General features: G+C 49.3%; 213 protein-coding genes, 2 tRNA genes, 1 other RNA gene, 1 pseudogene and 1 riboswitch (2 of these 218 running past the window's edge). Of the genes and pseudogenes, 90 read left to right on the top strand and 127 right to left on the bottom strand.

Going from position 1 to position 230686, the window contains the following annotated elements; all coding sequences use genetic code 11:
- The 9 genes from accC to coq7 form a co-directional block, all read left to right on the top strand.
- A protein-coding gene (gene accC / locus GVJ32_RS06585) for an acetyl-CoA carboxylase biotin carboxylase subunit (RefSeq protein WP_159239236.1) crosses the window boundary here: on the top strand, nt 1–864 show its 3' portion. The gene continues 477 nt to the left of window position 1, outside the view; the window shows 864 of its 1341 coding nt (coding positions 478–1341); its start codon lies beyond the left edge, outside the window; it ends in the stop codon at nt 862–864.
- Between the two features lie 84 nt (nt 865–948).
- The gene (gene prmA / locus GVJ32_RS06580) at nt 949–1836 is read left to right on the top strand and encodes a 50S ribosomal protein L11 methyltransferase (protein WP_159239235.1); all 888 of its coding nucleotides are present in this window, start codon (nt 949–951) and stop codon (nt 1834–1836) included.
- 17 nt (nt 1837–1853) lie between these two features.
- Nucleotides 1854–2678, top strand: coding sequence for a zinc-ribbon and DUF3426 domain-containing protein (locus tag GVJ32_RS06575; protein WP_159239234.1), 825 nt, complete (start codon nt 1854–1856; stop codon nt 2676–2678).
- 122 nt (nt 2679–2800) lie between these two features.
- A complete protein-coding gene (gene dusB / locus GVJ32_RS06570) occupies nt 2801–3790 on the top strand; it encodes a tRNA dihydrouridine synthase DusB (RefSeq protein WP_159239233.1) in 990 nt (329 codons plus the stop codon).
- Nucleotides 3787–4098, top strand: a complete 312-nt coding sequence (gene fis / locus GVJ32_RS06565) for a DNA-binding transcriptional regulator Fis (RefSeq protein WP_159239232.1) — start codon at nt 3787–3789, stop codon at nt 4096–4098. Before dusB ends, fis begins: the two co-directional genes overlap by 4 nt.
- Nucleotides 4099–4157: 59 nt before the next feature.
- Nucleotides 4158–5738 carry a bifunctional phosphoribosylaminoimidazolecarboxamide formyltransferase/IMP cyclohydrolase gene (purH, locus tag GVJ32_RS06560; protein ID WP_159239231.1) on the top strand — a complete coding sequence of 527 codons (1581 nt, stop codon included), beginning with the start codon at nt 4158–4160 and terminating at the stop codon, nt 5736–5738.
- A gap of 160 nt (nt 5739–5898) precedes the next feature.
- Nucleotides 5899–7176, top strand: a complete 1278-nt coding sequence (gene purD / locus GVJ32_RS06555) for a phosphoribosylamine--glycine ligase (RefSeq protein ID WP_159239230.1) — start codon at nt 5899–5901, stop codon at nt 7174–7176.
- Nucleotides 7127–9925, top strand: a complete 2799-nt coding sequence (locus GVJ32_RS06550) for a response regulator (protein ID WP_159239229.1) — start codon at nt 7127–7129, stop codon at nt 9923–9925. The genes purD and GVJ32_RS06550 overlap by 50 nt, the downstream gene beginning before the upstream one ends.
- A 40-nt stretch (nt 9926–9965) precedes the next feature.
- Entirely contained in the window at nt 9966–10607 is a 642-nt protein-coding gene (gene coq7 / locus GVJ32_RS06545; RefSeq protein WP_159239228.1) for a 2-polyprenyl-3-methyl-6-methoxy-1,4-benzoquinone monooxygenase, read from the top strand.
- Nucleotides 10608–10747: 140 nt separating this feature from the next.
- Here coq7 and GVJ32_RS06540 read toward each other — a convergent pair whose 3' ends face one another.
- Together GVJ32_RS06540 and GVJ32_RS06535 are read right to left on the bottom strand one after the other, a co-directional pair.
- Nucleotides 10748–11170 carry a VOC family protein gene (locus GVJ32_RS06540; protein ID WP_235035066.1) on the bottom strand — a complete coding sequence of 141 codons (423 nt, stop codon included), beginning with the start codon at nt 11168–11170 and terminating at the stop codon, nt 10748–10750.
- Nucleotides 11163–11585, bottom strand: coding sequence for an OsmC family protein (locus tag GVJ32_RS06535; protein ID WP_159239227.1), 423 nt, complete (start codon nt 11583–11585; stop codon nt 11163–11165). Before GVJ32_RS06535 ends, GVJ32_RS06540 begins: the two co-directional genes overlap by 8 nt.
- A 223-nt stretch (nt 11586–11808) precedes the next feature.
- On the opposite strand from GVJ32_RS06535, the gene crp reads away from it, so the two are divergent.
- On the top strand, nt 11809–12447 hold the full coding sequence (gene crp / locus GVJ32_RS06530) for a cAMP-activated global transcriptional regulator CRP (protein WP_235035065.1): 639 nt from the start codon (nt 11809–11811) through the stop codon (nt 12445–12447).
- Nucleotides 12448–12529: 82 nt separating this feature from the next.
- Here crp and trpC read toward each other — a convergent pair whose 3' ends face one another.
- The 6 genes from trpC to plsB all read right to left on the bottom strand — a co-directional run bounded on the left by trpC (nt 12530) and on the right by plsB (nt 19996).
- Nucleotides 12530–13336, bottom strand: a complete 807-nt coding sequence (trpC, locus tag GVJ32_RS06525; RefSeq protein ID WP_435808067.1) for an indole-3-glycerol phosphate synthase TrpC — start codon at nt 13334–13336, stop codon at nt 12530–12532.
- The gene (gene trpD, locus GVJ32_RS06520; RefSeq protein ID WP_159239352.1) at nt 13333–14388 is read right to left on the bottom strand and encodes an anthranilate phosphoribosyltransferase; all 1056 of its coding nucleotides are present in this window, start codon (nt 14386–14388) and stop codon (nt 13333–13335) included. The genes trpC and trpD overlap by 4 nt, the downstream gene beginning before the upstream one ends.
- A gap of 5 nt (nt 14389–14393) precedes the next feature.
- Nucleotides 14394–14978, bottom strand: coding sequence for an aminodeoxychorismate/anthranilate synthase component II (locus GVJ32_RS06515; RefSeq protein ID WP_159239225.1), 585 nt, complete (start codon nt 14976–14978; stop codon nt 14394–14396).
- Nucleotides 14978–16483: an anthranilate synthase component I gene (trpE, locus tag GVJ32_RS06510; protein WP_159239224.1), complete on the bottom strand. Its 1506-nt coding sequence runs from the start codon at nt 16481–16483 to the stop codon at nt 14978–14980. Before trpE ends, GVJ32_RS06515 begins: the two co-directional genes overlap by 1 nt.
- Before the next feature lie 387 nt (nt 16484–16870).
- Nucleotides 16871–17461 carry a GNAT family N-acetyltransferase gene (locus tag GVJ32_RS06505; protein ID WP_159239223.1) on the bottom strand — a complete coding sequence of 197 codons (591 nt, stop codon included), beginning with the start codon at nt 17459–17461 and terminating at the stop codon, nt 16871–16873.
- A 63-nt stretch (nt 17462–17524) separates the two neighbouring features.
- Nucleotides 17525–19996 carry a glycerol-3-phosphate 1-O-acyltransferase PlsB gene (gene plsB / locus GVJ32_RS06500; protein WP_159239222.1) on the bottom strand — a complete coding sequence of 824 codons (2472 nt, stop codon included), beginning with the start codon at nt 19994–19996 and terminating at the stop codon, nt 17525–17527.
- 294 nt (nt 19997–20290) lie between these two features.
- On the opposite strand from plsB, the gene GVJ32_RS06495 reads away from it, so the two are divergent.
- From GVJ32_RS06495 to GVJ32_RS06485, 3 genes are all read left to right on the top strand, one after another.
- Nucleotides 20291–21790, top strand: a complete 1500-nt coding sequence (locus GVJ32_RS06495; RefSeq protein ID WP_159239221.1) for a protein adenylyltransferase SelO — start codon at nt 20291–20293, stop codon at nt 21788–21790.
- 36 nt (nt 21791–21826) lie between these two features.
- On the top strand, nt 21827–22108 hold the full coding sequence (locus GVJ32_RS06490) for a hypothetical protein (protein ID WP_159239220.1): 282 nt from the start codon (nt 21827–21829) through the stop codon (nt 22106–22108).
- A 61-nt stretch (nt 22109–22169) separates the two neighbouring features.
- Entirely contained in the window at nt 22170–22598 is a 429-nt protein-coding gene (locus tag GVJ32_RS06485) for a DUF3010 family protein (protein ID WP_159239219.1), read from the top strand.
- Nucleotides 22599–22633: 35 nt separating this feature from the next.
- Here the strand turns inward: GVJ32_RS06485 and GVJ32_RS06480 are convergent, their stop codons facing one another.
- The 3 genes and pseudogenes from GVJ32_RS06480 to GVJ32_RS06470 form a co-directional block, all read right to left on the bottom strand.
- Nucleotides 22634–23308, bottom strand: coding sequence for a DUF6998 domain-containing protein (locus tag GVJ32_RS06480; RefSeq protein ID WP_159239218.1), 675 nt, complete (start codon nt 23306–23308; stop codon nt 22634–22636).
- Nucleotides 23309–23492: 184 nt separating this feature from the next.
- Nucleotides 23493–23603: pseudogene (locus tag GVJ32_RS18445) on the bottom strand (DUF2986 domain-containing protein); the annotation flags it as partial.
- 122 nt (nt 23604–23725) lie between these two features.
- The gene (locus tag GVJ32_RS06470) at nt 23726–24649 is read right to left on the bottom strand and encodes a glutathione S-transferase family protein (RefSeq protein WP_159239217.1); all 924 of its coding nucleotides are present in this window, start codon (nt 24647–24649) and stop codon (nt 23726–23728) included.
- A 290-nt stretch (nt 24650–24939) separates the two neighbouring features.
- Here GVJ32_RS06470 and GVJ32_RS06465 point away from each other — a divergent pair, with 290 nt between their 5' ends.
- The 3 genes from GVJ32_RS06465 to GVJ32_RS06455 are packed head-to-tail and all read left to right on the top strand — an operon-like array spanning nt 24940 to nt 26413.
- Nucleotides 24940–25416: an NADAR family protein gene (locus GVJ32_RS06465; RefSeq protein WP_159239216.1), complete on the top strand. Its 477-nt coding sequence runs from the start codon at nt 24940–24942 to the stop codon at nt 25414–25416.
- 53 nt (nt 25417–25469) lie between these two features.
- Nucleotides 25470–25901 carry a PACE efflux transporter gene (locus GVJ32_RS06460; protein ID WP_159239215.1) on the top strand — a complete coding sequence of 144 codons (432 nt, stop codon included), beginning with the start codon at nt 25470–25472 and terminating at the stop codon, nt 25899–25901.
- A complete protein-coding gene (locus tag GVJ32_RS06455; RefSeq protein ID WP_159239214.1) occupies nt 25898–26413 on the top strand; it encodes a M48 metallopeptidase family protein in 516 nt (171 codons plus the stop codon). The genes GVJ32_RS06460 and GVJ32_RS06455 overlap by 4 nt, the downstream gene beginning before the upstream one ends.
- Before the next feature lie 16 nt (nt 26414–26429).
- On the opposite strand, the gene GVJ32_RS06450 is transcribed toward GVJ32_RS06455, so the two are convergent.
- The 14 genes from GVJ32_RS06450 to GVJ32_RS06385 all read right to left on the bottom strand — a co-directional run bounded on the left by GVJ32_RS06450 (nt 26430) and on the right by GVJ32_RS06385 (nt 41998).
- Nucleotides 26430–27632 (bottom strand): acetyl-CoA C-acyltransferase, encoded by a 1203-nt coding sequence (locus GVJ32_RS06450; protein WP_159239213.1) that lies wholly within the window; start codon nt 27630–27632, stop codon nt 26430–26432.
- 99 nt (nt 27633–27731) lie between these two features.
- On the bottom strand, nt 27732–28520 hold the full coding sequence (locus GVJ32_RS06445) for an SDR family oxidoreductase (RefSeq protein WP_200841351.1): 789 nt from the start codon (nt 28518–28520) through the stop codon (nt 27732–27734).
- A 226-nt stretch (nt 28521–28746) separates the two neighbouring features.
- A complete protein-coding gene (locus GVJ32_RS06440) occupies nt 28747–29937 on the bottom strand; it encodes an acyl-CoA dehydrogenase family protein (RefSeq protein ID WP_159239212.1) in 1191 nt (396 codons plus the stop codon).
- Nucleotides 29938–30119: 182 nt separating this feature from the next.
- Nucleotides 30120–31274, bottom strand: coding sequence for an acyl-CoA dehydrogenase family protein (locus GVJ32_RS06435; RefSeq protein WP_159239211.1), 1155 nt, complete (start codon nt 31272–31274; stop codon nt 30120–30122).
- Between the two features lie 77 nt (nt 31275–31351).
- Entirely contained in the window at nt 31352–31894 is a 543-nt protein-coding gene (locus GVJ32_RS06430) for a YfaZ family outer membrane protein (protein ID WP_159239210.1), read from the bottom strand.
- Nucleotides 31895–31932: 38 nt separating this feature from the next.
- Complete coding sequence (locus tag GVJ32_RS06425; protein ID WP_159239209.1) at nt 31933–32817, bottom strand: SDR family oxidoreductase; 885 nt, start codon at nt 32815–32817, stop codon at nt 31933–31935.
- 103 nt (nt 32818–32920) lie between these two features.
- On the bottom strand, nt 32921–34069 hold the full coding sequence (locus tag GVJ32_RS06420) for an acetyl-CoA C-acetyltransferase (RefSeq protein WP_159239208.1): 1149 nt from the start codon (nt 34067–34069) through the stop codon (nt 32921–32923).
- Between the two features lie 183 nt (nt 34070–34252).
- Nucleotides 34253–35308 (bottom strand): acyl-CoA dehydrogenase family protein, encoded by a 1056-nt coding sequence (locus GVJ32_RS06415; RefSeq protein ID WP_159239207.1) that lies wholly within the window; start codon nt 35306–35308, stop codon nt 34253–34255.
- Nucleotides 35309–35625: 317 nt separating this feature from the next.
- A complete protein-coding gene (locus tag GVJ32_RS06410; protein WP_159239206.1) occupies nt 35626–36798 on the bottom strand; it encodes an acyl-CoA dehydrogenase in 1173 nt (390 codons plus the stop codon).
- Between the two features lie 98 nt (nt 36799–36896).
- Complete coding sequence (locus GVJ32_RS06405) at nt 36897–37649, bottom strand: enoyl-CoA hydratase family protein (RefSeq protein WP_159239205.1); 753 nt, start codon at nt 37647–37649, stop codon at nt 36897–36899.
- A gap of 2 nt (nt 37650–37651) precedes the next feature.
- On the bottom strand, nt 37652–38725 hold the full coding sequence (locus GVJ32_RS06400) for an NAD(P)H-dependent flavin oxidoreductase (protein WP_159239204.1): 1074 nt from the start codon (nt 38723–38725) through the stop codon (nt 37652–37654).
- 90 nt (nt 38726–38815) lie between these two features.
- Nucleotides 38816–39622 (bottom strand): CoA-transferase subunit beta, encoded by an 807-nt coding sequence (locus GVJ32_RS06395; RefSeq protein WP_235035063.1) that lies wholly within the window; start codon nt 39620–39622, stop codon nt 38816–38818.
- A gap of 190 nt (nt 39623–39812) precedes the next feature.
- Nucleotides 39813–40688, bottom strand: a complete 876-nt coding sequence (locus GVJ32_RS06390; RefSeq protein ID WP_159239203.1) for a CoA transferase subunit A — start codon at nt 40686–40688, stop codon at nt 39813–39815.
- Between the two features lie 794 nt (nt 40689–41482).
- Nucleotides 41483–41998, bottom strand: a complete 516-nt coding sequence (locus GVJ32_RS06385) for an RDD family protein (RefSeq protein WP_159239202.1) — start codon at nt 41996–41998, stop codon at nt 41483–41485.
- 173 nt (nt 41999–42171) lie between these two features.
- Between GVJ32_RS06385 and GVJ32_RS06380 the strand changes: the two genes are divergently transcribed.
- Nucleotides 42172–43359, top strand: coding sequence for a hypothetical protein (locus GVJ32_RS06380; RefSeq protein ID WP_159239201.1), 1188 nt, complete (start codon nt 42172–42174; stop codon nt 43357–43359).
- Nucleotides 43360–43611: 252 nt separating this feature from the next.
- Here the strand turns inward: GVJ32_RS06380 and GVJ32_RS18395 are convergent, their stop codons facing one another.
- From GVJ32_RS18395 to GVJ32_RS06325, 12 genes are all read right to left on the bottom strand, one after another.
- Nucleotides 43612–43827: a GDCCVxC domain-containing (seleno)protein gene (locus GVJ32_RS18395; RefSeq protein WP_084638734.1), complete on the bottom strand. Its 216-nt coding sequence runs from the start codon at nt 43825–43827 to the stop codon at nt 43612–43614.
- Complete coding sequence (locus tag GVJ32_RS06370) at nt 43809–44192, bottom strand: MerC family mercury resistance protein (RefSeq protein WP_103685823.1); 384 nt, start codon at nt 44190–44192, stop codon at nt 43809–43811. The genes GVJ32_RS18395 and GVJ32_RS06370 overlap by 19 nt, the downstream gene beginning before the upstream one ends.
- 59 nt (nt 44193–44251) lie before the next feature.
- Nucleotides 44252–44647 carry a MerR family transcriptional regulator gene (locus GVJ32_RS06365; protein WP_035525842.1) on the bottom strand — a complete coding sequence of 132 codons (396 nt, stop codon included), beginning with the start codon at nt 44645–44647 and terminating at the stop codon, nt 44252–44254.
- Between the two features lie 139 nt (nt 44648–44786).
- Nucleotides 44787–45107 carry a hypothetical protein gene (locus GVJ32_RS18315; RefSeq protein ID WP_235035061.1) on the bottom strand — a complete coding sequence of 107 codons (321 nt, stop codon included), beginning with the start codon at nt 45105–45107 and terminating at the stop codon, nt 44787–44789.
- A gap of 78 nt (nt 45108–45185) precedes the next feature.
- On the bottom strand, nt 45186–45644 hold the full coding sequence (locus tag GVJ32_RS06360; RefSeq protein ID WP_159239200.1) for a hypothetical protein: 459 nt from the start codon (nt 45642–45644) through the stop codon (nt 45186–45188).
- A gap of 63 nt (nt 45645–45707) precedes the next feature.
- A complete protein-coding gene (locus tag GVJ32_RS06355; protein ID WP_159239199.1) occupies nt 45708–46025 on the bottom strand; it encodes a hypothetical protein in 318 nt (105 codons plus the stop codon).
- Nucleotides 46026–46405: 380 nt separating this feature from the next.
- Nucleotides 46406–47884 carry a hypothetical protein gene (locus GVJ32_RS06350; RefSeq protein WP_159239198.1) on the bottom strand — a complete coding sequence of 493 codons (1479 nt, stop codon included), beginning with the start codon at nt 47882–47884 and terminating at the stop codon, nt 46406–46408.
- Between the two features lie 38 nt (nt 47885–47922).
- The gene (locus tag GVJ32_RS06345; RefSeq protein ID WP_159239197.1) at nt 47923–49497 is read right to left on the bottom strand and encodes an LVIVD repeat-containing protein; all 1575 of its coding nucleotides are present in this window, start codon (nt 49495–49497) and stop codon (nt 47923–47925) included.
- Nucleotides 49498–49543: 46 nt separating this feature from the next.
- Nucleotides 49544–50014: an Lrp/AsnC family transcriptional regulator gene (locus tag GVJ32_RS06340; protein ID WP_159239196.1), complete on the bottom strand. Its 471-nt coding sequence runs from the start codon at nt 50012–50014 to the stop codon at nt 49544–49546.
- 11 nt (nt 50015–50025) lie between these two features.
- Entirely contained in the window at nt 50026–50529 is a 504-nt protein-coding gene (locus GVJ32_RS06335; RefSeq protein ID WP_159239195.1) for an Lrp/AsnC family transcriptional regulator, read from the bottom strand.
- Nucleotides 50530–50564: 35 nt separating this feature from the next.
- Complete coding sequence (locus tag GVJ32_RS06330; RefSeq protein ID WP_159239194.1) at nt 50565–52175, bottom strand: FadD3 family acyl-CoA ligase; 1611 nt, start codon at nt 52173–52175, stop codon at nt 50565–50567.
- Nucleotides 52176–52298: 123 nt separating this feature from the next.
- Nucleotides 52299–53150, bottom strand: coding sequence for a bifunctional transcriptional activator/DNA repair enzyme AdaA (locus tag GVJ32_RS06325; protein ID WP_159239193.1), 852 nt, complete (start codon nt 53148–53150; stop codon nt 52299–52301).
- Between the two features lie 214 nt (nt 53151–53364).
- Here GVJ32_RS06325 and GVJ32_RS06320 point away from each other — a divergent pair, with 214 nt between their 5' ends.
- Nucleotides 53365–55767 (top strand): AsmA family protein, encoded by a 2403-nt coding sequence (locus tag GVJ32_RS06320; protein WP_159239192.1) that lies wholly within the window; start codon nt 53365–53367, stop codon nt 55765–55767.
- Between the two features lie 1007 nt (nt 55768–56774).
- Here the strand turns inward: GVJ32_RS06320 and ald are convergent.
- Both ald and GVJ32_RS06305 read right to left on the bottom strand, forming a co-directional pair.
- Nucleotides 56775–57890 (bottom strand): alanine dehydrogenase, encoded by a 1116-nt coding sequence (gene ald / locus GVJ32_RS06310; RefSeq protein WP_159239190.1) that lies wholly within the window; start codon nt 57888–57890, stop codon nt 56775–56777.
- A 37-nt stretch (nt 57891–57927) separates the two neighbouring features.
- Nucleotides 57928–58764 carry an MBL fold metallo-hydrolase gene (locus GVJ32_RS06305; RefSeq protein WP_200841350.1) on the bottom strand — a complete coding sequence of 279 codons (837 nt, stop codon included), beginning with the start codon at nt 58762–58764 and terminating at the stop codon, nt 57928–57930.
- A gap of 198 nt (nt 58765–58962) precedes the next feature.
- On the opposite strand from GVJ32_RS06305, the gene GVJ32_RS06300 reads away from it, so the two are divergent.
- From GVJ32_RS06300 to GVJ32_RS06285, 4 genes are all read left to right on the top strand, one after another.
- Nucleotides 58963–60306 (top strand): sterol desaturase family protein, encoded by a 1344-nt coding sequence (locus GVJ32_RS06300; RefSeq protein WP_159239189.1) that lies wholly within the window; start codon nt 58963–58965, stop codon nt 60304–60306.
- A gap of 493 nt (nt 60307–60799) precedes the next feature.
- Nucleotides 60800–61981: a 2-hydroxyacyl-CoA dehydratase subunit D gene (locus GVJ32_RS06295; protein WP_159239188.1), complete on the top strand. Its 1182-nt coding sequence runs from the start codon at nt 60800–60802 to the stop codon at nt 61979–61981.
- Entirely contained in the window at nt 61981–63336 is a 1356-nt protein-coding gene (locus tag GVJ32_RS06290) for a 2-hydroxyacyl-CoA dehydratase subunit D (protein ID WP_159239187.1), read from the top strand. The genes GVJ32_RS06295 and GVJ32_RS06290 overlap by 1 nt, the downstream gene beginning before the upstream one ends.
- Nucleotides 63337–63371: 35 nt before the next feature.
- Complete coding sequence (locus GVJ32_RS06285; protein ID WP_159239186.1) at nt 63372–64271, top strand: acyl-CoA dehydratase activase; 900 nt, start codon at nt 63372–63374, stop codon at nt 64269–64271.
- Between the two features lie 24 nt (nt 64272–64295).
- Here the strand turns inward: GVJ32_RS06285 and GVJ32_RS06280 are convergent, their stop codons facing one another.
- The 4 genes from GVJ32_RS06280 to GVJ32_RS06265 form a co-directional block, all read right to left on the bottom strand.
- Entirely contained in the window at nt 64296–65000 is a 705-nt protein-coding gene (locus GVJ32_RS06280; RefSeq protein WP_159239185.1) for a TetR/AcrR family transcriptional regulator, read from the bottom strand.
- 436 nt (nt 65001–65436) lie between these two features.
- The gene (locus GVJ32_RS06275) at nt 65437–67014 is read right to left on the bottom strand and encodes a class I adenylate-forming enzyme family protein (protein WP_435808069.1); all 1578 of its coding nucleotides are present in this window, start codon (nt 67012–67014) and stop codon (nt 65437–65439) included.
- 112 nt (nt 67015–67126) lie between these two features.
- Nucleotides 67127–69331: a TonB-dependent receptor gene (locus GVJ32_RS06270; RefSeq protein WP_159239183.1), complete on the bottom strand. Its 2205-nt coding sequence runs from the start codon at nt 69329–69331 to the stop codon at nt 67127–67129.
- Between the two features lie 71 nt (nt 69332–69402).
- Nucleotides 69403–70194 (bottom strand): SDR family NAD(P)-dependent oxidoreductase, encoded by a 792-nt coding sequence (locus GVJ32_RS06265; protein ID WP_159239182.1) that lies wholly within the window; start codon nt 70192–70194, stop codon nt 69403–69405.
- A 480-nt stretch (nt 70195–70674) separates the two neighbouring features.
- Here GVJ32_RS06265 and cobG point away from each other — a divergent pair, with 480 nt between their 5' ends.
- Nucleotides 70675–72051, top strand: a complete 1377-nt coding sequence (cobG, locus tag GVJ32_RS06260) for a precorrin-3B synthase (protein WP_159239181.1) — start codon at nt 70675–70677, stop codon at nt 72049–72051.
- Here cobG and cobM read toward each other — a convergent pair.
- Both cobM and cbiE read right to left on the bottom strand, forming a co-directional pair.
- Nucleotides 72048–72800 carry a precorrin-4 C(11)-methyltransferase gene (gene cobM / locus GVJ32_RS06255; RefSeq protein ID WP_159239180.1) on the bottom strand — a complete coding sequence of 251 codons (753 nt, stop codon included), beginning with the start codon at nt 72798–72800 and terminating at the stop codon, nt 72048–72050. The two genes, cobG and cobM, sit on opposite strands and share 4 nt — an antisense overlap.
- Nucleotides 72800–74077 carry a precorrin-6y C5,15-methyltransferase (decarboxylating) subunit CbiE gene (gene cbiE, locus GVJ32_RS06250; protein ID WP_159239179.1) on the bottom strand — a complete coding sequence of 426 codons (1278 nt, stop codon included), beginning with the start codon at nt 74075–74077 and terminating at the stop codon, nt 72800–72802. The genes cobM and cbiE overlap by 1 nt, the downstream gene beginning before the upstream one ends.
- A 36-nt stretch (nt 74078–74113) precedes the next feature.
- Here cbiE and GVJ32_RS06245 point away from each other — a divergent pair, with 36 nt between their 5' ends.
- Nucleotides 74114–74884, top strand: a complete 771-nt coding sequence (locus GVJ32_RS06245) for a cobalt-precorrin-6A reductase (protein ID WP_159239178.1) — start codon at nt 74114–74116, stop codon at nt 74882–74884.
- Here GVJ32_RS06245 and cobJ read toward each other — a convergent pair.
- The 6 genes from cobJ to fabV all read right to left on the bottom strand — a co-directional run bounded on the left by cobJ (nt 74855) and on the right by fabV (nt 81457).
- Nucleotides 74855–75637 carry a precorrin-3B C(17)-methyltransferase gene (gene cobJ, locus GVJ32_RS06240; protein WP_159239177.1) on the bottom strand — a complete coding sequence of 261 codons (783 nt, stop codon included), beginning with the start codon at nt 75635–75637 and terminating at the stop codon, nt 74855–74857. The genes GVJ32_RS06245 and cobJ overlap by 30 nt on opposite strands.
- On the bottom strand, nt 75634–76374 hold the full coding sequence (locus GVJ32_RS06235) for a precorrin-2 C(20)-methyltransferase (protein WP_159239176.1): 741 nt from the start codon (nt 76372–76374) through the stop codon (nt 75634–75636). Before GVJ32_RS06235 ends, cobJ begins: the two co-directional genes overlap by 4 nt.
- A gap of 2 nt (nt 76375–76376) precedes the next feature.
- Nucleotides 76377–77012: a precorrin-8X methylmutase gene (locus tag GVJ32_RS06230; protein WP_159239175.1), complete on the bottom strand. Its 636-nt coding sequence runs from the start codon at nt 77010–77012 to the stop codon at nt 76377–76379.
- A gap of 137 nt (nt 77013–77149) precedes the next feature.
- Entirely contained in the window at nt 77150–78259 is a 1110-nt protein-coding gene (locus GVJ32_RS06225) for a cobalt-precorrin-5B (C(1))-methyltransferase (protein WP_159239174.1), read from the bottom strand.
- A gap of 233 nt (nt 78260–78492) precedes the next feature.
- Nucleotides 78493–78719: riboswitch (cobalamin riboswitch) on the bottom strand.
- Nucleotides 78720–78787: 68 nt separating this feature from the next.
- Complete coding sequence (locus GVJ32_RS06220) at nt 78788–80134, bottom strand: MATE family efflux transporter (RefSeq protein ID WP_159239173.1); 1347 nt, start codon at nt 80132–80134, stop codon at nt 78788–78790.
- A 132-nt stretch (nt 80135–80266) separates the two neighbouring features.
- A complete protein-coding gene (gene fabV, locus GVJ32_RS06215; RefSeq protein WP_159239172.1) occupies nt 80267–81457 on the bottom strand; it encodes an enoyl-ACP reductase FabV in 1191 nt (396 codons plus the stop codon).
- 332 nt (nt 81458–81789) lie between these two features.
- Between fabV and GVJ32_RS06210 the strand changes: the two genes are divergently transcribed.
- On the top strand, nt 81790–83274 hold the full coding sequence (locus GVJ32_RS06210; protein ID WP_159239171.1) for an FAD-dependent oxidoreductase: 1485 nt from the start codon (nt 81790–81792) through the stop codon (nt 83272–83274).
- 368 nt (nt 83275–83642) lie between these two features.
- The gene (locus tag GVJ32_RS06205; protein ID WP_159239170.1) at nt 83643–85343 is read left to right on the top strand and encodes a CHASE domain-containing protein; all 1701 of its coding nucleotides are present in this window, start codon (nt 83643–83645) and stop codon (nt 85341–85343) included.
- A gap of 83 nt (nt 85344–85426) precedes the next feature.
- Here the strand turns inward: GVJ32_RS06205 and GVJ32_RS06200 are convergent, their stop codons facing one another.
- Together GVJ32_RS06200 and GVJ32_RS06195 are read right to left on the bottom strand one after the other, a co-directional pair.
- Nucleotides 85427–87856 carry an esterase-like activity of phytase family protein gene (locus tag GVJ32_RS06200; RefSeq protein ID WP_159239169.1) on the bottom strand — a complete coding sequence of 810 codons (2430 nt, stop codon included), beginning with the start codon at nt 87854–87856 and terminating at the stop codon, nt 85427–85429.
- A gap of 174 nt (nt 87857–88030) precedes the next feature.
- The gene (locus tag GVJ32_RS06195; RefSeq protein ID WP_159239168.1) at nt 88031–89743 is read right to left on the bottom strand and encodes an FAD-binding protein; all 1713 of its coding nucleotides are present in this window, start codon (nt 89741–89743) and stop codon (nt 88031–88033) included.
- Nucleotides 89744–89975: 232 nt separating this feature from the next.
- Between GVJ32_RS06195 and GVJ32_RS06190 the strand changes: the two genes are divergently transcribed.
- Nucleotides 89976–90407: a CBS domain-containing protein gene (locus tag GVJ32_RS06190; protein WP_200841349.1), complete on the top strand. Its 432-nt coding sequence runs from the start codon at nt 89976–89978 to the stop codon at nt 90405–90407.
- Between the two features lie 185 nt (nt 90408–90592).
- The gene (locus tag GVJ32_RS06185) at nt 90593–91297 is read left to right on the top strand and encodes a DNA-3-methyladenine glycosylase I (RefSeq protein ID WP_159239167.1); all 705 of its coding nucleotides are present in this window, start codon (nt 90593–90595) and stop codon (nt 91295–91297) included.
- A gap of 121 nt (nt 91298–91418) precedes the next feature.
- On the opposite strand, the gene GVJ32_RS06180 is transcribed toward GVJ32_RS06185, so the two are convergent.
- From GVJ32_RS06180 to GVJ32_RS06155, 6 genes are all read right to left on the bottom strand, one after another.
- Nucleotides 91419–93266, bottom strand: a complete 1848-nt coding sequence (locus GVJ32_RS06180; RefSeq protein ID WP_159239166.1) for a DmsC/YnfH family molybdoenzyme membrane anchor subunit — start codon at nt 93264–93266, stop codon at nt 91419–91421.
- A gap of 107 nt (nt 93267–93373) precedes the next feature.
- The gene (locus tag GVJ32_RS06175; RefSeq protein ID WP_159239165.1) at nt 93374–95557 is read right to left on the bottom strand and encodes a molybdopterin oxidoreductase family protein; all 2184 of its coding nucleotides are present in this window, start codon (nt 95555–95557) and stop codon (nt 93374–93376) included.
- Between the two features lie 283 nt (nt 95558–95840).
- A complete protein-coding gene (locus GVJ32_RS06170) occupies nt 95841–96947 on the bottom strand; it encodes an OmpA family protein (protein WP_159239164.1) in 1107 nt (368 codons plus the stop codon).
- 259 nt (nt 96948–97206) lie between these two features.
- Nucleotides 97207–97902 carry a DnaA regulatory inactivator Hda gene (hda, locus tag GVJ32_RS06165; protein WP_159239163.1) on the bottom strand — a complete coding sequence of 232 codons (696 nt, stop codon included), beginning with the start codon at nt 97900–97902 and terminating at the stop codon, nt 97207–97209.
- Nucleotides 97902–98990: an AI-2E family transporter gene (locus tag GVJ32_RS06160; protein WP_159239162.1), complete on the bottom strand. Its 1089-nt coding sequence runs from the start codon at nt 98988–98990 to the stop codon at nt 97902–97904. Before GVJ32_RS06160 ends, hda begins: the two co-directional genes overlap by 1 nt.
- Nucleotides 98987–100060: a DUF2066 domain-containing protein gene (locus GVJ32_RS06155; RefSeq protein WP_235035078.1), complete on the bottom strand. Its 1074-nt coding sequence runs from the start codon at nt 100058–100060 to the stop codon at nt 98987–98989. Before GVJ32_RS06155 ends, GVJ32_RS06160 begins: the two co-directional genes overlap by 4 nt.
- Nucleotides 100061–100215: 155 nt before the next feature.
- On the opposite strand from GVJ32_RS06155, the gene purM reads away from it, so the two are divergent.
- Genes purM through GVJ32_RS06140 form a run of 3 tightly spaced genes read left to right on the top strand, consistent with a single transcriptional unit; the run spans nt 100216 to nt 102746 of the window.
- Nucleotides 100216–101265, top strand: a complete 1050-nt coding sequence (gene purM / locus GVJ32_RS06150) for a phosphoribosylformylglycinamidine cyclo-ligase (RefSeq protein ID WP_159239160.1) — start codon at nt 100216–100218, stop codon at nt 101263–101265.
- Nucleotides 101266–101269: 4 nt separating this feature from the next.
- Nucleotides 101270–101920: a phosphoribosylglycinamide formyltransferase gene (purN, locus tag GVJ32_RS06145; RefSeq protein ID WP_159239159.1), complete on the top strand. Its 651-nt coding sequence runs from the start codon at nt 101270–101272 to the stop codon at nt 101918–101920.
- Nucleotides 101874–102746 (top strand): DUF3108 domain-containing protein, encoded by an 873-nt coding sequence (locus GVJ32_RS06140; RefSeq protein WP_159239158.1) that lies wholly within the window; start codon nt 101874–101876, stop codon nt 102744–102746. The genes purN and GVJ32_RS06140 overlap by 47 nt, the downstream gene beginning before the upstream one ends.
- Nucleotides 102747–102755: 9 nt before the next feature.
- On the opposite strand, the gene dcd is transcribed toward GVJ32_RS06140, so the two are convergent.
- Nucleotides 102756–103322, bottom strand: a complete 567-nt coding sequence (dcd, locus tag GVJ32_RS06135) for a dCTP deaminase (RefSeq protein ID WP_159239157.1) — start codon at nt 103320–103322, stop codon at nt 102756–102758.
- Nucleotides 103323–103375: 53 nt separating this feature from the next.
- A complete protein-coding gene (gene apbC / locus GVJ32_RS06130) occupies nt 103376–104473 on the bottom strand; it encodes an iron-sulfur cluster carrier protein ApbC (RefSeq protein WP_159239156.1) in 1098 nt (365 codons plus the stop codon).
- Nucleotides 104474–104655: 182 nt separating this feature from the next.
- Here apbC and metG point away from each other — a divergent pair, with 182 nt between their 5' ends.
- The 7 genes from metG to GVJ32_RS06095 all read left to right on the top strand — a co-directional run bounded on the left by metG (nt 104656) and on the right by GVJ32_RS06095 (nt 112875).
- Nucleotides 104656–106686, top strand: a complete 2031-nt coding sequence (gene metG, locus GVJ32_RS06125; protein ID WP_159239155.1) for a methionine--tRNA ligase — start codon at nt 104656–104658, stop codon at nt 106684–106686.
- 171 nt (nt 106687–106857) lie between these two features.
- Nucleotides 106858–107436, top strand: a complete 579-nt coding sequence (gene rsxA / locus GVJ32_RS06120; RefSeq protein ID WP_159239154.1) for an electron transport complex subunit RsxA — start codon at nt 106858–106860, stop codon at nt 107434–107436.
- Between the two features lie 9 nt (nt 107437–107445).
- Nucleotides 107446–108054, top strand: a complete 609-nt coding sequence (gene rsxB, locus GVJ32_RS06115) for an electron transport complex subunit RsxB (RefSeq protein WP_159239153.1) — start codon at nt 107446–107448, stop codon at nt 108052–108054.
- Nucleotides 108051–110417, top strand: a complete 2367-nt coding sequence (rsxC, locus tag GVJ32_RS06110; protein WP_159239152.1) for an electron transport complex subunit RsxC — start codon at nt 108051–108053, stop codon at nt 110415–110417. Before rsxB ends, rsxC begins: the two co-directional genes overlap by 4 nt.
- Nucleotides 110418–110444: 27 nt before the next feature.
- Complete coding sequence (gene rsxD / locus GVJ32_RS06105; RefSeq protein WP_159239151.1) at nt 110445–111494, top strand: electron transport complex subunit RsxD; 1050 nt, start codon at nt 110445–110447, stop codon at nt 111492–111494.
- Between the two features lie 2 nt (nt 111495–111496).
- On the top strand, nt 111497–112165 hold the full coding sequence (gene rsxG / locus GVJ32_RS06100) for an electron transport complex subunit RsxG (protein WP_200841364.1): 669 nt from the start codon (nt 111497–111499) through the stop codon (nt 112163–112165).
- Entirely contained in the window at nt 112162–112875 is a 714-nt protein-coding gene (locus GVJ32_RS06095; RefSeq protein WP_159239149.1) for an electron transport complex subunit E, read from the top strand. Before rsxG ends, GVJ32_RS06095 begins: the two co-directional genes overlap by 4 nt.
- A 110-nt stretch (nt 112876–112985) precedes the next feature.
- Here GVJ32_RS06095 and GVJ32_RS06090 read toward each other — a convergent pair whose 3' ends face one another.
- Nucleotides 112986–113285: a type II toxin-antitoxin system RelE/ParE family toxin gene (locus tag GVJ32_RS06090; RefSeq protein ID WP_159239148.1), complete on the bottom strand. Its 300-nt coding sequence runs from the start codon at nt 113283–113285 to the stop codon at nt 112986–112988.
- A complete protein-coding gene (locus GVJ32_RS06085) occupies nt 113275–113529 on the bottom strand; it encodes a type II toxin-antitoxin system ParD family antitoxin (RefSeq protein WP_159239147.1) in 255 nt (84 codons plus the stop codon). Before GVJ32_RS06085 ends, GVJ32_RS06090 begins: the two co-directional genes overlap by 11 nt.
- Before the next feature lie 334 nt (nt 113530–113863).
- Between GVJ32_RS06085 and GVJ32_RS06080 the strand changes: the two genes are divergently transcribed.
- Together GVJ32_RS06080 and GVJ32_RS06075 are read left to right on the top strand one after the other, a co-directional pair.
- Nucleotides 113864–115168, top strand: a complete 1305-nt coding sequence (locus tag GVJ32_RS06080) for a nucleotide sugar dehydrogenase (RefSeq protein ID WP_159239146.1) — start codon at nt 113864–113866, stop codon at nt 115166–115168.
- Between the two features lie 51 nt (nt 115169–115219).
- The gene (locus tag GVJ32_RS06075) at nt 115220–116302 is read left to right on the top strand and encodes a UDP-N-acetyl glucosamine 2-epimerase (protein ID WP_159239145.1); all 1083 of its coding nucleotides are present in this window, start codon (nt 115220–115222) and stop codon (nt 116300–116302) included.
- Between the two features lie 106 nt (nt 116303–116408).
- Here GVJ32_RS06075 and GVJ32_RS06070 read toward each other — a convergent pair whose 3' ends face one another.
- The 12 genes from GVJ32_RS06070 to GVJ32_RS06015 all read right to left on the bottom strand — a co-directional run bounded on the left by GVJ32_RS06070 (nt 116409) and on the right by GVJ32_RS06015 (nt 128704).
- The gene (locus GVJ32_RS06070; RefSeq protein ID WP_159239144.1) at nt 116409–116798 is read right to left on the bottom strand and encodes an adenylyltransferase/cytidyltransferase family protein; all 390 of its coding nucleotides are present in this window, start codon (nt 116796–116798) and stop codon (nt 116409–116411) included.
- A gap of 82 nt (nt 116799–116880) precedes the next feature.
- Nucleotides 116881–117429 (bottom strand): hypothetical protein, encoded by a 549-nt coding sequence (locus GVJ32_RS06065; RefSeq protein WP_159239143.1) that lies wholly within the window; start codon nt 117427–117429, stop codon nt 116881–116883.
- Nucleotides 117420–117899, bottom strand: coding sequence for a glycosyltransferase family 2 protein (locus GVJ32_RS06060; RefSeq protein WP_159239142.1), 480 nt, complete (start codon nt 117897–117899; stop codon nt 117420–117422). The genes GVJ32_RS06065 and GVJ32_RS06060 overlap by 10 nt, the downstream gene beginning before the upstream one ends.
- A gap of 46 nt (nt 117900–117945) precedes the next feature.
- Nucleotides 117946–119169, bottom strand: a complete 1224-nt coding sequence (locus GVJ32_RS06055) for a CDP-glycerol glycerophosphotransferase family protein (protein WP_159239141.1) — start codon at nt 119167–119169, stop codon at nt 117946–117948.
- A gap of 25 nt (nt 119170–119194) precedes the next feature.
- Entirely contained in the window at nt 119195–120475 is a 1281-nt protein-coding gene (locus GVJ32_RS06050; protein ID WP_159239140.1) for an ATP-grasp domain-containing protein, read from the bottom strand.
- A complete protein-coding gene (locus tag GVJ32_RS06045; protein WP_159239139.1) occupies nt 120462–121553 on the bottom strand; it encodes a DegT/DnrJ/EryC1/StrS family aminotransferase in 1092 nt (363 codons plus the stop codon). Before GVJ32_RS06045 ends, GVJ32_RS06050 begins: the two co-directional genes overlap by 14 nt.
- Nucleotides 121554–121589: 36 nt before the next feature.
- The gene (locus tag GVJ32_RS06040) at nt 121590–122750 is read right to left on the bottom strand and encodes a CDP-glycerol glycerophosphotransferase family protein (protein WP_159239138.1); all 1161 of its coding nucleotides are present in this window, start codon (nt 122748–122750) and stop codon (nt 121590–121592) included.
- Entirely contained in the window at nt 122747–124360 is a 1614-nt protein-coding gene (locus GVJ32_RS06035) for an ATP-binding cassette domain-containing protein (RefSeq protein ID WP_159239137.1), read from the bottom strand. The genes GVJ32_RS06040 and GVJ32_RS06035 overlap by 4 nt, the downstream gene beginning before the upstream one ends.
- Nucleotides 124361–124529: 169 nt before the next feature.
- The gene (locus GVJ32_RS06030; RefSeq protein ID WP_159239136.1) at nt 124530–125378 is read right to left on the bottom strand and encodes a glycosyltransferase family 2 protein; all 849 of its coding nucleotides are present in this window, start codon (nt 125376–125378) and stop codon (nt 124530–124532) included.
- Nucleotides 125379–125414: 36 nt separating this feature from the next.
- Nucleotides 125415–126215 carry a TfpX/TfpZ family type IV pilin accessory protein gene (gene tfpZ / locus GVJ32_RS06025; protein ID WP_159239135.1) on the bottom strand — a complete coding sequence of 267 codons (801 nt, stop codon included), beginning with the start codon at nt 126213–126215 and terminating at the stop codon, nt 125415–125417.
- A gap of 22 nt (nt 126216–126237) precedes the next feature.
- Nucleotides 126238–128127, bottom strand: a complete 1890-nt coding sequence (locus tag GVJ32_RS06020) for a tetratricopeptide repeat protein (RefSeq protein ID WP_159239134.1) — start codon at nt 128125–128127, stop codon at nt 126238–126240.
- Between the two features lie 82 nt (nt 128128–128209).
- Complete coding sequence (locus tag GVJ32_RS06015) at nt 128210–128704, bottom strand: pilin (protein ID WP_159239133.1); 495 nt, start codon at nt 128702–128704, stop codon at nt 128210–128212.
- A 359-nt stretch (nt 128705–129063) separates the two neighbouring features.
- On the opposite strand from GVJ32_RS06015, the gene pilB reads away from it, so the two are divergent.
- From pilB to GVJ32_RS05990, 5 genes are all read left to right on the top strand, one after another.
- Entirely contained in the window at nt 129064–130782 is a 1719-nt protein-coding gene (gene pilB, locus GVJ32_RS06010) for a type IV-A pilus assembly ATPase PilB (protein ID WP_159239132.1), read from the top strand.
- A 2-nt stretch (nt 130783–130784) separates the two neighbouring features.
- Nucleotides 130785–131999 (top strand): type II secretion system F family protein, encoded by a 1215-nt coding sequence (locus tag GVJ32_RS06005; RefSeq protein WP_159239131.1) that lies wholly within the window; start codon nt 130785–130787, stop codon nt 131997–131999.
- Nucleotides 132000–132062: 63 nt separating this feature from the next.
- Nucleotides 132063–132950 (top strand): prepilin peptidase, encoded by an 888-nt coding sequence (locus GVJ32_RS06000; RefSeq protein WP_159239130.1) that lies wholly within the window; start codon nt 132063–132065, stop codon nt 132948–132950.
- 42 nt (nt 132951–132992) lie between these two features.
- Nucleotides 132993–133607: a dephospho-CoA kinase gene (gene coaE / locus GVJ32_RS05995; RefSeq protein ID WP_159239129.1), complete on the top strand. Its 615-nt coding sequence runs from the start codon at nt 132993–132995 to the stop codon at nt 133605–133607.
- Nucleotides 133608–133814: a DNA gyrase inhibitor YacG gene (locus GVJ32_RS05990; protein WP_159239128.1), complete on the top strand. Its 207-nt coding sequence runs from the start codon at nt 133608–133610 to the stop codon at nt 133812–133814.
- 15 nt (nt 133815–133829) lie between these two features.
- Here GVJ32_RS05990 and mutT read toward each other — a convergent pair whose 3' ends face one another.
- The 21 genes from mutT to rsmI all read right to left on the bottom strand — a co-directional run bounded on the left by mutT (nt 133830) and on the right by rsmI (nt 157690).
- Nucleotides 133830–134264: an 8-oxo-dGTP diphosphatase MutT gene (gene mutT / locus GVJ32_RS05985; protein ID WP_235035059.1), complete on the bottom strand. Its 435-nt coding sequence runs from the start codon at nt 134262–134264 to the stop codon at nt 133830–133832.
- Nucleotides 134227–135447, bottom strand: a complete 1221-nt coding sequence (argJ, locus tag GVJ32_RS05980) for a bifunctional glutamate N-acetyltransferase/amino-acid acetyltransferase ArgJ (RefSeq protein WP_159239126.1) — start codon at nt 135445–135447, stop codon at nt 134227–134229. The genes mutT and argJ overlap by 38 nt, the downstream gene beginning before the upstream one ends.
- Before the next feature lie 13 nt (nt 135448–135460).
- Nucleotides 135461–138193, bottom strand: a complete 2733-nt coding sequence (gene secA / locus GVJ32_RS05975) for a preprotein translocase subunit SecA (protein WP_159239125.1) — start codon at nt 138191–138193, stop codon at nt 135461–135463.
- A gap of 333 nt (nt 138194–138526) precedes the next feature.
- Entirely contained in the window at nt 138527–139438 is a 912-nt protein-coding gene (gene lpxC, locus GVJ32_RS05970; protein ID WP_159239347.1) for a UDP-3-O-acyl-N-acetylglucosamine deacetylase, read from the bottom strand.
- A 106-nt stretch (nt 139439–139544) separates the two neighbouring features.
- Nucleotides 139545–140702 (bottom strand): cell division protein FtsZ, encoded by a 1158-nt coding sequence (gene ftsZ, locus GVJ32_RS05965; RefSeq protein WP_159239124.1) that lies wholly within the window; start codon nt 140700–140702, stop codon nt 139545–139547.
- A 59-nt stretch (nt 140703–140761) separates the two neighbouring features.
- Nucleotides 140762–141991 (bottom strand): cell division protein FtsA, encoded by a 1230-nt coding sequence (ftsA, locus tag GVJ32_RS05960; protein ID WP_159239123.1) that lies wholly within the window; start codon nt 141989–141991, stop codon nt 140762–140764.
- 66 nt (nt 141992–142057) lie between these two features.
- Nucleotides 142058–142840, bottom strand: a complete 783-nt coding sequence (locus GVJ32_RS05955) for a cell division protein FtsQ/DivIB (RefSeq protein ID WP_159239122.1) — start codon at nt 142838–142840, stop codon at nt 142058–142060.
- Nucleotides 142840–143787 carry a D-alanine--D-alanine ligase gene (locus GVJ32_RS05950; protein WP_159239121.1) on the bottom strand — a complete coding sequence of 316 codons (948 nt, stop codon included), beginning with the start codon at nt 143785–143787 and terminating at the stop codon, nt 142840–142842. Before GVJ32_RS05950 ends, GVJ32_RS05955 begins: the two co-directional genes overlap by 1 nt.
- A 9-nt stretch (nt 143788–143796) precedes the next feature.
- Nucleotides 143797–145215 (bottom strand): UDP-N-acetylmuramate--L-alanine ligase, encoded by a 1419-nt coding sequence (gene murC, locus GVJ32_RS05945; RefSeq protein ID WP_159239120.1) that lies wholly within the window; start codon nt 145213–145215, stop codon nt 143797–143799.
- Nucleotides 145205–146290: an undecaprenyldiphospho-muramoylpentapeptide beta-N-acetylglucosaminyltransferase gene (gene murG / locus GVJ32_RS05940; protein ID WP_159239119.1), complete on the bottom strand. Its 1086-nt coding sequence runs from the start codon at nt 146288–146290 to the stop codon at nt 145205–145207. The genes murC and murG overlap by 11 nt, the downstream gene beginning before the upstream one ends.
- Nucleotides 146280–147422, bottom strand: a complete 1143-nt coding sequence (gene ftsW / locus GVJ32_RS05935; RefSeq protein WP_159239118.1) for a putative lipid II flippase FtsW — start codon at nt 147420–147422, stop codon at nt 146280–146282. The genes murG and ftsW overlap by 11 nt, the downstream gene beginning before the upstream one ends.
- On the bottom strand, nt 147419–148771 hold the full coding sequence (gene murD, locus GVJ32_RS05930; RefSeq protein ID WP_159239117.1) for a UDP-N-acetylmuramoyl-L-alanine--D-glutamate ligase: 1353 nt from the start codon (nt 148769–148771) through the stop codon (nt 147419–147421). Before murD ends, ftsW begins: the two co-directional genes overlap by 4 nt.
- Before the next feature lie 25 nt (nt 148772–148796).
- On the bottom strand, nt 148797–149879 hold the full coding sequence (gene mraY / locus GVJ32_RS05925) for a phospho-N-acetylmuramoyl-pentapeptide-transferase (RefSeq protein WP_159239116.1): 1083 nt from the start codon (nt 149877–149879) through the stop codon (nt 148797–148799).
- A complete protein-coding gene (locus GVJ32_RS05920; protein ID WP_159239115.1) occupies nt 149879–151231 on the bottom strand; it encodes a UDP-N-acetylmuramoyl-tripeptide--D-alanyl-D-alanine ligase in 1353 nt (450 codons plus the stop codon). Before GVJ32_RS05920 ends, mraY begins: the two co-directional genes overlap by 1 nt.
- 8 nt (nt 151232–151239) lie before the next feature.
- Complete coding sequence (locus tag GVJ32_RS05915) at nt 151240–152718, bottom strand: UDP-N-acetylmuramoyl-L-alanyl-D-glutamate--2,6-diaminopimelate ligase (RefSeq protein WP_159239114.1); 1479 nt, start codon at nt 152716–152718, stop codon at nt 151240–151242.
- Nucleotides 152718–154442, bottom strand: a complete 1725-nt coding sequence (locus GVJ32_RS05910; protein ID WP_159239113.1) for a peptidoglycan D,D-transpeptidase FtsI family protein — start codon at nt 154440–154442, stop codon at nt 152718–152720. The genes GVJ32_RS05915 and GVJ32_RS05910 overlap by 1 nt, the downstream gene beginning before the upstream one ends.
- Nucleotides 154426–154773 carry a cell division protein FtsL gene (gene ftsL, locus GVJ32_RS05905; RefSeq protein WP_159239112.1) on the bottom strand — a complete coding sequence of 116 codons (348 nt, stop codon included), beginning with the start codon at nt 154771–154773 and terminating at the stop codon, nt 154426–154428. The genes GVJ32_RS05910 and ftsL overlap by 17 nt, the downstream gene beginning before the upstream one ends.
- A 9-nt stretch (nt 154774–154782) precedes the next feature.
- On the bottom strand, nt 154783–155724 hold the full coding sequence (rsmH, locus tag GVJ32_RS05900) for a 16S rRNA (cytosine(1402)-N(4))-methyltransferase RsmH (RefSeq protein ID WP_159239111.1): 942 nt from the start codon (nt 155722–155724) through the stop codon (nt 154783–154785).
- Between the two features lie 14 nt (nt 155725–155738).
- Nucleotides 155739–156179, bottom strand: a complete 441-nt coding sequence (gene mraZ, locus GVJ32_RS05895) for a division/cell wall cluster transcriptional repressor MraZ (RefSeq protein ID WP_159239346.1) — start codon at nt 156177–156179, stop codon at nt 155739–155741.
- 269 nt (nt 156180–156448) lie between these two features.
- Nucleotides 156449–156799: RNase P RNA component class A (gene rnpB / locus GVJ32_RS05890), an RNA gene on the bottom strand.
- A 48-nt stretch (nt 156800–156847) separates the two neighbouring features.
- Nucleotides 156848–157690 (bottom strand): 16S rRNA (cytidine(1402)-2'-O)-methyltransferase, encoded by an 843-nt coding sequence (gene rsmI / locus GVJ32_RS05885; protein WP_159239110.1) that lies wholly within the window; start codon nt 157688–157690, stop codon nt 156848–156850.
- A gap of 53 nt (nt 157691–157743) precedes the next feature.
- Between rsmI and GVJ32_RS05880 the strand changes: the two genes are divergently transcribed.
- From GVJ32_RS05880 to GVJ32_RS05865, 4 genes are read left to right on the top strand one after another with little or no spacing between them, the layout of a single operon-like run.
- Nucleotides 157744–159660: a penicillin-binding protein activator gene (locus GVJ32_RS05880; protein WP_159239109.1), complete on the top strand. Its 1917-nt coding sequence runs from the start codon at nt 157744–157746 to the stop codon at nt 159658–159660.
- A complete protein-coding gene (locus GVJ32_RS05875) occupies nt 159650–160024 on the top strand; it encodes a YraN family protein (RefSeq protein ID WP_159239108.1) in 375 nt (124 codons plus the stop codon). The genes GVJ32_RS05880 and GVJ32_RS05875 overlap by 11 nt, the downstream gene beginning before the upstream one ends.
- Nucleotides 160021–160629 carry a D-sedoheptulose-7-phosphate isomerase gene (locus GVJ32_RS05870; RefSeq protein ID WP_235035058.1) on the top strand — a complete coding sequence of 203 codons (609 nt, stop codon included), beginning with the start codon at nt 160021–160023 and terminating at the stop codon, nt 160627–160629. Before GVJ32_RS05875 ends, GVJ32_RS05870 begins: the two co-directional genes overlap by 4 nt.
- The gene (locus tag GVJ32_RS05865; RefSeq protein ID WP_159239107.1) at nt 160626–161198 is read left to right on the top strand and encodes a BON domain-containing protein; all 573 of its coding nucleotides are present in this window, start codon (nt 160626–160628) and stop codon (nt 161196–161198) included. The genes GVJ32_RS05870 and GVJ32_RS05865 overlap by 4 nt, the downstream gene beginning before the upstream one ends.
- A gap of 41 nt (nt 161199–161239) precedes the next feature.
- Here GVJ32_RS05865 and GVJ32_RS05860 read toward each other — a convergent pair whose 3' ends face one another.
- From GVJ32_RS05860 to zapE, 7 genes are all read right to left on the bottom strand, one after another.
- The gene (locus GVJ32_RS05860) at nt 161240–161647 is read right to left on the bottom strand and encodes a ClpXP protease specificity-enhancing factor (RefSeq protein ID WP_235035056.1); all 408 of its coding nucleotides are present in this window, start codon (nt 161645–161647) and stop codon (nt 161240–161242) included.
- Nucleotides 161648–161665: 18 nt separating this feature from the next.
- Complete coding sequence (locus GVJ32_RS05855; RefSeq protein ID WP_159239106.1) at nt 161666–162313, bottom strand: glutathione S-transferase N-terminal domain-containing protein; 648 nt, start codon at nt 162311–162313, stop codon at nt 161666–161668.
- Between the two features lie 110 nt (nt 162314–162423).
- Nucleotides 162424–164481 carry a ubiquinol-cytochrome c reductase gene (locus tag GVJ32_RS05850; protein WP_159239105.1) on the bottom strand — a complete coding sequence of 686 codons (2058 nt, stop codon included), beginning with the start codon at nt 164479–164481 and terminating at the stop codon, nt 162424–162426.
- Nucleotides 164481–165077: a ubiquinol-cytochrome c reductase iron-sulfur subunit gene (gene petA, locus GVJ32_RS05845; RefSeq protein ID WP_159239104.1), complete on the bottom strand. Its 597-nt coding sequence runs from the start codon at nt 165075–165077 to the stop codon at nt 164481–164483. The genes GVJ32_RS05850 and petA overlap by 1 nt, the downstream gene beginning before the upstream one ends.
- Nucleotides 165078–165316: 239 nt before the next feature.
- On the bottom strand, nt 165317–165709 hold the full coding sequence (gene rpsI, locus GVJ32_RS05840) for a 30S ribosomal protein S9 (RefSeq protein WP_159239103.1): 393 nt from the start codon (nt 165707–165709) through the stop codon (nt 165317–165319).
- A 12-nt stretch (nt 165710–165721) separates the two neighbouring features.
- Entirely contained in the window at nt 165722–166150 is a 429-nt protein-coding gene (gene rplM, locus GVJ32_RS05835; RefSeq protein WP_159239102.1) for a 50S ribosomal protein L13, read from the bottom strand.
- Between the two features lie 107 nt (nt 166151–166257).
- Nucleotides 166258–167364 (bottom strand): cell division protein ZapE, encoded by a 1107-nt coding sequence (gene zapE, locus GVJ32_RS05830; RefSeq protein ID WP_159239101.1) that lies wholly within the window; start codon nt 167362–167364, stop codon nt 166258–166260.
- A gap of 147 nt (nt 167365–167511) precedes the next feature.
- Between zapE and GVJ32_RS05825 the strand changes: the two genes are divergently transcribed.
- Nucleotides 167512–167988 carry a YhcB family protein gene (locus GVJ32_RS05825; protein WP_159239100.1) on the top strand — a complete coding sequence of 159 codons (477 nt, stop codon included), beginning with the start codon at nt 167512–167514 and terminating at the stop codon, nt 167986–167988.
- A gap of 27 nt (nt 167989–168015) precedes the next feature.
- Here GVJ32_RS05825 and GVJ32_RS05820 read toward each other — a convergent pair whose 3' ends face one another.
- On the bottom strand, nt 168016–168777 hold the full coding sequence (locus tag GVJ32_RS05820) for a Nif3-like dinuclear metal center hexameric protein (protein WP_159239099.1): 762 nt from the start codon (nt 168775–168777) through the stop codon (nt 168016–168018).
- A 108-nt stretch (nt 168778–168885) separates the two neighbouring features.
- Between GVJ32_RS05820 and GVJ32_RS05815 the strand changes: the two genes are divergently transcribed.
- A complete protein-coding gene (locus GVJ32_RS05815; protein ID WP_159239098.1) occupies nt 168886–169929 on the top strand; it encodes a trypsin-like peptidase domain-containing protein in 1044 nt (347 codons plus the stop codon).
- Between the two features lie 14 nt (nt 169930–169943).
- On the opposite strand, the gene hisC is transcribed toward GVJ32_RS05815, so the two are convergent.
- The 6 genes from hisC to GVJ32_RS05785 form a co-directional block, all read right to left on the bottom strand.
- Nucleotides 169944–171008, bottom strand: coding sequence for a histidinol-phosphate transaminase (hisC, locus tag GVJ32_RS05810; protein WP_159239097.1), 1065 nt, complete (start codon nt 171006–171008; stop codon nt 169944–169946).
- Entirely contained in the window at nt 171001–172320 is a 1320-nt protein-coding gene (hisD, locus tag GVJ32_RS05805) for a histidinol dehydrogenase (RefSeq protein WP_159239096.1), read from the bottom strand. Before hisD ends, hisC begins: the two co-directional genes overlap by 8 nt.
- Nucleotides 172313–172978, bottom strand: coding sequence for an ATP phosphoribosyltransferase (gene hisG, locus GVJ32_RS05800; RefSeq protein ID WP_159239095.1), 666 nt, complete (start codon nt 172976–172978; stop codon nt 172313–172315). Before hisG ends, hisD begins: the two co-directional genes overlap by 8 nt.
- A 27-nt stretch (nt 172979–173005) precedes the next feature.
- A complete protein-coding gene (gene murA / locus GVJ32_RS05795; protein ID WP_159239094.1) occupies nt 173006–174271 on the bottom strand; it encodes a UDP-N-acetylglucosamine 1-carboxyvinyltransferase in 1266 nt (421 codons plus the stop codon).
- 27 nt (nt 174272–174298) lie between these two features.
- Nucleotides 174299–174532, bottom strand: coding sequence for a BolA family protein (locus GVJ32_RS05790; protein ID WP_159239093.1), 234 nt, complete (start codon nt 174530–174532; stop codon nt 174299–174301).
- A gap of 114 nt (nt 174533–174646) precedes the next feature.
- A complete protein-coding gene (locus GVJ32_RS05785) occupies nt 174647–175318 on the bottom strand; it encodes an MlaC/ttg2D family ABC transporter substrate-binding protein (RefSeq protein WP_159239092.1) in 672 nt (223 codons plus the stop codon).
- Nucleotides 175319–175510: 192 nt separating this feature from the next.
- On the opposite strand from GVJ32_RS05785, the gene GVJ32_RS05780 reads away from it, so the two are divergent.
- The 12 genes from GVJ32_RS05780 to yjgA all read left to right on the top strand — a co-directional run bounded on the left by GVJ32_RS05780 (nt 175511) and on the right by yjgA (nt 184769).
- Nucleotides 175511–176485, top strand: coding sequence for a KpsF/GutQ family sugar-phosphate isomerase (locus GVJ32_RS05780; RefSeq protein WP_159239091.1), 975 nt, complete (start codon nt 175511–175513; stop codon nt 176483–176485).
- Nucleotides 176486–176499: 14 nt separating this feature from the next.
- Nucleotides 176500–177021 carry a 3-deoxy-manno-octulosonate-8-phosphatase KdsC gene (gene kdsC / locus GVJ32_RS05775; protein ID WP_159239090.1) on the top strand — a complete coding sequence of 174 codons (522 nt, stop codon included), beginning with the start codon at nt 176500–176502 and terminating at the stop codon, nt 177019–177021.
- 2 nt (nt 177022–177023) lie between these two features.
- Nucleotides 177024–177593: an LPS export ABC transporter periplasmic protein LptC gene (lptC, locus tag GVJ32_RS05770; protein WP_159239089.1), complete on the top strand. Its 570-nt coding sequence runs from the start codon at nt 177024–177026 to the stop codon at nt 177591–177593.
- Complete coding sequence (gene lptA, locus GVJ32_RS05765; RefSeq protein WP_159239088.1) at nt 177580–178179, top strand: lipopolysaccharide transport periplasmic protein LptA; 600 nt, start codon at nt 177580–177582, stop codon at nt 178177–178179. Before lptC ends, lptA begins: the two co-directional genes overlap by 14 nt.
- A 2-nt stretch (nt 178180–178181) precedes the next feature.
- On the top strand, nt 178182–178907 hold the full coding sequence (lptB, locus tag GVJ32_RS05760; protein WP_159239087.1) for an LPS export ABC transporter ATP-binding protein: 726 nt from the start codon (nt 178182–178184) through the stop codon (nt 178905–178907).
- A gap of 144 nt (nt 178908–179051) precedes the next feature.
- On the top strand, nt 179052–180542 hold the full coding sequence (locus GVJ32_RS05755) for an RNA polymerase factor sigma-54 (protein ID WP_159239086.1): 1491 nt from the start codon (nt 179052–179054) through the stop codon (nt 180540–180542).
- 262 nt (nt 180543–180804) lie between these two features.
- Nucleotides 180805–181092 (top strand): ribosome hibernation-promoting factor, HPF/YfiA family, encoded by a 288-nt coding sequence (hpf, locus tag GVJ32_RS05750; protein WP_103683591.1) that lies wholly within the window; start codon nt 180805–180807, stop codon nt 181090–181092.
- Nucleotides 181093–181130: 38 nt separating this feature from the next.
- Nucleotides 181131–181580 carry a PTS sugar transporter subunit IIA gene (locus tag GVJ32_RS05745; RefSeq protein ID WP_159239085.1) on the top strand — a complete coding sequence of 150 codons (450 nt, stop codon included), beginning with the start codon at nt 181131–181133 and terminating at the stop codon, nt 181578–181580.
- Nucleotide 181581: 1 nt separating this feature from the next.
- On the top strand, nt 181582–182436 hold the full coding sequence (gene rapZ / locus GVJ32_RS05740) for an RNase adapter RapZ (RefSeq protein WP_159239084.1): 855 nt from the start codon (nt 181582–181584) through the stop codon (nt 182434–182436).
- A 10-nt stretch (nt 182437–182446) separates the two neighbouring features.
- Nucleotides 182447–182716 carry an HPr family phosphocarrier protein gene (locus tag GVJ32_RS05735; protein WP_123182752.1) on the top strand — a complete coding sequence of 90 codons (270 nt, stop codon included), beginning with the start codon at nt 182447–182449 and terminating at the stop codon, nt 182714–182716.
- Nucleotides 182717–182836: 120 nt separating this feature from the next.
- Nucleotides 182837–184195 (top strand): magnesium transporter, encoded by a 1359-nt coding sequence (gene mgtE / locus GVJ32_RS05730; RefSeq protein ID WP_159239083.1) that lies wholly within the window; start codon nt 182837–182839, stop codon nt 184193–184195.
- 64 nt (nt 184196–184259) lie between these two features.
- Nucleotides 184260–184769 (top strand): ribosome biogenesis factor YjgA, encoded by a 510-nt coding sequence (gene yjgA, locus GVJ32_RS05725; RefSeq protein ID WP_159239082.1) that lies wholly within the window; start codon nt 184260–184262, stop codon nt 184767–184769.
- A 10-nt stretch (nt 184770–184779) separates the two neighbouring features.
- On the opposite strand, the gene GVJ32_RS05720 is transcribed toward yjgA, so the two are convergent.
- The 7 genes from GVJ32_RS05720 to GVJ32_RS05690 all read right to left on the bottom strand — a co-directional run bounded on the left by GVJ32_RS05720 (nt 184780) and on the right by GVJ32_RS05690 (nt 193955).
- The gene (locus GVJ32_RS05720; RefSeq protein WP_159239081.1) at nt 184780–185601 is read right to left on the bottom strand and encodes a carbon-nitrogen hydrolase family protein; all 822 of its coding nucleotides are present in this window, start codon (nt 185599–185601) and stop codon (nt 184780–184782) included.
- Nucleotides 185602–185631: 30 nt separating this feature from the next.
- Entirely contained in the window at nt 185632–189480 is a 3849-nt protein-coding gene (locus GVJ32_RS05715) for a YhdP family protein (RefSeq protein WP_159239080.1), read from the bottom strand.
- Nucleotides 189481–189512: 32 nt separating this feature from the next.
- On the bottom strand, nt 189513–190976 hold the full coding sequence (gene rng / locus GVJ32_RS05710; RefSeq protein WP_159239079.1) for a ribonuclease G: 1464 nt from the start codon (nt 190974–190976) through the stop codon (nt 189513–189515).
- The gene (locus tag GVJ32_RS05705; protein WP_200841348.1) at nt 190969–191559 is read right to left on the bottom strand and encodes a Maf family protein; all 591 of its coding nucleotides are present in this window, start codon (nt 191557–191559) and stop codon (nt 190969–190971) included. Before GVJ32_RS05705 ends, rng begins: the two co-directional genes overlap by 8 nt.
- A 2-nt stretch (nt 191560–191561) precedes the next feature.
- Nucleotides 191562–192047 (bottom strand): rod shape-determining protein MreD, encoded by a 486-nt coding sequence (mreD, locus tag GVJ32_RS05700; protein WP_159239078.1) that lies wholly within the window; start codon nt 192045–192047, stop codon nt 191562–191564.
- A 3-nt stretch (nt 192048–192050) separates the two neighbouring features.
- On the bottom strand, nt 192051–192842 hold the full coding sequence (gene mreC, locus GVJ32_RS05695) for a rod shape-determining protein MreC (protein WP_286187602.1): 792 nt from the start codon (nt 192840–192842) through the stop codon (nt 192051–192053).
- A 75-nt stretch (nt 192843–192917) separates the two neighbouring features.
- A complete protein-coding gene (locus tag GVJ32_RS05690; RefSeq protein ID WP_103683580.1) occupies nt 192918–193955 on the bottom strand; it encodes a rod shape-determining protein in 1038 nt (345 codons plus the stop codon).
- Nucleotides 193956–194214: 259 nt separating this feature from the next.
- Between GVJ32_RS05690 and gatC the strand changes: the two genes are divergently transcribed.
- From gatC to GVJ32_RS05670, 4 genes are all read left to right on the top strand, one after another.
- Complete coding sequence (gene gatC, locus GVJ32_RS05685; protein ID WP_159239077.1) at nt 194215–194502, top strand: Asp-tRNA(Asn)/Glu-tRNA(Gln) amidotransferase subunit GatC; 288 nt, start codon at nt 194215–194217, stop codon at nt 194500–194502.
- A gap of 80 nt (nt 194503–194582) precedes the next feature.
- Nucleotides 194583–196037 carry an Asp-tRNA(Asn)/Glu-tRNA(Gln) amidotransferase subunit GatA gene (gatA, locus tag GVJ32_RS05680; RefSeq protein WP_159239076.1) on the top strand — a complete coding sequence of 485 codons (1455 nt, stop codon included), beginning with the start codon at nt 194583–194585 and terminating at the stop codon, nt 196035–196037.
- An 11-nt stretch (nt 196038–196048) separates the two neighbouring features.
- Entirely contained in the window at nt 196049–197497 is a 1449-nt protein-coding gene (gene gatB / locus GVJ32_RS05675) for an Asp-tRNA(Asn)/Glu-tRNA(Gln) amidotransferase subunit GatB (protein WP_159239075.1), read from the top strand.
- A 33-nt stretch (nt 197498–197530) separates the two neighbouring features.
- Nucleotides 197531–197821 (top strand): PA4642 family protein, encoded by a 291-nt coding sequence (locus GVJ32_RS05670; protein ID WP_159239074.1) that lies wholly within the window; start codon nt 197531–197533, stop codon nt 197819–197821.
- Nucleotides 197822–197839: 18 nt separating this feature from the next.
- Here GVJ32_RS05670 and smrA read toward each other — a convergent pair whose 3' ends face one another.
- Complete coding sequence (smrA, locus tag GVJ32_RS05665; RefSeq protein ID WP_159239073.1) at nt 197840–198421, bottom strand: DNA endonuclease SmrA; 582 nt, start codon at nt 198419–198421, stop codon at nt 197840–197842.
- Nucleotides 198422–198453: 32 nt separating this feature from the next.
- Here smrA and GVJ32_RS18440 point away from each other — a divergent pair, with 32 nt between their 5' ends.
- Entirely contained in the window at nt 198454–198666 is a 213-nt protein-coding gene (locus GVJ32_RS18440) for a cysteine-rich CWC family protein (protein ID WP_159239072.1), read from the top strand.
- On the opposite strand, the gene GVJ32_RS05655 is transcribed toward GVJ32_RS18440, so the two are convergent.
- Nucleotides 198667–199032, bottom strand: a complete 366-nt coding sequence (locus GVJ32_RS05655) for a hypothetical protein (protein WP_159239071.1) — start codon at nt 199030–199032, stop codon at nt 198667–198669.
- 224 nt (nt 199033–199256) lie between these two features.
- Between GVJ32_RS05655 and cysZ the strand changes: the two genes are divergently transcribed.
- Nucleotides 199257–199988, top strand: coding sequence for a sulfate transporter CysZ (gene cysZ / locus GVJ32_RS05650; protein ID WP_159239070.1), 732 nt, complete (start codon nt 199257–199259; stop codon nt 199986–199988).
- Here the strand turns inward: cysZ and rhlB are convergent.
- From rhlB to hemA, 6 genes are all read right to left on the bottom strand, one after another.
- A complete protein-coding gene (rhlB, locus tag GVJ32_RS05645; protein WP_159239069.1) occupies nt 199985–201370 on the bottom strand; it encodes an ATP-dependent RNA helicase RhlB in 1386 nt (461 codons plus the stop codon). The genes cysZ and rhlB overlap by 4 nt on opposite strands.
- Nucleotides 201371–201413: 43 nt before the next feature.
- Nucleotides 201414–202217, bottom strand: a complete 804-nt coding sequence (locus GVJ32_RS05640; protein WP_159239068.1) for an HvfX family Cu-binding RiPP maturation protein — start codon at nt 202215–202217, stop codon at nt 201414–201416.
- A 98-nt stretch (nt 202218–202315) separates the two neighbouring features.
- Nucleotides 202316–203065 (bottom strand): molybdopterin-synthase adenylyltransferase MoeB, encoded by a 750-nt coding sequence (gene moeB / locus GVJ32_RS05635; protein WP_200841359.1) that lies wholly within the window; start codon nt 203063–203065, stop codon nt 202316–202318.
- A complete protein-coding gene (prmC, locus tag GVJ32_RS05630; protein WP_159239066.1) occupies nt 203065–203925 on the bottom strand; it encodes a peptide chain release factor N(5)-glutamine methyltransferase in 861 nt (286 codons plus the stop codon). The genes moeB and prmC overlap by 1 nt, the downstream gene beginning before the upstream one ends.
- A complete protein-coding gene (gene prfA, locus GVJ32_RS05625; RefSeq protein WP_159239065.1) occupies nt 203925–205007 on the bottom strand; it encodes a peptide chain release factor 1 in 1083 nt (360 codons plus the stop codon). The genes prmC and prfA overlap by 1 nt, the downstream gene beginning before the upstream one ends.
- Nucleotides 205008–205037: 30 nt before the next feature.
- Nucleotides 205038–206309 carry a glutamyl-tRNA reductase gene (gene hemA / locus GVJ32_RS05620; protein ID WP_159239064.1) on the bottom strand — a complete coding sequence of 424 codons (1272 nt, stop codon included), beginning with the start codon at nt 206307–206309 and terminating at the stop codon, nt 205038–205040.
- A gap of 135 nt (nt 206310–206444) precedes the next feature.
- On the opposite strand from hemA, the gene GVJ32_RS05615 reads away from it, so the two are divergent.
- The 10 genes from GVJ32_RS05615 to GVJ32_RS05570 all read left to right on the top strand — a co-directional run bounded on the left by GVJ32_RS05615 (nt 206445) and on the right by GVJ32_RS05570 (nt 215528).
- Nucleotides 206445–208253 carry a tetratricopeptide repeat protein gene (locus GVJ32_RS05615; RefSeq protein ID WP_159239063.1) on the top strand — a complete coding sequence of 603 codons (1809 nt, stop codon included), beginning with the start codon at nt 206445–206447 and terminating at the stop codon, nt 208251–208253.
- Nucleotides 208246–208836, top strand: coding sequence for a lipoprotein insertase outer membrane protein LolB (lolB, locus tag GVJ32_RS05610; RefSeq protein ID WP_159239062.1), 591 nt, complete (start codon nt 208246–208248; stop codon nt 208834–208836). Before GVJ32_RS05615 ends, lolB begins: the two co-directional genes overlap by 8 nt.
- A complete protein-coding gene (ispE, locus tag GVJ32_RS05605; protein ID WP_159239061.1) occupies nt 208836–209681 on the top strand; it encodes a 4-(cytidine 5'-diphospho)-2-C-methyl-D-erythritol kinase in 846 nt (281 codons plus the stop codon). Before lolB ends, ispE begins: the two co-directional genes overlap by 1 nt.
- 22 nt (nt 209682–209703) lie before the next feature.
- Nucleotides 209704–209778, top strand: a tRNA-Gln gene (locus GVJ32_RS05600).
- A 154-nt stretch (nt 209779–209932) separates the two neighbouring features.
- A complete protein-coding gene (locus GVJ32_RS05595; protein ID WP_159239341.1) occupies nt 209933–210865 on the top strand; it encodes a ribose-phosphate pyrophosphokinase in 933 nt (310 codons plus the stop codon).
- A gap of 86 nt (nt 210866–210951) precedes the next feature.
- Nucleotides 210952–211578, top strand: a complete 627-nt coding sequence (locus tag GVJ32_RS05590) for a 50S ribosomal protein L25/general stress protein Ctc (RefSeq protein WP_200841346.1) — start codon at nt 210952–210954, stop codon at nt 211576–211578.
- Between the two features lie 39 nt (nt 211579–211617).
- A complete protein-coding gene (pth, locus tag GVJ32_RS05585; protein ID WP_159239060.1) occupies nt 211618–212205 on the top strand; it encodes an aminoacyl-tRNA hydrolase in 588 nt (195 codons plus the stop codon).
- 6 nt (nt 212206–212211) lie between these two features.
- Nucleotides 212212–213303, top strand: a complete 1092-nt coding sequence (ychF, locus tag GVJ32_RS05580; RefSeq protein WP_159239059.1) for a redox-regulated ATPase YchF — start codon at nt 212212–212214, stop codon at nt 213301–213303.
- A 74-nt stretch (nt 213304–213377) separates the two neighbouring features.
- Nucleotides 213378–213454: transfer RNA gene (locus GVJ32_RS05575), tRNA-Met, on the top strand.
- Between the two features lie 445 nt (nt 213455–213899).
- Entirely contained in the window at nt 213900–215528 is a 1629-nt protein-coding gene (locus GVJ32_RS05570; protein WP_159239058.1) for a PKD domain-containing protein, read from the top strand.
- Between the two features lie 66 nt (nt 215529–215594).
- Here GVJ32_RS05570 and GVJ32_RS05565 read toward each other — a convergent pair whose 3' ends face one another.
- A complete protein-coding gene (locus GVJ32_RS05565; protein ID WP_235035075.1) occupies nt 215595–215897 on the bottom strand; it encodes a recombinase family protein in 303 nt (100 codons plus the stop codon).
- Nucleotides 215898–216465: 568 nt separating this feature from the next.
- Between GVJ32_RS05565 and GVJ32_RS05560 the strand changes: the two genes are divergently transcribed.
- The 5 genes from GVJ32_RS05560 to GVJ32_RS05540 all read left to right on the top strand — a co-directional run bounded on the left by GVJ32_RS05560 (nt 216466) and on the right by GVJ32_RS05540 (nt 223077).
- A complete protein-coding gene (locus GVJ32_RS05560; protein WP_159239057.1) occupies nt 216466–218175 on the top strand; it encodes an Ig-like domain-containing protein in 1710 nt (569 codons plus the stop codon).
- 155 nt (nt 218176–218330) lie between these two features.
- Nucleotides 218331–219053, top strand: coding sequence for a carboxy-S-adenosyl-L-methionine synthase CmoA (gene cmoA, locus GVJ32_RS05555; protein ID WP_159239056.1), 723 nt, complete (start codon nt 218331–218333; stop codon nt 219051–219053).
- Nucleotides 219050–220021 carry a tRNA 5-methoxyuridine(34)/uridine 5-oxyacetic acid(34) synthase CmoB gene (gene cmoB / locus GVJ32_RS05550; protein WP_159239055.1) on the top strand — a complete coding sequence of 324 codons (972 nt, stop codon included), beginning with the start codon at nt 219050–219052 and terminating at the stop codon, nt 220019–220021. Before cmoA ends, cmoB begins: the two co-directional genes overlap by 4 nt.
- A gap of 100 nt (nt 220022–220121) precedes the next feature.
- Nucleotides 220122–221645: a DUF1631 family protein gene (locus tag GVJ32_RS05545; protein WP_159239054.1), complete on the top strand. Its 1524-nt coding sequence runs from the start codon at nt 220122–220124 to the stop codon at nt 221643–221645.
- A 154-nt stretch (nt 221646–221799) separates the two neighbouring features.
- Complete coding sequence (locus GVJ32_RS05540; protein ID WP_159239053.1) at nt 221800–223077, top strand: aminotransferase class I/II-fold pyridoxal phosphate-dependent enzyme; 1278 nt, start codon at nt 221800–221802, stop codon at nt 223075–223077.
- An 84-nt stretch (nt 223078–223161) separates the two neighbouring features.
- Here the strand turns inward: GVJ32_RS05540 and GVJ32_RS05535 are convergent, their stop codons facing one another.
- Complete coding sequence (locus tag GVJ32_RS05535; RefSeq protein WP_200841344.1) at nt 223162–223506, bottom strand: DUF1820 family protein; 345 nt, start codon at nt 223504–223506, stop codon at nt 223162–223164.
- A 174-nt stretch (nt 223507–223680) separates the two neighbouring features.
- Here GVJ32_RS05535 and miaB point away from each other — a divergent pair, with 174 nt between their 5' ends.
- The 6 genes from miaB to lnt all read left to right on the top strand — a co-directional run.
- A complete protein-coding gene (miaB, locus tag GVJ32_RS05530; protein ID WP_286187559.1) occupies nt 223681–225075 on the top strand; it encodes a tRNA (N6-isopentenyl adenosine(37)-C2)-methylthiotransferase MiaB in 1395 nt (464 codons plus the stop codon).
- A gap of 68 nt (nt 225076–225143) precedes the next feature.
- Complete coding sequence (locus tag GVJ32_RS05525; RefSeq protein ID WP_159239052.1) at nt 225144–226130, top strand: PhoH family protein; 987 nt, start codon at nt 225144–225146, stop codon at nt 226128–226130.
- The gene (gene ybeY, locus GVJ32_RS05520) at nt 226127–226597 is read left to right on the top strand and encodes an rRNA maturation RNase YbeY (protein ID WP_159239051.1); all 471 of its coding nucleotides are present in this window, start codon (nt 226127–226129) and stop codon (nt 226595–226597) included. The genes GVJ32_RS05525 and ybeY overlap by 4 nt, the downstream gene beginning before the upstream one ends.
- 17 nt (nt 226598–226614) lie before the next feature.
- Complete coding sequence (locus tag GVJ32_RS05515; RefSeq protein WP_103682826.1) at nt 226615–227466, top strand: HlyC/CorC family transporter; 852 nt, start codon at nt 226615–226617, stop codon at nt 227464–227466.
- 119 nt (nt 227467–227585) lie between these two features.
- Entirely contained in the window at nt 227586–229196 is a 1611-nt protein-coding gene (locus GVJ32_RS05510; RefSeq protein WP_159239050.1) for an FMN-binding glutamate synthase family protein, read from the top strand.
- Nucleotides 229197–229278: 82 nt separating this feature from the next.
- Nucleotides 229279–230686: the 5' portion of an apolipoprotein N-acyltransferase gene (gene lnt / locus GVJ32_RS05505; RefSeq protein WP_235035054.1), read on the top strand. It continues 77 nt past the right edge of the window; 1408 of the gene's 1485 nt are visible here — the first part of the coding sequence; it begins with the start codon at nt 229279–229281; its stop codon lies off the right edge, out of view.

Genomic DNA, 230686 nt, shown 5'->3' with positions numbered 1-230686 from the left:
GCTGCCGCCGGTGGCGGTGGCCGTGGTATGCGCGTGGTGCACAGCGAAGCTGCGCTGCTAAATGCGGTGTACGTTACCCAATCAGAAGCCTCGGCTGCCTTTGGCGACGGCACGGTTTACATCGAGAAATTCCTCGAAAACCCACGCCATGTCGAAATTCAAGTTTTAGCCGATGGCCAAGGTAGTGCAATTCACCTCGGTGACAGGGACTGCTCATTGCAACGCCGTCACCAGAAGGTGCTTGAAGAAGCACCAGCGCCTGGCATTCCAGACGATATTCGCAATCAGGTCGCAAAATCCTGCGTAGATGCCTGTATTGCTATTAACTACCGTGGTGCGGGCACCTTCGAGTTCCTATACGAAAACGGCCAGTTCTTCTTTATCGAGATGAACACCCGAATTCAGGTTGAGCATCCCGTCAGTGAAATGGTAACCGGTGTTGACTTGATCAAACAGCAGCTACTGATTGCCGGCGGTGAGAAATTATCTATCACGCAGGACGATATCAAAATCAAGGGCCATGCCTTTGAATGCCGCATCAACGCTGAAGACCCCAAAACCTTTATGCCCTGCCCAGGCTTGATAAAACATTATCACGCGCCAGGCGGACTCGGCGTACGCGTGGACTCACATTTATACAGTGGTTACACCGTGCCCCCCCATTACGATTCGATGATCGCTAAAATCATCACTTGGGGTGACAGTCGGGAGATCGCTCTGAGCCGTATGCGCAATGCACTCGACGAATTAGTGGTAGACGGCATTCGCACCAACACCGAATTACATCGAGATTTAGTGCGAGATGCGGCCTTCCGCGAAGGTGGCGTTAGCATCCACTACTTAGAGAAAAAACTTAAGCTCTAAGCAGCCTAAGTCTGTAACATATCAGGGGCCTGTTTTCGGATAGGCCCCTTTTTTATTTCTGACAACTACACAAAAGAGCACGCCATGACCTGGTTACAACTGCGACTCGACGCCGACCCAGCCACCGCATCTACCTTAGAAGACGCACTATTAGAGATTGGTGCCGCCGCAGTCACTATGGAAGACAATGCCGACCAACCGGTGTACGAACCTGGCGTAGGTGAAACCCCAGTATGGCAACACACCCGCGTCACAGGGCTGTTCACCGCCGACACCGACATGACCACCACCCTCGCTGAACTGCAGGGGCATTACGGCCAAGAATTACCGCCACTTCGCATAGAAATATTAGAAGACCGCGACTGGATACGAGAATGGATGGACAGCTACCATCCCATTCAGTGTGGCGATCGACTGTGGATTTGCCCCAGCTGGCGCGAACCCGTCGACCCAAAGGCCGTCAATTTACTACTCGACCCCGGCCTCGCCTTCGGCACCGGCACCCACCCAACCACATGGCTGTGCATGCAGTGGCTAGACCAACAAGATCTCAGCGGACTTACTGTGATTGATTACGGCTGCGGTTCGGGAATTCTAGGCATTGCAGCGCTACTACTTGGCGCCAAAAAAGTGATTGCGGTTGATAATGACCCACAAGCGCTACTCGCCACCAGAGACAATGCCCATCGCAATAATATTGACGACACCCGTATTGAATGCCTACTACCAGAACAGCTTCCCAGCGACTTACGCGGCGACGTTATGGTTGCCAACATCCTCGCTGGGCCACTAATCTCACTGGCACCAAATCTTGCTGCCACCCTAAGTGCCAACGGCCCAATCTGCCTATCGGGTATATTACACAGCCAAGCCAAAGAACTGATGAACTGCTATAGCCAATGGTTCGATGAGCTAAACCTGACCACAAAAGAAGAATGGGTTAGGATATCCGGCAGTAGAAACAATAGTTAAAGCGACGACATCCGCCAATGCATACAGAACACCTCCCAGCAAAAAGCATTCAATGCCCACAATGTGAAACTCGGTTTAGAGTAAAAGCGGAACAGCTATTACTCGCCGACGGCTTAGTGAGGTGCAGCGTATGCATGAGCATCTTCAATGGCATAGACGAGCACACCAAGGCCTCGATTCTACTGACAGAGATTGACGATAACACCACCAACACCAAGCATGAACCACCAGTACAAACCGAAATCGAGAACAGCCATAACGGCGACGAAGACTCACTTCAGGGCAAACCACCCGAGCCAGATTTATTGGCCGGCCTAAGCACCGTCAATCACGACTTTGAACACCACCTTCCCCGCCGCCGGCCCATACAATGGTTTTGGCTCTTCGCCAACACTCTTGCCTTGTTGGTTCTTATCGCCCAACTTGCGCTGTGGCAAAAAGCAGCATTATTTGCCAGCCCCATTGGCGACGAACTACGTAAACTTTGCCCCCTGCACCCCTTACTCTGTGAAGATGCACCAAACCAGCAGCAGGCCACTAACGACATCGTGAGCACCAAGTTAGTTGTTCGCAAACACCCATCCAATAGCGACGCCCTACAAATTGACACCATTTTATTAAACCGTGGTGCTGACAGCGCCCCCTTCCCCAAACTCGAACTCCGCTTCAGCGATATAAAAGACAACACTATCGCCAAGCGCATATTCACCCCCTCAGAATACCTCTCCGGCGAATTAAGCCAACACACCATGCTAGCCAGCCAGCAACCCGTTCACATCGCGTTAGAAATCATCCACCCAGGTCTTAACGCGGTGAACTACCAGTTAAAAGTGACGCAGTAAAGCGTATTTTTTGCACTCAAAATTGGTTATTTTCTGAGCGCAAGACTTCCGGTGAAGTCTTTGAACGAGTATCATAGCTGCCCTGTTTTCCCACGGTTATTTTCCCTTTACAGGGCATGGCGATGATCCAGATTGGTCCTCACAAGCTTCCTGCCCGTGCCGTATTAGCGCCAATGGCAGGCATTACTGATCTGCCGTTTCGCCGCTTATGCCGCGAGTTCGGCGCCGGATTAACTGTGTCGGAAATGGTGATTAGCGACGCCACGCTATGGGATACCCGCAAAAGCTCTTTGCGCCTAGCCCATGACGACAACACACCCCGCGCAGTACAAATTGCGGGGGCGGAGCCGCTAATGATGGCAGACGCGGCAAGACGCTGCGCAGACATGGGTGCCGACATTATCGACATCAACATGGGCTGCCCAGCGAAAAAGGTCTGTAAAAAGGCCGCTGGTTCTGCCCTTTTAAAAGAGCCTGAACTAGTAAAAGAGATTGTGAGTGCCGTGGTCGCGGCGGTAGACATACCCGTTACCTTAAAAATTCGTACGGGCTGGTCGCGCGACCAACGCAACGGAATCTACATTGCCAAACTTGCCCAAGATTGCGGCATTCGCTCACTGGCAGTGCACGGTAGAACCCGTGAGTGTCGTTATTTAGGCCATGCCGAATATGACACTATTGCAGCGATAAAACAGGCCATCGATATTCCGGTATTTGCCAATGGCGATATTTGCTCGGCGCAACAAGCCAAGCAAATATTGGATTACACCGGTGCCGATGGCGTAATGATAGGCCGAGGTGCGCAGGGCAAGCCCTGGCTATTCCGCGAGATCAACGCGTATTTGGCCACAGGTGTGCTAGCCGCCCCAGCGACGCCAGCAGAAATAAAGCAGGTATTGCTGAGCCATCTCAGCGCCCTTTACCGTTTTTACGGTGAACAACAAGGACTGCGTATCGCACGTAAACACTGTGCATGGTATTTGCAGGAGTTCGACCCCTCCACTGGTTTTCGCGGCCTATTCAACCGCCTTGAGTCAGCCAGTGCACAACAAGATGCTGTACATCGCTACTTTGAACAGCACGAACAAAACCTACAGGAAGCAGCAGCATGAATTTGACCAGCATAGAAACCGCCCCAGTCGCCGAAGCCACCTCTGCCTCGACGACTGCCGCCAACGACGACATTAGCAAAGCCAAAACCCTGCGCGACAGTGTCGCGATTGCCCTTAATAATTATCTTGCCACCCTCGACGGCCAAGACGTCTGCGACGTCTACAATATGGTGTTGTCGGAAGTGGAAGCGCCATTGCTAGAAGAAGTGATGCGCTACACCCGTAACAACCAAACCCGCGCATCACAAATGCTGGGCTTAAATCGCGGCACACTGCGTAAAAAACTTAAGCAATACGATTTACTCTAATTACTGCTCTAAACCGCTTCTCGTTCGACGTTTTTTAAACTCAAGGTGACCCACTCGGCATGACTACAGACAACCAGGCCCGCCCCGTTAAACGCGCCCTTATCAGCGTTTCAGATAAATCCGGCATCGTCGATTTCGCCCGCGAACTCACGAAAATGGGTATCGAACTGCTCTCAACCGGCGGCACCTATGGTCTGCTGAATCAAAATGATATAGCCGTCACCGAAGTATCAGATTACACCGGCTTCCCCGAAATGATGGACGGCCGCGTTAAAACCCTACACCCCAAAGTACACGGCGGTATTTTAGGTCGTCGCGGTGTTGATGACGCCATAATGAGTGAGCACGGTATCGACGCCATCGACATGGTTGTCGTCAACCTTTACCCCTTCGAAGCCACCGTGTCTAAACCCGGTTGCACCCTAGAAGACGCCGTTGAGAATATCGACATTGGCGGCCCCACCATGGTTCGCGCTGCGGCTAAAAACCATCGCGACGTAGCCATTGTGGTTAACGCCAGCGACTATAAAATCATTCTTGACGAACTGCGCGCCAACAGCGGTTGCACAACTCACGCCACCCGCTTTGATCTGGCCATAAAGGCCTATGAGCACACCGCGGCTTACGACGGCATGATCGCCAACTATTTTGGTCGCTTGGTTCCCGGCGGCACCGAGAAATTCCCGCGTACCTTTAATAGCCAATTTATTAAAGCTCAAGATATGCGCTACGGTGAAAACCCTCACCAAGACTCAGCGTTTTATGTTGAACGCCACCCCAGCGAAGCCTCAGTGGCAACCTCAACCCAGCTGCAAGGTAAGGCGCTGTCGTACAACAATATTGCCGACACTGACGCCGCACTAGAATGCGTTAAGTCCTTTGTTAAGCCCGCTTGCGTCATCGTTAAACATGCCAACCCTTGCGGTGTCGCAGTGTCCTTAAACGGCATTAGCGAAGCCTATGACTTAGCCTTTGCCACCGACCCCGAATCTGCCTTTGGCGGCATTATCGCCTTTAACCGCGAGCTCGACGCAGCCACCGCAAAAGCGATTTGTGACCGTCAATTTGTTGAGGTCATCATTGCCCCTAGCGTGAGCGAAGAAGCGGCCGCCATCGTGGCAGAAAAGAAAAATCTTCGCCTGCTTACCTGTGGACAATGGGGCGCCAACAACCCAGCGTTCGACTACAAACGCGTTAATGGTGGCCTGCTCGTACAAGACCGCGACTTAGGCATGATCGGCGCTGACGATCTAAAAATTGTGACCAAGCGCCAGCCAGAAGAAAGCGAAATTCACGACATGATCTTTGCGTGGAAGGTTGCCAAATTCGTCAAATCAAACGCCATCGTCTACGCCAAAAATCGTCAAACCATTGGTGTCGGCGCCGGCCAAATGAGCCGCGTGAACTCGGCCCGTATCGCCGCTATTAAAGCTGAACACGCCGGCCTAACAGTGAAGGGCGCAGTAATGGCATCTGATGCCTTCTTCCCCTTCCGCGACGGATTGGACAACGCCGCCGCCAACGGCATTAGCTGCGTTATCCAGCCCGGCGGCTCGATCCGCGACGACGAAGTGATTGCCGCAGCCGACGAGCACGGTATCGCGATGGCCTTTACCGGCATGCGTCACTTTAGACATTAAAAGACTTGCGCTGGGCGTCGGACGTCCGACGTAAAAAGATTATATAGCAGGCGGCAAAGCTGTCCTGCTTTTACACCAGACTTCCGACGTCTGACGCCCGACCAAAATAAACAAACTCAGCGTGCGGGCTGTAAACCCGTACCAACGGAACAACAACGTAATGAATATTCTTATTATTGGCAACGGCGGCCGCGAACACGCCCTTGCATGGAAAGCCGCCCAATCCACCCAAGTTGACACCGTCTTTGTTGCCCCCGGCAATGCCGGCACTGCACTCGATTCCGGCATTGAAAACGTCGCCATCGCCATCAACGATTTCGCCGCCTTAGCGAATTTTGCGCAGACCAATAACGTCGGCCTCACCATCGTTGGCCCAGAAGCGCCTTTGGTAGAAGGTGTTGTTAACTACTTTAACGAACGCAATTTGCCCTGCTTTGGCCCCACCAGCGGAGCAGCGCAACTCGAAGGCTCCAAAGCCTTTACCAAAGATTTTCTGGCTCGCCACAACATTCCCACCGGCAGCTACCAAAACTTCACCGAACTTGAACCTGCCCTCGCCTACCTGCGCGAGCAAGGCGCGCCCATCGTCGTTAAAGCCGACGGCCTCGCTGCAGGCAAGGGTGTGATTGTTGCTGAAACCCTTGAGCAAGCCGAAGACGCCGTGCGCGACATGCTGTCTGGCAATGCCTTTGGCGACGCTGGCTGCCGTGTTGTTATCGAAGAGTTTTTAGAAGGCGAAGAAGCCAGCTTTATCGTAATGGTCGACGGCGAGAATATTCTGCCCATGGCCACCAGCCAAGATCACAAACGCGTTGGCGACGGCGATACCGGCCCCAACACCGGCGGCATGGGTGCATACTCCCCCGCCCCCGTGGTCACCCCAGCAATCCATCAGCGGATTATGGACGAGGTCATTATTCCCACCGTGCAAGGCATGGCCAGTGAAGGCAACCGCTACACAGGCTTCCTCTATGCTGGCCTTATGATTAATGCCGACGGCGAACCTAAAGTTATTGAATACAACTGCCGCTTTGGCGATCCAGAAACTCAACCCATTATGTTGCGTTTGCAATCAGATTTGGTCGCACTATGCCTCTCGGCATTAGACGGCAAACTTGACGGCATTGACGCCAAATGGGATCCGCGCCCAGCGGTAGGTGTAGTACTGGCCGCTGGCGGCTATCCTAGCTCTTACAACAAGGGCGATGTCATCACCGGCATTCCAGACGGCGACGCCGATGGCAAGGTTTTTCACGCCGGCACTCAATTGGACAATGGCAATTTAGTCACCAATGGCGGTCGCGTACTATGCGCCACCGCCATGGGCGACACCGTGAGCGCCGCTCAACAGCTTGCCTATTCAATTGCGAAGCAGATAAAGTGGAAAGATGCCTTCTACCGCACTGACATTGCTTACCGCGCCATTGCCCGAGAATAAACGCTTGGTCAACTATCTGCTGTGTACGGTATTGCTATTGCTAACGGCAGCCGTACACGCAGCCCCGGCCTTAACGCTGAATTCGCAGCAAAGCAGTATCTCGCTCGAAAATTTCAGTGACATAATCGAAGATACCGACAAACTCTATCGCATTGACGATATTTTAGCGCCAGCGCTGGAACGCCAATTTCGCCCTGCAGAAAGCGGCGATTTCAATTTATCTCACACAATTGGCCGATATTGGTTTCGCTTTAAGCTAAGCAATACCAGCAGTGAAATCACCCAGCAGTTGCTGCAAATCATGCCGATAGACCTAAATACAGCGCAGCTATTTACCCAGTCAGGGCGACAAATTGCGCCAATGGTCACCACTGAGCTAATACGCAACGAAACGCTATTTTCAATCCCCGTTCACGCTAATACCACCAGCACGTATTATCTCGCTCTAGAATACCCCTTCGATCGCCAATTGGAATTGACGCTACACAATTACACCAGCTTTCTCGGAGAAGTAAGTCAACGCGAATTTAGTAACTCTATCTTTTGGGGAGTGCTCGGTCTTCTGTGTATTTACAGCCTGATCAGCGCCTCACTGCACTCCGACTCACTTTTTCTTGCCACCGCCGGTTTCGCGTTCCTCATTATTTGTAGCCAAAGCATTGCATGGGGTTACATTGGTTCACCACAGGGCTTATTGCCCCCCTGGGACGGCTACAGCCTGATATGTATTATTTTAGCGATATCCATTATCGATTTAATTTACGCCCTGCGTTTTCCAATTTTCCCAATCAGCAACCCCGGTCACGGACCTAAAGTTATTCACCTAACGGCTATCGCCAATATCATCGCCGTTGTAATTAGTGTGATCGCAGGCGCAGAAATTGCGGCAATCACCATCAATCTAATCATTCCTTTTAACTCGCTCATTCTGCTATTCATCGGACTCAATGGCTTTTTACAAACCTATAGCAGATTACTTTTCTACTATATGGTCGCCCGCACAGCACTCGCGCTAATTGTCATATTAACCGTGGTCGGCTATTCCCTAAGCCTGATCACCACAAGCATCGCCAATATCATCTTGCTGCTGCTCGCTACGACCATCTGCACCACCCATACCGCCCTATTAATTGCGCGGCAAACTATTCGCCAGCGCAAACAAAACCAAGACGAACAACGCATAGCTATTTTAGGGGCGGTAAATCGCGCTAAAACAGATATCTTGGCGCGCATTACCCACGACATTAGAACACCCATGAGCGCCATGCTCGGTGTTAGCGAGTTACTCCAAGACACCCGACTCACCGCCAGCCAAGAAGATCATATTCGTACCCTACAGCGTTCTGGCCACGAACTTTTGCAATTACTACAAGAAGCCAGCCAAGCTACCCGCTTCAATGAAAACGACATTGAACTGCGCAACGAGCTAATAAATCTGCCAGAAATTATCGACGAGTCTGTTTCCAGCTTCCGCAATATTGCAGCCGAACAAGCACTAGAACTTATTTGCGATATCGACAGTGAGGTCAGTGAAAAACTCATCGGCGACCCATCCCGTATTCGCCAATTGCTAACCCACGTTATGAACAACGCCTTTGAGCATTTCGAATCGGGTTATATTCTGTTGAACGTCTCCCCGTCAGACATCAATCAAGGCTTGCTCAATTTCGAAGTCAGCCATCGCGGTAAACCCTTCAGTAACCTTGAAAAACAAGCCATTAATGGCTCTGTGTCTGAAGAAGGCGGCATCATCAACACTCGGCTCGCCATCGCATCACAATTAATCACCTTGATGAATGGCAATGCAGCGGTTCGAAGCTCAGGCAAAGGCTTACACTCTCTGCGTTTTACACTACAACTAGGCGTGCCGAATAATAGTGACAATAACACTCTACGAATTCGCACCGGCCTACTCAACAATAAGCGGCTTCTGGTGGTCGACAGTAACCAAACCTTCTGCAAAGTTGTCAGCAAACAATGCAGTAACTGGGGTATGCCCGTTTTTATCGCCAGCAGCGACAACGCCGCCATCGCCACTGTTCGCAATCAATCGCTCATCAATGCGCCCGTCGATATTATCCTTATAGATCATGCCCTGCCTGGCGGCGGCCTGAAATTAGCTAAGCGAATATACGACGAAACCAAAGATCAACAACAACCCCCCATCGGCTTACTGCTGGCCCACGCCAATATCACCTTCGATCGCGATGAATTGCGCGACGCCGGCGTTCGCCGCATTTTAAGCAAACCACTGACTGGCGTCGCGCTGCGCAGCGCACTTTTATCTGAATGTCACTTTGATGCCAATGCCGTGACTCACACCCCTGACCAATACCGCACCGATGCGCTAACATTATCGTCACTTCAATGCTTGATCGCAGAGGACAATCCAACCAATGCCCAGGTGCTAACGCGCATGCTAAAGAGCCTGGGGATCACCGTCCATCACGTCGAAAATGGCCAGCAAGCCGTCAACACCTTTATGCGTAAACGCTTTGACGTAGTGATTATGGATATCGAAATGCCGATTATGGACGGTGCTGAAGCAACCCGCCAAATCCGTCAATTTGAAAAAGAAGAAGAGCGCGAGCGCACGCCAATTATTGGCTTAACCGCCAATGCCTTAGATGAGCAACGCGACAGCTATCTCCGCGCCGGCATGGACTTACATTTGGTAAAACCAATTCGCCTATGGGAATTAGCCGAGGCCATCAAACGCTGGACGGGCTATCAGCAAAACAAGTCATGAGTAGCCAAATACCTTACAATAGCGCATGGAGGATCAAGCCATGACTCGTGAATACACCCTGCTCGACCGCGCCTTAATGGGAGCAGATCGCAGCCTAAAAACCCTTGTTAAAGGCAGCAGCACAGCACAGCGTCACAGCCCTGCCCAATACATTAGCAGCTCGCTCAATGCTGATGAGCAACGCCGTCACGCCGCAGGTCTAATGCGTATTAACCACACGGGGGAAGTCTGTGCCCAGGCGCTTTATCAAGGCCAAGCGCTCACCGCAAAAAACGCCCAGGTTAAAGCCGCAATGGAACACTCTGCGAACGAGGAGATTGATCATCTAGCCTGGTGTGAGCAGCGCCTAAAAGAACTAGACAGTCATACCAGCCATCTAAACCCGCTTTTTTACGCCGCCTCATTTGCCATTGGTGCAGCGGCTGGCGCAATCAGTGACCGGATCAGCCTTGGCTTTGTCGCCGCGACCGAAGATCAGGTATGCGAACACCTACGCGAACATTTGCAAACACTCCCCGCCGATGACGAAAAGTCACGAGCTATTTTGCAACAAATGTTAGAAGACGAAGCGGAGCACGCCAGCAAAGCGATAGAGGCAGGCGGTCAGGTTTTTCCAAGTCCGGTAAAAAAAGCCATGAGTCTCATGTCTAAAGTCATGACCGGCAGCACCTATTACGTTTAGCGAACTGATCGCCGGACGTCAGGTGTCGGATGTCTGACGTAAAAGCATTCGCTTTGCGACTAAGCCCCACACCGACTTCACGCTAGAAGGAAAACGGAATACGCCAAAATGAGCGAAGCGAATGCTTTTCGCTTCCAACGTCAGACGCCCGACATCCAAACACTAATCGGCGGATGAAAAATAAGCTGCACCAGATTGCCATCAGGATCCAGACAATAAAAACTGCGGGCACCGTCACGATGGGTACGTGGCTCGGTTTTAATACTGACCTGATTCGCCAATAGAAAAGCATGCCATGCATCCACATCATCAGGCGTATTCAAAATAAACCCAATGTGATCTAAACGCTGCCCCGCTACCGGCCGTTGCGGCCCTTGGTAGCGGTGCAGGGCAAGATTGTCGTTCCCAGAGCACAAATAAATATTGTCAGGGTCTGGCTGCCACTCCACCGTCATCCCCATTAACTCGGTATAAAAATGCAGTGTTTCGTCAAACTTCTCCACAAACAGGGCAATATGACGCATACCACTGTGCGAATTAGGACGAGTTAGCTTCTCAGACACCGTCAATGATCTCGTGGCTGTGACTGACTTCAACGCCAGCGGCTTCCATCATAATGGAGGCTGAGCAGTACTTCTCAGCAGACAGCTCGACTGCCCGTTTTACATGCGCTTCCTTCAAACCCTTACCACTAACAATAAAATGCAGGTGAATTTTTGTAAAAACTGCAGGCACCGCATCTGCACGCTCAGCATCTAGCTCACAGCGACAATCCGTCACGTCTTGACGCGATTTTTTCAACATACTCATCACATCAAACGACGCACAGCCACCCATACCCACCAGCAGCATTTCCATAGGGCGAACGCCCATATTACGGCCGCCGTGGTCTTCTGGCCCATCCATTACTACCGAGTGCCCACTTCCCGACTCACCGAGAAACATCACGCCATCTACCCATTTAACCGTCGCTTTCATTTCACCCTCATAGCGAAGCAAAAAATTGCACTAAGCTTACCACAGCGTCCAGATTCAAGCTCGCCAAGGCCAACAAAGCACGTCATACTTAGGCCATGGTCGTTCTGAATAATTAGACAAAGCCTAACGTATTTAGAGCTACCGTAACTCTGGGCAAATACTATAACTTCAAGATGCCCTCATTCGTTAAATGGATTTTCTGCTTTACCGAGAGACTCAAGCCGTGCTGAATTCCTTAAAACCAGAAATAGCCGATTTAGACAATTTTCTCGCTCACTGCCATCGGCGGCGCTACCCCACTAAAAGTACACTTATCTACGCCGGCGATGCCAGCGACGCGCTGTATTACATCATTGAAGGCTCAGTCACCGTCATTATCGAAGACGACGAAGGCCGAGAAATGATTGTTGCCTACCTCAATAAGGGCGACTTCTTCGGGGAAATGGGGGTTTTTGACGAAGATATTCCGCCAACCCGCAGCGCCTTGGTCAAAAGTCGTACCGAATGCGAGATTGCTGAAATCAGCTACACCAAATTTCGCGAACTCAACAAACAATACCCAGACATCCTGCTAGCCTTGGGCAAGCAAATGGCCAAGCGGCTGCGACTAACGACCCGCAAAGTGGGTGATCTGGCGTTTTTAGATGTGACCGGCCGTGTCGCACGCACGCTCTTAGACCTGTGCAAACAACCAGACGCAATGACTCACCCAGATGGTATGCAGATCAAAATCACCCGCCAGGAAATCGGCCGGATTGTAGGTTGTTCGCGGGAAATGGTTGGCCGTGTATTAAAGACCTTAGAAGAACAAGGCTTGGTGCAGGTGAAAGGTAAAACCATGGTGGTGTACGGCACGCGCTAAGTGTAATGCGAGTCGGAAGTCGGAAGTCGGAAGTCGGAAGTCGGATTTAGCATCAGACGTCAGACCTCCGACATCAAGCTATTTACCCAAACAACTCCGCCAGTTTCTCCCCCGGTTCCACCGCCCGCATAAACGCCTCACCTACCAAAAACGTATTCACACCGTGCTCGCGCATTGCCGCCACATCCGCTGCAGTGTGAATACCGCTTTCAGTTACCACGATATGCTCATCGCTGATTGCGGCCAGTAAATCGAAGGTGTTTTGCAGAGATGTTTCAAAATTATGCAGATTGCGGTTATTGATCCCCACCAAGCGATTACCCAGCGGTAAAGTTCGCGCCAATTCCTCGGCGTTATGCACTTCGATTAATACATCCATACCCAAGCTCTGCGCCAATTGGTTCAGGCTTGCCATGGTCTCGTCGTCTAGGGCAGCAGCAATCAATAGAATACAGTCAGCGCCGATTGCCCGCGCTTCATAGACTTGGTAGGGGTCGATAATAAAATCTTTACGGATTACCGGCAGCGAGCAGGCGCCGCGGGCTTGTTGCAAATACAGCTCAGCGCCCTGAAAAAAGTCTGCGTCGGTTAATACTGACAAACAGGCCGCGCCGCCCGCTTCATAACTTGCAGCAATGTCCGCAGGAATAAAGTTCTCGCGAATCACGCCTTTAGACGGCGATGCTTTTTTCACCTCAGCGATGACTGCAGATTTACCAGCTGCAAGTTTGGCTTCTATGGCCTTAACAAAGCCGCGTGGCGCTGAGGCGCTTGCGATCTGCGCTTGCAGTTGAGCGATGGACACAAGCGCGCTGCGCTCAGCTACTTCTTCTCGTTTGCGATCAAGAATCTTTTTTAGAACCGTTGGTGTGCCGCTATCGCTCATCATGCTTCTGTCTCTTTCGGCGGATTTAAGCCCTGACTAAAAGCCGCCAGCTCACCCATTTTTTCCAGCGCTTGGCCGCCGTGAATGGTGTCTTCTGCCAAGGCCACGCCATGCTTCAATGTGCTAACCACACCGGCCACATACAGCGCCGCGCCGGCATTAAGCGCGATCATATCTGCCGCTTTCTTACCCGCCTCGGTTTCACGCTTGCCTAGCGCATCACGAATCAAGGCCAATGAGGCTTTACTGTCTGCCACATCCAAGCCGACCAAACTTTGACTCTCCAAACCCACATCTTCTGGGGTCAGTAGGTACTCACGAATCTCGCCATCTTTCAGTTCGGCCACTTCGGTTGCCGATGCTAAGCTAATTTCATCTAAACCGTCTTTCGCGTGTACCACCATCACGTGCTCGGCGCCAAGACGTTTCATCACCTCGGCCAAGGGCCGGCAAAGCTCTGAGCTGAACACCCCCAAAACCAAACGGGTTACGCCGGCGGGATTTGTCAGCGGGCCTAAAATATTAAAAATGGTGCGCTGGCCAATATCGCGTCGCACACCAATCGCATGGCGCATGGCACTGTGGTGATTAACCGCAAACATAAAGCCAACACCCACTTCACGAATGCAGCGCTCAACCTGCTGGGGATTCAAATCTAGCTGAATACCCGCGCTTTCTAATACATCTGCGCTGCCGCTTTTAGACGACACCGAACGATTGCCGTGCTTGGCAACCTTGGCGCCCGCCGCTGCAATGACGAAGGTACTGGCCGATGAGACATTAAACAGATTAGCGCCGTCACCGCCGGTGCCAACAATATCAACTACATGATCTAAACCAGATATATCAACTGGCGTGGCAAGCTCGCGCATTACGCGAGCCGCCCCTTCAATCTCATCAAGGCTTTCGCTTTTCATACGCAGGGCAATTAAAAACGCGGCGATTTGAGCGTCTGTGCATTGCCCTGTCATGATGTCGCGCATCACCGAGGCCATATCCTCAGTGCTTAAACTTAAATTGCGCACCACCAAGCCCAGCGCATCTTTAATATTCATATCACTCATGCGCTGCGCTCCAAAAAGTTTTTAAACAGTTCGTGGCCCTGCTCAGACAAAATTGATTCAGGATGAAATTGAACACCCTCGATATCTAAGGTTTTATGCCGTACACCCATAATTTCATCGACGGAACCGTCAGAGTTTTGCGTCCACGACGTCACTTCCAAGCAATCTGGTAGGCTGTCTTTTTCGATCACCAAGGAATGGTAACGGGTCGCCACCACCGGATTGTTCAAGCCAGTGAACACACCGCTATTATGGTGATACATTGGCGAGGTTTTACCGTGCATCACTTCGCGCGCGCGCACAATCTTTCCGCCAAAGGCCTGGCCAATACTTTGATGCCCCAAACACACGCCGAGAATTGGTATCTTGCCAGCAAAGGCTTTAATTGCCTCTAGCGAAATACCCGCTTCATTTGGTGTGCAAGGGCCGGGAGAAATCACCAGGTGTGTCGGCGCCAAGACGCGAATTTCTTCAATCGTGACCTCGTCGTTGCGCAGCACTTTCACGTCGGCACCTAGCTCGGCAAAATACTGCACGACGTTGTAGGTGAAGGAGTCGTAATTATCGATCATTAATAACATTATGACGCCTCCCCGTTGTTATCAGATTTACTCGCCGCGCTTTGCACCATAGACGCCGCCTTAAACACCGCCCGCGCTTTGTTCATGGTTTCTTTCCACTCCAGCCGTGGCTGCGAATCCGCCACAATACCTGCGCCAGCTTGTATATGAAGCTGATTATCTTTAATGACCGCGGTGCGAATGGCAATGGCGGTATCCATATTGCCATTCCAACTCAAATAGCCAACCGCGCCGCCATACACGCCGCGCTTCACAGACTCTAGCTCGTCGATAATTTCCATAGCGCGAACCTTTGGCGCACCGCTCAAGGTGCCCGCCGGCAAAGTCGCCCGTAATACATCCATCGCAGTTATGTCATCACGCACTTGGGCACGAACATTGGACACGATATGCATCACGTGGGAGTAACGCTCCACCACCATTTTGTCGCTCAATTCTACGGTGCCGGTTTTAGCAACACGGCCGGCGTCATTGCGGCCCAAGTCGATCAGCATCAAATGCTCGGCGATTTCTTTGGGATCAGCCAGTAACTCTTTCTCTAACTCTAGATCTTCTGCCTCGGTGTGACCGCGGCGGCGAGTACCCGCTATCGGGCGTACCGTGACTTCGCCATGCTCCAAGCGCGCCAAAATTTCAGGCGAGGAACCCACAATATGGAAGTCTTCCAAATTGAGGTAGTACATATACGGCGAGGGGTTAAGGTGGCGAAGTGCACGATAAAAATTTAAGGGTGAAGCCGTGAAGGGAATACTCAAACGCTGCGACAACACCACCTGCATCGCGTCGCCAGCCAGCACGTATTCACGTACTTTTTCCACCGCATCTTTAAAATTATCTTCACCAAAGCTAGACACAAAATCGGTTTCAGCAACACCGTCCGCATCCAAATTCAAGGCCGGCAGCATGGGCGATAAACCGCGCAACATCTGCTCATAAGAATCTAGCCTTTCCTGCGCCTTGCTGTACGCTCGGTCATCGGCCGGATCGGCATGGGTAATAATCTTAACGATGCCTGACAGATTATCGAAAACCAGTAACTCCTCAGACACCATCAATAGAATATCAGGTGTACCCAACACGTCTGGCGGCGTGCTGGGCATCAATTTAGGCTCAATATACCGCACGCAGTCGTAGGCAAAATAGCCTACCAAACCACCATAAAATGCCGGCAACTCGTCAATTTCAGGCACCTGATAACGGGCCTGAAAATCTTCAACAAAGGCCAAAGGATCTTCGCAGTCATGACTTTCAATGATATTGCCGTCGCGAGAGATGGTGACGAGCCGGCCCTCGGCCCGCAGTATGGTGCGCGCGCCAAGACCAATAATGGAGTAACGGCCCCATTTCTCACCACCGTGAACAGACTCAAACAGAAAACTATAGGGCTCGGCGGCGAGTTTTAAATAGGCACTAAGAGGGGTATCGAGGTCGGCCAGCACATCGCGGTAAACCGGAATACGGTTATAGCTTTGCTGCGCCAGTTCATTGTATCGCTGGGCTTGCATGATAAATCCTTAAAAATGGGGTTCGGCTTGGTAATCTGCTAATTGCAGAGACCTTTGCACGAGCCGGAATTTTGCTCTCTGGCAAGGAAAAATCGCACGGAATGAGGGAGTTTATAGCTATAAATGACCGACTGAGTACGATTTTGACGCCGGCAGAGGGCAAAATAACTACCGTGCAAAAATCTCTTGCAGTAATTCGCTTATTGCAAGAGCTACCATCGCCATCGACGGCAATCACACAGCTGTGTCATGCGGGCGTTATGCACCATTTCTTCGGACTCGTCACACGTAATTAGGATGTCAAAACATTGTAACCGAGCCTGCACCGCGGGGGAACCTCAAAAATACCCACAGATTCACACCCGTGTGGCGAGCCCTAGACCTACTTTACGCAAGGCACTCCAATTTAGCCGTCAAATGCTGCTTCACGCCAAGCCACTCATTTTGAATAATGCTAAATAGCACCGAATCTCTAACACGGCCATTCGGCATAAGTACGTGGTTGCGTAACACCCCTTCCTGCTTTGCCCCCAAACGCAAAATCGCATTACGCGACTGCTGATTCAAATAATCGGTAAGAAATTCTACTCGATTGAGCTTTAGCGTCTCAAAGGCATATTCCAACATGAGCAATTTCGCTTCGGTATTTATTTCGGTGCGCTGCGCCGATGCAGCCAAAAAGGTAAAACCAATTTCCACGCGTTTATTCACTAAACTCGCTCGCATAAACCGAGTAGACCCCACCACCTCAGCAGTGGCTTTATTTACGGTGGCAAACACCAAGCCATCACCCTCTTCGAAGACGGTATTGGCATTGGCAATAAATTCATCCATCGCCTCAATACGTGGCACTTTGGTGACGAATAAATTCCATAACTCGCCGTCAGCCACCGCTTCGCACAAGCCTTTCTTGTGCTCAATAGACAGTGGCTCAAGTCGAACGTACTGACCTTCTAAAACAACGTTCTCAAACTTCATTTACGCGCTCCCTATCCTCTCAATACCAGCCAACATCCTATCGGCAGCCCCGCATCCACCAAGCTAATCGTCATTCATTACCGGCTTGCGAATTAACTGTTGCATACTCTGTTGAACATCTGGTCCCAGCAAGGCAACCCAACGTTGCGAAAATGCCTCTAAGCGCTTGTCGACCCGCAAAAATTCGCCAGCTTCTTGCTCATCTGCCAATAACAAACCTTGCTGAATCAAAGTATCGATATAACCACGGAAGAGGTTTTTATCGAAATATTCCGGTGCTTCACGACCACTTAAAATAGCCAAACGCTGAGCCATTTCGATGGTATTCTGCTCCACATCATCCCGCAACGCTGCCACCTCAGAAATATCCTGCACCAGCAACAAACTAGTAATGGTGTAACGCTCAAAGGTCTCTCGTAAAATCCGACCCAAGCCAGTCAATACCGCATAGCCCTCGGTGCCAACATTGGCGCGGCTGAGGCTCCCGCTCTCGCCGTGACGCGATAGTAAATTAAGTGCGACCAAATTATTAATTTGCTCTTTCACTGCCTCTGCGCAATCTTCAACCTTAGTGTGCAAAAACAATTCATTCTTTACAAAGGGATATAACAACACACAGCCTTCAATTAAATCCGCCTCGCTCACCATTTGGCTGTGACGGAAAAACCGCGCAATCAAGCTCGGTAAAGCCAAAACATGCATCACCGAATTGCGGTAATACGTTAGCATTACCGCCTCTTTGCCGGTGGCCGTAATAATTGGCCCCCAAGGGTGGTCAATTCGAGAAAGTCCTGCGGTACGCGCCGCCTGCTCAAAAATTTCCTTCGCGCCGCCTTCTGGCAGAGTAATATCAGGGCTGTAAGGTAGACGTCGTAAAATGGCAATAAAATGATCTATTTGCAGCAGCAACTCGTCTTCTGCCATCGCTCGCTGTGGGCTAGAAAGCAAAATCATGGCGACCAAACCGATGGGATTCACCACGGCCGCCGCATTGATCCGCTCCATATTTTCCTGCGCAATATAATCAATCACCGCCGGAACAAAGGAGTGGTCGCCAGCTTGGGTGCGCTTACGCCAATCCGGTTCAATGTGACTAAAACATTCATCCAAACTAATAGGCTGACCAAAAGCCACATGGGGGCTACCGTAAGATGACTTAAAAATCTTCCGCGCTTTTAATAAACCACCCGCCGACTCGCTCTGCTTAGCCGCACCACGCAGCTCTTTTACATAAGAGGCACTCTCTACCAATTTATCGTAGCAAACATATATCGGCACCAAAGCCACTTTGCGCCCCGGCTGCTGTACAAAACTTTCCACCGTCATTTTCAACATGCCTTTCTTCGGTGGCAGCAAACGACCGGTGCGACTTCGGCCACCTTCTGGAAAGAATTCAACGGGATAACCACGCCCCAGTAGCACGTCTAAATATGACTTAAATACAGCTGAATATAATTTCTGTCCGCCAAAACTGCGGCGTATATAAAACGCGCCACCACGACGCAACAAACCACCCACAGGCCAAAAATTTAAATTCACTCCTGCGGCGATATGTGGCGGTACCAAACCCTGAACATATAGCGTGTAAGAGATCAGCAAATAATCAAAATGGCTGCGGTGGGACGGCATATAAATTAATTGCCGGCTATTTGCGGTTTCCCGCAGGCGATCAATATGATGAATTTTTAAGCCCGAAAATATTTTCCGAAACGCCCAGCTCAGAATCAACTCGAGCGCCCGAATCATACGGCCATCAAAATTAGCAGCAACTTCTTCAGCCATTTTACGGGCCTGTTTGTTCACCACCTCTGGCTTGGTAATGGCCGCGACCTGCTCTTCGGCAATGGCGTCACGCACCGCCTGACGGCGTAAAACCACATCAATAATCTGCTGGCGCGATAATAAGCTAGGGCCAAGACTCGCGGTTTTACGGCGGGAATAATAGAACGACAACATCCTAGCCATCACCGCCGCAGCCGCTACCGGATCTTGCTTGCGGGCAACAAAAGTGCTGAAACGCACCGGCTGGGCAATATGAATAAGCACATTGCGGCGCTGCACAAGAATAACCATGAGCTTGCGAAACGCACCAGCGCGTTCACCGTCGCCTAATAACAATTTAAAGAAAGAGGTTTCGCTGCCAGGGTCACGCCCCCAAAACACCGACACCGGCACAATTTGCAGGGGGTAACTGCCATCGGCGGCCTGTGCGATCAAAGCTGCCATTGTTTTTGCGCCACGAGAGCCACCGCGCTGACCGCTCAATACCGGTAAATACAGGCAGGCCGCACGTTCGCTATCGGGCAATTTCCCGGGATTTGCGCGTAACAAGGGCAAATTATGAGCTTTAAAAACCCGCTCTAATAAAAACCGATCCGTCCAACTATGCTGACGCAGCACATAGCACACGGGCTTAGCATCTAATTCCCCGTGTAAAGAGTCATCAAACTGCACCAGCTTTGGCTTAATACCGGCAAGAAATGGCGCGGATAAGATCCGGCATAACACAAAAAAAACACGTGCAAACCAAGGCATAGTGTTAAAACCCTTATAAAACGACGCTGTGTGTCCACGCCCCAGCCGACATGAATCGATTCATTATTTATTACAGCCACAACGCGCAATTTTACTTGGTCTATCGCGCTGCGTCGCGGTTTTCACCCAAGCGTGTAGTAAAACACCCAAAACATTGCAATTTACACCGCTAGATTATCCGCCTAAGCGCCACTCGCCACAGCCGATTCATGTACAATCGCCCAAATAGAAGGTGAGGTTTCGATGTATAACAAGCTTACCTGAATTGTCTTACCGTTTTATGCAGGCCATGCCATGACTTCCGCCAACAGCCCCACTTTTGACAATAGCTACGTAAAACAAGCGGATCGATTTTACAGCCCACAAGCCCCCACCAGTGTTCCGACACCTGCACTAATTCGGGTCAATCATCGCTTAGCAAGCAGCCTAGGTATAGACCCGCAGTGGCTTGCATCGCCTGAGGGTATTGCCACTATGGCGGGCAATCATATTCCCGATGGGGCAGAACCGATCGCCACCGTCTATGCCGGCCATCAATTTGGCGGTTGGAATCCACAACTGGGTGACGGTCGCGCGGTCTTACTCGGAGAACTCATCGCCGACAATGGCAAACGCTATGACTGGCAATTAAAAGGCTCTGGGCGCACACCTTACTCACGCGGCGGTGACGGCAAATCACCACTGGGGCCGGTGCTACGCGAATATATTCTTTGCGAGGCAATGGTGGCACTAGGAGTTCCCACCACCCGCGCCCTTGGCGCAGTATGTACAGGAGAGATGGTATTTCGCGATCAAGCCTTGCCCGGCGCCGTACTTAGTCGCGTCGCCCAAAGCCATATTCGCGTTGGCACCATGCAATTTTTTGCCGCACGGCGCGACACCGAAGCCCTACGCGAATTAAGCAATTATGTAATACAGCGCCACTTTCCAAATGCAGCGCAAGCCAGTAATCCGATATTAGCCATGCTGAATGAGATCATTCAACGGCAAGCCACACTCATTGCTCAATGGCAGTCTATCGGCTTTATTCACGGCGTAATGAATACCGACAATGTGCTGCTCTGTGGAGAAACCATCGACTACGGCCCCTGCGCATTTATGGAAAATTACGACCCCGCCACGGTATTCAGCTCCATCGACCACAATGGTCGTTACGCCTATGGCAACCAGCCGGGCATCGCCCACTGGAATTTGGCCCAACTTGCCCAAGCCTTATTAGCGATTTTAGATAACAGCGCAGACGCGAATGAAGACAGCGCTGTCGCCCTAGCCCAGCAAGCGCTAGATGCCTTTCCGGATTTATTCCTAACGGCTTACCAAAGTATTATTAAGAGCAAGCTGGGTCTAAATAATTTTACAGAATCCGATGACGCGCTCTATCAAGACTTGCTGAAATTAATGCAGCAAGAAAAAGCCGACTTCACACTGTGTTTTAGACGCCTTGCCGAATTCAGCAACGAAGCCGCCTGCATTAATAGTAGTATTCGCGAACTTTTCGATTTTAACGACAGCTTTACGCCATGGTTACAACAATGGCGCCGGCGTTTAGCTGAAGACACCATCACCCCAGAACAACGTCAAGTCATTATGTTTAAGGCGAATCCTATTTTTATTCCGCGCAACCACCTAGTGCAAGAAGCTATTGCTGCGGCCGAACAACACGGCGATTTCAGCTACTTTAATCAACTAGTAGACGTGCTCGAAACACCCCATATATTCGACCCTAACAAACTTCCGTACGCCAGACCGGCAAAACCGAACGAACAGGTTTTACAAACCTTTTGCGGTACATAAAAATGTTTATACCTCCCCTTAGTGTGAGACAACAAAATGAATTTAGACAAGTCTAAAAAGCGCATTAATAAAAGAGTCAAAATGGGGGATCAAGGCTACCCAAAAATCGCCATTGAATACCACGGCGAAAATACCAATCTAGCCACCGAAGTGACGATCACATTGACATTTGAAGAAGGCGCGGAGCCTATGACAGAACGGTTTAGCAATACCGCCGACGTGCGAGAGAACGACGTTATTCAATCAGCCCTAATAAAGATTATTGAACGTACCGGCGCCAAAACGGTTTCGCAAAACACCGAAGTCACTATCATTTAAAAACGCGTTTTTAAAAATTTTTCACCGATTTCACATCAGCCTGCACTAACAAGGAAACACCATGAGAATTTGCGGCGTAGAACTCACCGGCAACGATGCCGTAGTTTGCCTACTTAATTTAGAGAATCAGCAATTTAATATCCCTGATTGCAGAGCGCGAAAAATCAGCTTACCCAAAGAACATGACAGAGAAGACCTAAAGCAATTTCAAGCCGCTTTTTCTCAACTTATGCGAGACTACAAAGTCGATAAAGTCGCCATCAAAGGCCGCTTGCCCAAGGGAAAATTTGCCGGTGGTGCCATCAGTTTTAAATTAGAAGCCACTATTCAGCTGATTGCTGACATCGACGTGGTGGTACTGACTTCATCACAAACCAAAGCCGCATTAGCAGACAACCCAGTTCAGATTCCCTTCGCAGATACCGAACTAAAAGGCTTTCAAGAAGCGGCATTTATCACTGCCTATGTGGCTCATCAAGCCACTGCATAAATAAAGCAACAAAAGCTACGCGGCAAGCACGGCCATTAGTATGCATTTTCAATCGCACTAATGATGACACTCCCAAGTTGTCGAGTGTTGTACGGATTGCCGCTACCATTGAGTATATTTATGTTTAGCTCTGCCGCTATTTTTCTCAATTCGGGCTTAGAGCTAGGCTGTAACTCACCGTTCAAATAAACTTCAATAGTACCGCTCTCTAACTCCCGAATTTCTCGAACGCCATAGACAGCAACCCTGACCGCTTTGAGCTCCGACGTAGACTTCGGGGGGCGCACTAACGCTGCAAGAGAAATCGTGCACTTACCCTGCGTGTTTTTAACTCCCATGCGCTCACGCGCGTCTGAAACCGAGGCATCAAGTAACGTCTCTATCTGCATTTCTTCTGTATTCACCCGTAAGATGATTACGCGATCAACTTCATCCAGTGTGCTTGGATTAAAAGAAATATGACCTCCCCCACCCATCACTGCCGTTGTTTTTACCGAGACTCGTTCGCCGTCAGCACTCACAACGTCATATCCACGTTGATTCACACTGGTGGCCATCTGACCGTTAGTAATAAGTGCCGAATACAGCTCGCCAATACGACCAATTAGATGGCGGAGCTCTGTTGGTGGCACACCCCACTGCAACTCTCGTTCAAACCAAGCCATAGCGTCACCTAATGATTGAATGATCTGCATTTGAGTTAAAGCCACGATTGTATTTCCTACATGAAGCACTAAACATTAAATTATTACGCATACATGCTTTGCCAAGATAAGCCATTTCGCCAAACCGTATTTGGCTATTAATAAAGCATAGACTTAAACACAAACAAAGCAGCACTAACGGACAGCCCTATTCAGATCCCCTACGGTGAGGTAGAACTAAAATAATCCGCTACGATGCATCAACTACATCCCTCGTTTCCACCTCTGCACCCTGACTAGCCTCAAGCTCTAATTTCGCCCGCTCAGCTTTGCTAATATATTTAGGCTTAGTATTGCGTTCGCCTTTTTAATCCTCGCCTTTGATGCCGCATTGCCCTTTTTACGACGGTTCATACATATCTACTCGATGTTTAATACAGATAGAACACCACAAAAACGGGCCGGAGTTTAGGCCCGCGTCAATCATTTAGCGACGATAGAATAGCCAGCGCGTGGAAAGTGAACATGCAGCTTCCCAAAATCAGCAGTTTCCCGAGCAACAATGATACGACTCTCGGTTACGGCCACCAGCGTTCCTTTTACCGGCACAACACCGTAGTCTAGCGGCGCAACTTCCACTACTGCGCCTATGGCTACCGGCGCATCACCTACACTGACAGGCAGAAGGCGTGGCTCCGACTCTCGCGCTTGTTTAAACGCGTCTGTCTGAGAAATTTCGCTGCGCGTGCCGTGACCAATATTTTCTACTCGGCTATACCATTGCTGTATTTTTTGGCTGGCCTCTAGCGGTTTCCGGTTACAGCTGACGTGCAGCCACAATGGATGAAACACCGCCAAATCCGCCACTGAAGGACTATCTCCTCCCACCCATGCACACTCGCTCAGTCTTACCTCTAGCGCATAAAACAGCGAATCCATCACCACCTTCGCCTTCTCGCCTTTAGGCGGCCGACTCGCTCCGCCTTTTAACAAGGAGACTCTGTCTTTAATAAAGCGATATGTCCCTACCGGACCAAAACCTTGCATCATTGTGCTTATTAAACGCAATGGCGGCACCGTAGCGATGGCCGCAAAAAATGCTTGGCCTTCTGCTTGCTGCATTAAGGCTAGTGCACTGCCATCGACCGCTGTAGGGTCAAGCGCCGCGCTACCGCTTAGTCTTGCCACCTCCTGCGCAATTAATGCCGTATCACAAAAAATATCCGCTCCAATTTGAGCCACAGGGATTCTGCGATAGCCTCCAGTTAATGGGTCAAGATTCGGCCGCGGCGGCCATGCGGGCGAAAGTAATGAAGACCACGACGTATTGGTCAAGCCAAACATGAGGCGAATCTTTTCCGCATAGGGTGATTTGTCGTAGTGGTGAAGAATAATAGATTCAGTCATTTTTATATCTCTGTGACGATACTAGCAAGCGAATGGGCGCTACACTTACTCGTAAAATTTTAGACCTGAAATTAAACACTAAGCTTAAGCCTACCTGTTCTTTACAAAAAATGGTAAATAATACTGCCTTAGTGACTATCCTTAAGCGCAAGCTCTACCAGCAATAAATCAGATCATTACAACGAAATAGAACAACTATATGACTTGAACACAAGAGCAATTGATCACCTATTCCTGACAGGAAGCCTATATAATATTTACCCTGTTTCCTAAGTATTTGGAAAAGCCCTATGTTTTTTGACAAAAAAGAAGAAGCCAAACTCCTCACGCTCACGCGGGATGATGCCAACCATCCATTGGCGTCTTATTCTAAACTTGCGTTTGAGCTGGACGGCTTCGAGTGGCCGTCGGTCGAACATTATTATCAGGCGATGAAATTTGACGACGCCGAATACCGCGAACAAATCCGCAATGCACCCCACCCAGCTGAAGCAGCAAAGCTAGGCAAGAGTAAAAAACACAGCCGGCGCAAGGATTGGAAGAAAAACAGCGTGACCTATATGACCCGCGCCACCTACATAAAATGTCGCAGCCACACAGATGTGGCTCAACTGCTATTAGACTCGGGCGAGATTGAAATTAAGAACCTCAGCCAGTATGACTACTTCTGGGGCAGCGGCCGCGACATGCGGGGCGACAACACCTTTGGCAAGATGCTGATGGGCGTTAGAAAAAAACTGAGAGAAGAACAAAATCAGCTCCCATAGACACCAAGAAACGCCTTTTCACACCATCACTCATTTTCAATTGAAGTAACTTCATGAGCCCTACCAACCGCCGCGTCTGCCAAGCCCTTCTGTATGAGATAGGTGCGGTTGCCATGGTCACCCCAATACTCACTTTCGCCTTTGACGCCGACGTGTCTTCTACCCTGCCGCTGTCGGTAGTGATGGCGACCATCGCGCTAACCTGGAATTACCTGTTTAACGCGCTGTTTGAGCGCTGGGAAAAGAAACAAGTTGTTAAAGGCCGCTCATGGCAGCGACGCTTGGCTCATGGCGCAGGTTTTGAGGGTGGGTTGGTTATTGTTTTAGTACCGCTCACGGCATATTGGCTGAACATCACCATATGGCAGGCCTTGATTGCAGAGATCGGGCTGCTAATTACCTTCTTTTTCTACGCCATTATTTTTACTTGGTCATTCGACAAGGTCTTTGGCCTACCGGCCTCTGCACAGGCGACGGATGAATGAAACCAACACACAATAGTCCCGCGTTAAAATATTTGCAGGGCTACCCCGAGCATTTACAAAATCAAATCCGCACGCTTATCGACGAACAGCGCTTGGCCGAATATTTATCAAAGCGCTACAGCGGTCAGCACAGTATTCAAAGCGATAAAGCACTGTACGCTTATGTAAATACAATCAAGCAAGAAAACCTTCGCAGCGCGCCGCAAATTGATAAAGTACTTTTTGATAATCGCCTAGACCTCACCCACCGTGCACTGGGTTTACACACGGCAGTTTCGCGGGTTCAAGGCGGCAAGCTGAAGGCAAAAAAGGAAATCCGTATTGCGTCGTTATTCAAAGACGCGNCACCGGAATTTTTAGAGATGATTGTGGTTCACGAGCTGGCACATTTGAAAGAGCACGATCACAACAAAGCGTTCTACAAACTTTGTACCTATATGCTGCCCGACTATCACCAGCGCGAATTTGATTTACGGGTGTATCTAACGGCAAAGGATGTAGGGCAGATTTAACTCCGCCCTATATAACTTATGCTATTTCAAATAAAGCAGCGGCCCCCATACCGCCACCAATACACATGGTGACTACTACGTATTTAACACCTCGGCGTTTGCCTTCGATCAAAGCGTGGCCGNCCATACGCGCACCGCTCATACCAAAGGGGTGACCGATAGCAATTGCGCCGCCGTTCACGTTCAGTTTGTCGTTGTCGATACCGAGTTGATCACGGCAGTAAATCACCTGACAGGCAAAAGCTTCGTTTAATTCCCACAGACCTATGTCATCGACTTTTAGACCAGCACGTTTCAGCAATTTAGGAATGGCGAACACCGGACCAATACCCATCTCGTCGGCCTTGCATCCCGCCACTGCCATACCGCGATAAATACCAAGGGGCGCCAAGCCTTTTTGCTCAGCCAGTTTTCTGTCCATCACAACGCATGCTGACGCACCATCTGACAACTGCGACGCATTACCGGCGGTAATAAAGCGGCCCTGCTTAACCCACTGTCCGTCTTTAAATACCGGCTCCAGAGAGGAGAGGCTTTCAAGCGTGGTAGACGGACGGTTACATTCATCCGTCTCCAAAATAACGTCTTTAAAGGTCGTTTCTTTGGTGTCTTTGTTAAACACCGACATGCTGGTCGCAAAGGGTGAAATCTCCGCCTTAAACAAACCCGCCTGCTGGGCGGCGGCAACTCGCTGCTGACTTTGCAGTGAATAAATATCTTGAGCTTCACGGCTAATACCGTAGCGATCAGATACGATTTCAGCCGTTTCTAACATCGGAATATACGCAGTGGGGTCTATATCCAAAACCGTCTGCGACACGTTGCGGTAGCTATTTTTATGCTTAGTTTGCACCAGTGAAATAGATTCCAAACCACCGGCAACGGCGATATCAATTTCATTACACATAATCGACTTTGCAGCCCAAGCGATAGACATCAAACCAGACGAACACTGACGCTCAATCGCCATACCCGGCACGCTGTCAGGTAAACCTCCAGCCACTGCGCACAGACGCCCAAGGTTATAAGCCTGCGTACCCTGCTGCGCGGCTGCGCCAAAAATCACGTCTTCTACCGAGGCAGGATCAATACCCGCACGCTCCACCGCCGCGCGAACAACATGGCCACCCATGGCAGGAGCTTCGGTATTATTTAATGCGCCGCGGAAAGATTTACCCATTCCGGTACGTGCTGTTGAAACAATAACGGCTTCTTTCATTGTATTGATCCTTTTAAATTGAATAATTTAATTTTGGCCACTGCCATATACCAGCAGACCGAATTCGTCTGACGTCCGACGTCGGGCGTCAGACGAACATTAGGCTCTCTGCGATGAACAACTCACAATCTCGCCAGTCATATAGCTTGAATAATCTGAGGCGAGGAACATCATGATATTAGCCACTTCCCACACCTCGGCACCGCGACCATAGGCTTCGCGGCCTTCAAGTTCGGCGAGTAATTCTGCAGGCGCAGATTTTTTCAACATGGCGTGTACTGCCAACGACGGTGCCACAGCATTAATACGCACACCAAAGTCTGCAGCCTCTAATGCCGCACAGCGGGTTAACGCCATTACACCGGCCTTAGCTGCCGCATAATGAGCCTGTTCTTTTTGTGCGCGCCAACCGAGTACAGAGGCGTTATTCACAATCACCCCGTGACCACGCTCTTTCATGACTCGCATCATGTAACGAGTCATGCGCATGGTGCCATTTAGAGTCACGTCGATAACCTTATTCCACTCTGGGTCTTCCATCTCGATGAGCAGTTTTGTAGTGCCCAGGCCGGCGTTATTAATTAATACATCGACGCCACCCAGCAATTCCTCAGCGGTATTAATTAGCGCTTGCACGTCTTCTTCTATCGCAACGTTACCAACCTTACCATAAACCTGTTCACAACCAGTTTCCGCTTTGAGCTTTTCAACTGAGGCAGTTAAGCGACCTTCGTGAATATCGCTAATCACAATGCCGCGACAGCCCTCTTCAATCGCACGTTGCGCAGCCGAAAAACCAATACCGGCACCCGCTGCAGCGGTAATCAGAACTGACTTGCCTTTTAAAAGACCATGGCCTTTTACGTATTCTGGAACTTTGATGTTCATTGTTATCTCCGCTTAATGCTTGGCTATATGCTTGACGGGAAACGGGAGACGCTGAGCTGAAAGCGCAGCATTTCTCGACACCGGTATTATCCTGAAAAATTAATCATACTTTTTAATTTGTTATAGCTACCTACGCTAGATGAGATACGAAAAATGCAAAGGCAAGATCGATAAGGTTGGTTTTGAATTAGCGTCTCTCGTCTCCCGTCAAGCATCTCCCGTACAACTACGGCCTCAACTCCTTCGGCATTCCCAAACCACGCTCGGCAATAATATTGCGCTGAATTTGGTTGGTGCCGCCGTAAATCGTATCTGAACGAGTGAACAAGAATAGCGACTGCAAACGACTTAATTCATAGGGCGCATCGAGCAAAATATCTGCCTCGGCACCTAAGATATCCATCGCTAGCTCGCCTAGATCACGATGCCATGTTGCCCAATACAATTTGTAAATCAGCGCTTCTTTTTGCAGGCTACCATCGCCACTACTTCCCGACAGCATACGCATGCTGTTGTAGCGCATAATTTTTAAACCGATATGCGCATCGGCAATACGCTGCCGAATCACGGGATCTTGGGCGGCGCCGTTTTTCTTTGCTACAGCAATCACTTCATTTAGTTCGTTTTGAAAAGCCATTTGCTGGCCGAGGGTAGACACTCCCCGCTCATAACCTAACAAGCCCATCGCCACTTTCCAGCCCTCACCGGGTTGACCAACAATGTCGGTTGCTGCGCATTCGGCGTCGTCTAAAAACACTTCATTAAACTCAGACGTGCCCGTGATTTGTTCTATCGGTCTAACTGTGACGCCGGGTTGATCCATTTTTATAAGAAAGAAACCCAAGCCCTTATGGGCCTTCGATTCAGGATCAGTCCGCGCAATAACAAAGCAATATTCAGATTCATGAGCCAAGGAGGTCCAGACTTTCTGGCCGTTTAAAATCCACTTGTCACTCGCCTCATCAAAACGCGCCTTGGTTTTAACATTTGCCAAATCCGAACCCGCGCTTGGTTCAGAATAACCCTGACACCAAAATTCGGTGCCAGACAAAATGCCGGGGAGGTATTGCTGCTTTTGCGCTTCGCTACCAAAGGCAATTAAGGTTGGCCCCGCCAAACCCTCGCCAATATGGCCCATGCGGCCAGGCGCTCCGGCACGGGCGTATTCTTCAAAGAATATAACTTGCTGCTCAATCGACAAACCTCGGCCACCGTACTCTTTAGGCCAAGCCACACAGGTCCAGCCGCCTTCGGCTAATTTGCGTTCCCAGCGCTTACGCTCTCTCGGAAACATATGCTCATCACCAGGGCCGCCGCGAAACTTTAGCTGCGCAAATTCGCCCACCAAGTTATCGGCAAGCCATGTGGCAATCTCAGCGCGGAATTGTTCATCTTCGGGACTGAATTGTAGTTTCATGATGCAATGCTCGCTTTATGCTGGACGGGAGATGGGAGGCGCAAAAAATGGCTTCCCCTGCGTCTACCGTTTCTCATATTAAATCGCCAGTCGGATGTCGGGTGTCTGACGTCGGAGGTAAAGGCTATGTTCAGAGCCATCGTCCGACTTCCGACCTCAGACATCCGACTTCCGAATTCCGACTAATCAAGTAAAACTCCCGCCACTCGCTCACGGTGATAACTACTATTCCCCAGAAGGTGCTCACTGGCTTTTGCGCGTTTGAAATATAAATGCACATCGTATTCCCAGGTAAAGCCAACACCGCCATGCATCTGTAGGGCTTCACCCGCGTTTTTAAAATACGCTTCTGAGCAATAGGATTTTGCGATGCTGGCCGCCTCCGCAAGCTCATCCGCCAAGGGCCCAGAGGAGAGAGCGTCATCGGCGATACAGGCGGCGTAGTAGACCGCTGAGCGCGCGACTTCATTGCGCAGCATCATATCTGCCGCCTTATGTTTAATGGCTTGAAATCCCGCGATTGAGCGACCAAATTGATTGCGAGCTTTGGTGTAGTCCACGGTGATATCCAGCACTTGCTGCATACCGCCAGCCTGCTCTGCTGCCAAGGCTATAGTGGCTAAATCTAGTATTTTTGCGAGGGATTTTGCGGCAGTAGCAAACTCACCCATCAAAGTTTGTTTAGATAAACGCAGATTATTTAATTGAATACTGGCTTGGCGCCGACTTTGATCCATGGTCGGCAATAGGCTGCGCTGAATGCCGTCATTCTCGGCCTCGCAAACGAATAAGCTGATGCCGTCATCACCGCTACTACCCTCTTCTCGCGCAGCAAGAATTAAGTAATCTGCACTGTGTCCGTCAAGAACATAGCGATATTCGCCATTCAAAATAAGGTCATTGCCATCGTGACGATAACTCGCGTTTATGGCATTGGCGTTCCACACATTGCCACCGCAGTTAAAGGCAAGCGTCGCGGTTTTACCTTCGATTAGCTGGGGAAGAATTTCAGATTTTTGACTGTCGCTGCCGGCGATCAATAGCGCATTGGTGGCCATTGCAACAGTAGCGAGATAGGGGGAACACAGTAGGTAGCGGCCCATTTGTTCGAGCACGGCAACGAGCTCAACATAACCCAGCCCCATACCGCCGTACTGTTCTGGAATATGCAGGGCCTGCCAATACATCTCAGAACAGATACGTTGCCACAGCTCTGGGCTATAGCCGAGATCACTCGCCATGGCTGAGCGAATAGCAGCGCTAGTCGAGGCGTCCTTAAGAAAAGACGCCGCGGTGTCGCGAATCATTTCTTGTTCTTGCGTAAATGCGAATTCCATACTGTCTCCGAAAGTAGACAGCGATCTTCGTATTTACACAGCCAGTGACACCTTGCGCGCCACTAGCTAGCCGCGACTTATAGCCGCAGTTGCAAACGTACGAAAACGCCGTCTTCAAACTCAAATTCGCCGCCGTGGTCGTCGGCGTCAAATTCCATATTGCCATAGCCAAGTTGTATGGCGGAGTTTTGGAAAATAGTGAACTCCGCGCTTACCGACCATTCTTTATAACCGTCAATATCGCCAAAACCAGTAGTGTCCGGTGCGTAATACAAACCGCCACGCAAACGCACGATTTCATTTAGTGGCAAACTTAAATCGCCACCAAATGCCACTGCACCACCACTTATATCCGCATCGTCGGCTTCGATACCTATAGCTTTAACGCCAACTCGACCACTCAGCTCACCGCGCTGACCATTGGCAAACAAACCAAGTGCCACCATATCTGCGTCATCTTCATGGTGAAGCCAATCCAGTTGCGCACTACTTTCGGCACTGAGATCACCAGCCAAGGACACACCGAAACTGTCGTCGCCAAAACGAAAGGCAACACCGCCGGCAAATGCCGAATTACTTGCAATGGCTAATACAGTCGCTGCAATAAAAGGGGCTTTCATGGTCGTGATTCTCCTGATGTAAACGTCAAAGGATAAAATCAGCTACCATACACTTTCTGGGCGGGAACTGCCTCCGCAAAAAGTGTTTTTACTGCCTCACCGACCTCGGCCGGCGCCCAGCGCGCGCCTTTATCTACTTCAGGCCCTTTGCGCCAACCGTCAGCTAGAGAGATTTTTCCACCCTCCGCTTCAAACACACAGCCATTAACATGTGCAGACTCGCTGCTACCCAGCCACACTAGCAGGGAGGACACATTCTCTGGTGCCCAGAAGTCAAAACTATCATCATCTGGTTTGGCCATACGCGTCGCCATGGCTTCAACTGCCGTGGTCATATTAGTGCGCGCAGCAGGGGCGACTGCATTAGCGGTAATGCCGTAACGAGCCAGTTCTGCGCCTTGATTTAAGGTTAAAGCAGCAATGCCTGCCTTGGCAGCCGCGTAATTAGATTGGCCAACCGAGCCCTGTAGACCAGCACCCGAGGTAGTATTAATAATGCGCGCATCAACATCTTTGCCCTCTTTGGACTTGCCGCGCCAGTAATGAACAGCATGAGATGTGATGCAAAAATGGCCCTTCAAATGCACCGCCATAATGGTGTCCCATTCGGCTTCGGTCATCGACGCGAACATACGATCACGATTTACACCGGCGTTATTTAGCACAATGTGAAGATCGCCATAGGTGTCTATGGCCTGCTTTACGGCATTCAAGCTATCGTCGTAATTNGTAATATCAGAGGTATTCACCACCGCCTTACCACCAGCAGCGATAATGTCATTGACGACTTGTTGCGCCGCCGCTTCATTGATGTCGTTAACTACAACCGAGGCACCCTCAGCAGCAAATACCTTCGCATGCGCCGCGCCTAGGCCGCCACCAGCTCCGGTGATAATCACCACTCTGTTATTACAAATTCCCATTATTGTTTTTCCTCGTTTCCCGCTGAATGCTTGACGGGAGATGGAAAACGCAAAAACACAATTCTATCTTAGCGTCTTCCGTCTCCCATTCCGCGTCTCCCAATTAGAGCCTTTCTAAAATCGTCACATTCGCCTGACCGCCGCCTTCACACATCGTCTGCAAACCATAGCGACCGCCGGTGCGCTCAAGTTCGTGTAATAAGGTCGTCATTAATTTGGTGCCGGTTGCGCCAAGCGGATGCCCAAGTGCAATTGCCCCGCCATTTACATTAGTTTTGCCGTGGTCGTAGCCGGTTTCTTTTAGCCACGCTAATACCACCGAGGCAAAGGCTTCATTGATCTCGACTAGATCGATATCAGCTAAGGACATACCCGATTTTTTTAAAGCGTATTCCGTTGCTGAAATGGGCGCAGTTAACATCCAGATCGGATCATCGGCACGCACACTCATGTGATGAATACGTGCGCGGGGTGTTAAGTTATAGCGCTTAAGCGCAGTTTCACTCACTACCAGAACCGCACTTGAGGCATCGCAGGTTTGACTAGAAACCGCCGCTGTCACTTTGTCACAGCCAAATAAATAATCTAATTCCGCCATTTTTTCTAAGCTAGAATTACGCGGTGTTTCGTCCATCGTCACATCGCCGAAAGGAATGATCTCGCGATCAAAACGCCCCTCCAAGATGGCCTTTAATGCCCGCTGATGAGACTCATAAGAAAATAGTTCTAAGTCCTTACGCGACAAATTCCACTTATCTGCAATCATCTGTGCAGACTTAAATTGAGTCGGCGGCTCAGCGCCGTAACGCTCAACCCAGCCAGTCGAACCAGAAAACGGGTCGGTAAAACCCAGCTGTGAGGCTAATGTCATCGCCGAAGAAATAGGAATTTGGGTCATGGTTTGCACGCCGCCAGCGACAACCACATCCATGCAACCTGACATGATTGCCTGCGCAGCAAAATGCACCGATTGCTGAGAAGAACCGCACTGACGATCGATCGTCGTGCCCGGCACTTCTTGCGATAGCCCTGCAGCCAACCACGCACTACGAGCAATATCACCGGCCAAGGGACCGACCGTATCAACGCATCCGAATATGACATCGTCATATTCATTGTCGGGAATACCATTGCGCTCAACGATAGCCTTTAAAACATGCGCGCCTAAATCAGCACCGTGCACATGAGCAAGACCGCCTTTACGGCGCCCGGTAGGGCTGCGAACTGCGTCTACGATGTATGCTTCTGCCATGTTAAATCCTCTGCTCTTGTTTGCGTTATGCTGGACGGGAGACGGAAAACGCTAAACCCTCATCCCCGATGCATTACTTGATCTAAAAGTTAACTAGTGCTGTTTGTATTTAAGTAGCTAAAAAATAACTGAGGCAAACGCTGCTTTTGCATCTCCCGTCTCCCGTCCAGCATCTCCCAGCAGCTATGCCGCAAACGTATTCCCCGCACCTAGCTTGGCTTCATCACTAAACACAAACTCCGCCAAGCGCTGCTTATGAAAACCTGCGGTGCCGTAACTGCTGTTTAGTGCCCAAGCTCGCTTCATAAAAATATGTAAATCCACTTCCCAGGTGTAACCCATGGCGCCGTGAACCTGAATACTATTTTTAGCCGCCAAGTCCGCCACTTCACAGGCAACGACTTTGGCATGGCTAACATTTTGCGATGCGCTACTCAGTCCGTTTGCCAGCGCATAAGCGGCGCGATAAACCGGTGTTTTCGCGTATTCCAATTTGTAAGCAATATTGGCCATATGGTGTTTTACGGCCTGAAAACTGCCAATCGCAACGCCAAACTGCTTGCGGTCAGTGGTGTATTGCACCGAGATATCGATCATGCGCTGAGCAACACCAAGGGCCTGTGCGGCAGCGGCTAAAGCACCGCGATCCAGCGCAAATTTCACTAATTGTTTTGCCTTGTCGCCATCTGCTAATTTAAGCGCAGCATTTACATCAAATTCGACCGCAAATAATTTGCGACCCAGATCAATAGACTCGTTGCAGCGCAGCTCAAATGCGCCCGCTTCCACCGCGTATACCGCGCCTGCTTTTTCAAGAATCAATAGATCAGCGATATGTGCATCTTCAACGAGATTATTAATCTCCAAACCAACAACCGCTTTCGCTTCGCCGCTCGCAATTTTTGGCAACCACTGCTCAGCGAAAGCTGAATCGCCAAACTGCATAATGGTTGGCACTGCTACCAGCGCGCTATGAACCAGCGGCTCAGACAAAGCAACATAGCCCGCCTCCTGTGCGAGCAGAACAAAATCCAACTCGTTCATGCCCAAGCCACCATGGGCTTCAGGAACGGTGATACCCGTTAAACCCATCTCGACAAACTGCTTCCACAGCGCATCACTGCGACCAGACTCCGTTTGCCAAGCAGCACGAATTGACTCCGGTGTGACCTCGTTAACCAGAAAATCCCGCACTGATTCCTGAAACAGCAATTGGTCTTCGCTAAATGTAAAATCCATAAATCTTTCTCCGAGCTCTCGTCAAGAAATTGAGACAACCCAAAATTAATTTTTAATTTCTTTCAATATCTGTCGAGCCAAGCAGCGCAGATTTTTGTGCGCTGGCAAGGCAAAAATGCGCGCAGGGCGGGAGCGTATATTTAATACGTGACCAACCGAGCACATTTTTAACGCAGCCAGCGTGCAAAAAGATCGCTGCGTTCCCCGCAATAAATATTTTCGCTGCAGAGCAAGGCGAAATCGCGCGGAAGAAGGGAGCGTATAAGTAATACGTAACCGACTGAGCACGATTTCAACGCCGCTATGCNGTGAAAAGATCATTTCCGCGGCATACCTAACAGACGTTCTGCGATAATGTTGCGCTGTATCTCATTGGTCCCGGCATAAATCGGCCCCGACTGCGAGAACAACCATCCGTCTAACCACGCCCCAACATCACCTGCATCTGGCGCGTGTGGTACTAGCTCTGCTCGCGCACCTAAAATTTTCAAACCCAATCCGTGCATATGCTGATCGAGCTCAGACCAAAATATTTTATTGGTTGAGGCTTCCGCGCCAATCTTGCCGCCCTGCATTAGGCGACAGGCTGTTTGATAGGTTGTGAGTGCATAGGCTTCAGCGTCGAGGTATGCGCGCAAGACCGCATCACGAACAGCAGGATCTTGATCTGCACTTTCTTGATTGGCTTTGTATAAATTAACCAATCGTTTTGCAGTTTCTTGAAAGCGCGCTGGTGACCGCAGCATAAGCCCACGTTCAAATCCGGCGGTGGCCATGGCCACATTCCAACCTTCGCCCTCACCACCCAAGCGACAATCAACAGGCACTTTCACGTTGTCGAAAAATATCTCTGCAAAACCGGGCAAGCCATCTAGTTGGGGAATCGGACGAACGGTAATACCTTCTGATTCCAGCGGCACTAAAATAAACGTGAGTCCTTTGTGGCGCTCAGATGCCGGATCTGTTCTGAACATACCAAAACACCAGTCTGCCCAAACAGCGCGGGTAGACCATGTTTTCTGGCCATTAATTACGTAATGACTGCCGTCGTCGCTTAGCGTTGCCGTCGAGCGAATCGCGGCCATGTCTGAGCCTGCATTTGGCTCAGACCAGCCCTGACACCAGATATCTTTGCCTGTTGCCATACCGTTTAAAAAGCGCGTCTTCTGTTCGTCGGTGCCGTATTCCATTAAGGTCGGCCCGAGCAAGAAAATCCCGTTTTGATTTACCCGCAGCGGTGCGCGCGCTGCGTAATACTCTTCTTCAAAAATAAGCCATTGAAGTAAATCGGCGCCGCGTCCACCCATTTCCTCCGGCCAAGTGATCATGCCCCAGCGGCCTTCGTAGAGTTTTGCTTCCCACTCACGGTGCTGCTGAAAGCCTTCTTCGGTATCAAAAGATTTCAGCGGCTCAGCGGGCACATTGGCTGCAAGCCAAGCGCGGACTTCAGCGCGGAATGCGGTTTGTTCTTGGGTGTATTCAAGTTGCATGTCTTATCTCACGATTTGCTGAATGCTAGACGGGAGACGGGGAACGCTAAGATCGCTTTTTTGCATCTCCCGTCTCCCGTCACGCATCTCCCGCTGTCTTAGAACTTGGCATCGCGTTTTTCAACAAACGCATCTTTGGCTTCCTGCGAATCAGGATCTGCATAGGCCTCTTGAGTAAAGCCCTGCTCCCAGCGGTATTTATCTTCTAAGTTGCCGTCTTCAATGCCGTTTAATGCTTCTTTAGCGAGCTGAACCATACGCGGTGACTTCGCCGCCATTTTGCGGGCGATATCGCGAGCGGTATCTAATAGCTGTTCACGCGGTACAACTTTTTCTACCGCACCTAAACGATAAGCTTCTTGCGCATCTATCGGCTCGCCAGTGAAATACATGTAGCGCACTTTTTGAACGGGGAACATGCGTTGCAAATGCGCACCACCACCCATAGCACCGCGATCAACTTCAGGCACAGCAAAGGTCGCGCACTCAGACGCGACTAACACATCGGCTGCGCCGCTAATGCCAATCCCGCCACCTAAAACAAAACCATGAACGGCTACTATTACCGGTTTAGGATTGCGGTGAATCGCTTTAAAGGTGTCGTAATTACCTTTGTTTACTTTGGTGATCATCGCGCTATTGGCAGCGAGTTCTTTGATATCTACCCCAGCACAAAAGCCGCGACCTTCGGCGGCAATAATAATGGCTCGCACCTCAGGGTTTTCACCCAGTGCATTTAACTCGGCGGCAATCGCCAACCAACCAGCGCTGTTAAATGCATTTACTGGTGGATGATTAAAAATTAATTCGGCAACACCACCATCAATACGGGTAGAAAATGGCTGACTCATTATTATTTCCCCTGCGCCTGTAAACGCTGTAATTGGGCTTCGGCCTCGGCAACCAGACCGCTAATTAATTCTTCACAACTTACTATTTTATCGATAACACCAGCGACTTGACCGGATGGCAATACGCCATCATCGGGGCGCCCATCTACCATCGCTTTCTGAATAATCATCGGTGCATTCGCCGACATAATGGCTTGTGCTGGAGTCAGGTCACCGTCTTTACTCATCGCCAATGCGGATTTGAGTAAGCCGAAAATACTGGCGCCAGTGAATTTGCGAAACGCCAAACCATTGCGCAGTGCGATCACTAATTTTTTAAGATTTCCCGCGCGCTCTAACTCACCTAAAAAGCGGTTTAGAATCATGCGCTGCTGAATACCGTCTAAGGCTTGCGAGACGATAATCTCAGCGGGATTTTTACAATCTAAGTAACGCTGCTTAGTCGCTTCAGGGACTGGGCTTTCCTTGGTCAATAAAAACCGCGTGCCCATGGCGATGCCATCAGCACCAAAAGCCATAGCGGCAATTAAGCCGCGACCATCTTTAAAACCACCCGCGCCTAGCACCGGCACCTGCGCACCAACAGCGTCTACAACTTGTGGAAGCAGCAAGGTCGTCGGTACTGAACCGGTGTGACCGCCACCCTCGCCACCTTGAACAGTGACGGCATCGGCTCCCATTTCTACCGCTTTAATCGCATGTTTGGGTAAGCCTATAGTCGGCATACACACAACGCCTGCATCTTTCAGCTTGGCGACCATGTCCTTGCCCGGTGAGCGCGAATAACTGACCGCCTTCACTTTATGCTTAATAACAAGGTCTACGATCTCAGCCGCATTGGGCTGATACATATGGAAATTGACGCCGAAATTTGCCTCGGTCAATGACTTAACTTTGAGAATATCGGCTTCCATTTGCGACGGCGGAATCGTTGCCCCCGCCAAAAATCCAAAGCCACCCGCATTGCCAGTGCCGGCCACCAAATGTGGATCTGCCACCCAACCCATCGCGGTTTGAATAACGGGGTAGCGGCAGCCGAGGAGTTCGGTAATGCGGGTGTTAAGTAGGTTAGACATGATATTCAGCCTTTGGCTTCACGGTCTGAAGACTGACGTCAGACGTCGGGCGCAATACCATCGTCAGACATCCGTCTTCCGACGTCCGACTCACAACCGCACTCCCGCTGGATTATCCTTCAGCTGCTTGCTACGCAAATTATGCGGATCGATCTGACGGATAACTGCCAACTGTTCTTCTGTGGGCGCAGTAGTTGTCGCAATCGTATCTGGTACATGCACCTCGAAACCAGTGTTAGCAACAACCTCTTCAACGGTCACACCGGGGTGTAAACTCACAATCTGCATTTGGCGCTCAGGGCCGTTAAAATCGAACACACCTAGGTTGGTATACACACAGCGCAAATCGATTTCGTCAAAGCTATACCCCTTTGGCAAACGCGCCGGATTAAAACCAATGGTGCACACCACATCGCATTCGCCATCGATAAATACGCGAGGCCCATGAGCCGGCACCATATAGCTATTGGCATGACAAATTGAGTTACCCGGGAAACCGCGCACGCCTAACATTTGCACTTTGGGTTTTTGGTAGTCGCCGCCCATGGCAGAAATATTGGCCTGACCGAAGCGGTCAATTTGAGTTGGCCCGCCAGTAAGATGACGACGACCGCTCCAGACGTTGTCGAAGATACGGCTAAAGCCCATCCAGTTTTCGTTCATTTGCACAAAGTCATCGGGGCGCTTGCCGACTGGGTTCGGCGTCGACAAAATCCACGCCTCAGAGTCGGTCATCATAATGCCAGGATTGGTGGTCAGCATCGCAAGGCTAGCGGCAATGCGCTGCAATACACCAATGCCGGTTACCAGTACTTCGCCGTCGTGCTCGTAGGCCGCCGCATTCGCGCAAATCATTAATTCTGCCAAACTGTAATCGCTTGCAGGTGTAGTCATCATGTCCTCTCCTATTAACCGATCGAGACCTTTGAACGATTGTTATTTCGCCCTCTGGCGGCGTCGCCTAAGAGCGCCTACTTTTGGCAAAATCGTACTCAATCGATCATTTATGTTTTGTTTATAAACTCTCTCATTCCGTGCGATTTTTCCTTACCAGAAAGCAAAATTCCGGCTCGTGCACAGGTCTCGATTAATAGACGGGTTGCGGCAATTTACGAATGGCATCTAAGCCGCCAACTTTGGCCTGATACTCTTCCTCGCTGCCGTCTTTAATGTACTTATCAAAATAGGCAGCAAAGCCACCCTCTTTGGCAGACGCGTTGTATTCCTGAAAGTGGGGAATATCAAAACCGTAATTGGGGCTGCACGAAGACGGATGTGCACCACCCGGAACTGCTGCCACCCCAGTGGTGAAGTTGCGTTCCCAAAACACCAAGCGCGCCTCTGCCGGATCGGCGAACGCCTCAGCGCCGACTATCTCTTCGCACGTCACGTAGGTTTTGTCAGCGGCACGCACAAACCAGTCATCCATATGGTGATCTGGTGCTTTAATTTGGCAAACACCGCGCACATCAGCACGATCAACATGAACCAGAGCAACATCTAACTTCAAGGCTGGCATTGCCACCCATTCTTTATCGTCATACGGGCTATCGATCACTTTAATATCGGGATTGAACTTGATGACATCAGTACCCAGACCAATTTTGGTCGGGATAAACGGGCAACCCCAAGCCGCAGCACGCAGGCCAAGCAACATCATGCCCTCATCGATTTCCATCACCTCTAATTCGCCGCTCTGACGCGCAGCACGGAAGTAAGGCTCTAAAGGAATAAAATCTAAAGACACAAAGGCAAACACCAATTTGCGAACCTTACCCGCCGCACACAACATACCCACATCGGCGCCGCCATAGGCGACAATGGTCAAGTCCTTTAAATCAGAATTAAGAATCGCGCGAATCAACGCCATCGGCTTGCGGCGCGGCCCCCAGCCACCAATACCAATGGTCATACCATCACGCAGTTGGCCGACAATCTCCTGCAGACTCATTTGCTTATTCACGACAACTCCTTGAATTTTTACAACAACGTGATGCGCTAGTACCAAAAACTCGGGATTTAACGCATCAGAATTACGATATACGTAAATATAACACCAAATTATTATGCAAAACATTAGTTGTCGTCAGATATGCTTGCGAGCTAAGCCGTTTGAGGTAGGTAATGAGTATAGCCAATGTTTTTGGGGATTTTCGTCGGGCGGAGCCACGGGCTGGGAAGGCGGGACTCGGGGTCGGAGGTCGGAGGTCGGAGGTCTGAAGCCTACATCGACCACGCGCCCACTACACCTCGTCATACTCGGCCACGACCGAGTATCCAGGTGAGCGACAGCGAATGTCTTTGATATTGTTGAACTCCGAAGCAGCACAGAGCCCGAAAGCCTACATCGACCAAGCGCCCACTACACCTCGTCATACTCGGCCACGACCGAGTATCCAGGTGAGCGACAGCGAATGTCTTTGATATTGTTGAACTCCGAAGCAACTCAGAGCCCGAGGACTATGGATCCTCGATCGGGGTCGAGGATGACGGCTTAATGGTAGGAATTCAGACCATACGTGACTAAAACCGAGGCGTCTCTCCCCCTACTACACCTCGCCACACTCGACCAAAACCGAGATATCTACACTCCCACTGCACGTTGTCATACTCAGCTAAAACCGAGGCACCCCAACACACCCCGTCATCCCCGACCCCGATCGGGGATCCAGATGAGCGACAGCGAATGCCTTTAACGTCAGACATCCGCCCCCCGACGTCCGACAAAACCTATACGCCGCCGCTCAATACCAAGCCTCAATTATTAAAACGCACCGGCTCTTTACCTTTATTACTAATCACCACCGTTCCGGCAATTTTGTCGTGCCAGCCCTGTTTGCGCCTATCTAACCCCACCCACACAAAGCCCAGCATCAAGACCATTGCCGACAGGTAATAGCCCAAATACCGCACAATCCACTGGGTGACAGAGGGTTTCTCGCCCGTTTTGGCATCAACAATCGCCAGCTTCAAAATCAGTTTACCGGGGGTTGCCGATTTATAGACCCAAAACAACATAACCACGATGGCTGGCAAGATATAGTTAATAACGATATTCCAGCCACCCGGCACCTGCAGCGTTTCAAAGGACATAGTCGACATATGCATGCCCTCACCCTCTACGCTAGACCATTGCGCGTCGCCAAGAGTGAGCGCAATCAAGGGCAGAAGCAGAAGACCAAAAAGAAAGGTATCAATGATTGATGCCAACACCCGAACCCAAAATCCGGCATACTCAAGCTGCTGATCTGTACCCTGCGGGGTGTTTTCCATAATGACTCCATAGATAGATTGTCGCTAGTGATCGCTAACGTAATGTGAATTGCCGTGCAGTGCAAATAGCCATGAAAACCCAGTCCACTGCGATTACCCTATCGTCAGCACTACCGTGTAAGCGCTAATATTACGGCGAGGCCCCAAATACTAAACCCTTGGAATACTGCCAGATGGAACTGACATCGCTACAAGCCTACGATATTGAAAAAGCCTTGATCAAAGGCAGAACCATTGACGCCGTTAAACTTTATAGAGAAGGCACGGGCTGCGACTTACGTACCGCAAAGACAGAAATTGATAAAAGGCTAGCGTCACTCAAAACCCAAAAGCCTCATTATTTTAACGACCTTTCGCCCACCCACGCCGAGCCAGCAAAACCAAAGATCAGCAAAGCCTTTTTAGTGAAGTTTCTATTGATTGATGCCCTGATTTTCGGCGGCCTGATTTATTATTTTTTCCTAAGCGATAACAGCTCTCCCGCACCACGCGACGCAAACCAATCAGCCCAATATGAACAAAAAGTACCGGCAAGCAAGGGGCGGCCTAAATCAGCGTCTCTACCAAGCCACGTCGACACCAGCACTTACACCGCAACGCTCTCGCCTGAAGACAGCTTCGATTCGCTATACAACACCAAGCTTTCCAATACCGCTTATATCCGCCGCAAAAGCTCGCCCAATAGCAGCAGTTACGACAGCAGTAACATCGAACGAAAAATCAAAACTGCACGTAGCCAACTCGCCATGCAGCGCACTGCACCAATAGGTACGTCGCCGGCCACCATCAAACAAAGCGACCGCCAAGCGACTTTAGATGGCGTAATAGATAGCGACGAATGGACAGATGCCACCCGCATTATTGTTAACGAAGAATCCAATACCACGCTTTACCTTAAAACAGACGGCCAGTGGCTTTTTATTGCCTGCGATACACCCCAAGAAAAAAGCCCGCAGGGCTACGATCAATTACGCGTTTATTTCCACGCCGGTCTTAGCACAAATCTCGTCAATGAGCGCATACATATTGGTCGGGCAAGCGGTGTTACCAGCATTCGCCAAACCAACTTCCGCTGGACGGGTAGCCCGCCCGAGAATAACGACGAGCGCTGGAAGAAATACGCCATAAGCGACTGGGGAATTTACCGTCACGCCTACGGCGGATCATCTATGAGCAGCGGACATCGACAGTACGAAGCGGCAATTCATCTCGGCGAAGCTGGCCTGCACCCCGGCGTACCGTTCACCCTATATGCCGAAGTGGAAACCGATCCTTTAAAGAATGATCAAGGTAAGTTTGTTGAGCGGCAGTATTTAGGGGAACTAGGCGGCCAGCAGAATCCTGTTTGGATGGTGTTTTAAAGTGACGTTGTTTCGGTTTTCGCAGCAGAAGAATGATATTAGTTATTTAGCGGACTTATTTCCTGTCGGTGAAATGCTTCGACTATGCATAAATCATAAATCAAAGACCTGACCCCATTGATTGTACCTGCACTAAAGCAGTCTGGGTGGGTTGTGCTCGCAACTAACGCCTTGCATGAGGGGCGCAGTTGTAGCGGAGCCCGAAGGGCGTAGCGAAAAGTGCGTCCCACTCCATGCAATTGTTAGATGCCATTACTCGCAACACTTGCCTTCCTGTATTGGAGGGCATTTAATCGTACCAAAGCTACAAAAAACACAACAATCTCCCGCATTTGGTTTTAGGACCCTTTTGCAGGACTCGCAGTCATAGAAATATTGGCATGCGTCAGTTGGCATGGTTTCTGTTTTTTGATGACCACAGTGGGGGCATGTGATTTCCGATTGAAGCACTATGCCTGTGCTACGCATTGATTACACCTCCTAGCTTCCAAAGTGTTCCAAATGGCAGCAACCATCAGCCCAACCAGCGCAGAGTACAGTAGCCATCCCAGTAGCGAAATGTTGTAAACAACCACCAATGCACCAAAGCACACTACGGTTAAGGCTAATGGCCCGTACTTGCCATGTTTCCGAAATGACAGAAACGCGCCGAAAACTGCCAGCAGGCCGAATATTTGCACGATGTACGCAATGTGCTCGGAGTAAGGCAGTAAAGCAGATAAACCGACTGTGCTGGCAACGGAAGCAAGAAACGGAAGGCAGCAAGGAGCCGCAGCGGCTACCGCTGACACACTACTTCCGACACCACCAAAACTTAGAAGGGATTCTTTCATGGCATGAGACCTTGACTATTAAGACACGGTCAGTGTAAATCCCGTACCTAAGTACGGCGTCAATTCTTTTCTTCGATCAGGCTCTCTATGATGGGGCATCCCTCATAAGGCTTGCGATCTTTGCAACTGGCAACGGCTTGCTCCAAGACAGCTTCGATTTTGGCAAGATCATTCAATTTTTCACGCACCAGCAACAACTTCCGGTTAGCTACGCTCTCGACCTCCGCGCAATCGTATGCTGAAAGCTCAAGCAGGGAGGAAATTTCCGACAGCGTGAACCCAAGCGCTTGAGCGCGCTTGATGAAATACAGACGATCACGGTGAGACGTCGAGTAGTGCCGGTTCTCGCCGTATGGGCGCTCCGGAATATCCAGAAGCCCCCGCCGCTGATAGTAACGAACCGTCTCGACCGAAACTCCTGCACTTTTAGCAAGTTCACCTATTCTCATGATCATGGATGGCGTCTAACGCCCACGCCAGGGGCGGGCAAAATGGAGCGCGTTTTTGTGCAAGACTGAGCGAAGCGATTGCAAAAAAAGGTGCGGAGCTTTGGCTGTCCCGCCGCGATTTTCAGCGGCTAACTGCGCGTGCTTGTTATGAGAGCAGTCCATCTATGGCCTCCGATAGGCTCGGCAAGGTAGATATGTAAAATGGGATATTTCCCTCTAATGTAATTTCCTTTAGAAACAGCATCTTGTTTGGATCGAAGGCAATGCGGTAGACGGAGTCGCTTTCTCCGTTGTGTTCAGTTATCAGGTAGCAACTGCACCAACTCTGCGCCCCTGGGTCAGTACTCAATTCTACGAGCTTTGGATATATCCGGTGATTGTTAAAACACTCCAAGTCCACCTCGGGCACCTGAGTCATTCTAGACAGCTCATCTTCGATGATATTTTCAACATCTTGCTCGATCACTGGCTTCTCTCATAACGCTTGGCACAGCGGCCCGAGGTACGAGCGTCCGGCGCCGTAGGCGCGTACTGCTGCAACTTGTTAGGCATTTGACGCTCGAGCAACACTATTTACGTGCTTTGCGACCCAAAGAACAAAAGCTATTTCGATAGCTGTCATGTAAATAAGATCAATGTTGGTAGTTTCATCCGGAATGCCCCCCATATAAATCTCTTGCAGGGTAAAAACAACCACCATGGTTGGTATCATTAGCAAGACAAACATACGCACAAAAACCACCCAGCTAATTGACAGGTATCGAATTAAGAAATCCTTTCCATTATCACCACCGTTGCACTTATAGATAAAGAAAAGCCCAATCAATGTAACTAGCCCGGCGGTAACTCCTGACCATGTATCAATGCTATTCGGATTTGAGTATTGAATCATTGCTAATGCGTAAAGAATTGAAGATGCAACCAGGTATTTAAACACCTCTCTTTCCGGCATATTTCCGGCGACTAACTCTTCATTTAATTTATCTATTTTCCAGATGTACATTACTTCTCCTTGTGGATGCCTAACGCCGTAAGCAGGCGCGCCGCTTTTTGGCGTCGCCCTGCCTTACCTTGTTAAATGTTGCTGGATTTCTGCTACAGAGTTAAACATGCCATGTCCTTCTACGTATCCTACATTTGGCAGAAATTCTAGGAGGTCCAGCCCCTCCGGAAACGGCCGCAAATCGTACACGCCAGAAACGACTGTGAAGCTGCCCCGCTTATTTGGCTTTGAGAATACTACCTCTAAGCTAATGCCGTGCTCGTCCCAGAATAAACATTCTCCGTTTTCAACGTCGATTCCCTCGCAAGCAGCAATAGCCGCTTCTTTTGATTCGAATACTTCAAGACCTCGGTCGTCTGTGGAAAAAACGAAAATCTTCATAGACATTTAACAGTTTATTATAACGACTCAGGCCATATATCACTTTGGCCCCTTATCACGAAAGTGGCTTTTACGTTGATTGAAAATTTTCAGGGAATTCAATGATATAGCGACCTCACTATTAGCGAGCGCCGGTCAAACGAAGACTACTTCCCTTTATTTCTGCCAAACGTTCCTTTCCCTTGATCATATCGCGTTTTTTATAAATTTCAATGAGTTAAGTAATCCACCTAGGAGTTAATGGGAATGACGCTACTGTTCACGACGTTTTAATCGGCGAGAACAGCTAACGCCAACTACTGACCACCAATGACAACTCGATCATCTTCTGTGTAAACAAGCTGCCAAATCTTAGTTGAATCAATACAACCTAAAGCTCACTACAATCGCGTCGCAGTAATCGGCTGCGCCAGTATCCACAGACCAAAACAGGTAAAGATGACCATCAGCACTAACATCGGTAATTGACTCAGCGCCGCTTGCCGGCGCTGTGGAAATAGCATTTGTGCCTCTTTGTGCGCCAAGTAAACACTCACCACATGACCAAACAATATTAGCCCAACCTGTATATGCCAAACCCAGTCCATATTCGGTGCCACCGACGTGGGGCGCCAATGTGCAGTGCCAAACACATTCCACCCAAAGCCGAATGGGTCTGACACAAGCCGCAGGATCATCACCCCCTGACTACTCACCAAGGTGTAGTAATGAGTAATGTGGTATACCAATGCGATGGGTAGTAATGAATAACAAAATCGTAGCGCCAAGACCCGTAAGGACGCCTGAAATTTTGTCAGCCGCCGCACCAGCGCCAAGAAAATATACAATACCGCAAGATAAAACAGCGGAGACAAAAACAACACACTGCTTTCAAAGATCCTATGTATTATTTTTAGTACGGGATAAGCCTGAACTATATTTTGGCTGTTAATTTCTCGATATATGCCCGCAAGGTCTTGCCAATAAAATGTTGCCCATATATTGGTCTGATGCAAGCCATCAAATGCGGTTGAAGAGAGTAGAAACAACACGAACAACACTTCACTCATTGAGGATGCTTGGCCGCGCTGAAGACCTGAAAACGGGGGCCTGATAATGACGTTATGACGCTGACTCTTTGCCGCATTGAGATGAATTGAGATAGGCGCAATTTTAGATATTAGCGAGAACAATACTCCAAAAAACTCACCCTGTTTAAACCACACTTTACTACCGAGCAACCATGCCGCCACAATGTTTAACAGGCCGTAGGCCATCAAACCGTAGGCTAGCTCTCTGGGGCCGCTTTCGCCAAACAGCTCAAACCAAATAAACCCCATATACAGAAATAATGCTGGCCAATAAGACAAGCATTGCGGATAGGGAATGCGCCCAGAAAAATCAATTTTAAAACAACGGGCCAATATGCAAACCAAGGTTTGCCAAGGGTTTATAAGTGGATATAGATCACCCACAAAAGCACTAAAATAGCTAAAACCTAAAACAAATATGATCCAAAAAAAGGTCATATTGAAATTCATATAGGCGTTGGCAGTGCCCCACAAACCGCTGGCAATACACAGCAGCAAGGCGCAAAAACTTAAAACACGAAAAATAAAAACGACGCCGAGCGGCAATTCAAACAGGACTTTAGAATAATCGCTAGGTTCTAACAGAGGATCTGACTGTTCATTTCTGGGTTGTCTCGCCAGCAAAGCCACCAGCAAGAATGAAAGTATTAAGGCCGCAGAGCAGCCCCAAGCATACAACCAGAAAGGCACGGGTAAGGTATAAAGCGTACCAAAGGAATGGGCCGAGCTCGGCAGTGCAAAACCAAGTAAACCCAGTGCAAGAAAAACCTGAGCTAGCGATTTTTTCATACTGAGCTTACACAGCATAGCTGCTGCTACACACGCAGTTATTGCCCTGTAGGTTTGGGCACAGTTGACCCAGCACTGCGGGTGAATTCTAAAATTTGAAAGCCCGCGCTGTAACCCGCTATCCAGATATGACCTGTTTCCGGACGATAACGAATATAGGTCGCAACTGCGTCCCAACGATCAGCGGAGCTACCAAAACCTTCCGCAAGCAACACCGTGGGGACATCTGGGTTTGGCGCCGGATGCCAATAGGCAATCTCAAACGGGTTGGCCGGATCATGAATATCCCAGACCCGCAGACCACCGGTGTAATAACTCATGAATAAAGTTGTGGCGTTATTAACATCGTCAAATCCGACATAGTGGGCGGAGTAATTGGCAATATCGATTTCGGTCTGCGCGCAGTTTTCTAGTTTATTTACATCGAGAACAATATCAGACGCTAAGACCGGATTTGCCTCATCGGTAATATCAATGATACGGCTGTGCGCCCACGGACAAACACCTGCCGTCGGCCATTCATCACTTGAGTAAACGTAGGTGCGACCGCCATTTTTAAACCAGCGCGCAGTATGAGAACCGGCGGTTGGCGCTTCGCCATCCATCAAATTGCTCCACCCTAAAAAACCAATCAAGGGAGGCTGGGTACCAAAAAGAAAAGGCGATGGTGGCGTGCTGCGATCTTGGAAACCGCTAACATCCAATATCATCAAACCGTTCTGCCCCACCGCCGGACCATTGGGCAAGCCCAGCCCCAGCGACACAAAACCAAAATTGGCTTGGTATAAGCGAGTGCCCTCAGGATTTAAGCCGCAATCATGCGAGGCTGGCGAGTACAGCTGAATCAACTTAGGGTCTTCTAGGTCGGTCAAATCGATAACCGCATTGCTTTGCGCAGAACTGGTGGCGTAGGCCGTTAAACCATCGTCAGTAATGCACATGGCGTGACCCATGAATGCCAAGCCCTGATCGATACTACCAATGCCACCAGGCAGATCAGGAAGTGGAGGCAGTGTGATCCCGATACCTATATTCACCGACGCTTTTAATATCGGCTTGCGACAATCTATAGCTTCATAAACATCGAGCGCTGTGCCGCCGCCCCGCGTGGCAACAATAATATGCCGCGCTTGGTTTGCCTGTATGGATTCATGCGGGGCGATCATGGCGGGGCTTTGTAATATATCGATTAGCTCTGGGTTTTCTGGGTCTGACGCATCGATCACCGCCATACCGTTAAGGGCGCTGTATTGTGGGTCGATATAGGGAGAGGACGCAGGGCCAAAAATTTGCCCAGGTGAGGTGGTCGTTATATAAGCGCAATCATCAAGCCACGCCATAGAGAAATTTGCGCCACGGTCTAAGATCGTGTTCTCGCCCACTAGACGCAGGCCTTTTCGGTAGCCCTCGGCTGCATTACCATTCAACTGCTCTGCCAGTGGGATTTGACCTTGCAAGCCCGGCTCTAAGCGATCGTTGCTGGGCTCACCAACTCCACCGCTAGCTCCAGAGTTTGAGCCTGAACTACTGCTACCACCGCAACTAGACAGGCACAAAACACCTATCGCCAAAGCTATAAGCTTAGCGACACGCCGCATTTTTATTGGATTCATAGCTAGCCTCAGTTCGTACTCATTATTATTTTTTTAACGGTAGCAGTTAAACATCAACAATACGACTCATGCGATAGTCGTGCTTCACAAAATTAACACCCAGCGAACATTCGGTGCGGCGCACCCCTGCCAAACCCGTAATTTTGCTGTGTAAGAATCGCGCCAGCTCGGCATTGTCTTGCACTAGGGTGATGGCGAGAATATCGAAACGGCCCAGCATTTTGCCGACGAAGCCAATCTCTGGCACCTCGGCAAGTTTTTGGGCAACGTCGTCACACTGAGCGCTGCGCTCCACCTCAACCCAAATATAGGCAAGGGTCGGATTACGCAGGCGGGCGATGTTGGTCATTGCGGTGATACGTACCTGCCCTTCGCTTTCCATGCGCTTAATGCGGCTGCGCACGGTGCCTTCAGTAATACCGAGATCCGCTGCAATTTTGCGATTACTTATACGCGCATCTTTGGCGAGGCCATCTAATATTTTGCGGTCTTGCTCGTCTAACTGTTTTTTTGCCACTGCGGTATTCCTTATACGCCGTGCCCAAAAGGCACCCAGTTAGACTGATTTTTAAGCACATCTAGTGCGATGGACGGCTCTAATTTTCTCACCCCCGGCACACTGCCCAAGCGTGCGAGTAGCTCAGATAAATGTTCTTGGTCTCGGGCGACCGCCAAGGTTTCTATATCTAGCGTACCCACTACCTGACACACCGAGAAGACTTCGTCGAACTTAGCGAGATCGTCCGCCACCACATCTGCAGGTCGCCCCTCTACCTGAATACCCACCGCCAGCATCATGGTGTAACCAACCGCTTCATAATCGGTTACGGCAACTACCCGCAGGCTATCGCCCTCTTCCAAGCGGCGAACTCGTGCGCGAACCGTGGCTTCGGTTAGGCTCAACTCATTAGCCAAGGTTTTATAGGGCATACGACCGTCGCGGCGTAAATGCGCGACTATGCGATGATCGACCTCATCCATCTGTTGAGACGGCGCAGGGCGCAAATGCTCGCCGTCACTAAATTCTGTCATGTCTTACTCCGGCACTGTTTCGCGGTGCGCTGATCTTAGCCCGCATTACGTTTTTGCGTGGCGATGGTTTTAAGCTCGGTTTTTAATACTTTGCCAGAGGCGTTTAGCGGCAAAGCATCAACAAATTCCACATAAAAAGGCACTTTATACGATGCTAATTGAGTGGCACAAAAATCACGCACATCTGCGGCGCTAAGTTCACTGCCAGATTTGCTCACCACAAAGGCCATACCCACTTCACCCTGCGGCGCCTTAGCTACGCCAATGACGGCCACCTGCGCAACGCCGGCTAAGCCGTAGAGCGCCTTTTCAATTTCGGCGGGATACACATTTTCGCCGTTCATGATGTACATGTCTTTCAAGCGGTCGGTGATTTTAAGATAACCGAGCGCATCCATCACACCAATATCACCAGTTTTTAACCAGCCGTCTGCGCTTATGGCCTCGGCAGTCGCCTCTGGCATATCGAAATAACCCTGCATCACGTTATAGCCCCGCACCCACACTTCGCCTTCGGTGCCGCGCTCAACCTCTGCACCGCTTGCTGGGTCTGCGCATTTCACGTCTACGCCATCGATGGCGCGGCCAGAGGTAGAGGCGATGGTTTCGGCGTCATCGTCAGGACGACAAATCGTGACTACGCCAGTCGATTCAGTCAGGCCGTAGGCCGTCACCACAGTTTCAAAACCCAGCTCGCTGCGCATATCGCGCACCAGCTGAACCGGCACCGACGCCGCGCCCGTCACGCCTAAGCGCAAGCTCGAAAGATCATAATTACGGCGGCTGTCATCAGCTAATAGCATTTCGTATAAGGACGGTGCGCCGGGCAGCATGGTGACTTTATCGCGCTCAATCGCTTCCATCACCGAGGTTTTATCGAATTTCGCCATGGGCAAAATAGTTGCGCCGCAAATGATTGCCGCCAACCAGCCCGCCTTGTAACCAAAGGAATGAAAGAAGGGATTTATAATCAAATAATTGTCATCGCTGCGCAGCCCCACCGTGGCGCTCCAGCTCTGAAATACCCGAATGTTTTGTTCGTGACTACACAACACGCCCTTTGCTTTACCGGTGGTTCCAGAAGTAAACAACATGTCGGCGCTGTCGTGGGGGTTCACCGCTCTCTCGATGGCGATGAATTTAGCATCATCGACCTGCTCGCCATGACTAAGGAAACTCTCCCAGCTTCGCGCTTCATCGGCTACAGCTACGTTTGCCTGCGGCAGTAAAATACAGTGGCTTAAGGTGGATACGTCGGCGCTTAATGAGGGCGCGGTGTTTTCAAGTTCAGCCGTGGTCAGCAAAACCTTCACACCGGCTCGGCGTAAAATATCGGCGGCTTCATTGGCTTGTAAACGGGTATTTAAGGGCACCAATATCGCGCCTACCGATTGCAGCCCCGCTGCGGCCACTATCCACTCGGCCATATTGGGCGCCCAAATCGCCACGCGATCACCGTGGCTTACGCCCAGCGCATAAAAAGACCTTGCAGCTTGCCGGCGTAGCTCGTTTAGCTGGATATAGGAAATCTCTCGCCCCAACTCTCGAATAGCCGTCTTTTTAGCAAATTGCTGGGCGGCCCAGCCAAACAGGCGAGGCAAGGTGAGGGGCATATCGGGAAATGAGGAAGACGGTTCCAATAACATAGCGCAGGTGATCCTGTTGGGGCTTTTATCAACAGCGCTAAGTTTAGAAGCTCACAGACAACACAACAAGCGAAATGCGTATAATTTTATATTAATAATTACGCGTTACGAAAATTTACACCCTTAACTACCTACACTACGCTCCTGCAACAACATCGCCTGCTTGCGCTCTGCACCCCAGCGATACTGGCTAAACTCACCCGTGCCGCGAATGACTCGATGACAGGGGATCAAATACGCGATGTTATTACGGGCGATAGCCGAGGCCACAGCCCGCGTCGACGACGGCGAGCCCATAGATTCAGCGAGCTGTTGATAGGAGCAAACCTCACCCGAAGGGATGGTAAGCAAAGCCTCCCAGACTTTCATTTGAAACTCTGTGCCTTTTAGCAGCAGTGTGACCGACTCCCCCTCGGAACTAGGCCTTGCAGAAAACGCACTAGCGTAAAGGGACGCTGCCCGCTGATCATCCCGCATTAGCTCCGCTGCGGCCCACTCGGCCTGCAATTCCGCAAGCAAATTCGCCTCAGTTTCTTGCTCATCAAAAAACGCTATTTTGCATATGCCGCGGTGATTCGCAGCAATAAAACACAAACCATAAGGAGAGGGACAACTGCCGTAGTGAATTTGCAGACCTGCACCCATGCTGCGGTACTCGCCCGGTGTGACTCGCTCGGCCTTAATCATTAAATCATGTAAGCGACCGCTGCCACTCAGGCCGCAGGCAAGTGCACTGTCCATAACCGAGCTGCTGCGCAGTAAACGCTTGGCATTCTCTTTGGTAAGAAACTGCAGAAATTGCTTGGGAGACACGCCAGCCCATTCAGTAAAAATGCGCTGCAAATGGAATTCACTAACACCCACATGAGCGGCTAACTCAGCCAAGCTCGGCTGCGTAAGCTGCTTGTCGCTTAAATAGCGGATCGCACTGGCAACCCGCTGGTAATTGGCATGCTGCTCTTTTTCTGCGCTCATAGATGACCCAATGCATGTTCTTTTACTAAATTCTGCCGCTTAGCTAAATTCAATACCACCCGATTCTTGCTGCTTTGGCGGAGACAGAGTAAGTTTTAACGAGGCAACGAACTAAGCACCAGAAACCTGTCAAACTACTATAATCGAAATACCGTAAATTCTGCCTTAGCCAGCTTGCGCTAATGGAATGCAATTTAATACCTTGGAGAAGACAATGGGCCGTGCCGTAAAGTATCTCATCATCACCATTGTCAGTGTTGTTCTTATTGCTGTGCTCGCTGCGGCATCACTGGCATTCTGGATAGATCCAAATATCTTCAAAGACGACATTGAAAAACTCGCCGCCGAACAGGGCCTAACGCTTCAGCTAGAAGGTGACTTAGCGTGGCAGGTCTTCCCCAATATTCAAATTGTCATTAACGGCGCCAGCGTCGCCCCTGAGAACGAAGCCGAAATGATGCGCTTTGATAAGGCGCAGTTATCCGTTGCCCTCATGCCCTTATTGAAGAAGGACATTGTGGTGCAAGGCATTAGCCTAGCTGGCGTGAAAGCATCACTCATTGTTGACGAAAACGGCGTCGGCAACTGGACAAAAATCGGCAAGCAAGATGAAAGTAAGCCTGCCAGCGAGCCAGAAAAACCTGCGGATGCGGGCGAGAAAAAAGCAATGCAACTCGCCATCGCCAAGCTAGAACTAAGTGATACCGACATTAGCTACACCGACAAAAAAACCGGCCAGTATATTGAGCTGAAAGGCTTATCACTGGTCGGCGAAGATATTCAGCTCGATAACAAAGCCTTCCCGCTAACGTTTGACAGCGAGGTTACTTTTGAAGACAAAACCCAATCTGTGAATGGCAAGGTTCATCTCAGCAGCAATATCACAGTCAACAGCGAAATTAATCATTTCGTGATTGGCGACGGTCAGCTTGTACTGAGCATTGAACAGAAGAATGAGCTTGGCAGCGTTTCGGCGAAGGCAGAATTAGCGCTAGACGCTGAGGTTGATATAGCCGACGCTTTGGTCTGGACCGTACCCAAACTCAGTATTAACGACACTAGCCTGCGCTATGCAGCGAAAGACGGCACTATCATCGACATTACATCACTTAACGTTGATGGCGGCCTCACACCCGGCGGCGAAGCCAGTCCAATCAAAGTTAGCGGCGATGTGAAATACAGCACGGCAACTCAAAAGCCCCTCGACACAAATTTGAGCCTAGTTAGCACATTAAGTATCGATAAAAAATTAAACGTTATTAAGGCCAAGGACATTGCCTTAAAAACAAGCGTCGGCGACGAAACCATCTCGCTAACGGGTGATGCCAATGCGACCTTAAGCCCACTGGACTACCAAGCTAAACTAAATTTAGCCCCAACCAATCTGCGCAAAATTGCCAACACCCTAGGTATTGAACTACCGGTCATGGCTGAGCCAACGGCGCTCAGCAAGGTCGGCACCGCAATTTCCGTAAAAGGTAGCGACAAGCGTATTGTGATTTCTGAGCTGCGCACCACCTTAGATGACAGCACTATTACGGGTAATGCCAGCGTCGATCTTGATAAAAACCAAGCCATCAAGCTCGCGGTGAATATTGATAAAATCAATGTCGATCACTACCTGCCACCAACGCCACCCAAAGACAGTAAAGCAGCAGAAAAAGAGCAGGCAGAAACCCCAGCAGCTCAGTCGACCAATGCCGATGCGGAAATTCCGCTACCGAGGGACATGCTTAATAAATTAGATGTTGACGCTAAACTACAAATAGGGGAAATGACGGCGAATCAGCTGCCTTTCAAAAATATACTGCTGCAACTAAATGCAAAAAACGGTGTTAGCTCAGTAAGCCCACTTAGTGGCATGGTTTACGACAGCCCCTTCACCTTAGACGCCCAACTTGATAGCCGCCCAAGCGCTGCCAAAATGCTACTCAAAGGCAGCAGTAAACAACTACCACTGGGCAAAGTATTAAAAGACGCCGCCGCAATTGAAGAGTTATCCGGCATCAGCGATGTAAGCTTTAATTTAAGTACCAGCGGTACCAGTGTGGCCGGCTTGAAAAAGCACTTAGACGGCAATATCGACTTAACTGCGCAGCAGCTTCGCCTTAGCAATATGAATATTGAAAAGGCATTCTGTCAGCTCGTTGCGAGGTTTCAGCAAGAAACCTTCGATGCCACAAACTGGCCGCTATATAGCGACCTGAAGGACACCAGCACTAAAATTGTGATCAAGGACGGCATTGCCAAGATTGAAACTTTAAAATCTGGCGTGACCAAACTTGGACTTAGCGGCAATGGCAAAATTAATTTAAATGACGACACTTTTGACGTAGTGATTAACACGCGCCTAGCGCAAGCAGACCAAAATGAGATGGCCTGTAAAATCAATAACGACAAATTGCTAAACCGCGATATACCAATTCGCTGTAAGGCTGCCTTCGACAAAGTCGGTGCTACAAGCTGCCTGCCAGACTTTAGAGTGATAGAAGATATCGCTAAAGAAAAAGCCAAGGATAAAATTGATGAAAAAGCAAAAGAACTCATCGAGAAAAAAATGGGCGGTGAAAATGGCGAAGCCGCTAAGCAATTATTTAATCAATTCTTTAAGAAATAAAGCGTAACCATTCAGTCCTAGCGACGGTAAGCACTACTGCTTACCGTCGCTACCTTTCCTTATGTATTCACAACGCAAAATGTTACCGCCATCAGTAATTAGCTGAAAAACCTCTGCACATTTGTTACGCTAGCTTACTTATCAAGTAGCGCTGAACAAGCACTACTGCTGTTCGCAGGTAGCTTCTTATGGAAAATCCATCGATACAACGCGAATTCTGGCATGGCGAATTTGTCCGCGCGCTGGCGATTAGCAGCCATGGCAATACCGTTAATTTTGCTATGGAAGATCTTGCTCATGCATTTAAAATCAGCTTCTCTCATGACAGCCATAAAATAACTGCTATTGAAGCTGAGTGGGTGCGCCACCCCGTCAGCAGCTGCATTGGCGCCGAACAGCAATTACAAACCCTCGTCGGCTGCCCCTTGAGTAAAAACATTCTGGCCGCCGCCCAATACCAAAGCGCCAACATCCACTGCAGCCATATGTTTAATATGCTTAGTATTGCCATCGTACATGCGGCGCACGGGCGGGCCGACCGCCGCTATGACATTATTATTTCTGAATTAAACGACGACGCAGTCCATGCTCGCATTGATATTAACGGCAACACGGTGAGCGCACCGATCTTTAACGCTCAGAACGAGATCATCAGCCCCATAGAGTATCAGGGCGTGAGTTTGAGCAAGGGCTTTACGCGCTGGTCTATGGAAACCCTGCACGATGAGAAAATTGAATATGCTTATTTAATCCAGCGAACATTGCAGGTAGCGGTCGCCCAGCGTGTAGAGCAGCGCCACCATTTTAATGGCCCCGCAGCTTTAAGCGGTCNGCCACGTAACGCCTGTTTTGCCTCGCAAGGTGATAAATACGACACCGCTATTCGCTTAGATTCCTATCGCGATATCGCTGCCGATAAATCTAAAATACTGGATTTTATAGAAGTAAAATAATGTTAAGAGGTCTCAGCAGAACGTGACGAGCACAGTAGTTATGCTGAGGCCGGGTTAAAGCACCTGCTCCCAGGTTTTATATTCCATGCCTTGCGCACCGGCAACCGCAGCGCAAGTTAGCTCGCCATTCGCAACACTTATACCCGCAGCCAAACCTGCATTATTCAAACATTCTTGTTTTAAATTTTGACTTGCTAGTAAGTGCACATAAGGCAAAGTGGACTGGCTTAAGGCTTGGCTTGCCGTTCTGGCGACGGCACTCGGAATATTGGCAACACAGTAATGAACAATGCCATCCAGCAAAAATGTGGGCTCAAGATGTGTCGTCGGCTTTGTGGTCTCAAAACAGCCGCCTTGATCCACCGCCACGTCGACTAATACTGAGCCGGGCGCTAAGGCCGACAAGTCCTCTTTACACAATAATTTAGGCGCGGCAGCACCTGGCACCAAAGCCGCCCCCACCACCATATCGGTTTCACTCAACAAGGCCCGTAAGTCTAAGTTTTCTGCGTCGCGCACTGAGAAACGTGGGGACTTAAATTGTTCACGCAATAGTGCACGCCGTTGATCAAAGGGCTCAATCATCGTCACTTTAGCGCCCATACCCAGCGCAACATCCGCCGCATTACTACCGACAACACCGCCGCCAAATATCAATACGTGACCGGGCTCAAGTCCAGATACGCCGCCCAATAATACCCCTGAGCCGCCCTGCGCCTTCTCCAAACAATGCGCGCCCGCCTGCACACTTAAACGTCCTGCAATTTCACTCATGGGTTTTAATAGCGGAAGTCGGCCGTGTTGGTCAGTGATGGTTTCGTAGGCGACGCATAAGGCACCGCTGGCGATGAGTCCGTCGGTCAATATAGGATCTGGGGCGAGGTGCAGATAGCAGAACAAGCGATGCTGAGGGCGTAGTAAAGAAACCTCAATTGCCTGAGGTTCTTTTACTTTTACAATTAACTCGGCATCGCGATATAAGGCATTAGCCGACGCGGATATTTGAGCACCGGCAGCGAGATATTCATCATCGCTATAACCTGAGCCAAGGCCAGCCTCGCGCTCGATCAACACCTTGTGCCCCGCTGACACCAAATCCGCAACCGAAGAGGGAATCAAACCCACTCGATATTCCTGCGCTTTAATTTCTTTGGGAATGCCAATCTGCATACAAACTCCCCCGCAGGTTTTTAAACAGGTTTACGCGCTAAGCAAGAAGCTCCCACCGACCATCTTGCTGGCGAGCACGCAATTCCTTTTCTAATTTTAGTAGATGCGCCCAAAGTGACAACTTTGCAATCGGGTGAATAGAGGCATCAACATCCTGATAGGCCACTACGACCAATTCGTCGAGGTCGCCCTCTTTAATTTGCTGCAAGGCGGCATAAATTTTGTCCTCTCTAGACTGCCGGTGAGCAATTAAATGCTCCACCTCCTGCCTTGGCGTATCAATTAAGGTGCCATGGCCCGGCGCAAGGTATTGCAAAGGGTAATCGAGCAATAAACGCAGCGACGCCACGTAATCTGCCATGTCACCCGCCGGTGGAATAATGACCACCGTCGAACCTTGCATAATGTGATCGCCGGTAAATACCGTACCGGTGGCTTCATGTAAAAAGCAAAAGTGATTGCCGACATGCCCCGGCGTATAAATAGCCCTGAGCACACTGCCATCAACGTCAAAACACTCGTCATGGGCAACTGAGCCAGTAGGCGCAAAACTGGTGTCTTGATAGCCATCATCAACGATCTCTGCACCCATTACCGGCACGCTATAACGCGCCTGCAGGGCTGCGGCGCCTGGCGAATGATCTGGATGAGTGTGAGTAGTCACTATCCGCTCCAACTCGCCACCCAGCTGCGCAATACCCGCTTCTATAGCCGCAATGTGCTCCGGCATATCTGGGCCTGGGTCGAGCACAGTTATGCGCTTATTGCCTAGTAAATAGGTATTGGTACCAGGCCCAGTCATAACACTCGGATTCGGCGCCACAATACGATGCACACCAGGCAACAGCGTTTCTAATACTCCCGCTTCCAACATAGATACTCATCTCTTTTCAACAATCCCTGCAGAGTAAAAGCGCGCTCCCCCAGAAGCAAGCGACGGGATAAAACCCGTTTCTTGCGGTAGTTCACAAAAACGAGGACAAAATCGCACTATTACTCAAATATGGTATATTGTGACAACGAAACAACATTTATCCAAGGTTTAAGGATAAGCCTATACGCGGATATCGCGATGAAAATGCTTTTCCATCACATATTTCACGCTGAGCTGCCCGATATTAGCGAGCGCTATCGGAAAATTGTGAGCGCCTTTGTCGTCCTATTCGTCATTGGCTATAGCGTCGGCTTTTTACAACTGCTGCATTTGGGCGCCTACCTCGGCCCCGGTCTTGGCGACGTCGTCAGTTTTGAACCCTTAATTAATAGCCTCGCGGAGCTTAAACACAACAAGCCTGCAATGTGGTATGGCCTCATCTGCCTGCTCAGTTTCACCATTTTATTTAGATTCACCGCCATGCTGGGTGGCTATTTTCTGTTTGAGCGCGAAGAAGGCCAAGCTTACCCAATTAAATGGATTCTGGTTTTCTTTCTCGCAAACCTGCTAAGCACGCTGGCTATCCCGGTTATATTAATTGGCCTAGGCACACTCTTTGTGCTCGCGGGTTTAGATTTTGGTATCGGCTGGCACTGGGTTGAATACAATGCGCAGCTCGCCAATAAACTGGTTTTAGAGCACGTACCCACATTAGTCGACGCCCCCGCACCCTTGGCTGTTTTTGTCATTGCCGTTATCGGCGGCTTTTTCCATTACTGGTTTCATCGCCTAGGCCACACGCAACGCTTTTTGTGGCTGCTGTTTCATCGCCCCCACCACATGACACCAGCGCTAATACAGTCAACGACAATGGCCGTGTTCACCGCACTGCCTTTATTTATCTTCTTAATACTGCCTTATAACTTGGTGTTTGGCGCCTGCACCAAACTGTTTAGCAGTGAACCGCTGTACACCGAAGTTATTATTTATAACTGCCTGATTTTGATCCCTGAAATCTTCGGCCATCAAACCGCCTTGTACCGCATTGCCTCTCGCAGTCGCCTCATTAGATGGATGAGTTTTATATCTGGCGGCGGCGTTTACCACTATATGCACCACTCATCTGAACCCGAGCACTGCGGCCGCAGTGGCGCGGTCAACTTAGTAAACATAGGCGGCGGCCCGCTATTTATTTGGGATATTATTTTTGGCACCTACTGCCCCCTTAGCGCGAAAACACCACGGGCAGGGCTAAGTGGTCAGCCAGAGCTACACATGAATCCGCTGCGCCTCACCCTGGCGGGAGTCGCACAACTTAGTGATGAGCTATTACAGAACCCAAGCTGGCGGGAAAAGTGGCGTATATTAATCGGCTCATCGTCGTACTCGCCACCGGTCAGCACTGACTTTGCGGTAAAAACATCAGCAAGCAAATATAAACAAGCCACGTCTACCGCAATACGCTATAGCTATTCCTTTAGTGCTGGCACTGACGCAATCGCCAATGCCGGAGTAACTAAACCCGCCGACCTAAGCCAATAACACGCCTACACCCACCTACCACCAAAAGCAGTACAACCACGGCAATACGCTCACCCTCGCCAATCCTCGACATCGAACAAATCCCGCCCCGCGAGCACAATCCTGCTCGGTATAGTTTATTAACCGTCAAGCGTGAACAATAAACTCAGGCCCGCAAAAATGAGTACGACTCACAAAACATCTAAAAACCAGCCGTACACATAGAAAAACACCACCCTAAAAACAATCGCCAACAATAACAAACAATAAATAAATCATTTAAAATCAGTTAATTATGCATTTTAAATCTAATGGGAAGTGATAACGCGCCTCCGCGCTTGACAAGCTGAGTCTAACTCACATAATATATTACAAAGCCGAGGGATAATCACACCTCAAGACGTTGCGACACTAGAACCATCGCGCCGATCAAGACCAAGACCTACGCAGCAAAATAGAAGCCACGACAATCTACCGGCTGGCGTCGCTGCACCAAAAGAAGGGCAATCTATTTATGGGCCACGACACTAAAAATGCACTTCAGATACTGAAGAGCGTCGCCAACAACCCCCAAAGCTATATCGCAAACTGGAAGGAAAAAAACAGCCTGCCAGTCATTGGCATCTTCCCCATGAACTTTCCTGTAGAAATTATTGCGGCTACGGGCGCCCTACCCGTCATTATTCAAGACAGCAAAGAGCCTATCTCTGAAGGTAATAGCCTGCTCGCAGAATTTTACTGTGGCTATACCCGCAGCATTGCCGACCAAGCGGCTAAAGGCATGCTCGATATTTTTGACGCCTTTATGAACGCCGACCACTGCATTCAGCTGCTAGGGTCAGTAGATGTGGTGCGCGAGCTGTTACCCGACAAGCCGGTTTACTTTGAGCACCTAATTGCCGCCATGGACGACTCTTGGACCAAAACCCAAGTACAGGAAAAGATAGAGGCTTTTATCATTGAAGCCGAGCGAGTTACGGGGCAACCCATTAGCGACGAAGCCTTACTCGCCTGCATTCAGTCCAACAACAAGAATCGCCAACTATTAAGAAACATCTTTGCTGCACGCCGTAATGGCGACGCTCAATTCTCGCCGGCAGAGCTGCAGGCCATGATTGTGTCGAGCATGATTATGGACAAGAACGAGCACTCGGCTTTACTAGAATCTGTCTTAGCGGATGCCGTGGCAAAACCCAGAGACCAGCGCATTCGCCTCCATCTCTCTGGCCATTTCTGCCATGCCCCTAGAGTCGAATTATTTGAGCTACTGGAAGACTGCGGCGCCGTTATTGTTGACGACGACCTGTATACCGGCGCCCGTTATATCTCTACCGACACCAAAGAATCAATGCCGCCAAGAATGGCGCTGGCAGACTGGTATTTTGCCAGAAACGAAACAATTCCCTGCCCAACCCGCGTACAGAAGACCGTCGACTGGGATAGCTACCTACTCAACGCGCTAGACAATAGCGGCGCCGAAGGCGTGATTGTAGTGATGGCCAAGTTCTGCGAAGCCCATATGTTTTATTACCCTGAGCTACGCAAAACCCTCAACACTCACAATATTCCCCACCTACTAATCGAAACAGAGCACGAGGGCATGCCGGTGGAAACCATCCGCACCCGAGTGGAAGCCATGATCGAGCGGATACGACGCAAGTCACCCACCCGCCAAATCACACAGGAGTCAGCGTAATGAGCAGCGCAACACCAAGCAGTGTAAACCGCCTGAAAAGCAACGACGCAGGGCGCCACATGATCGCAGATTACTGGGATCGCATTTTTACCGCCAATGAACGAGACGCCCAACTGGTGTGGTATAACGGCGCCGCCCTCAACCCTATTTTCCAGGCCGCAGGTCTTGAATGGGCCCACGGCGAGGCCTTTGCCGCGCGGCTCTCTGCCCAAAAATTAGAGAAGTCTGCTCAGCTGGCCGCTCAAGAATACGGCTATGTAGGCGAGCTGTGCTCCTATGCTCGCACCCACCTAGGTACCGCGCTTTTAGCAAGGCAAGCTAAAGAAAAATATAGCAAAGGCATTGTTGACGACGCCGAGCGCGACGACCTAGCCAGCCGCTTACCCATGCCCAATTTTATTGTTAATTGCTATGCCGGATGCAGCACCGGCCAGCAGTGGGACGAGATCACCCACCGGATACTGGGCAAAGAAACACCTATTTTTAATGTGTCACTCCCCTTTTTGTGGAGCAACCGACCCGACGCGGGCTATTTAAAAGGCCAAGAATGGGAAGAAGCATCCGATTACGTTGCCGCGCAACTCTATAAGTTAATCGACTTTATCGAAGTGCAAACCGGACGCCCCTTTGACTGGGACGCCCTGCGCCAAGGTATGAAGTACATCAAAGAAGCCTCAGAAATTCGCCGCGAGGCCATGGCCATGTGTGCCAACCTGCCTGCGCCCGCCACCTTCTGGGATTGGATAGCCAGCGTTGCCCACATCAACTTTTTACCGGCCGGACCGGAATTGGTGGAGTACTTCAGCAATATTCGCGACGAAATCTCCCATCGCGTCGCCAGCGGCGAAAGCGCGATTAAGGATGAAAAATACCGCCTCTACTTTGATGGCATTATGAACTGGAACAAGCTCGGCACCCTCGCCAGAGTATTTGCCGAGCGCAAAGTTGCCATCGTTGCCGGCCGCTACACCCACAATGCCTTCTGGCAGGAACCCCAATTAATCGACACCGATGACCCGATACGCGGCATGGCGCAACATTACTTGCTCTGCCCAACCAATCACGGCTTTCAAACTATTAAACACTTCACCAAGCACGACTGTGAACTGTATGGTCTAGACGGCATCGTATTTCATTCAACCCGCACCTGCCGTGCATTTACTGGGCCGCAACAAATGCTCGCCAAGGCCATGCAAAAAGAAATGGGCCTACCATCAATTTTCTTCGAGGGCGACGTTGCCGACGAATCATTCTATAAAGGTGAACTGCTGGAAAGCCGCTTAGAAGCCATGCTAGAGACCATTGACGTGCGCCGCTCTAGAGACTTTATAGCGTCATCCGCGTCCAACGCTTGACCTGCACGCCCCATAACAGGGGCAAGGAAACACATATGAGCACAGCGTATTTTATGGGTGTCGATCTCGGCTCAACTACCGCTAAGGCGGTCGTTCTAGACGATCAAGCCAAGGTACTGAGTGCCCACATTGTGCAAATGGGGGCAGTGAGTCGGCGCGGCATGGAGCAAGCGGTAGAAAGCGCACTTGCCAGCGCAGGCATCGCTCAAAAAGATATCAACTACACCATCGGCACCGGTTATGGCCGCCGCCTGGTACCCGAGGTCGGACGCACGTTTACCGAAATTACCTGCCATGCCCGAGGCGTGGCCGCACTGTTTCCTGAAGCCAACTTGGTTATTGATATTGGCGGGCAAGACAGCAAAGTGATTGCCTTAGACGAACAGGGGCTAGTAGATAACTTTGCCATGAATGATCGCTGCGCCAGCGGTACCGGCCGCTTTTATGAAGTGCTCGCCCGCGCGCTAGAATGCGACATTAGCGAAGTTGGCGCACTGGCAATGAAGGGGACTAAAGATTTAGAAGTGAGCACCATGTGCGCCACGTTTGCCGAAACCGAAATTATTTCACTGCTAGCCGAAGGGGCTGACCCAGCCGATGTTGCCGCCTCGGTACACCGCGCCATCGCTCACCGCGCCCTAGGCTTAGTGGCCATGGTGGGCAAGCGCGATGGCATTATCATGACCGGCGGCGTTGCCAAAAATCCCGCCGCGGTGCATTTTTTGGAAGCGGCATTAAAGCAAAAAATGCAGGTCCCCGATGACCCGCAAATTATGGGCGCCTATGGCGCGGCGCTGCTGGCCTTAGAAATCTCAAGCGGTCGGCAAATCACGCAATACGATCCAGAAAAAGTACAAGCATTAGAAAGCAAAGTTGAAGCGACGTTTAACCCTAAAAATCGTAGTATTCCCGACTGTATCAGCTGCCAGAAATAATTGGACTGCAACAAAAAGGCGGCCCTATTCCTGCAGTTTTTTAACAGCTACATCTATTTCCTTTATGCCCTTCTCAATAGCCGCAAGCGACCGCTTGAAAACCTCAGCATTCATAGGTGGCTCCACAGCCAAACCTCTAAATACAATATCGGAAATAAGCTTGGCCGAGGTATCCAAAGAAAAATCACCATCACCCAAGAGATAAGACCACACCTCGTGCTCAATAGTACCGAAAATCATATTTCGCACCATCGTCGCAGGAACATCGCTGCGGAAGATTCCCTGCGCAATCGCGTCCTGAACCACCTCGGTGGTGTAAAGCGTAAAACGTTTATTCAGAGAGTAAATTCTAGATGACTTAAAGCCCGGCTCACGGCGAACAACAATTAAGACGAACTTAGATAACGCTGGCTCAGAATGAATAACCCAAAGACTATGTCGTACCACCTGAAAAAGGCGATCATAAATACTTTCATTCTTTTTAGGCACTGGAGCACTAGCCAACAACTCCTCCACCCAGAACTCGGCAACCCGCTCTAATAAATCCTGCTTACTAGCAAAATAACGATAAATTGTGGCTTCCGATACACCGCAATCTTGAGCAACCTCTACTGGCGAGAAATTCTCGTGACCAACCTGCCTGAGATGCCGTTTCGCCTTTAGCAAAATACTGGCAATCCGCTCCTCTCCCGACATACGGGTATTACCGCTCACTCTTTTTTCTGCCACCGTCTGCTCCTCGCTAAGAATGCGTAAATTCTATCACACACGACCCAAAACCTAGGGGGCAAGCACGTAATTCTTCGATATAAATAACAAAAAATTGAGACCTAACCGCCCAGGTTGCTTATGACACCACTAAAGAGCTCTCACCCATACCCTGACATTTTTGCGATAAATAGGTGGCTAAGAAATGCAGGATTACCATGCCCCCTGCGAACCACCTAAATCAAACTCCGTACAATAAAAAAGCCCGACAATTTAAATTGCCGGGCAATAACTGGATAAATGTGGGGGATTTAACCAGCATTAAACAGGGCCGAAATTAATTAAACGCTCAAATCAACAAGTACATACCGTAAAACCACTCCCTTCAGCGCCCTCAAATCAAAGCGCAACTTGACGAGCTAACAAGACGTTGCTCGGCCAGCCAAGTTCGAAACACCTAAATCTTCGACGCAGATTTCTTGTCAATATCATGCAAACTCAAAAGCCCTTTTGATACCGCATCTCGCAGCGCAAATTTTTGCACTTTACCCGATGGTGTCAACGGAAACTCATCTACAAAAGTCCATTTAATAGGGGATTTATGCGGCGACAAATGAACTCGGCAATGAGCGAATAGCTCTTCAAAACTTACCTCTTCTGCGTCTTTCTCAAGAATCAGAAGCGCTGCAATCACCTCACCCCAATATGGGTCGGGAATGCCGATCACGCTCGCCTGATTAATAGCCGGGTGATTAAACAAAACCTCTTCGATCTCCCTCGGGTAAATATTCATACCCCCGCGAATAATCATATCCTTGAGACGACCAGTGATTTTTATATAGCCACGCGCATCCATCACGCCAGCGTCACCGGTAAATAACCAACCATCTTCACGAATTGTCTTTTTGGTAGATTCTTCCGAATTGTAATAGCCAGTCATGTTTTGATAACCACGAACACAGATTTCACCGGCTGCGCCAATTTCCTGTATATCGCCCGTTTCAGGGTCGATGATACAAACCTCCGCATGAGGCAAGGGTAATCCAAGCGTACTGCTCTGATCTTCTGCGCTGTCTTCTATTCGCGTCTGGCTGACAACACCATTCACTTCAGTTTGACCAAATAAAATCACTAAATTACAAGCAAAAGCCTCTTTGGTGCGGTACACCAGCTCCTTGGGAACATCGGCCGCACCCGTAAGAATAGTTGTTACCGAAGACAGGTTACGCGTTGAAAACGAGGGGCTCTCCATCATTGCCAGTATCATTGTAGGAACTAGCAGAGAGACATTACCCTTCTCAGTTTCAAACAAGTCCAGTATCAATTCCGGCTCAAAACCCGGCACAATAACGTAGGTACCACGCCTGGCTAATGTTCCCAAAGAGGTCACCACTGTTCCTGCAATATGGAACATGGGCATCGCATTCACCCAAACCCCGCCAACGGGAAAACCGGCTCTCTGGGCGACAAAGCGCGAGGTATTTACTGCACCAAAATGATGTAAACACGCACCTTTAGGAATACCCGTTGTGCCAGAAGTAAACTGAATTTGTAAAATCGACTTGGGCTCGATTTTCGGTAGCGGTAATGATGAGTCCGCGCGCTCGGAAAATTGATTCAGCTCTTCGATAGAAAAAACCTTACAGCCTAATTTTTCTCCGAGCTTACCAAGCATTGCCGCCAAACTTTTGCCACGATAATCTGGCTTATAAAACGCAGCCTTAGCATCACACTGCGTTAATATGGTTTCCAGCTCCTGTTCGCCGTAGGCGGGATTAACAGGAACTAAAACAATTCCTGCCAAACTCATGGCATGCTGTAACAACACCCATTCGGCGCAATTTGGGGACACAATTGCAACCTTGTCACCAGATTCAAATTCTGACAACAANGCACGCGCAAGTGTTTCTGCTGTTTGCAAAAGCTCTTGGTACGTCCACCTCCGACGCTGATGGACGTTCTCGACACCATCCACCAAGGCAATGCGCTTAGGACATTCCGCCGCAACTTTTCGTAATAAATCTCCCGCAGACATCTCCCACAAATCTTCAGAGACGTCTTCTTGCCAATATGATTGGGTTAACGGAAACGATTGCGCCATGTGAACCACCTTTTAAGCATTGATAACTTTTTTATTTAAAAATATTTTAAAATTCGTAGCGCACTTCTACGCCATAAACTCGACCTTCATTAAATGATGTAAAGCTTGGCGTTGGTTTAGGGCCCGCACCATCGCCACCAAAACTTTCTATATCAGGAAGCAATGAATCATTAGTGTTATTCACTTCGTTTAGCAGGTTCCTAGCAAAAATCGCATAGCGAAAATTACTGTCATCTGGAAGAATCGCCACGTTCAGGTCAAGCATGTCTACGGGATTGTAATAGCCTAAATTGTTTTCAAGGTGATAAGCCTTATCCCTATGACTGAATGACAATCTCGTTGAAACCATGCCGAAATCTTGGACCGGTTGATCAACAATAACATGCGCACCGTAAGTCAACTTAGACGCCCGAGGAAGATGTAAATTTTTATCCTTAGAATTTATCTCACCATCGCCATCAATATCGTAGCGCAGTGATTTGTATTGATCATCTAAGTATCCGACAAAGCCACCCAACAGAATATGATCAGTAATTGAAATCTGACCATCCAACTCAAATCCTTGAATTTCTACTTCACCAACATTTTGAATAAGCTGCGCAATACCGACGCCCTCAATTGGCACTTGCACTTCGCGCTGAATATCCTTAATCGTATTATGGAAGACTGCAGCATTCAGCTGTGCACGACCATCTAAGAATTTAGACTTCATACCAATCTCGAAAGAATCCTGCTCTTCCGAATCAAATGGGCCCGGAGGCGCGCCAGGTACAGTGGAACGGAAATTATAGCCACCGCTGCGGAAACCTCGCGAGAAAGCACCGTAAAGATTGACATCGTCACTGACAAAATACTGAAAGCCAATGCGAGGAGATAAATCATACCAAGACTCCTCATCATCAAAATCGGCTATAAAGTCACGACTTGCGTAGCTCCCACCACCTTCCCGAATCGTACCAATACTGGCATCTTTCTTCTCTTCGGTATAACGCAGTCCAATATTTAACGTCAATTTTTCGTTAATATGCCAATCTACCGAATTAAAAACACCCAACACGTCAGTATCACCTTCGCCACCACCGCCGCGAATGATGCTTCCACCACCTAAGATTCGCTCCTCAACATACATCAATGACTGAGTGAAGAAGTAAAGCCCACTAGTCACATCTACATCGCCAAAAGTAGCGGCGAAACGCAACTCGTTACTAAACTGCTCTTGCTCAGTAATCTGGTAAAAATGGAAAGATGTCATCGGAGTGCTATCGATATCGCCTAAAGCATCATTAGTTAGCTCACGCCAAGCAAGAATATTAGTGATCGTACCAATACCAATATCCCAATTAAGCTCGGTGGTAAGACTATCGACCTCAAGCTTACTAAAGCCTGATTCGTTTATGGCAAAGTCAAAACTGTCGCGATCATATAACGCACGGCTTTGGCCAATCGAGCCATCACTAGCGGCATCTGTATGCTCATAGCGAATTATTAGCTCTGCATCTTCGCTGATATCCCAAGCCAACACCGGACGGACGGTAAACTGATGCGCCGCACCATGATCTGAGCCATCAAAGTCATTAGTAAACCAGCCATCATCGTCAGTATAGTAGATGGCCAACTTAGCCCTCACCCCACTATCTCCCAGCGGCCCTGACACAGTGAAATCGGAAGTGGTTTGCAAGCCAGTCTCAAGCGTTACTCTGGCATCAATACTAAACTCGTCGCTGGGATTTTTAGTACGCACGAGGACAGCACCACCAGTAACGTTACGACCAAATAGGACACCCTGTGGGCCACGCAACACCTCGACAGCCTCAAGATCAAAGTTATCGAGCAACACTCCAGCGTTAGTGCCGAGGTAGACACCATCAATAAATACCCCTACCGTTGGGTCAATAGACGGACTACCACTATTAACGCCCAAGCCGCGAATAGCAAAGTTCTGGAAGCCAACTGTCGCACCATTGGTATCAAGCGCTACGTTTGGGATATTAAAGCCAATAGAACTAATGTTTTTGAAGTTCAGCGCCTCAAGTTGACTCTCGCCAAAGGCTTTTAGCGTCAACGGCACATCCTGAACATCTTCCACGCCTCGTTTCCGCGCGGTAACAACGACCTCCTCCATCATCGCACTCGCTGCACCAGCAGCGGCGTAGGCCTTACCACCAGTAAGAAGCAATGTACACGAAGCTAGCACTGCACAGTAATAAGAACGTTTTGAGACGCCTAGCGTCGACATTGAAATACTCTTCATCTTTTCACCTTTATTTTTTTAATATATAGATATAAATGGTTCAATTTTTCATTTCGTACTGCGCGATTATCTCAGCCAGCTGAAATTCCCCCATTAACACTTATCGTCTGACCCGTAACCCGTTTAGCGCCAGGACCTGACAAAAACACAATCATTGAAGCCAAATCTTCTGGGTCTGCCACACCTAAGTGAGCTAGCTTGGCTGCGTTAGAGAACAATTTTGCACTGAAAGGATCATCCATCACCCGATCGTAAACATTGGTGCCATCTATCAATGAAGGGGTAATGGAATTCACTCGGATACCATCACGCTTTGCTTCGATGGCCAATGTTCGGCTGAACAACGTAATCGCGGCCATCGCCGCGCCAAGTATTGTTTCGCCCGGAGTCGGGACCTTCGCCGCATCCGACGCAACATTAGTGATTACGCCGAACTTTTGTTCGCGCATATACGGCAGCACTGCACGGCTCATTAGCAACGGGGCAAGCGCCTGCTGATTAAGAATATTGGGGATCTCACTGATATCGGTATTGAACAATAACTTCGGGACGTAAGCTGCCGAGGTTGTGCTGACTAAAATATCCAGCCCACCCATGGCCTTATGGGCCTCCGCTGCAACTCGCTCAGCTTCAAGAGGTTGATTTGCGTCTGCAGATATAAATAGCACCGATACCTCGCTATTCACTGCACGAAGCGTAGCAATAGCGGAGTTACCCCGATCGACATTGCGACCAACCAAAACAATACGATTGGCACCGGCCTCAACAAATTGCAACGCCGTTGCCAAACCCACCCCAGACGTACCACCAACAATTACAACGGCGCACTCATTAATTTCTTTCTGGAAAGCCTGTTTCGTCATCAAATAACCCCCTACCTAATCCCAACAGCGCCGCAGCAGGCGCCTAGTAATTTTCTCGCAAAAGCTGAGTTAAACTCACAATATCAACAAAATAACGACTACGCAATCATATTAAGTGAGTTTCTCTCAACTTCTCATAACGTATAAACAGATGACGAAATACAGATAGTAACCAATAAATAGATATAAAACATATACTTATATTGTAAATATCAGCAAGCTAATTAAAATTCAATGAGAAATTAATTTATATGCCAAAGAGGAGTTAAACTCAGCTATGTATTGAAATCCCATTTCTCCCGCGTCATTAATCCGCCAAAATGCTATGCCACACCGCAAACAACAAGCAGCGCCAAATAAACGCCAACACTAATATCGAGACTACATAAGCCCCTTTCCCGCCCCCATCAGCGACCACAACTATTAACGAGCTCACACTCCGTTTAAGCTACACCCTCTGCCTAAAAACTTGAGATCACCATGCTTCAAATCACCCCATCGCCCTTTCGTCGGGGCCACTGCCCGAGCGCGGGTACGCCTATGGAAAGTGGCGACGGCCTATTAAGCAGAGTCAATTTACTTGGCGGTCGCTTAGGTGTGGGGCAACTGATCAATCTCGCTGATTGGGCTGAGGAGTTGGGCGCGCCGACGCTGGAAATAACCAGTCGCGGCAAGCTGCAAGTACGCGGGTTTTCTGCGCAAAGTGAATTATTGTTTACCCGCAAGCTCGTCGCCGCTGGCCTTGCTAGAGAAACCGCAGCGGCTGAAGCCGCTAGACATGTTATCTGTTCGGTTGCTACTGACATTGATCCCAAGGCGCTACATGACCCCTATGCCATAGCCCAACAGCTCGACAATCATCTAAGTACCACCCCAGCACTATGGCAATTACCCAGTAAGTTTTTAATTTGTATAGATGGTGGCGGTGGAGATTTAGCCGATAAAAACGCCGATATTCGCGTGGACGCGATTAGCTCTGCAAAGAGCATAGCGTATCGCATCGCCTTGGCAGGAAGCCGTCAATCGTCAGTGCTATTGGGCTATTGCCAAGCTCAGCATTGTGTTGATGCCATTGTTATATTGGCCAAAGAATTTCTTAGCATTAATGAGCAACGCAAAGATAAAGCGACTCGGATAAAGCAACTACTGAACGACGATACCTTCGCCTTATTCAAGACGAGTGTGAGCGATCTACTAATCAACGTTAAGCCCATAAACACAGAGCGCAGTAGCGCCAAACTACTCGGCCAACAAGCTGGCTGGTTTGGCTTTGCGCCGCCATTCGGAGTAATGAGCAGTGATACCGCCCGAGGTTTGGCCCGAGTCGCGGCGGCTCACGGGCACCATGAATTCAGAGTGAGCCCAGAGAAAGCCATACTCATTCCCTGTGGCGGCAATGACTTAACAGCTCACTTAAAAAAGCTGGGCATGATTACCACCAATAGCGATCCCCGACTGTCTTTAGTCGCCTGCCCCGGCGCACCCGCATGCTTATCTGGTAGTACCGCAACACGCTCCCTTGCCCTAACTCTCGCGGAACAAATACCCGATTTATTTGACGGCGAGCTACGTACTCATTTTTCCGGCTGCCCAAAAGGCTGCGCAAATCCGCAGGCTAGTCCGATAACAATAGTGGCCCAACAGGGTAAGTTTGATGTGATTGTGAAGGATCGCGCCACACCGCTAAATGAAAACAGACGAGTCGCGCAAAATCTGTCTACAGAAGAGTTAGTAATGCATCTCTCAACACTATCAAACACGCTAGAACAAGCTCGCCGCGATGACGAGTCACTCAGTGACTGCATTGCCAGACTCGACATAGAGCAACTTAAAATTGATTTAAACACGGAATACTAGGCGCGAAATAGGCGCTGATGCTCTCCACTATAAAGCGCGCTATTTTTAAAGTCTGACTCCCCCAATGCCGGCCCAACTAGAATTAAGGCAGAACGTTTTTCACTGAGTGTTTCGACTTCTTTAGCGATGTTAGACAAACTAGCCCGCAGTATTTTTTCATCCGAATGGCTTGCCCTGAATACCACCGCGACAGGGCAGCAATCTCCGTAGAACGGCGTTAATCGCGCCACCACATCGTCGATGGCATGCACCGACAAATGAATAGCCAAGGTAGCCCCCGTCTTGGCAAAATTCTCTAAGGATTCAGAACTGGGCATGGCCGAGGCACGGCCTTGGGTGCGTGTAATCACCAGCGACTGCGCCACCTCTGGCAAGGTTAACTCCTGCCCCAACGCCGCCGCAGCAGCAGCAAAAGCGGGCACTCCCGGACAGAGCTGATACGGTATGCCTTCAGCGCGCAAACACCGCAATTGCTCTGCAAGTGCCGAGTAAATGGATAAGTCACCGGAATGCAGCCGGGCCACGTCTTGCCCCTGCTGATGCGCACTGCGAAGCTCATCCACGATGTCACTCAAGCTCATTCCCGCGGTATTGACCAAGCGTGCCTCTGCAGGGCAATGCACTAAAACATCGTCGGGAATAATAGACCCCGCATACAAACACACGGGGCAGCGAGCGAGAATATCCCGCGCCCGCAGTGTTATCAGATCAGCCGCACCCGGCCCTGCGCCAACAAAATAAACCGTCATTAATATCGCTCCTTCTCATTTAATGTCTTATTTGTATGCCAAATGGTGACCGAACGCTGGGGTGTCATCGACTGAAAACCACCCAAGGCCTCGCTACGCTCCACTGCAATGCGGCTTAAATTTCCGCCATAGCGCTGGCATGCCGAAATAAGTGCCGCCTCGCCCTCTATTGTCACTGCACTGGCAACCATGCGACCGCCAATAGCCAGGGCCTGCCAGCAGCTTTCTAGCAGGCCATCACTAGTGATGCCTCCGCCGATAAAGACCGCACTCGGCGGCACTAAATCAGCAATCACATCGGTGCAATTCCCCTGCACACAATGCAACTGCGACAAGCCAAAACGCTTGGCATTGGCCTGAATATTCAGGCAGCGATCCTCGCGCCGCTCCACCACGGTGGCGGTATTATGTTGATCCGCCAATAGCCACTCGACAGAGACAGCACCGGAGCCGCCGCCCAAATCCCAAAGATGCTCCCCCCCTTTTGGGGCCAAGTAGGCAAGAATTACCGCCCTCACCTCACGCTTACTTATCTGTCCGTCGTGAATAAAGTCGTCTTCTGGCCGCCCAGCCGAGCGCGACATTCCTGCATCAACACAGCTAGGTACACATTCCACCGCCACTGTATTTAGCTTATCTACTTGCAGGTCATGCCAGTCTTTGGCGAGTGCATGGCTAAGCGCCTCTGCCTCTCCGCCCATGCGCTGCCACGCCCATAAAGGGCTATTCGCAAATCCCGCCTCGCAGAGTACTTCAGCAAGCCGCGCGGGACTGCTGGCGTTTTCGCTTAATACCAGCAAGCGTCTGCCGGGCGCAAAAGCACGGCGCACATTTTCAGGATCGCGCGCGACAAGCGATAGGCACAAACAGTCTTGCAGCGGCCACGCCTGCCTCGCCGCCGCCATAGAAAATGCCGACGCGCCGGGTAAGCTGCGCATGGCACCAAGGGGCAGGTGGCGACTCAAGGTCGCGCCAATACCAAACCAGAAGGGGTCGCCACTAGCCAACACGCAAACTTGCTGCCCTTGATGCTTCAATATTTCATCTATGCCCGCTTGTATTGGACTGGGCCACAGCATGCGACGCTGCCCCGCCTGCTCAGGTACATGATCTAATTGACGCTGACTTCCCACTAATAAACTGGCTTGCGCTATGGCGGCGCGCCCCTCTTCAGCAATACCAGCCCAGCCCGACTCGCTCATGCCGACTAGACTTAGCCACGGTCGAAATAAAGTCTCTGTTTTACCTGTAGACAAAGCATCTTGTTGTCGCTTCATTGTAAAATACCGCTCCTTTTTCACGGACGTAATGCGATGCATGTGCTGATCTTAGGTGGCACTCGGGATGCCATGAATCTGGCAGCCGAGTTACTGGCCCGCCCACACTTTAAGGCCACCTACTCTCTGGCGGGACGCACTCGCCGTCCACTGCCTTCCGGCTTACCGACGCGACGCGGCGGCTTCGGCGGCCCTACCGGACTTGCCGATTGGATTAAACGTGAAGGGGCTGATGTCGTAGTTGACGCCACCCACCCCTTTGCCGCGCAAATGTCTGACAATGCTATTCAAGCCAGCGAAGCATGTAACATCCCACTGGCAAGACTAGACCGCGAACCGTGGCAGCCACAGGACGACGACCGTTGGCACACTGCGCCAGACCTAGCGAGCGCCGCCGCTGCAATTTACGATCACAGCAAGTCCGGCGACCGAATATTGCTCGCGACCGGCGGCCGCAGCCTTAGCCACTTTGAACACATCAAGCAACGCCACTTCACCGTTCGCTGCGTAGACGCACCAGAGCCCGCGCCCAAATTTGATGACTGGGCGCTTCTCACTCAGCGCGGTCCGTTCAAGCTAGAGGATGAGCGCCAACTACTGCGCGAACACCGAATAGACATGATTGTGTGTAAAAACTCAGGCGGCAGCGCCGCCGACGCCAAGCTGCAAGCTGCGAGAGAACTCGGTCTGCCAGTGCTGATGGTGCAACGCCCAAATGTACGTAGCGCCGGCCAAGCGTTTTTTCATTACCTCGCCCTAGTTGACTGGTTAGAATCTTTACCCGCTAGCAGCGCCATCCCCAGATAATGTTTGGGGATAGTCTCGCGGGCTATACATCCAGCGCCGATCACCGTGGTCAAAATAACGACTACGGGAATTGCCAATCAATACCAACGTACTCATATCCACTAATTCAGGGTCGGCCTCAGCGAGGCAGGTGAAGTATATTCTCTCGTCGTCGCGACCCACCGCCCTTGCAAACACCACCGGCGTATCGGGAGCCAAGGTTTGCGCCAGTAGCGCTAATACTTCTCCCAACTGCCAAGGCCGATGTGACGAGCGCGGGTTATAAAAGGCCATCGCAAAATCAGCCTCGGCCGCCAGCGCTACTCGCCGGCAAATCACGCCCCAAGGTTTGAGTACATCCGACAGCGACATAACACAGAAGTCATGTCCCAATGGTGCACCCACCCTCGCCGCCGCCGCTTGAAGTGCAGAGATTCCGGGATAAATCCCAAGCTGCACCGACGACCAACGATCATCCACCGCATCCGCCACGCACTCACAGATAGCCGCCGCCATGGCAAATATTCCCGGATCGCCACCGGACACCACCGCAACATGTTTACCCTGCGCAGCAAGATCCAAGGCAAAGGCTGCCCGCTGCAATTCCTCACGATTATCCGAGCTGTGACAGATATGCCCAGCCCCCGCGACGCGCTGTATATAAGGGCCATAGCCCACTAAGTCGGAGGCCTGCTCAATCAGCTCTGCGGTTTCTGGACTGAGCCACGCCGCGCCTGCTGGGCCGGTGCCCACTACGGACAAGCGTCCACTCACAGCCGCTCTCCCGACCCCGGAATTAAGACCATAGAAAAGTACGGCGCACTCGCCAAGCTAACGTCCGAAAGCGGCATGACTTTCTGTTCTGGCAGACTGGCCTTTTCTACATACCAAGCGCGATCCGCCATACCCAGGCGCTTCGCTACGCGGCGAATCCGTTCCAAATTACTACCCACTTTCATAATTACGGTGGCCTTGCTGCCCGACATACTCGCCTCCAGCGCATCGTCATCGAGCGTGCCAGGAATCACCGTAAGCACGTCGTCACGCATCACAAGTGGCTGGGGCAGCAATGCGCCGCAGGCCATTATGGAATTCACGCCGGGCACCACGGTAATCTCAAACCGTGACTTCAAGCGCAGGAACACATGCATAAACGAGCCATAAAAAAATGCGTCACCTTCGTTGAGCATGGCCACGTCTCTACCCGATTCAAGCTCGCTCGCCACGGCCTCGGCCGCGCTGTCAAAAAACGCCTCAATACTAAGTCGATATTCTTCACTTTTATGATTTAGCTCGGTAGTAACGGGGTACACCAATGGCAGCTCTATGTGCTCGTTAGTTAAATACATGGCGCAGTTATTACGGGCACGACCCAAGCCACCGCGCTTACAAAAATAGGCAACCACCGGACACTCGCCCAATAAGCGCACGGCTTTAAGCGTAAGTAATTCTGGATCACCGGGGCCAACGCCAATACCGTAAAGATGGCCGTGCTGATTTATTTTTCCCATTGTTATATCTCTCTATCCATAGCTAATGCGTTCACTGCGGCGGCCGCCATCGCGCTACCGCCGCGACGGCCGTGCACCGTTATAAAATTTACACCTTGGGTGTTCGCCAGCGCCTGCTTACTTTCTGCAGCGCCAATAAACCCCACGGGGAATCCTAAGATTGCAGCCGGCTTAGGGCCGCCATTTGCGATTAAATTTAATAGATGAAATAAGGCGGTAGGCGCATTGCCAATCGCCACTACCGCCCCTTCTAATTGCTCGCCCCACAAACCTAATGCCGCGGCACTGCGGGTGTTGTTTATCTCTGCGGCGAGGCTTGGCACGCGACTGTCTCGCAGGGTGCAAATTACCGGGTTTTGCGCAGGTAAACGCGCACGGGTAATGCCGTGGGCAAGCATTTCGCTATCGCAAAAAATTGGCGCTCCGCTGGCTAAGGCTACCCGAGCTGCCGCGCCCGCCGCCGGTGAAAAATCTAAGTCCTCTACAACATCAATCATTCCTGATGCATGAATAATTCGCACTGCGCAGGTTTCCATATCCGCTGGCAAATGGGCGAGCTTGGCTTCGCGGCGAATAGTTGCGAAGGACTCCTGATAAATAAATTGTCCGTCGCGAATATAGTCGTGTGGCTCGTTCACATTCTTACTCCAATGACTGAGGCTCCGGCCTCTAAAAGATGACTTGTTGTTGGGCAAGGTCACTAATACCTTGCTATGCCCGCTGCGCTAATACGCTTTAATGTTTTGAATTTTTTACCGCTAAATCGCCCAGCTGTTTATTCATGGGCGTAGCCGACTAATTTCCCCGCCCGATCTACCGCGCAAACATCTAAGCCGATGCTCGCGGGTAAATACGATCTAGCGACGACTAAGGCCTTTTCGGCGATATGATTACCTAAGGGAATGTCCTGCTCTTGGCAGTACCCCAAGGCTTCAATACTGGTATTGGAATTGCGTACCGCCTCTTGTAAAGACAGATCGCCACCTAAGTCCGCGACCTGCTGTGTAAGCCATGCAAAATCAATATCGCAGCGGCGGCTATGGGTATCTAAATTTCCCTGCGCAAATTTACCGATCTTGCCAAAGCCTGCGCAAAGGCTCAGAAAGCCGACCGGATTACGCCGGAGATATTTAAGAACAGCGCCGAAGAGATCACCCATTTCAACAATCGCCGCGTCACAAAGGCCGTAGCGCTGCTGGGCATAGGTTTCACTGGTGCCACCGGTGCAGGCCGCGATGTGATCAATCGCATTGGCTTTGGCCACATCAATAGACTGGTGAATAGAGGCGATATACGCGGAGCAGGAAAATGGCCGAACAATGCCCGTGGTGCCCAACACTGACAAGCCACCGACAATGCCCAAGCGGCCGTTCATGGTTCTGAGTGCAATACGCTCGCCATTGTCTATGCCAACGGTCACCCGAAAACCACCACGGTAGTCAGCCTCGTCGGCTAATTGCTGCAAATGATCGCTAATCATTTGTCGTGGCACAGGGTTAATCGCCGGCTCGCCAACCGGTATAACCAGGCCCTTACGGGTAACCGTTCCCACGCCGGCACCGGCAATAAATTGCACCCCAGACTCAGCTCTTAAAATCACTTCTACCCACAATCTGGCGCCATGAGTTGCATCCGGATCATCACCGGCATCTTTGATGACGCCAGCGACGGCAGCTCCGTGATCAAGCTTTAAGTCAACTATCGATAACTGACGATAACTGCCACCCGGAAGTCTAATGGAGGCAACATCGGTACTTTGACCTAATAGTAATTGCCGCGCGGCAGCCACGGCGGCAGCCGTTGCGCAGGCACCCGTTGTTAAGCCGGTGCGAAGCTTTCCCCGATTTTCGCCAGACTCAGGGCGCAACGAAACCGCCGACGTCATCAGAATTTATTCCGACTAGACATCATCTGACCGCGTTGGCGGGCCGCAAAGACGGCGCAAATATCATTAAGGCTAACTGCGTGTAAGCAGAACACGACATAGCACTCCGTTCAGATGCCACTATGGGCAAAAGGTAAAGCGCTACGAAAAAGAAAGGGGAAATAACAGGCGGTGGGAACGTGACAACAATGCCAAAGGGAAAACCCTACCGGCCTGTCGTCGCCCACCGCAACGCTCGGCTAAACTTTCAGGTCGGTCTCCGGGCTTATGAGTGAGCCTAGGCTCGAAGTGATCGCCTTCCCATACCTTTGAAGGCACAGTGGCGTAGAGATCACTCTTGTACTCAATTACCGTTGCGGGGGCAGCGCCGGAATGCAAACCTCGTCGAGGTGTTCACCGGCTTCCTATTTAATCCTGAGTTTGTGAAAAACTGCAGGAGACCTGAAGGAGGCGAGACAGTAGCAGAGTGGTCTAAACAGGTCAATTACACTGTATACAAAGCGCCCCGCGATTCGTAAGCGCGCACCTTTACAAGGGCTGGCGCAACCGCCAACGCAGCCGAAAAGCCAGCAATACAGCCGCAGAGCTAAGCCCCGCAAACAAGCCCAACCAAAAACCGCTCGGGCCCATTGCGGGCAGCAGTATATTGGTCGTTGCCAACACATAACCTACCGGCAAACCCACGCCCCAATACGCAAATAGCGTGAGTATCATGGGGATAGTGGTGTCTTCAAAACCACGCAGACAGCCGTTGGCGGTGACCTGAATGGCGTCGGAGACTTGATACAGGGCGGCAAACAGCAGCAAGTAACTCGCCAAGGCAATGACCTGTGCGTTATCGGTATAAATTAAGGGAATCCAGTGACGACCCAGTACCAACATGGTGACCATCAGCGCGCCGATAACCATGGTGATTTTGAACGCGATTGAAATGGCGATACGTAAACCGGGCTCATCTTGACGCCCCCGCGCATGCCCAACACGAGTGGTAGCCGCCAGTGCAAAGCTTAGCGGCAACATGAATACCAACGAGGTAAAGTTAAGCGCAAGCTGATGGCCGGCAACAATCTCGGCGCCGGACTGACTAATCAGCAGGGCAATAATACAGAACACACTGACTTCAAAGAAAATGGTTAAACCAACGGGCAAACCCAGTCTCAGCAAGTAAGCGATGATTTTTGGTTCCCAGTGCCACGGACGCATAGATAAGCGCGCCATACTGTAAGCACGATGGCGATGCACATAAACCAACATCAGTATCGCCATAATCCACATGACAATCGCTGTCGCCCAGCCACAGCCCACGCCACCCATGGCAGGCACGCCAAGCTTGCCGTAAATGAGCACGTAGTTGATAGGGATATTCGCCAATAGCCCTACCACGCTAATAAGTAATACTGGCCGAGTGTGGCTTAAGGCTTCGGTATAGCTGCGCAGCGCCAAGACAATCGCGATGGCTGGCATGCCCCAGCTCAGGCCAAATAAATAATCGACCACCATGGGGCGTATCGCGGGATCAACATCCATCCACGTCAGCAACGGTGCAACATTACACAAAATAAACACCGACACGATACCCAGAGCCACGGCGACTGCGACGACCTGATGTACCAAGGGGTTTATACGATCTAATTGATTGGCACCGACGTGGCGCGCTAATACCGAGGTGGCACTCATCAGCATGCCAGTCATAAACAGAAACACCGGCACCCAAATACTAGCGCCCACGGCCACTGCCGCCAAGTCTAGCGCAGAGACCCTACCCGCCATGACGGTATCGACAAAGCCATTTGCAGATTGCGCCAGTTGGCCGCCAAAAATGGGCAGTGCCAATTTCAGCTGGGTTCGCAGTTCGTGACGGGCTGTAACAGACATGGATTTACCGATGTAAAAAACCGCCACACTCTAGCCTAGGGCGGCGCGACTCGCAAATAATTCAGGCATAAAAAAAGGAAGCGCGAGCTTCCTTTTCATCAAACCGAACAGATCGCTAAGACCAATAAGGACTTAGGCCATATTCTTGATTTCAACGATGGGATTAACATCGGCATCGTAATCAACACCGTCAATCTCAAAACCGAACAAGCGCAGGAATTCACGTTTGTAGCCGGCAAAGTCAGTCGTTGCTAACAAGTTCTCGGTGGTCACGTCATCCCACATTTGCGCAACGGCAGCTTGGATTTCTGGGCGCATCTCTAAACCATCTGCACGCAAACGGCCTTCCTCGTCTTTAATCGGCGCGTCACCGTAGAGGCTATTTTTGAATAGGCCGTAAACCTGTTCTATACAACCCTCATGGCTGCCGTCTGCTTTCATAGCTTTAAACAACAAGGCCAAATACAGCGGCATAACCGGAATCGCCGAGCTAGCCTGAGTCACAACGGCTTTCAGTACCGATACACGGGCATCGCCACCTGTGCTGGCAAGCTTTTCGCGGATGCTGATAACGCGCTTATCGAGGTCTTTCTTAGCCGCACCAATGGTGCCGTGCCAGTAAATATCCCAGGTTAGCTTGTCGCCAAGGTAGGTGTAGGCCGTGGTTTTAGCGCCATCAGCCAATACGCCGGCGTCATCTAGTGCGTCAATCCACATCTGCCAATCTTCACCGCCCATTACCGCAACAGTGTTGTTAATCTCGTCTTCGTTGGCCGCAACCAAGGTGAAGTTTTCAATGGTTTCTTTATCGGTATTGACGCCGCGCTGGGTGACATCTTTACCAATGGGCTTGAGTGTTGAGTTAAACACTTCGCCGGTTTTCGGGTGCTGACGACGTGGCGAGGCCAAGCTGTAAACCACTAAATCGACCTGCCCAAGGTCTGCCTTAATTTGCGCAATGGTCTTTTCTTTGATCGCATCAGAAAACGCATCGCCATTAATGCTTTTGGCATAAATGCCTTCGGCTTCAGCAAATTTATGGAAGGCTGCCGAGTTATACCAACCCGCTGTGCCCGGCTTTTTCTCGGTGCCTTCTTTTTCAAAGAAAATACCCAGTGTGGAGGCGCCAGCACCAAAGGCTGCGCTAATACGCGAAGCCAATCCGTAACCCGTAGAGGCACCAATTACCAGCACCCGCTTGGGGCCATTAGGGATAGCACCTTGGGCTTTTACGTAGTCAATTTGCTGAGCTACATTGGCCTCACAACCAACTGGATGGGTTGTGACACACATAAATCCGCGCACACGAGGCTTGATGATCATAGGGAATCCCTGCTCCAAATAAATTAAGAGTGTTTCTGCGTGGCGGGCATTATAACCAGCCTTGCCTGCTGGCACTAATACTCAGCGTCAACATTCTGCAGAAGCCAATTTTTAGCGCCAGATTGACGGCAAAATAGCACCCCAAAACAACATAATCCGTTTAACGGATGCTATGCCCACGCCGATTAAAATAAGATTAGCCGCAATAAGAGCTAAAACCATGCAGCACCGCCCCTGCAGCTATTAGCGATTTATACTCAAACAGCGCCTATCACCAACAACGTAGGCGCTCCGCTAGCGCTGAAAATACCGTCTAATAATTAGGGTTCACCATGAGTCAGACCAACAAAACCACCGCCACCGCACCGCGTAATTCTAAAGACATTCCTCACTGGGATATCGACACCGATGTCGCCATTATTGGTTTTGGCGGCGCAGGTGCATCTGCTGCGATCGAGGCAGCCGATGCCGGTAGCAAGGTGAGCATTTTTGAGTTGGCGAGTGCCAGTGGTGGCTCCACTGCATTATCTAGCGCTGAAATTTATATGGGCGGCAATGGTGGCACGCCAGTACAACAGGCCTGCGGCTACCACGACGATACCGAAAACATGATCAACTATCTGAAAGCCTGCTTTGGCAATCAGGCCGACGAGGCCAAAATTCGCGACTACTGCGAAAACAGTATTGGCCATTACGAGTGGCTGACTAGCCATGGTGTACCTTTCAAAATGAGCGAACTGAAAGAGCGCGCCATTATGGCCCTCACCGACGACTGCTTATTATTCACCGGCAATGAGAAGGCTTACCCCTTTACCGAACACGCCACTCCTGTACCCCGCGGACACAATCTGCAAGTTGAGGGCGACAACGGTGGCCCACTGCTGATGAAAATTCTCACCGAAGCGGTAAACACTCGCTCGGTGGACGTGCACTATGACAGCCGCGCACTCACCTTAATTGTGAATGACGCCGGCGACGTCGAAGGTTTAGTCGTGCGAATAGATCAGCAAGAGAAAACCGTACGAGCGCGCAAAGGCGTTATTTTATGCGCCGGCGGTTTCTGCATGAACGAAGAAATGGTAAAAAAATACGCCCCTACTTTTGACTGCGGTTTAATCCCCATCGGCAATCCCGGCGACACCGGCAGTGGTATTCTTATGGGCATGGGCGCGGGTGCTGGCACGACAAATATGCATGAATGTTTTGTGAGCCTGCCGTATTACCCACCCGCATCACTGACCTACGGCATTCTCGTTAACGATAAGGCTCAGCGTTTCATTAACGAAGATTGCTATCACGGCCGCGTCGGTTACAACGCACTCATCGCGCAGCGCAATTCATCACGCATTTATTTTATTACCGATGTTGAGGGCTATGGCGATTACGAGAAAATGAGTTACCTAGGTGCTACTGTCGCGGGAACTGGCGATAGTATTGCCGAATTAGAACAAGAGCTGGCCCTGCCAGAAGGCAGCCTGCAATACACCGTAAATACCTATAACAAACACGCTGAAACTGGCGACGACCCTTTCTTTCATAAACACGAAGCGTGGCTACGCCCCATCAAACCACCCTACGTTGCCTTGGATTGCACCTTGGGCCGAGGGCCTTTCTATCCCTTCTTCACCCTAGGTGGCCTAGATACACTCCCAAGCGGAGAAGTACTCACGCCAGAAGGCAACATCATCAAGGGCTTGTATGCAGCTGGCCGAACTACGGCAGGTATTCCGCGCACAGCGGCTGGCTACGCAAGCGGTATGTCGGTTGGTGACGTGACTTACTTTGGTCGTATGGCGGGCAAAACAGCATCCCGCTGAACCAACGCAGCTCAGCAGCTCAATAACTTCACCTTGCACCGACTAAACCTAGTTTGCAGTTTTATTGAGCTGCAAACACAGTAGGTATAATCAGCCATACCACGCTCTCATTTGAAGGGCGACAATAGGCCACTAACTCAGTGGCTACCTCTATACACTCAAACACAGCAAGCATCGCATTCACAGCGCTATCGAAATGACCTGTTCGCCGCTCACTATTCGATACTCACGACAACCGTCACAAAATATGTAAACACATGAGCAGCTCCGAAGAACAAAATATAGCGACTCTGATAGAGCAACATAAAAGATCCAAAGTAGGGAGCCTACATTGGATACATTGGTTAATCGTCGCATTATCACTACTAATGACTATTGGCGTTTGGCAATACTCAAAAATACAGATCCAAGAAAAAAATGAAAATCGATTTCATCGCGAAGCCGATCAAGTCATTACATTAATTATTGAACGCCTGCAAAAATACGAAGACGCATTATGGTCTGGCGTGGCAAGTATTCAATCTCACGGGGGCAGTGTTAGTATTTCTCAGTGGAATAGCTTTGCGACCGCTTTGCGGCTGCCTGAAAAATATCGCGGTATAAACGGCATTGGTGTTATTTTCAATGTGCCAGACACAGAACTAGCCGATTATATAGATTCCCAACAACGCGATCGACCGAACTACGGCATCCACCCCAAACACGACAATCCCTACCGACTACCTATCACCTATATAGAGCCAGTCGCCGAAAATGCCAATGCTGTAGGTTTAGACGTGGCTCACGAACAAAATCGTTTAAGCGCCGCACTCAAAGCAAGAGATAGCGGAAAAGCACAAATTACCGGGCCAATTTATTTGGTTCAGTCTACGGAGCGCACACCCGGATTTTTATTTTACGCACCTTTCTATCACTCCAATGGCCTAGCAAGCGCCACTCCCCTAAATGTACCCGAACGCCAAAAGCAATTTTCAGGCATGGTATACGCACCTTTTATTGTTCACAAACTCATGCTGGGTACACTTGAAAAAGCGCGCCGCCATGTTGGGATTACCATTCGCGACCAAGACTTTACGCTTTATAACGAGAACAATATCGATGATCGACGCTTCGACAAGAATCCGCAATTTGAACAAGTGTTTCCATTAGATATTTACGGCCGCCAATGGCAAATTACAATTAGAAGCACCACCGACTTTAGAGATGAAGCAAAAAATTCTCAGCCGACATTCATACTGATTGGCGGCATACTAATCGATGCCATGTTGTTTTTCTTATTTCTTATACTGAGCAACGCAAATCGCCGCGCCACCTTGCTGGCAAACGAAATATCTAAGGGCTATCAAACGAAATCATTAGAACTGGAACACAACATCAAACAATTGCGAGAAAGCAATAAAGAACTAGAACAGTTTGCTTTTGCTGCCTCCCACGACCTGCAAGAACCATTGCGCACATTAACCAGTTTTACAGAATTGCTAAAATCAGAACTCGAAGATAAAGACAACTCGCCCCATGTTCAGGCGTCTATTCAATATATCAGCGAGGCTGCTGAACGAATGCGAAGGCTTGTCTTAGGCTTGATGTCCTACAGCAGAATAGGTCGCGAACCAGAATTAACAGCGGTGGATTGTGAGCAACTATTAGACAATGTGCTAGCCGATTTAGACAGCAGCATCAATGAGCACAAAGCGGAAATAAGCCGCTCCAAGTTGCCGACCATAAAAGCGTATTCAACCGAATTACATATGCTTTTTCAAAATTTAATTAGCAATGCCATAAAATTTAGCAAGCCTAATACCACTCCCCATATTACCGTGGCATGTAAAGGCGACGGAGATAATTGGCTGTTTTCGATACAAGACGACGGTATCGGTATTGACTCTCAACAATTTGAGAATATTTTTTTATTATTCAAACGGCTACATGCGCAACACGACTATCCCGGTAGCGGAATAGGTTTAGCAAAGTGTAAAAAAGTTGTCACGCTGCACGGCGGTGAGATTTGGATAAACTCTGAGAAGAATACGGGTACGACCTTCTTCTTTACAATTCCTAAATCGATATAGCCTCGCGATTTAGATTTTTCAATATAAAAATATTAGCAAAAAAAAAGCCCGCGCAAGCGCGGGCTACATTTAAAAAATGCCAATTACAAAATATCGCCAAGATTGATTAATTGCGTTTCGCCATTGCTGTCATCAACGCCATCATTATCGTTAACCATTAGCAAATCACCATTGTTCAACAAGGCAGTGCCTTCAATTTTTTCTGTAACTAGACCGCCGGTAGCCTTCATATCTGGCAACACATCGCGCATCAAGGTTTTGGTGACAATTGCACCGTCAACCAAGCCGGTAGTATCAAATTTATACAAACGCTTGATTGCCGCATCGGGGCCACCTTGGTTATCGCGTTCGATAACTAAAAACTCACCATTGCCGATGGACGTGATTTCAGACAAACCTACCCAGCCACCGTTTTGCGATTCTGCCGCATCCAAGGGATAAAACAGGAATGACCATGTTGCGTTTGCGATATCGTAAATGCCGACACGAACATTGGCTTCACCCTGCCACGCGCGCTGGAAGGCAACATAAAGCTTGCCTTGATACTCAGCAACCCCTTCAAAACCGTTATTTCGCTGAATGGCATTCACTGCGTCAGGCAAGGTTACAGCTTGGGTAGCAACGCCGTTTGCATTGGTCTTTACAAGCACATTCATACTAGCAACAGGGCCATCAACCGCACTGCCCGCCCCCTCAGACGCCACCCAGAAACTGCCATCAGCAAGCTTGGCAATTCCTTCTGGATCGATGTTAACCGTCTTATCTGCATTAATAGCAGAGGCCGGCAGCACACCTGCAGGTAACGCTGCCAACACACCATTAGTATCGGTGATACGGATTTCTTTGGTGATAACAGCGGGCTGCTCACTGACATCGATTGTAAATATGCGGTTCCTTTTGTAGTAACTGTCATCCACCGCGTAAATCAGATCGCTATTTGAGGGATCAGCCGACAATCCCGACAGTGCGCTCCAGGAAATTGGCGAGCCGTCCGCGCGATCATTCGATACGATAGTTGGGTAAGCTTGCGATGCCGAGCCATACTGGTAAATATTTAGCGATGAACGCATGACATCATCACGGCTATCTTCTTCGCTGGCGACGACTAATAAGTTACGTGAAGGAATCGCCAAAGCGCCCTCTGGCCCAACGGCTGCAGGTAACATTTGTTTGAATACGGGCTTTGTAAAATCTGCCACATCGTAAACAAACACTACGCTAGAACGCTCGGAGTTTACGAACAAGTAGCGCTCGCTACCGAACACACCGAACTCAGCGTTCTCTGGCTCATTACCTTTATTTTCAGAGCGCGACTCTGGGTAATGACCGTAGCGTGCCGTTAGGTGATCTAAAGCGTTGCCTGCTTCATATACCACATCACCAGCGGTGTTAAATACGCTGAAACTGCGACTGCCACCGTCTAGATCACCTTCGTTAGCAGTAACAAAGTAATCGGTAGACAACCAACTCACACCATCAGGCTCACGCAAAACACCCGTCAAGGTTTCGTTTTGAGTAATGACGTCATCTTCGCTGGCATCCACACCCGTTAAATCAACAGAGCCCGCGCTAAAGTGATTTACGATACTGCCATCGACTAAATTAACTAGCACGATGTGGTTGTTTTCTTGCATAGACACGACAGCGATATTATTGCTATTGATGTCGACAAACTCAGGCTCTGGGTCATCCGCATACAACTCAGCCAAGCCGGTCATTGCTACAGTTTGCGTCGTCCATGCCGCAGGCTCGCCCGTTAAGGTTACAATCACGATACTGCCGGCAGGTAACTGTGGTGGCGCACCGTCGCCAAGGTCTTCATCACGTTCGTTCTCTATAACGACTACGGCATAATTACCGTCTGGGCTAACAGCCACCGAGTCTGGCTGACCACCAACATCTATGCTACGCACATTGCTGCGGCTTGCGATGTTAATAACATCCAAGGTGCCCGATACATTAATAAAGTCTTCTGCAGTGTTCACACCAACCAGTGCGAAATCACCTTTTACGGCAACTGAAGTTGGTTCACCCGCCAAGCCTAAAACACCTAGTACGGTAGGTTTTGAAGGATCAGTAATATCGACAAATCCGACACGCGTTGCTGGGCTGTCGGTGTAAATTAAGGTCATGCCGTCGGCGCTAGCAGCCACAATTTCTGCTGCCGTGGTGTCGTCAGAATCGCACGTTGCGTCATCTTGCAAACACACTGGCAACGCGGCAATGCGATTGAAATTCTTTGCTTCGTTTAATACGGTTGGCGCACATGCAAATGTACTGCTCAGCACTTCGCTATCATCTAGAACATTGTTGGCGTTGCTATCCGTACCGGAATCAGTTTGCACACCGCCGGTAAAGCAATGCTCATTACCTGCTAAAAGATTAATTTCGCGAGTTAGATTACCGCCGCCATTGTCATTATTGGACTTCGAATTGCTGTCACCACCACAGGCAACCAAAAACGAAGTCCCTACGATAATCCCCAATGCCAAAGCTGTCTTTTTAAAATGCATTTTTCCTCCAGTAGTTACACGCGAAATATTAATCGCCTGAGACTACTATTGGATTACGACAAAACGCTGACAGTTATGTGTCAGTAAAATGGAATTTATATGACAGCAGAGCTGTATTACTGAAACATAGAAGAAAAGACGCGCTGACAATGAAATGCCAGGGCGTCTATAAAATTAGTCTTGATAAGCACAAATATGTTTTGCAGCTTGATAAGCAAAGGTCATTGCTGGCCCTAAAGTTGAGCCTGGGCCGGGATAGGTGGGCAATACCGCTGCGCTGCAATTGCCAATTGCATACAAGCCGTCGATGACGCTACCGTTTTCTTTTAAGACCTGCGCATTAGGGNTGGTCGCCAAACCACCCTGGGTTCCAAAATCCCCCGCCTCTAAACGCATTGCATAAAATGGCGCTTCATCAATAGCCCCCAAGCAGGGATTTGGTTCAAAGCGCGGATCTCCGTAATAACGGTCATAGGCTGAGTCACCACGTTGAAAATCTTCATCCTTGCCTGTTTTTGCATAGGCATTCATTTTGGCCACGGTCTTCTCAAGATTGTCGCCATCAATACCAAGCTGTTCGGCGAGCTCGCGAATCGTCGCAGCCTTCCCGACAAGCTTTGTTTCAAACCACTCTTTGGGAATTGTCCAGTCGGGTTTTAAGGACGCCGNCATTAAGGGGCCGACAATATAGTCGCGACGAAAACGGGCATCAAAAATTTGATACATAGGCGAGCATGGCGACTCCGCACTGTGTTGCTTATAAAGGTCTTTTTGAAAGGCCATGTAATTTTGCGATTCATTGGCAAAACGCTCGCCGCGCAAATTCACTATGCAAGAACCGGGATAAGACTTTTCCATAATACTTAAGCGGGGCGCGGGCTCACCCGGCACCGATACTGTTGTGCACCACCATGCGCCATCCATTAAGCGCGTAGCGGCACCAATGGCCAAACCTTGCTGAATGGCATCGCCGGTGTTGCCTTCTACGCCACCGCTCCAGTCGGTGCTGGTAGGCGCAGGTAAATACTGCTCGCGCATTTTCTGATTTCTCTCAAAGCCACCCGCCGCTAACACCACTCCTTTTCGAGCCTGTACTCGCAAGGTTTTACCATTACGGATTACGACAGCGCCAACCACTCGGCCATCCTCAACGATAAGTTCCTCCATCGGCGAACTTGCCCACATTGGTATATTGCGTTTTTTAAGCGAGTACCACAGCCTTGCCACACCCGCTGCGCCAGTACAAATCTGTCGACTAAGACCGTTACCCCGAAACCACCACCCCAAGTCAAAAGCCCATTGTGCGATCAGCTTCATCGTCAGTTTGATCCAACCCGGCCCCTGTAAAACTAATAATGCCGCTTCGACTTGGGTAAAATAAATTTTGCTAAACATGCGCATCATGTGATGGCTGGGGCGCAATTTTTTTACGTCATCGCCAAGCAATGACGAATCAAAACGCTCGGGCTCCATCGAGCGATGGCCGGTGCGCGAACCCTCTACATTGGTGTAGTAATCAGGGTAGTGCTCTAGGGTTTCATAACGCACATCACTGCGCTCATGCAGGAACTCAATCATTTTGGGCCCGTTGACCAAATACGCGTCGACCATCTCCTCGGGCACGGCGCCAGCTGGGGTTGTACTCAACAAATATTGTTTGGCATCGTCAAAACTGTCCTGCGCGCCAGCGGCCTTTGCGTAGCGGTTACAGGGAATCCACACGCCGCCACCTGAGGTCGCACTGGTCCCGCCAATCTGAGCAGATTTCTCGACCACCAACACGTCTTGCACACCCATTTCGTAGCAGCTTAGAGCAGCGGTCAACGCGCCATTCCCACTACCAACGACGAGTACATCGACGCTGTGATCCCATTTGATTTCGGCCATTTATTATATTCCCGCTCTGTTTTATGCCAGCAAGCTCGCCGCGATAGCATTAGGATGATAGTAGCTATCATAAACCGCTGCCGCCCTCCCCCCTATCATCCGTCTGTATTAGTGATTACATAGCGCGACTCAATCAGACTCGCTAGAGAAACACAAAATGGACTAAGATGACTGTAAACCTGTATATCAATCGAAGCATAGACTCTATTTTCGGGTAATTAGCGACGCCACCATGACACTACAAGACGCTGTTAGCGACATCATGAGCACCCCCGTCGTCACCGTAGAAATGGACGACAGTCTCCGCCAAGTCCGCCACATTTTCGCCAACACCCACTTTCATCATTTGCTGGTGGCAGAAGAACAGCGCTTAGTCGGCATAATTTCTGACCGAGATTTATTCAAGGCCATTAGCCCGCGATCGGGCACCCCTGTGGAATCTAGCGCTGATGCAGCACTACTTAACAAAAAAGTGCATCAGATTATGACAAGAAAGCCGATTACGGTAACCGACACTGACAATATTGGTGATGCCTGGGCAGCATTAGAACAACACGGCCTGTCCTGCTTGCCCGTTGTCAACGCGAAGGGCAAGCCCGTTGGCATTATTAGTTGGCGAGACATTCTAGCCGCCGCCCGCAACATTATCAGGGATAGCAACTAAGCAATTAAACCCAATCGCTATAATCCCATTAACGAATTAATACGTAATAAGACCTCTTGAATAAAATGAGATACGTATTCGCAAAGAACGAAGAATGCAGCTATAAACTCGCAGAAAGTCTGATTTCATATTAATACTATGGACAGATAGCACTCACTCATTCCAGCAAAAAACGTGGTTCCGACATGTCGCCGAAAAAATCCTCCGTCACAACTTCTTTGTATCAGCGTTATGTAGAGCGCGCGATCGTTCAGCATGGCAGCTTAGCCGAGGTAGAAGACAAACTTCCCAAGCCTTTAAGCAAGGCGGCACTAGCAAACATTAAGGACGATAGATATTTAGCTGAGATGGCAGCCTGTGTTTTTCGAGCTGGATTTGTATGGCGAATTATCACACTTAAGTGGGAAGGGTTTGAGACCGTATTCAATAATTTCCTACCGATTTGGGTCGCATCACGCTCGCCAGAAGAAATAGAAGATATGGCTAGTGACGCGCGCATTGTGCGCAATCTGACCAAAGTAAAATCCGTACAAGAAAACGCATTATTCATTCTAGATATTCAACGCGAACACGGCGGTTTCGGGAAGTTTCTAGCGGAATGGCCAGAGGACAATATTGTCGGCTTATGGACTTACCTTAAAAAGCACGGCAACCGACTGGGCGGTAACTCAGGCCAATATTTTTTGCGCTTTATGGGCAAAGACACGTTCATACTCAGCCGCGATGTATGTACCGCGTTGTGCGCCGAAGGCATTGTCGACAAAACCCAAATTACCAGCCAGCGGGATCTTGCCGCCGTACAGGCTGCTTTTAATGAGATGCGTGCAGAGAGCGGCCGCTCACTGTCGGAATTAAGCATGATACTCGCGCTGTCTATTGGTCCCGCCTAGTCACCCAATTAGATTTTAATAGCGCACGCTTACGCACTGGCACCAGAATAAATTAAGGCACGACAAATAGAAAACGGCGACGTGTATCTCTCACTTCGCCGTCATTTATCACTAACACCATTTAGTGAGCGTGGGCGACGACCCCAACTTGCGGCATATTCGCCAAGCCAATTTCACGGGCGTGCTCTTCAAAGTCTTTGTTCTTCCAAAAGAACGCACCGGGCATGGTGGTCGGAATAACCAAGACATAGAACAGTGTGCGACCAATCAATGCCGTCACGAATACTGACAGACAAACAAGCAACGCCACTCCCAAGCCAATGACGCTCGGCGCAAGTAGTAGCAACAATAGTGCGACGCTTGCGTTAGCTGCAATGAGAATATTGCGCAGCACATAGCTCTTACCAAATACCGTACTCTGGATATAGTGCGACACACTGCCTTCATTATTTGCGGCATCCATCGCTCTCGCATGGCAGTACAAACCCAGTCCTTCCATTACACTACCAAGCGCAATGCCACCAAGAGCGATTGCAAATAGCTGGCTAGTATTGCCGTCAAGCAAGATGAGGGTTGGCATGCCGACTACACCAATCAACACACTTCCCAATGTAATGGCCGTGCCTAAAAACGATGTCGCTGTCTGCCAGTGATTCCAAAACGGCCGTGCGGGAATTCGATAACAGCGATACATATAGTAAAGACCTACCGCGCCAGCTGTGAGTGCCAAATAACCACATACCGATGCAAATGCATCAAACCGCCCCCAATCCCCCATCAGTTCTATGAACACTGAATTCGCTGGTAGCATCGATAATAAATGTAAGCCCGCGAACACCATATACAGCAGCATACCTAAACCTTCGCGGCATACCGGTGAGTGACGAAGATTGTTAAAGCCGCGATAAAAGCGCCATGGCTTACCCAAATGTGTTGCCGACATCAACATGCCAAGACCGGCAAAGCCGACGGTAACGGCCATTAGCGGTATGTACATAACAGAATCACGCATCGCCATTAAGCTATTAATGCCGAGTTGCGCGCCTAGAAATGCAATCAGAAATGCACCTAATGAAATTTGGCTTACCATCGTGAAAATCACGAGGGGATTTTCACGTGAGCTTAATTTCGACAAGCTCCATTTTTTCTCTACGCCTTTTTTCTGATCGACCACTGGGCGGTATTGGCCATCGTCACCCTTGTGATATTTAACCGCCATGCCATCAGTCCGCGTTACTTCATCAGGCATATTTTTAATTTGCTGAAAACGGATATTGGGATGGGTAATTTCTGGATCGGGGAAGCCAGGAATGCTGAGCTTACCTTGCTCACGATTTTCCGGCAGGTCATCGACCACACCAAAGTTAAGCGCATTACCCAAACACGCAGACACGCACGCGGGCTTAAGGTTTACCTCTAAACGGTCAACACACATATTGCACTTAGAAACCTGCCCCTTAATAGGATCTAACTGCGGCGCGTTATAAGGACACACCCATGTGCAATAACCACAGCCAAAGCAGGTTTCTGGATCTTGAAGTACCGCGCCGTACTCAACGTGTTTGGTGTATGCTCGTGTAGGGCAGCCTTTCAAGCACACCGGATCGTCGCAATGGTTGCAAGCCATTGAGATATTCATACGTTTAAAATCTGGGTAAGTGCCACCCTCGACGTAACCTACCGAACGGAAACTAATATGCGCGGGATTATCATTTTTCTCGCTGCACGCCGCTTCACAAGCATGGCAACCAATACAATTGTCTGCGGTAAAATGGAATGCATGTTGTTTATTACGATTGGGGTTAGCGCCCACGCCCGGCTCTTCATTTATAAACATTTCCCGACCAGCAGGAAGCGCGCCGCCAGTGCGAGCAATCAGATCAATCGGCGCCTCATAATAATTTACCGCTGGCGCTGTGGACTCCTTTAAAAAGGCATATCCCGGCTCGTCATCTCTTACTTTCCACATAGTTACCGCCCTTAATCGGCGAGCTAAGTAAACAACTCAGCCACCGCAATACTAATATCACAACGTTTAAATGCCCCACCCGCCATCACTCGCGGTGGAGTGCCAACTCAATATGCCCGACGCTCAACATTCAGGCGACCGGCTTCTTTCTGGTCTATTTGCTCAATGCGCACAGCACATTGTTTAAATGCAGGCTGACGCGAGTACGGGTCGAGCAAACCCAGCGATAAGCGATTTACACAGTCGTGATAATGCATGGGAATAAACACCATATTGTGCGGCACACGCTGAGTGAGCTGGACCATAACCACAGCATCGCCGCGCTTCGATACCAGACGAACATAGCTCTGATGCTTCACGCCCTGCTCCCGCGCTGAGTCAGGGTTCATTTCCATATACGCAGTCGGGCTGAATTTATTCAGGTTGCCGATTTTTCCGGTTTTAGTTCGAGTATGGAAATGCTCAACCACTCGCCCGCTGTTTAACCAGAATGGGTAGCTCTCATCAGGCACTTCATTGTCTTCGATATAATCCATGGCCAATAAATTAGCTTTGCCATTGGGCGTTGGGTATACACCGTCGCTATACAAACGTGGATTACCCGTCGTTTCACCTTCTCTCATCGGCCACTGAATACCGCGCTGCGCCTCGATTAAATCGTGACTCATACCAGAGATATCGAGATTCCGTTTAGCGCCTTTAGATAACAGCTTCATTTCATCAAAGATGTCAGAGGTCGTTTCAGGGAAGGTCATGGCACGGCCACGCTCAAAGCGCTTAGCCAGTTCGCTAAATACCCAATGGTCTGGCTTGGCCTGTCCCGGCGGCTCTACAAACTTACGCACCAAGTTCACACGGCGCTCGGTATTAGTTTGCACGCCTTCCTTCTCGCCCCACAATGCACCGGGCAAATAAACATGAGCAAAATTAACCGTTTCGCAATCTTTGTAGCCGTCTTGTACCACCATGAATTCGAGCTTTTCCAAGGCCTTTTTAATGCGGGGCTGATTAGGCATAGAGGTTAGTGGATTGGTAGCAACAATCCACAGCGCTTTAATTTCGCCAGATTCGATAGCAGGGAAAATATCTGTTTGCTGAAGGCCTCGCTTGGCAGGAAAAAAGCTTTCATCGACACCCCAGAACTTAGCGACCTCATCGCGATGCTCTTGTTTTTCCAGCATGCGATAACCCGGCAAGCCCGAACACGAAGACCACTCGCGTGTGCCCATAGCGTTGCATTGACCGGTAATCGACAAACTGGTGCCACCGGGAATCCCGATATTACCGGTAATCAGATTCAAATTATTAATGCCGCAAACACCGTCGGTGCCATGAGTACTTTGGTTAATACCCATCGTCCAAATGCTCATCGCAGACGGCGCCTTAGCGTAAATGCGCGCGACGTTTTTAATCATGTCGGCATCTATGCCGCAAATACGAGAGGCAGTAACAGGGTCATACTTGGCAACAGTAGCTTTTAACTCATCGAAGCCGTTGCAGTGGGCTTCTATATAGGCTTCGTCTTGTAAACCTTCCGCTAAAATCACATGAGCGAGCGCGTTTAGTAGAACTAAATCGGTGCCTGGGGTTATCGGCAGATGGATGTCGGCAAACTGCGCAAACATAGTCACCCGAGGGTCGATTACAATTAGCGGAAACTTGCGCTTTTCTAAGGCTTCTTTAAGACGCCAATAAATAATGGGGTGCTGCTCTGGCAGGTTTGATCCAAATGCCATTAAACAATGGGTATTTTCAAAATCGTCGTAACAGCCCGGCGGGCCATCAGCACCAAATGAGCGCTTATATCCAGATACTGCCGATGCCATACACAAGGTGGTATTGCCATCATAGTTATTCGTGCCAAGCACGCCACGTACAAGTTTACCTAGGGTGTAAAACTCTTCGGTAAGGAGCTGGCCGGTAGACACAACCGCAACGCTGTCGCGACCATACTTTTCTTGTATGCGCATAAATTCTTCAGCGGTTTTATCTAATGCGGCATCCCAGCTGGTAGGCTGAAAACTATCGTAAATTTTATTGCGTATTAACGGCTCAGTACCACGGCCTGCGGTACCACTCAACTCATGTTCAAAAATACCTTTTATGCACAATTTACCCTGATTGACAGGAGCATTACCTTTGCCTCGGCTAGCAACAGGCTTACCTTCGGCGTTTAAGCCAACTTCAATCGAACAACCCGTTGAACAGTAGCCGCAGACTGCATACTTCCAGTCCACCACTTTTTTGTCCGCAATTGTTATTGGCTTACGGTTTTTTCGGCCAAATATCATCCATTTCTCCTTCACACCTTAACGCACCAAATTAAGGCATACACTCTGTGGCGAGACATTAACAAGCGCACCATAATGGTGAAAACACCCCCATTTATGGCGTCTATACCCGTAAGTCTTCAAGATCCATGCCACTTAATGGAAACAGCGTGTAAAGCTAACAATGAGAGAGATTGAAAAAAGGCTGGGCAAGGAAATACGTTAATACTGAAGGGAAAAATAGACCGGAACAAAAAAGGGGCCCGAAGGCCCCTTTCTACTGATTCACATTGTGAACCAAATTTTACTCTACAACTTCTGCCTGCATTACAGCAATAACACGACGGTTAGCACTGCGGCCAGCCGAAGTTTTATTGTCAGCAATCGGACGTTCTTCACCATAACCTACTGCGCTCAAACGGTTTGCAGCAATACCGTAGTCACGGATCAATGCATTCCGAACAGCATCAGCGCGGCGCTGAGAAAGCTGTTTGTTGTAAGCTGCAGCGCCATTGCTGTCGGCATGACCTTCAACAACTGTGCTCACACCACCAAACTGGTTCATAAACTCAGCAACTTTCTTCAACTCAGCAGCATAAGCAACTGGGATAGCGTCCGAGTCATTTGCAAAGTTAATTTCTAACTTGATGCTCTCTGAGTGCTTGAGTACAAATTTACAACCAAACTTGTCAACTTGACGACCAGCAGGTGTATTTGGGCACTTATCACGATAGTTAGGCACACCGTCACCATCTTTATCTAGCGCACAACCCTTGGCATCTACAGCCACGCCAGCTGGAGTACCTGGGCACTGATCTACACCGTCTTCAACGCCATCGCCATCTGAATCACCCACAACTGGAGCAGGCGCAGGCATCGGAGCAGAAGTGCCGCCAAATGCGTAACTCACACCAACCGAAAACACACCATCTCCGGTTTCGTGATCAGTACCGTATATGTAACGTACATCTGTACGCACAGATACAGCCTCAGCCACTATATAACGCAGACCTGCGCCCGCATTTAATTGCGTTTGAGAGTCATAAGCGCCATTGTCAAAATCTGATTCAATTACACCCACGCCTGCAGCGAGGTAAGGCATAACTCGATCATTGCCACCTAAATAACGAAGCACATCCAAGCTCGTCCCCATCACGTCCTGATCCAGTGACGTCAAGCCCTGCTCATTCTCTGGTTCGCTATACAAACCACGAATTTCCATCCCCCAATTGGCACTAAACTTACGCTCCACACCAAAAAGGACAACAGCTGCATTATCTAAATTACGATCACTGTCAAAAGACATAAAACCGATTGCCGGATTCAGATACCATGTACCTTCGTCAGCGGCAGACGCAAATGTAGGACAAATTGCCGCAGCAATTGCAGCACCCAATAGGACTTTACGCATAACACTCCCCCTAATTTTTTTAAAACTTCCATAACTATGCCGTGATAGCACGTCATAAGGCCAGAATAACACGAGCAACACCGCTTGCACGCCTGAATTTGTGTAATTTTACCACGCCAATCAGTAATTTTACTGAACATTTTAAATTGGCATTTTAACAATGATATCAGTCGCTAAGAGGGTATATATTCAAGTGAGTTCCCTCAACCTATCTAAAAATAGCTGTATTTACACTTATTAACAATATTATTAAGCATAATCACCAAGCCATAACCTGTTTTACAAACGGAATGGTTAGCTTCCGCTGCTCAACCAAACTTAAGCGATCTAGCACATTCAATAAATCAAACAAGCTTTTTGCATCACGCTGACAGCGTGTATAAATGTATTCAGCGACAGCGTCTGATACGAGTATCCCTCGAATTCCCGCCTTAAACTTCAGTGCTGCCATACGCTCAGGCTCATTCAAGTCCGACAACCGATAGCTGCTTAGACTCTGCAACCGAGATTGTAAATCAGGTAAGCCAAGGACCAATTGCGAATGAGCAACTGAGGAAGACACTAGCATGCAGGCGCTAGTGGTGAGCATTCGGTTATAGCAATTAAACACCGCCCGTTCCCACTCAGCATGACCAGCGATTAGCTGTATGTCGTCAAAGCACAGTAAATCTAAGTACTCAGCACCCTCTAGTAACGATTCTGGTTCAAAATCAATAAGCTCTACCAAGGGTATATAGCGAGCATAACGGCCCTCAGACTCTGCGAGGTGACAACAAGCTTGCAATAAATGACTTCGACCACCCGCACCGTAAAGATATACCCACTTTTCTCCGGCACCAGCCGCCTGCTGCCGAAGCTGATTAACCAGCAGGCGATGCCCCTCCGGCGTATAAAAATTATCGAAGGTAGCCTCCGTATCTAACTTCAATGCCAAAGGTAATTGTGGACTTGGCATTATTCTTTAACTTCCAGCTCTACTGCGTCAGTATTATTTTGATAAAGCTCGCTATGCTTATAGTAATCATGAAGATGGTTAATCATGACTTTAATTACAGCTGCCACCGGCAGCGCCAGTAAAATACCAACAAAGCCAAACAACTGTCCGCCTGCCAAAATTGCGAAGATAACAACCACTGGGTGCAAGCCAATTTTTTCACCCACCAGCATCGGCGTAAGTACCGTCGACTCAAGTACTTGACCAACACCAAACACCGCAGCCACCCCAACCATTGGCCATAAGCTGTCAAACTGGAAGAAGGCAGCCAATCCCGCTGCAGAAATTCCAATAATCACACCCAAATAAGGCACGATACTCGCCAGCCCAGCAAGCAAACCAAGTACCAGCGCAAGCTCTAGGCCGACAATCCATAAACCCATGGTATAAACCAACGCCAACGCCAACATAACCAGCAGCTGGCCCCGAGCAAAAGCACCTAAAATTTCATCACACTGCTGCGCAATCACAACCGTGCGCCCTTCTATTGAACGCGGTAGCAAATTTCGAATGGCCGCCATCAGCACATCCCAATCTCGCAACAAATAAAATGTAACCACCGGCACCAAGGTCACATTAGCAACCCAGGTTAGTAGGGCCATACTGGAACCACTCACCTTGCCCCATAAATAAAACAGGACTCCACCCGCACTATCCCAATGCTCACTCAGCGCATCCCGCGCTGCTTCCATCGGCTTTTTCTGCTCAGGTAAATCAAGATACTGGCGCAATGTCGGCAAGCCCGTTTGCTGAAGCCACGCCAAACCGTCGTATATCCGCTCAATTAACAATTGAACCTGCTCTATCAGTAGCGGCACTGTGACCAACACTAATAAAGTAGCGAAAAGACTAAGTACGACAAATACCGTCACCACTGCCATCGTTCGAGCCATGCCTCGCGCTTCAAGCCGATCCGCCAAGGGGTCGCCCATATATGCAAACACCGCTGCAAGTAAAAACGGCATCAAAATTGGCGCTAAGAGATGTACCACTACTACAAATGCAATGACTGCCAACAAACCCCAGACGGGCTTCGAGATAGAGATCACAGCCGACTACCCGCCCACTGATAATAACCCCGTACAGGCCTTGGCAAAGAAGAATTAGTGTCCGCGGCACTTTCGAGTAAACGGCCATCAAGGCTCAAAAAACGTTTCACTTTTTCCATATCATCTTTAAGCACTAACTCTATGATCAACTGATCTTTATCAAGCCAGACCGTATTCGCGTGTTGAATCACCGCCAAGCCTTCAAGGTACGTTATCAAGCTCGCATAACCGGCAAAATCATTTATGCCCGAGACGTGAATCATTGTATTTGCACCACTACCGGCACCAGCGGAAACCGAATACGTTGCCGCCTGCATATCAGCTAAATAATCGATTGGAGCAGACAAAACCTCAGCCCCAGTTAATCCATCACTCTCTAAAGCACTAGACTCGTCGCCCTGCAACACAGCCCAACTACCTACCCACTGCCCAGTGGAAAACTGAGACAGCTTCCCCATTAAAACAAAAGGTGTTGAATAACGGGCAGACGCGCCACGCACGTCATTCGTCGACATTTGCCATAATTGGTCGGCACTTAAATTGGCAGAATCGGCAAGATCGAATAATGGCATTTGCACAACGATCCCGCGCCGCTGGGCTTCGACCTCTAGCGCCAACAACAACTCAGGGGGAGCGTCAGCACCCACAAATTGACGTCCCTCAGTGGTATCTGCAATCAACCATACCAGCACCGCCGGACGGTTAGCTGACCAGATAGGTAAGCCCGCTGACTGCAATGTTGCATTCACCTGCCGCGGAGAAAAACTGAGTTTCAACACCAGCTCATCCAGACCATCAGCATTTTTACTGCGCTGATAGCGAAACTGCGTCATATAAGACTCTGGCTCTGCGAGCGCAGCTGCCACCACGGGATTACCACGCACCTGACGCCGCCCCGACACACGAACAAACGTACGTTCCAAAGCCGTCGCCGCCCCCTGTTTTAAAGCCTCACGGGACTGCGACTCAACAATAAGCTGCTCGTCGTATAAATTGCCAACGACCGCCGCTTGACCAGACACAGCCATTAAAATAGCAAAGACTGGCACCAGCACCCGAATAAATTGCATCACTTTATATACGTCCTTTTCCCTGCTGAGATTGGCTATTGTAGCAAGCCACTAGGTGATCGTGGTGTCTAGTGGCAAAAAGTCACCTATTTGCTACTGAATTAAACTCCCAATCAAGCTAGAATAGCGCCCTCTTAGAGGACAGCCAAACGATTATGACTGACACCAGTAAGCCAAGCTTAAGTTACAAAGACGCCGGCGTAGACATCGATGCCGGTGACGCACTCGTAGAACGCATTAAAGATGTGGCTAAACGCACCCGCCGCCCCGAGGTCATGAGTGGCCTTGGCGGCTTTGGCGCGCTATGCCAAATCCCTACCGGTTACAAAGAACCCGTTCTAGTATCTGGCACTGACGGTGTCGGCACCAAGCTAAAACTCGCAATGGAAGTCGGTATTCACGACACCATCGGCATCGACCTTGTCGCCATGTGCGTCAATGATCTACTTGTTACGGGTGCAGAGCCTTTATTCTTTCTCGACTACTACGCCACCGGCGCGTTGAATGTCGACATCGCTACCAGTGTTGTTACCGGTATCGGCGCCGGCTGCGAACAAGCAGGCTGCTCATTAGTTGGCGGTGAAACCGCTGAAATGCCAGGCATGTATGAAGGCGATGACTACGATCTTGCAGGTTTTTGCGTAGGCGTCGTAGAAAAAGCCAACATCATTGATGGCAACTCGGTACGTATCGGCGACAAATTAATTGGCGTCACCTCATCTGGCCCACACTCCAATGGCTACTCACTAATTCGTAAAATTATTGAGCACAGTGGCGCCAAGCTCGACCAAGCATTTGGCGACAGCACGCTGGGGCAAACCCTGCTGGTGCCCACTAAAATTTATATCAAACCCGTACTTCGCGTCATTAAACAGTATCGTGTTAACGCACTTGCGCATATTACTGGCGGCGGCCTATTAGAAAACATTCCCCGCGTATTGCCCCGCAATACCAAGGCTGTTATCGACGGCAACAGCTGGGAGCTCCCCGCAATATTCCAGTGGCTACAAGAACAAGGCAATGTCGAGGCGCGGGAAATGTACCGCACCTTTAACTGTGGTATCGGTATGGTATTAGCCGTTGCAGCAGATGATGCCGAAGGCGTTATTGATATGTTAAATCAACAGGGCGAAACCGCCATGCTGATTGGTAGCATTGAAGCCGCAGGGGAAGACGAGCCTAAAGTCATCATTGAAGGCCAATAGTTTCATGCCGTGCAAGCTGGTGATTCTTCTATCTGGCAGCGGTTCCAATTTGCAGGCGTTTATCGATGCCTGCAAAAACGAAACTCTGCCGAACACCGTAATCAGTGCTGTCATTAGCAACAAGACCGACGCCTTCGGTCTTGTTCGCGCCCAACAGGCCGGTATCACCACAGCCTGCATTGATCACAAACAGTTCGCTAATCGAGAAGATTTCGACGCCGCATTGCTAGCCAAAATTGACGAATTTGGCGCAGACTTAGTTATCCTTGCCGGCTTTATGCGCATTCTCACCCCTAGCTTTGTGCGGCACTATTTAGGTCGTCTCATAAATATCCATCCATCACTACTGCCAAAATATCCCGGCTTGCACACGCATCAACGTGCCTTGGATGCTGGAGACAAAGAAGCAGGGGCAACGGTACATTTTGTCACTGAAGAGCTAGACGGCGGTCCGCCGATAATTCAGGCAAAAATACCTATATTTGATGGCGATGACGCTGCAACACTCGCAGATCGCGTATTGTCCAAAGAACACACAATCTACCCTTTAGCGGCACAGTGGTTTGCTGAAGGACGTTTGAGTTTGCGGAATTCAAAGGCGGTACTCGATGATAACAACCTACCCGAAAGCGGCGTGCTCTTTCAGCCGAATTAGTCTACTCGCACTTCTACTTTTCGCCCTACAAGGTGTTGCTCTAGCCAGTGGCGGTAGCATTAGTGCAATTCCCGATACTGGTTTAAAAATGCTGGTTCAAGTAGAGCCCATTAACTCTGAGCCGATAGAAACCGAAACCCAAACCACCGAGCCGCAAACTATTAAAGACCAGCCCCCCAAAAGCGACGAAATTTTACCCTATCAAGCTGAATACAAAATCAGTAGTGATAGCCTCAGCACCAATGCCACACGAACTTTGAGCAAAAAGGGGAACAACTGGCAGTTATCCCAACATGCCAAACTCATGTTTGTGAAAGTAAACGAAGAAAGTCTAATTGAAAGCACTGCCTATGGCTTGCGCCCACTGCGCTACGAATACTCAAACAATATGAGTAGCAAGCAAGATCAAATTATTAATTTTGATTGGACCACACACTCAGCCAGCGATAAAAAATACCGCAAACCATGGTCCTCTGAAATTAGCGACGACACATTTGACCAACTCGGCGCGCAACTAAAAATGCGCGAGATGATGATTAACAATCGTCTCAACGACGAAATAAGCCTCTCTGTCGTGAATCGCGGCAAGCACAAAACTTACACTGTAAAACAATTAGACGAAGAAACCATCGATAGCGCAGTCGGCAAATTACGCACCGTAAAATTGCTGCGCTCGCGCCCAGGTAGCAGCAGCGAAACAACTATTTGGTTAGCGAAAGACTGGAATTATTTAATTGTAAAACTAGAACAACGAGAAGATGACGAGGTTTATTCGCTTGAATTGCTCAAAGCCACCCTCGACGGTAAAACCGTCAAGGGTTTATAAATTAGCAAATTAGGTCTTAGGAAGGGTCACACCGGTTTGACCTTGATATTTGCCACCGCGATCTTTATAGCTGACTTCGCAAATTTCATCAGACTCAAAAAACAGCATTTGCGCTACGCCTTCGTTGGCATAGATCTTCGCCGGCAAAGTTGTGGTGTTGGAAAATTCCAAGGTCACGTGACCTTCCCACTCTGGCTCCAACGGCGTCACGTTTACAATAATGCCGCAGCGCGCATAAGTAGACTTACCCAAGCACATGGTTAATACACTGCGTGGAATACGAAAGTATTCAACCGTGCGCGCCAAGGCAAAGGAGTTAGGTGGGATAATGCAGTAGTCGGCGGTGATATCCACAAAGCTTTTTTCGTCAAAGGCCTTGGGATCTACCGTCGCTGAATAGGTGTTCGTAAACACCTTAAACTCATTGGAACAGCGAACATCGTAGCCGTAGCTAGATGTACCATAAGAGATAATTTTCGCGTCGTCGCGTGTACGTACCTGACCCGGTTCAAAGGGCTCAATCATGCCCTCGCTCTCAGCCATACGACGAATCCACTTATCGGCCTTAATACTCATTGCATTCCCTCTAGCTGTTTATTCATACCATCTGCCAATCAACACGCGCGACCTTAATCGTCGCTAATCGAAATATTCGGAAAAGCATTGCTCTGCACGCGCTGACGCTTGGCCAACTCGGCGGTCATGCTAATCGCAACCTGCCGATACAACATAGCCGCATCACTTTCTGGATGAGCGGCTAGCACCGGCTTGCCGCAATCTGCTTGCTCGCGAATCTGCATTGACAAAGGCAAAGCGCCCAACATGGGCACATTATAAGATTGCGCCATGCGGTCGCCGCCACCATGACCAAATACGTGTTCGTGATGGCCGCACTCGCTGCAAATATGCACCGCCATATTTTCAACAATACCCAATACCGGCACCGACACCTTGCGGAACATTTCGATGCCTTTCTTAGCATCTAACAGGGCAATATCTTGCGGCGTGGTCACCACAACCGCGCCAGACACCGGCACTTTTTGCGACAGTGTTAGCTGAATATCACCCGTGCCCGGCGGCATATCGATAATCAAATAATCCAGATCCTGCCAATATGTCTGGTTTAATAACTGCTGCAGGGCACCGGTTGCCATCGGCCCACGCCACACCATCGGCGTATCGGCGGTGACCAAATACCCCATAGACATAGACTGCACACCATAGGCTTCTATCGGCAGTAAATAATGGGTGCCATATTGTTTAGGACGCTGACCGTCGGGAATACCCAGCATCATTTGCACGCTAGGCCCGTAGATATCAGCGTCTAGCAAGCCAACCCGCGCACCTTCTGCCGCCAATGCCAAAGCAAGATTCACAGAGGTGGTTGATTTACCCACGCCGCCTTTACCGGAAGCGACCGCAATAATATTGCGAACATTTTCCATACTCTGAATATTCTGCTGCGCCGCGTAGGCAGCAATTTTCCAGCGTACTTGCACCGTGCCAGCGGCAACACCTGCAACTTGCGTTAGCGCTTCACCAAGCAGTGTTTCATATTGTTGCTGCGCGCTTTTAGCAGGAAAACCAAGCTCAACAATCACGTCGACACGATCACCGCTAAGCGTCAAAGACACAATATCGGCAAGCTCCGCCAGCGGCGACGACAAACCGGGCAAAACCACCGCCATCAGTTGTTCGCGAACTCTGGATTCCAGCGCTGCCGACATATCTTTCCCCTGCCTTGAATAAATATTTAATGAGCCGGCGAGTATACGCGCCGCACTCACATCGAACAACGCCGAGACAGATGCGCCAGAGAGCCAAAAACGCTATAATCTCGCGCCTTTGAATCCATCCGAGCCGCAGGCTATATGCAGTCGCGGCCAGTAACGCTCAAACAAGGAAACCCATGTCGCGCAAGATTCTGGTCACCAGTGCCCTGCCCTACGCCAACGGCCCACTTCATCTCGGTCATTTACTGGAATCTATCCAGACCGACATTTGGGTGCGTTACCAGAAATTACGTGGCAACGACTGCATCTATTTATGCGCCGACGATGCCCACGGCACCGCTATTATGCTCACCGCCGAGAAACTTGGCATCACCCCAGAAGAGCAAATTGCGCGGGTAAAAGCCGAACACGAGAGAGATTTAGCGGGCTTCCTTATTCGTTTTGATAATTACCACTCCACCCACTCCCCTGAGTGCAAACATTACTCAGAAGAAATTTATCGGCGCCTTGATGCCAACGGTCACATCGAACGCCGCGACGTTACCCAGCTATTCGATCCTGAAAAGAATTTATTTCTGGCAGACCGCTATATAAAAGGCAGCTGCCCAAAATGCAAAACCGACGACCAATACGGCGACAACTGTGAAGCCTGCGGCGCAACCTACACGCCAGCAGAACTGATCAACCCGCGCTCAGCAATCTCTGGCGCCACGCCAATCGAAAAAAGCTCTACACATTTTTTCTTTAAACTTGGCGACTTTGAAAACCTATTACGCAACTGGACCGCCAGCGACGCCCTGCAACCACAAATTGCCAACAAGCTGCGCGAGTGGTTAGACGCCGGCCTGCAAAGCTGGGACATCTCGCGGGACGCGCCCTATTTCGGTTTTGAAATTCCCGGCGCACCCGGTAAATTTTTCTACGTGTGGCTCGATGCCCCCATCGGTTATATGGCCAGCTGCGCAAACTGGTGCGAAAAAAATGGCCGAGACTTTAATGAATACTGGGGCCTAGGCTCCACGGCAGAGCTTTACCACTTTATTGGCAAAGACATTATCAATTTCCACGGCCTGTTCTGGCCCGCCATGCTAGATTCAGCTGGATTCCGTCAGCCCACCGCGATCTATGCCCACGGGTTTTTAACCGTGAACGGCAAAAAAATGTCCAAGTCACGCGGCACATTTATAAAAGCGGAAACCTATTTAAAACACTTACCGGCCGAATACCTACGCTACTACTTTGCAGCTAAGCTCTCGGGCGCGGTCGACGATATCGACCTCAACCTTGAAGACTTTATCAACCGCGTGAATTCAGATCTCGTTGGTAAGCTTGTGAATATCGCCAGCCGCAGTGCCAAATTTGTGCAAAAAGGCAATGACGGCAAGCTCAGCGCAAGCCAACACAACGCAGACCTTTGGCAACAAGTCACTGGCGCAAGTGCAAATATTGCGCAGCTCTATGAGCAGCGCGAATACAGCAAAGCCGTGCGTGAGATTATGGCACTCGCCGACGCAACCAATGAATACTTCGATTCATGCGAACCGTGGAAGCTGGCAAAATCAGACGATACCGTCGCACTTGCCGCCGACGTTGCCTCCCAGTGCATTGACATTTTCCGCGTACTTACCACGTATCTATCACCGGTATTACCCGAACTCGCCAAACAAGCTGAGCAGTTTTTAAATTGCTCATTAACATGGCAGGGTGAATTTACGCCGCTACACAATCACGCTATTGAACCCTTCAAGGCGATGATGAGCCGAGTTGACGCAGACAAAGTTGCCGCGATGGTAGGTGAAAGCAGCGACAACACGCCGGCACCAGCCCCCGCAGCCAAACCGAAAAAGGCGGCAAAAGACAAAGACACGGGTATAGCTGACACAATTGCCTACCCTGATTTTGCTAAGATTGATTTGCGCGTAGCTGAAATTGTGGCCGCCGAAGCAGTAGAAGGCGCCGACAAATTACTAAAACTGACACTCAGTTTGGGCGATTTAGGCACACGTCAAGTCTTTGCGGGCATTAAAACTGCGTATAATGCCGAACAATTGGTGGGTAAGCTTACCGTTATGGTCGCCAACCTTGAGGCGCGCAAAATGCGCTTTGGCATGTCAGAGGGCATGGTGCTAGCTGCTGGCCCCGGCGACCAAGAAATATGGCTACTCAGCCCCGACAGCGGTGCCAAAGCAGGCATGAAAATCCAGTAAGCGACTTGGCTTATCAACAACAGATAAGCCAAAAGCATTACCGCTTTTTAAATTGAACGCTTGATCGAAATAAACTAAGATCGCCCGATAATGACGATCTGGCCCGCAATACCGCGTATTGCCCAGCCAGAATAGACGTCGCATTGCGATGCAAAGGTGAGGCTAAAAATTGTGTTAGCAGACTATTCACTACTGTTAATCAGTGCCATTTTGGTTAACAACTTCGTACTGGTGCAGTTTCTAGGCCTGTGCCCCTTCATGGGTGTGTCTAATAAACTCGAAACCGCCATCGGCATGTCTAGCGCCACCACCTTTGTACTGACCCTCGCCTCTATTTGCAGCTGGCTCACCTACGAATGGCTACTCATTCCACTAGGCTTAGAATACCTGCGCACCATCACCTTTATTTTAGTTATTGCGGTAGTTGTGCAATTCACTGAAATGGTTGTGCGTAAAACCAGCCCCATGCTTTACAAAGTACTCGGGGTATTCTTGCCGCTCATTACCACCAACTGCGCGGTATTGGGCGTGGCCCTGCTCAACATCAATAAAGACCACAGCTTTGTTGAATCAACCCTGTATGGCTTTGGTGCCGCCGCTGGTTTCTCGATGGTATTGGTTCTTTTCGCCGCCATGCGCGAACGTATCACCGCCGCCGACGTACCCGTTCCGTTTAAAGGCCCCGCCGTAGGTATGATTACCGCCGGCCTGATGTCGCTAGCCTTTATGGGCTTTGCTGGATTGGTATAGGCTGGAAACATGATTGAACTGATTGCCCAAAACCCATTTCTAGCTTCTTTATTAGCACTGGTTGGCCTTGGCCTCGTGTTCGGCGCATTGCTGGGCTTTGCCGCGGTAAAATTTAAAACCGAAGGCGACCCCATCGCCGATCAAATCGAATCGCTGCTACCGCAAACCCAATGCGGCCAGTGCGGTTATCCCGGTTGCCGCCCCTACGCGCAAGCTATTGCCGACGGCGACGACATCAACAAATGCCCGCCCGGTGGCGAAGCAACAATTTCAGCCTTGGCAGATTTGCTCGGTGTAGAGGCCAAACCCCTAGACGCCGCAGAAGAGGCCGTGCCCTCGGTTGCCTTTATCCGTGAAGCAGAATGCATCGGCTGCACCAAATGCATTCAGGCCTGCCCAGTAGACGCCATTCTCGGTTCAGCCAAGCACATGCACACTGTCATCGCCAGCGAATGCACCGGCTGCGACCTCTGCGTAGAGCCTTGCCCCGTAGACTGTATCGACATGCTCCCCATAGAAACCAGCCTGCAAACATGGCATTGGGATAAACCCAAACCGCCAGAAGATCTCATTGCCTCAGATCGCGGTACTCCACAACAAAGTGGAGCTAACGCATGAGAAAAATATGGGACATTCACGGCGGCATTCACCCCGCTGAAAACAAACACCAGTCCTTACTCAACCCCATAGAAAACGCGGGTATTCCAGCACAGCTTATTCTGCCCTTGGCGCAGCATATTGGCGCGCCAGCCAGCCCCATCGTCAATGTCGGCGACCGCGTGCTTAAAGGCCAGATGATTGCAGAAGCCAAAGGCTTTGTCAGCGCGCCGGTTCATGCGCCCACCTCTGGCACTATTGCCGCCATAGAATCACGCGTTATTCCGCATCCATCAGGCATGACTGCAAGTTGCATTGTTATCGACACTGACGGCAAAGACGAGTGGATCACCCATCAAGGCGTAAAGGATTATACCCAGCTCAGCAAACTCGAATTAGTTGACCGCATTCGCCAAGCTGGTATCGCCGGTATGGGCGGCGCGGGATTTCCGGCCGCAGTTAAACTCAGCACCCGCGACGACAAGCCAATAGAAACACTGATTTTAAATGGCACCGAATGCGAACCCTATATCACCGCTGACGACATTCTTATGCGTGAGCGCGCAGCGGAAATCATCGCCGGTGCAGAAATACTTCGCCATATCATTAAGCCGAATAAAGAAACCTTAATCGGTGTTGAAGACAATAAGCCCGAAGGCATTGCCGCGCTTAAAAAAGCGGCAGAAGGCACCGGCATCGAGATCGTAGTTTTCCCGACCAAATATCCTTCCGGTGGTGAAAAACAACTTATTCAAATTTTAACCGGCAAAGAAGTTCCCGCCGGCGGCCTTCCCTCGGACGTAGGAATAGTGTGTCAAAACATCGGCACTGCAACGGCCATTTACCGCGCCATCCAATTTGGCGAACCGCTCATTTCCCGCATCACCACCATCACCGGTGAAGCCTGCGAGCGACCACAAAATTACGAAGTCTTGCTCGGCACCCCCGTTCAGTATTTATTGAACAAAAGCGGCTTCAACAAAGAAAACTGCATTCGCTTAATTATGGGCGGCCCCATGATGGGCTACACCCTGCAAGACACCGCCGTACCCATCGTAAAAACCAGTAACTGCGTATTGGCACCGACCGTGGCTGAATTACCGCCACCGCCGCCGGCCCAAGCCTGCATTCGCTGCGGCATGTGCGCAGAAGCCTGCCCCGTGTCCTTGCTACCCCAGCAAATGTATTGGTTCGCTCGCGCCCAAGAACATGAAAAGTTAGAAAATCATCAGCTATTCGACTGTATCGAATGCGGTGCCTGCTCCTTTGTCTGCCCCAGCAATATTCCGCTGGTGCAGTATTACCGCGCATCCAAGGCCGAGATTCGCCAAGCCCAGCAAGACAAAATCAAATCCGAACGCTCCAAAGAACGCTTTGAAGCCCGCACCGCCAGACTAGAACAGGAAGAAGCTGAGAAAGAAGCCAAACGTGCAGCGCGTATGGAAGCCGCCAAGGCCAAAGCAGCGGCCGCCGCAAACGCAGCAGAAACCAGCAAAACCGATATCATTCAGGCCGCAATAGAACGCAGCAAAGCCAAGCAAGCAGAATCTGCTGATCCTGCCCAAGCGGCTATCGCCCGTGCGCAAGCCAAACGTGACGGTGGCGCAGAAGAAGAAAGCCCGCAGGAAAAAACCGAACGCCTGCAAAAATTATTAGCCGGCGCAGAAAAACGTCTAGTGGCAGCAAAAGAAAAACTCGCCCTCGCCCAAGAACAACAAAGCGACAACGCCGACGCCTTTGCAACGGCAGTGAGCAAAACCGAAGAAAAGCTCGCGTCAATTAAACAAGAATTGGCAGCGCATGAGGCGACATTAGCTCCAGCAAAAACACCAGCACCAAGCACAGACAGTACCGACCCTGCCCAAGCCGCCATTGCCCGCGCACTGGCAAAACGCGCAGGTGCAGGCGCCGATGAAAGTACCGAAGACAAAACCACACGCTTACAAAACGCGATCGCAACAACTGAAAAACGACTCGTAGCAGCCCAGCAAAAATTGACTTTGGCGCAGGAACAAAACGACGCCAATGTCGGCGCCTTTGCGACTGGTGTTGAAAAAACACAGGCGAAACTCGATGCCGCCAAAAAAGAACTTGCGGATCACCAAGCCACACTTGGCGCGAATGACACCGCCGAGCAAGTGGCGAGTGACGACCCAGTTCAAGCCGCCATCGAACGCGCCAAAGCCGCACGTGAAGCGCAGGCGAATATGAGCGAGGCCGACAAGATCAAACAGAACATCGAGTCGCTAGAAAATCGCATCGCCAAAAGCAAAGAGAAACTCGAGGCCGCCCGCGCAGCTGGCGACGACAAAGCAGACATACTGGCCGATTCACTAGCAAAACTAGAAGAAAAATTGGCCGCCGCTCAGCAGCAATTGAGCTAAACCTGAATAACGAGCACGAATGAGACTATGGGATTTTTAAAAGTCAGTTCACCACACGCCCACGGGCCAATGAGCACCGCGCGAGTCATGCGCTTAGTGCTATTGGCGACCATTCCCGGCCTATTCTCACTCACGTGGTTTTTCGGATTTGGCACACTCGTCAACGTTCTTTGGGCGAGCATTACCGCACTGGCCTTTGAAGCCCTAGCCTTAAAACTACGCAAGCGCCCCATCGCTTTTTACCTCAACGACTATAGCGCCCTTGTCACCGCATTTTTATTAGGTATTGCGCTACCGCCAGGCTCACCGTTCTGGCTGATCATGATCGGCACCGGCTTCGCCATTCTTATATGCAAGCAACTCTACGGCGGCATGGGCTACAACCCCTTCAACCCCGCCATGGCAGCGTACGTCATGTTGCTCATTTCCTTCCCCGTGCAAATGACCACATGGTTTGCGCCACAGGGCAGCTTTGCCGGTGACTTACTCGGGCCGATAGACGCCCTGCGCTATTGCTTTGGATTCGGCCGCGACACCGTCGACGCCATAACAATGGCCACACCGCTAGACGTGCTTAAACAAAACAACTCCCTACTCATAGAAGATATGTGGCAGGAGTCTGCCCAGTTCGGTCAATTTTCAGGCATCGGCTGGGAATGGGCCAATATCGGCTTTTTACTAGGCGGCATTTACCTTCTATATAGACGCGTATTCACTTGGCATGCGCCCCTTAGCATGTTGGCGTCACTAACACTGTTGTCAGCGCTATTTTACGATGGCGGAAGCTCCGCATCAGGTGGCTCGCCACTGTTTCACTTGCTCAGCGGCGGCACCATGCTGGGCGCATTTTTTATCGTCACCGACCCTGTGACCTCCGCCGTATCAAATCGCGGCCGCCTCATTTACGGCGCCCTCATCGGGGTGTTGATATACATTATTAGAGTATGGGGTAACTACCCCGACGCCGTGGCGTTCTCAGTTTTATTAATGAATTTTGCCGCGCCGTTTATCGACCACTACACTCAACCCAGAACCTACGGTCATAAATTAAAGGATCAGCAAGGAGGAAAGTCATGAACATCCTCGGCCAATCCATTACAAAAAACGGCTTATTACTGGGTCTTTTCGCCATCGTCACTACCGGCGTTATTGCCGGCACCTACTTATCTACTCGCGGTTTAATCCAAGACAATATCCGCCACGCAGAAGAGGGTGCGCTACTAGAACTCTTCCCAAAATCTAGCCACGACAACTCCATGCTAGACGATGCCCTTAGCGCCACCGACAGCGAATTATTAGGGCTGCGCGAAGCCAAGAAGCTCTACCGCGCTACCATGAACGGCGAATTCGTCGGCGCCATTTTGCCCGCTACCGCACGAGATGGTTACACTGGCGATATCGATATGATTGTCGGCATTAAAGAAGACGGCACCATCTCCGGCGTACGCGTACTGTCACACCGTGAAACACCGGGCCTAGGCGACCAAGTAGATTACAAAAAAAGTCACTGGGTAGACGGCTTTTTGGATAAAAGCCTAAGCAATCCAGAAGAAGCAAAGTGGGCAGTGAAAAAAGACAAAGGCGTCTTCGACCAATTCACCGGCGCGACCATTACCCCACGCGCGGTGACCAAAGCCGTACATAAAGCCTTACTGTATTACGCGGCAAACAAAGCAGAGATCATCGACGCCACCGCAAAAAATATGGGCGAACAACAAATAAGCACCGACGTAGGAATGCAACGATGAGTGATATCAGCTACCGCGAGATTTCCCTAAACGGCTTATGGAAGAACAACCCCGCCATCGTTCAATTACTTGGCCTCTGCCCCCTGCTCGCCGTGACCGGCTCGGTCATCAACGCCCTCGGCATGGGCATAGCCACCATGTTAGTACTCACCGTATCTAACACCGCCGTTTCGATGATCCGCAGCTTCGCCTCAGATGCGATTCGCCTGCCAGCCTTCGTCATGATCATCGCCGCAGCAGTAACCTGCATAGAACTACTCATGCAGGCCTTCGCCTACGAACTATTCCAAATACTCGGCATCTTCCTGCCGCTCATCACCACCAACTGCGTCATCCTCGGCCGCGCCGACGCCTTTGCCTGCAAAAACAAAGTCCTACCCGCCATGTACGACGGCTTTATTATGGGTGTCGGCTTCGCCGTCATCCTAATGCTACTGGGCGCAATGAGAGAAATTATCGGCACCGGCGCCATCTTTGCGAACATGGATTTGCTATTCGGCGAAAGCGCAAAAAGCTGGAAGATTGTTTTAGTAGACGACTACACCGCCGTACTAGTCGCCATACTCCCACCCGGCGCTTTCATCTTTACCGGCATGATCATCGCCCTCAAAAACATCATCGACACCGGCATTAAAAATCGCGAAGCAGCAAAGACTGAAAAAGTTGCACCGACTAGCAGACGGGTTCGGGTGACGGGGAATATTAGCTAAGGCTGCTAGCTAAATAGTGACGCCACCGCAATAGCGCACCCACCGTCGTGGGATGAGAAATTTTACTTAGGTACAGATCAGAGTCTTTAGCGAGCCAATTATCTTGTTATTTAAAGATGAAGTTGCGGCAGCATACTCTGATGGAGAATGCGAATCACCTCGATGCCGTTATTTACAGGAGCATAAAATATCCAGTGAGTGCCAACTGGGTATCGAAAATATTTTCTCACATCTGGATCAAAACTAGCGCCCAACTTAGGACTCTCTGCAAGACTCCTAAAAACCTGTTCAATCTCGTAAACATATTGCTCAGCACGAACAAATCCAAAAATTTCAACGCTATAATCAAAAATGTCTTCAAGATCGCTATCCGCCTTTTCATGAACATAAAAAGACGGACTATTTGGCACTGTGCTTCTCTTTCATCCTGCTCACAAAACCTTGGGCGCTCCAAGCCTCAACTATAGGGCTATGCTCCCCCTCTCGTAACAATTGCCGCAACTGAGTCAACTTCAATGCAGCCTGCTGCTCCTGCAATAACCGCAAGCCAGCCCTAATAACTTCACTCTGATTAGAATAATCCCCAGTGCTTATCAAATCTTCAATAAACCCGCCCTGCTCTTCCGTCGGCCTGAAGGTAATCGTAGCTGTCATAACACACTCCACATGTAAGCATATTTCTTACAAACTATAATTAAAAAAACTCATTTGAACAAGTTTCGTAACATCATCAAATGCCAAGCACAGAGCATGAAAGAAACTCGTTGCGCTAACAGCTACAATCCGTCGACTTTGATTGAGCTTTTCTCGTCGAACTTCAGTCGCCTAACATCCGACTCGCTTCCGCTTCCGGGGGAAAAGAAACAGGATGACATCAGAGCGATAAAAACTAGCGCCTATCCGCGCAAACAGTGTAAATTAAGCCCTTGCCCACAAATCAATAAACTAAAACTACGCAAGCCAAGCAAAATGCGTTTCCGGACTTATTATGACCGCCTCCAGCCTATTATCACGCATCAGAAATAAAGAGGCAGTCATCGGCGTATTCGGGCTCGGCTATGTAGGACTACCCTTGGCACTCTGCTTTGCGGAAGCTGGTTTTCGCGTTATTGGCTTTGACAACGACCCAGCAAAACCAGATCTTCTATCCGAAGGCCAAACCTATCTCAACCATATAACGCCAAACCGTATTAAGGCCGCAATCAACAGCAAACTTTCGGTTACCACAGACTACTCCCAAGCAAACCAGCTCGACGCCATTATCATCTGCGTACCTACACCCTTAAACAAATACCGCGAACCAGACCTTAGCTACGTAAGCAATACCGTCACCCAGCTATTACCATATTTAAAAGCCCAACAAATACTCTCGTTAGAAAGCACCAGCTACCCAGGCACAACAGAAGAACTCATTCGACCATTAGTAGAATCCAAGGGCTTCAGCATCGGCGAAGATTACTACCTCGTTTACTCACCAGAGCGCGAAGACCCAGGTAATCGAAGCTACACGACTAAGACCATCCCTAAAGTCTGCGGCGGCGAAACACCGGCATGCCTAAATGCCGGCGCAAAACTATATGAAGCTATTATCGATACTGTTGTGCAAGTCAGCTCAACAAAAACCGCTGAAATGACCAAGTTACTCGAAAACATCTATCGCGCGGTAAACATCGGTCTGGTTAACGAAATGAAAATCGTCGCCGACAAAATGGGCATAAATATTCACGAAGTCATAGAAGCGGCCGCCACCAAACCCTTCGGTTTTACTAAATTTTCTCCCGGTCCCGGCCTGGGTGGTCACTGCATACCGATCGACCCTTTCTACTTAACATGGAAGGCGCGAGAATACGGCATCCATACCCGCTTCATAGAACTAGCCGGTGAAGTCAACCGCGCGATGCCTGAGTGGGTAGTTCAAAAAACAGCAGACGCACTGAATGAACACGGCAAAGCAGTTAAAGGCAGTAAAATATTAATTCTTGGCCTAGCCTACAAAAAAAATGTAAGCGACTCACGGGAAGCACCAGCGGTTGAAATTATTGCAAAGCTAAAAGCAAAAGGGGCTAATGTCGATTACAGCGACCCATATGTGCCAACTTTTCCCAAAAAGCGTGATTACCACTTCGACATGAATTCAGTAGGCCTGAGCATTAATACACTGCAATCCTATGATTGCGTGATACTGGTTACCGATCACGATGATTTTGATTACGCTGAAATACAAAATCACGCTCAACTCATTATCGATACCCGCCACCGATTTAACCAAGCAAGCAATGTCGTTCATGCATAAGCCGAAAAGGCATTTTCAACCTTCAGAAACATTCATAGCCCAGGAAATTCAGTGATACATATAGTCTTAGGCACAAAGGCTCAGCTCATAAAAATGGCACCTATAATGGTTGAGCTCAACAGACAAAATATTCCGTATCGCTTTATATCTACAGGGCAACACCGCGATACAATGGAAGAGCTACTAAGTAATTTCGGCCTAAAAAATCCCGACCACGTGCTTTACAGCGGTGACGACATTACATCCATACCCAAAATGGCAATATGGGCCTTAAAAATTATTTTTAAAGTCGTAACAAAAAAAAGAGATATATTTGATACAAGAAAACCAGGAATCGTACTAGTTCACGGAGATACTTTCTCCACGCTACTGGGTGCAATTATGGGGAAAATAGCAAGATTAAAAGTAGGGCACGTTGAATCAGGGCTAAGATCCTTCAACTGGTTCCATCCGTTCCCTGAAGAAATCACTAGAGTAGCAGTATTCAAACTTAGCGACTATTACTTCTGCCCAGGAGAGACGCCAGTAAAAAATCTAACCCATAATCGCGGCAAAAAAATCAACACAGGTTGCAATACGCTATTCGACTCTTTAAGACTAGCCGAAAAAAATATAAACATCAGCGATGTAAACGTACCCGAAATAGAATATGCAGTAATATCAATTCATAGATTTGAAAACATACACTCCAAAAACTCACTAATAAAAATTATAGAATGCATAGAACTCATATCCGAACATATACCAAAAATATTATTCATACTTCATAAGCCAACCGAAAAAAATCTTAAAAAATTCGGACTTTATGAAAAAATTATAGCAATAAAAAATATCGAACTACGGCAACGCTACGACTATTTCAAGTTTATAAAGCTATTAAAACATAGTGAATTTGTAGTCAGTGACGGCGGTAGCAATCAAGAAGAATGCGCCTATCTAGGAAAGCCAACGCTACTTTTACGAAAAGCAACTGAACGAGAAGAAGGTATTGGGAAAAACTGTGTCATTTGCGAATACAAATACAGCAAAATAAGGAACTTCTGCAAAACCTACAAAGCTATAACCACCACACCAACACACACATCACTTCAACCAAGCAAATTGATTGTATCAAATATCACCGATTTTCGATGACCCACCAGCACAAATCATTAAATTAAAAACCGCATATCCTGCTGCTTCAGAAATATCAAACAAGCTTTAAAGAGCGCATCCAAAAATTTGTTTATTTAGCAGAGCATTATAATCTTATTTTCTCTATAACCTCCGTTGTCGATATCGCAGGAGTCCTTTCCAAATATACAACCTTACAAACACCGCAAAGATGATCAAATTTACCGCCCCAATCACTACCCATTAACAGTATTTCTGCTTTATATTTTTTTATATACATCAGCTTAGCATCTAAACTTTCCTCTGAAAAAACCTCATCAACACACTTAAGCGATGAAACAATTTCAAGCCTCTCACTTTGAGTATAAACGGGAAGTCTACCTTTCTTTTCAAAATTAAGCTCATCTGTAGAGACACCGACGACGAGCCTACCACCTAGCCGCCTAGCGCGCTTGAGAATTCGCAAATGACCAACATGAAAAACATCAAACGTACCAAATGTAATGACTACACCCAAGCCAACCTCCAATCCCGGAATCGCCTACAAGCTCATCCACAAAAGAACAATCAATAAAATAACTAATGACTTGGCGAAAAACTTATCCCACCACAATCCGACGATAAAAAGCCCTTGCAAACTTCACAAAGCCATAAATAATCTTTAGAAACCAAGGTGTTCTATGAAGAAAAGTAACGACAACATAATTAAGCGTAATATTAGATTTTACCCTGCGTGCCACACTATAATACTCGCTAAATTTTTCTCGCTCTCCATGAATCAAATAATCAAATGCCAGCAATAAATACAGATCAAAAATCTTTCTATCAAAGTGAACAATATAATCTGGCAAATAATCACGCATAAGCACAAGAGCATCAATAGTTCGAATTCTAAACAGTTGCTTATTATGAAAACTTTTAACAGACTCGCTCCAAGACCCAACTGTATTAATCCTATAGGCGCACATCACCCTATTTATAAACAACCCACCACCACCTTCGGCAGCACCTAGAATCTGCAAATAGTAATCACCCGCCGGAGCGTCATCTAAAAAACTCGGGATATTCGTTACCACGGAGCGATCTAACATCAAAGATGGAGTAGGACAAAAATACCCCCCCCCTAATATGAAGTTTTTTACTGCCACCAACTCATTCCGATTAGAGTACCGAGATAGCGTCCTACCATTCGGTTCTCCAATAGCAGGAGAAAACTAAGCCGGCAATTCGGATACATTTTCATCGCATCAGTTTGAATTTGGAGCTTCATCTTATCAACCCAATAGTCATCGCCCTCAAGCATCGCAATATACTTCCCCCTACAAGATTGGAAAGTGATATTTTGATTAGCTATCATCCCCAAATTAGTAGGGTGAAGTAAAAGCCTTATTTTTTCGGGATATAACATTCTATACTCAAGCAAAATATTCCGAGTATTGTCGACTGAAAAATCATCTCCTATGACTATCTCAAAATCAAAATTTGTCTGCTGTTCCAAAACTGATTCTATTGCCCGCCTTATATAACACTCATGATTATAAGTAATCATCCAAACTGAAACAAAGACATCAGCAACCACTGCAACATTAGCGCTTAGCACTGATTTAGCACCACACATACGCCAACAACCTTTACCGCAGATCGATAATAAAAGCTCATTAAAATCACTGATACGCTAACTTTTGAATTTCAAGAACAACCCTTTTGCTGTTGCACGAGTCAACAAAGTCGAACAACCCCAACTCGGCCGCTAACATAACATCTGCAGAGGAAGCCGCAATACTTTCTGATATTGCCCAGCCCAAAACACCATCAAAATCCTTAAAAATTCTCTCTTTGAAAATATCCTTATATTCATAAAAGAATCCACGCTGCACAAACTTATAACTTTCCAAATCGTATGAGAACGCAGCAAAAGGCACACCATTATAAATAGCATCCACCACAACACTTGAATAATCAGTAACCAGCAACCCAACACGCCGCATCAACAAACGCACGTCATCTATAACATCGGCTGATAGATCTAACACATGCGCACTCTCAAACAACCTTTGAAAACACTCAGGTTTACGATAAATATGGTGCCGCACACCAAAAACGAAATTATAGGACCGACAAAATTCTTCTATTTTTCTAACATCATCAATCGAAAAATCATAATAGCCACCACCAACTTCCGTTTCACGATATGTAGGAGCATAAAGCATCAACTTTCGACCGGTTAAAGCTTTATCGAGAGACAATAATTGGGTTCTAAAAGTATCAGGGAGAGCAGACTCCTCACAGTGCATAAAATCATTTCGAGGAATTCCAGTAACCCAAAAATTATCATCCGGCGTATACATGAATGCAGACTGCATATTTTTTTTATCTTTATATGAAGATGTGATAATTCGATAATTTGGCATCTCCCTTATACCGCGCTTTGTATGTATACCGGTATTCTCATGTGCAAGAGATTTGACCGGAACACCATGCCACAAATTAATTATGTAACGCCCAGCACCTGAATATAGCTGAAATTTAGCACACGAGAAATCTAGCCACACAGAATGCTGAACCAACCAAACCCTTGCCCTCAGCATGTACAAAGCGGCAGCATATGAATTCATAGGCAAGATTAAAACATTGGACCCACTAAGATTTACGGCTTTATTTCGAGTTAATATTATTTTTTTAATTTCTGGGTCATGACGAACCTCCATAAAAACAGCCAACATATTATCAGAAAAACTACCCTCCCCAATAAAATACACCGGAAAAACCCAGTAGCGTCCATTTTTTGGAATTAAAGCATCAACCACCGAAAAAAGTAGCCTCCTTAGCAACCATCTAGCCTTGCTAACGCTATCTTTACTGAATGCTAACGAGACTCCAAATACCATATCTCACTTCCAGTCATGTGTTTCATTAAAACAACAATAGCTCAACCGCATCCAACCCTAAGGCAACATGACCATTACTTATTGCCTTTTGTCGCTCAGAAAAAGAATCATCGATTAGCACCCCTCCTTCACGCATAAAGCTAGCCTTTTCTTGATTTTTATCAAGATGAATAATTTCGTTAAATACATACAATATTCCAAACTTATGTAAAAAATCGGCTAGCCTTCTATTATTATTTTTTGTGATTAAAGTCACTTTCTTATTACAATTTTTGGCATGAAATATAACACGCATGAGATTAGTATTAATAAGATCACCCGAAAGCATAAGTACATCATCAAAATCTATATATAGGTGATCAAAGGAAATATTATGCTTAAAATGAAAATCATTCTTCCTCGAAACCAAAATAGAAATATCGTTCCATACCACATCTACAGGTAGCCCCATTTTATGATATATTCCTATTTCGACAAAATTAACACCCCTAATCCTATTAAGAATCATCGTCCCCGAAACACGGGACGCAATCTCAAGTAATTTCAATCGGCCATCCACCGCCTCCTTAAGCTGAAAGAACCAAAGACCATCCATCCCCAACTTTGAACTTATTTTCTCCGCAATACACTGAATCTCCGAGGTTAAATTTCCATCTTCAACAAACCTGGACTTAACAGCAATTCCATTCCGTATTTTCTCTCGTGTCCTAGCACCAAAATACAGCACCTCTCCATTCCGCGAAAAACAATCAATTGTGTACTCAATACCCGAAAGATACTCCATCACTAGAAATTGGCTAACATCATGTCGCTCAAAAAAATAACGGTAATCATCAATACTATCCAGCCTCAATGCATTTAATGAACCTTGACCTACGATTGGCTTTACGAAAACTGGAAAATCTCCTGATGACACGTTTACAAGAACTTCCGGCACCAGAACAACCTCACGAAGCTCTTCATAAGTTCGATTTTTAAAACGCACAATTTGGTTAATTCTTTCACATTGCCCAACCACCACCGCGTCAAGCTCATTTTCAAGAATAGATAACTTGTAGGCAACATCATCATGCGCAGGAATTATATATTCAATCTCTCTCAATCGAATCAAATCCTGCATATCGGAAAAAAAATCAGCATGATCAATAAAAGGTAGAAAATTTATATACTCATCACACTCATCATCAAGCGTTCTATCACTAGATGCATAAATCAAATTAAAATATTTACTATGTAACAATGACCTAACCACTTCATTTGCTATTTCCGTACCAAACGGAAATAGCAAAATATTAATTTTTCTCATTTTTCACCAAACATTTTTTTACCTGATTAACAATACGTATTTGATCTTCTTTTGCAAGACCAGGATAAATTGGCAAGGCCATTACTCTGCTTGAAATATCTCTTGAGACAGACATAAATTGCCCCCCACTTATATATGGCAACGTATCCAACGAAGGTGCAAAATATCGCCTAGGGAATATATCCTCTCGGTTAAGCCCACAAAGAACTGTTTCGCATATTTTCTTATTTTCAAATAAAACAGGGAAATACGAATTATTAGAATTACTTAAAGGGCTTTTACCTTGAAATGAGACATAATCATTTAATTCTGTAAAGTAAAAATCTGCTATTTCCTGACGCTCTTCAAGTATTAGCTCGATATCATCAAGAACACACAACCCCATGGCAGCTTCAAACTCATTCATCTTCGCGTTAATACCAAGAGACTTTACAGAATCGACACCATCAATCCCAAAATTAATTTTAAATTTCGTTTCCTCTACTAAATTATCGTGATTAAGTATAATTGCACCACCTTCTATGGTATGGAATAGCTTTGTCGCGTGAAAACTTATTACCGAAACATCACCGTACGAAAGTATACTCTTACCTCGGTATTTAACCCCGAAGCAATGTGCCGCATCATAGATTACCTTTAGACGCCTCTTACTAGCTTGACGCTGTAGCGCATCAATATCACACGCAACACCAAACACATGGGTCGCCAAAATAGCGCTTTCCTTCCCTGTATTCGTTCTTGATACATTCTCAGGGCATAAATTAAAACTACTAATATCTATATCTGCAAATATAGGATTGAGTCCATTTGATACCAGTGAGCTAGTCGTAGCCACGAAGCTAAAAGGCGTCGTAATTACATCCCCCTCTAACTCAAGTACCCGATAAGCGACTTCTAAAGCACTCGTCCCATTAGAAACTAACACTAGATTTCTCACATTAAGATAGTCCTCTAGCCGTTCTGTTAGCTCTCGAACAAGAAAACCGTCATTTGTTACCCACCCACTTTCATATATTTTATCTACATATGATTTATACTTTTTTTTGTTTGGCAAATATGTTTTAGTAACATTTATCACGACATCAACTCAGCAAGTTAAATCTAAACCAAAAGATTAATAGTGCAGTACACTTACAAGACGCTTACAGGCCCTAATACTACAATTTCCGTCAGCAATATCCCCATATAAACATTCTCTTATAAGCTTCCTTTTTTCCGCTTCGACAGCGTCAACAACATAGAAACTAGACAGCTTTCTTTGTATTCCAAAACTTAGCTCTTCCATATTATTAACGAACACTCCATACCTAAACGTATTATCCAAACTCAACCCTTTGCTAAACGGCGGAGGCACATCCAGACAAATTACCGCCCTATCGAGAAGAAGATAATCAAATACTATCGAAGACCAGTCATATACGAGAACATCTGCTATCATTAATAGCATTTCTGCATCGGGAAAATGCTTGCTTGATGCATTTCGAATATGCGAATAGCCTTTATGTTCATATTCCCAAGAATTCATATGGCGCCGAACAACAATAATGTAACCATTTTTTTGTGCTTCATAATTTAATTTATTTAAAAATTCATCTTCATCTCGACAAAATGGAAATATACTTCTATCTTTATTGTCATGCGCCCAGGTTGGAGCAAAAAGAACAACAGGCGTTTTATCTTGCGGCAGCGATAATTGTTCTCGCAGCTTGCTGATTTCGTGATCGCACTTATTTACCAACCTATCTGTTCTAGCGTATCCAATTATTTTTATTTTATCTCTCTCAAACCCAAACTTATTCTGATATAAATCCGCTATATACGGCGAAGTCACCCAAACTTCATCATATTGACGCTGTACTTTAAAGTCGTCCTTATCAAAGCCTTTGAACGGAATACCATGCCACACATCGACAAACTTGATAGCAGTGAATTTCAGCAATAAAATAAGGCAGTGTAAGCCGTGATCACTAACAATTATCTTTGTACGCACCAAAAGCAGTATCGCATACCAGCTTCCACCCCAGACAACATTCACGCCATCTCTTTTTAACTCTTTGCAGTAATAATAATCCATACTTAAATAGTAGGGATTCAATTCTTCATGATTGTCACTTTCTTTATATATTGCCTTTAAATTGCCGTTGAGCTTATGACCATATAAAACAACTTCACTTGGTGACTTTACAAAAAGACGCAAAATCAAACTAAGCAAAGTATTTAGCGAGAATATGCCTAGCCATAACCAGTGCATCGGCTTGCGCTTATCAATCTTCATGCTTTGCCACGCATAGTAGCCAAACCACCATCCCGAACGCTAACTTCTATACTTTGATAATCACAGGGAAGCTCCGCATCTCTATGACTAACTACAATCAGGCAGCGCTCAGAGAAATATTCTTGAATACTGCTAATTATTTCTCGTGCAGTGGGTACATCCAAGGCTGAAAGTGTTTCATCCAAAAAAACAATTTTAGACCTCTTATATAGGGCCCTTGCCAATAGCACCCTGCATTTCTGCCCACCGGATAGGTTACTGCCACCTTCTGTAATTACGTCACTAGGCAATGTATCTAATCCGCAAATAGTCGATACAAGCTCATAACGCTGACTATCTTTGGTATTCGACCAAGCTGTCACGTTTTCTGCAATGCTCCCCGCCATTAAGTGACCGCCTTGATTAACGTAGGCGATGGAGCTCCACCATTTATCTTTCGATATAGTTGCTAAATCTTCACCGTCAACAAACACAAGACCACGCTGCGGCGCTCTCAAGCCAACCAATATTTCAAGCAGTGTCGTCTTACCTGAACCAGATGGGCCTGATATACGCACTATTCCCTCTAATGTAATCGCAGCATTCAAGCTATTAATTACCCAATCTTTATTATTGTGCGAATAACAAAGATCTCGCACCTCAATACGGTTTGGTGTTAAGTCGCTGAACTCCAGTGTATTTCTTACCGTTTGCTTATCTAATCCCTGCCATTCTTCTTTAACCTTTTGAAAGACCACCAATGCACCGGTTATTTTGCTGACGGCGTGGTATATCTGCTGGGCAGAGGGCAAAATCTTGTAGGCCGCAACAGCAAACAGAGAAATCGTCGTTACGAGCTGATGACTATCACTCGCAGATTTACCTAACTGGTAGGCCGCAATTAGCAATAGGCTCATACCTAGAATTTCTATAAAGTTTCTGGGTACAGTCCCAAGGATTTCAATATTTGCTGTCTTTTTAGACGTCTTACTTTTTATCTCATGAAAATGAGTTGAAAATTTCTTTAATTTTCCGTCAATGTGGATATTTCGGTAGTCTGCAAAACTACCCGATATCATCTGGTTAAGTTGGCGTTGCGACTCGAAGTTGTCGCCGCTCATCCGCTTCAAAGCCTTCTTTATCAACGAATAAATTAGAAAGTAAGCGACGGCAATGCTTAGAACGATGAAAATAGTGATGCGGATATCAAACACCATCAACAATGCCGCAATAACAAACAACTGAATGCTACGCGAGATAATCACGAAGGAAGTGTCGATAATACCCGTTGCTATTTGCTCACTCACCCCGTTTACATTCCGCATAAACTCAGATGCCGGCCGGTCATAAAAAGCTTCGATAGACTGATTCATATAAAAGCCAAAGGCACGTGTAGACATATCTGCACTTATACGCCGTATATAACGCTGCCTTGCAAATATACCCAACGTACTAAAAATTGCGCCCCCCCAAATAAAAGCGATGGCTCCTCCCGTCACTATTATGAGGAATACACTTTTTTCGGGCTGTCCTAAAAAATTAAATAGAGTATTAAGGTAGCCTTTTTGTACAGCTCCTTCGTAGTCGATTAACGCAGTAATTGCCGGAATAATTGCCGCAATACCGACCATATCAGCTATAGACGTAAGCGTTAGCAGTATCGCAACCAACCAGTATTCACGCTGCTGCTTGGGCGACAACAAGGCAAACGCTGATTTAATTTCTGCTAACATCGATTACCTCAGTCAATACCTGTGAATTTCTACGTGATTTACACTAATCGGCTTTGGCGCCAGCTCGCTATTCCTTTTTATACATCAACGCCGTTATTTGCTCTGATATTAATCCCATCATAAAGATCACTACGGCGCCGGTGAACAGCAATGCACTCATATTGGTAAACCTTTCTACTGTCACAAAGGTGTACCCATACCAACCCAACCCCATTAGAAAAAATATTACAGCTGCTGGGGTGAATAGCTTTAATGGTGAATACAAAGTACCAATTTTAAAAATGATGAGTAAAAAGCGCATACCGTCTTTTAATGGCTTGATATGACTTTTCCCTTCACGTTGGGCGGCATGAATCGGCACATACTTTACGGAGTAGCCCGCACGAAAAAATGCCATCGTGCTTGTAGTTGGATATGAGAATCCGTTCGGCAACAGATACAGAAATTCTTTAAATTTACTAGCGCGAACGGCTCGGAAACCTGACGTTAAATCCTCGACCTTGTGCCCTGTCATATAGCTGGCTAATTTATTATAAAAGCCGTTAGCAACGCCCCTTCCAACACTTGCCTGAGAGCCAGACTGGCGCGCCCCCACTACTAAGTCGTAGCCCTCATCTATTCCAGCTAACAATGCCTCAATATCATCTGGGTTATGCTGCCCATCCGCATCCATAAAAACAATAACATCACCGCTTGCAGCCCGAGCACCGGATTTTATGGAAGCACCATTACCTTTTGAATAAGGATGATTAACTACCTTCGCCCCCGCAGCCTCAGCCAAAGTTTGAGTGTCATCATCAGAGCCGTCATTTACAACAATCACTTCAGATCGCGGATAGCGAGCCCTAATAGCCTTAACGACTACGCCAACTGTCGCCGCTTCGTTTTTTGCCGGCAATACAACCGAAAAATTCATACATCTACCATGTGTAATTTACCTTTGCTTACTCAGCTACAGCGGATCTACTTCTAGCCACCCAACTGGTAATGCGGTCTTTTTATCTACTAATGCGGTCCAGAATGCCTTTTGAGCTTGCACCGGCAACCACAGCAAATCGGCTCTATCTCGGCCGATGCTTGCTAACTCTTGCTCCAATAGATGATGACTTTCAGGGTATTTTTCTTCTAATTCATCTAAGGACTTAGCCCTCGCCAACACTTCTGCGACATGAGCGCTTACGGGGCGATAATTTTCAACCACATGCTGCAGATCACGCCCGCCATCTAGTGACGACATAATGAGAGCCATTTGCTTTTCAGGATCGCTTATTCTTTCAACATATACTGTTCTATAACCGCCAAAACTAGCCTTTGGAAAATCCGCGTTACTCCCTTGCTCTATTTCCTGACTAGACAATTCCCCGGCGCTTACAACAACATAGCGATCAGCTGTAAATACTAAAAATACCGGACGCAAATCTACTACCGTTGACATACCATATGCTAATGCCGCGATCTGTATACCAACAACCACCACATAATCACTTACCAGCGTTTTTAATTTTTTTTGTGGATTATATATAACAAAAGATACTAGTGGGCCCAGCAATAAATCACACATCAATACCAATATCAGCAGACTTCCGGCGTCCATCATTTTTGCAAACGGTTCAGGAAACCACTGTTTGAATACTAAATAACTAACAATGCCCGCCACTAATGCCGTCACAACAAAATGCGTAAAAAATGCCTTCAACTTTGCGTACCACACATCCAGCCTCACAATATATAAACTAAACTGGGCTTCACCCATACCCTAGAATACATCGATGCACTCAATTTCCTAGCGCATCCAAATCCCGTTGCCAGCGTCTTAATATTAATGGATTCTTAGTGCGCGGCTTAAGTGTACGCGCCCATTGTAAAAACTCTCTGGCTGCCACTCCGCCCTTGTTCGCCAATAGCAATCGATACAAAACTTGGATCGTTTCTAAATCTGGCTTCTTCTCAAGGCCCTTTTGCATTTCAATCATCGCCGCCTCGGTATCGCCATTAGCTAAATATACATTAGCGCGAATAGCCGACAATCGGTTTGGGTCTGTACCACGACGATGTACTGAATGGCTTTCAATCAAATCGACTAGTTCCAACATATCAGACGACTCCAGCCCGGTGCAGCGACCCTGTAGCTGCAAGCGCATAATCGCCTCTAAGGAGGAAATCGTTAGCAAACTAAAATCGCCTGTTGGGATAGTGCCTCTGACATTATTCATCCAATACCGCCTTGCCTCCTCCCCGCCTGATCTTATATAGCAGCTAGCTCTTAAACCTTGCACAGAAACACTCGTTAGTTTTGGATTTCTATCTAAAGCACCAGCATATAAAGCCAATACCTCATCCACTCGACCAGCATTCATGTATGCTCCAGCCATCAACTGCAATGCGCGAGGCGAATCTGGGTGTTCCTTAGCCCACACTAACAATTGACGGTTTCCCCAGGTAGAGCTGGTCTGCCAGAGTACAAAAACCAAGAAGCACCCATACATTAGGGAAGCCACTATTTTCAAATTAACTGAAACCGAAAGCTGTAAAACGCTAACAACTAAAAGCAGAACAGGCCCAATAATGGGAATATAGTTACGATGCTCAAAATACAAAAACAGGGGAAACAGGCTAGATTCAAGTAAATGGCCAAGCAGATACCAAAGCAAGGCAAATAACAGCAAGGGCTTTTGTCTACGCCAAAGTAGTAACCCCGCCCCCAGCACAGCGCCCCATGCTAATAATGCAAGTTGGACAATTCGGTCTGAAAAATGGCGTATTGGATAGTCGTCGGCAAACGGACTCATATCTGCAAATCTTGGGAGAAATGCTACCCGCAAATACTCCCACAAAATGACCACTTCACTGGCAAGGCGCTCAGAAAGGGTAAACGGCCGATTCCAATATCGCGCCTCGATACTTGGTATACGGCTCACTATATAGGCGAGTAGCAACAGACTTGGCAAACACAAGGCCACTGTAAGGGTTCGGCTATAGGCATCAGATGTATTTACACCGCCGCTAGCACCTTTATCTTTTACAAATAATAAGCAATGCATAGCCAATAGCAGCAAGGGCAGCAACGCACCGTTCTCTTTGGTGAACATTGCCAATAAGGTAGATAGGCCAATACCAATAATTGCAGCTAACAGTCCTAAGCAATTCTGCTCACGCGCCTTTACTCGGGCGTATAAGTAGCTGTGTACGCCAAGTAACATAAACAATGCACTTAGCGACGTCATTCTTTGCACCGCCATTAGCGATGTTGATGCCAGTATTGGAAGCGCACCCCATAGCAAGGACACTATTGGAGCCAGCCAAGTACTTGTGCCAAGCAAAGATGGAGTTTGAATTTGTAAACGACGTATCGCCCAAGCCAATAGGGCAATATTGCTCAAATGGATTGCAATATTAGCACTAAGAAATGGGAGTGGATTATTTGGATAAGCGTCGCCATGAAGTAAGAAACTAGCTAATGCGACAGGGCGCCCTAAAGGGCCGGCGTGGCCGGTAAAAACATAATATACCGCGCTTGGGAAATCTTTAACGAGTAGCAAACCTTCAAAGCTGACTACATCATCAATAAAAAAGATGCCATGAATTCCAGGCCAATACACGACTGCTAGAGCAAGTAATCCAGCAAACATTATTCGTATTATGGTCGCTTGCGATTCTTGTTGCATTGGCTATTATCCGCGCAGTAAAAAAAATAGCCCCAAAAGGGGCTATTTTCTCTCCAAATAATTGGAGAAGGATCAAGTAAACTTAGAACTGACCGCGGCAAGAACCTGGCAGGTATTTTGATTCCATGCTGGTACCATCAGCAGTCAAACCACAACGCCAGCCATATACCGCAACACCGGTATCAGTGTTAGCAATAGGGTTAGTGTCGTCTTTCATTGGCACCAAGGTTACATTTTTACTGGCCGCTGCGCCCAAATCACTCGCAGAACTAGAAGCGACAGTAATTTTACCAGCATTAGTGGTATTGATGGTGGCTACGTATTTTGTTGCATTGGTAGTGGTATCAGTTTGCTCACAACCCCAATCATCAGCGCCCGGCAATGTAGAACCTGAGGTGCTTTGAATAGTTTCTGTAATGCTAGTACGGCACTGTGATGCAGCCAATACAACCTCAGACACTTTTGCGCGAATTGTGTAGTCTTGGTAAGCAGGCAAAGCAACCGCTGCCAAAATACCGATAATCGCGATAACGATCATCAATTCAATCAATGTAAAACCTTGTTGAACTTTTTTCATAATGAACTCCGCTAAATTTTTGATTTCTTCTTGTGATAGAAATCCATCACTGACCGTATAGTTATCAATATTTGTGCCAGCAATTCAGAAGCCATGCACGATATGGCGCAAAAGCGCGACACACGGGGAGCAGGAGCAGTCTTGTCTATTGTTTACATTGCGTCATACAGTCACATCACACAGATATCGGCCCGCACTTACTGACAAAAAACGTCACAAAGTGGCGAAAATTACCCCGATCAACCACTATTACGGCGCGCAAATTTAGCTTCAGCCCATGCCCACTATTCAGTGTAGTGCTTAATCTAATAATAGGCACTATACTGTTTTCATTAGGTTTTTAACGATAAAGTGACGCCATGAATAGCCCAATTACGCCCTTAAACGGACTTGCCAGACGCCTTGTATACGACGAAATTCTCGATGAGGATACCGTCCGCAAAGCGCAAGAGACTGCTCAGAAGGACAAAAAAAGCTTGGTGTCTTATTTAGTCAGCAAGCAACTGGCAGATGGGGTGCAGATAGCTGAAATAGCGGCTGATGAGTTTGGCATCCCCTTTATTGATCTGCGCTCTTATACAACCGAGTTATCTCCGCAAAAGATCATCGACAACAAACTAATTAAGCTTCATAGAACGCTGCCCTTGTGGAAGCGCGGCAAGCGCTTATTTATTGGTATGTCTGACCCGACCAATATCCATGCCCTCGACCAAATCAAATTCCACACCGGCTTAACAACTGAGCCCATCATTGTCGAAGAAGCCGCCTTAAACGCAGCGATTGACACCTATCTTGCTGCGCAAGAGGAGTCGCTCACCGACAGCCTTGGCGATATGGACGGCCTCAATCTAGAAGATTTAGACATTGAGGCGGTGGATGAAGACGGCGGCGGCGAAGTCGACCTAAAAGGTGCCGACGAAGCACCCGTGGTCAAGTTTGTAAATAAAGTACTTTTGGACGCAATACGCGGTGGCGCCTCAGATATACATTTTGAACCCTACGAAAAGACCTACCGAGTGAGGTTCCGCACCGACGGTATTTTGCAGGAAGTCGCCCGCCCGCCGGCGTCTTTGGGCTATCGCCTTGCCGCTCGCTTAAAGGTTATGTCGCAAATGGACATTTCTGAGCGACGAGTTCCGCAGGATGGCCGGATTAAGATGAAGCTGTCTAAAACCCGCGCCATCGACTTCCGTGTAAACACACTGCCCACGCTGTGGGGCGAAAAGGTTGTATTGCGGATACTCGACCCTAGCTCAGCACAAATGGGCATTGATGCACTAGGCTATGAGCCAGCGCAAAAAGACATGTATATGAAAACCCTGAATCAGCCGCAAGGTATGATTCTGGTTACAGGCCCAACTGGCTCTGGTAAAACAGTATCGCTATATACCGGACTTAACATCCTAAATACGCCAGAACGCAACATCTCCACGGCAGAAGACCCGGTAGAGATTAACTTGGAGGGGATTAACCAAGTTCATGTTAACGCTAAAGTTGGGCTTGGTTTCCCCGAAGCACTGCGCTCCTTTCTCCGCCAAGACCCTGACATTATCATGGTTGGTGAGATACGGGATTTAGAAACAGCGGAAATAGCGATCAAGGCCGCACAAACCGGTCACTTAGTTTTATCTACCCTGCACACCAATAGCGCCTCAGAAACCTTAACGCGACTCTTAAATATGGGGGTTCCAGCCTTTAACGTGGCGACCTCGGTCAGTCTGATTATTGCGCAGCGCTTGGCTAGACGTTTGTGTAAAGAATGCGCCATACCCTTAGATGTGCCAAAACACACCTTATTAGAAGAAGGCTTTACAGAAGCACTATTAGAAACGGCAACCGTCATGCACCCCGTCGGCTGTGATCGTTGCAATAACGGCTACAAGGGCCGAGTGGGGATTTACGAAGTAGTTCGCATCACGCCTGATATTTCTCGTATTATTATGGAAAACGGCAATTCAATAGAAATAGCTGCGCAAGCGCAAAAAGAGGGCTTCCCAAATTTGCGGCAATCCGCGCTCCAAAAATGCGCGCAGGGCGTAACCAGCCTTGAAGAAGTAAACCGAGTGACCAAGGACTAATAATGGCTACAACATCCAAAACTCAGGTTTTTGTTTGGCAAGGCGTCGATAAACAGGGCCGTAAAACCCGAGGTGAATTGACAGCGGGCTCTAGCGCCTTGGTAAAAGCCCATTTACGTAAGCAAGGTATTGCTGCCAAGAATGTAAAACGTAAACCTAAACCGCTGTTTAGCAATAAAAAGGCGATCAAGCCCGCCGACATTGCCATATTCACTCGGCAAATGGCTACCATGCTTAAAGCGGGCGTGCCATTAGTACAGAGTTTTGACATTGTCGCAGAAGGCGTCGACAACCCAACAATGCAAGAATTGGTTGTCAATATTAAGAATGAAGTCGCATCGGGTGGCGGCTTTGCTAATGCTTGCGCCAAACACCCAAAGTATTTCGATGATTTATTCTGTAGTTTAATCGCATCTGGCGAACAATCCGGTACGCTTGAAGTGATGCTGGATAGAGTCGCAACTTACAAAGAAAAAACAGAAGCACTAAAAGCAAAAATCAAAAAGGCACTTACCTACCCTATCGCCGTCATGGTCGTCGCGGTAGTCGTAACCGCTATTTTGCTGATTAAAGTTGTACCCACATTCGCAACAACGTTTGAGAGCTTTGGATCCGACCTTCCAGCTTTTACAAAAATGGTTGTCTCCCTCTCCGAGTGGATGCAGGCGAACTGGTATATATTATTAGGCATAACCATTGCCGCAGGATTTGCGTTTAAGACCGCCAGGCAAAAATCAAAAGGATTTTCTGACTGGGTAGATAAGATGACGCTTAAAATACCCGTGATTGGCGACATTGTTTTTAATTCTGTTATCGCACGTTTTTCTAGAACCTTAGCAACGACCTTCGGCGCTGGCGTGCCTCTAGTTGACGCCCTCAACTCAGTTGCCGGAGCGGCAGGTAATGCGGTATATGGCAAGGCGATCATCCAGATTCGCGATGATGTAACTACCGGCCAAACACTCTATTCATCAATTAAGTTCACCAATTTATTCCCCAGTATGTTGTTACAAATGGTCTCGATTGGCGAAGAATCTGGCTCTTTAGATGAGATGTTAGATAAGGTTGCAACGCATTACGAAGAGGCCGTCGATAATGCTGTCGATACGCTAACCGCTTTGCTAGAACCGTTTATTATGTCGATACTTGGGGTGTTAGTTGGCGGCCTGATGATTGCCATGTACCTGCCGATATTTATGCTAGGCTCTGCGATGTAATCTGCCAATAAGGCGGCAGCTACTTAGCAAGCTGAATAAGATCCTCTATTTCTGAGCATGTTTATGAATTTTTTCCTCACCCTTGAAGGCGCGCCCGCGTTTACTATCACCGTTATAGGAATTTTGGGCTTACTACTCGGTAGCTTCTTCAACGTGGTTATTTACCGACTCCCCAAAATGATGGAGGCTAATTGGCGTCAGGAATGCGAATATTTACTTAATGATGAACAAGCCGATTCACCGCCCACACCAGAACCCGAAAAATTTAATTTAGCTGTTCCCAACTCACACTGCCCCGCTTGTAACGCGCCCGTTAAAGCATGGCAAAATATTCCAGTAATAAGTTATGCGCTGCTACGCGGACGTTGTGCCAGTTGCAAAGTGAGTATTAGCCTTCGCTACCCGCTAATAGAGATTATCACCGCACTGCTTAGTATTTTACCGCTACTCATCTTAGGCATCAGCCCTTACGCCTTTGCGATAATTTTATTTAGCTGGCTGCTGCTAATTCTCACGGTGATCGATATCGATCATCAGCTGCTACCCGATCAACTCACTCTGCCACTATTATGGCTGGGACTTCTCTATAACAGCGTCTTTGAACATATTTCGATTACCGACGCACTATGGGGTGCTATGGCGGGCTATATGATTTTATGGAGCGTGTTCTGGCTTTTTAAAATTATTACCGGCAAAGAAGGTATGGGCTACGGTGATTTCAAATTATTGGCGGCGCTAGGTGCATGGCTAGGTTGGCAGTATTTGCCGCTTATTATCTTATTGTCGTCTATTGTTGGTGCGGTTTGTGGCGGTATTATTCTGGCAGCACGCGGCAACTCCACATCGACTCCAATGCCCTTTGGCCCCTATTTGGCCGGCGCCGGCTGGATTGCGGTATTCTGGGGCGATAGTATTATTAACGCTTACTTAGGTATGGCGGGGTTCCGCTAGCCACGCACATCAACTGCACTCAATTTGAAAACCGAAACCACTATGAGCAATTTTATTGTCGGCCTAACCGGCGGTATTGGAAGCGGCAAAACTGCTGTATCGAATCGCTTCGCCAAGCTTGGCGTTGGCATTGTTGATGCCGATGTGATTGCACGGGAAGTCGTCGAACCCCGCACGGATGCACTGGCACAGATAGCCGCGCATTTTGGCCCCCATTTAATACAGAGCGACGGCCATCTTGATCGCGCCGCCCTTAGACAAACTATTTTTTCGGATGCAGATGCCAAGCAATGGCTGGAGTCGCTGCTGCACCCCCTTATTGCAAGCGAAACCGCAAGGCAATTAGCCGCCGTGCAAAGCAGCTATGCGATGTATGTTTCACCTCTACTGGTCGAAGGTAATCAACAAGGATTCTGCCAACGCTTAGTGGTGGTAGATGTTCCGGAGTCTGTTCAGCTTGAACGCACCATGAAACGAGACAGCAATGAACAGGCGCAGGTAGAGCGTATAATTGCCAGCCAAGCCTCCCGTGAGGCACGACTTGCCGCAGCTAGCGATGTAATCGACAACAACTCTGGATTTGCTGACCTAGACGAGCAAATCAGCCAGCTGCATCAACAATTTTTAGTTTTAGCCAGAGACTCTAAGGCCCAATAAATGAGCTATTCAACAACAAAACCGCCCCTCGTTCCCTGCCCAAATTGCGGCACAGAACAAATTTGGGACAGCAACAACACCTTCCGCCCCTTTTGCTCTGCTCGATGTAAAAACAATGATCTAGTAGCGTGGGCAAACGAAGATCACGCCATTCCTGGGCAACCGTTAGAAGACGTATTTAGTGAAGATTTAGACAGAGGCTACTAGGGGCTTAAAGCCCAATTAATCTGCTTTTAACAGCGCATCAATAATCGCAATATTAGCCGCTGGAAATGCGTAATCAGAAAGCAATTTTCGATCAACCCAGCGCAACGGCTGCCCTTCTTTCCCGCTCGGTTCGCCGTCAAAATCAGACACCGTCCACACATCTAGCAAGACCACTTTGTCGCTATAGTCGTGACGTATTTCGATTAGTTGTGCGCAGGACGACGACTGAATAGTAATCCCCAGCTCTTCATGTAACTCACGACCCAGGGCCTCGCAAACGGTTTCACCAGACTCGACCTTGCCACCGGGGAATTCCCATAAGCCACCTTGATGCGCGTCATTGTGGCGACGCGCAATGAGTATCTGGCCCTGCGAATTAAAAATGACTCCGACTGCAACGTGAACCCGTTTACTAGCTGCGGTATTCTGCATTGATCTTGACGTAGTCATAAGAGAAGTCGGTGGTCCATACCGTTTCGGTATGCTGACCGCGATTGAGATTGATACGAATGGAGATTTCAGACTGCTTCATTACCGCTGCGCCTGCGGCTTCGGTATACGTCTCTGCGCGACCGCCGTGTTCAGTAATTAACACGTCATCAAGATGAACGGTTAAGGTCGATACATCTAAGCTTTCCACACCTGCGCGGCCAATCGCTGCCAATATACGCCCCCAGTTTGGGTCACTGGCGAATAGCGCCGTTTTCACGAGAGGTGATTCTGCCACCGCGTAGGCGACTTTCAATGCTTCTGAAACATCTTTTGCGCCGACTACTTCCACCGCTACAAATTTAGTTGCACCTTCGCCGTCACGAACAATAGCGTGGGCTAACTCAAGAAACACCTCGTTGATGGCGTTTTGTAAGCTTTCAAAAACCGGGCCTTCCGCCGCAGTCAGTATTTCACCGCCAGCCTTGCCGGTGGCAACTAGTACGCAGGAGTCATTCGTCGAGGTATCACCGTCAATGGTGATGCGATTAAACGACGCATCAGCTGCCACGTCTAACATGCTTTGCAATACGTTAGGCGCAATCGCCGCGTCTGTAGCGACGTAGCCCAGCATGGTAGCCATATTGGGCTTAATCATGCCGGCGCCTTTAGAGATGCCAGTAATGGTGATCTTACGTCCATCGATCTCAATCTGCCGTGACGTCGCTTTAGGGCGTGTATCGGTAGTCATAATACCGTTGGCAGCGCGCTCCCAGCCGTCAGCTGACAGAGCGTTAAGTGCTGCGGGTAACGCGGCAACTAACTTTTCAATTGGCAGCTTTTCGCCAATGACACCGGTAGAGAACGGAAGAATTTGCTCAGGAGTGACGCCAACTTCCGCGGCCAAGGCAGAGCATGAGGTCACTGCATCCGCCATACCGCTTGCGCCGGTTCCGGCGTTGGCATTGCCGGTATTAATTAATAAATACCGTGGCGAAGCCGCAGCAAGGTGTTTCTTAGAAAGGGTAACGGGCGCGGCACAAAAGGCATTAAGCGTAAACACGCCCGCAACCGAGCTACCTTCTGCAAGTTCAAATACGACGGTATCAATTCGTCCTGGCTTTTTAATGCCGGCACTGGAGACACCGATTCTCACTCCATCTACCGTATGCAGCGTACCTAACTCTCCAGAACCTACCGCCATGCTTGCGTCTTCCTCAGTCTAATTTGCCATGACATTGTTTGTATTTTTTGCCAGAACCACAGGGGCATGCGTCGTTACGACCCACCTTGGGGGCATCGCGCACGAAGGTTTCTGGCTGAGCAGCAGCTTGCGCTGGCTGCTCGTCATCTTCTTCAAGATTTAATCCGCTAGATTCGGCGTGCTGAAACTCCATCGCGCGCTTAGCCTGCTCTTCACGACGCTGCTGCTCTAGAGCTTCTGCATTTTCGTCCTGTTGTAAACGCAGGTGCGACAGAAAGCGAACGACATCGTGCTTAAGCGATTCCAGCATTTGTTGGAATAACTCAAAGGCTTCCCGCTTGTACTCTTGTTTTGGGTTCTTCTGTGCGAAAGCGCGCAAATGAATACCGTGGCGCAGATGATCCATTGTCGCCAAATGCTCTTTCCATAGGGTATCTAATACCTGCAAGAAAATATGACGCTCGATCTTGCGCATGTCTGCACCAACTAGCGCACACTTGCTTTCATACGCTTCATCTACCGCCGCATAAACGCGCTCGTGAATGACCGATTCGTTAACCGAGCGATCTTCATCCAACCATTGCTGAATCGGCAATTTAACTTCAAATTCTGTTTCAATACGAAGCTCTAGGCCACTAATATCCCATTGCTCTTCGAGTGTTTGTGGCGGAATATATTCGTTAATGACATCGCTTACGACATCTGCGCGAATCGCTTTAAGCATCTCACTAATGTCATCAGCTTCTAGCAGCTCATTACGTTGTTGGTAAATAATCTGGCGCTGATCGTTGGCCACATCATCGTATTCAAGCAGCTGTTTACGCATATCGAAGTTGCGACCTTCAACTTTACGCTGCGCTTTTTCGATGGCGTTAGACACCATGCGGTGCTCAATGGCCTCACCTTTCTCTAGACCTAATGCTTGCATAATGCCGCGCACTCGATCTGAGGCGAAGATACGCATTAAGCTATCTTCAAGTGATAGATAAAAACGCGATGCGCCGGGGTCGCCCTGACGGCCTGCACGACCACGCAACTGATTATCTATACGACGCGATTCGTGACGTTCAGTACCGACGATATGAAGACCGCCCGCCTGCATGACTTTTTCGTGACGAATTTTCCACGCTTCGCGCAGTTCGTTAATTATCGCATCGGATGGGTTTTCTAGCTGGGCGATTTCTACATCTACATTACCACCGAGCACGATGTCAGTACCGCGACCCGCCATGTTCGTCGCGATAGTGACAACACCGGGGCGGCCCGCTTGGGCGATAATCTCTGCTTCTTGCTCGTGGTACTTTGCGTTTAGTACTTTGTGCTGAATACCCGCCTTTTGGAAGCGTTGCGACATTTCCTCAGAGGTTTCAATCGACGCGGTACCCACTAAAATCGGCGCACCTAATTCAACAACACTTTTCACGTCATCGACAATCGCGTCGTACTTCTCTTCTTTCGTTAAGTACACCAAATCATTAGAGTCGCGGCGTGCACTCGGTTTATTGGTGGGGATAACCACCACATCCAGACCATAGATCTGACGGAATTCGAAGGCTTCAGTATCTGCTGTACCGGTCATACCGGCGAGCTTTTCAAACTGGCGGAAGTAATTCTGGAAAGTCGTTGAGGCCAGTGTTTGGCTTTCGGCCTGAACAGTCACGCCTTCTTTGGCTTCGATGGCCTGATGCAGACCTTCGGATAAACGGCGGCCAGCCATGGTGCGGCCGGTATGCTCATCAATCAATACAACTTGATCATTCTGAATAATGTATTCCACGTTGTTGTGAAATAACACATGGGCGCGCAATGCCGAATTCACATGGTGCAGCAAATTCAAGTTTCCTGCGGCATAAAGGCTATCGCCTTCATCCAGCAATTTCGCTTGCACTAGCATGTCTTCAACTAACTGGTGGCCCTGCTCCGTTAATTCCACCTGACGCATTTTTTCATCAATGGTGTAATGGCCGTCATCAGCCGGCTTACCCGTTTCATCAACTTCAGCAGGTATTAATGACGGAATAAACAGGTTAATTTGCTTATAGAGCTTGGAGCTATCTTCTGCGGGGCCAGAAATAATCAGTGGTGTACGCGCTTCATCGATGAGTATGGAATCGACTTCATCGATAATTGCGAAATTTAAGCTGCGCTGAAAACGATCGCTAATTGCGAAGGCCATATTATCGCGCAGATAGTCAAAACCAAATTCGTTATTGGTGCCGTAGGTAATATCGGATTGGTAGGCAGCACGCTTCTGCTCGGATTCTTGACCAGAACGAATAATGCCAACCGTCAGGCCCAAAAATTCATAAAGTGGCCGCATCCAATTGGCGTCGCGCTGGGCGAGGTAGTCATTGACCGTGACCACGAACACACCACTACCTTCTAATGCATTAAGATAAACAGCCAAGGTGCCTACAAGGGTTTTACCCTCACCGGTACGCATTTCCGCAATGGTGCCTTCATGCAGGCTGATACCACCGATAAGCTGGACATCAAAATGGCGCATGCCCATAACACGGCGGCTGGCCTCTCGGCAGACAGCAAACGCTTCTGGCAATATTTGATCAAGGGTTTCGCCGCTGTTTAAACGCTGCTTAAACTCGGCGGTTTTCGCCGCAAGCGCTGCATCGTCTAGTGCCGTCAAGCCCTCTTCGAGTGCATTGATCTTAGCGACTACCTTGCGCATCCGCTTGAGTTCGCGGTCGTTTTTACTACCAAAAACTTTCTTTACTACTGCTGTTATCATGATGAATTCGTTACTGTTCCCGGGATTACATCCCTATCATTGATGGCTCTGGCAGATTGTCTAAATTTAAAAGTTTTGGGTCTAAATACATCAGCCCCAAACTATGCGATGAATTTATATCGCCCGCAAAAACCGCACCAAGCTACATTGTCCGAATGAAAATATGATGACGGCCCTGACGTGATGCTCTAAAGAATTCACGCCAAAGTTCGTACTGATTACCCGCAGGCAGGAAATAAACTATACCGTTACACCGAGGCGCAATATCGCATAGATGAGAGAATATTACCATGCTTAGACTGATGCCAGACCAAGCATGATGGAGACAAACCCTTAGGCTAAAGCGGCTGGCGCCATATAGCTGATGGGCGCGTCAGCTGGGTCTTCAAATGTTACCCACTCCCACGCGTCAGTGTCTTTTATGAGCGCACGAAGAGACACATTATTCAGACCGTGCCCCGACTTGTGAGCTTTAAACTCACCAATCAAGCTCGTGCCCAGTAGATACAAATCGCCAATAGCATCCAGGACTTTATGCTTTACAAACTCGTCTTCGTAACGGAGGCCGTCTTCGTTAAGAATACGATATTCATCAACCACAATGGCGTTATCGACACTGCCGCCCTGGGCCAAGCCTTTAGAGCGGAGATATTCGATTTCGTGCATAAAGCCAAATGTCCGTGCACGACTCACTTCTTTAACAAAGGAGGTGCTAGAGAAGTCTAGCTCGGCATGACCAGTCCGGTCTTTAAAGACCGGATGATCAAACTCGATGGTGAAAGAGACTTTAAAGCCGTCAAAAGGGAGGAAACTTGCGACTTTATCGCCATCTGTCACCGTGACCGCGCGCTTAATACGGATAAACTTCTTAGGCGCATTTTGTTCCTCAATCCCGGCAGATTGAATGAGAAATACAAAAGGCCCGGCACTGCCATCCATAATCGGCACTTCAGACGAGCTAACTTCTACATAGGCATTATCAATACCTAAACCAGCCATTGCGGACAATAAATGCTCCACCGTCGATACCCGCACGTCGCCATTCATCAGCGTGGTCGACAAGGTGGTATCACCCACATTTTCAGCATGAGCATGAATTTCAACAACGGGATTTAGGTCGGTACGACGAAATATCACACCAGTATCCACCGGCGCGGGCTTTAACGTCAGATAGACCTTTTCTCCTGAATGCAAACCAATTCCGGTGGCACGGATGGTGTTGCGCAATGTGCGTTGCTTAATCATGTTCATACTCACTCTATGGACCGGACGGCTACATCGCAGAGACGACGTTACTATGTGCTAGCGACAAATCGCTGGCACTTCGCTCTGCTGTACCGGCTACAGCTGGTTAATCGGCTTGGCGCCGCAGAAACGCAGGAATATCGAGATATTCCATGTCTTTATCTGCCATTGGCGCCGGAGCCACATCTCGCGCAACCGCCGCTTGCTGGTTGTTACGCATTACGGTTGGTCGATCTAATTTACGATAGTCCGTTGAACGCGCCTCTACAGGCCGTGACTCAACAACTTTGAGTGGCGCTTCTTGACCAATTCCGTCAAGACCTGTTGCCACTACGGTTACTCGCAATTCATCAACCATATCGGGGTCAATTACCGTTCCGACAACGACTGTTGCGTTCTCAGAAGCGAATTCCTCGATAGTATCCCCGACATCGTTAAACTCGCCTAGGGATAGATCCAAACCTGCGGTAATATTAACCAAAATGCCGCGCGCCCCTTGCAAATTGACATCTTCGAGCAATGGACTCCGAATTGCTGCCTCTGCCGCTTCGCGAGCGCGATTTTCACCCGTGGCAATACCGCTGCCCATCATCGCCATACCCATCTCAGACATCACTGTACGAACGTCTGCAAAGTCGACGTTGATCATACCTGGACGAATAATCAGATCAGCAATACCCTGAACCGCGCCCAACAATACATCGTTTGCGGCCTTAAAGGCATCAAGCAGACTGGTGTTTTTACCTAGCACAGGCAACAACTTTTCGTTTGGAATGGTGATCAATGAGTCCACGTGCTGACGCAACTCCTTCATACCTTCCAACGCAACTGCCATGCGCTTTTTGCCTTCAAACGGGAATGGCTTAGTTACGACAGCCACCGTGAGGATACCCAGCTCTTTTGCCACCTGAGCTACAACAGGTGCCGCGCCAGTACCTGTACCGCCGCCCATACCCGCAGTGATGAACACCATATCAGCACCTTGCAGCGCCTCGGCAATCCGGTCGCGATCTTCCATCGCTGACTGACGGCCAATCTCAGGGTTAGCACCCGCACCCAAACCTTTGGTAATGGTGGTGCCTAACTGCAGCACAGTTTTAGACGATACGTTGGTCAGCGCCTGCGCATCAGTATTAGCGCAGATAAAATCGACGCCATCAACATTACAGGCAATCATGTGCTTAACGGCGTTACCGCCACCACCACCGACACCCACTACTTTAATTACTGCATTTTGTGGAACGTTATCTACTAATTCAAACATGGTTTTTCTCCCTTTTTGCATATTCAACCGCGCTGCCAACGCGACCGCCTATCACTTCGTTAAAAATTATTTTGAACCCACTGTTTCAAATTCGTTAAAAAGCCACCACTGCGAACGCGACCGCGCCCACCATGTTCGGCCTGATGTTTAATGCCGTAATGCAGCAAACCCACACCCGTTGAATAAATTGGGTTGCGGACAATATCCGTTAGGCCCCGCGCATCTTGTGGAACACCTATGCGAACTGGCATATGGAAAATCTCTTCCGCCAGCTCTACGACACCTTCCATTTTGGAAGTGCCACCAGTCAGCACAATGCCTGCGGCGCAGAGGTCTTCGTAACCACTGCGACGAAGCTCTGCCTGTATCAAGGTAAATAACTCGTCATAGCGAGGCTCAACCACCTCCGCCAGTGCTTGCCGAGAAAGCTCACGCGGCGCGCGATCACCCACGCTTGGCACTTTAATCATTTCTCCTTCGCCCGCTAACTGGGTTAACGCACATGCGTATTTGATTTTGATTTCCTCGGCATACTGCGTTGGAGTACGCAGAGCCATGGCAATGTCATTTGTGACTTGATCGCCAGCAATAGGAATAACACCGGTATGACGAATTGCACCATCGGTGAATATCGCGATATCCGTGGTGCCACCGCCTATATCTACCAAGCAAACACCCAGTTCTTTTTCATCATCCGTCAGCACTGCGTAGCTCGACGCCAACTGCTCTAAAATGACGTCTTCAACTTCTAGCCCACAGCGGCGAATACACTTTTCGATGTTCTGTACTGCGTTTACCGCACAAGTCACCAAATGCACCTTGGCCTCAAGGCGCACGCCCGACATACCCAGCGGCTCCTTAATGCCTTCTTGCTCGTCGATCACAAATTCCTGCGGCAAAATATGCAGCACTTTTTGATCGGCAGGAATCGCCACCGCTTGCGCCGCGTCGATAACTCGATCGAGGTCAAGCTGAAACACTTCACGGTCGCGAATAGCGACAATGCCGTGGGAGTTCAAGCTACGAATATGATTGCCGGCGATACCAACGTAGACGCTGTGAATTTCGCATCCCGCCATTAATTCCGCCTCTTCAATCGCACGCTGTATCGAGTGCACAGTGGATTCAATATTCACCACCACGCCTTTCTTCAGGCCTCGCGATGGGTGTGAACCAATGCCGACAATTTCCAGCTTGCCGTCTTCGTTCATCGACCCGACGATAGCCACCACTTTTGAGGTGCCAATATCCAGACCAACAATCATCCGGCTTGCATGTGAACTAGCCATTGCTTTGCTTCTCCCTATTGAGCGATCCGTTCCGCACCGGCAACGCACTTACTTTAGCCATTTACGTTAACTACCTTCCAACTGATGCCAAGACACCGCTAAACCATTGATATAGCGTGTATCTATACGCTTTACCCGTTCAAAATCCGCAGCCAATTGCTGCTTGTAAACCCACATAAAGCGACGCAATTTTTCTAATGGTTCCTGTCGCCCCAGTACTAATACCGCTCCGCCATTTAAGGTGGCGGTCCATGCGCCGCGATCATTCATCTGTAAGCGCTGGAGTACCAAATCTTCATCACCTAGCAACTGACTCATCAAGCGATACTGCCGCATGATTTCAATCGCACTGCCTTCGGGGCCACTCAGCAAAGGCAGATTTGCATCGCTCTGTATTTCTTTTGCCGGCAAAAATATCTTGCCGCGATGATTGAGTAATCCGCCATTACCCCAAACCGCAATTGGCGCTTCCTCAACAATCGTTATCTTTAACTCCCGTGGCCACACTCGCTCAACAATCGCGCGATACACCCAAGGCTCCTGCTCTAATTCACCTTGGATGGCCTCTAAATCTAGGCCGATATAGCCAACCGCCAAATGACTCGTCACTCGGTCAACCAATACCTCTCGGCTGACGTGACGAAAATCACCGGCAAATACCACTCTATCAACCGGGATGGATTCCAATTGGCTGCCCAATCTCTCCACTCCGTATACAAACCCCATCACCGCGGCAACGAGCAAAAGACGATTAAAAATACGCCCCCATTCTCGCGACACCGGCTGACGCTCACCGCGCTCCGGTCTACTGCGTTTAAAGCGATTACTCTTGGCGCTTATCCTTTGCATTACGCGCTGGCATTCCCGTTAATGCTGCCAGCCAAAATTGCCTTCACCAATTGCTCAAAATCTAATCCAGCCTGCTTTGCCGCCATCGGCACCAAGCTGTGATCGGTCATGCCCGGAACGGTATTCACTTCTAACAAGTAGAAACGGCCGTCACTATCACGCATTACATCAACCCGCCCCCAGCCCTGACAGCCCAAACTGTTAAAAGCCGCTAAAGCCAATTCGCTCAGTTCTAATTCTTCAGCCGCACTCAAACCACAGGGACACAGGTAGCGGGTCTCATTGGATAAGTACTTGGCATTAAAATCGTAAAATGCCGCGTCCGTTTCCAACTTAATTGCCGGCAATGCTTTGCCATTTAAAATAGCTACGGTGTACTCGCTACCAACCACCCATTGCTCAGCAAATACCCGCCCGTAGGCCTGAGCATTTTGCCAAGCCGCTTCTAATTCCTGCGCCGTTTCTGCCCGCGCCATACCAATACTAGAACCTTCACAGGCGGGCTTAACGATGACCGAACCCAAGTCCGCAATAATTGCCGCCCAATCGCTGCCCGCAGTGAGCTCAATAAATTTGGGGGTCGACAAACCCAAGCCCAGCCACAGTAATTTGCAGCGGAATTTATCCATCGCTAATGCCGACGCCATTACGCCGCTGCCGGTGTATTTCACTCCAAGGCATTCCAGTGCACCTTGCACCGTGCCGTCTTCGCCACCAGGGCCATGTAGCGCAATAAACACCTGAGTAAAGTCTGCTTTTAAACGCTGCATCCAGCCGTCATCAGCTACGTCTATTTTTTCTACCGCGACGCCTTGACGCTCAAATGCAGCGGCAACTGCAGCGCCGCTTTTTAACGAAATTTCACGCTCCGCCGAGCGGCCGCCATACAACACAGCTAATTTACCGCCGATGGCCTGATTAATATTTGCTACCGTCATATCGCTCATCAGTAATGCCTATACCCAATCTTGAACTGACAATTGCTGCGCTAAGGCGCCTATATTTCCCGCTCCCTGGGTAAGCAATACATCACCGGGGAGTACACGAGCTTTTAATAAATCAAATGCCGCCTCAATGCTTTCTACAAACACCGGCTCAAACTTACCCTGCATACGAATACTGCGACATAAGCTGCGACTATCTGCGCCGGCAATAGGTTCTTCACCCGCCGGATAAACATCGAGTAGCAATAAACTGTCGACGGTCGACAACACCCGTACAAAATCCTCATATAAATCTTTTGTGCGACTAAATCGATGTGGCTGATACAACATCACCAAACGCCGATCTGGCCATGCTTGCCGAGCCGCAGAAATCGTCGCCGCAACTTCGGTTGGATGATGGCCATAATCATCCACCAACATGAACTCACCACCTGCGACAGCCAGTTCGCCATAACGTTGAAAACGACGACCAACACCTTGGAAATTGGTTATACCTGCGCAAATAGCCTCATCTGCTAGACCTTCGTCCGTGGCTACCGCAACCGCCGCAGTGGCATTTAAAACGTTGTGAACACCCGGCTGATGAATACACAGCGCTAACTCGCTGCCGTCTGGGCGAGTCACCACAAAGCGACTTTGCATTCCCTGCTTTTGTAGCGAATGGATGCGAAAATCCGCGTCATCACTAAAGCCGTAGGTTAAGGTCGGCCGGCCAATATCTGGCATTAATTCCCGCACTACTGGGTCGTCGATACACACCACTGCTATGCCATAGAACGGCAGGTTGTGAAGGAACTCGATAAACGTCCGCTTCAGCTTACTGAAGTCACCGTCGTAAGTTGCCATGTGGTCAGCTTCGATATTTGTAACCACTGACACCATAGGCTGCAGATGCAAAAAGGAGGCGTCACTTTCATCCGCTTCCGCCACCAAATAGCGACTTTCACCAAGCGCCGCATTCGTTCCTGCGCTGTTAACCAAACCGCCAATAACAAAAGTTGGATCCAGTCCCGCTTCCGCAAAAATCGACGTAATCAAACTAGTTGTCGTGGTTTTGCCATGCGTCCCCGCAACCGCAATACCGTGACGATAACGCATTAACTCAGCCAGCATTTCAGCGCGGCGCACAATCGGCACGCGACCGTGTCTTGCGGCAATGATCTCTGGGTTAGCGTCGTTGATAGCGCTGGAAACCACCACCACGTCTGAATCACCTATATTCTCGCCGCGATGCCCAAATGCGACCCGCGCACCCAGCTGCTGCAATCTTGCAGTGCTTGGCGACGCTTTTAAATCCGAGCCCGAAATCACATAACCAAGGTTCAGCAATACTTCGGCAATGCCGCACATACCCGCACCACCAATACCCACAAAGTGAATACGTTTAACACGGCGCATTTCTGGCACAACAAATGGATGCTTAGGCGTCATGGGCAAACTCCATGCAATAATTTGCAGCCACATCGGCAGCATCTATTTTTGCGAGCTGTCGTGCTGCCTCAGCCTTCTTCAACAAACTGCCCCGCTGCGCTTTATCGCTTTCTAACCACGCCTTTAAGCTAGTGGCAGAAAATTCTTTCTGGTCAATAATTTCGCCTGCGCCGCCATCAGTAAACCACTTGGCGTTAGCGCGCTGATGATCATCAATCGCGTGTGGCAGCGGAATTAATATCGCCGGCACGCCCGCCGCAGCCAACTCTGCCACCGTCAACGCACCAGCACGACACAGCACGATATCAGCCCAGCTATAAGCCGCCGCCATGTCATCAATAAAGGCTTCAGCCAGCACATCTATACCGGTCGCAGCATACGCTGCCTGAACCGACTGCTCATGGTCGCGGCCAGTCTGATGCCACAACAATGGCCGGTCTTCACTCGCAAACTGCTGCCAGGTGGCAACAACAACATCGTTAATAGGTTTGGCACCGAGACTGCCACCCAACACCAACACACGCAGCTGGCCGCTGCGCTCAGCCCAACGTAGCGCTGGTGCATCAACTGCCGCTATTTCACGACGAACCGGATTGCCGATGTAGCGATTGCGCTCACCACCAAGCTCGATGGGGTAGCCGGTTAGGCACAAGGTAGCTATTTTCGCCAATAGACGATTAGTCGTTCCCGCCACTGCGTTCTGTTCCTGAATCACCACCGGCACCGACAATAATTTTGCCGCCAAACCACCAGGTCCCGAAGCGTAGCCACCCATACCAACCACACAAAACGGCTTCAATTTAAGAATTAAACGCATGCTATGCAGAACCGCTAAGCCAGCTTTAGCGATGGCCAATACACGACGCAAGGGATTTTTCCCGCGTAAGCCAGCCATATTTAAGCAGTGCAATGGCAAACCAGCGGCGGGCACCAAACGCGCCTCAATACCAGCGGCAGTGCCTAGCCAATGCACAGCAACACCACGCTCCGCCAAGGCACTAGCAACCGCAAGCGCTGGAAAAACATGTCCGCCCGTGCCACCAGCCATTATTAATACGGTACGCTCAGCGGCCATCTTGCCTCCGACATTCCCGTTCAATTCGCCCAACCAAAGCCACCATCCCCATACACACCATCAAGCTGCTACCGCCGTAACTCATAAAGGGCAGAGTTAGCCCTTTGGTTGGCAGCAGCCCTGCGTTCACCCCCATATTTATAAAGGCCTGACCGCTGATCATTATCGCGACGCCGTAGGCAACATAAGCATGAAATTGCTTGCCCATAGATTCTGCGTAGCGGCCAATAAATAAAATTCGTCCGATCAGCGCAATAAATAAACCAAGAATTAACAAGGTGCCCAAAAAGCCAAATTCTTCAGCGAAAATTGCGAACACAAAGTCGGTGTGCGCCTCGGGCAAATAAAATAATTTTTGTACACTATTACCTAAGCCCACACCACTAAACTGACCGCGCCCAAATGCGATCAACGACTGTGTTAACTGATAACCGGTATTGAACTGATCGGCCCAAGGGTCTGTAAACGCCGTCAAACGTTTCATCCTGTAGGGTTCAAAAATAACCATCGCCACTGCGCCAGCAACGCAGCTAAGTATGACCAGCAAAAACTGCCCTAACTTAACGCCACCCAAAAATATCATCACAAAGGCGGTGCCCGCAGTAACAACTGTTGCACCAAAGTCCGGTTCAAGCATCAGTAATAGAGTTACGGCGAAAAGCAGTGCCATTGGCTTTACAAACCCAGACCAGCTTTGACGAACTTCATCATGGCGACGCACAAGGTAGCCGGCCAAATAAAATATGACGCACAGCTTTACAAACTCAGACGCCTGCAGGGTCAAGGGACCTAAAGAAATCCAGCGCCGACTGCCGTTCACCTCACGTCCAACCCCAGGAATCAGCACCAGCGCTAACACCACAAAACCAAATAACAGCAACAGCCAACCACTACGTTCCCACACATCAATAGGCGTGAGATACATAATGACGCTGATGATCGTCGCCAAACTAAAGTGGAATAAATAACGTTTAGCAAAGTAGAACGCATCGCCATAACGACTCGCGGCATGCTCGACTGAGGCCGAGGTCATAGCCACAAACCCAACGACTAACAATGCCACCAAAATCAACTGTAAATGGCGATCAAATAATTTTAGCTCTGCAACGCTAGTTCGGAGGTATGCCGTCATGACAAGCCTCCCGCTAACGCTGCTACCGCGCTGCTAAATTCACGACCGCGATGCTCATAGTTACTGAACATATCAAAACTTGCGCATGCTGGAGAAAGCAGTACCACATCTCCCGGCACTGCGTAATTAGCAGCCGCCTTGACCGCCGCAGCCATGCTCTCGCTAATAACAGCGGGAAGTCGAGAATCCAGCATTGCCATCATCGACGCGGCCATTTCGCCAATAAATACCGCCGCACGTCCAGTGTCAGCTAGGGCGTCCATAAGCGGTTTAAAATCTGCGCCTTTGCCGATACCGCCAGCGATCAATATTACTTTTCCTGAGCTGGCCAAACCGCGCAAAGCCGACACTGCGGCACCAACATTGGTACCCTTTGAGTCGTTGTAGTAACGTACATCGTTCACCTCTGCTACAAACTCACAGCGGTGCTCAAGACCTTTAAAGTCACAAATAGCCGTTAACATGGCTGGCAGCGGCAAACCTACCGCACTGCCCAATGCCAATGCCGCTAGGGCGTTACTCACATTGTGTGAGCCTGCAATTTTCATTGCCGCAACAGGTAATAGCGCTTCGCGTGCCAAAGCAAAATGCTGCTCATTATCTTTTTCGATCAAACCAAACGCGCGAAAATCTGAACGGCTTAGCCCGAAGCTCCACCTGATAACATTGTCAGGAATTAGCGGTGTACTCAGGGCATCATCGCGATTAATCACAACCTGCTTACAGTCTCTAAAAATTCTATGCTTTGCCTGATGATAGTTAATTAAACTTCCGTGGTGATCGAGGTGGTCTTCACTCACGTTTAATACCGTAGCAACCTCGGCACCAACCGAAGCACAACGTTCGAGCTGGAACGATGACAATTCCAACACATATAATTCGACTGTATCGCTTAATAAATCCAAGGCCGGCGTGCCCAAATTGCCACCAACTGCTACTCGGCGGCCGGCGCAAGCTGCCATTTCACCAACTAAGGTCGTAACAGTGCTTTTACCGTTAGAACCAGTGATGGCTACGATTGGCGCGCCAGCTTCACGACAGAACCATTCGATATCGCCAGATATCTCAACGCCCTGTACCTTAGCAGCGGCAATGGCTGGTTCCGCCAAAGAAATACCTGGGCTGACAACGAGCTCGGTCGCGGACAAAAACTGATCGACGGTAAATTCGCCCAAACTTAATTCGATGCTTGGAAATTCACTTCGAAATTGCTCTAGCTCCGGCGGTGCCTTGCGGCTATCTGCAACGGCAAACGACAAACCTTGCCTTGAAAAATAACGAGCGATAGAAAGCCCGGTTTTTCCCAAACCAATAACGATTCGTCTATTGTCAGATGCGATCAAACTCACGCCAACACCAATTCCATAAAAATACTCATCGTAATTTCAATGTTGCCAAACCAAACAACACCAGCATTACCGTAATAATCCAAAAACGCACAATAACTCGCGGCTCTGGCCAACCTTTCAATTCAAAATGATGATGAATTGGCGCCATACGAAAAATACGTCGCCCTGTTAACTTAAAAGAAGCTACTTGCAAAATGACCGACACGGTTTCTAGTACAAAAATGCCACCCATAATAAAAAATACAATCTCATGCCGCGTGATCACTGCGATAGTACCGAGTGCTGCACCAAGCGCTAAGGCACCAACGTCACCCATAAATACCTGTGCTGGATAGGTGTTAAACCACAAGAACCCCAACCCAGCACCAGCAAGCGCTCCGCAAATGACGATCAATTCCCCCGCGCCAGCCACATAAGGAATATGCAAATACTCAGCAAACTTTACGTTGCCGGTAAGGTAGGCAATTAAGCCTAAAGCTGCGCCAACCATCACAGTAGGAAGAATCGCCAAACCGTCTAGACCGTCAGTCAAATTAACTGCATTACTGGAGCCGACAATTACGAAATAAGTCAGCACAATGAAGAATGCCCCCATCTGCCAACTTACATTTTTAAAAAATGGAAAAAATAATTGCGTATCAACGGGACTGTCTGCGGTCACATATAAAAATATTGCGGCACCCAAACCCGCAACGCTTTGCCAGAAATACTTCCACCGAGCAGGAAGCCCCCGGGAATTACGTTGTATTACTTTACGGTAGTCATCCACCCAACCCACTGCACCAAATACTGCGGTAACCGCTAACACAGTCCACACAAATGGATTACGCAGATCTGACCACAATAAAGTACTAGTAAAAATTGCTACCAAAATAAGCGCGCCGCCCATAGTCGGAGTGCCAGACTTGCTTAAGTGGGACTTTGGCCCGTCGTCTCGAATTGATTGACCAATTTGGTAATAATTTAATTTCCTAATCATGTACGGCCCGACTAACAATGATATCGCTAAGGCCGTTAATACGCCGAGGATTCCCCGAAAACTCAAATATTGAAATACCGCAAAACCACTAATATGTTGGCTCAAGTACTCAGAGAGAAATAACAACATCAGTTAGTCCTCCCCTGTAATTCAGCAGAGAGTGCATCTACAACTTCTTCCATCGCGGCACTACGCGAACCCTTAATCAATACCGTATCCTCTGCCTTCACGAACGTATTCAATGCCAAAATCAATTCGGCTTTATTTAAGAATGCAAAACTTCTCGAACCAAATTCGTCAGCCATTAGCGAAGCAAACTCACCTACAACAAACAACGCATCTAGCCGGTTCTCACGGGCGTAGGCTGCAATTTCTCGGTGACGCAACCCAGCCTCAGGCCCTAACTCACCCATATGCCCCATAACCAAAACTCGCCGCCCCACGCACGATGACAACACATCAATTGCTGCCCGCACAGATCCTGGATTCGCGTTATAGCTGTCATCAATAAGCGTGACATCCGCCAACTCGCGCCTGAGTAAACGTCCGCTTACACCTCGCATTGACTCGAGCCCAGCGACTACATCGCTTAAGCTCACCCCCGCAGACAATGAAGCAGCAGCAGCAGCGAGCGCATTCGCCACCATATGCTTGCCTGACAAAGGCATGCATACCTTTGCACTACCGTTAAAACTGACCAGCTCAAACTGGACTTTTCCTGGCACACTTAAATCAATATCACGAGCAAACACATCGACATCCTCACGCACAAGGCTGAATAAACGTTGTCTTACGTGCTTGGCATAGCCCTGCCACAGTTCGCAATACGTGTCATCAGCGTTTATGACGGCAAGGCCATGCTGCGGCAAACTACGAAATATCTCGCCCTTGGTCTTCGCCACACCTTCCAATGATCCAAATCCGGCTATATGCGCCGGCTGCGCGTTGGTTAACACGGCAATATCTGGCTCGGCAAACTCGCACAAATATGTAATATCACCCTGCTTTGCCGCGCCCATTTCTATCACGGCAAAACGATGCTGTTCTTGAATGGATAGCAAACTTAGAGGCACACCAATTTCATTATTTAAATTGCCCTGTGTCGCGAACACCTCACCGCACTGAGCAAAAATACTCGCCAACATTTCCTTTGTGCTGGTCTTACCACTACTTCCTGTAACGGCGACAAGTGGGCCTGAAAATTGACGACGATTTTCTCGTGCGACTAGGCCCAAGGCGCGGCGACTGTCTGTGACCAACACACTCGGCAAAAGATCCGTAGGTTTAGTCACTAATGCGGCAATCGCCCCACTATTTTTGGCATTTTCGATAAATTGATTGCCGTCGAAGTTCTCACCAGAAAGTGCAACAAATAAATCATTTTTTTGTATGTTTCGAGTATCGGTTGAGACTGCGCTAAAACGCACATTCTCACCGCACAATACACCTGACGTAGTCACGACTACTTGCTGCAATGTCATTGACGAAATCACTGCGCAGCCCTCGCTGCCAAGCCAAGACGAGCGCACTGCACATCACTAAATGGCAATCGATGGCCAGCGACCTCTTGATAATTCTCATGCCCTTTCCCAGCAACCAGTACTACGTCACCAGCCTTCGCGGATCGAATAGCAGCGTTAATGGCAACATCGCGCTCAAGTTCAACTACGGGGCGAACACTCATTCCGGCGCAAATATCACTAATAATTTCCGACGCCGACTCTGACCGAGGGTTATCATTTGTAACCCAAACATAATCTGCATATTGTTCTGCAATGGCCCCCATGAGCGGGCGTTTAGATTTATCGCGATCACCACCGCAGCCCATCACACAGTAAATATTTCCGTGCGTAACAGCCCTAAGAGTTTCCAACACTTTTTGCAAGGCGTCTGGGGTATGCGCATAATCAATAACAGCCATAACGTTGTCTGGAGAACGCAAGCACTCCATACGTCCAGGCACAGGTTTAAGCATAGGAAGCGCTGTTTCAATTTTTTCTGCTGATACGCCCAAGCCAAGTAACACGGTGCTAGCAGCTAACAAATTCGATAAATTAAACGCACCAAGTAGCGATGACTGAATCTTGACCTCGCCCCATTCGCTGCACAAGCGAGCTCGAATGCCACTTATATCGCAACTTACATCTTCGGCGTAAACCTTTGCATCACTGTCAAATACGCTAAAATCGATAACATGTTTTGCTTTTGAATTTTTTAATAATTGACGACCAAATTCATCATCTCGATTAATAACTGCCAACGGTAAATCTGGCCAATTAAAGAGGCGTGACTTTTCTTCGCCGTAGGCTTCCATTGAACCGTGATAATCTAAATGATCTTGGCTTAAATTCGTAAACACCGCAGCGGTAAAGTGCAACGCCGCCACCCGATGTTGCGCCAAACCATGAGATGACACTTCCATTGCAGCCCAATTCGCACCGCCATCACGCCAATCTCTTAGCAAAGCCTGTACTGAAACTGCATCTGGTGTAGTATTTCTGCCACTATTTAAACGACCAAAACGACCACTACCTAAGGTACCTATTAATCCACAGGGCTCACCGATAGCCTCTAACAATTGCGCGACCATCCATGCGCAACTCGTTTTTCCGTTGGTTCCGGTAATCCCAATCAACTTAAGCTGCGCAGATGGCTGCCCATAAAAACGTCCAGCAATTTGACTTAGCTGGGTCGATAAGTCATCCACAACTATCACGGGTAATGACCAACGTGTGGCATCAAAAGGCGCATCTGCAATGACCGCCACCGCGCCGGCGTGAATTGCCGCATCGATATAATCTCGGCCGTCAACGACATGCCCTTTCACGGCCAAAAACACATCACCTGCATGTACATCACGGCTATTAAGCGCCAAGCCTGTAACTGGCACAGCGGCAACTTCCGGCGTTAACTCAGGTAATAAATCGCCGAGCAATCGAGGTATTGTGTAGTCTTGTTGCTCTGTCATCACGCCGCCGAGTCTCCCTTCACTTTAGGCTTAGGGTCTGCCGGCTCTAAATTATCCGGCGCGATATTCAATAAACGCAAAGCGTCTGAAACAACCTTTGAAAAAACAGGTGCAGCAACCAAGCCACCGAAGTAATCACCGTGCGGCTCATCAATTGTTACTACAGCAACAATGCGTGGATTGCTTGCGGGCGCAACGCCAGCAAACAATGCAAAATATCTATCTTTGGCGTAACCACCTGCCTCTGCTTTGTGCGAAGTACCCGTTTTACCTGCAATACGATATGCGTCGACTTGGGCGCGTGTTGCGGTACCGCCCAGCTCTGTTACTTCTTCAAGCATATCGACGACTTGGCGCGCTATTTTTGCTGAAATAACCTGTTGTTTTACCGGCTTTTCCGTACGTTTCAATAACGATACTTGTTGAAACATACCGCGATTTGCGAACACCGAGTAGGCTTGCGCCAACTGTAAATTTGTCACTGTTAAACCGTAACCGAACGCAAACGTAGCGCGCTCTATTGGCCGCCAGTTAGGACGATTTGGCAACATGCCATTACTTTCGCCGGGGAACCCTGAACCCGTTGATCTACCAAGACCGAAGCGGTTAAACACGCCCCACACGTCGTGCTCGTCTAAAGACAAGGCGATTTTTGTAGTCCCGACTTGACTCGATTTTTTTAAAACATCGGCAACTGTAATCGCGCCATAATTGCGATGATCTTCAAGACGTTTAGGGCCAACTTTTATATAACCTGGATTCGTATTAATAACGGTGTCCGGCTCGTACTTACCACTTTCCAGGCCTGCAACAATGGTCAATGGCTTAACCGTTGAACCAGGCTCGAACATATCGATTACCGCGCGATTACGCATCGCATCAGGTACCAATTGGCTACGATTATTCGGATTAAAAGACGGCTGATTTACCATCGCCAACACTTCGCCACTTTCACTATCGATAATAACAACCGAACCGGCCTTAGCGCCGGTTTTGTTGATTGCTGTTTTAAGTTCTTTATAGGCGAGATACTGTAATCGCAAATCTATACTGAGCTGGATGTCTTTGCCGGGGCTTGCCGCCTCTCCGGCATCTATCTCCCGAATAATATTTCCGTATAAATCTTTAAGTACCTGTTTTCTACCTGGCGTACCGTTAAGCCATTCGTCGTAGGCTAACTCCAAGCCTTCCTGTCCGCGATCGTCTATATCGGTAAAGCCCAGAATATGTGCGGTTACTTCGCCAGCCGGGTAGAAGCGGCGATATTCTCGCTGCAGATACACCCCAGGCACTTTCATTTGAATAACTTGCTGAGCAGCTGCGGGCGCCATATGACGGCGCAAGTACATGAACTGACTGGCGCTATATCGCTCAATGCGTCGCGACAATTCAGAGGCATTCATATCAAGGCTAGCCGCTAACCGCGCCCACTCGCCTTTAGCTTCTTTTAATTCCTGCGGGTTTGCCCATATAGACGCAACAGGTGTGCTTACTGCAAGCGGCTCACCATTACGATCAGTAATTATTCCTCGATGCGCTGGTATCACTTCTGTGCGGTTGGTACGTGCATTACCTTGACCCTGTAAAAACTCATAGCCACGGTCAACATCCAATACTTGCAAAGTCAGGGTGCGCCACACTAAAAGCAAGGCGAGCACGAGCAGCGCTCCGACGACTATACGGAAACGCCAAGGCGAAATAGGTGCATTAACCTGCTTTGCCATAGCCCCCAACCATTTTCACTTCCCGCGCTTTAGGCGCTTGCATTTTTAATTTCTGTACAGCCATATCCTGTACTCGATCAGGTGACGCCCACGTGCTTTGCTCTAGCAACAAGCGCCCCCAGTCTTCCTCAAGCAACATTGCTTCTCGCCGCAAATCTTGCAATTGACCAAATAATTTTCTACTTTTATGTGAGCTTTGAACCACAGCAATACATGAAATCAGCATCAGAAGAATAAGCAGGGGCACAGCCAAGCCACCTATCGGTGCCACTATCTCGACTTCCGCCACGTAATTCTTTTTATTTGTGCTGCGCTGCTTTTTGCCCAGCATATATTTCCCCTATGCACACTCGCCGTATGCTAGTTTTTCTGCCACTCGCATTACTGCACTGCGAGAACGAGGGTTAGCCTCTACTTCTTGATCCGTTGCTTTAATCGCCTTACCAATAATTTTTAGACGGCGATTACGCTGACTCTCTGTAACCGGAATATACGCAGGAACATCGTCCCCCTCTGACTGCCGACGCATAAACCGCTTCACCATCCGATCTTCCAAAGAGTGAAAACTAATCACCACCAAGCGGCCGCCAACTTCTAACTGGTCAACCACATTGCCAAGCAATTGTTCTAAATCTGTTAACTCGTTATTTATAAATATTCTGATTGCCTGAAAACTTCTGGTCGCTGGGTGCTTATGTTTTTCCCATGCGGGGTTTGCTTCAGTAACAATTTTTGCCAACTGCAAAGTACGGGTAATCGGTGCCTCTTCTCGCGCCGCGATAATGGCCCGAACAATCCGCTTAGCGAACCGTTCTTCGCCGTAATCTCGCAGCACCTTAACCATCTCGGCCTCGTCTGCCGTGGCAATCCACTCCGCCGCACTCATGCCACTATCGGTATCCATGCGCATATCAAGATCACCATCACGCATAAAGCTAAATCCACGCTCTGCTTGATCTAACTGCGGAGATGACACACCTAAATCCAACAAAACACCGGTAAATGGCGCAACAATATTTGCCTGTTTGGCTAAATCAGAAAGCTCTGCAAAAGAGCCTCGAGCAATACAAAACCGCGAGTCACTCGCCGCAAGCTGTTTCCCCTCTGCAATCGCCTGGGCATCCTTATCCACCCCCAACAAACTGCCATCTGACGCCAGTCGCGACAAAATTAAACGGCTATGACCGCCACGCCCAAATGTGCCGTCGACATATCGACCACTGGTATTGGTCACCAGCGCATTGACGGCCTCATCAAGCAATACTGTTAAGTGCTGTTCCACGTGTTCCACTCTCGTTAAAGGGAAAGGGACAGCATTTCTTCTGGCATATCACCCTCCCCAGCTGCACCCAGCCAATCAAACCAGCCAGACTCGCTCCAAAGCTCTAATTTTTTACCCTGACCAACAAGCAGCAATTTTTTATCTAGGTCAGCGTAATCTCGCAAGGGTTGCGAAAGCAGCACACGGCCATTGCCATCCATCTCCAGCGGTGTTGCATAACCAAGCAGCAAGCGCTGCGCAAGTCGCGCCTTACGGTGAATATTAGGGAGTGCTTCTATTTTGGGTAATAAATCTAGCCACTGCGGCTCTGGGTAGACGAGCAAGCAGCGTTCTTCGGTATGTGCGGTAATCACTAAGCGTCCGTCACACGCAGACATCAAGGCGTCGCGAATTTTGGCTGGTATCGCCAAGCGCCCCTTGCTATCCATTGTGATCGTATGACTACCCAGGAACATATTTCCCACCAAGCTCCGCTTTTAAACCGCTAAAAACCACTAAAAACCACTTTTACCCACTGAGGCACACTATAGGAACTTGCAAGCACAGGTGTCAAGCTGCGCAAGTGGGAAATAGCAGGGAATTTTCGTAAATGTGTCAGTAACTTGCGTGCAAAATCAGGGGATAAAAATGACGAGAAGCAAGCTAATTTTGATAAAACAAAGACATGAGAACCCGACTTAATGTAGAACATTAAGTGTGGGCATATTTTACTAAGAAGTGGGGAAAGTTGAGTCGGCCGATAAGCCGGGTTCTGTCTTGGACGACCATTCATCTGGGGCCTGCGTCACCGCAAGCCTCTAGCAGCCTACCCGAATCCACTGCGGGCCACAGCGCTGGATTCCTATTTGGCCTTGCTCCAGGCGGGGTTTACCATGCCACGAACTGTTGCCAGTCGCGCGGTGCGCTCTTACCGCACCATTTCAACCTTACCGGCAGCTTTCGCTACGTAGGCGGTATATTTTCTGTTGCACTTTCCGTAGGCTCGCACCTCCCAGGAGTTACCTGGCGCCTTGCCCTGCGGAGCCCGGACTTTCCTCCCAACAGTAAACTGAAGAGCGATCGCCTGGCCGACTCAACTGTAAGAATAACCAGTAGTTTGAATTTTGGCAAGCGCTATTTACGGCTAATCCTGCGCCGGAAAATCTAAACCATACTGGTAGAGCTGATTTTTTTTAAGCCCACTGATCTTTGCACAAAGTGCCGCCGCCTGCTTAAGCGGTAACTCTGCCCTCAGAATATTCAATATCTCAATCGCAGCAGTGGGGATACCTTCATCCCCCTTAAACCCTTCAATCAATAACACACACTCGCCACGCTGCTGATTGCTATCTGCGCTAACCCATTCGTGCAATTCGGCTGCGGGCAGACGCTTGACGGTCTCATAAAGCTTGGTGATCTCTCGCGCCAAAACCACAACTCGGTCACCACCCATCGCGACACTGATATCCGCCAAGCTATCTTTAATACGATGCGGCGCTTCGTAAAAGATCATTGTTCGCCGCTCGCGCTGCAGCCCCTTCAGGATGGTAAGCCTAGCATGCTGCTTCGCAGGTAAAAAACCCTCGAACATAAACCGATCCGACGGGAGACCCGCCACACTCAATGCCGCAATGACCGCACAAGCACCCGGAATAGGCACAACTTTTATGCCCTCGCGCAATGCCATATCCACAAGGCGATAGCCCGGATCAGATACCAGTGGCGTGCCGGCGTCAGAAATCAGCGCGAGACTCTTACCCTCACGCAGATGAACAAGTAATCGCTCAAGCTCAGAGCTGCTACTATGGTCATGATAAGCACAAAGCGGAGTGCGTATTTCAAAATGACTTAGCAAATTACGACTATGACGGGTATCTTCTGCGGCAATGAGCGCTACAGTTTGTAGGACCTCTATGGCTCGGGGTACCATATCCGACAAATTACCTATCGGCGTGGCAACAACATAGAGGGTGGGGGTATTATCCACAAGTAAGCCTCACTCAGTATTCCATGACCGCGCAGACTAACAACGGCGAATCAATGAAGACAAGAACTTTTATACTTATACTCATCGCCACTTTTCTGGCGAGCTGCAGCTCTACCCCTACACCACCCCCAAAGCCCAGCCAAGCCGGCGGGGAACGATACACCGTGCGCCCCCGCCCCGCCGTGGTGCAGAGCAATGAATTCAACCCCGCTACTGCTGACATCAACGCGGTTGAGCAATGGCTTAATGACGCCAAAGACATGGATCCAGAAGAATCTGCGGAGCTACTACTGCGATCCGCTGAAGTTCTACTACGGGAGGGCGAGCTAGCCCGTGCTGATGACGTAGTAGGCGAGCTAATCCCCCCCGAGCTCAACTCCGAGCAAGCTTTACGACTGGCGATTATCCGTGCACGGGTTCATCGTGGCCATGCTGAATTTGCACAGGCTCTCGCGCAGCTATCTGATCCGCTCATAGAAAGCGCTGTGCTCGAAGCTCCCGTGCGGCGACAAATGCAATATAGCCAAATCCGCGCATCATTATATGAAATAGAAGGCGATTACCTCGCCGCTGCTCGCGAAAGAATTTTTATCGACCCCATGCTCAGCCCAGGCCAACAACCCACTAACAGGGAATCTATCTGGGCGTCATTAATGCAAATACCAACCGATATGCTCGTTAAGCATATCAATAGCGCGAGCAATAAAGATTATATCGGCTGGCTTGAGCTCGCCTCGATTGCCAAAGACAATCAAAATAATATCGAGGCGCAGGTACAGCAACGCGATGCTTGGCTGCGCAACTGGCCCAGGCACCCCGCCCACGACTCTCTTCCCGGCGGCTTAGACAAGCTGAACGACTTAATTGTAGAACGCGCCGATCAGGTCGCACTTATTCTGCCAGTCACAGGGCGACTAGCCGCGTATGGCAAGGCAATTCGTGACGGATTTTTCGCTGCATATTACGAAACACTCAATCAAGGCGGCAGCGTCCCCCAAATCAATCAATACGACAGCAATGCAACTGACATTAACACTCTCTATCAGAAAGTGTTAAACAGCGGTAACAAGCTCGTCATAGGCCCCCTAGAAAAAGAAAGCCTCAGCGCCCTAGTTGCCAGTCACCCCAATTCAATGAATGTACCAACACTTGCGCTCAACCGCATCGACGGTAACAAATTCCCTAATGGGCTTTATCAATTTGGACTTAATCCAGAGGACGAAGCTGAACAAATCGCCGAGCTAGCCATGAGCAAAGGCTACACCCGCGCTCTAGTTCTCACCCCAGAAGGCTCATGGGGGCAAAAAGTTGCGGCGGCATTTACACAGCGCTGGCAAACGCTGAATGGCAAAATTGTCGCCAGCCAAACCTTCGACGCGGCCAAAAATAACTATTCCGAAAAAATAAAAAACATTCTGCAAATAGACCGCAGCCAACAGCGTCTACAACGCCTCCAGCAAATCATCGGTTTACGCCCCAGCTACGAGCCCTACCGACGCACCGATATTGACTTCATTTTCCTGCTGGCCCGCCCAAATGAAGGCCGCGCTATCAAACCGCTACTCGCTTACCATTATGCAGGCGACATTCCGGTTTATGCGACATCACATATTTATCGCGGCAGCAATTCACCCGGCAAAGACCAAGATATTAACGGCATTCGTTTTATCGATATTCCGTGGATATTCGACGATAAGTCCCAAATTCGCAAAGATATCAACGCAGGTATTCCCTCAAGCCCAGGCTATCAACGTATGTATGCCTTAGGTGTTGATAGCTTCCGGCTTCACCTGCGGCTAAAGCAGTTACGCAATGGCGCTAGCGGTCAGGTATTTGGAGAAACAGGCACCTTGACCCTAAACGACCTAGGCCAGATTGAGCGTGAACTTGCCCTCGCGGAAATTCAAGATGGTCGCGCCGTAGTGAATCCAACAGGAGCAGCAAACCAGAATCCGAGTAATGATTTTTAAGCAGCTCAGCAAGATCGACATCGGCGCCCAAGCAGAGCTGGGCGCCTGCCACTTACTAAAAAATCACAAACTCAAAATTATTCACCAAAATTATCGCTGCCGCTTTGGTGAAATTGATATTATTGCCCGCTCTGAACACCACCTCATTTTTGTCGAAGTGCGTTACAGACAAGACACCTCATTCGGCAGTGCAGCCGAAACAGTAACCCGCAAAAAGCAGCAACGGATTATCCTCACCGCGCGGCATTTTCTCGGCGGAGGGAAATACACTGAACTACCCTGTCGCTTTGATGTCATTGAAGCTAGTAGCGATAAAAGCGGTAAACTACACTTTAACTGGCTGACAAACGCATTTCAGGAGTGAAATACAAAATTACCGTGGACTATTCCGAGCAAGTTATAGATTTATTTCATCGCCACATAGAAAGCTGCATGTACACCATGGAAGCACTTGGTGACACCATTGCACGCGCAAGTGAATGCCTCGTAGAGAGCATGCTGCACGAACATAAAATCATTTGCTGTGGCGAAGGAAACAGCCGGCTTATAGCTCATCATTTAGCAACAAATTTGCTGAATAGCTTTCAACACGAGCGACCCGCCCTGCCCGCAATGATACTCAGTTCTGACGCTGCCACCGCAATAGCAGCAGATTCAAGTTACAATGACATTTACGCCAACCAAATACGCGCCTTGGGGCAGGCCGGCGACTGCCTGGTACTTTGTTATAACGGCGGCGGCTCTACTGCAACACTCAGAGCCATCCAAGCTGCACACGAAAGGAATATGAAAGTTATTTCGCTATCCAACATGAAAGGTGGCGACGCTAGCTCACTACTGCTACCAGACGACATAGAACTAACCTTTCCCGTAGATGACCGCGCCCGCGCAATAGAAATGCAGCTTATTGCGGTGCATAGCATCTGTGAATTAATAGACACTCAATTATTTGGGACATCTCACGCATGAACAAACCACTACGCCTCAGCCTTTCGTTGGCACTAATTATTTCACTAAGTGCCTGTACTCAAATAATTACCGCCACAACAGATGAGCCAATAGCAGATGATCCTGGCAGCCGTAGCTTGGGCAGCTATGTAGACGATGAAATTATCGAAACAAAAGTAATCGTCAACATCAACAAAACCGATCCAGCACTTAAATCATCCCGCATCAGCGCCACCAGCCATAACGGTATTGTGCTGCTGACTGGAAACACCCCAGACGACCGCCTACGCCAAATTGCGGGTGAGGTAGCCAGTAACGTCAAGAAAGTTCGCAAAGTTCACAATGAGCTTGCTAGCGGTGCAGATGTGAGCATGTTAGCTCGCAGCAATGATGCGTGGATTAGCACTAAAGTGAAAAGCCGTTTATCACTCAATGAGCAATTAGACGCATCTAAAATTAAAGTGGTAACTGAAAACGGCATTGTTTACTTGATGGGCCTAGTATCTAAAGCCGAGTCTGACACCGCCGCAACCATCGTTAGCGAAACTAGCGGCGTGCAAAAAGTGGTCAGAGTTTTTGAATACTATTGAGAATAAAGATTTGCCGCCGAAGGCGACAAATCTTTGAAGTCTTACTTAACGACTTTTAAAGTAGGCTTAGATTTGGAAGGTAGCTTACTCAGTGTTGCCGATGGCCGCGGCCCCGCAGGCGGTGGCGGCGCTGGCTCTTCGGCATCAAACAACATACCTTGGCCGTTCTCTTTTGCATAAACACCTAAGACCGCACCAACCGGCGCACTAACCTCTTGCGATACACCACCAAAGCGGCCACTAAAGCTGATGGTATCGTTACCGACATTTAAGCTCATCACCGCCGATGGCGATATATTCAATACAATCTGACCATCTTGCACATACTGCTGAGGCACATAAACACCGTCCAGCAAAGCATCTACCAATATATAAGGGGTGCAGCTGTTATCCAACACCCACTCATAAATTGCTCTGATCATATAAGGACGACTAGAGGTCATTGCCATACAAATTCTGCCAGTGGCTTAAGCTACCGACGCCTCACTGCGTAATTCACGTTCTTTCTCTGTCAAACTTTCTTGGAAAGCTGGACGCTCAAATAAACGCTCCATATAGTCAAACAAAGGCTTTGACTGACGGGTCTGAGGAATAACAACACCCAACTGAGGTAAGCGCCACAAAATAGGAGCTAAACAGCAATCAACTAGAGTAAATTCTTCACTCATGAAGAAGGGCTTTTCATCAAAAATCGGCGCCACAGTTAACAAACTATCGCGTAATTCCTTACGCGCTTTTTCAGCATTTTTTTGATTTGTACCGGCAAGTAACTCATCGACCAAGCGACACCAATCGCGCTCAATACGATAAATATATTGACGACTTTCACCACGTGCAACCAGATAAACAGGCAGCAACGGTGGGTGCGGAAAACGCTCATCCAAATATTCCATCATGACCTTAGATTCATACAAGGCCAAATCGCGATCTACTAAGGTAGGCAAGGAATTATAAGGATTTAATTCGGCGACCTCTTCCGGCAAATTGTCCGGCTTCACATCGACGATATCAACAGTCACGCCTTTTTCGGCCAATACAATTCTCACCCGATGACAGTAATGACTTGCTGCGTCGGAAAAGAAAGTCATGGTAGAACGCTTGGCTACAACGCCCATTGATCTCACCTCAAATTAGAAAACTAAAACAACAAACGGGCAGCTCCATATAGAGCCACCCGCCAACTAATACCTGCCTTTACGTAAACGCAGAAACAAGCAGCAAATTTTTAATGCACATCCTTCCAGTATTCACGGTTTAACAAGTAGGTGAACACAAAGAACAGGGCAATAAATAGAAGTACAAATCCACCAATACGCTTGCTTTTCGCTTGCGCAGGCTCACCAACGTAATCTAAGAAATTAACCAAATCATAGACTACTTTATCATACTCAGCGGGGCTCAAGCTGCCTTCAGGAGAGTAGGTAAAAGAACCGCAAGGATTTAAGGCCTTACCATCTTCACCAAACAGCACATCTTCACCGGTCAAAGGGTCACGCAGAATGCCACCGTTATGCGCGTGAACAGGACCTGGTGCGCACTGAGGCATACCCTGCAATTCAGCCAAGACATGGGGCATACCCACATCTTTAAAGACCTTGTTATTCACACCCCAAGGGCGTGATGGATCTGAGTGGAAGGTACGAAGGTAGGTGTACAACCAGTCAGTACCACGAGCGCGAGCGACCAAAGTCAAATCAGGCGGCGCAGCGCCAAACCACTTTTTTGCATCAGCTGCTGCAATCGAGTTCGTCATCAAGGAACCAATTTTCGCATCGACATCGAACTTCAAATGCTGCTCAAACAAATCAACCGGAATACCCAAATCGTCAGCCGTGCGCTGGTAACGACCATACTCAAGTGAATGACAACCCATACAGTAATTCATATAGGTTTGAGCACCGCTTTGCAGCGATGCCTTATCGGTCACGTCAGTATCAATTTTATCGCAAGCCATAGTGCCGCAATCAAAAGCCGATTCTGAACCTGCAGCTTTTAATGGCAGTACCGTCAAAATGATAACAGCCAACAACACTAGCATGCTCTTCCAGAAGCCCATACCACCATCGGTAGTGCGAGTCGGCTCCGGCTTAGTCGCTTCCCACTTAGTCCAGAAAGGCATCAGAATAAAGAAGGCAAAATAGATAACCGAGCAAATACGTGCCAACAAAGTCCGCGCTTCCGTCGGCGCTTTCACACCAAGTACACCTAAGATCAGGAATGAAGCAACAAAAATCAAGATAGCGGCTTTGCTCACACGACCTTTATAGCGAATCGACTTCACTGGACTGCGATCTAACCATGGCAACAAGAACAGAATTGCAACCGAGGCACCGAAGGCAATGAAACCAAGTAACTTATCTGGCACTGCGCGCAATACCGAATAGAAGGGCGTGAAGTACCAAACTGGTGCGATGTGCTCCGGCGTCTTCAGACCATTAGCAATTTCGAAGTTAGCATATTCGATGAAATAGCCACCCATTTCTGGGCCAAAGAAGATAATCGCCGCAAAGACGAACATAAATACCGCGATCGCCGTTAAATCATGCACGGTGTAATAAGGATGGAAAGCAACGCCGTCCAAAGGAATGCCATTAGCATCCTTGTTCTTCTTAATTTCAACACCGTCAGGGTTATTTGATCCCACTTCGTGCAGCGCCAGAAGATGCAATACCACCAAGGCAATCAGTACGATTGGCAGTGCAACGACGTGAAGTGCAAAGAAGCGGTTCAAGGTAATACCAGAGATCAGGTAGTCACCACGAATCCACTGTACGATATCCTCGCCCACAACCGGAATAGCGCCAAACAAGGAGATAATAACCTGCGCACCCCAGTAAGACATTTGACCCCATGGCAGCACGTAGCCCACAAAGGCTTCGGCCATCAACGCGAGGAAAATGAACATACCGAAAACCCAGATTAATTCCCGAGGTTTTTTATACGATCCATAAATTAAGCCGCGGAACATATGCAGGTAGACCACCACAAAGAACGCCGAAGCGCCGGTGGAATGCATGTAGCGGATAATCCAGCCAAACTCAACATCCCGCATGATGTATTCAACAGAACGGAACGCTTCTTCAGAGCTAGGAGTAAAACTCATGGTCAACCAAACACCAGTCAGCAGCTGGTTCACCAGCACAACTAGAGATAGGACACCAAAGAAATACCAGAAATTAAAGTTTTTCGGCGCGTAGTACTTACCCATATGGGTATCCCACGCACGCATAATAGGTAGGCGGGCATCAACCCAGTCACGCAGACCCACTAACATTTTGATCATTACGCAGCCCCCTGATCAACACCGATAACAAGCACATTGTCACCCTCGTAGGAATACGGAGGAACAACAAGGTTTTGAGACGCAGGCGAACCTTGATAAACGCGTCCCGCTAAATCAAAACGTGAACCATGGCATGGGCAGAAGAAACCACCAAGCCATGACTTGCCGCCCAAATCGGGAACACCAACTTCTGGGTGATGCTTAGGCGCGCAGCCTAAATGTGTACACAAGCCAACAAGGACAAGGTATTCAGGACGAATAGCGCGCGTTGCTGAATCAACATATGCTGGCTGGTCAGACCCATTTGAATCAGGATCCTTTAAATATTGATCAAGCTGCTTTAGGCCAGCAACTTGCTCTTCGGTGCGGCGCACTACATAAACCGGTTTACCACGCCATTCAACAACAACCATCTGACCCGGCTCTAGCTTACCAATATCAGCCTTTACCGGTGCGCCAGCAGCTTTTGCTTTAGCACTTGGATTCCAAGAACCCACAAAGGGTGTTGCTATACCGACTGCGCCTGCGGCACCCACAACTGATGTTGCGGCCGTCAGAAAGCGTCGACGCCCTGTATTTATGCCGTCATTACTCATGACGATTCCCCCATAATATACGAAAACTCAGGCAGGCCCCGCCTCTCTAAACGGTGCCTAATCCAAAATTCCAAATGGGCCAAATAGTAATGAACTTGGCCCTTACTGACAACATTAATGCGCAGCAAAGACCTACATAAGGGTCTTTGCTTGAGCAAAAAAAAACGCCCACATAATAGCTCGTGGGCGTTTTCCGAGTGCCGTAGCGGCAATCTCCACAGACCTGACGGCCGTCGCGGTTAACGCTTGGAGAATTGCGGCTTCTTACGTGCTTTACGCAGACCGACTTTCTTACGTTCAACTTCGCGAGCATCGCGAGTTACGTAACCAGCTTTACGCAGACCGCTACGTAAACCTTCGTCGTATTCCATAAGAGCACGAGTAATACCGTGACGAATCGCGCCAGCCTGGCCGAAACTACCACCACCGCTAACCGTTACAGTCACATCAAACTTTTCAGCCATTTCGACCAGCTCAAGCGGCTGACGAACGATCATACGCGCAACTTCACGACCAAAGTACTGATCAAGAGTACGCGCATTAACTGAAATAGCACCTGTTCCTGCTTTCAGGAATACACGAGCTGAGGAGGTTTTACGGCGACCTGTACCGTAATACTGGGTGGCTGACATATTGCGCTTCCGTTAGATATTCAGTTCAACTGGCTGCTGGGCAGTGTGGGGATGCTCAGTTCCAGCGTAGACTTTCAATTTTTTAAACATTGCACGACCCAGCGGATTTTTGGGTAACATACCCTTTACCGCACCTTGGATCACGCGCTCAGGGGCTTTATCAATCAACTTTTCGAAGCTAATAGACTTCAATCCACCTGGATAACCAGTGTGGTGATGATAGATCTTGCCAGTTGCTTTGTTGCCCGTAACGCGAATTTTCTCCGCATTAACGACAACGATATAATCGCCAGTATCAACATGAGGCGTGTATTCAGGCTTATGCTTACCGCGCAAACGATGCGCAATTTCACTGGCCAAACGACCCAATGTTTTTTCGGCGGCGTCTACTACGTACCAGTCGTGTATTACGTCACTGGGTTTTGCGCTTAAGGTTTTCATGTTTCTCGCCTATAGGGCCCGTACCGAACAAAGAGCGCGAATACTACATAAGCGCCAAAGGTTTTTCAAGTGGAATCTTGCTTTTATAAGCCATAATTCTCAACGACCTACGGCCGGTGCTCACAAGCTAGATATTCCTCTGATTGCATTTCAAGCAAGCGACTCTTTGTGCGCTCAAATTCAAAATCCAATCGACCGCCAGTATAAAGCTGCTCAAGCGGTGCAGCCGCCGATAATACCAGCTTAACGTTGCGGTCGTAAAACTCATCTATCAAATTAATAAAGCGCCGGGCCTGATCGTCTCGCCCCGCACCCATTTGCGGCACATTACTGATAAGTACCGCGTGAAACACTCGCGCCAACTCAATGTAATCATATTGACTGCGCGGCCCATCGCAGAGCTCAGAAAAATCAAACCACGCGACATCATCCGCCACAAATAGGGCTTGAATCTGCCGCCCCTCAATATCAAGCAACTGATCCGCACAGGCAGCCTCAGGAGCCAAGCGTTTAAAGCTCTGCGCCAAACTTTGATCAGCGGCCTCGCCCAAGGGGTAATAATAGAGTTCGGCTTGCTCTAGCGCCCGCAGACGGTAATCAACACCGCCATCGACATTAACTACGTCCACACGCTCTTTTATCAAAGCGATAGCGGGTAAAAACCGTGCGCGCTGCAAACCATCTTTATACAAACCATCAGGGATGATATTTGACGTTGCCACCAACACTACGCCACGAGCAAAAAGACGATCAAACAAACCCGCAAGAATCATCGCATCGGTGATATCTGAGACAAAAAATTCGTCAAAGCAAATCACCCGCGCTTCATCCGCAATCCGATCAGCGACAATAACCAAAGGATTTTTTTCACCAGAAAGGGACTTTAGTTCGCGATGCACACGCTGCATAAAACGATGAAAATGCGCACGCATTTTATTTTCGAAAGGCAGCGTGTCAAAAAACGTGTCCATCAGGTAGGTTTTGCCACGACCAACACCACCCCAAAAATACAACCCACGAGTCACCGAAGGAGGCGCCCCCCTACCTGAAAGCTTCGCACCTACGCGCGCAAAAAAACCACCGCGCGAAGCAGGCTGAGCGAGCAAATCGTCATATAGACGTTGCAAACACTGGACAGCATATTCCTGAGCCGGATCATAGGAAAAATCGGCCTGAGTAAGATCGTGCTGATAGCGCTGTATTGGTGTAGACATTCCCTTAGCCTCTTTCAAGACGGGCGCAACTGTACCGACCTGCAGCCAAATTGGCAATTTTTTATCGGGGAATACTGAACCGCAGCCAACGAGAGGTTATACTGCAAAGACGGAGTGACAACTCGTCAACTCATCGGAGGAACCTCTGTGCAAGACATCAACACACTGATCGCCGTCGCCATTATCTGCCTACTCATTGGCACAGCGATAGGCTATTTCATTATTGGCCGCATGAGACCAGAACAGCAAAACCGCGCTGCACTGGAGAAACAATTCAATGATATGCAGCGCCAACAGCAAGATTACCAACAACAGGTCAGCCATCACTTTGATCGCACTGGTGAACTGCTAAACGAACTAGCAGAAAGCTATCGTAGCGTTCACAACCACATCGTAGAAGGTGCACAAAATCTTCACAGTACAGGGATTAGCCCGCTACAAGCCATCCCCGAAGGCCGCCCCGTGCTAGACAACAAACCTAGCTCCCTCGCCCCTGCAGCGCCACCGCTGGATTACGCCCCAAGACAGCCGGGCAAAAAAGGCGCGCTACACGAAGAGTTTGGAATGGAGTCAGAAAAGAAAAAGGCGGAGCATATCGAGCCTCCGGTAACTCCTCACGCCTAATCGCAGAAACCGGCCGACAATTATCTGTCAGGCCGGATTATCGATATCGATAAACCGATGATGTAAACCAAATTGCGCCGCTAACCGCCCCGCCAAGGCCTGTATGCCGTAACGCTCAGTAGCATGATGCCCTGCCGCAATATAATGAATACCCAACTCCCGCGCCGCCAATATCGTGGGCTCAGAAACTTCTCCACTCAAATACGCATCCACCCCCGCTGCCGCGGCTTTCTCTATATAAGATTGCGCGCCACCAGTACACCAAGCAATCCGTTTAATTTGCCGATCATGCCCAAGCTCCAGCAAAGGCTTACGGCCCAAAACGGCCTCAACGTGCTCAGCAAAGGCCGAGGCACTCATCGCTTCTGGCAAATAGCCCACATTACCCACCGAACGAGGGTTATTCGCCTCCAAACCACCATCAACCGCAATCCCCAAACGCTTTGCAAGCTGCGCGTTATTGCCCAGCACAGGATGCGCATCCAAGGGTAAATGGTAGGCAATTAGGCTAATATTATTCGCCAGTAACAAGGCCAACCGATTTCGCTTCATACCAACAATACAAGGGTCTTCACCACGCCAAAAATAGCCGTGATGCACCATAATGACATCAGCCTTTTCTTCGATAGCGGCCTCGATGAGAGCCTGAGAAGCAGTTACTCCAGACACAATACGCGCTACCGCTTCCGCACCTGCGACCTGCAAGCCATTCGGACAATAATCACTAAAACGAGCGGGTTCTAAAATTTCGTCTGCTGCGGCAAGCAAACCTTGAAGCGAAACCGACATAAGCCCTCACTTTAATTCTGAAAAATCACTTTTCGTGCTAGGCTAGCACCCCATTAAGACGAGCTTCCAAGGCTCACTCCCCGACAGCAACCCAGCGAGGATCCGCATTTGACACGGTACAGCCTGAAACCATTTATCTGGCCCACCGTCTGCGGTATTTTACTGGGCCTATGCATACTCGCCTACCTGCCAGGGCAGCGCGATCATGATTACGTGTATGCGGTAGAGCACGCAGCACCCGCAGTCGCCAACATTTATACAACAAAAGTTGTCGAACAACGCCACCCTCTAGCCGATGACCCATTATTTAAACACTTTTTCAGCCGCAACGGTCGCGTCAAACAACAACTAGAACGCAGCCTAGGTTCTGGCGTAATTGTCAGCGACGCCGGCTACTTACTAACAAACTACCACGTCATCAAAGGCGCTGACGAAATCCTTGTATTACTGCACGACGGCCGCCAAGCACTGGCCAGCGTGATTGGCAGTGACGCCGACACCGACCTTGCCGTACTCAAAATAGACCTCGACAACCTCACCAGCATTACCATTGGCGACCCAGGCAAAATCCATGTCGGCAATATCGTTCTCGCCATCGGCAACCCTTATGGCTTTGGCCAAACAGTCACCCAGGGCATTGTCAGCGCCACTGGCCGCTACGGCTTGGGGCTCAGCCAATTTGAAAACTTTATTCAAACCGATGCAGCAATCAACCCCGGCAACTCAGGCGGTGCATTAATCGATACCAAGGGTCGCTTACTTGGCATCAACACCGCCATTTACACTCAAAGTGGCGGGTCAACGGGCATCGGCTTAGCAATTCCTACCGACCTTGCATTGCGCACCATGAGCGACCTAATCAGCTACGGACGACCACTGCGCGGCTGGCTGGGCATTGAGGTTCAGCCGGTTGGCGTTGGCACCAATGGCGTCATTATTACAGCGCTGGCCTCCAGCGGCCCAGCAGAAAAAGCCGGTTTAAAAATCGGCGATATTCTTATCAACATTAATGGGGAACAAGTGGGCGACGGCCACGCGGGAATGAAACTGATTACCTATACTCGCCCCGGCGAAAGGGTCAAGATCGGATTGCTACGCGGCGAGGAACCTATAACCATCGAGACAGAAGTAGCAATGCGGCCTAATAGCTAGGCCGCCCAGCACCATTAAGCCTCAGCAAGAATCCGCTTGAGGGACGAGAACAACATTTCACTCTCCTCAGGCTTACCCACCGTAACACGCAGGTACTGCTCAATTCTGGGCATTTTAAAATGCCGAACAATCACGCCATCTTCGCGCAAACCTGCCGCCAATTCTGCAGCATCACGAACGCGATGCCGACAAAACACGAAATTAGCCGCAGAAGGCAACACCTGAAAATCCATTGCGGAAAGTTTAGCCACCATAGCCTCACGCTCGCTAATAACGGCACTGCAGGTCTGTTCAAAATACGCCTGATCAGCAAACGATGCCGCCGCGCCCAGCTGAGCTAAACGATCCAAGGGGTAGGAGTTAAAGCTATTTTTAATTCGTTCAAGCGCCTCGATTAAATCTGGATGCCCAACTGCAAAGCCAACTCGCAAACCCGCCAAAGAGCGTGATTTGGACAAGGTCTGGGTAACCAACAAGTTCGGAAAGCGATTCACCAAGGAGACTGCTGATTCGCCACCAAAATCGACATAGGCCTCATCAATCACCACCACGGTTTCATTATTTACCGTCAGCAAGCGCTCTATTTCCGATAAGGCTAAAAAGCAGCCCGTTGGCGCATTTGGATTGGGGAAAATGATGCCGCCATTTATACCGCGATACTCTTCAATCCGAATCTGAAAAGCGTCATCTAACGGAATTGCCTCAAATGGAATCTGATACAAACCACAGTAAACCGGATAAAAACTGTAGGTAATATCAGGAAACAGCAGCGGCTTTCCGTGTTGAAATAAACCGTGAAAAATATGCGCGAGGACTTCATCCGAGCCATTTCCAACAAATACTTGCGTAACCGACACTCCGTGATAATCCGCAATAGCAGACTTCAACACATCACTATTAGGATCGGGATAAAGACGCAACGCATCATTGGCCTCGTCCTTAATAATCTCTAATACCTTTGGCGACGGCCCATAAGGATTTTCATTGGTATTAAGCTTAGTTAACTTACTTAACTTAGGCTGTTCGCCAGGTACATAGGGCACCAGATCTTTAACGAAAGGGCTCCAAAATCTACTCATCATCACCACCCAATAGGCGATATTCCGCACTGCGAGCATGCGCCGTCAAAGACTCGCCCCGCGCCAATATAGAGGCCACCTTCGCCAATTCAGACGCCCCTTTCGCAGAACAGCCAATAAGCGATGAACGCTTTTGAAAATCATATACGCCTAAGGGCGACGAAAACCGTGCCGTACCAGAGGTGGGTAGTACATGATTTGGGCCAGCGCAATAATCACCCAAGGCTTCAGGCGTATAGCGGCCCATGAAAATGGCGCCGGCATGGCGTATTTTAGGAAGCAGCGCTTCGGCATCATCCACCGACAACTCCAAATGCTCTGGCGCAATACGGTTACTGAGCGCAATGGCTTCATCCATATCCTTAACCAACACTAGCGCACCACGCCCACTTAAGGACTGACGAATAATACTCGCGCGCTCAGACTCCGGCAGCAAGCGTGCAATGCTGGCTTCAACTTGATCTAAAAAGGCGGCATCGGGGCTTAATAAAATCGACTGTGCATCTTCGTCGTGCTCGGCCTGCGAAAACAAATCCATCGCAATCCAATCGGGATCAGTCTTGCCATCACAGATTACTAAAATCTCAGAGGGGCCAGCAATCATATCCAAGCCAACACTGCCAAACACCTGACGCTTAGCGGTAGCGACAAAAATATTGCCGGGGCCAACTATTTTATCCACCTTAGGAATAGATTCGGTACCGTACGCTAATGCCGCAATGGCCTGAGCACCACCGATTGTAAATACGCGATCAACACCGCCAATCGCCGCCGCCGCCAACACCATCTCGTTCACAAACCCTTTTGGGGTCGGAGATACCATAATCAATTCTTCAACACCGGCCACCTTGGCTGGTATTGCGTTCATTAAGACCGACGAAGGATAGGTAGCCTTACCGCCAGGTACATATAAACCAACTCGCTCCAAGGCCGTAATCTGCTGCCCAAGCAGCGTTCCGTCGGCCTCGCGATACGACCACGACTCTTGACGTTGATGTTGGTGATACGCACGGATACGCTCTGCTGCAGTTTCTAACGCAGCGCGCACATCCGCATCAATATTATCGAGTGCAGCCCGCATTCGGCTATGCGGAATTTCGAGCGCTGCGGCGCCTTCAGGTTGCCAAGCATCAAAACGCTGCGTGAACTCAATTACCGCCACATCACCTTCTCCACGCACTTTGGCAAGCACCCCGGCTACGGTTTCAACGACGGCGGGATTCGATACCGACTCCCAGTCCAACAGCTTGGTCAACGCCAGATCAAAACCAGCATCAGCGCTGCTCATCCGCCTAATCAGAGTATCAGCCATTGCTGACAACCTCCTCCGCGCTCTGACGAGCTTCTACGGCCGCCGTTAACTTGGCGATAATGTCTTGAATACTCTGGTGTTTGCGCTTCATGGCGGCCTTATTAACCACCAAGCGCGAACTCACGTCGGCAATCATATCCCTCGGCTCCATGCCATTGGCGCGCAATGTGTTGCCAGTATCAACGATATCTACAATCAAATCGGCCAAATTCATTAACGGCGCTAATTCCATCGCGCCATAAAGCTTAATTAGCTCAACCTGAATTCCACGCTCAGCAAAATGACGGCGAGCCACATTAACAAATTTGGTGGCCACGCGAACGCGACCATGAGGCAAAGCCTCACCAACACGCCCCGCCGTCATCAATTTACAACGTGCAATATTAAGATCTAGCGGCTCATACATATCGCCCGCACCAAGCTCCAGCAACATGTCTTTGCCGGCGATGCCAATATCCGCTGAGCCCAACTTCACATAGGTCGGCACGTCGGTACCACGAATGACGATCAACTGAATATGAGAATGATTGGTTTCAAAAATCAGCTTGCGACTGCTGCTAATATCTTCGACAGGCACAATTCCCGCCTCCGCTAGCAAAGGCAGGGTTTCTTTTAAAATACGCCCCTTGGTGAGCGCAATAGTAACCGGCTGATCCACAAATTAACTCCAGGTACTGAACAGTGTCTAATTAGCGACGCGGCGAATAGTTGCGCCGAGTGCGTGAAATTTTTCTTCAATACATTCGTAACCACGATCAATGTGATAAATACGATCGACCAAGGTGTCGCCATCCGCTACCAAACCGGCAATAACCAGACTGGCTGAAGCGCGCAAATCACTCGCCATCACCGGCGCGGCCTTCAAACGCTCGGTACCCGTGATCATGGCGGTATTGCCTTCAATACTAATCTTAGCGCCCATGCGATTCATTTCATGAGTTTGAATTAGGCGATTTTCAAATATAGTTTCAGTGACATGAGAAACACCATCGGCCACCGCATTCATCGCCGTAAACTGCGCTTGCATATCGGTAGGGAAGCCGGGGTAAGGCATGGTCTTAATATTCACTGCCTTTGGCCGGCGCCCTTCCATATCTAGACTAATCCAGTCATCACCCGAATCTATTTTAGCCCCCGCCTCAACGAGCTTAACCAAAACAGCCTCAAGCGTGTCAGGGCCGATATCGCGCAAACGAATAGAGCCGCGCGTCGCCGCCGCAGCAACTAAATAGGTCCCGGCCTCAATACGATCCGCCATTACGTGATAAGTGCATCCGTGTAGGCGCTCAACACCATCAATAGTAATAGTTGCGCTGCCGTGGCCGCTAATTTTGGCCCCCATCGCAATAAGGCAATTGGCTAAATCAACTATTTCTGGCTCTCTGGCGGCGTTTTCAAGAACAGTCCTGCCTTTAGCGAGTGCCGCCGCCATCATTACGTTTTCAGTACCGCCGACGGTAACCATATCAAACAACACATGAGCCCCACGCAAACCACCTTCAGGCGCCCGCGCAGTAATATAACCAGCGTCGACATCAATAATGGCGCCCATCGCCTCTAGGCCACGCAAGTGCTGATCAACAGGGCGACTACCTATAGCGCAACCGCCAGGAAAAGACACCCGTGCATGACCAAAATGCGCGAGCAACGGCCCCAATACCAAAATAGAGGCACGCATCGTTTTTACTAATTCATACGGCGCGGTGGTTTCCGTGGTTGTCGAACCGTTTATTTCAACGCCAAGGTTCTCGTCAACAATTAGCTCCGTACCCATACTGCGTAACAACGCAATCATCGTCGTAATATCATGCAGATGAGGTAGATTACGAACCATAACCGGTTCGCTAGAAAGCAATGTCGCCGCCAGAATTGGCAAAGCCGCATTTTTTGAACCAGATACGCGAATTTCGCCGGCCAACGGGCCGCCGCCGGATATAAGCAACTTATCCATGAAATCTCCTGGAGAATCCGGTGAGCCTTAAGACTGGGCTTCGTCGGGGGTTAACGCTTTAATATTAATGGCATGTAAAGAGCCATCCCGAATCCACTCATTCACGGCAGCATAGACAAGCTGTTGACGCTTCACCGCACGCAAGCCAGAAAATGCATCACTTATAACACGCACGTCAAAATGGCTACCGTCACCATTAACAGCGACTTCGCTACTGGGAAAATGCTCTAAAAGACGTTGTTCGATTTGTTCTACTTGCATACCCATTCCGTTCTTACCTACTACCGCATTACTTAAGCGCGGAATTGTACGCAATTGCAGAGAACATGGCGAGGCGAAACCCTAAGCTGGGCTCACCCCGCAAATCAACGCTAATTACTCAGCAGACTTTTCCATAACTTCTTGAGGTGCGACAGTCCAATTGTCGATCACTTTATCAATGTCGCCGTTATATTGCTTAACCGCTGCATTGAATTGATTTTGGTATATACGGCCCAAGTTCAAGCCTTCAATAATCACATTACGTAATTTCCAAGCCCCGTCAGAACTCTGACGAAGGGTGTAAATAACTTGGTAAGGCTTAGATCGCTCGCCGTAAATATCTTGGCGCACGCCAACGCTACCAGATAAATCAACATCATCAGCCAAAGGCTGCACTTCGATGCGATTCCCATTAAAGCTAAGCAGACCTTTTGAATAAGTGTTAATCAGGCCATCTTTAAAACTGTCGGTAAACCTAATGACACGCTCACGAAACTGGGCGCGCTCTGCCTCAGTTTTTAAACTTTCGTAATAACCGCGACTACCGTATTTACCCATAATGCCGCGGGCAAAACTTTGAAAATCGACAACGTCGTCCATAATACGACGCACTTCGTCATTAAAACGCTGCGGTTCTTTGTCGATATAGCTACGCGCATCTTCAATAACTTTTACGAGTTCCTGCGTAGTGTCTGCCACCACCTCATAGGGGCCCTTTTCGGCGGCAAAACTCTGCGAAAGCATGCCAAACACCACAAAAACCGTCATTGCTATTTTTTTAAACATACCATCCCCTTAATTTTTTATCCGTCTGCCATTACCAATAAAATACCGGCAATTGCGATCTTCGACCACATTTTACGCCATTCACTCCCTGTTCGAGTGTTAGCTAAACCTGTTAATTTGTCACATTGGAAATTATCATACCGAACCTGAGCCCAAGCTGAACGGGCAACATTAATAATCAAGGTGCTCTGAGTGACGAACAATCCTAGTTTTATTAGTTCTGCGACACGTGTCATCACGATGGAGCGCGACGCCGTGAGCGTCCTAGCTGAGCGTATTGACGAAACGTTTGAGCGCGCTTGCGAAATTCTATTAACGTGCAAAGGTCGTGTTGTTGTCACGGGCATGGGAAAGTCGGGCCATATCGGCAATAAAATTGCAGCCACCTTAGCAAGTACCGGCACGCCAGCATTTTTTGTTCATCCCGGCGAAGCAAGTCACGGCGATTTAGGCATGATCACATCGGGAGATGTGGTTATCGCCCTATCCAACTCCGGCACCACCGCCGAGCTTATTACCATATTGCCCTTACTAAAATTACTCGCGGTACCGGTGATTGCATTAACTGGCAACCCCACATCTGAGCTAGCCATCAGCGCCGACGTGCATTTAAACGTTGGCGTAAGCGAAGAAGCCTGTCCGTTGAACTTAGCCCCCACGTCAAGCACTACCGTTACTCTCGTCATGGGCGATGCATTAGCGATCGCATTATTAGAAGCTCGTGGCTTTACCGCAAATGACTTCGCCATGTCCCACCCTGGCGGCGCGCTCGGGCGGCGACTATTACTGAAAATAGATAGCATTATGCATACTGGCGACGCCATACCCTCCGTTGTTTTAGGGAGCGCCTTAAGTAGAGCGCTGCTAGAAATGAGCAGTAAGGGCCTCGGCATGACCGCCGTAGTCGATCATAAAGGTGCGCTTGCGGGCATCTTTACTGACGGTGACCTTAGACGCGCTATTGATCGCGGCATAGATATACACAGCAGCCCAATTGATGACATTATGACGCGTAATTGCCGTACTATCCGACCCGGAACGATGGCCGCCGAAGCGCTTCGAATTATGGAAGACAACAAAATCACCGTGCTGGTCGCGGTAGACAACGAACATAAACCGGTAGGCGTCATCCATACCCACGACCTGCTAAAAGCAGGCGTAGCCTAGAGAATACCCAATAAATGCAAAGTGTTATCGAAAAAGCAAAACCCATCAAACTACTAGCAATGGACGTGGACGGCGTTTTAACCGACGGCAGTCTCTATTTTGGCAATAGCGGCGAAGAAATTAAAGCCTTCAGCATTCTCGACGGCCTTGGAATAAAACTATTACGCGACGCTGGTATTAAACCCGCCATCATCACCGGACGAAGCTCAGAGTTAGTAAAACGTCGTGCCGCTGAGCTAAAAATCGAACTAATCTACCAAGGCCGCGAAGATAAACTGGTCGCCCTTGAAGAGCTGCGCAAGGATCTTGGAATCAGCTTTGAAGAAATCGCCTATGTTGGCGACGACCTTCCCGACCTATCCGCCATCCGTCAAGCGGGCTTAGGCATCACCGTCGCCAATGGCCATTACTATGTTGCTCGACACGCCGACTGGCAAACCAAAGCCGCCGGCGGCCACGGCGCAGTTAGAGAGATATGCGAACTGATACTGAAAGCGCAGGGCAAACTAAACGACGCCTTGGAGCAGTTCCTATAGTTATGAAAGGCTTTAATTTTTTCACACTACTTTCAGTCCTATCGGCTATTACCGCTCTCGCTGGCACCGTGGTCTACTTGACCCAATACAGCGAGAGCGGCAAGCTCAGTATTACTGATCAATTTGAAGCCATTCCCGACGCCGACTCCCACCTCACCAACGTTACTGGCTTAAAATACAGCGTCAACGGCGACATAGCCTATCAATGGCGCGCAAAAAGTGCCGAGCGACTAATTTCAAATGGCTCTATCACTTTAAAAGAACCATTCTATGTTGGTAATATCGCCGAACAGCGCCCGTGGACGGCAAGCGCTTTAAAGGGGCGACTCTCCCAAGACGGCGAACAATTAGTACTCACAGACACCGTTCTTATAAAAGATCTTATTCGCCAAGCAGAAATAAGCACCGAAGCACTTAATATTAATCTTGAAAATAGCGAGGTAAGTACTCCCTTGGCACTTACCCTCAAATTACGCAGCGGCACAACACACTCGACGGGCATGCAAGCCAGCCTGAAAGATGAGCGTGTTGAACTGCTAAATCAGGTAAAAGGCCGCTATGAACCTTACTAAGGCCGCACTCTGTGCTGTGCTATTCCTCAGTGTGAGCCAGCTTGCGCTCAGTCTGCCCGACGACCGTAAAAAAGCGATCAACTTAAGCTCAGATCGCGCAGTTTACGAGAGAAATCAAGGCATCTATATTGGCAACGTGAATATGAGCCAAGGCTCACTAAAAATTCGCGCCGACAAACTCACCATTGTAGAGTCTGACCGCAAAGTGCAAAAAGTCATTGCGGAAGGCACCCCCGCCTATTTTGAACAACAGCCCCGTGCCGACGAAGGCGTGGTAATTGCCAGCGCACAACGTATTGAATACAGCCTGCAACAAGAAGAAATTTTGCTGCAAAGAAATGCGTCTATCACCCACCAAGGCTCAAAAATTTCCGGCGACCGAGTGGTCTATAGCGGCCGCAAACAAACAGTAGTGGCCGACGGCGGCAGTAATGAAAAAGACAATCGAGTAAAAATGACCCTGCAGCCTCAAGCAATACCGGACGAAATCCAAACCCCAGCGGAAGACAACAACACTGCTGCCGGCACCCCTACGCCAGACGGCACCAATGCTGAAAGTACCTCGACTGCAGAGGAAACTAACTAGCCATGCCAGTGCTACAAGCAAAAAACCTCGCGAAAGCTTATAAGGGCCGCGAAATCATCAAGGATGTGTCGCTCACGATTAGTAGCGGCGAAATCGTTGGCCTGCTAGGCCCTAACGGCGCGGGCAAAACCACCTGTTTTTACATGATTGTTGGCATTGTAAACGCCGATCGCGGCACTATTCAGCTCGATGACCGCGACCTTACTAGACAGTCCATTCAAGGGCGCGCAAAACACGGCGTAGGCTACCTGCCACAGGAAGCCTCTATTTTTCGCAAACTCAGTGTTGCCGACAACATCATGGCGATACTTGAAACCCGCCGCGACCTCAATCGCAGCCAGCGCAAAGATAAATTAGAAGCACTACTACAAGAATTTCATATTACCCACATTCGTAAATCTCAAGGCATGGCATTATCTGGCGGTGAGCGGCGGCGAGTAGAAATTGCCCGCGCGCTGGCGACCGAACCCAGCTTTATTCTGCTAGATGAGCCCTTTGCGGGCGTTGACCCAATATCAGTGAACGATATCCAAAACATCGTCAGGCACCTGCAAGCACGGGGAATTGGCGTATTAATCACCGACCATAATGTGCGTGAAACCCTCGATATTTGCGACAAAGCCTACATCGTTGGTGAAGGCCGCATTGTGGCAGAGGGCAACGCCGAAACCGTGCTCAACAACCAGGTTGTCCGCGATATTTACTTAGGCGACAAATTCACTTTATAAGTATAGTTCCGTACAAATGAATCGGCACAGGTATTGCTGGGAATCCGTGTCGCGACTACACTGACATAGAGGCATACACAGTGCCGGTAGAACAAAACACCGTTCGCGTTACCACTTAATTTCATGTTGTAGAAGCCACTGCCTATGAAACAATCGCTACAGCTCAAAGTCGGCCAAAGCCTGACAATGACACCCCAGCTGCAACAGGCGATTCGTTTATTACAACTGTCTACTTTAGATCTTCAGCAAGAAATTCAATCTGCCCTAGACTCTAACCCACTTTTAGAAATTAGCGACGAAGACGGCGACATTGAGGTTAATACTGAACCCACCTCAGCCGAACCCCAAAAGCCTGAAAAAGCCAGCGACAGCGAAGTAGAAGCCCCGCAGCCAGAAGCTGATACCGAATGGGCCGAGCGCAGCGACATCCCCGAAGACTTACCCGTCGACAGTCAGTGGGACGATGTATTTCAAACCAGTGGCAGCGGCTCAGGTAGCGGCTCCTCCGGAGAGGATAACGACTACAACAACGATTACCGCCATTCCAGCTCAGATTCATTACAAGATCATCTACGCTGGCAGCTCAACCTAAGCCGCCTATCTGATATTGACCAAATGATTGCCGCGGCCATTATTGACGCTATCGATGAAAAAGGTCGCCTTACCGTCAGCGCCGAAGAGCTAGTCGAAAGCTTTGACAACGAAGCCATCGAGATCGAAGAGTTCAACGCGGTATTGCACCTCATTCAACAATTCGACCCACCAGGAGTCGGCGGTAGAGATTTACAAGAATGTCTACTCATCCAGCTCAAACAACTGCCGCGCAACACGCCCTACGTTGACGAAGCCTGTGTAGTAGTTAGCCAATATATGGCGCAATTGGGTAATCGCGACTACAACCAAATTATGCGCCGCTGCCGCTTAAAAGAAGAACAGCTGCGCGACATTCTAAAACTGATCCAGTCACTAGACCCCACCCCCGGCAATGCCATTGGCAGCGACGACACCGAATACGTTGTACCAGACGTTTTCGTAAGCAAAAAAGACGGCCGCTGGCTGGTGGAGCTCAACCCCGACATCGCCCCCAAAATTCAAATCAATGCGCAATACGCATCGATGGCGCGTCAAAGCAGCAATAGCAGTGACAACGACTATATTCGCGACAACCTCCAAGAAGCGCGCTGGTTCATCAAAAGTCTAATCAGCCGCAACGAAACACTAATGAAGGTCGCGACCAAAATTGTCGAATACCAGCGCGGCTTCCTAGAATATGGCGAAGAGGCAATGAAGCCGCTGGTTCTACATGACATAGCCGAAGCCGTTGGCATGCACGAGTCGACTATTTCGCGGGTCACCACCCAAAAATATATGCACACCCCCCGTGGAATATTTGAACTTAAGTTCTTCTTTTCCAGTCATGTATCTACAGACACCGGCGGGGAGTGTTCAAGCACCGCCATACGTGCATTGATTAAAAAACTGGTTGCGGCGGAAAACCCTCGCAAACCATTAAGCGACAGTAAAATCACCGACTTATTGGGCGAGCAAGGAATACAGGTTGCACGCCGCACCATAGCGAAATACAGAGAATCACTGGTTATTCCGCCCTCAAATGAGCGGAAACGACTAGTATAAAGAGATGTATACACGAGCCGGAATTTTGTTCTCTGGCGCTCAAAAGTGCACAGCCACTACCGCTCACTAGATACGAGTGACCAGCGGGAAAGGTAAATGAGGTAATTTATGCTTATAAATGACCGACTGAGTGTGCTTTGGATGTTGCCAGATGGCGAATGAACAATCGTGTATTGATCTCACAATGCGGCGACCCAAAGGTCACCGCTAGTAGCGACTCGCCGTGAGGCGCCAGCATTTTTTAGCGATGAAGGAGCAATATATGCAGATTACTGTAAGTGGTCATCACGTAGACGTTACCCCCGCCCTCCGCGATTATGTAAACAACAAGCTCACAAAACTACAGCGACATTTTGACAACATCACCAATACTGACGTGACCCTGACGGTTGAAAAACTCGTTCAAAAAGCCGAGGCTACCGTACACGTTGCCGGCGCGGATTTATTTGCAACCTGCGAATCCGAAGACATGTATGCGGCAATCGACAGCCTGACAGATAAACTTGACCGCCAATTAATTAAACACAAAGAAAAATCGCTGGGCCGCTAAGGCCCCATGATTTCAACAGAAGTTAACTAGTAACTATCATGACACTTGAATCAATACTCACTACCGGACGCACCGAATACGGTGCGTCCGTCACCAGTAAAAAACGCTTACTCGAATACATTGCCGCGGGTATTTCCGCAGACAAATCCGAATTTGACGCTGACGAGTTATTTAATGAATTACTCGCCCGTGAACGTTTAGGCAGCACCGGCATTGGCCACGGCGTCGCCATTCCGCACTGCCGCAGCAGCCGCTGCACCAGCATTACCGGCATGTTACTCAAACTTGATGAAGCCATTGACTTTGAAGCCATCGACGACGAACCCGTCGATCTAATCTTTGCCCTTATTGTTCCCGCCGAAGCCCACGACGAGCACTTAAAAGTGCTTGGCGCGCTTGCCACTGCATTTAATGAAGACGACTTCCGCAACAAGCTGCGCCATGCCAACGACACAGAAACACTGTTTAAACTCGCGACAGCAAGCTGATATGAACCTCATCATTCTAAGCGGTCGCTCAGGTTCCGGCAAAAGTACGGCCCTTCACCAATTAGAAGATGAGGGCTTTTACGCCATTGACAATCTGCCGGTATCACTACTTCCAGAACTGGTCAGAGAACTATCGCAAAGCCCCTTAAAAGTTCATCAACAAGTTGCCGTGTGCATAGACGCCCGCAACTCCCAAGACGAACTCGCCCGCTTTAAATCACTGTGCGAAGAAGTTAAAAAACACGCCCAGTTACGCATTGTTTTTTTAGATGCCGGCGATGACAAACTCATCAAACGATTCAGCGAAACCCGCCGCCGCCATCCACTCACCACAGATTCACTACCGCTGGCCGACGCCATAAAACTTGAGTCGATCTTGCTCGAACCTATTGTTGTAGAAGCCTCGCTGGCAATAGACAGCAGCGACATGACCGTACACGAATTACGCGCGGCTATCCGCGACCGTATCCTCGGTGTGGACGCCAGCAAACTGGCTGTGCAATTAAAATCCTTTGGGTTTAAGCGTGGACTACCCATCGACGCAGACCTAGTTTACGACCTACGCATGTTACCTAATCCACACTGGAACGAAGAGCTACGCGCACTCACAGGACAAGATTTAGCGGTGCAAAATTACTTAGGCAGTCAAGATGACGTCACCTTAATGCACAATGACATCCTACAATATTTGCAACATTGGCTACCTAAAATTGAAGCGAGTAACCGCAGCTATTTCACCATAGCCATTGGTTGCACAGGTGGTCAACATCGCTCAGTATATATGGCTGAAACGCTTGCCAAGACCCTACGTAAGACCTACCCAGATCTTCAAGTTCGCCATCGCGAACTACACTAGAGTATCCACGATGGTCGAATCCAATATAATAATCATTAATAAACTCGGCTTACACGCCCGCGCAGCAGCCAAATTAGTCGCCACCGCCGGCGCCTTTGGCGCTAGTGTTCAAGTCGGCGTTGGCGACAAATCTGTCGACGGCAAAAGTATTATGGCTGTTATGATGCTAGCCGCTAGCAAAGGCACTGAACTTACTGTGCGCTGCGATGGCGAAGATGAACAAGCCGCGCTTACGGCGGTGCTCGATATTATTTCTCAGCGTTTCGGTGAAGCTGAATAATAAGCGTAATATGACTTATTTATGCTTGTAGCCAAGTACTGTGGATTGTTGCAGACAGCACTTTAAAGGATAATTAACCCAGACTTTCTTTCCACCTAATGGCTCAGGCTAGGGATAGGTATGGCCCAGACTGCTGACAAGCTTCAAACCGAGAGCCAACTCAAAACCCTAAATGACGCCTTGGGTTCTGGGGGCTTCCTGCAAATCCGTCGTATGCTGAACGGTTTGCCCCCTGCTGACGCTGCCCACTTAATAGAATCTACACCGCACAAAATCCGTAGCGTGCTGTGGCAGCTCATCGACATTGAGAATGAAGGGGACATTCTCCAACATCTAAACGATGAAGTTCAAAGTCAATTCCTCCGCCAAATGGACGCGGAGGAAGTCGCGACCATTACCGAAGGTCTGGAAGCGGATGATATTGCGGATATTCTCCAGCAGCTGCCTGACCGAGTCATTCGCGAAGTTCTCGACTCAATGGATCACCAGGATCGGATTCGGGTAGAGCACGTTCTATCTTATGACGAGGACAGTGCCGGCGGTTTGATGAACACCGACACCATCACCGTTCGGCCGAATATCACCCTCGACGTTGCGCTCCGCTATTTGCGCCGTCACGAACAACTGCCAGAAATGACCGACAGCCTATTGGTGGTTAACCGTAACGATCAATACATCGGCGTGTTGTCGCTGCGTAAGCTTTTGGTATCTGACCCCAGCGTTACCGTTCGCGAAATCATGGACACCGAAGTCGAGCCCATTCCCGCGCGTATGTCCTCGCGAGAAGTCGCCACGCTCTTCGCAAGACATGACTGGGTATCGGCCCCCGTCGTCGACGAAAACAGCTTGCTGCTAGGCCGCATTACCATCGATGACGTCGTCGACGTTATCCGCGAAGAATCTGACCACTCATTAATGAGCATGGCAGGCTTGGACGAAGACGAAGACACCTTCGCCGCCGTGCTAACCACCGCGCCGCGCCGTGCCGTGTGGCTCGGCATTAATTTACTCACCGCCTTTATCGCCTCGGCAGTGATTAATTTATTTGAAGGCACCATCGAAAAAGTCGTTGCCCTCGCCGTATTAATGCCCATTGTGGCGAGCATGGGCGGCGTCGCCGGCACTCAAACCCTCACCGTGGTCATTCGCGGTATGGCCCTCGGCCACATTAGTCGTGACAATAGTCGCTGGTTAATTAATCGGGAAATGGCGGTTGGCGCCATTAACGGCGTGGTTTGGGCGGTAATTGTTGCCGGCGCAACCACACTGTGGTTTGACGACCCCTTGATGGGCGGTATTATTGGCGCGGCAATTATCATTAATTTACTGACTGCGGCACTCGCTGGCGCAGTATTGCCACTGGCAATGAAGTCCTTAAACATTGATCCTGCATTGGCAGGCGGTGTTGTGCTTACTACGGTAACTGACGTAATTGGTTTCTTATCATTTCTCGGACTTGCCAGCTATTTTTACGGCTAGAGCGTTTTTAACATTCGTATCGCAGCTGAAAACAACACTATTAGATAACTAAACGGATCCCAACGTGACCGAGCCAGAACAAGAACGCCCAAGTAAAACCGCTGTAAAAAAGGAAATGCAGGCCCTGCAAAACCTCGGCGAGCAATTGGTAAAACTCAGCAATAATGAGTTAGCAAAAATCCCTATTCATGACGAGCATTTAAGCGAAGCCCTTACCACCGCAAGGCGATTAACGAGCCGCGAAGCGCTGCGTCGCCAATTGCAATATATTGGTAAACTAATGCGCGGCATTGATTTAACAGAAATAGAAGCGGGATTAGCAAAGCGGGATGAAGGGCAGCGCGAACTCGCTAGAGCCTTTCATCGACTAGAAGAATTACGAGATGACATTGTTGAACAAGGTCTACCAGGAATTGAAAAGGTAGTTACTCAATTTCCTGACGCTGATCGTCAACGCCTACGAACACTGATATTACAAGTAGGTAAAGATGCCAAAGCAAACAAGCCGCCCGCAGCCAAGCGCAAATTATTCCAATATTTAAAAGAACTGCAGGAACATCAGCCAAAAGAATGAAATTTGCAGTTTATAATCGGCGATGCTGGGCAACCGGCATCCGCCGCCGCAAGGCACGCTGTTCCTCTTGATCGTAGCTGGCTACAACACAAGCCTCTCCCAAGCCCGCTTCCGCTAACACCCGCCCCCAACTATCGATAACTACTGAACCACCCGAAGTTTGGCGCTTAGCATCATGGACACCGCCCTGATTTGCCGCCACCACCAAGCATTGATTTTCTATCGCACGCGCACGCAATAGTGGCAGCCAATGGGCCCAGCCAGTATTACGTGTAAACGCAGACGGCAATACAATAATATCAGCCTCAAGTTCGAGCATACGACGAAACATTTCAGGAAAACGTAAATCGTAGCAAATCCCAACACCTATACGCCCTACCGCCGAGTCAACGACAACAACCTCATCCCCTGGGGCATAACTGTCAGACTCCCGATAACTACCTTGAGCATCGCCAACGTCGGCATCGAATAAATGAATTTTCCGGTATTGGCCAAGACTGACGCCGTCGCCGCTGTGAATAAATGACGTCGCATAAACGCGGCCATCTTCAGCAGGAAGCGGAATAGTGCCACCAACCAACACAACTTTATATTGAGTAGCTAAGCCCGCAAGAAAGCTCTGCAGCTCACCACACGCCTCTTCGGCGGCGGCCAAAGCAAAAATTTCTTTGCTGCCAAACAAGGCAAAGTTTTCTGGTAGCACTACCAGTTGTGCGCCATGTTCTGCCGCCTCGGCTACCAAGGCTTCAGCACGCTGCAAATTCGTATTCAATTGATTCGTCGACACCATTTGCAGAGCGGCAACTTTGATTGGCAAAAGCGATTTAGACATAAGCCCTCCGTGCCCTCACGTAGACCGCCTTCATTCAACATGCTCAATTTTGGCATCCGTCGGCGCGGGCAAATCTTCACTATCCACATCAAAAATCTTTTTAAACGTTAATTCTGGTTGCTGGATAGTTCCAGAGATATCGTAGACCGCGCTGGAGAAGCTATCGACTTGCTCCTCGAACACCTTACTTACCACATAAGCACCTGCGGCGGCGGGCAGGCCGCCCACCAGCGCAGCAACCCACGGCAAATTACTGCCTACCGGCAAAGTTGCAACTAAACGTAGTGCCGGCACGTCAGTATTAAGATCAATATTCCCAGTCATTTGGAAACGACTAGACGGTCCTTTGATATCTAAAGGTTCCTGCAATCTAACAATGCCGTCATGTATATTTAGATTGCCGCGCATAGAATCAAAGTAAATTCCCTTACTGAATACATCACGGAAGTCGAATTTCAATCGCCGAATAACATTCGCCATATTAAAAATACTAAATACCCGCAAGGCGCCGCTGGCAGCATCAGAGCTTTTTAAAAAGCGGCCATCATCAAAACCAAATTCCAATTCACCGTCGCTTTCTAAGATATTCCATTGGCTTGGCGAGCCATCCCAATGCATATCAACACTAAAATCACCGCGTCTTGTTTCCATCACTTTAGGATAGCCAAGCCCCGTTAACACCGCGCCCAAATCCTGAACCCCAAACTTACCCTTCAGCCTAGAGGTTTGGTTTCCGGCATCATCTCTAAGCCAGTGCAAGCTGCTTGCGCCATCATCCTGAGCCAATGCAATGCCACGCAACTCGCCACGCACGTCATTGAAGTGCGCGCCAAATTTATCTGTTCGCAGATCAAACCCCACACTACCCCAATATTCTCCACCAACTGTCAGCGCATCGATATCAACATCAACATCCATGAATGTGCGGGGATCAACGCCAACCGTCGCACTCGCTTGCCCCTCACTAAAAGACGGTAAAACCAATTTTTCTAGTGTGAAAGAGGCTTTAGCTTGGGAATTATTGCGGGGAAAAACCAAATCTCCGGCAAGCTGGTGACTGTCTATTCGTAAGCGCCAACGCTCATAATTTTCAGTCAATGTAAGCCGAACATTTTGTAAAAGATGATCAAAAATATCGACATCGCCAATGTACAAATCATTAACCGCCAAAACGATACCAGCGCTGCTACCCGCTTGAGTGTTTGCCATATATTGATCTGCAATTCTCTGCCATTTCTCAAACGTCGCAAAGTCTACACGCCCATCAACATTAAATTGACCCAATAATGGCCTCGGTAGTACTGCGGGCTTATCACCGCTAGCAAGTCGTAAATGCGCGCCAAACACCTCCCCCTCACTAATACCCAAACTCAAGGCCAATTGATCTGCTAAAGTTAAGCGCAGCAACTGCTCATCGCCCCCCAAGGGCATTGTGATAGTTAATTGGCGCGCAGACTCAGCGGGCTTATAAAACGGTTGCGGCAGTGAAATGCTTACGCCCTGCAGCGCAGATGTCACCCTCAGATTCGGTGTTTCGCCACCAGCTTGAATATGCAGTTTAATCGCACTACTGCCGCTAAAGAACTGCAGCACAGGGTTACGCAGCCACTGTTCAACATTCCTAGCGGCAACATTAGTGGCGATATCAATATCCACCTGACGACCATTCTGGCGAATAGTCGTAAACAGAGGCTGTTCAAATACCTTAGCCTGCAAACTATTACTGCTAAGCCCACTAACGGTTTCATAATGGATATGTCCACTGACATCACTCAACGCTAAACGATAATCAGGCAAGCCCAGCGTTGGAAAATCAATATCGGCATCGACTTTCACCTTGGGTATGCGCTCACCGGCAAACAGTAAATACAAGCCGAAGTCTACCGTCGCTTTTCCGTCCCCAGTCCATGAATCAAAGGTATTTCCAATATAGCCGTGTAAGGGGGTGTCTATCAGTAAACTCTTCACCTGCGAGAATATCGGCTTAGCACTAGTTGCAACCTTAAGGGCAAAATCGCCCTTGGAGTTTGGTACAACATTCACTTCAAGCGGCCCTAAAGCCAGACCATTTAAACTGGCGGCGTCTGATATCGCCGTCACTTCTGCATTATTAATTAACACCGAAGCGTTTTTTGCTTTTACCGCCGGCCAATCCTTCAGAAAACGTAATTCAACATTAACGAGGTCCAAATCCAACTGCACGGAGGGACGTTGTTCCGCATGGGCTAACAGTGATCCGTGGTAGATAAAGCCAACATCGCTAGCGCGACCGTCTCGGATGCTGTCTGCCAGCCAAGCATGGAGGTCATCACCTAATACTTTTGGTGTGTAGGCTTCATGATGGCTTGCGTCTACATTCTGCGCACCAATCATCAAGGTCATTGTTGGGTCTGGGCTGCCATCCTTATGTAGGGGCAAATCTAAGCGCAGCATTGCAGACATCGGCCTGTCAAAACTTTTAGCACTAATCAAGCCGCTGTACAGCCTTACACGCTGATCGTCGTATTCCCAGCGCAGCTCGGTTTTTACCGACTTTAGGGCAAAGGCATCGTCATACAGATGCGGGAAAGCCAGAGTTAATGCCTCGGAATCCACCAGTAATGTGCCGTGGTTAGGGCTGATTTCAAGGTATCCCGTTAGGCCCTCTGCCCCAGGTGCGCCCTGCCAAGCTTGCACACTCAGCTCTGAGGCTTCGGCCCTCAGCGCAAAGCTATCTATACCCTTTTCTCCGGTATAAAGATCGAACTGGATATGGTTTAAATACCCCTCAGGCGCCAAGTCCGTGAGTACATTCTGCAGGTGTTCAGGAAGAATATCGCTCTCGGTCAAAAGTGCATTCGTTGCACTGATCTCTAGCTGAGGCAAGGTAAATCGCCACAGTGTATTCTCGGGATGCCATACCGAAACCCCCGCCAAATCCAAATAATGATCTCGCCAGTGGGCATCAAATTCCGTAAAGCTAATACGCCAAGAACCGTCGCGATGGCTGCCGGCAAAACGCATATTCACGTCTTTAAGCAGAGCGTCTTCGGCTCCCCAGAGCACCCCAACTGCCAACTCCTCAGCACTGAGTACACCACTTAAACTAACGCGCTGACCACGACGCCAGCTCATCCACAACTCGCCGCTGACTTCGCTGTCAAACAACGGCGCACTTTGCTGAAACAGCGGCGCTATTGCCGACAAACGACTACCATCAATGATCATATAAGCATTGGCGCTAAATTTTTCTGCGTTGCGAGGATCGCCGTAGGACTCCAGCACCAATTGAATATCACCGTCGCTGTCGGTATTCAATTGTGCATATATGCGCCGAAACCTGTCGTCGCTGCGTAGCGAAAAGTCGCGGCTACTGATATGTGTAACATCGCCATTGGCATAATGAAGGTTAATCGCAAACAATCCCAGCGCTGCACTACGCACACCCAGCACGGAATTTATCAACATTTCAGGGTCGCCAGTGCTAGCGTCGCCAGCCATTAAACCTGCAACTTGCCAACCCCCTTCGCTGTTTTGCTCAAGGTCTACACTGAGTGTACCCACCTGAATTTGACGTATTTTTGGCGTGCCAGTCACTAACGACGAGAGCACATCGACTTCTATACGGGCATGATCAAGACGAACAGCGTCACCGCTGCCTAAGCGAAAATCAGTAACATCGATAACGGGAGACAAACCAGCCCAGCTACCCTGCACACTAGCCGCCTGCATGCTAACGCCAGTAAAACTTTCAAGCTGCTGAAAAATATCTTGCTGATAACGGTCGAGCAAACCAATGTACTGTCGCCCCAAGCTCGCGTACAAAGCCAAGACCACCAACACCACTAAGGCGATGCCCCAGAGCAGGGTATAAAGTTGGCGGATTGCTCGCACGAGCATTAGTGATCACCCACGATTACCGGCAACCAAGATCAAAGCAAAACGACATCATATTGCTCCTGCGTGTACACCGCTTCGACCTGAAAGCGAATACTCGCGCCAATAAACTCTTCAAGGTCGGCAACGTTTGCCGACTCTTCATCAAGCAAACGATCCACAACTTCCTGTGATGCCAAGACCAATAATCGCTTACTTTCGTATGCCCTAGACTCCCGCAGAATCTCTCTAAACACCTCATAACAGACCGTTTCAGGTGATTTCAATGAACCCCGACCATGGCAGTAGTGGCAGGTTTCACAAAGAATATGTTCAAGACTTTCGCGAGTGCGTTTGCGGGTCATTTCTACAAGCCCCAAATCAGACACACCCGTGATCGAGGTTTTTGCGTAGTCCTTTTCCATTGCGCGCTCCAGCGCACGCAAAACTTGGCGACGGTGCTCTGGATCTTTCATATCGATAAAATCGATAATAATAATGCCACCAAGATTACGCAGCCGCAGTTGACGAGCCAGCGAAGCAGCCGCTTCAAGGTTGGTTTTAAAAATGGTTTCTTCGAGATTACGATGCCCGACAAATGCACCAGTATTGATATCTATGGTACTCATCGCTTCGGTTTGATCAATAATCAAATAACCGCCAGACTTGAGTTCAACCTTGCGACCAAGGGCTTTTTGAATTTCGTCTTCTACACCGTAAAGATCAAATATCGGCCTCTCACCAGGATAATATTCAAGCTGCGAGCTAATCTCTGGTAGGTAATCCTCAGCAAACTGCGCCACGCGCTGAAAACTTTCTCGGGAATCGATACGAATTTTCTCTAAGCCCGGTCGCACCAGGTCCCGCATTGTTCGCATAAACAGCGGCAAATCTTCGTATATCACGCTCGGTGCGGTATCCCGCTTCATCCGGCGCTCTACTGCGCCCCACAAACGCTTTAAAAACTGGACGTCGGCACGCATTTCATCCTCACCGGCGCCTTCAGCAGCCGTGCGTAAGATATAACCGTCCCGCAATTCTTCATCGTCTTCGCGCGCCGCTGTTTCAAGCACATCGCGCAGTCGCTGACGCTCCTCCTCATCGTCGATACGATGAGAAACGCCAATATGCGCGGCACCAGGCATATAGACTAAATACCGAGACGACACCGACAAACGTGTTGTTAAGCGCGCACCCTTAGTACCCATTGGATCTTTACTAACTTGGACGGTTAGCAACTGGCCTTCGCGAATTTTGCTACGAATATCCGCATGTTCACCACTTTCATTATCTAGGCAGGCAATATCTGAGGCGTGAATAAAACTCGTGCGCTCTAAGCCGATGTCGACAAACGCCGCCTGCATACCAGGTAAAACTCGTACCACTTTGCCCTGATATATATTCCCAACAATACCGCGTGAACGACTACGCTCAATATAAACCTCTTGCAGCACGCCGTTTTCAACCACCGCAACACGGGTTTCTACCGGCGTAACATTGATTAATATCTCTTCACTCATTCGCAGGCTCTAATATTATTCCGGCTTTGCCCAGCAAAACCGCTGTTTCATATAAAGGCAAACCCATCACGCCAGAGTAGCTACCACTCAAGTGCTTTACAAAACACCCGGCCACACCTTGAATACCATAGGCACCAGCCTTATCGTCAGCGTCACCGCTAGCAATATAAGTATCTATTTGCTCTGGCGTTAATACGGCAAACTCCACCTCAGTGACATTGAGCTCCAGCGCAACACCTCCGCCACAAAAAACCGCGAGTGCAGTCATCACTTGATGGCTACGGCCACTAAGCCCCGCTAGCATTACCTTAGCATGTTGGCGATCTAAGGGCTTTCCCCAAATCTCACCATCAACTATCACCGACGTATCGGCGGCTAACACCACACGATCAGGAAATAGCCTAGCAACTGTCACAGCTTTTTCCGCCGCCATACGCTGAACGTAATCCACCGCCAGCTCATTCGGTTTCGGGGTTTCATCAATATCGGCCGGCACAATCTGGAATTCCACACCAATTTGCAGCAACAGTTCGGCACGACGCGGCGAACCTGAGGCCAGAACAATCATATTATTTCTGCTCATGCTTAGAAAACCACGAACAAACGCTGTAGCCAAGCCACTATCGGCCGAACTAACAACCAAAGTAGACCTGTCGTTAAGGCGGGGAGAAAAACGAGCCAATGGGTTTGCGCAACACCGTTAATGTTTTGCGCCCATTGATCAACCAATATATGGAATAGTTCGAGTAAGAATACAAACGCGGCCTGTTTTACAATGCTAAACATCCGCAAACGCTGGTAAGACACTTGAATAATATAGGCAATAACAGCGAGCGCGAAGGCATTTTGCCCCAAAACGGCACCCTGTAAAATATCCAGCAATATGCCGCAGCTCCAGCAAATAATTACGCCGACTCGCTCTGGCAGCATCAACAACCAATAAACTAGGATTAGCAATAAACAATCAGGCCTAGCCCAGGCAATACCTCCATCAAGAGGGGAGATACTTAGAATTAAAGCGACAAAGATTGTGACTACAACAAACCAAAGACCGTGCGCATGCGAATCCACGCGCTACTCCTCAATCTTCTGTTCACTGAAAACCAGTAAGACGTTGCGGCTGCGATCGAGCTGAGCCATTGGACGGGCACGAACCTCGGCAAACGGTTTGCCGGGGTCTATCGACACTTCGACGACTTCGCCCACCGGATAACCGCTCGGGAATCTGCCACCAAGCCCAGAGCTAACCAACAGGTCACCCACTTGGATATCGGTCGTGGCGGCAACATGCGTCAACGCCAGCTCGTCAATCAGGCCAGTGCCTTCTGCTATCGCTCGCAAACCATTTCGACTAACCCGAACTGGAAGTGCATGAGCGCTGTCGGTAATAAGCAATACGCGGCTTTGCAAGACGCCAACGTCTGTAATTTGACCGAGTAAGCCGTTCGCATCGATAACGGACTGCCCCAAAAAAGCACCGTCTCGACTCCCCTTGTCTACCAAGAGCTGGTGACGATTAGGATCCGACGCGACCGCAATTACCTCGGCCACAAGAACGGAGTCATTCACCCGCTCTCCAGAGTTCATCAACTCACGAAGACGTACGTTCTCTGCACGTAGCTCAATGTATTTTTGAAGTTTGGCATTAAGAATAAGAGACTCCGAACGCAGTCTCTCGTTTTCGGCCAGCAATTCGCTCCGACTATTCCAAGAGCCTTTAAACTGATCCGTCATACGGCTTGGAATATCAACAACCCAATAAAATGGGGCGGCAACAACTGACAATTGCGTTCGCAACGGCGCCATGAATTCAAGGCGCTGCCCAATCAATATCAACACCAGTGCAGCGCCACCTAAAATCAGCAGCCGACCACCTACAGACGATTCATTGGCGAATACCGGTTTAATTGCTGCGTCCTCCCTCCGCGGGGCGAATCATTATTACTCAGCAGACAATATATCAAGATGATGGCGATCCATCATCTCTAAGGCTTTACCACCGCCACGTGCAACACACGTTAATGGATCTTCAGCAATAATGACCGGAAGTGCACTTTCATCGGCAATTAATTGATCGATACCACGCAACAAGGCACCACCACCGGTCAACACGATCCCAGTCTCTGCAATATCGGCAGCTAATTCTGGAGGCGATTGTTCCAAAGCGCGCTTTACGCCCTGAATAATTACTTGCAGAGGTTCTTGTAGCGCTTCTAAGATCTCATCACTGTTTAAAGTGAAACGACGAGGAATACCTTCGGCCAAGTTACGGCCGCGCACATCAATTTCACGTAATTCACTACCTGGGTAGGCACAGCCAATTTCGGTTTTTATTCTTTCTGCCGTGGCATCACCAATCAAACTACCGTAGGTACGGCGCACATGAGTAACAATCGCTTCATCAAAGCGGTCGCCGCCAACACGCACAGAATCCGAATACACCACGCCGTTCAAAGAAATAATGGCGATTTCAGTAGTACCACCACCAATATCAACCACCATCGAACCAGAGGCTTCGTCGACGCGCAAACCCGCACCAATCGCCGCCGCCATAGGCTCTTCAATTAAACGTACTTCCCGTGCACCAGCACTAAGTACAGATTCACGAATTGCACGGCGCTCTACCTGAGTACTTTTACACGGCACACTCACGAGAACACGCGGGCTTGGACGAATAAAACTATTTTGATGAACAAGCTTAATAAAATGCTGAAGCATTTTTTCTGTCACTTGAAAGTCGGCAATAACGCCATCTTTCAAAGGCCTAATCGCAGTGATATTGCCTGGTGTACGGCCCAACATCCGTTTGGCCTCCATACCCACCGCTTCAATTGTTTTTTGACCGTTATGAACACGAATAGCCACCACCGAGGGCTCGTCGAGAACTATGCCTTGGCCACGCACATAAATAAGAGTATTTGCTGTTCCAAGATCGATTGAAAGATCATTGGAAAACATGCCGCGAATTCGTTTTAACATGTGTAATTTTCACCTTATACAGCCCAAATTTTGGGCAGGGGCCAGGCTGATCGGACCGGAAACGATTGCCGCCCAGCAACATCGCGAGGCCCTATTTTAAAAACTTTGCCACTCTATCAACGGCAGGGATTTAGGGCAAGGCGCAAATATGATAAGTTTAGCGGTTTACCGGCAACCTCATTGCAAATCCGACGCAGTCCTCATTTTGCGCAGCGGAAAATTGTCTGTGTTGCCATTAATCAATAGTAAAAGGGTGAGCATGAGCTTAGACCAAAACGACATTGCCAAGTTGGCGCGACTAGCGCGGATTAACATCGCCGAAACAGACACCGCCGAACTCAGCCAACGTATTGGCGACATTCTGAACATGGTCGACGCCATGCAAGCCGTAGACACGACCAATATTTTACCAATGGCAAATCCACATGACGCTGTACAGCGTCTGCGTGCCGACGAGGTTAACGAAACCAACCAACGCGAACACTTTCAAAAGATCGCACCTCAAACCGCCGACGGTTTGTATTTAGTACCTCAAGTAATTGAATAAAACGCTGCGGCTTGCTGCAAACAACGCACCACATTGACCGCCGCACCTTCATTCGGCAGACATAACGAGTAATCTGAACTATGCCCAATCACACGATTGCCGACATTCTTCGCGGACTAGAAGCAAAAACCTTTTCCAGCGAAGAAATTACCCAGCAGTACCTCGACGCCATTGCGAAACACGACAGCAACTACAACAGCTTTATTACGGTGACGGCGGAACAAGCCCTTACCCAGGCTCGCGCCGCCGATACAGCGCGCCAAAATGGCTCAGCTGGCGCACTATGTGGCGTACCTATCGCCCATAAAGATATTTTCTGTACCGAAGGTGTTCGCACCAGCTGCGCGTCAAAAATGCTGGACAATTTCATTGCGCCCTACAACGCCACTGTCGTTGACCGACTCGCCAATGCTGGCGTCGTGACCTTAGGTAAAACCAATCTCGACGAATTCGCCATGGGCTCGTCGAATGAAACCAGCTTTTACGGCGCAGTGCGCAACCCGTGGAATACCGACTGCGTACCCGGCGGCTCCTCTGGCGGTTCAGCGGCGGCAATAGCCGCAGGACTCGCGCCAGCAGCGACAGGCACCGACACCGGCGGCTCCATTCGCCAACCGGCAGCACTTTGCGGCCTCACGGGTTTAAAACCGACCTATGGACGTGTTTCACGCTACGGGATGATCGCCTTCGCCTCCAGCCTTGACCAAGGTGGGCCAATGGCGAAAACTGCCGAAGACAACGCGCTGCTACTTCAAGCAATGGCGGGATTCGACCACCGCGACAGCACCAGCATGGATCTGGCCGTACCCGACTATCGAGCTGGCCTGAACAAAGACCTGAGCGGATTAAAAATCGGCGTACCCAAAGAGTATTTTAGTGAAGGCTTAGACCCAGAAATTGCATCAGCAATAGAGGCGTCTTTAGATGAATACCGTAAAATGGGCGCAGAAATTAAATCTATCAGTCTGCCACACACCCATTTAGCGGTACCCTGCTATTATATTATTGCGCCCGCTGAAGCATCCGCTAATCTGTCACGTTTCGACGGCGTACGCTATGGATATCGCTGCGAAAACCCAAAAGATTTAGACGACCTATACACCCGCACCCGCGCCGAAGGTTTTGGCGAGGAAGTGAAACGCCGAATCTTGATCGGCACCTACGCACTCTCCTCAGGTTTTTACGATGCCTACTACCGCAAGGCCCAGCAAATTAGACGTTTAATTAAACAAGATTTTGACGAGGCCTTTAAAACCGTCGACATTATCGCCGGCCCCACCACCCCAAACCCCGCGTTTGCGCTGGGCGAGAAGGTCAGTGACCCGGTCACTATGTATCTTGAAGACATCTACACCATCGCTGTGAACTTGGCAGGGCTACCTGCCATTTCATTGCCCGCTGGCTTTACTAAAGGCAAACCGATTGGTTTGCAATTAATTGGCCGCGATTTTGACGAAACCACCCTGCTTGCCGCCGCGCATCAATACCAACAGCGCAGCGACTGGCACCAGCAAGCCGCTCCCGGCAGCGTATAAGGAAAGCGACTATGGAATGGGAAGTTGTAATTGGTCTGGAAATTCACGTCCAGCTCACCACCAAATCTAAAATTTTCTCTGGCTCAAGCACCGCCTTCGGCGCCGACGCCAACACCCAAGCCAGCGCCGTTGATCTGGCCATGCCTGGCACCTTGCCGGTACTAAACGAACAGGCGGTGAAAAAAGCCATCCTCTTTGGCCTAGCCATAGATGCTGACATTTGCCGCGATTCGGTCTTTGACCGTAAAAACTATTTCTACCCAGACCTGCCCAAGGGCTACCAAACAACGCAAATGGACTTCCCCATCGTTGGCGCGGGCATCGTAGAAATTACACTCAGCGACGGCAGCACCCGCAGTGTTCGCGTACACCATGCCCACTTAGAGGAAGACGCCGGTAAATCGCTACACGAAGATTATCAAGGTATGTCAGGCATTGACCTCAACCGCGCTGGCACACCCTTAATCGAAATCGTCTCTGAGCCAGACATGCGCAGCGCCGAAGAGGCCGTCGCGTATCTGCGAAAAATACATTCGATTGTGACCTACCTCGGTATTTCTGACGGCGACATGTCGCAGGGCTCACTGCGCTGCGACGCCAACGTGTCAATTCGCCCCAAAGGACAAGAGGAATACGGCACCCGCGCCGAGCTTAAAAACATTAACTCCTTCCGTTTTGTTGAACGCGCCATCAAAACCGAAGTGTTGCGTCAAATTGAATTAATCGAAGACGGCGGCAAAGTTAGACAAGAAACTCGCCTATACGACAGTGACAAAAACGAAACTCGACCCATGCGCAGCAAAGAAGAAGCCAACGATTATCGCTACTTCCCCTGCCCAGATTTATTGCCGGTGCACGTCGAACAATCTTTAATTAACGAACTAATGGCGCAAATGCCGGAGCTACCTGACGCAAAACGCCAGCGTTTTGAAACGGAATTTGGTTTATCTGCCTATGACGCAGCATTGTTAACCGGCGAGCGCCCCGTGGCCGACTACTTTGAAGCCGTAGCCAGCAGCGCCGGCGACGCCAAGCTCGCAGCCAACTGGGTAAACGGTGAACTCTCAGCCTCATTGAATCGCGAAAACCTAAGCATTACTGCCAGCCCCGTCACGGCAGAACAATTAGGCGGCTTAATTCAGCGAATCCGCGACAACAGCATTTCCGGTAAAATCGCCAAACAGGTTTTTGATGCACTCTGGAATCAAGAAGGCGACAGCGCCGATGCCATTATCGACAACAAGGGCTTAAAGCAAGTCTCTGACAGCGGCGCCATCGGCGCCATGGTAGATGAAGTGCTCGCCGCCAACCCAGAACAAGTTGAGCAGTTCCGAGGCGCCGACGAAGGCAAACGCAAAAAAATGTTAGGCTTTTTTGTCGGCCAAATTATGAAAGCCTCCAAAGGCCAAGCCAATCCCGGCGTGATCAACTCACTTTTAAACGAAAAGCTCGGCGGTTAAGCCCGCCAGCACCAGCAAGGTAGAAACAGCTTTATGAAAAAAGACAAAGAAAAGGTACTCGATGAAGTATGGACCGAATCACGCGTCCGCGAGTTTTTAGATTCCGAGCCAAAAGCCGGTACTAACCGGGACTTTCACGCGCTATTAAAAGCCTACCAAAGCATGCGCGCCGATGACTTCGAGCTCTTCATCGGCATGTTTTTGGAAGCTGGTCGCGATCTTAACGCCACCGACAAGGGTGGTCGCACAGTATTAAGTTACGCTAAAGAACACCGTAATTCTGGTGAGCACGTTGCCGCACTTGAAAGCAAAGGGGCGGCTTAAGCCCCTAGCTTAGCTAGCCTAAACACTGCGACCGCGCGCTAAGCGGTCGCGGTTCTCCTGCTTTTTCTTCTCACTTTTCCTCAGCATCACATACACTGCACCCGCACCACCGTGCTGGGGCTGCGCGCTACTAAAGCCTTGAATTTCTTCCATCTCTGGCAGCCAGCGGTTTACGTAAGATTTAATTACCGCGCCTTTAGATTCACTGTGATGGCCGCGCCCATGTACAATCATTACGGTACGCAAATCCGCCTTCATTGCCTCGCGAATAAATTCAAACACCTGCAAGCGCGCCTGTTCGACGGTCATATTATGTAAATCGAGCTGCGCTTCTATCGTGTATTTACCCTGTTTTAAACGCCGAAATACGCCATGCTGAACGCCTTCTCGGCGATATTCCAATACGTAATACGGGTCTAATAATTCGATGTCAGAGGTCGATAGAAAATTACGCACACCACTGATTGCCGTCGCAGCCGCGCGACGCGCTGCAATATTGACCGCATCGCCGGTATCTTTGCGAATAACAACCCGTCTTTCTATTTCAAGCGGTTTGACACCGGCCATCTCTTCAGCGAACAATCTATCATCGTCGCTCATGCTCACCTCCACCGGCGCTTAAGGAATAAAAAATGTCTACCGCCAACCCTGTTTCCTATGCCAATCCAATGCGCTGCCCACTTTGTGAGCAAGAGAACCAATGCGCCGTAGCCGCAGGAAGCGAGCCATCACGCTGCTGGTGTATGACAACCAAGATAGACGAACAGGCTAAGCGACGAGCTGCTAGCAGCGGCACAGAAAAACGGTGTCTCTGCCAACAATGCGGATGCCCTATCAGCAAGTAACTACTGATAACTCTCCGCCATTTTCTCATAGCGGGCGCACTCTGGGGTTTTCTCGTCGCTCATATTTTCGATTTGTTCACAGCTCAACGTCGTCATAGATTTCATACATGCGCTTGCCGGCTCATAAAGAGGATGCGCCGCAGCCACACTATTAAATTGCTGCTGAATAGCTACACATGCGCCCTCCAAGCTCGCGATGACCATTGCGCGTAAATCCGGCGTCAAATCTGCTTCGCCCATATTCTTCAGCGCGCAAGACTTCATTTTTTCGCACATAATATTGTAAGACTCGCCTAAATCGTCGGCCTGCACGCTACCCGACATAGCAAAGATCACAGCCACTACAACCCCATATATTACTTTCATTAGACGCATCCCTCAGTCATTGCACTAAATATTAAATCGCCGCGCTTTATCTACCCGCACAAACACGAGCCTTCACAAGCCAGCGTTCAAATCGTTATTATGGTGACGATAACCGAATTTAAACAAACAAACTCAACCCCAAAAAGCATAACGACTTTGGCAGGCAGGGGAAAGCGAGCAAATCGCCAAACCCCAAAATTTAATTGTTGCAGGTAATGTTTAATATGAATGCACGCCCACTTAGCGGTCCAGACTATTTATTGCGCGGCTTCAAAATTATCCGACAACCGGGCATACGCCTATTTGTTGCTATTCCACTGCTTATTAATTTTATTATTTTTGGTGCATTCACCACCCTAACACTAGAAGCGATGTCGGGCTGGATCAACCAAGTCGTTGAATGGCTACCCACTTGGCTAGACTTTTTACGCTGGATTCTGTGGCCACTGGCGGTGATCTTAGTATTAGCTATTGTGATGTATATATTCAGCACAGTAGCCAATATTATTGCCGCCCCCTTTAATGGGCTGCTAGCGGAAAAGGTTGAGGAGATGCTCACCGGGCAAGAGGTCGCTGGCCGCGAAACCATCGCGATGGCCATCGCAAGTTTTCCCAAAAGTATCGGCCGCGAATGCCAAAAGCTGCTGTACTACTTCGGCTTCGCCATCCTCACTCTCATCGCGAGCTTTGTGATTTCACCGCTGGCACCGCTGCTGTGGTTTGCCCTAAATGCATGGATGATGGCAATAGAGTACTGCGACTACCCCATGGACAATCACAAACTGAGTTTTAAAGATGCAAGGAAACGTATTGGCAGCCAGCGCGGCACCAGCTTTAGCTTTGGCGCGCTCGTGATGTTGGGCACCATGGTACCAGTTTTGAATTTATTTATTATGCCCGCCGCGGTCTGCGGCGGTACCTTGATGTGGGTAGAGCGATTTAAAGATAAAACTTAGCGCACACCCGCAATCAGGTGTTCTGGTGGGCGCTCGCAGGGTAATTTCATACCTAGTTCAGCTTCAATACCTGGCAACAAGAAGGCATCATCCTCGCAGGCAAAGCTGATAGAAGTGCCGGTTGCACCAGCGCGACCAGTACGGCCGATGCGATGCACATAGTCGTCGGCATCTTCAGGCAAGGTGTAATTAATAACGTGACTCACGCCATTTACGTGGATACCACGACCGGCAACATCCGTCGCCACCAAACACTCAATCTCGCCATCCTTAAATTGTTGCAGCGTTCGCGAGCGCTTATTTTGCGGAATTTCGCCCGACAAAATACCACAGCGAATGCCCGCCTTCTGCAGTTTTTCAAATAAACGTCGGGTTTCATCACGGCGATTAGCGAAAATAATCACACTGGTTGCGCTCTCATGGCGAACAATATTGAGCAGCAATTTAAATTTATCCTGCGACTCAACCAAATAGACTTTTTGATCAACGGTATCCGTTGCCACACTTTCTGGTTCAATTTCAATATTGACCGGCTCGTCAGTCCACTGCTCGGTAAGTCGAATAATGTCATCGGTAAAGGTCGCGCTAAACAAGAGCGTTTGACGATGGCTTTTACGAGGGCAAGAACGCACGATGCGTTTCACCTGTGGAATAAAGCCCATATCCAACATGCGATCAGCTTCGTCGATAACCAGAATTTCTATCTGATCGAGATACAGGTCTTTACGGCCTTCAAAGTCCAACAGCCGACCTGGCGTCGCCACAACGATATCGACCATGCCAGCCAATTTATCCTGCTGCTTCTGGTAATCCATACCGCCAATTAACGTAACCACATTCAAGCCGCAATACTTACCAAGCATACGGGCATCGTCGCCGATCTGAACCACGAGCTCTCGTGTTGGCGCAATAACCAATGCACGAGGCTCGCCGGCAAAGCGCTCTTCGTCTATTGGATTACTCAATAAGTCATTAAAAATGGTGATTAGGAAGGCTGCTGTTTTACCTGTGCCGGTCTGGGCCTTGCCAATAACGTCATTGCCACGCAGGGTATGAGGCAAAGAGGCCGCCTGAATTGGCGAGCAATATTTAAACCCCGTGTCGGCAATGCCGTGCATTAAACTCTCATCGAGATCAAGGTCATGGAAACGCGTCTTTCCCTCTTCTGGCTCAACTTGAAAGTCTTTAAGAGTCCAGGTGGACGCGATTTTGTCCGCTGCTTTGCTCGCGCCTCGCTCTCGTCCGCGCTTATGGGTATCGCGGTGTTTTACATTTGTATCCGCTGCGCCGGACTTAGGTATTGCACTATGCGCTTCGGCGGCGGTATTTTGACCTGCCGTTATGGGCGCCTTTTTAGCTGATCCAAACAACTTTTTTAACAAAATATACTCTTCTTACATTGCTCAATAATCAGCCATTCTAGCATCATTCATCCGCGACTGGGCCAGACTGAGTTTCTTGCGGTTTTAACGCGGGCTCTGAACTGACTTCTGACGGCGCTTGCGCCTCCTCTTTCTGTTCCACGGGCTTACTTTCCGGCTCGACAGCGGGCTCTTCTTTTTGCTCTTCAGGCTTGGGCTTAATAAATTCTCGGGCTCGGCGGTCAAGATAATAATCCAAACTAAAATAGCGACCAGCACCGCTAAACAAAAGACCTAACAACATAATGAAATACGTGGCGGCAAATTCAATACCATTGTTTAGTACTGCAAAATTACCTTTTTCAACCAGCCAGCCATAGTGGCCATATTCATTCAAAATAGTTCTCGCTCGGTCTAAGCGCTCGCCTACACCGATGCTGTTTTCCATGCTGGCCCTTGCCATTGGTACACCAATATCTGCCAAGGGTTTTGCGGTACTTGTCACAGGGTTGCTCGGTGCTATAGCAAACCAGCCGTTATCCCAATGTACGGTAACTGCCGCGACCAGCATTGCCACCATAAGTGGGATGCTAATCCAGCGCACCGCCAAACCGAACAGCAACAAAAAGCCGCCAACAAGTTCGGTATAGGTCACCAAATACGCCATGACTTCTGGGTAAGGTAAATTCAGCCCCTGCTCTAACCACATCGCTGTTGCGTCAAAATGATGAAGTTTATACAAGCCGGCAGCGAGCATAATCGGCGATAAATAGAGGCGAATTAATAAGGGTGGAATTCCATCAAGCTTTGAAAGAAGCGCAAAAATGCCATCGTGCAGAAAGTAGTAGCACCTAAGAATAAGCCTCATAGCATTCCCTCATTATGATTATTTTGGCGATATTTATTTATGGATCTTATTTTAAGATGGGCAAGATAACCACCGCGGTGCGGTATATATCCCTGAAACTAGCCCCGCAAACGGCACACTGGGCACTCCGGATCACGACGTAAATTGAGCTGTCGCAACTCCATGCTCATACCATCAATTAACAACACGCGACCAACGAGTGGCTCGCCAATACCTGCAATACATTTCAATGCTTCTAGCGCCTGCATGCTACCCATCATACCAACGATGGGAGCCAGCACGCCGCTTTCTGAGCAATTCAAGGTCGCATCATCCGCTTCTTGGTATAAGCAGCGATAGCATGGTGAGTCATCGCGTCTAAAATCAAACACGCTAAGTTGCGCCTCGCCACGGATCGCTGCGCCAGAAATAAGTGGCCGCCGCGCTAGCGCACAGGCCTCATTCAATGCAAAACGCGTTGCGAAGTTGTCGCTGGCGTCTACCACCACGTCGACGGCCTCGACCGCGGCACTTAAAGCCTTATCGCTTAAACGTCTATTCAATACCCGTAACGTCGTATCTGAATTAATCGCTTTAATACTGTCTGCGACCGACTCTGCCTTTGCCCGCCCAATATCAGCTTGGCCGTGGGCAATTTGACGCTGCAAATTACTAAGTTCAACCGTGTCGTCATCCGCCAAGTGCAATTCGCCCACACCCGATGCCGCGAGATACAAGGCAGCCGGACAACCGAGACCGCCCATGCCGACAATCAACACTTTGCTATCCAGTAGCGCCTGCTGTCCGTCGACATCTAAGCTCGGCAGAAGTATATGGCGGCTATAGCGCAATAACTGCTCGTCATTCATCATCGCCATCGCCCCCACGTTATGCGCTCATTACCACCGTAGTCGAGCTGCGATGCCACTTGTTCAAAGCCCCGCGTGCTTAAAGCCTGCCGTACCAACTCACCCTGATTGTAACCATGCTCAAGTAACAATTCGCCGCCCGCCACCAGATAGTCTGGCGACTCATTAATAATACGCCGTAAGTCTGCCATGCCACCTTCGGCGGCAACTAATGCCGACATCGGCTCAAAGCGAACGTCGCCCTGACTCAAATGAGGATCGCTGGGATCGATATATGGCGGATTGCTAACGATGAGATTAAAGCGCTTGTGGGGAATATCGCTAAACCAGCTTGAACACACCAGCTGCAGGTTTGTCAGCCCAAGGGCATCGCGGTTTCGCTGGGCCAAGGCGACGACCTCAGACGAAAAATCAGATGCCAGTACCTCCGCATCCGCTCGCTCTGACGCCAAAGCTAAAGCAATAGCACCGGTACCCGTCCCCAAATCTAATATCAGTGGGTTCTCTTGGCCCGTCAGCATTTCTAATGCGCGCTCAACCAAGCACTCAGTGTCAGGCCTAGGAATTAAGGTCAGCGGCGACACCGCCAGAGGCAATGACCAAAAATCACGCTCGCCCAAAATATGGGCAATAGGTTCGCCCGCTATGCGGCGCGCTAATAATTGCAGAAAATGCTGTTCCTGCACGACTGTCAATTCACGTTCTGGCCAGCTATATAAATAACTACGCGGCTTATCAATACAGCGACACAGCAGTAGCGACGTATCTAAATCTGGGGAATCGCTTATCGCAGACAGACGCGTTCGCATTGCCATCGCAGCCGCGATGCTCAAACTAGGCAGCCGCTGCGAGTCCGTCATTATTCTGCCAAGGCCGCCAATAGATCAGCCTGATACTCCTGTCGCAGAGGCGATACCACACAATCTACATCGCCCTGCACAAACTCATCCAATTTATACAAGGTTAAGTTAATGCGGTGGTCGGTAACCCGACCCTGTGGAAAATTATAGGTGCGGATACGCTCTGAACGGTCGCCGCTACCGACCAAATTGCGACGCTCTGTCGCTTGATCTGCTTGGAGCTTACTGCTGGCCGCATCGTTTACTTTTGCAGCCAATAAAGACATCGCCCGCGCCTTGTTCTTATGCTGCGAGCGCTCGTCTTGGCACTCCACCACGATACCAGTAGGAATATGAACAATACGCACCGCTGAGTCTGTGGTGTTAACGTGCTGACCGCCCGCGCCGCTGGAGCGGAAGGTATCGATACGCAAATCACCTTTATTAAGCTCTATGTGGTCAGCTTCTTCTGGCTCAGCCATCACTGCCACGGTACAAGCCGAGGTGTGAATGCGACCTTGAGATTCAGTTTCAGGCACACGCTGCACACGGTGCGCGCCGGACTCAAATTTAAGATGGCCGTAAACTTCCTGCCCCGCTACGCGGCTAATAATTTCTTTATAACCGCCATGCTCCCCCTGCCGCTCGCTTAAAACCTCAACTCGCCAACCTTTGCGCTCCGCATAACGGGAGTACATACGAAACAAATCACCAGCAAAAATAGCGGCCTCGTCACCACCAGTACCAGCACGTATTTCTAAAAATACGTTGTGGGAGTCGTTAGGGTCACGGGGCAAAAGCAAAGTTTGCAGCTCCAGCTCCAGTGCTTCTAACTTTTCCTTAGCAGACGCGACCTCGTCTTCAGCCATTTCGCGCATATCGGCGTCGTCTTCCGATAGCATTGCCGTCGCCTCAGCCAAATCCTCTTCCACTTGACGAAAACGGCCATAAGCCTCAACAACGGGTTCAATCTCGGCATACTCCCGAGACAAACCGCGAAAACGATCTTGATTAGCAATAATTTCGCCGTCGCTTAATAGCGCACCGATCTCTTCATATCGATCAAGCAAATTGTCGAGTTTAGTGACAATAGAGGCCTTCATATTTTCTCGCTTTTAATGTTTTAGCTACTGTCAGGAGTCGCTGTCTTTGAGCTGAAATAGTTCCCGCGCCCAGTGGATAAGATCGGTTCGCCCTTTGGCTCCCGCTTCTTTTATTTGCGTGGTCGGGCTGTGTATTAATTTATTGGTTAAACCGCGAGCGAGCTGCTCTAGCACTTGTTCGGCATCATCGCCCCGCGCCAAATTGCGCAGTGCACGGTCTAGTTCGGTGTCGCGTAGCTGTTCCGCTTGGGCGCGGTAATCTCTCACGGTGCCCACCGCATCCAAGGCTCGCAATTGCGATTCCCACTCACCCAGCGCCAAGGTAATAATATCCCCCGCCTTGCGGGCCTCACTCTGGCGAGCGCGTTTATTTTCTTCAACAATTTCGCGCAAATCATCAACGGTATACAAATAGACATCTGCTAATTCAGCAACTTGCGGTTCAATATCTCGCGGCACCGCGATATCCACCATCACCATTGGCCGATGTTTGCGCCTTTTAAGTGCACCCTCAACCGCTCCCTTGCCCAAAATCGGTAACTGGCTCGCGGTCGACGCAACGACAATATCAGCACTAACAAGGCAATGGGGAATATCCGATAGCATCACCGCCTCTGCACCGAATTTCTCGGCAAGCTCCCGTGCTCGCTCTAAGGTCCTATTGGCAATAATAAGACGCTTTATGCCCTTGTCATGAAGATGGCGAGCCACCAGTTCAATAGTTTCACCCGCGCCTATCAACAGGGCGGTACAGCTGTTTAATGAAGAAAACACATGCTGAGTTAAATTGACCGCCGCATAGGCAACCGACACAGGGTTTTCACCCACAGCGGTGTCGGTACGCACCCGCTTAGCGACTGAGAAAATATGAGCAAAGGTACGGTGCAGCACACCATTTGCAGTACCAGCATCGACAGCGACCGCATAGGCAGATTTCATTTGCCCTAATATTTGCGGCTCGCCGAGCACCATAGAATCCAACCCAGCAGCCACTTCCATCATATGTTTTAAGGCGTCATCACGACGATAATCATAGATACATGCGCTCAACTCAGCGCGATCGACATGGTGGTAAACCGACAGCCAATCCAACATGCTCGCAGCTGCCGCATCACCATCTTCACCAGCAATGCCGTAAAGTTCAGTGCGATTACAGGTGGACAATATGGCCAGCTCTGATACCCCAGTGCTGCCGACGGCATCTTTTAAAGCTTGATGCATTTGCTCAGGCACAAACGCGACCCGCTCTCGAATCGAGACGGGGGCCGAATTGTGATTAATGCCAATTACGAGCAAATTCATGAGATGCCGAGTGCCTGCCTTTCCGGAGCCGAGCTAAAATAGCAGGGAATTTTAGCAAGACAGGGGCCAAATGTGGATTTTATTACCAGCTTTTACTAAACAATCTGCGTCGAAGCCAGAACGCGCGAATTAAACATGGCTGCAACTGTCCTATGCAGCAACCCTAACCACCAGCAAAGAGCCATGCTAACATTGGCCTTTAAACACGGTACCGACATTGTCACTATGCACCAATCCTTAACCAGCCTGCTATTAAGCCTAGCCATTTTACTAAGCGGCTGCGCCATGCTGACTCCAGAGCAAGACCTAGCGCCCAACACTAAGGCCAGTGCAAAAGCAGCCGAGGTCACCCGACCGTTTCCTGAAGATGCTTTTTTTGATCTGCTTATCGCCGAGGTAGCACTTCGCAGTCAAGATCTTGAAACTGCGCTCGACAACTACACCTATCAGGCGGAAAAAACCGGCGACCTTGGGGTAATTACCACAACCGCAAAATTAGCCCAGTACCTCGGCCGTGACGAAACCGCCGCGACCTACGCTAAACAATGGGCCGATCAAGAACCCGAAGCGGCCGAAGCGTATTTCATCCTGTCTTCGGCCCTTAGCAAAACAACGAATCCACTGACCGCACTACCTTATATGGTCAAAGTATTGGAGCTTGGCGGCGACAGCAATTTCGCTGCACTGGCAGCCTCTGCACTCACGCGACCAGAACTCGAGCAAACGCAATTTTTGGGTGAACTCAATAAACAACTGAAGCTCCACCCCAGCGACAACTCCTTAAAAATTGCCAAAGCACTAATGCTGCAATATCAAAAGCAAGAAGACGCCGCCCTAGCACTCATACAAGAAGTGCTCAACGAGGAGCCCGACAATCCTCATGCGCTGCTAATTGAAACCCGCACCCTTAGCCAGCTTGGCCGCGACGCAGATGCATTAGCGCGACTACATTACGCAGTCGATCAAAACCCTCACCACAAACGCCTTCGCCATGACCTAGCACGCCGCCTAGTGAAAACTGACCTCTATCAAGCGAAAGCCCAGTACGAAGAACTTGTGCGCCAAAACCCCAGCGACCGAGATTTACTGCTAGAGCTCATGCTCATCAACCGCGAGCTCAGCAATACTGCCGAGGTAACAGCACAGCTAAAGTCGCTCAACGACAGCCCCGAGCTTCGCAGTCGTGCCAATTACATTCTTGGTCGCTTAGACGAAGAGGATCAAAACTGGCAGCAAGCAATTAGCCACTACCTAAAAGCCACCGGCGGCGACGAATTCAGCAAAGCCAGTCAGCGCATTGCGAGTATCAGTCTCGCCATCGAAAGTGCCGACAAAGCCCTAGCACGGCTTAAACATTTGCGGGTAAATCACCCAGAACAAGCGACGCATATCTATCAGCTAGAAGCTGAGATATTACGCAAAGAGGCCCGCTACCAGCAGGGTTACGACCTACTCAGTGAAGCATTATCTACCAACACTAACGACGATGAGTTGCGCTATGCGCGATCATTATTTAGCGAGAAACTAGGCAATATTGACGCAGTGGAGCACGACCTTCAGCACCTTATTGACCGCGACCCCAACAATGCAACTGCCCTAAATGCACTGGGCTACAGCATCGCCAACTTAAACAAAACCCGACTCGACGAAGCCGAGCAACTAGTCAAACGCGCTCTAGAGCTCGAACCAAATGACCCCGCCATTATCGATAGCTATGGCTGGATCATGCTTTTAAAAGGTAATATCAGCGAGGCAGTGTCGCTGCTAGAGAAAGCGTTCAAACAGACACAGGATCACGAAATTGCGGCCCATCTCGGTGAAGCGTTATGGCTAAGTGGCGACCAAGCCCGCGCAAAGTTAGTCTGGCAAGAAGGTCTAAAAGACACCCCCAACAGCCCCATAATTATGGATACGCTTCGCAAACTAGGACTTTTCAATGAGTAGCGCAACAATGTCAAACTCAACTCTCTTTCGTGGTCTAGCCCTTATTGTCGCGCTAATACTTAGCGCCTGTGCAACGCCGCCAAAGCCCCCTGCCGACAGCGAATCTCTAACTTGGCAATTACAAGGAAAAATTGGGTTCTGGCAGGGTAGAAAACAAGAAAGCGCCACGATTAACTGGTCGCAATGTGACGCCAACAGCGCCCGAATTAGACTAAGCGGCCCACTTGGTGCAGGCAGCATAGAATTATCCGCCGACCCATCTGGCGCCCGATTAATACAAAACGGCGAGAGTAGTCACGCCGACAGCATTGAAGAGCTGGCCAGCCGCGCAAACTGGCCAATACCCGTTGAAGCACTGCGCTTCTGGGTAAGAGGCCGTGCCATGTTCACTGAAAAATTAGAAGGCCGTGTAAATACCAATGGCCAACTAGAAGAACTAAATCAAATTGGCTGGCATATTACCTATCACTACCGCACCCCATTTCACCAACTACCGGATAGAATTAACGCGAAATCTGCCAATGCCCGCATTACACTTATTGTTAGCGAATGGCAGGAACAACCGGAGTTTTGCGCCAAATAATGCAAACTCTTTCGCTGCCCTGCCCCGCTAAAATTAATCTTTTTCTGAATATTACCGGCCGTCGCGATGACGGCTATCACGAGCTACAAACCTTATTCCAGCTACTCGATTACGGTGACACCCTCGTACTTAACCACCGCGACGACGGCAAATTAAACCTCAACAACACCCTCAGCGGTGTTAGCACTGAAGATAATTTGGTTTTTCGCGCAGCCCGCAAGTTACAGCCTTTTGCCCGCGACATTCCTACCGGCGCAAATATCGCCTTAGAGAAGTGCCTGCCAATGGGCGGCGGTATCGGCGGCGGCAGCTCCGACGCAGCAAGTGCGCTACTAGGCCTCAACCAGCTATGGCAGCTTGGTCTCAGCATTAATGAGCTAGCCGAAATCGGCCTTGAACTAGGCGCCGACGTTCCCGTGTTTGTGCGTGGAAAAACCGCATGGGCAGAAGGAATCGGTGAAAAATTAACCCCGCTAGAAACCCAAGAATTCTGGTATGTGGTACTAAAGCCAGACTGCCATGTGTCCACCGCTGAAATTTTTTGTCATGAACAATTGACACGCCATGGCTCTCCGATCAAAATAGCGACCTTTCTTGAGGGGGGTACCGGAAATAGTTGTGAACCGCTGGTTCGAAAACTATATCCGAAGATTGATAAAGCTTTGATTTGGCTGGAACAATTCTCTCTCGCGAAGCTAACTGGAACAGGCGCATGCGTGTTTGCTAGCTTTGAAGATCAGATAACTGCACAAGCAGTTTGCGAACAACGACCCGCTGAAATTCATGGTTTTGTTGCCCGAGGCGTAAATACCTCGCCACTGCATCGCGCACTGGGCTTACTGTAAAAAGTTATCTTAAAAAGTTTATTGGGGTGTCGCCAAGTGGTAAGGCACTGGGTTTTGATCTCAGCATCCGTAGGTTCGAGTCCTACCACCCCAGCCATTTTTACACCATGCCGCCAAAAGCGGCATGTTATTCAGAATCAGTCGCGCACAATAACGATCTGAATACTGCGCGGCTTTAGTGAACTCGCCAGTTATCACCTTATTTTTCAAAAACACACATGCCCAACAGGACTCTGACCGTGCCCAAGATGATGGTCTTCACCGGCAATGCCAATCCCGAACTTGCACGTAAAGTTGTTGAGCATTTGCACCTGCCGCTCGGCGACGCCACCGTAGGCAAATTTAGCGATGGCGAAATTTACGTAGAAGTGAATGAAAACGTTCGCGGCGCTGACGTCTTTCTTCTACAGCCAACCTGCGCACCAACTAACGACAACCTGATGGAACTGATAGTCATGGCAGACGCCATGCGCAGAGCCTCAGCCGGTCGTATTACCGCAGTTGTGCCGTATTTCGGCTACGCTCGCCAAGATCGCCGCGTACGCTCACAGCGCGTACCGATCTCTGCCAAAGTCGTTGCAGACATGATGAGCGGCGTGGGCATTAACCGCGTACTGACCGTTGATCTTCACGCAGAGCAAATCCAAGGCTTCTTTGACGTACCAGTAGACAATGTCTACGGCTCGCCCGTTCTGCTAGACGACATCAGCCGTCAACAATACCAAAATCAAATGGTCGTATCGCCTGACATTGGCGGCGTTGTTCGCGCCCGTGCTGTTGCCAAGCAATTAGATGATGCCGACCTCGCTATTATCGACAAACGCCGCCCACAAGCAGGTGTTGCACAGGTCATGCATATTATTGGCGAAGTACAGGGCAAAACCTGCTTACTGGTCGACGATATGGTCGATACCGCCGGCACACTGTGTAAAGCCGCCGAAGCACTTAAGCAGCATGGCGCAGCAAAAGTTGTCGCTTACTGTACACATCCTGTATTATCTGGCGCCGCTATTGCGAACATCAATAGCTCTGAGCTAGATGAACTGATTGTTACCGACACTATCCCGCTATCAGAAGACGCGAGAAAGTGCACAAAAATTCGCCAGCTTACCCTGGCAAATCTATTGGCCGAGTCAATTAGACGGGTCAGTAATGAAGAGTCGATCAGCGCCTTGTTCCGCTAAGCACACCGTTTAGCAACAACGTTTTTCGACATTTACCGCCGCACTGGTCGCAAGTCGGCGGTTTTCGCGTTATTAAGGAGACTATTATGTCTAGCGATTACACAGTTAGCGCCAAAGCGCGCGCAGATGTAGGGAAAGGTGCGAGCCGCCGCCTACGTCGTCTGGAAAATGAAGTACCGGCTATTGTTTACGGTGGCGAAAACGCACCGCAAATGATCAGCATTTTGCACAAAGACCTCCTATGGTTCTTGGAAGATGAAGCCTTCTTCACTTCTGTAGTAACTCTGGATATCGATGGCAAACAAGAGTCTGTTGTACTTAAAGCCCTTCAGCGTCACCCAGCTAAGCTTAAAGTACTGCACGCTGACTTTTTGCGTGTTGATGCCAACACCAAAATCACTCTGCACGTTCCACTTCACTTCTTAAACGAAGAAAGCTGTGTTGGCGTGAAAACTCAGGGCGGCAACATTACTCATGCTGCAACCGACATCGAAGTACAATGCCTACCTAAAGATCTGCCTGAGTTCATCGAAGTAGATATGGCAGCGGTTGAAACTGGCGTTACTTTGCACATTTCTGACCTGACCCTACCTGCTGGCGTAGAAAGCACCGCACTGGCACTAGGCGAAGATCACGACCAAGCTATCGCAACTGTACATGCGCCACGCGGCGGCAATGACAGCGATGACGAAGCTGCATCAGAAGAAGAGTAAGCTGACGGCCCTCCGGGGCTAACAGTAACAGGCGCCCCATTGGAAACGATAAAACTGATAGTTGGGCTGGCTAATCCCGGCCCGCAATATCACGATACACGTCACAATGCGGGCGCCTGGTTTGTTTCAGAGCTAGCCCGGCAACAAGGCTGCGCACTCAATAGCGAACCGCGATTTTTTGGCGACACGGCCAGAGTTCATTACCACGGCCACGACCTGCGCCTACTTATTCCCACTACGTTCATGAATCGCAGCGGGCAAGCTATCGCCGCACTCGCTAACTTTTACAAAATTCCACCAGAAGCCATACTCGTCGCCCACGACGAACTGGATATCCCCCCCGGCACCGCACGTTACAAAAATGGTGGCGGTCACGGTGGGCATAACGGCCTGCGCGACACAGTTGCCCAACTCGGCAACAATAGTAAATTTCATCGACTCAGAGTCGGTATCGGCCATCCCGGCCACGCCTCTCAAGTTACCAATTACGTACTTGGCAAGCCACCAACGGACGAGCGGATCAGCATCGATCACTGCATAGACGAAGCACTTCGCACGCTAGAAGACGCAGTCCGTGGCGACTGGGCCAAAGCCATGAACCAACTACACAGCTACAAACAAGGGTAATATCACATGGGATTTAACTGCGGCATCGTCGGACTACCCAATGTCGGCAAGTCCACCCTCTTCAATGCACTGACCAATGCCGGCATTGACGCGGCCAATTTCCCGTTCTGCACCATCGAACCCAATTCCGGCATTGTCATGGTACCGGACCAACGCCTGCATGCCTTGGCCGCCATTGTTAAACCCGAGCGCGTACTACCCGCCACCATGGAGTTTGTCGACATTGCCGGCCTCGTCGCCGGCGCCTCCAAAGGCGAGGGCCTCGGCAACAAATTTTTAGCCAACATCCGTGAAACTGACGCCATTGCTCACGTAGTGCGCTGCTTCGACAACGACAACATTATTCACGTTGCCAATAAAATTGACCCCGCCGCCGACATCGACATTATCAATACCGAGCTGGCACTCGCCGACATGGAAAGCATCGATAAACAATTACAAAAAGTAGTTCGCGTTGCCCGCAGTGGCGACAAAGAAGCCACCACACTCAAAAACCTGTTTGAAAAACTACTGGCGCATCTTGACCAAGGCAAACCTGTCCGCTCACTAACACTCGACAGCGAGGAACTCGCCCGCACCAAGACTCTGCACCTACTTACCATAAAACCCACAATGTACATCGCCAACGTTAACGAAGACGGCTTTGAAAACAACCCGCACTTAGACGTCGTTCGCGCCATCGCCGCCGAAGACGGTGCCATCGTAGTGCCAATATGCAATAAACTTGAATCGGAAATTGCCGAACTAGACGATGAAGAGAAACAGGAATTCCTCACCGACCTCGGCATGGAAGAAGCTGGCCTCGACCGCGTCATTCGCGCTGGCTACGAACTACTTGGCCTACAAACCTACTTCACTGCAGGCGTAAAAGAAGTTCGCGCCTGGACCATCCCAGTTGGCGCCACCGCACCACAATCAGCGGGCGTGATTCACACCGACTTTGAAAAAGGCTTTATTCGGGCAGAAGTTATCGCCTACGACGACTACATCCAATACAAAGGCGAACAAGGCACCAAAGACGCTGGAAAATGGCGCCTAGAAGGCAAAGACTACGTCGTTAAAGACGGCGACGTCGTCCATTTCCGCTTCAATGTGTAACACATACTGATCCGCGCTTGACAAGGTGCGCTTATCCTTGGAAAATGCGCGCCTTCTCTCGACAGAGAGACTGTGGCAAGGTAGCTCAGTTGGTTAGAGCACAACACTCATAATGTTGGGGTCGGCGGTTCGAATCCGCCCCTTGCTACCATTATTCTAAAAACCACCCAATGGTGGTTTTTTTTCGTCTCCCGATAAGGACGCCGCCCTCGGCGGGTGGATGAGAACCGCCGCACGGTTCGATAAAATACGACGAGTATTTTATACATGGCGCAGCCCGAAGGGGCGATAACAGACCAAAGCCTGTTACTGCCCAATCCGCCCCTTGCTACCATTATTCTAAAAAACCACCTAATGGTGGTTTTTTCATCTATCGAAAATACCAAACACGACGGAAGCCATATCCACAAGCTCAGTAAATCAACGCCTAGACTTACCATCTAGCTTTTTTATGTGACCCATGAAGTGAGGACACACTTCACAAAATCCATTTGATGGCCAAAAGAAAGCGCTTCCACTACGAGTACAAAAGTATTCACTAACATAGGAAATTCATCTAGAATCCGGCCGCATAAACAAAACAAGGATTTAAACATATGGAAATTAGACAATTACTTAGAGCTATCTTTATCTTAATTTTAACTGCCACCATCGTAGGGTGTGGTGGCGGTGGCGGTGGAACACCGGAAACCCCTCCGGACAGCACTGCCAACAGCGCCCCCACCGCTAACGCTGGCCCGGATCAGAACGTAACAACTGGTACGCTCGCCTCTCTAAATGGCAGCAGCAGCTCCGATGCCGACGGCGATTCTCTTACTTACTTATGGTCTACCACATCAAAGCCTAACGGCAGTGCCAGCTCTCTTTCAAACACCACTGCCGCGAANCCACAATTCTCAGCTGACGTAGACGGTCAATATACTTTCCAGCTCGTCGTTAACGATGGCGAGCTAAATAGTTCCCCTGACTCCATTACGGTAACAAGCAGCACTGCCAACAGCGCCCCCACCGCTAACGCCGGCCCGGATCAGAACGTAACAACTGGTACGCTCGCCTCTCTAAATGGCAGCAGCAGCTCCGATGCCGACGGCGATTCTCTTACTTACTTATGGTCTACCACATCAAAGCCTAACGGCAGTGCCAGCTCTCTTTCAAACACCACTGCCGCGAATCCACAATTCTCAGCTGACGTAGACGGTCAATATACTTTCCAGCTCGTCGTTAACGATGGCGAGCTAAATAGTTCCCCTGACTCCGTTACGGTAACAAGCAGCACTGCCAACAGCGCCCCCACTGCTAACGCTGGCCCGGATCAGAACGTAACAACTGGGTTTTTAGCAACTCTGGACGGCTCCGCCAGCTCTGATGCCGATGGTGACCCGCTGAGTTATTCGTGGACTATCACTTCCAAACCCAGTGGCAGCGCTAGTACGATATCGTTTAGCACTGACGTAGACCCATTTTTCGCCCCTGACCGTGATGGGCAATATGTTTTCCAGCTCATCGTAAATGATGGCCAAGCTAACAGCGCCCCCGACTCGATTACGGTAACTAGCAGCGGCGGCAATAGCCCCCCAACCGCCAACGCTGGAGCCGATCAGACTGTCTTAGTGGGCGACGTTGCCCAACTAGATAACAGCAATAGCTCAGACGCTGATGGCGACACCTTAAGTTATTCTTGGAGCTTTGTGTCCAAACCAAATGGCAGTGTGTCAGCTTTATCCGATGCCACCCAAGCCTCCCCAACATTTTTAACTGACCAGGCAGGCAGTTATGTACTGAGTTTAGTTGTCAACGACGGCACCGAGAACTCCAATCCAGATTCCGTCACAATTACAGCTTCCACCCCCAAAGTAAGACTTTATACAAAAGGGAATGGCATTTTCGACCCTACAGAGAACGAAGTAGGCCTCCCATATTCCAGCCAAGGCACGAACAATTCGTCAATTATAGGGAGCGACGTAATCACGCTAGGAGAATTTCGCCTAGAAGCCTTGGGTACAGACTTCAATGTAACATCGCTTCAGGCCATAGATAGAAATGGAATTGTTGCTCCGAGATTTGTTGGGCTGGTTAACGGCGATACCGTTAGTGCCGGCAGCTCAATCAGCTTCAAACTAGAAACACCAAAAACCAACAACCAGCAGGCTGATTTGTTGTTCTCATTTACTATCCAAGAAACTGGCGAGACATTTAGCTTTCAGCGCTTAGTTACGACCAACTAGCAAAGCCCTTTCAGACCTAAGCAGCATGTAAAGCTTTGCCTACTTTGCGCTGCTTGGGTTCGATTACTATAAATTCCAATGTCGCTTTACCGTGACCAAGCTAAGGCAAAGACACTTAGCTGCACCAGATTGACTCAGCCCCTCCATTTTGGCCACCGGAACAGCTTTTGTTGTTGACATGGCCACCGGTCTTCCTAAGCGAACACCGTTCGTTTTAGCCCTTGCCAAGCCTTCCTGAGTACGCTCCCTGATACGATTACGCTCAAACTCACTGAATGCCGAAAATGCCTGAAACATCAAACGGCCCTCCGCGCTTGCTAAATCCACATTAGGTAGATCAAGGCTCCGCAAACTTACTCCCCTCTCCATCAATACGGTAATTGTCTTTTGTACGTCGATGGCACCACGACCCAAGCGGTCGAGCTATAGAGCGGCTGAAGATGCTGGAATCACTGCATGCGCACAAATCGATGATGCAGCTCCATCCCAGTGCCAGTGCCAGGGTCAGCTTCAATTCCCCGAAACACCACCGTGCGGTTCGATAAAATACGACCAGTATTTTAGACGGCGATAGCCGCCCGAAGGGGCAATAACAGGCCTGAGCCTGTTATTGATCAATCCGCAACCCCGCCCCCTTGCTACCATTATTCTAAAAAACCACCTAACAGTGGTTTTTTTCGTCTATCGAAAAGTACACCGTCCTCGATCGGTGGATGAGAACCGCCGTCCAAAGGAGAATAAACAAGCCTTAAACCGTACCCCACACCCTCCCAAACTCTCATTTTTCAAACATCAATCACAAGTTTTCCGCACAAAACAGCAAATTTCACTAATATTCCTTCATACTTAGTGACTTACTGCGCTAACCTAAGAAAACATATAATCTGTTACCCTTCATGGAAAAACAGAATTGCTAAAGAGATAGAGGACACCCGTTATGAAGGCCTTGTTTCGTACCTGCCTGTTAATGTTTACCGTATTTTCATTTGCTGGCTGTGGAGGCGGAAGCAGTGATGGCGGGCCGTCATTGACACCAATTGGTGGAAATCAAAGCATTAGGTTTGGGTCTTATAACGGAACAACATTTACCGCAAACCGGATCGCCAGCAACAGTGAATCACTAACAGCTGGTCAAAGCGCGAATTTAAGCGTGTCTTTTGTCGACAGAAGCAACACTCCAGTATTTGATTCAGCTGACGTGCTATTCACTTCGCCATGCATAAGCGCAGGTTTGTCAGAGGTATCACCAGCGATAGCCACTAACTCAAGTGGCACAGCATCAACAACCTATACTGCCAGAGGTTGCGAGGGGCCTGATAAGATCACCGCCCAAACTAATATAAGCGGGACAACCCTAAAAGCAACAACATCAATCACCACAACAGCCGCTCCGCTAGGCTCCATCACCTATTTACCTCCAAATCCGGAACAGCCCTCCGAGCGCATTTTAATAGGGATACGTGGTACTGGCGCCCTACCTGAGCAGGCGGTCGTTTCATTTTTGGTCAACAATGAAGCTGGCGGCCCTGTACCGAACTTAGATGTCGACTTCTCTCTAAACACTACCGTTGGCGACATTGCACTTAGCAATACGACTGGAACCACCAATGCCGATGGCGTTGCTAGCACGACAGTAATATCCGGCACCGTTGCCACTTCCGTCCGCGTAAAAGCCGAAGCATTTAAAGATGGGAAACAAATCAGCGCGCAATCAAATCAGCTAATCAATACCGTAGGCATCATTGATCAAAACAGTTTCACCCTCGGCGCAACACCGCTAAATATCGAGGGGTTCAGATTCAACGGCGTAGAATCATCTCTAACCATTTTAGCTGCAGATAGGTTTAACAACCCAGCCCCCGATGGCACCGCCATCACGTTCACAGCAGAGGGCGGCATTGTTGATAATGGCTGCGTAACACTGAATGGTAGCTGCACCGTCATCTTCCGTTCAGCCAACCCTCGCCCTGGTGATGGCCGAGCTACTATCACAGCGACCGCTATCGGCGAAGAATCATTCGAAGACACCAATCCTTCGAACGGTAGCTATGACGGAGAATTATTTACCGACCTTCCAGAAGCATTCTCTGATTATAACGAGAATGGTTGCCGTGACAGTAATGAACCCTATTTAGACTTCAATAAAGACGGCAATTTCTCTGGCTCGACTATCGACAGCAATAACGACGGCGTTTGTAGCGGCGATGAAATTCAAGGAAACGGAAGGTTTGATGGCCTGCGCTGCACCTCGGGGACGGGTACGCTTAATTGTGAAACCACGCCAATATCGGTAAGAGAAGATATTGTTATTGTAATGTCAGACTCTAGCTTTGTAATTGACATTCTACCTGCAACCATCAATCTTGACGGCGGCACTCAAACCGTCACATTTTCTATTCAAGATCAAAATGGCCAAGTTCCACCAGCAGGTACAACTGTCGTTGCATCTACTGATCAAGGAGCAATCTCCGGCACGAGCTCCGACACAGTAGTCTCTACGAATATTCGAGGGCCATTGTACTACAGCGTGCAAATTAAGCCTGGCGCCAAAGCTGGGGCCGGCACATTCCTCGTTACGGTCACAACCCCCATGGGGTTAATTTCCCGAAGCACAGCGAACGTGGTGCAAGCTAACGACGCACCATAATAACGATGGATCAACTGTATCTGATTTGCTCACAGCACCGCTCAAATCAGATACATATCCACAACACTTCGTAGCCCAGAATTAACTCAACTGAAAAAACGTAACCCCTCTAGCCGACCTTAAAACTATTCATTCGAAATCCAAACCATACCCCCATGACCAAACACGACACCATCTACGCCCAGCCCCAAGCCAGCCTTGCTCGATTTGCCTTTGACGAGCATGTGGTCGAGGTCTTTCCTGACATGATTCAGCGTTCGGTGCCGGGTTATGCCACGATTATCGCAATGACGGGGGTTATGGCGGGAAGGTACGCGCAGACCGGCAGTAATTGTTACGATTTAGGCTCTTCTCTCGGCGCCAGCACCTTAGCGATGGCGCGGGAGATTGGCGAGCGCGATTGCCACATTATCGGGGTGGATAACTCACCGGCGATGGTCGCCCGCTGCAAGGACTATATTGCAGATATTCCGCAATCTATCGAATTACGCTGCGAAAGCATTCAAGACACTCACATTAGCAACGCTTCGGTTGTGGTACTCAATTTCACCCTGCAATTTGTGCCAGCTAGCGAGCGCGCCGCACTGATTCAATCCATCAGCGACGCCATGCGCCCCGGCGGCATTCTTATTTTGTCGGAAAAAATCATCTTTGCAGACTCACATCTTCAAGAGCTCAATACCGATCTCCATCACGCATTCAAGCGCGCCAACGGTTATAGTGAATTAGAAGTCGCGCAAAAGCGCAGCGCCCTCGAAGACGTGTTAGTGCCTGAAACCCTAGCCCAACATCAGCAGCGACTGCGTAACGCAGGGTTCAGCAGCATTGATGTGTGGTTCCAATGTTTTAATTTTGCCTCTCTCGTTGCCATCAAATGATCGACTACCACGTATTTTTAAATAGACTCAGCCAGCACCCCGAACTTGCCGGCTGGTGCGAGGCACTACCGCAGCAGATTGCCGACGGTTTAAATGAAGCTCGCTACGGCGATCTGCCCCGCTGGAAAGCGGCGCTTGCAGCCCTTCCTGATCTCGTACCTAATACCCTAACTCTTAACGCATCTCGCGTAGGCGCTAACGGCAACATCACAGACACACAACACCAACAATTACACGACGCCCTCAAAGGCTTACATCCTTGGCGCAAAGGCCCCTTTGAGCTCTTTGGCGTGCACATAGACACCGAATGGCGATCAGATTGGAAATGGGATCGACTCAAAGACGCCATCGCACCGCTCCAAGACCGCACGGTATTAGATGTAGGATGCGGTAGTGGCTACCATTGCTGGCGCATGCGGGGCGCCGGTGCAAATCTCGTTGTCGGCATAGACCCTACTCCGCTTTTTGTTATGCAGTATTTCGCGCTACAAAAATACTTAAACGACGATAGCGTCGCCGTATTGCCAATGGGCATTGAACACCTCCCAGAAAAACTACAGGCGTTTGACACCACCTTTTCAATGGGAATTCTCTACCACCGCCGCTCCCCCTTTGATCACCTCCTTGCACTGCGCGACAGCCTGCGTAGCGGGGGCCAGCTAGTATTAGAAACCCTAGTCATTGAAGGCAAAGCCGGCGAAGTGCTTGTGCCCGAGGGACGTTACAGTAAAATGGGTAATGTGTGGTTTATTCCAAGCACTGCCACATTGGAAAGCTGGCTAAAGAAAGCCGGTTTTAAATCACCCAAGCTTATCGACGTGAGTCAAACAAGTTGCGAGGAACAGCGCAGCACAGACTGGATGACCTTCCATTCTCTAGCAGAGTTTCTCAATCCAGAGAATCCCAACCAAACCATTGAAGGCTATCCTGCACCGCGCCGCGCTACTTTCATTGCCGAAAAACCGTAAATGAACTCACAATCAAAGGTTCTTCCGCGCCGCAGCATGATTTCAACAGCACAAAAAGAAACTTTTGTGCTATGTTTGTGAAACTTTTAAGTATGAAAACGTGCCGAAAAAATCAAAAAAAGGCACATCGGAAACCATCATGCTGCAAACAGGAACAGGACTTCTAGCTGACCGCCTGAAATCACAATCACGATTGTGGTTTGGCGAGCACCTGTACCGCTACTTTGAACGCCTTGAAGACAATTTTCACCGCCGCGCCTTAACCGCAAACAATCCGAGCGAACAGGCAGAGCTACTAGCGCAACAAAACGCTGTAAAGCAGGGCCAAGATGAGGCCTTTCGTCTGTTCGCAGACCATATCAATCTCGCATTCAATACCAAGCGCGCCTACGACATCGGCGGCCATCCTGAACTAGACCGACTAGCGCAAGGCCTCGATAAATTATCTGACAGCTACTTTAAACACGAGAAACCACAACTTCGCATTATTTGTCGCGCAATCGCCCCCATCACGGTGCTGGCTGGCTTTCAGCAAATTTTAGTACCGCTAAAACTCGAAGCAAGCCATAGGCATCACGCCCTGACCATGTTTCAAGGCCTGCTCATTCAAGAGTTAAGCAAACTCTATTGCGACCTACTTAACTCGCTGCCGGTAGAAAATCAAACTCATAACTTAGAAGCGTGGATTAGCCACATAAAACAACAACTGGCGGAAAAAAACCTTTCCACCCAAGAAAGAGCGCTGACCGAAACACGGCTACAACGCTTACTGAAACTGCACTCCTACCGTCACAGCAAAAACAGCAATACTGTGCTTATAGAGCCTAGTGACGAGGAACTCCTCAATACGGTCGCCACACTATTTCAGCAGCTAGCAACACGACGCAGATTATCGTCGGGAATTTTATCCTCACTTAACACACTTCAAACCAGCGTCAGCACGCTTGCGCTGCAAGACCGCAGCGTCTTCATGCACCCACTGCACCCTGCCAGACAAGTGTGCCGGCAATTAATTAACACCCTCAACCAGTGGGACGACGCACCACTTGCGCAGCGCCAACAATTTGAAACCGAACTCAAAGCCATAAGCAAAAAATTTAGCGATCACAATATCAACGCAAATCAGTTCAATGCTGTGCGCGAACAGGTCGACGCCTGCTGCCAACACTTGCTACAAAGCATCAAACTCAATGATAAACGCAGCTTAAATGCCGACGTCGGCCAAAAACGCCTCGCGCGCCTACGTCGCAAAGTACATGAAATGTTAGATGAGAAAACCACAGAGCTCGACCTGCCAGTAAATATTGGCAATATGCTTTACGGCCCCATGACAACCATTATCCTTTATCACTGGCTACGCCATGGCAGTAACAGCGCGCCACTGCGCCGCAGCCTGCAGTTGGTAGACGACATTCTTTGGTACATCCAGCCGCACTCAAACTGGTCTGAACTTCGCCGCGCTAAAGCCATGAGCAAAGACATCGAAACCGAACTAAGCGACGGCTTGCAGCGCATTAACTACGGCCACCACGCCACCCAAATGCTAATTGAAGAACTTCACCAACTCCGTCTCGCCGCCTCTGGACGTAGTGTCAGCGTTACTCTCCCCGACGCCAAACGCTAGGTACCGCACCAAGCAAATCTGTGTTGACGGGTGTTGGTAGCAAACAAAACTAGGTATAATTTCCCGCCCGCATGTTTGGCCATCACGGCTAGACGCGCCCAACACTCTACAGATCAATCGCATTTTATGGCGATCACGCATTAAGGTGATGACTTTGCAACTCGATCAAGCAACTACTGAACAACTGCGCGACTGGGAAACCTCACTAACCCAAGAATACCAGCAGTTTAAAGCCTCAGGCCTGAACCTCGACCTAACCCGCGGCAAACCCAGCGCGGAGCAGTTGTCCCTATCAGACAGCATTAATGAAATTCTGAACAATGATCTGAGTAACGAAAGTAACACCGACTTGCGCAATTACGGTGGCCTAGACGGCATTCCTGAGTGCAAACGCTTATTTGCCGACGTGCTAGGCGTAAAACCAGAAGAAACCCTTATCGGCGGTAACAGCAGCCTCACACTGATGTATATGGCCGCCCAATTTGGCCTGCATCAGGGTTTTGGCGATTTAGCTAAAAGCTGGAACAGCGAAGACGGCACTGTTAAGTTTCTTGCCCCAGTACCTGGCTATGATCGCCACTTCAGTGTGTGCGAACACCTTGGTATCGAGCTTGTCACCGTTGCACTAAATAACGACGGCCCAGACATGGACGCCGTCGAGCAGTTACTTAAAAGCGATCCATCCATCAAAGGCATTTGGTGTGTGCCCCGCTTCAGCAATCCAACAGGCGCCGTGTATTCAGACCAAGTGGTTGACCGCATTGCCCAACTTGGCAACATCGCCAGTGACAATTTCCGTGTTTTTTGGGACAACGCCTACGCCGTTCACAGCCTCAGCGATGACGCCCCAGAACTCGCTAACTTGATGGACAGTTGCCGCAAATACGGCACCGAAGACAGCGTCTACCTCTTTGGCTCCACCTCAAAAATCACCTACGCCGGCGCCGGTGTAGCGTTTGCTGGCATGTCTAAAGCGAATTTGAAAGCATTCACCCATCATTTGGGTATGTCGCAAATCGGCCCCGACAAAATCAATCAGCTGCGCCACGTTCGTCTACTAAAGGACGCCAACGGCATCACCGAGCATATGCGCCTGCACGCCGCAGTGCTTAAGCCCCGCTTTGATATTGTTCTGAAGCACCTACGCGAAGGTTTGGCCGATACCGGCATGGCTAGCTGGAATGAGCCCCAAGGCGGCTATTTCGTGTCTTTTGACACCCTGCCCGGCCTAGCCAAAGAAGTGGTGAAACTCGCCGCTGAAGCTGGTGTAAAACTCACCCCAGCCGGCGCCACATTCCCTTACGGTAAGGACCCCGCCAACAGCAATATTCGTATTGCCCCCAGCGTGCCAAGCCTAGATGAAATTGACCGCGCAATGGCGGTATTTGTGACCTGCGTGAAGCTGGCCTCGGTAAAACAACGCCTAAGCTAAACGCTCACTGCGCAGCCACAAAAAAGGGTGCCAATTGGCACCCTTTTTTTCATTATTTTTCACACCAATTTACGTCATATTGGTTTATTCGCTATCAGGCGTGCGGGTAATGGGTCGCCCCGGCACACTGGGGAAATGACGCACATTGCTAGCGCCATCAGAATCGACGATTTTACCCGTTCCCTCTTTTTCGACTTCATCAATCCGAACGATTGAATGCATAGGAATATAGCTGCGCGTCACGCCATTAAACTCGTTTTTCAGCTTTTCTTCGCCCGGATTCACCACAATCTGACTTTGTTCGCCAAACACAAACTCTTCAATTTCTATAAACCCGTACATATCGCTTTGATAAATAGCGCGCGCGTAAAGCTCATAAACCTTGCTGTTATTGTGAAAAATGACTTTATAAATAGGAGCTTGGGCCATAGTCTTTCCATTGTCTCTGGTACTGCTTCAGGGCGCTTTGCTAAATTGTAATACACCGGAAAACCGGGCCGCGGATGATAGCATAAATTTGCCTAATCCACTGCACTTCTGGGTTTTAGACGGTATTTTCGCTATAATGCCTGCCCAATTTTAATAGCAGCCTGTTTGCACCTTATGCCTGAAGAACTCACGTCAAATAACGCCAGCCCAGCATCGGTGACGGCGNCCCCAATCGCCGCTGACAAGCCTAAAAAGCTGTTCATCAAAACCCACGGCTGCCAGATGAACGAGTACGACTCATCGCGCATCCAGGATTTGCTCGGCGTCAGTCACGGCATGGTGCTAACCGACGACCCCAAAGAGGCCGATGTACTGCTGCTAAACACCTGTTCAATTCGCGAAAAAGCGCAGGAAAAAGTCTTCCATCAGCTAGGCCGATGGAAAAAGCTCAAAGACAAAAACCCCAATTTAAAAATTGGTGTTGGCGGCTGTGTTGCCAGCCAAGAAGGCAGCGATATTGGCAAACGCGCCCCCTATGTGGATCTCATTTTCGGGCCGCAAACCTTGCACCGCGTGCCGAACATGCTCGACGCAAAAAAAATCGACGGCCCGATTGTAGTCGACGTCACCTTCCCAGAAATAGAGAAGTTCGACTCACTCCCAGAACCTAGTGTCGACGGCCCCAGCGCCTTCGTTTCGATTATGGAAGGCTGTTCAAAATACTGCACCTTCTGTGTAGTGCCCTATACCCGCGGCGAAGAAGTCAGCCGCCCATTTGAAGACGTCATTGTAGAAGTATCGCAACTAGCGGCAAAAGGCGTGCGCGAAGTGAACTTGCTGGGCCAAAATGTAAACGCCTATCGCGGTGAAAATCACGAGGGTGACATCATCGACTTTGCCGAGCTCATTCACTTTGTTGCCCAAATAGACGGTATTGATCGTATTCGCTACACGACCTCGCACCCCGTTGAATTCAGCGAAGCACTAATTCAGGCCTATGCCACCGTGCCCGAATTGGTCAACCATTTACACCTACCAGTACAACACGGCAGCGACCGCATTTTGGCTGCTATGAAGCGCGGCCACACCGCCGACGAATACCGCGCCAAAATTGCCAAGCTAAAAACCATACGCCCAAATCTTAGCTTGTCATCTGATTTTATTATTGGCTTCCCCGGTGAAACCGACGACGACTTTAATAACACCATGCAGCTCATTAAAGATATTGGCTTCGACCATTCCTTTAGCTTTATTTACAGCGCTCGCCCTGGCACGCCAGCCGCACAACTGCCTGACGACACCCCAGAGGAAGTCAAAAAAGAACGGCTAGCAACACTCCAACACCATATTTTACAAAACGCCGCCCAAATCAGTCGTCAAATGGTCGGAACACAGCAACGTATTTTAGTGACCGGCGTCTCCCGCAAAGACCCCGGCGAATTACAAGGCCGAACTGAAAACAACCGAGTCGTTAACTTTCCCTGCGCTGATCAAGCCGTTATTGGCCAATTCGTTGACGTGAATATTCTGCAAGCGTATTCCAATTCGCTGCGCGGTGAACGGTGTTAAGACGATAACCTATAAACTGATGTTTTTTATACTCTCTAATTTGCCCCTATACGGCACTCGGTGACCCATTGACTGCAACAGACACTCAGCGCGTACTCACCCTTGAACCCAACGACAGCCGGCTACTAGCCGAGCTGTGCGGTCACTTCGACGCCAACCTCAAATTAATCGAACAGCGTCTTCACGTGCGCATTGCAGCACGAGCCAATACCTTTCAAATCAACGGTCAAACCAGCGCCGTTGATGATGCAGTGCAGCTGATCAAACAGCTTTATCACGAGAGCCAAAACGGTAGCACCCTTAATACTGACATCGTACACCTGCACCTCCAAGAAGCAGGTATCGAACAACTGAGCCGCCCCGCTAGCAGCGATGACGTACCGATAGTGATTCAAACCAAAAAGGCCAGCATCAAGCCCCGCGGTAAAAATCAACAACTCTACGTAAAAGCCATTCAAAACTGCGATATTAATTTTGGCATCGGTCCTGCGGGAACCGGCAAAACCTATCTTGCCGTTGCCTGCGCGGTTGAAGCCTTAATTTCAAATGAAGTGCAGCGCATTCTGCTTGTTAGGCCAGCGGTCGAAGCCGGAGAAAAGCTCGGCTTTCTGCCAGGTGATCTCGCCCAGAAAATCGATCCGTATCTGCGCCCACTTTACGATGCGCTATACGAAATGCTCGGCGTCGAAACTGTCACCAAATTGATTGAACGCAATATTATTGAAATCGCGCCACTGGCCTATATGCGCGGCCGAACTCTGAGCGATTCTTATATCATTTTGGATGAAGCGCAAAACACGACCCGCGAACAAATGAAAATGTTTCTGACCCGCATCGGCTTCGGCTCCACCGCGGTCATTACCGGCGACGCCACCCAGATCGATTTACCCCGCGGCACACCGTCGGGGCTTATTCACGTCATGAAGGTGTTAGGCAATATTGACGGTATTAGCATGACCCACTTTGCCGCCAAAGACGTCATTCGCCACCCCTTAGTACAACGCATCGTTGAAGCCTACGCCGCGTTTGAGGCGAGCAACGACGCCCCACGATGAACACCGAAACTGAGCTAGAACTCGACCTACAAATAGCTTGCGACGCAACCACGCTACCAACCGAAGCGCAATTTGTACTGTGGGCCAAAACTGCTATCCAAGGGCGGCTCGACGAGGCCGAACTCAGTATTCGCCTCGTCGACGAGGTCGAAAGTGCCGAATTAAACATGCAATACCGGCAAAAATCAGGCCCAACCAATGTATTATCGTTCCCCGCCGATCTACCGCCAGAGCTCGAACTTCCCCTGCTTGGCGACCTTGCCATTTGCAAACAAGTCGTAGAACGTGAGGCGAACGAGCAGCACAAAGCCTGCCTAGACCACTGGGCGCATATGGTAATTCACGGTACACTCCACCTCCTCGGCTACGACCATATTGCAGATGACGAAGCCGAAGAAATGGAAGCGCTTGAAATTGCGCTATTAAAAACCCTTAATATCAGCAATCCCTATACCCCTATTTTGTGAGGACAGCACCCAAAACCATGAGCGAAGATCGATCTAGCAACGATCCAAGTGATAAATCTTGGATCGAAAAAATTGCCCATGCTTTTTCATCTGAACCCAAAACACGGGAAGATCTGTTTGAATTACTTGCTGTCGCCAAACAGAACGAAGTCATAGATGACGATGCAATCAGTATTGTTGAAGGCGCTATGCATATCAGTGATATGCAGGCCAGAGAAATCATGGTTCCACGCCCTCAGATGGTGGTACTAAAGGCAGATCAGCCCCTCAGCGAATTACTCCCTATCATCATCGATACTGGCCACTCTCGCTATCCCGTCATTGGCGATACCCTCGACAATGTCTTAGGCATTTTGCTATCAAAGGATTTACTGCCTCTGCTGTGGAAATTTGAGAACAGCGCCGACATCGACATCCGCGACATATTGCGCCCCGCCACACTGGTACCAGAGAGCAAACGCTTAAACGTGCTGCTACGGGACTTCCGCGAAAAACGCCACCACATGGCGGTGGTAATTGATGAATACGGCGGCGCGGCTGGCCTTATCACCATTGAAGACATACTCGAGCAAATCGTCGGCGAGATCGAAGACGAATATGACGAGGACGACGATCTACCTATTCGCAAGATCGCCGACAACGACTTTGTGGTGCAAGCACTCACTCCCATCGAAGACTTCAACGACTACTTTAGCGCGCGCTTTAGCGACGAAGAGTTCGACACTATCGGCGGGCTATTACTCAAAGCCTTTGGCCATCTGCCCAGTCGCAATGAAATAACGCGACTCGAAGATTACGAATTTAAAGTGGTTAATGCCGACAGCCGGCAAATTCATTTACTCAGAATGCGTAAACTTGAAGAAAGCTAATACGCTGTAAATCTCAACTTCAAAGGGGTGGAAAATATTCCACCTCCTCGAACTTCTGTCTCATTTAGGGTCTACAATGACCCTAGTTATCGCTCATTTTTACCAGCGTAGAGGCCAGTATGTCCGACCACACCCTAGACACCCTCAACAAAATCGCCAGTACCTTTATCGAATACAGCGCCTTGTTATTCTTACTCGCGCTCGGCGTAGGCGCGGTCTATCTGGTCTACATTTACATCAGCGACATCACCCAAACCCAGCACGCTATACGCCGTAACTATCCCGTTATTGGGCGTTTCCGTTATATTTTTGAGCATCTTGGTGAGTTTTTCCGCCAGTACTTTTTTGCCATGGATCGCGAAGAGCTGCCCTTTAACCGCTCGCAGCGCTCGTGGGTATACCGCGCCGCTAAAAATATCGACACCACCATTGCCTTTGGGTCTACACGGCCACTAACCCAAGCCAATGAAGTCTTGTTCATGAACTGCCTGTTCCCCACTTTAAGCCAAGATGCCGCGCCCACCCACGCCGTCACCATCGGCGAAGGCTTTGCCAAGCACCCCTATACCAGCTCGGCTATTTTTAATATTTCCGGTATGAGCTTTGGCGCTATTTCCAAACCCGCTATCCGCGCTCTGAGCGCCGGCGCCAAAGAAGCCGGCATTTGGCTCAATACCGGCGAAGGTGGTTTATCGCCCTACCACCTAGAAGCGGGCTGCGACATTGTGTTTCAAATTGGCACCGCCAAATACGGCGTGCGCGACGCCGAAGGTCATCTCAGCGACGAGAAACTCAAAGCCATCGCCGCCCACCCACAAGTGCGAATGATCGAAATCAAACTCAGCCAAGGTGCCAAGCCTGGCAAAGGTGGTATTTTACCCGGCGGCAAAGTCACCGAAGAAGTTGCCAATATTCGCGGTATTGAAATCGGCAAAGATTCCATTAGTCCCAATGGTCACACCGACATCCACAATATCGACCAACTCCTAGATATGGTGGTGCGAATTCGCGAGCTCACCGGCAAACCGGTCGGCTTTAAAGCCGTTATCGGCTTTTCTGAATGGCTAGATGAGCTAGGCGAAATCATTCATAAACGGGGCTTAAAATACGCCCCCGATTTTATTACCATCGACAGCGCCGATGGCGGCACCGGCGCCGCGCCGCAAAGTTTAATGGACTATGTTGGCCTACCCATTCGCCGCAGCCTTCCCTTGGTGGTCGATAAATTAAACGAATACAATTTGCGCAAGCGCATTAAAGTCATCGCCTCGGGCAAGATGATTAACCCAGCGGAAGCAGCGTGGGCTTTATGCGTAGGTGCCGATTTTATTGTTAGCGCCCGTGGCTTTATGTTTGCTTTGGGCTGTATCCAAGCCCTGCAATGTAATAAAAACACCTGCCCCACTGGCATCACTACCCACGACCCAGAATTACAGCGCGGCTTAGTGCCCGCGGATAAAGCCACCCGTGTTAAAAATTACGCCCTAAATTTAATGCATGAAGTCGGTGTTATCGCCCATTCCTGCGGTGTAAAAGAAGCCCGTGCTTTAACCCGCCGCCACGTTTACCTTATCGACAACAGTGGCAGCCCCCAACCACTCACCGACCGCTTCCCCGAAAAAACGCCCAAACCCGAATACCTTATTGCCAGCACCGGTGACAAGGATGAAGACCAAGGCGACAACACACCAATCCCCATCACCGCAAGCAGCGAGGCCCGCCCGCGTTAATTCACATATTTGCGCTAGCACCCAACAGAGGCCATCGCTACACTAGGCCCCATTAAATTTTGAAGGCTTGGATCACTGCCCTGTGAAAATTAAGTACCTATTTGTTGCAGTCGCCGGCGCCAGCCTTACTCTCTCACTCGCTCCTTTCGATTGGTGGTGGACTGCCATCATCGCCATGGCCGCACTTGCCGCGAGCATGAACACCGCAAGCAGCAAACAAGGCTTTTTGTTGAGCTGGTGCTTTGGCAGCGCCAGCTTCGCCACCGGCGTGTCATGGGTTTATGTTGCCATGCACGATTTTGGCGAAACCTCCGCAATACTCGCCACCCTGATGACCGGCGTATTTTGTATCGGTTTAGGCCTTGTGCCCGCACTCCTTGGCTACTGCTACTGCCGCTGGATTCGCGACGGTATTGCCGGCAGAACCTTGGGCTTTGCGGCATTGTGGGTTTTATCAGAATGGTTGCGTGGCTGGGTATTTACCGGATTCCCCTGGCTCTACCTAGGTTACGGGCATTTACACACCGCGATGGCCGGGTGGTCGCCAGTCGTCGGTGTTTACGGACTTAGCTTTTGGGTTGCACTGAGCGGGTCTGCAATCGCCCTCTGCATTACCGCACCCAAAGCCTTAAAGCGTCATGGCTATGCCTCACTAGCTGCTTGCGTTGCCTTATTCGGGCTAGGTTTTTCACTGCAAAAACATGAATGGACAACAGCAGATAGCAAAGCCCCACTGCGCATTGGCGCAGTGCAATCGAATATTTCGCAAGAGAAAAAATGGGCCTACACCCAATACTGGGCCACCTTAGAACAGTACGACAACGCGTCGGAAGAACTGTGGGCAGACTCAGATTTGGTCATTTGGCCAGAGGCCGCCATCCCAGCCCTATACCACAATGCCCTATCGTATTTTGATTACATAGCCGAACGCGCCGAAGCCAACAACAGCGCGCTTATTACCGGCATACCCACTCGCATTGACGAAAACATGTACAACTCGGTGATGGTTATCAGCGGCGGCGAAGGTATCTACCACAAACAACGCTTAGTCCCCTTTGGCGAATACGTACCGCTATCGCACTACATACGCGGCGTTATTAAATTCTTCGACCTACCGATGTCCAGCTTCAGTCGCGGCGGCCCAGACCAAGCTCACTTACAGGTCAAGGGCTGGCAGCTCGCGCCGTCGATCTGCTACGAAATTGCCTACCCAGACTTAGTCGCCCGCAGCGCCGGTGACTCCGATCTCTTATTCACCATCAGCAACGACGCCTGGTTCGGCCACTCCATTGGTCCCGACCAACATATGCAAATGGCGCAAATGCGCGCACTGGAAAATGGCCGCGAACTCATCCGCGTCACTAGCACTGGTATCACCGCGCTAGTAGATCACCACGGCAATATTAGAACGCGCATCCCGTCGTTTACCGCCGGAAATTTAAAAGGTGTTGTTCACGCACGGAGTGGCACCACGCCGTTTACGCGGTATG

It is taken from the genome of Zhongshania aliphaticivorans, assembly GCF_902705855.1.
GTDB classification, from domain to species: Bacteria; Pseudomonadota; Gammaproteobacteria; order Pseudomonadales; family Spongiibacteraceae; genus Spongiibacter; species Spongiibacter aliphaticivorans_B.
This window is presented reverse-complemented; position numbering and strand designations above follow the sequence as displayed.

Bases quoted from the DNA above. Each gene is read 5' to 3' on its own strand.
- prmA (WP_159239235.1), top strand. From the start codon at position 949: ATGACCTGGTTACAACTGCGACTCGACGCCGACCCAGCCACCGCATCT.
- GVJ32_RS06575 (WP_159239234.1), top strand. From the start codon at position 1,854: ATGCATACAGAACACCTCCCAGCAAAAAGCATTCAATGCCCACAATGT.
- dusB (WP_159239233.1), top strand. From the start codon at position 2,801: ATGATCCAGATTGGTCCTCACAAGCTTCCTGCCCGTGCCGTATTAGCG.
- fis (WP_159239232.1), top strand. From the start codon at position 3,787: ATGAATTTGACCAGCATAGAAACCGCCCCAGTCGCCGAAGCCACCTCT.
- purH (WP_159239231.1), top strand. From the start codon at position 4,158: ATGACTACAGACAACCAGGCCCGCCCCGTTAAACGCGCCCTTATCAGC.
- purD (WP_159239230.1), top strand. From the start codon at position 5,899: ATGAATATTCTTATTATTGGCAACGGCGGCCGCGAACACGCCCTTGCA.
- GVJ32_RS06550 (WP_159239229.1), top strand. From the start codon at position 7,127: ATGCCTTCTACCGCACTGACATTGCTTACCGCGCCATTGCCCGAGAAT.
- coq7 (WP_159239228.1), top strand. From the start codon at position 9,966: ATGACTCGTGAATACACCCTGCTCGACCGCGCCTTAATGGGAGCAGAT.
- GVJ32_RS06535 (WP_159239227.1), bottom strand. From the start codon at position 11,585: ATGAAAGCGACGGTTAAATGGGTAGATGGCGTGATGTTTCTCGGTGAG.
- trpC (WP_435808067.1), bottom strand. From the start codon at position 13,336: ATGATGAGCGATAGCGGCACACCAACGGTTCTAAAAAAGATTCTTGAT.
- trpD (WP_159239352.1), bottom strand. From the start codon at position 14,388: ATGAATATTAAAGATGCGCTGGGCTTGGTGGTGCGCAATTTAAGTTTA.
- GVJ32_RS06515 (WP_159239225.1), bottom strand. From the start codon at position 14,978: ATGTTATTAATGATCGATAATTACGACTCCTTCACCTACAACGTCGTG.
- trpE (WP_159239224.1), bottom strand. From the start codon at position 16,483: ATGCAAGCCCAGCGATACAATGAACTGGCGCAGCAAAGCTATAACCGT.
- GVJ32_RS06505 (WP_159239223.1), bottom strand. From the start codon at position 17,461: ATGAAGTTTGAGAACGTTGTTTTAGAAGGTCAGTACGTTCGACTTGAG.
- plsB (WP_159239222.1), bottom strand. From the start codon at position 19,996: ATGCCTTGGTTTGCACGTGTTTTTTTTGTGTTATGCCGGATCTTATCC.
- GVJ32_RS06495 (WP_159239221.1), top strand. From the start codon at position 20,291: ATGACTTCCGCCAACAGCCCCACTTTTGACAATAGCTACGTAAAACAA.
- GVJ32_RS06490 (WP_159239220.1), top strand. From the start codon at position 21,827: ATGAATTTAGACAAGTCTAAAAAGCGCATTAATAAAAGAGTCAAAATG.
- GVJ32_RS06485 (WP_159239219.1), top strand. From the start codon at position 22,170: ATGAGAATTTGCGGCGTAGAACTCACCGGCAACGATGCCGTAGTTTGC.
- GVJ32_RS06470 (WP_159239217.1), bottom strand. From the start codon at position 24,649: ATGACTGAATCTATTATTCTTCACCACTACGACAAATCACCCTATGCG.
- GVJ32_RS06465 (WP_159239216.1), top strand. From the start codon at position 24,940: ATGTTTTTTGACAAAAAAGAAGAAGCCAAACTCCTCACGCTCACGCGG.
- GVJ32_RS06460 (WP_159239215.1), top strand. From the start codon at position 25,470: ATGAGCCCTACCAACCGCCGCGTCTGCCAAGCCCTTCTGTATGAGATA.
- GVJ32_RS06445 (WP_200841351.1), bottom strand. From the start codon at position 28,520: ATGAACATCAAAGTTCCAGAATACGTAAAAGGCCATGGTCTTTTAAAA.
- GVJ32_RS06440 (WP_159239212.1), bottom strand. From the start codon at position 29,937: ATGAAACTACAATTCAGTCCCGAAGATGAACAATTCCGCGCTGAGATT.
- GVJ32_RS06435 (WP_159239211.1), bottom strand. From the start codon at position 31,274: ATGGAATTCGCATTTACGCAAGAACAAGAAATGATTCGCGACACCGCG.
- GVJ32_RS06430 (WP_159239210.1), bottom strand. From the start codon at position 31,894: ATGAAAGCCCCTTTTATTGCAGCGACTGTATTAGCCATTGCAAGTAAT.
- GVJ32_RS06420 (WP_159239208.1), bottom strand. From the start codon at position 34,069: ATGGCAGAAGCATACATCGTAGACGCAGTTCGCAGCCCTACCGGGCGC.
- GVJ32_RS06415 (WP_159239207.1), bottom strand. From the start codon at position 35,308: ATGGATTTTACATTTAGCGAAGACCAATTGCTGTTTCAGGAATCAGTG.
- GVJ32_RS06410 (WP_159239206.1), bottom strand. From the start codon at position 36,798: ATGCAACTTGAATACACCCAAGAACAAACCGCATTCCGCGCTGAAGTC.
- GVJ32_RS06405 (WP_159239205.1), bottom strand. From the start codon at position 37,649: ATGAGTCAGCCATTTTCTACCCGTATTGATGGTGGTGTTGCCGAATTA.
- GVJ32_RS06400 (WP_159239204.1), bottom strand. From the start codon at position 38,725: ATGTCTAACCTACTTAACACCCGCATTACCGAACTCCTCGGCTGCCGC.
- GVJ32_RS06395 (WP_235035063.1), bottom strand. From the start codon at position 39,622: ATGATGACTACACCTGCAAGCGATTACAGTTTGGCAGAATTAATGATT.
- GVJ32_RS06385 (WP_159239202.1), bottom strand. From the start codon at position 41,998: ATGGAAAACACCCCGCAGGGTACAGATCAGCAGCTTGAGTATGCCGGA.
- GVJ32_RS06380 (WP_159239201.1), top strand. From the start codon at position 42,172: ATGGAACTGACATCGCTACAAGCCTACGATATTGAAAAAGCCTTGATC.
- GVJ32_RS18395 (WP_084638734.1), bottom strand. From the start codon at position 43,827: ATGCGTAGCACAGGCATAGTGCTTCAATCGGAAATCACATGCCCCCAC.
- GVJ32_RS06370 (WP_103685823.1), bottom strand. From the start codon at position 44,192: ATGAAAGAATCCCTTCTAAGTTTTGGTGGTGTCGGAAGTAGTGTGTCA.
- GVJ32_RS06365 (WP_035525842.1), bottom strand. From the start codon at position 44,647: ATGATCATGAGAATAGGTGAACTTGCTAAAAGTGCAGGAGTTTCGGTC.
- GVJ32_RS06360 (WP_159239200.1), bottom strand. From the start codon at position 45,644: ATGTACATCTGGAAAATAGATAAATTAAATGAAGAGTTAGTCGCCGGA.
- GVJ32_RS06355 (WP_159239199.1), bottom strand. From the start codon at position 46,025: ATGAAGATTTTCGTTTTTTCCACAGACGACCGAGGTCTTGAAGTATTC.
- GVJ32_RS06350 (WP_159239198.1), bottom strand. From the start codon at position 47,884: ATGAAAAAATCGCTAGCTCAGGTTTTTCTTGCACTGGGTTTACTTGGT.
- GVJ32_RS06345 (WP_159239197.1), bottom strand. From the start codon at position 49,497: ATGAATCCAATAAAAATGCGGCGTGTCGCTAAGCTTATAGCTTTGGCG.
- GVJ32_RS06335 (WP_159239195.1), bottom strand. From the start codon at position 50,529: ATGACAGAATTTAGTGACGGCGAGCATTTGCGCCCTGCGCCGTCTCAA.
- GVJ32_RS06330 (WP_159239194.1), bottom strand. From the start codon at position 52,175: ATGTTATTGGAACCGTCTTCCTCATTTCCCGATATGCCCCTCACCTTG.
- GVJ32_RS06325 (WP_159239193.1), bottom strand. From the start codon at position 53,150: ATGAGCGCAGAAAAAGAGCAGCATGCCAATTACCAGCGGGTTGCCAGT.
- GVJ32_RS06320 (WP_159239192.1), top strand. From the start codon at position 53,365: ATGGGCCGTGCCGTAAAGTATCTCATCATCACCATTGTCAGTGTTGTT.
- ald (WP_159239190.1), bottom strand. From the start codon at position 57,890: ATGCAGATTGGCATTCCCAAAGAAATTAAAGCGCAGGAATATCGAGTG.
- GVJ32_RS06305 (WP_200841350.1), bottom strand. From the start codon at position 58,764: ATGTTGGAAGCGGGAGTATTAGAAACGCTGTTGCCTGGTGTGCATCGT.
- GVJ32_RS06300 (WP_159239189.1), top strand. From the start codon at position 58,963: ATGAAAATGCTTTTCCATCACATATTTCACGCTGAGCTGCCCGATATT.
- GVJ32_RS06295 (WP_159239188.1), top strand. From the start codon at position 60,800: ATGGGCCACGACACTAAAAATGCACTTCAGATACTGAAGAGCGTCGCC.
- GVJ32_RS06290 (WP_159239187.1), top strand. From the start codon at position 61,981: ATGAGCAGCGCAACACCAAGCAGTGTAAACCGCCTGAAAAGCAACGAC.
- GVJ32_RS06285 (WP_159239186.1), top strand. From the start codon at position 63,372: ATGAGCACAGCGTATTTTATGGGTGTCGATCTCGGCTCAACTACCGCT.
- GVJ32_RS06270 (WP_159239183.1), bottom strand. From the start codon at position 69,331: ATGAAGAGTATTTCAATGTCGACGCTAGGCGTCTCAAAACGTTCTTAT.
- GVJ32_RS06265 (WP_159239182.1), bottom strand. From the start codon at position 70,194: ATGACGAAACAGGCTTTCCAGAAAGAAATTAATGAGTGCGCCGTTGTA.
- cobG (WP_159239181.1), top strand. From the start codon at position 70,675: ATGCTTCAAATCACCCCATCGCCCTTTCGTCGGGGCCACTGCCCGAGC.
- cobM (WP_159239180.1), bottom strand. From the start codon at position 72,800: ATGACGGTTTATTTTGTTGGCGCAGGGCCGGGTGCGGCTGATCTGATA.
- cbiE (WP_159239179.1), bottom strand. From the start codon at position 74,077: ATGAAGCGACAACAAGATGCTTTGTCTACAGGTAAAACAGAGACTTTA.
- GVJ32_RS06245 (WP_159239178.1), top strand. From the start codon at position 74,114: ATGCATGTGCTGATCTTAGGTGGCACTCGGGATGCCATGAATCTGGCA.
- GVJ32_RS06235 (WP_159239176.1), bottom strand. From the start codon at position 76,374: ATGGGAAAAATAAATCAGCACGGCCATCTTTACGGTATTGGCGTTGGC.
- GVJ32_RS06225 (WP_159239174.1), bottom strand. From the start codon at position 78,259: ATGACGTCGGCGGTTTCGTTGCGCCCTGAGTCTGGCGAAAATCGGGGA.
- GVJ32_RS06220 (WP_159239173.1), bottom strand. From the start codon at position 80,134: ATGTCTGTTACAGCCCGTCACGAACTGCGAACCCAGCTGAAATTGGCA.
- fabV (WP_159239172.1), bottom strand. From the start codon at position 81,457: ATGATCATCAAGCCTCGTGTGCGCGGATTTATGTGTGTCACAACCCAT.
- GVJ32_RS06210 (WP_159239171.1), top strand. From the start codon at position 81,790: ATGAGTCAGACCAACAAAACCACCGCCACCGCACCGCGTAATTCTAAA.
- GVJ32_RS06205 (WP_159239170.1), top strand. From the start codon at position 83,643: ATGACTATTGGCGTTTGGCAATACTCAAAAATACAGATCCAAGAAAAA.
- GVJ32_RS06200 (WP_159239169.1), bottom strand. From the start codon at position 87,856: ATGCATTTTAAAAAGACAGCTTTGGCATTGGGGATTATCGTAGGGACT.
- GVJ32_RS06190 (WP_200841349.1), top strand. From the start codon at position 89,976: ATGACACTACAAGACGCTGTTAGCGACATCATGAGCACCCCCGTCGTC.
- GVJ32_RS06185 (WP_159239167.1), top strand. From the start codon at position 90,593: ATGTCGCCGAAAAAATCCTCCGTCACAACTTCTTTGTATCAGCGTTAT.
- GVJ32_RS06180 (WP_159239166.1), bottom strand. From the start codon at position 93,266: ATGTGGAAAGTAAGAGATGACGAGCCGGGATATGCCTTTTTAAAGGAG.
- GVJ32_RS06175 (WP_159239165.1), bottom strand. From the start codon at position 95,557: ATGATATTTGGCCGAAAAAACCGTAAGCCAATAACAATTGCGGACAAA.
- GVJ32_RS06170 (WP_159239164.1), bottom strand. From the start codon at position 96,947: ATGCGTAAAGTCCTATTGGGTGCTGCAATTGCTGCGGCAATTTGTCCT.
- hda (WP_159239163.1), bottom strand. From the start codon at position 97,902: ATGCCAAGTCCACAATTACCTTTGGCATTGAAGTTAGATACGGAGGCT.
- GVJ32_RS06155 (WP_235035078.1), bottom strand. From the start codon at position 100,060: ATGCAATTTATTCGGGTGCTGGTGCCAGTCTTTGCTATTTTAATGGCT.
- purM (WP_159239160.1), top strand. From the start codon at position 100,216: ATGACTGACACCAGTAAGCCAAGCTTAAGTTACAAAGACGCCGGCGTA.
- purN (WP_159239159.1), top strand. From the start codon at position 101,270: ATGCCGTGCAAGCTGGTGATTCTTCTATCTGGCAGCGGTTCCAATTTG.
- GVJ32_RS06140 (WP_159239158.1), top strand. From the start codon at position 101,874: ATGATAACAACCTACCCGAAAGCGGCGTGCTCTTTCAGCCGAATTAGT.
- dcd (WP_159239157.1), bottom strand. From the start codon at position 103,322: ATGAGTATTAAGGCCGATAAGTGGATTCGTCGTATGGCTGAGAGCGAG.
- apbC (WP_159239156.1), bottom strand. From the start codon at position 104,473: ATGTCGGCAGCGCTGGAATCCAGAGTTCGCGAACAACTGATGGCGGTG.
- metG (WP_159239155.1), top strand. From the start codon at position 104,656: ATGTCGCGCAAGATTCTGGTCACCAGTGCCCTGCCCTACGCCAACGGC.
- rsxB (WP_159239153.1), top strand. From the start codon at position 107,446: ATGATTGAACTGATTGCCCAAAACCCATTTCTAGCTTCTTTATTAGCA.
- rsxC (WP_159239152.1), top strand. From the start codon at position 108,051: ATGAGAAAAATATGGGACATTCACGGCGGCATTCACCCCGCTGAAAAC.
- rsxD (WP_159239151.1), top strand. From the start codon at position 110,445: ATGGGATTTTTAAAAGTCAGTTCACCACACGCCCACGGGCCAATGAGC.
- GVJ32_RS06095 (WP_159239149.1), top strand. From the start codon at position 112,162: ATGAGTGATATCAGCTACCGCGAGATTTCCCTAAACGGCTTATGGAAG.
- GVJ32_RS06085 (WP_159239147.1), bottom strand. From the start codon at position 113,529: ATGACAGCTACGATTACCTTCAGGCCGACGGAAGAGCAGGGCGGGTTT.
- GVJ32_RS06080 (WP_159239146.1), top strand. From the start codon at position 113,864: ATGACCGCCTCCAGCCTATTATCACGCATCAGAAATAAAGAGGCAGTC.
- GVJ32_RS06060 (WP_159239142.1), bottom strand. From the start codon at position 117,899: ATGTGTGGTGCTAAATCAGTGCTAAGCGCTAATGTTGCAGTGGTTGCT.
- GVJ32_RS06055 (WP_159239141.1), bottom strand. From the start codon at position 119,169: ATGGTATTTGGAGTCTCGTTAGCATTCAGTAAAGATAGCGTTAGCAAG.
- GVJ32_RS06050 (WP_159239140.1), bottom strand. From the start codon at position 120,475: ATGAGAAAAATTAATATTTTGCTATTTCCGTTTGGTACGGAAATAGCA.
- GVJ32_RS06040 (WP_159239138.1), bottom strand. From the start codon at position 122,750: ATGAAGATTGATAAGCGCAAGCCGATGCACTGGTTATGGCTAGGCATA.
- GVJ32_RS06035 (WP_159239137.1), bottom strand. From the start codon at position 124,360: ATGGTCGGTATTGCGGCAATTATTCCGGCAATTACTGCGTTAATCGAC.
- GVJ32_RS06030 (WP_159239136.1), bottom strand. From the start codon at position 125,378: ATGAATTTTTCGGTTGTATTGCCGGCAAAAAACGAAGCGGCGACAGTT.
- tfpZ (WP_159239135.1), bottom strand. From the start codon at position 126,215: ATGGGTGAAGCCCAGTTTAGTTTATATATTGTGAGGCTGGATGTGTGG.
- GVJ32_RS06020 (WP_159239134.1), bottom strand. From the start codon at position 128,127: ATGCAACAAGAATCGCAAGCGACCATAATACGAATAATGTTTGCTGGA.
- GVJ32_RS06015 (WP_159239133.1), bottom strand. From the start codon at position 128,704: ATGAAAAAAGTTCAACAAGGTTTTACATTGATTGAATTGATGATCGTT.
- pilB (WP_159239132.1), top strand. From the start codon at position 129,064: ATGAATAGCCCAATTACGCCCTTAAACGGACTTGCCAGACGCCTTGTA.
- GVJ32_RS06005 (WP_159239131.1), top strand. From the start codon at position 130,785: ATGGCTACAACATCCAAAACTCAGGTTTTTGTTTGGCAAGGCGTCGAT.
- GVJ32_RS06000 (WP_159239130.1), top strand. From the start codon at position 132,063: ATGAATTTTTTCCTCACCCTTGAAGGCGCGCCCGCGTTTACTATCACC.
- coaE (WP_159239129.1), top strand. From the start codon at position 132,993: ATGAGCAATTTTATTGTCGGCCTAACCGGCGGTATTGGAAGCGGCAAA.
- GVJ32_RS05990 (WP_159239128.1), top strand. From the start codon at position 133,608: ATGAGCTATTCAACAACAAAACCGCCCCTCGTTCCCTGCCCAAATTGC.
- mutT (WP_235035059.1), bottom strand. From the start codon at position 134,264: ATGACTACGTCAAGATCAATGCAGAATACCGCAGCTAGTAAACGGGTT.
- argJ (WP_159239126.1), bottom strand. From the start codon at position 135,447: ATGGCGGTAGGTTCTGGAGAGTTAGGTACGCTGCATACGGTAGATGGA.
- secA (WP_159239125.1), bottom strand. From the start codon at position 138,193: ATGATAACAGCAGTAGTAAAGAAAGTTTTTGGTAGTAAAAACGACCGC.
- lpxC (WP_159239347.1), bottom strand. From the start codon at position 139,438: ATGATTAAGCAACGCACATTGCGCAACACCATCCGTGCCACCGGAATT.
- ftsZ (WP_159239124.1), bottom strand. From the start codon at position 140,702: ATGTTTGAATTAGTAGATAACGTTCCACAAAATGCAGTAATTAAAGTA.
- ftsA (WP_159239123.1), bottom strand. From the start codon at position 141,991: ATGGCTAGTTCACATGCAAGCCGGATGATTGTTGGTCTGGATATTGGC.
- GVJ32_RS05955 (WP_159239122.1), bottom strand. From the start codon at position 142,840: ATGCAAAGGATAAGCGCCAAGAGTAATCGCTTTAAACGCAGTAGACCG.
- GVJ32_RS05950 (WP_159239121.1), bottom strand. From the start codon at position 143,787: ATGAGCGATATGACGGTAGCAAATATTAATCAGGCCATCGGCGGTAAA.
- murC (WP_159239120.1), bottom strand. From the start codon at position 145,215: ATGACGCCTAAGCATCCATTTGTTGTGCCAGAAATGCGCCGTGTTAAA.
- murG (WP_159239119.1), bottom strand. From the start codon at position 146,290: ATGGCCGCTGAGCGTACCGTATTAATAATGGCTGGTGGCACGGGCGGA.
- ftsW (WP_159239118.1), bottom strand. From the start codon at position 147,422: ATGACGGCATACCTCCGAACTAGCGTTGCAGAGCTAAAATTATTTGAT.
- mraY (WP_159239116.1), bottom strand. From the start codon at position 149,879: ATGTTGTTATTTCTCTCTGAGTACTTGAGCCAACATATTAGTGGTTTT.
- GVJ32_RS05920 (WP_159239115.1), bottom strand. From the start codon at position 151,231: ATGACATTGCAGCAAGTAGTCGTGACTACGTCAGGTGTATTGTGCGGT.
- GVJ32_RS05915 (WP_159239114.1), bottom strand. From the start codon at position 152,718: ATGACAGAGCAACAAGACTACACAATACCTCGATTGCTCGGCGATTTA.
- GVJ32_RS05910 (WP_159239113.1), bottom strand. From the start codon at position 154,442: ATGGCAAAGCAGGTTAATGCACCTATTTCGCCTTGGCGTTTCCGTATA.
- ftsL (WP_159239112.1), bottom strand. From the start codon at position 154,773: ATGCTGGGCAAAAAGCAGCGCAGCACAAATAAAAAGAATTACGTGGCG.
- mraZ (WP_159239346.1), bottom strand. From the start codon at position 156,179: ATGTTCCTGGGTAGTCATACGATCACAATGGATAGCAAGGGGCGCTTG.
- GVJ32_RS05880 (WP_159239109.1), top strand. From the start codon at position 157,744: ATGAAGACAAGAACTTTTATACTTATACTCATCGCCACTTTTCTGGCG.
- GVJ32_RS05875 (WP_159239108.1), top strand. From the start codon at position 159,650: ATGATTTTTAAGCAGCTCAGCAAGATCGACATCGGCGCCCAAGCAGAG.
- GVJ32_RS05865 (WP_159239107.1), top strand. From the start codon at position 160,626: ATGAACAAACCACTACGCCTCAGCCTTTCGTTGGCACTAATTATTTCA.
- GVJ32_RS05860 (WP_235035056.1), bottom strand. From the start codon at position 161,647: ATGGCAATGACCTCTAGTCGTCCTTATATGATCAGAGCAATTTATGAG.
- GVJ32_RS05855 (WP_159239106.1), bottom strand. From the start codon at position 162,313: ATGGGCGTTGTAGCCAAGCGTTCTACCATGACTTTCTTTTCCGACGCA.
- GVJ32_RS05850 (WP_159239105.1), bottom strand. From the start codon at position 164,481: ATGATCAAAATGTTAGTGGGTCTGCGTGACTGGGTTGATGCCCGCCTA.
- petA (WP_159239104.1), bottom strand. From the start codon at position 165,077: ATGAGTAATGACGGCATAAATACAGGGCGTCGACGCTTTCTGACGGCC.
- rpsI (WP_159239103.1), bottom strand. From the start codon at position 165,709: ATGTCAGCCACCCAGTATTACGGTACAGGTCGCCGTAAAACCTCCTCA.
- rplM (WP_159239102.1), bottom strand. From the start codon at position 166,150: ATGAAAACCTTAAGCGCAAAACCCAGTGACGTAATACACGACTGGTAC.
- zapE (WP_159239101.1), bottom strand. From the start codon at position 167,364: ATGTCTACACCAATACAGCGCTATCAGCACGATCTTACTCAGGCCGAT.
- GVJ32_RS05820 (WP_159239099.1), bottom strand. From the start codon at position 168,777: ATGTCGGTTTCGCTTCAAGGTTTGCTTGCCGCAGCAGACGAAATTTTA.
- hisC (WP_159239097.1), bottom strand. From the start codon at position 171,008: ATGAGTAGATTTTGGAGCCCTTTCGTTAAAGATCTGGTGCCCTATGTA.
- hisD (WP_159239096.1), bottom strand. From the start codon at position 172,320: ATGGCTGATACTCTGATTAGGCGGATGAGCAGCGCTGATGCTGGTTTT.
- murA (WP_159239094.1), bottom strand. From the start codon at position 174,271: ATGGATAAGTTGCTTATATCCGGCGGCGGCCCGTTGGCCGGCGAAATT.
- GVJ32_RS05790 (WP_159239093.1), bottom strand. From the start codon at position 174,532: ATGCAAGTAGAACAAATCGAACAACGTCTTTTAGAGCATTTTCCCAGT.
- GVJ32_RS05785 (WP_159239092.1), bottom strand. From the start codon at position 175,318: ATGTTTAAAAAAATAGCAATGACGGTTTTTGTGGTGTTTGGCATGCTT.
- kdsC (WP_159239090.1), top strand. From the start codon at position 176,500: ATGCAAAGTGTTATCGAAAAAGCAAAACCCATCAAACTACTAGCAATG.
- lptC (WP_159239089.1), top strand. From the start codon at position 177,024: ATGAAAGGCTTTAATTTTTTCACACTACTTTCAGTCCTATCGGCTATT.
- lptA (WP_159239088.1), top strand. From the start codon at position 177,580: ATGAACCTTACTAAGGCCGCACTCTGTGCTGTGCTATTCCTCAGTGTG.
- lptB (WP_159239087.1), top strand. From the start codon at position 178,182: ATGCCAGTGCTACAAGCAAAAAACCTCGCGAAAGCTTATAAGGGCCGC.
- GVJ32_RS05755 (WP_159239086.1), top strand. From the start codon at position 179,052: ATGAAACAATCGCTACAGCTCAAAGTCGGCCAAAGCCTGACAATGACA.
- hpf (WP_103683591.1), top strand. From the start codon at position 180,805: ATGCAGATTACTGTAAGTGGTCATCACGTAGACGTTACCCCCGCCCTC.
- GVJ32_RS05745 (WP_159239085.1), top strand. From the start codon at position 181,131: ATGACACTTGAATCAATACTCACTACCGGACGCACCGAATACGGTGCG.
- rapZ (WP_159239084.1), top strand. From the start codon at position 181,582: ATGAACCTCATCATTCTAAGCGGTCGCTCAGGTTCCGGCAAAAGTACG.
- GVJ32_RS05735 (WP_123182752.1), top strand. From the start codon at position 182,447: ATGGTCGAATCCAATATAATAATCATTAATAAACTCGGCTTACACGCC.
- mgtE (WP_159239083.1), top strand. From the start codon at position 182,837: ATGGCCCAGACTGCTGACAAGCTTCAAACCGAGAGCCAACTCAAAACC.
- GVJ32_RS05720 (WP_159239081.1), bottom strand. From the start codon at position 185,601: ATGTCTAAATCGCTTTTGCCAATCAAAGTTGCCGCTCTGCAAATGGTG.
- GVJ32_RS05715 (WP_159239080.1), bottom strand. From the start codon at position 189,480: ATGCTCGTGCGAGCAATCCGCCAACTTTATACCCTGCTCTGGGGCATC.
- rng (WP_159239079.1), bottom strand. From the start codon at position 190,976: ATGAGTGAAGAGATATTAATCAATGTTACGCCGGTAGAAACCCGTGTT.
- GVJ32_RS05705 (WP_200841348.1), bottom strand. From the start codon at position 191,559: ATGAGCAGAAATAATATGATTGTTCTGGCCTCAGGTTCGCCGCGTCGT.
- GVJ32_RS05690 (WP_103683580.1), bottom strand. From the start codon at position 193,955: ATGTTAAAACGAATTCGCGGCATGTTTTCCAATGATCTTTCAATCGAT.
- gatC (WP_159239077.1), top strand. From the start codon at position 194,215: ATGAGCTTAGACCAAAACGACATTGCCAAGTTGGCGCGACTAGCGCGG.
- gatA (WP_159239076.1), top strand. From the start codon at position 194,583: ATGCCCAATCACACGATTGCCGACATTCTTCGCGGACTAGAAGCAAAA.
- gatB (WP_159239075.1), top strand. From the start codon at position 196,049: ATGGAATGGGAAGTTGTAATTGGTCTGGAAATTCACGTCCAGCTCACC.
- GVJ32_RS05670 (WP_159239074.1), top strand. From the start codon at position 197,531: ATGAAAAAAGACAAAGAAAAGGTACTCGATGAAGTATGGACCGAATCA.
- smrA (WP_159239073.1), bottom strand. From the start codon at position 198,421: ATGAGCGACGATGATAGATTGTTCGCTGAAGAGATGGCCGGTGTCAAA.
- GVJ32_RS18440 (WP_159239072.1), top strand. From the start codon at position 198,454: ATGTCTACCGCCAACCCTGTTTCCTATGCCAATCCAATGCGCTGCCCA.
- GVJ32_RS05655 (WP_159239071.1), bottom strand. From the start codon at position 199,032: ATGAAAGTAATATATGGGGTTGTAGTGGCTGTGATCTTTGCTATGTCG.
- cysZ (WP_159239070.1), top strand. From the start codon at position 199,257: ATGAATGCACGCCCACTTAGCGGTCCAGACTATTTATTGCGCGGCTTC.
- GVJ32_RS05640 (WP_159239068.1), bottom strand. From the start codon at position 202,217: ATGAGGCTTATTCTTAGGTGCTACTACTTTCTGCACGATGGCATTTTT.
- moeB (WP_200841359.1), bottom strand. From the start codon at position 203,065: ATGAATGACGAGCAGTTATTGCGCTATAGCCGCCATATACTTCTGCCG.
- prmC (WP_159239066.1), bottom strand. From the start codon at position 203,925: ATGACGGACTCGCAGCGGCTGCCTAGTTTGAGCATCGCGGCTGCGATG.
- prfA (WP_159239065.1), bottom strand. From the start codon at position 205,007: ATGAAGGCCTCTATTGTCACTAAACTCGACAATTTGCTTGATCGATAT.
- hemA (WP_159239064.1), bottom strand. From the start codon at position 206,309: ATGAATTTGCTCGTAATTGGCATTAATCACAATTCGGCCCCCGTCTCG.
- GVJ32_RS05615 (WP_159239063.1), top strand. From the start codon at position 206,445: ATGGCTGCAACTGTCCTATGCAGCAACCCTAACCACCAGCAAAGAGCC.
- lolB (WP_159239062.1), top strand. From the start codon at position 208,246: ATGAGTAGCGCAACAATGTCAAACTCAACTCTCTTTCGTGGTCTAGCC.
- ispE (WP_159239061.1), top strand. From the start codon at position 208,836: ATGCAAACTCTTTCGCTGCCCTGCCCCGCTAAAATTAATCTTTTTCTG.
- GVJ32_RS05595 (WP_159239341.1), top strand. From the start codon at position 209,933: ATGGTCTTCACCGGCAATGCCAATCCCGAACTTGCACGTAAAGTTGTT.
- GVJ32_RS05590 (WP_200841346.1), top strand. From the start codon at position 210,952: ATGTCTAGCGATTACACAGTTAGCGCCAAAGCGCGCGCAGATGTAGGG.
- ychF (WP_159239059.1), top strand. From the start codon at position 212,212: ATGGGATTTAACTGCGGCATCGTCGGACTACCCAATGTCGGCAAGTCC.
- GVJ32_RS05565 (WP_235035075.1), bottom strand. From the start codon at position 215,897: ATGGAGAGGGGAGTAAGTTTGCGGAGCCTTGATCTACCTAATGTGGAT.
- GVJ32_RS05560 (WP_159239057.1), top strand. From the start codon at position 216,466: ATGAAGGCCTTGTTTCGTACCTGCCTGTTAATGTTTACCGTATTTTCA.
- cmoA (WP_159239056.1), top strand. From the start codon at position 218,331: ATGACCAAACACGACACCATCTACGCCCAGCCCCAAGCCAGCCTTGCT.
- cmoB (WP_159239055.1), top strand. From the start codon at position 219,050: ATGATCGACTACCACGTATTTTTAAATAGACTCAGCCAGCACCCCGAA.
- GVJ32_RS05535 (WP_200841344.1), bottom strand. From the start codon at position 223,506: ATGGCCCAAGCTCCTATTTATAAAGTCATTTTTCACAATAACAGCAAG.
- ybeY (WP_159239051.1), top strand. From the start codon at position 226,127: ATGAACACCGAAACTGAGCTAGAACTCGACCTACAAATAGCTTGCGAC.
- GVJ32_RS05515 (WP_103682826.1), top strand. From the start codon at position 226,615: ATGAGCGAAGATCGATCTAGCAACGATCCAAGTGATAAATCTTGGATC.
- GVJ32_RS05510 (WP_159239050.1), top strand. From the start codon at position 227,586: ATGTCCGACCACACCCTAGACACCCTCAACAAAATCGCCAGTACCTTT.